Genomic DNA, 226,169 nt, shown 5'->3' with positions numbered 1-226,169 from the left:
AGGCCCAGGTGCTGAACCTCATGCAGGACCTGCAGCAGGAGTTCGGCATCACGTACATGCTCATCAGCCACGACCTGGCGGTGGTCAACCATCTGTGCGATGAAGTCGTGGTGCTGTACCAGGGCCGCATCGTCGAACGCGGCTCGCCGGCTGAACTGTTCCGCAACGCGCAGCACCCCTACACCCAGTCGCTGGTGGGCGCCGTGCCGCAGGTGCAGCCCGGCCGGGCGCGCGCACGCCGCGCCGCGGCGGCCGCTGCCACGGCCACCGCAAAAACCGCATAACCAAATGCGCACGCGATGGTGTAAAAAGCTTTTGTGCTCCCCGGTAACAAATTGAAATGACACCGGGGCTTTCGTCTGGTTTTTTTGTCTGGAGAGTCCGAACATGCTGAACCGCCGTACCGTCCTAGCCACTGGCGCCATCGCCGCCGTGCCCCTGTCCACCTCGCTCGGCGCCCTGGCGCAGGGCCGCAAAGACGCCGTGGTGCTGGCCATGACGCTCGAACCCCCGGGCCTGGACCCCACGGCCGGCGCCGCATCGGCCATCGCCGAGATCGTGCAGTACAACATCTTCGAGACGCTCACCAAGATCAACGCCGACGGCAGCGTGTCGCCGCTGCTGGCCGAGAGCTGGGAGGTCTCACCCGACCTCAAGACCTACACCTTCAAGTTGCGCCGGGGCGTGAAGTTCCAGAATGGTGAGCCCTTCAATGCCGCCGCCGTGAAGTTCTCCTACGACCGCGCTGGCGGCGAAAAGAGCACCAACAAAGACAAGCGCACCTTTGCGGGCCTGACCACCCAGGTGGTGGACGACTACACCGTCGTGCTGCTCAACAAGGACATCGACCCCGACCTGCTGTTCATCCTGGGCCAGGCCACGTCGATCATTGTCGAGCCCAAGAGCGCCGACACCAACGCCAACAAGCCCGTGGGCACCGGCCCCTACCAGCTCCAGGCCTGGAACAAGGGCTCCTCGGTGGTGCTGACGGCGTGGGACGGTTTCCGCGATGCCAAGGCGCTCAAGATCAAGCGCGCCACGTTCCGCTTCATCTCCGACCCCGCCGCCCAGGTGGCCGCCCTGCTGGCTGGCGACGTGGATGCGTTCCCCCGCGTCACGCCCCGCAGCGTGCCGCAGTTCAAGGGCAACCCCAAGTTCCAGGTGGTGGTCAGCGGCTCGCGCGCCAAGACCATCCTGGCGATCAACAACGGCAAGAAGCCGCTGGACGACGTGCGCGTGCGCCGCGCCATCGCCGCCGCCGTGGACCGCAAGGCCGTGATCGAAGGCGCGGGCGATGGCTACGGCGCGCCCATCGGCAGCCACTACGTGCCCGGCGCATTCGGCTATGTGGACACCACGGGCGTGAACCCCTACGACCCCGAGAAAGCCAAGAAGCTGCTGGCCGAAGCTGGTGTCAAGACACCGCTGGAACTGACCCTGACGTTGCCGCCCACTCCCTACGCCCGCCAGGGCGGCGAGGTGGTCGCAGCGCAACTGGCCAAGGTCGGCATCATCGCCAAGATCCAGAACGTGGAATGGGCGCAGTGGCTCAGCGGCACCTATGGCAGCAAGAACTACGACCTGACCATCATCAGCCACGTGGAGCCGTTCGATCTGGGCAACTTCGCCAAGCCCGACTACTACTGGGCCTACAACTCGCCCAAGTTCAACGAGCTGTTCAACCAGATCAAGAACGCTGCCCGCCCCGCCGACCGTGCCCGCCTGCTGGGTGACGCACAACGCCTGCTGGCCAACGATGCAGTGCACGCGTTCCTGTACTCCAACCAGTGGATCACGGTGGCCAACAAGAACCTCAAGGGCCTGTGGAAAGACATGCCCGTGTTCGTGAACGACATCTCATCGCTGTCCTGGTCCTGAGATGGGACACCCCCCTGAGGCCCTGCGGGCCTTCCCCCCGCTCTCACATCGCTGCGCGATGTGGGCAGGGGGACGCAGCCCTCGCTGCGGGGCGGCCCTTGCTCGGCTGCCCGCGCTTGGGCCGCGCCAGTTTCAGGGGCTGCGGGTAGCGCGCGGCGCCATGGATCACTAAAACCTGCGGGAGCAGATTGCTCCTAAAACAATAGCTTTTAGCGCTTTACCAATAGGCGGTAGCAGCCTTTTTTACTTGTAAAACTCCCGACATGACTGCCTTGCACGACCTGCCCGCCCACGACCTCCTGGTCGCCTACCGCCAGCGCACGCTGTCGCCCGTCGAGGTCACGCAGGCCGTGCTGGCCCACATCGAGCGCTGGGAACCACACATCCGCGCCACCTACCTGCTGCGTCCCGAAGCAGCCCTGGCGCAAGCCCGTGCGTCCGAAGCGCGCTGGCTGCGGGGCGAGCCCATGGGCGCGCTGGACGGCGTGCCCAGCACCATCAAGGAAAACATCGCCACGCAAGGCGACCCGACACCTCTGGGCACTGCAGCCGTGGAGCTGGTGCCTGCCGCTGCCGATGCGCCGCCCGCCGCCCGCATGCGCGAGGCCGGTGCCGTCATCGTGGCCAAGACCACCATGCCCGACTACGGCATGTTGTCCTCGGGCCTGTCCACCTTCCACCCGCTCTCGCGCAACCCGTGGGACACCCGCAAAGGCCCCGGCGGCTCCAGCGCCGGTGGTGGCGCCGCCGCTGCCGCAGGCTACGGCCCGCTGCACATCGGCACCGACATCGGCGGCTCGCTGCGCCTGCCCGCCAGCTGGTGCGGCATCTTCAGCCTGAAACCCAGCCTGGGCCGCATCCCCATCGACCCGCCCTACACCGGCCGTGCCGCCGGCCCCATGACCCGCACGGTGGCCGACGCCGCGCTGATGATGCAGGTACTCAGCCAGCCGGACGCGCGCGACAGCATGAGCCTGCCAGCGCAGGACATCTCCTGGAGCCAGTTCAACAAGGGCGTGGAGCGCCTGCGCGGCCTGCGCATCGGCCTGCTGCTGGACGCGGGCTGCGGCCTGCCGGTGGAACCCGAAGTGAAGGCCGCCGTGGAACGCGCAGCCCGCCTGATGGAGGCCGCTGGCGCCACCATCGTGCCCATGCTGCCCTTCATGACCCAGGCCATGCTCGACGGCATGGACCACTTCTGGCGCATGCGCTCCCACATCGACCTGAAGGCCCTGCCCGCGCAGCAGCGCGACAAGGTGCTGCCCTATATCCGCACCTGGGCCGACAGCGCCGCCAGCATGAGCGGCACCGAGGTCTTCAACGCCAGCCACCAGTTCCACCTCACGCGCGTGAATACGGTCAAGGCCTGCAGCGCGTTCGACTACGTGATCTCGCCCGTGGCGCCGATGGCCGCCTTCCAGGCCGAACTGCCCTCGCCCACCAACGACCCGCTGCGCCCGCTCGAGCACATCGGCTTCACCGTGCCGTTCAACATGTCCGAACAGCCGGCGGCCTCGGTCAACTGCGGCTACACCGCCAGCGGCCTGCCCATCGGCCTGCAGATCGCCGGCGCGCGCTTCGACGACCTGGGCGTGCTGCAGGTGGCCCATGCGTTCGAGCTGATCCGCGAGCCGCAAAAGGCCTGGCCGCTGCCGCCTGCGGCTTAACCCCGAGGGCCCGGCGGGGTGGATGTTGGTAACCTAGGGGTTGGCAACACGCACGCCCCGCGTGCGGCGCCCCCTCCGGGCTGGCCTGCGCCCCGGGCCACCACGACACGCACCACTTCAACGAATCACCGCATGGACATCCTCATCCTGGCGATCCTCATCGCCACCGGCACCTTCATGCTCAACGCCAAGGAGCAGCGCAAGCGCATCGTGCTGCTGGGCAACCATCTGGCCCACTACCAGATCGAAAAGCTGATGGAAGCGCTCACAGACGGCTACCTGCGGGCCCTGGGTGAAAGCACCGACGAGCGCCGCAGCCAGATCTGGAGCCTGCTGAGCACCACCGAACAGCAGCTGAGCGAGCAGTTCAGCCGCTTCGCCGCGGACTTCGCCAAGGTGAGCGACGCCGACGCGCGGGTCAGCCGCCTCGCGATGGCCATCCCCTTCGCCGAGAAGATCCTGCCGGCGTTCACCTTCGACATGCGGCGGGCCCTGGCGATCCATGCACGCGGCATCACCCATGTGGTGCAGAACACCAGCCACCTGTCGCCCAAGGACCGGGCCTACATGATGACGGCGGAGCTGTTCCTGATGCAGCACACCTGCCACTGGTTCTGCAAGTCCAAGACCGTTGCCACGGCCCGCATGCTGGCGCGCCACCAGACGCCGCATGAGCAGCTGGTGGCCTCCGTATCGGCCGAGACACGCAAGGCCTATCTGACGCTGATCAAGGGCGGCTGAGCCCTGCCGCCCAACAATGCCCCCATGCCATCCACCGCCGCGCACGCACTGACCGACAGCCTGGGCAACACCGCCACCCTGCGCGAGCCGGGCAGCGCGGCGGCGTTGAATGACTTCGTGGAAGGCTTCATCGCCTGCGAGGCCCGCGCGGTGAACGTGCTGCAGGCCGCCGGCGACCCCAGCGCCATCGTGCAGGCCTGCTGCGCGGCACTGCACATGTTCGCCGAATCGGCGCAGGCGCCGGGCAACGCACGCCCCTTCATCGACCGGGCGCTCGCCCATGCCCCTGCGGCGAGCGAGCGCGAACAGCGCTTCGTGGCCGCCGTCGCCGCCTGGGTTCACGGCGACCTGCCGCGCGCCATCGCGCTGCACGAGGAGCAGGCCCGCCTGTTCCCGCGCGACCTGGCCTCCCTCAAGCTCGGCCAATACCACTTGTTCAACCGCGGCGACTCCCCCGGCATGCTGCGCCTGGCGCTGCATGCCCTGCCCGCTGCCGCCGACGTGCCCTACCTGCACGGCATGCTGGCCTTTGGCTGGGAGCAGTGCCACCGGCTCACCGAAGCGGAAGCCGCCGCGCGCCATGCGGTGCGCCTGTGCCGCAAGGAACCCTGGGCCCACCATGCCCTCGCACACGTGATGCTGACACAGGGGCGCATCGGCGAAGGCGCGGACTTCATGGCCGGCGTGAGCGACACCTGGACGGGGCTCAACTCCTTCATGGTCACGCACAACTGGTGGCACCAGGCACTCTTCCTGCTAGAGCAGGACCGGCACGCCGAGGTGCTGGCGCTGTACGACAGCCAGGTGTGGGGCGTGGTCAAGGAATACACGCAGGACCAGATCAACGCCGTCTCGCTGCTGGCGCGGCTGGAACTGGCGGGCGTGGATGTGGGCCACCGCTGGGCCGACGTGGCCGGCCACCTGGCACTGCGCCTGTCCGACCATGTACTGCCGTTCCTGGACCTGCAGTATCTCTACGGCCTGGCCCGCGCGGGCCGCACGGAGGCGGCACGCACGCTGCTGCGCAACATCGAGGCCCACGCCGCCACGCGCACCGAGGCACATGAACGCACCGTGTGGAAGCAGGTGTGCGAGCCCGCCGCGCGCGGCCTGCTGGCGCATGCGCAAGGCGACTGGGCCACGGCGGCGGAGCAGCTGGGCCTGGCATTGCCACGGCTGCTGGAGATCGGCGGCAGCCACGCGCAGCGGGATTTGTTCCACCAGATCTGGCTGGATGCGCTGCAGCGCAACGGGCAGTGGGCGGCGGTGCAGAACCTGCTGCAGCCGATGGCCAATGCGCAGCCGGAGTCGGTGCGGCTCGCGCGGCAGGTGGGGGTGGTCAATGGCGCCCTGGGGCTGCTGCTGCCACACCAGGGATAGCGGAGCCCGGCGATAGAAGCAGGCGCGGGCGCGGCCCGCCCTCCCCTGTGCCTGCCGCCAGGCTATCTCACCAGCAGCTTCGTCTGGTCATACACCGGCTGCGCCGGCAGATCCGCCAGGTGCCGCACATCGGCCCAGTCCAGCACCTCCACCACATCGCCATCCACCCGCACGCGGTTCAGGCCGGCGTTGGGGATGTCGCTCTGGCGCGGGCCGTCCAGGCCCGTGCCGCGGGCGGTGCGCCAGATCATGTCGAGCACGCCGCCGTGGGTGACCACCATGACTTTTTTCCCCGTGTGCCGCAGCGCGATGCGGCGCACGGCGTCCATCACGCGGGTGTGGAACTGGCGCGTGGTCTCGCCGCCGGGCATGCCGTAGTCGGCTTCGAAGCGCAGCCACTGGGTCCAGGCATCGGCGTGTTCGATCTTGATGTCGTCCACGCGCTTGCCGTCCACCACGCCGAAGCTCTGCTCGCGCAGGCTGCTGTCGGTGAGGGTGTCGATGCGCAGTTCCGGGAACAGCACCTGCAGGCTGGGCGTGGCGGTCTGCTGCGTGCGGATGAGGTCGCTGCAGACCAGGTGGTCCACCACGATCTGTTCCGCGGCCAGGCGTTCGGCGAGGCGGCGGGCCTGTTCGTGGCCGGTGGCGTTGAGGGGCACATCCACGTGGCCCTGGAAGCGCAGTTCGCGGTTCCAGTCGGTCTCGCCGTGGCGGATCAGAATCAATTCAGTCATGCATGCCATTATCGAATGCATGCACATGATTGCAAGCACTTTTGACTGCTAGCGCTTATGCAACAAGCGCTGATAGCTATGTTTTTTATAACAGCAGCCTGTCCACCACCCACCGTGCGGCACGTCACCGCATGGGCACGATGAGCACTTTGCGGCGCGGCTGGCAGCCAGGGCCTTCGTAGGCGGCGCTGTCGCGCTGCCAGCCATGGCCCGGCGAGGCTTGCGCGCAGACGCGTGCGCCATCCACCATGCTGCGCCAGTAGTACCAGGGCGCGGGGGCGGCCTGTGCGGGCGGCATCAGCAGTGCCAGCAGGGCGAGGGCAAGCAGGGAGCGGGCGACAACCGGCATGGGGGTGGTGAAGATATCAGGCGTGGGTTCCGCCCATGCTACGCACCGTGCGCCGGACCGATGCCCGGAAAAGCGGCAATATCGGCGGCATCGGCGGTCACGATCCAGCCTTCGAGCGGGTCCAGCCCGGGCGGCAGGCCGTAGAGCGCGTCGCCCTCTGCATGGCGCTGCTGGGCCCAGGCGGCCTGCAGCAGGCACAGCACGGCGTCCAGGCTGTCGCCGCTCGCGTCGTCCACCAGCACATCGCGCTGCGCGTGGCTGAGCTTCAGGCGCAGGCCCAGCCGGGTCTGGCCCATCTCCAGCGCATTCACGAGGTCCTTGCGGGCAATGAGCCGGTCGGGCGTGTGCTTGGCGCGGTCGTCGCTCTTGTAGCTGCGCCGCTGCAGCACTTCGCGCGCCAGCAGCCCCGGGTAGGCTTCCAGCGCCACGCGGCGCGGGTCTCCGCCGTGCAGGCCCGGCAGGTGGACACCGGCGTCCAGCAGCAGCGGCAGGCCCGCGTGCAGCATGTAGGCCACGGGCGGGTTCACCCATTTCATCGACGGGCTGGAGCCCGCGGGCCCGTCGGTGGCGCGGTGCGCGAACTTGCCGCCCACGGGGCGTGCGTCGCAGAACGCGGCGAACTGGTCGCGGATCTGCGCGCGGCTGAGGCCGCGGTAGTGCTGCATGCAGGCGCGCCACTGCACCGGCCAGCCCAGCGCCCGCACCAGCTCGCGCGGCAGGCCGAAGGGCAGGTCGAAGCCGCCCACCCAATCGCCCGGCCGGGCGAGCCACTCGCCCAGCGCGGCCAGCGTGTCAAAGCGCTCCAGCGCGGCGAGCTGCACCCGCGCGCCCTGGCGCTGGCCCAGCGCCAGCACGACGGGCTTGCGCCGCGTGGGGCTGCTGGAGAAATCGCAGCCCAGCAGCAGGGGACGGATGGGCTCCGCCATGACGGCCTACCCCAGCGCCAGGGCGGTGACACCCGCGGCAATGCACAGCGCGCCAAAAATGCGCGCCACACGGTCGCCCTCGCCCAGCAGGTGGCCGCCGATGAGCGCCGCGAACAGCATGGACACCTCGCGCGCGGGCGCCACGTGGGACATGGGCGCCTCGCGCATCGCGTACAGCACCAGCACGTAGGCCACGGGGCTCACCGCCGCCACCAGCAGCGCGAAGCGCCACTGCGCCAGCCACAGCGCACGGGCCGTGGGCAGGTCGCGCAGCACCACGGGCGCGAGCAAGCCCACGCGCACGAAGTTGCCCATGTAGTCCACCAGGATGGGGGACATCAGCAGGATCTTGACCGCATAGCCATCCACCACGGTGTAGCTGGCGATGAAGGCGCCCGTGAGCAGGCCGTAGAGCATGCCCTTGTGCACGCGCGCCCGGGCGGCAGGGTCGTGCGCGGCGCGCAGCAGGCCCGGGCCGCCCGCGATCAGGAACACCCCGCCCACCACGCCGGCGATGCCGGCCACGCCCAGCGCCGAGATGCGCTCGCCAAGGACCGTCACCGCCACCAGCGACGACAGCAGCGGCCCGGAACCGCGCGCCAGCGGGTAAACGACGGTGAGATCGGCCTTGCTGTAGCCGCGCAGCAGGATGACGAAGTAGCCCACGTGCAGCAGCCCGCTGGCCGCGACGAAGGCCCACTCCGTGGCCCCCCACAGCGGCACGGCATCGCGCCCCAGGTACCAGCCCAACGGCGCCCAGATGACCATCATGATCACCGAGGTGAAGAACGCGAACCGCGAATCGCCTCCGGCCTTCTTGGCCACGATGTTCCAGCACGCGTGGATGAGGCCGGCGAGGATGATGAGGGCGAAGGCGGTAAGGGTCACGGATGAAAAGAAGAGCGGCCTGAATGCAAAAAGCCGCAAAGCCGGGTGGGCTGCGGCCGAAACAACGAGGCCAGAGCATCAGCGAAAAAAGTGGGGTGACTTGTGTAGCGAGCGGTCTCAGCCTGGGTGGAGGAACGCAGCCGCACCCCCGTGCGGCGAGTACCGCAGGCCCGGGATGTGGCCGCGCAGCAGCAAAACACCCCGCCTTTCAGGCTCTGCCGATGATGGAGGCCGTGGCCATCAGTTCTTCGAGCAGCGCGAACGACACCTTGCCCGACACGGCATAGGGGTCCAGCTCGGGCTTCTCCGAGTACTTGAGCAGGATGGAGTGGTTGATCTTGGACAGGTTCACCTGCCCCATGGTCCAGCCACCGAAGCGGCGTTCGGCGATTTCTTCGTAGTGCAGCAGCTCCACGTTCTTGTGGCGCGGGTCCTTCTGGATGTGGCCGTACAGGTCGCTCACCGCGGAGCGCCCGCCTTCGATGGCCTGAAGGAACACGCCGCCGCCGTAGCACAGCACCCCGGTGATGCCGCAGCCCGGGTTGTGCTGGCGCGACTGCGTCAGGATGGCTTCGATGGCGGCGGGCGAAGTGTCCACCGCGCGGCTGGCATAGAGCAGGCGTACGAGCATGGTCAGTTCCTTCCAGGGATGAGGGACAGAAATTCGCGGCGCAGCGCCGAATCTTTGAGGAACACGCCACGCATCACGGAGTTGATCATCTTGCTGTCCATCTCGCGCACGCCGCGCCAGGACATGCAGAAGTGGCTGGCCTCCATCACGATGGCCAGGCCGTCGGGCTGAGTCTTTTCCATGATGAGGTCGGCCAGCTGCACCACGGCCTCTTCCTGGATCTGCGGGCGGCCCATGACCCAGTCCACCAGGCGCGCGTACTTGGACAGGCCGATCACGTTGGTGTGTTCGTTGGGCATCACGCCGATCCAGATCTTGCCGATCACCGGGCAGAAATGGTGGCTGCAGGCGCTGCGCACGGTGATGGGGCCCACGATCATGAGCTCGTTCAGGTGCTCGGCGTTCGGGAATTCCGTGATGGCCGGCTGCGCCACGTAGCGGCCCTTGAACACCTCGTTGAGGTACATCTTGGCCACGCGGCGCGCGGTGTTGTTGGTGTTGTGGTCGCCTTCGGTGTTGATCACCATGCTGTCGAGCACGCCCTGCATCTTGACCTCGACCTCGTCGAGCAGCTTCTCCAGCTCGCCGGGCTCGATGAACTCGGCGATGTTGTCATTGGCATGAAAACGCTTGCGGGCAGCGGCAAGGCGCTCTCGGATCTTGACGGAGACAGGCGTGCCTTCATCATCCGGCGGGGTGGACGTCATATCGGCGGCGGGTTGGCTGGACATGGCCAGAATCGTAACAGCGATTGACACACCGCAGATTTCAAAGGTTTTTGGCCTCCACCGCTTGATGGCAAAGCGCCAACAGCTATTCTATTCATAGCAATACTTGCCAACGGCGCCGCCCCACGCCAGTGCCACCGTGGAAGCGGCTTTGCCGGGCCGCGGGGTGGCGTCCCCGGGGGGAAAGCGGCGCAGCCGCTCAGGGGGGCTCAATAGCTTTTTCCGGTGATCCACAGCGCCAGCCGCATGAGGCCGAAGGCAATGCGGTCCAGCACGCGCTGGCGCAGCGGGCGGCCCGCGTAGCGCGCCGGGTCCATGCGCCGGCCGGCATGCTGCATCGCATGCACCAGGCGCTGGCGCAGGTCGGTGGCAAAGGCTGCGTCCTCCACCACCACGTTGGCCTCGCGCGCCAGCAGCAGGCTCAAGGGGTCGAGGTTGGACGAGCCCACCGTGGCCCAGGGCCTGTCGCCCATCGCGTCGATCACGGCCACCTTGGCGTGCAGGAAGCTGGGCGCGTATTCGTGGATCTCCACCCCGGCCTCCAGCAGCGCGCCATACACGGGCCGTGCCGCGTGGTACTGCATGAAGTACTCGTAGCGCCCTTGCAGCAGCAGGCGCACCCGCACGCCCCGGCGCGCCGCCATCACCAGCGCGCGGCGCAGCTTGCCGCCGGGCATGAAATAGGCGTTGGCGATGATGACTTCGTGCCGCGCGGCGCCGATGGCGCGGCGGTAGGCCTTTTCGATGCGGCTGCGGTTGCGCACGTTGTCGCGCAGCACCAGCGCGGCGCGCATGGGCGGGCCGGCCTCGGCGGCCTGCAGCGCATGCTTGGCCGCGCTGGCGGCGCGCAAGGCCTGCAGGGCCTCGGGCAGGCGGCGCTGGCGCGCGTCGCGCACCGCCTGCATGCGCCACCACAGCTGGTCCATGGTCTCGCTGGCCGATGCCACCAGGCTGCCCGTGGCCTGCACCGCGAAGTCAAAGCGCGGCGCCTCCAGCGCGCCGTGGTTGGGGTCGTGGAAGTCGTCCAGCACGTTGATGCCGCCGCAAAACAGCATGCAGCCGTCCACCACGCACAGCTTGCGGTGCAGCCGCCGCCACCGGTGTGGCAGCAGCAGGCCCAGGGGGCCGAGCGGCGAATACACGCGGTACTGCACGCCGGCCGCCTGCAGGCGCTGCGCCCAGCCGTGGGGCAAGGCGCCCGTGCCCACGCCATCCACCACCAGCTGCGTGCGCACGCCGCGCTGCGCCGCGCGCATCAGGGCCTCGGCCACGGCGGCGCCCGCGCCGGTGAAGTCGAAGATGTAGGTCTCGAACTGGATGTCCGACAGGGCGGCGTCCATGGCCTGGATCAGCGCGGGAAAAAGCTCCTCGGCCCCTTGCAGCAGGCGCACCTGGTGGTCGTCGGAAAATCCTGCCCCATGGGCCCGCGCGAAAGGCTTTCTTCTCATTTCGGAAGCCCGTCGCCCGGCGGGGGCGTCGCCCCTTCCAGGGAGGAAGGCGCCGCGAACGGCACAACGGGGGTCATAGCCTGAACTCGGCGATCAGCGGGAGGTGGTCGGACATGCGCCACCAGATGCGGCCGCGCGGCACATGCAGCGACAGCGGCGTGAGGCCGCGCACGTACACATGGTCCAGCTGCGCCAGCGGCAGCCGCGCCGGGTAGGTGAAGGTGCGCGGCGCGTCGAACTCGTGCAGCGCAAAGCCGGCCAGCATGCGCTTGACCTGCTGGCCCCAGTCATTGAAATCCCCGGCCACCACGACGGGCGCGCCGGACGGCACCTCGCGCTCGATGAAGCGCTGCAGGCGTTCGATCTGGCGGATGCGGCTGCCGGGAATGAGCCCCAGATGCACCACGATCACGTGGATGCGCCGCCCGTGGGCATCCACCTCGACATGCAAGAGCCCGCGCTGCTCGAAGCGGTGGTCCGAGATGTCTTCGTGCTGGTGCCCGATCACGGGCCAGCGCGACAGCAGGGCGTTGCCATGTTCTCCGTGTTTGGTGGTGGCGTTGGTGCGGTACACGGCCTCGTAGCCCTCGGGCGCGAGGAACTCGGCCTGGGGCAGTTCGGGCCAGCGCTGAAAATAGGTCGCCTCGCGCCGGTGGAGCTTGCGCACCTCCTGCAGGCAGACGATGTCGGCGTCGAGCTGCTCCACCGCCAGGCCCAGGTTGTGGATCTCCAGCCGGCGCGCGGGCCCGATGCCCTGCACGCCCTTGTGAATGTTGTAGGTGGCCACCCGCAGAATATCGTCGTGTTCCATGTCCTGATTGTGTCGCAAGCCGCACTGGCTGCGGGTTTGCCCGACGCTGAAAGCCGCGGCGGCGGCTTACACTTGGTTGCACTCCACTCCCCCGCCGTGGCGGGCCGGCACACACCCTGATGGCTACCGAGAACGACCCATCCGCCGCGCCTGCGGTGCTGGCGCTGATCGTCGACAGCAATGCCACTTCCCGCAGCATCCTCGTGGGCCAGTTGCGCGAGTACGGCGTGACCCGCATCGTGCAGTGCACCCGGGTGCAGGATGCGCGCAGCCGGCTGGAGCACACGGTGTTCGACTACGTACTGTGCGAGCAGTATTTCGGCGAATCGGGCTATTCGGGCCAGACCCTGCTGGACGACCTGCGGCGCGCGCAGCTGTTGCCCTTCTCCACCGTGTTCTTCATGGTCACGTCCGAGGCCTCGTACGCCGCCGTGGCCGAGGCCGCCGAGTCCGCGCTCGACGGCTATCTGCTCAAGCCCTTCACGCCCAGCGCGCTCTTCGAGCGCCTGAGCCTGGCGCGCCTGCGCAAGATCCATCTGCGCCCGATCTTCGACGCCATCGAGGCCGAGGATTTCGAGCGTGCCGCGCAGCTGTGCGTGGAGCGCTTCGAATCGCGCCAGCCCTACTGGCTGTATGCCGCGCGCATCGGCTCCGAACTGCTGCTGCGCCTGTCCCGCCACGACGAGGCCCGCACGCTGTTCGAGGCCGTGATCGCCGCCCGCGCCCTGCCCTGGGCCAAGCTCGGGGTGGCACGCGCGCAGATCGAATCCGGGCAGGCGGCGCGGGCCATCACCACGCTGCAGGAGCTGATCGGCGAGGACGCCTCCTTCGCCGACGCCTACGACGTGCTGGGCCGCGCGCAGGTGGAACTGGGCAACTTCTCGCAGGCCATCGAGACCTACCGCACGGCCAGCGGCCTCACGCCGGATTCGGTGGTGCGGCTGCAGAAGCTGGGGATGATGTCGTACTACATGGGCGACCGCGAAACCGCCACCAAGGTGCTGGCACGGGCGGCCGTGCTGGGCATCGACTCCAAGCTGTTCGACTTCCAGTCGCTGGTGCTGCTCACGTTCTCGTACTTCGCCGACAACGACCGCAAGGGCATCGAGCGCTGCATGGCCGACTTTGGCCGCATCCTGGAGCGGCACGAGTCCAGCGCCCGCATCCGGCGTTTCGCGGCGGTGGCGCGCACGCTGCAGCTCATCCAGCAGCGCCAGTTCTCGCAGGCCGTGGAATCCGTGCGCGGCATGGCCGGCGAGATCACCTCCAGCGGCTTCGACTTCGAGGCCGCGTGCAACCTGGGCAGCCTGCTGGCCGTGCTCGCGGTCACCTCGATCGACCTGTCCGAGGGCGAGGGCTGGGTGCGCGCGCTGGGCATGCGCTACGCCAACACACGGGGCTTGACCGAGCTGCTGGCCAACGCCTGCGGCCTGCACGCACCTTACGGGGAGATGGTGCGCGACTGCCTCGTGCAGATCAACAAGACCGCCGAGGCCGCCATGGCACAAAGCCTGGCCGGCGACCCGGCGGGCGCCGTGAACCACCTGCTGCAGCAGGCCGGGCACACGCTCAACTCCAAGCTGGTGGACATGTCCCAGCAGGTGCTGCTGCGCCACCGCGCGCGCATGGCCTCGCCCGAAACTCTGCAGGACGCCATCGACGCGCTGCGCACGCGTGTGGGCACCGCGCCCACGCGGGCGATCCTGGGGCAGGACAGCGAACGCCGGCCCGGCGGCGTGGTGCTGCGCGTGCGCGGCGGCGGCGATGAGCCCACCCGCATCCCGTCGCCGCCCCAGGACAGCCTGGCCCCCGACCCCGCCGAGCCTCCCGACCCCGCGGCCGCGCTGCGCCTGCGGCCGGTCTGAAAATCCCGGGAACGCCGCTGGACGGGCGCCCCTCTGGTGCCATCGGCGACGCGCCTGGCGCCCTCCAAGCCTCAGGCCTGCCCGGCGAACCGGGGCAACAGCAGGCAGGCTTCGGCGTTCGACGCGGAAAAACAGGCGTCCGCGGCGGCCTGCCAGGGTAGCCACCGGAACGCATCGTGCTCGCGCGGGCTGAGCACGACCGGGGTGCCTGAAGGCACGCGCAGCCCGAACACCCGCTCCCGGTTGCGCACCACGCCGGGCGCGTAGCGGTACAGCCACTGCGGCCAGATGTCGTAGACGTTCTCCAGCGCCCAATCGGTCAGCACGCAGCCGGGCGACCGCGCATCGATGCCGGTTTCCTCCGCCACCTCGCGGCGGGCCGTCTCCTCAAAAGGCTCCTCCAGGCGGTCCTTGCTGCCGGTGACGGACTGCCAGTGCCCCTCGCCGCCCACGCGGCGAATCAGCAGCACCTCCAGCGCCGGGGTGTGGATCACCACCAGCACCGACTCCGGGAGCTTGCAGGGCCGCTGCGCTGCCACCATGGCGCCCTCCTCACCCGCCCCTGGAGCGCGTGGCGGCGGCGGTGGTGGGCACGGGCGGGGGCAATTCCTTGGCCTGCAGCGCACGCACCTGCACCACCAGCTGGTTGTGCGCATCCAGGAACGCCGCGGCGATGACCTTGCCCTCGTTGGTATTGCTCCAGCCCGCCCCCGCCGCGCCACCGAGCTTGCCGAACACGAGCCCGCCCACCCCCAGGTCGGTGGTGCGTGCCGCCCCGGTGGCCGCGGCCACCTGCTCGGTGGTTTCGTTGTCGGACAGCAGCAGGGCCGTCTGCGCCTCCTTGAACTTGACCTGCTCCACCAGACCGGCCAGGCCGGCAATGTCGCGCAGCACCGGAATCATCGCGATCACCCCGGCCAGGCCGCGCCCCGCATCCTGCTCGCTGAAGGTCAGGCTGGGGGTGAGCGTGTACTGCGCCTCATAGCCCTTGCCCTTGGCCACGGTGGAGTTGTTCTTGCGCAGGATGCCGGAGTCCTTCAGGTCCTGCTCCTGGATGGTGCCGCGCAGGCCGGCCGAGCGGTCCACCACCCGAAAGCAGCCGCTTTGCTGCGCCAGCAGCTTGACCAGGGGCACGGGGGATGCCGGCAGGTGGTAGCCCGAACCCACGGTGTAGCCGTTGGGGTTCTCGGCCAGCGCCAGCGTGGCCACGGGTGCTTCGCAGCGGACCAGCTCGCGGGCGGCGTTCTGCGCGCCCTGGGGCCCGGCCGAACCGGTGACCACCGAGCCGCCCTGGCCCAGTTCGGTCTTCTTTTCGCCGCAGCCCGCCAGGGCCAGCAGCAACACCCCTGCCAGCAGGGCCGGGATCGTCATGGAACGCATGGAAGGCTTCCTTTCAACGCTGGGGAACCAGCCAAGAAAAAAGCGGCATGGGGCCGAGGCCCCTGCCGCTTTGTGGTGCGATGCCGCCGGAGTGCATCTGCGAGATCGATCTGGCGGATGCCCCGGATCAGGCCGCCTTGATGGCGTCGGGGTTGCGCAGGCGGATGTGCAGCTCGCGCAGCTGCTTTTCGTCCACCGGCGAAGGCGCCTGCGTCAGCAGGTCCTGCGCACGCTGGGTCTTGGGGAAGGCGATCACGTCGCGGATCGACTCTGCGCCGGTCATCAGCGTGATCAGGCGGTCCAGGCCGAAGGCGAGGCCACCATGCGGAGGCGCGCCGTACTGCAGCGCGTCCAGCAGGTAGCCGAACTTGGCCTGTGCGTCTTCGGGCGTGATCTTGAGGGCATCGAACACCTTCTTTTGCACATCGGCGCGGTGGATACGCACCGAGCCGCCACCCAGCTCCCAGCCGTTGAGCACCATGTCGTAGGCCTTGGCGATGCACTTGCCAGGGTCCGTGTCCATCAGGTCCTCATGGCCATCCTTGGGCGACGTGAAGGGGTGGTGCACGGCGGCCCAGCGGTCGTTCTCTTCGTCATGCTCGAACATCGGAAAGTCCACCACCCACAGCGGTGCCCAACGGCTTTCGAACAGGCCGTTCTTCTTGCCGAAGTCGCTGTGGCCGACCTTCAGGCGCAGTGCGCCGATGGAGTCGTTGACGATCTTTTCCTTGTCGGCACCGAAGAACAGCAGGTCGCCATCCTGGGCGCCGGTGCGCTTCAAGATCTCGGCGATGGCTGCGTCGTGCAGGTTCTTGACGATGGGGGACTGCAGGCCTTCGCGGCCGTTGGCCACCTCGTTGACCTTGATCCAGGCCAGGCCCTTGGCGCCGTAGATCTTCACGAACTCGGTGTAGGCGTCGATCTCGCCGCGCGAGATCTGCGCGCCGCCCGGCACGCGCAGGGCCACCACGCGGCCGCCCTTGGTGGTGGCGGGCGCGGAGAACACCTTGAAGTCCACGTCCTTCATCACTTCGGTCAGCTCGGTGAATTCGAGCTTCACGCGCAGGTCGGGCTTGTCGGAGCCGAAGCGGAAAGCCGCCTCCTGGTAGGTCATGATGGGGAACTCGCCCAGGTCCACGCCCAGCTGGGTCTGGAACACCTCGGCGATCATGCGCTGGAAGATCGCGCGGATCTCTTCCTCGCCCAGGAACGAGGTCTCGCAGTCGATCTGCGTGAACTCGGGCTGGCGGTCGGCGCGCAGGTCTTCGTCGCGGAAGCACTTGGTGATCTGGTAGTAGCGGTCATAGCCGGCCACCATCAGCATCTGCTTGTACAGCTGGGGCGACTGGGGCAGCGCGAAGAACTGGCCATCGTGCACGCGGCTCGGGACCAGGTAATCGCGCGCGCCTTCGGGCGTGCTCTTGCCCAGCATGGGCGTCTCGATGTCGATGAAGCCTTCCTTGTCCAGGAAGTTGCGCACCTGGATGGCCGTCTTGTAGCGCAGCATCATGTTGCGCTGCATGTGCGGGCGGCGCAGGTCCATCACGCGGTGCGTGAGGCGGGTGGTCTCCGACAGGTTCTCGTCGTCCATCTGGAACGGAGGCGTGACCGAGGGGTTGAGCACGTTCAGCTCGTGGCACAGCACTTCGATCTGGCCGCTCTTGAGCTTGTCGTTGGTGGTGCCGTCGGGACGGGGGCGCACCAGCCCCTTGACCTGCACGCAGAACTCGTTGCGCACATCTTCGGCGGTCTTGAACATGTCGGCACGGTCCGGGTCGCACACCACCTGCACGTAGCCTTCGCGGTCGCGCAGGTCGATGAAGATCACGCCGCCATGGTCGCGGCGACGGTTCACCCAGCCCGACAGGGTGACGGTTTGGCCCATCAGGGCTTCGGTCACAAGACCGCAATAGTGGGAACGCATGGCCATGGCAGAAACTTCCGGCGCCCAGGGGGCGCGTTAAGGGGATTACTTACTTGGATGAAACGAGCGTCGGGTCCGCCGGAGCGACCACGCCCATCGAAACAATGTATTTGAGGGCGGCGTCCACGCTCATGTCGAGCTCGACGCAGTCGCTCTTGCGCAGCATCACGAAATACCCGCCCGTGGGGTTGGGCGTGGTGGGCACGTACACGCTCACGAATTCGTCGCGCAGGTAGGCCGCCACCTCGCCGTTGGGCGCCCCGGTGACGAAGGCCACGGTCCAGACACCCTCGCGCGGCCACTGCACCAGCACGGCCTTGCGAAACGCGTTGCCGCTTTCGGAGAACAGCGTGTCCGACACCTGCTTGACGCTGGAGTAGATGGAGCGCACGACCGGGATGCGGTGCACCAGGGCATCGCCCCACTGCACGAGCTTGCGGCCCGCGAAGTTGCTGGCGATGGCGCCCACCACCAGCAGGATGAGCAGCGTGAGGACCACGCCGAAGCCGGGAATGTGGATTCCCAGCAGCTTGTCGGGGTGCCATGCGCCCGGCAGGATCTGCAGGGTCTGGTCGAGCGTGCTCACGATCCAGTTGAGCACCCACGCCGTGATGACCCCTGGCACGATCACCAGAAGGCCGGTCAACAGCCATTTGCGCAAGGCAGCCATGAAGGTACTCAGTTCGACGAAGGGGTTGTGGAGGTTGAACCGCCGCCAGCGCTTGGTGCAGCTGCGCTGGATGCTTCTTTTTTAGGAGCATCTCCGGTGCTGGCGGGAGCGGGCGCGTCGGACTTCGACTCCGGCTTGGCCTCGGTGGCGGTGGCGGGGGCGGAATTCCCGCCGTTGCCGCCGCGGAAATCCGTCACATACCAGCCGGAGCCCTTGAGCTGGAAACCCGCCGCGGTCACCTGCTTGGAAAAGGCCTGCGCGCCGCAGGCGGGGCAGACCGTCAGGGGCGCGTCGGAGATTTTTTGCAGCACATCCTTGGCATGGCCGCAGGAGCCGCATTTGTAGGCGTAGATAGGCATGTCAGAGTGTTGAGGGAAAGTGCAAAACCCTCAATTATAGGCGGCATGCCCCCGGCCACCGTGTCACTCCGTGCCGACGAGCCTGTGGTGCGCCGCATGGCTGTTGCGGATGGCCTGCGGGCCCAGCGAGCCGATCAGCATGCCCGCCAGCGCGGCCAGCAGCCCTGCCAGCTGGGCGGGGAAGACCGCGCCCGCGGGCGTGGCCAGGAACAGCAGCCAGGTCAGCAAGCCCAGCACGATCGCGAAGATGGCGCCCTGCGTCGTGGCGCGCTTCCAGTACAGGCCAAACACCAGGGGCACGAAGGCCCCCACCAGCGGCACCTGATAGGCGCCGGACACCAGCTCATAGATCGACGTGCCCTGCATGTAGATGGCATACGCCAGCACGAGCGCACTGAACACCAGCGTGGTGACGCGCATGGTGCGCAGGTGCTGCCTGTCCGAGCTGTGCGGGCGGAACTGGCGCCAGATGTTCTCGGTGAACGTGACGCTGGGCGCCAGCAGCGTGGCCGACGCGGTGGATTTGAGGGCCGACAGCAGCGCGCCGAAGAACAGCACCTGCATCACGAAGGGCATCTTGGACAGCACCAGCGTGGGCAGCACCTTCTGCGGGTCGTCCTTGAGCAGCTCGGCCGTCTCGGCGGGCATGATGATCAGCGCGCTGGCCACGAGGAACATGGGCACGAAGGCGAACAGGATGTAGCAGATGCCCCCGATCACCGGGCCGCGCGTGGCGGCCTCGATGTTGTTGGCCGACATCACGCGCTGGAACACGTCCTGCTGCGGAATCGAGCCGAACATCATGGTGACGCCCGCCGCGATGAAGAACACCACGTCATGGAACTTGGGCTCGGGCAGGAAGCGAAACAGCTCGCGGCTGGAGGCGAACTCGATGACCTTGCCGGCACCGCCCGCCATGTTGCCCGCGAACACCGCGATCACGGCCAGCCCCACCACCAGGATGATCATCTGGATGAAGTCGGTCACCGCCACCGACCACATGCCGCCAAACAGCGTGTAGGCCAGGATGGAGGCCACGCCGATGGTCATGCCCACGGGGATGCTGATGGCGCCGGCCGACAGCAGGTTGAACACCAGCCCCAGCGCCGTGACCTGGGCAGACACCCAGCCCAGGTAGCTGAGCATGATGATGAGGGAGCAGACGATCTCCACCGTGCGGCCATAGCGCTCGCGGTAGTAGTCGCTGATGGTGAGCAGCGTCATGCGGTAGAGCTTGCCCGCGAAGAACAGGCCCACCAGGATCAGGCAGAAGCCGGCGCCGAAGGGGTCTTCGACCACGTTGCCCAGCCCGCCCTCGATGAATTTGGCCGGGATGCCCAGCACCGTTTCCGAGCCGAACCACGTTGCAAACGTGGTGGTGATGATCATGTACAGCGGCAGATGGCGCCCTGCAATGGCGAAATCCGCGGCATTCTTGACTCGCCGGGCTGCCAGCAGGCCGATGGCGATGGTGATCAACAGATAGACAATGACCAGGGTCAACAGCACGGCATGCTCCTCGATGTCGCGAAGGGGTGGGGAAGGGAAACCTAGAAAATCCGGAAACGCAGAAGCACTTGCAACTGCTGTACCAGCATCAGCGACAGCAGGCCCAGCACGAAGCCCGCGCCCACGTAGATGATGCCCTGCAGCAGGCGGTTGGTGCGCTTTTGCGCGGCCAGCAGTTCCAGCAGCTCGCGCCGATGGTCCTGCGGCTTGTGGCGCAGGTAGTCGTACAGCAGCCGGGGCAGCTCGGGAATCAGCTTGGCGTAGTGCGGCGCCTCGGCGCGCAGCTCGCGCAGCACGCGCTGCGGTCCCATCTGCTCGAGCATCCACTTCTCCAGGAAGGGCTTGGCCGTGCTCCACAGGTCCAGCTCAGGGTCGAGCTCGCGGCCCAGGCCTTCGATGTTGAGCAGTGTCTTTTGCAGGAGCACGAGCTGGGGCTGGATTTCCACATGGAACCGGCGCGAGGTCTGGAAGAGCCGCATCAGCACCATGCCCAGCGAGATTTCCTTGAGCGGCCGGTCGAAGTACGGCTCGCACACCGCGCGGATCGCCGATTCCAGATCGTTGACCCGCGTTTCGGGCGGCACCCAGCCGCTTTCGATGTGCAGTTCGGCCACGCGCTTGTAGTCGCGGCGAAAGAACGCCACGAAGTTCTGCGCGAGGTACTCCTTGTCCGATTCGGTGAGGGTGCCCACGATGCCGAAGTCAAGCGAGATGTAGCGCCCGAAGGTCGCCGGGTCCAGGCTCACCTGGATGTTGCCCGGGTGCATGTCGGCGTGGAAGAAGCCGTCGCGGAACACCTGGGTGAAGAAGATCGTGACGCCGTCGCGCGCCAGCTTGGGGATGTCCACCCCGGCATCACGCAGGCGCTCCGTCTGGCTGATGGGCACGCCGTTCATGCGCTGCATCACCATGACCTCGGGGTGGCAGAAGTCCCAGAACATCTCGGGGATCAGCACCAGGTCCAGCCCCTGCATGTTGCGGCGCAGCTGCGCGGCGTTGGCGGCCTCGCGCACCAGGTCCAGCTCATCGTGCAGGTAGTTGTCGAACTCGGCCACCACCTCGCGGGGCTTCAGGCGCTTGCCGTCCGCCGACAGGTTCTCCACCCAGCCGGCCATCATGCGCATGAGGCCCAGGTCTTTCTCGATCACCGGCAGCATGCCGGGGCGAAGCACCTTGACCGCCACCTCGCGCTCGATGCCGTGGCGGTCGCGCAGCGTGGCGAAGTGCACCTGCGCGATCGAGGCGCTGGCCACCGGCACGCGGTCGAAGGACGTGAAGACCTCATCCACGGGCCTGCGGAACGCCCGCTCGATGGTGGCGATCGCCACCTCGGGATCGAACGGGGGCACGCGGTCCTGCAGCCGGGCGAGCTCGTCGGCCACGTCGGGCGGCAGCAGGTCGCGCCGGGTCGAAAGCACCTGGCCGAACTTGACGAAGATGGGCCCCAGCCGCTCCAGCGCCAAGCGAAGCCGCTGGCCCCGGGGGGCGTCCAGGTTGCGCCCGAACGACAGGATGCGCGACACCGGCCGCAGCCAGGGCTTCTGGAAGCTGTCGAGCACCAGGCCGTCCAGGCCGTACCGGAACCCCACCCAGAGGATGGCGGCGCCCCGCAGGAATTGCTTCATGCGCCGGCCCGGTCGGAGCCGCTGGCCGGCGCTGCCGGCATGGGGGGCACGGGCACGGCCGCAAAGGATGACGGCGCCACGCGCGCGCCCACGAACTGGCGCAGCGCCTGCGCGGCGCGGCGCGCAACCTGCGCCACCGTGTGCGCCGGGGCATCGCCGATCACGCGTGCGAGGTCTTCCTCGACATCCCAGCGTACATGGTCGACCAGCCAGTTGATCTCGGCGGCCAGCTGCACATCGCCTTCGATGCGGATGGAGGGCTTGTCCCCCCGCAGGGCCGACTGGGCGAGCGTGAGCGGCGAGCTCTCGGTCACTTCAAGGCGCAGGTCGGGCGCCGCGGTCTCGGGCGCCAGGTTGAACAGGCCGGCGGGCGTGATGACAAGCGCCATCGAATAGGCGCGCCACTGCACGCGGGCGATGCGCCCCTTCTGGCGCACCAGGCGGTCGGTGGCCTCCTTTTCCTGCATGAGGACATGGTTGAGGAACAGCACCATGCGCTGCTGCATCTCGTGCACCAGCCACTGCGGAGGTTGGGGGCCGGCGGCCACACGCTCGAAGAGGCCGTCCAGAAACGAAAAAGGGGACTGTGGTGTTGCCATAGTCCCCGATTATTCCCTGAACTGGGATAGCCCCAAATGGGGGTATCTCCTTTATTACTGCAGGGCCTGCACCCCTGCCACCAGCCAGCCGCTGCTGCCCGCCTTGGGCTTGGTCATGTTCCAGACCTCGCGGAACGGGCTCGGGCCCGCGGAGGGTTCCTCGCGGATCATGCCGGAGAACTCGACGCTGGCCATGTAGCCGTCGCCCAGGTCCTCGATGCCCAGCAACTGGGCCTCGATCATGACCACGTCCGTGTGGTTGGGCTGCACGCCGCGGTGCGCTTCGCGCTCGGTCAGCTGGGTGCGGATCTCGTCCAGCATGCTGTCCGTCATCATGGAACGCAGCGTGGTGATGTCCGAGCGGTCCCAGGCGGCCTGCAGCGTGACGAAGTTGCGCTTGGCGGCGGACAGGAACCCTTCGGTGTCGAAATCGGCCGGAACGCCCCAGTTCTGCGAGCCCGACAGACCCGAACCGATGACCACACCCGTGCCGGCCCCGCCCTGCGCTGCGCGCGAGGCATCGAACGCCATGCTGCTGCGCTCCCAGGGGCGCGCCGAGGCGTCGTTGCCCACGTTGTTGGGGCTGTACTGCGGAGGCACCTGCGCCGCCGCCGGCGAGGCGGCCCCTGCCCCCTGGAAGGCGAACGGCGCGCCTCCAGCGGCACCACCGCCCTGGCTGGCGCCACTGCGCGCGCGCATCACCATCTTGAAGATGGCGAACGCGGCCAGCGCCAGCAGCGCGATCATCAAAATATTGCCGAACCCTGCGCCCAGGCCCAGCGAACTGGCCAGCCAGGCCAGGCCCAGGCCCGCGGCCAGGCCACCCAGCATCGCGCCCCAGGGCTTCTTCGCAGCCGCGGCGGCAGGTGCCGCGCCCGCCGTGGCCGGCTTGGCGCCTGCCGCATTGGTCGCGTTCTGTGCCGGAGCCCCCGGCGTTGCGGGCGGCGTTGCCGACTCGCGCTGCGTCACATTGCTCGACTGCTTGCCCACCGATTTGCCGCCAGCCAGTCGCCGGGCGTCGGCATCGGCGTGTGCAAACGCCAGCATCGCGACCAACACCACAGACCACAGTTTCATCATGACTTCTCCGTCTCCGTTAATGACCGAGCGAAACGCTCACTCAGCACTTGATTCCAACATGCAGGGCCACGATTCCCCCCGTCATGTTGTGATAGTCCACATGCCCAAAGCCATTTTTCTGCATGAGGCTTTTGAGTTCTTCCTGTCCCGGGTGCATGCGGATGGACTCCGCCAGGTAGCGGTAGCTGGCATCGTCGCCCGCCACCAGCTTGCCCAGCTGGGGCAGCACCTTGAACGAATACCAGTCGTACACTTTTTCCAGCGGCTTGGCCACCTTCGAAAATTCGAGCACCAGCAACTTGCCGCCGGGCTTGAGCACGCGGCACATCTCGGCGATGGCCTGGTCCTTGTGCGTCATGTTGCGCAGGCCGAAGGCCACGCTCACCACGTCGAAATGCGCATCCGGGAACGGCAGCTTTTCGGCATCGCAGACCAGCGTGGGCAGCACCACGCCCGCATCGATGAGACGGTCGCGGCCCACGCGCAGCATGGCTTCATTGATGTCGGTATGCACCACGCGCCCCGTGGCGCCCACCTTCTTCGAAAATGCCAGCGCGAGATCGCCCGTGCCGCCCGCGATGTCCAGCACCTGGCTGCCCTCGCCGAGGTTGGCCACCATCACGGTGTAGGCCTTCCAGGCGCGGTGCAGGCCGGCCGACATGAGGTCGTTCATCACATCGTATTTGGAGGCGACCGAATCGAACACGCCACGCACGCGGCGCGCCTTTTCCTGCTCGTCGACCGACTGAAAACCAAAATGTGTGGTGCTCATAAGAATCATGCTAGGCGCGCAAGCGCCAGAGGTACAGCGACAACCCCGCACTGAAATGGGGCTTGTGTCGCAATTAGGACAACGCCATCAAAGAGAAAACAGCCGCTACCGCTTGTCTATATTGCGCTGGCAGCTCTTCTTTCAATAGCACATTGATCAACAAGGGCTTAGGGGCTGCCCTTCAGTGACCGCCACAGGCATGCCCGCCTGCACCACCCTTGGGCGCCATCGGCGCGTCGCGGTCCACGCCCGCCGCGGCCAGGCGCTCGGTGTACTGCGTCCACAGCGCGTCCTGCTTCTGGCCCAGTTCGTAGAGGTAGTCCCAGGTGAAGATGCCGCTGTCGTGGCCGTCCGAGAACGTGGGCTTGACCGCGTAGTTGCCCACGGGCTCCAGGTTGACCAGCGTGACCTCCCGCTTGCCCGTCTGCAGCACTTCCTGGCCCGGGCCATGACCCTGCACTTCGGCCGACGGTGAATACACCCGCATCAGCTCAAACGGAATGCGGAACGTGGCGTCATCGGAGAACCCCACTTCGAGCACCCGTGATGCTTCGTGCACCGTGATTGCCTGCGGCGTGGGCGCGCCCGCTTTCAAACCTGCCATGGATTCACCTGTGAGAAAACTGTTGTCAGAAAAGGCGGTTGTGATTGTCCCACCCGCCGCAGACCCCACCGCCCAGAGGGCCGGCAGACGCACCGACTCCTGACAGAGCGCCAGTCACGCAGTAGCCAGGGTCGCCAGCTGCTGGCGCAAGGCGCTTTCCAGCGCTGGCAGCAGCGCCTGCACGGCAGCCTCTTGCGCCACAGGGCTGGGCCGCTGCGCAGCCGCCCACACGGGTGAGGGAAAGTGACTGTCCCAGTCAAACCGCGCAATCACATGCCAGTGCAGGTGCGGCACCATGTTGCCCAGCGCCGCGATGTTGACCTTGGTGGGCGACAGGTGCTGGCGCAGGGCCTGCTCCACCACCGTCACGGCCTCCATGCAGTGGGCACGTTCGGCAGCAGCCAGGTCAGAGAACTCGGCCACATGCGCATTCCAGACCACGCGGTAGAAGGCAGGAAACCCCGCCTCCTGCGCACGGATGACACGCAGTCGCTCACCGCGCCAGACCAGTGCGCCACCATCTTCAGCGCACAACGGGCAGGCCGTCACACCAGCACCCGCTCGATGCCGCCGTTGTTGGCGCGCTGCACATAGTCCGGCATCCAGTTCTCGCCCAGGATCTCGCGCGCCATCTCGACCACGATGTAGTCGGCTTCGAGCAGGCCGTTGTTCAGGTCGCCTTCGTAGCGGTTCAGGCCCTGCAGGCAGCTGGGGCAGCTGGTGAGGATCTTCACGTTGTCCTGCGCGCCCACGGCGCCGCTTTCGCGCAGCTGGGCCTCGCCCTTGCGGATCTCCTCTTCCTTGCGGAAACGTACCTGCGTGGAGACGTCGGGCCGGGTCACGCCCAGCGTGCCCGACTCGCCGCAGCAGCGCTCGCTCTTCAAGACCTGCTCGCCCACCAGCGCCTTCACGGTCTTCATCGAGTCCTGCAGCTTCATCGGGTTGTGGCAAGGCTCGTGGTACAGGTAGGCACCCTTGCCCTGCAGCTGGATGCCCTTTTCCAGCAGGTACTCGTGGATGTCGATGATGCGGCTGCCCGGGAAGATCTTGCCGAACTCGTAGCCCTGCAGCTGGTCGTAGCAGGTGCCACAGCTCACCACCACGGTCTTGATGTCGAGGTAGTTGAGCGTGTTGGCCACGCGGTGGAAGAGCACCCGGTTGTCGGTGATCATCTTCTCGGCCTTGTCGAACTGGCCGCTGCCGCGCTGCGGGTAGCCGCAGCACAGGTAGCCCGGCGGCAGCACGGTCTGCACGCCCGCATGCCACAGCATGGCCTGCGTGGCCAGACCCACCTGCGAGAACAAGCGCTCCGACCCGCAGCCGGGGAAGTAGAACACCGCCTCCGTCTCGGCCGTGGTGGCCTGCGGGTCGCGGATGATGGGCACGTAGTCCTTGTCCTCGATGTCGAGCAGCGCGCGCGCCGTCTTCTTGGGCAGGCCGCCGGGCAGCTTCTTGTTGATGAAGTGGATCACCTGCTCCTTGATCGGCGCCGTGCCCACCGTCGCTGGCGGCTTGGCCGTCTGCCTGCGGCCCACCTTGCGCAGCAGGTCCACGGCCAGGCGCTGGGCCTTGAAGCCCACGTCCACCATGGCCGAACGCATGAACTTGATGGTGTCCGGATTCGTGGCGTTGAGCATGGTCATCGCCAGCGCGTTGCCGGGGCGGAAGGTCTTCTTGCCCATCTTGCGCAGCAGGTTGCGCATGTTCATGGTGACATCGCCGAAGTCGATCTTCACCGGGCAGGGGCTCTCGCACTTGTGGCACACCGTGCAGTGGTCCGCCACGTCCTCGAACTCCTGCCAGTGCTTGATGCTCACGCCCCGGCGGGTCTGCTCTTCGTACAAGAACGCCTCGACCAGCAGCGAGGTCGCCAGGATCTTGTTGCGCGGGCTGTACAGCAGGTTGGCGCGTGGCACGTGCGTGCTGCACACGGGTTTGCACTTGCCGCAGCGCAGGCAGTCCTTGACCGAATCGGCGATCGCGCCGATGTCGCTCTGCTGCATGATCAGCGACTCGTGCCCCATGAGGCCGAAGCTGGGCGTGTAGGCATTGGTCAGGTCTGCATGCAAGGCGGCGGGCCTGGAAGCCGGCTTGGAAGCCAGATGGGCCTCCAGCGCTTTCCCATCCAGCGCAGGCAGCTCCTGATTTCGGAGCAATTTTCCTTTGTTGAAGCGCCCTTCGGGGTCCACCCGCTGCTTGTACTGCGCGAACGGCAGCAGCTCGGCGTCGGTCAGGAACTCCAGCTTGGTGATGCCGATGCCGTGCTCACCCGAGATCACGCCGTCCAGGCTGCGCGCCAGCACCATGATGCGCTCGACCGCCTCGTGCGCGGTCTGCAGCATTTCATAGTCGTCGCTGTTGACCGGCAGGTTGGTGTGCACGTTGCCGTCGCCGGCGTGCATGTGCAGCGCCACCCAGACTCGGCCCTTGAGCACGCGCTTGTGGATGGCCGTGGCTTCGTCCAGGATGGGCTGGAACGCCGCGCCCGCGAAGATGCCCGATAGGGGGGCGCGCAGCTGGGTCTTCCAACTCGCGCGCAGGGTGTGGTCCTGCAGCTGCGGGAACAGGGGTTCGACATCCTGCAGCCAGCCGGCCCACAGCGCGCGCACCTCGGCCACCAGCGCCAGGGCTTGCGCCACGCGGTCCTCCAGCAGTTCGGCCGAGGGGATTTCGCTCGCGTCGTCGTGCTTGCCCAGCGGCAGGTTGCCGCGCTCGAAGAACTCGGTGAGCGCGTCGCACAGCTTGATCTTGTTGCGCAGGGACAGCTCGATGTTGATGCGCTCGATGCCGTCGGTGTACTCGGCCATGCGCGGCAGCGGGATCACCACGTCTTCGTTGATCTTGAAGGCGTTGGTGTGGCGGCTGATGGCGGCCGTGCGCTTGCGGTCCAGCCAGAATTTCTTGCGCGCCTCGGGGCTGATGGCGATGAAGCCTTCGCCGCTGCGCGAGTTGGCGATGCGCACGACCTCGCTGGTGATGCGCGCCACGTCGTCGGCGTTGTCGCCCGCGATGTCGCCGAACAGCACCATCTTGGGCAGGCCGCCCCCGTGCTTCTTGCTCTTGGTGGCGTAGCCCACCGCTTTCAGGTACCGGTCGTCCAGGTGCTCCAGGCCGGCCAGCAGCACGCCCGAGCGCTTTTGCTCGGCGAACATGAAGTCCTTGATCTCCACGATGCTGGGCACGGCGTCCTTGGCGTTGCCAAAGAACTCCAGGCACACGGTGCGCGTGTGCTCGGGCATGCGGTGCACCACCCAGCGCGCGCTGGTGATCAGGCCGTCGCAGCCTTCCTTCTGGATGCCGGGCAGGCCCGAGAGGAACTTGTCCGTCACGTCCTTGCCCAGGCCTTCCTTGCGGAAGGTGCGGCCCGGGATGGCCAGGCGCTCGGTGCGCACGGGCGTCTTGCCGTCGGCCTCGAAGTACTGCAGCTCGAAGGTGGCCGTCTCCACGTCATGGATCTTGCCCATGTTGTGGTCCAGGCGGGTCACCTCGAGCCACTGGGCGTCGGGCGTGACCATGCGCCAGCTGGCCAGGTTGTCGAGCGCCGTGCCCCACAGCACGGCCTTCTTGCCGCCCGCGTTCATGGCGATGTTGCCACCGATGCAGCTGGCTTCGGCGCTGGTCGGGTCCACGGCAAACACAAAACCTGCGCGCTCGGCCGCATCGGCCACGCGCTGGGTGACCACGCCGGCCTCGGTCCACACCGTGCCCACTTCGCGGTCCATGCCCGGCAGGCGGCGCATCTCCACCTCGGTCATGGCTTCGAGCTTTTCGGTGTTGATGACCACGCTTTTCCACGTCAGCGGGATGGCGCCGCCGGTGTAGCCGGTGCCGCCTCCGCGGGGAATGATGGTCAGGCCCAGTTCGATGCAGCCCTTGACCAGGCCGGCCATCTCGGTTTCCGTGTCCGGCGTGAGCACCACGAACGGGTATTCGACGCGCCAGTCGGTCGCGTCGGTCACGTGGCTCACGCGCGAGAGGCCGTCGAACTTGATGTTGTCCTTGGCCGTGAGGCGGCCCAGGGTCTTCTGGATCTGGCGGCGCAGCTGCGCGGCCTGCTCGAAGGTGGCGTTGAATTCGGCCACGGCGCGGCGCGCCGCCACCACCAGCTCGCCGACCAGGCGGTCCCGCCCGGCGTCGTCGTCGGGGGTGCGGCGCTTGTCGATCTCGGCCAGGCGGTGCTGCAGGGCATCGACCAGCAGCTTGCGGCGGTTGGGGTTGTCCAGCAGGTCGTCCTGCAGGTAGGGGTTGCGCTGCACCACCCAGATATCGCCCAGCACTTCGTACAGCATGCGGGCGGAGCGCCCGGTGCGGCGCTCCTTGCGCAATTGGTCCAGCACGTCCCAGGAGGCGGACCCCAGCAGGCGGATCACGATCTCCCGGTCGGAGAACGAGGTGTAGTTATAGGGAATCTCGCGCAGACGCACGGGCTCGGCAGCCTGCATCTGCAAGGCAGCCAACGCAATCGGAACATTCATGGGGGTCTACCTGGGGTGGGGGCGTGATTTTATGCCACCGTGCCTTCCCTTGCCGGCGCCCGCCCCGCCCAGGCACCCCCCCCCGTTCAGAACAGCACCCGGCTGCGCAGCGTGCCGCCGACCTTCGCCAGCTTGTCCAGCGCCAGGTCGGACGAGGCCGCGTCGATGTCGATGACCACGTAGCCGATCTTCTCGTTGGTCTGCAGGTACTGGGCCGAGATGTTGATCTGGTTGTCCGAGAAGATGCGGTTGATCTCCGACAGCACGCCCGGCACGTTGCGGTGGATGTGCAGCAGGCGATGCTTGCCAGGGTGCGCGGGCAGCGCGACCTCGGGGAAATTGACCGACGAGGTGCTGGTGCCGTTGTCGCTGTACTTCACGAGCTTTTCCGCCACTTCAAGGCCGATGTTGGCCTGCGCCTCCATGGTGGAGCCGCCGACATGGGGCGTGAGGATCACGTTGTCCAGCCCGCGCAGGGGCGACTGGAACTCGTCCTTGTTGGTGCGCGGCTCCACCGGGAACACATCGATGGCGGCGCCCAGCAGTTTCTTGGCCTTGAGGGCCCCGGCCAGGGCCTCGATATCCACCACCGTGCCGCGCGCGGCGTTGATGAGGATGCCGCCGGGCTTCATGGCGGCGATCTCGGCCGCGCCGATCATTCCCTCGGTGGACGGCAGCTCGGGCACGTGCAGGCTCACGATGTCGCTCTGGCCCAGCAGGTCGTGCAGATGCTGCACCTGGCGCGCGTTGCCCAGGGGCAGCTTGCTCACCACGTCGAAGAAGGCCACCTGCATGCCCATGGCCTCGGCCAGCACCGACAGCTGCGTGCCGATGGAGCCGTAGCCCACGATGCCCAGCGTCTTGCCCCGGATCTCATAGGCGTTGTCGGCCGACTTGAGCCAGCCCCCACGGTGGGCCACCGCGTTTTTCTCCGGAATGCCGCGCAGCAGCAGGATGGCCTCGGCCAGCACCAGCTCGGCCACCGAACGGGTGTTGGAATACGGGGCATTGAAAACGGCAATGCCGCGCTCGCGCGCCGCGTTCAGGTCCACCTGGTTGGTGCCGATGCAAAAACAGCCCACGGCCACCAGCTTGTGCGCCTGCGCAAACACCTCCTCGGTGAGCTGCGTGCGCGAACGGATGCCCACGAAGTGCACGTCGGCAATCTTGCGCTTGAGTTCGTCGTCGGGCAGCGCGCCGGACACCGTCTCGATCTGGGTGTAGCCGGCACCGCGGATCACATCCACCGCGGAAGGGTGGATGCCCTCGAGCAACAGGAATTTGATCTTGTTCTTGTCCAGCGAATTGATGGCCATGGCAATAAGGAAGAAGGAGGAGAGGGGGAAAAGAAACCGGCGCGCGACGACGCGAACGAACCGGCGCGGCAGAGGCCTGCGCGCGACCGACAGCATGGTGCATTGCACAAAACCTTGCAAGCCTCGGCAAATGCGCCACACCTTGTCACAAAAGAGTCACAATCGCTTCCCTCATGGGGACCCCAAGGGGTTTCCCCGGTTGTTGCAAGCGACAGGCTCATGCGACAACGACATATCAATGTCACATCGGCTGCATAGCATCCGGCCCTTGTGCTTTTTGTCATCCTCGGAGGAAATATTCATGCAAACGAAGCATCTGGCGGTCTGCGCTGCCATCGCCATGTCGGCGTGCCTGCCTGCACAAGCCCAGGCTCAGGCGCCGGTCGAGATTCAGTGGTGGCATTCGATGAGCGCAGCGCTCGGCGATTGGGTCAACGACCTGGCAAAACAGTACAACGCGAGCCAGACCAAGTACAAGGTCGTGCCCACCTACAAGGGCACGTATGACGAATCGATGACGGGCGCCATCGCCGCGTTCCGTGCGGGCAATGCACCCCACATCCTCCAGGTGTTCGAAGTAGGCACCGCCACCATGATGGCCAGCAAGGGTGCCATCGTGCCCGCCGCCAAGGTGCTCAACGACGGCGGCTTCAAGTTCGACCCCACCCAGTACGTGTCGGCCGTGGCCGGCTACTACACCGCGCCCAACGGCCAGATGCTGAGCTACCCGCTCAACAGCTCCACCACCATCTTCTATTACAACAAGGACGCCTTCAAGAAGGCGGGCCTGGACCCCAACACCCCGCCCAAGACATGGCCCGAGGTGTTCGCCGCCGCGTCCAAGCTCAAGGCCAGCGGCCACAGCTGCCCGTTCACCACGAGCTGGATCAGCTGGACGCAGCTGGAGAGCTTCTCGCTGTGGCACAACACGCTGTTCGCGTCCAAGAACAACGGCTTTGACGGCAACGACGCCCAGCTGCAGATCAACACGCCGCTGCACGTGCGCCACTTCGAGAACCTGGCCAAGGCCTCCAAGGACGGTAGCTTCGTCTACAAGGGCCGCGGCAATGTGCCGGACGCGTCCTTCCCCTCGGGCGAGTGCGCCATGATCACGGGCTCGTCGGGCCTGTACGCCCGCGTGGCCAAGGAAGCCAAGTTCGCCTATGGCATCTCGGCCCTGCCCTACTACGCCGACGTGAAGGGCGCGCCCCAGAACACCGCCATCGGCGGCGCCAGCCTCTGGGTGATGGCCGGCAAGAAGACCGAAGAGTACAAGGGCGTGGCCGACTTCCTGAACTTCCTGAACGACACCAAGGTGCAGGCGGCCAGCCACCAGCGCACGGGCTACCTGCCCGTGACCACGGCCGCCTACAAGCTCACCGAAGCCTCGGGCTTCTATGAAAAGAACCCCGGCACCGACGTCGCCGTCACGCAGATGATCCGCAAGGCCACCGACAAGTCGCGCGGCATCCGCCTGGGCAACTTCGTGCAGATCCGTTCCATCATCGACGAGGAAACCGAACAGATCTGGTCGGGCAAGAAGACCCCCAAGGAGGCGCTGGACACGGCCGTGACCCGCGGCAACGAACAGCTGGCCCGGTTCGCGCGCGCCAACAAGTAAGTTCTGACGAGCGCCTATGGATGCGACCGGGCCCTTGCGGCCTGGGGACATCGAAAGCCCGCCGCCCCTGTAAACCCCTGCGGTTCACTGGGCGGCGGGTTGTCTTTTTTTGCCGCCGGGCTGCCCCGGGGCAAAAAGCGGCCCCCCCCGGAGGGGCAGCGCCCCTGCGCAACAGTCAGCACGGGGGCATTTTTTGAGAGTCTGGACATGGAAAAACGCGTTCTCTTTCGCTCTGCGTGGCTGCCGTGGGTGCTTCTGGCACCCCAGCTGGCCATCATCAGCGTCTTCTTCTTCTGGCCCGCAGGCCAGGCCCTGGTGCAGTCGTTCCAGATGCAGGATTCCTTCGGCTTCTCGAGGGAATGGGTCGGTTTCGACAACTTCCGGGATCTGTTCCAGGACCCGGGCTATCTGGCGTCGTTCAAGACCACCGCCTTCTTCTCGATCCTGGTGGCGGTCAGCGGCATCAGCCTGTCGCTGATCCTGGCGATCTTCGCCGACCGCATCATCAAGGGCGCGATGGTCTACAAGACCGCGCTGCTGCTGCCCTATGCCGTGGCACCCGCCGTGGCGGGCGTGCTGTGGATGTTCATGTTCTCGCCGTCGCTCGGGGTGGTGGCCTACATGCTGCGCCAGTCGGGCTTCGACTGGAACCACATGCTCAACTCCGACCACGCCATGGCGCTGATCGTGATCGCCGCGGTGTGGAAGCAGATCTCCTACAACTTCCTGTTCTTCCTGGCGGGCCTGCAGTCCATCCCCAAGTCGCTCATCGAAGCCGCAGCCATTGATGGCGCGGGCCCCTGGCGCAGGTTCTGGAGCATCCAGTTTCCGCTGCTCTCGCCCACCACGTTCTTCCTGCTCGTGATCAACGTGGTGTATGCCTTCTTCGACACCTTCGCCATCGTGGACGCCACCACGCAAGGCGGCCCGGGCCGCGATACCGCCATCCTGGTCTACAAGGTGTACCACGATGGGTTCAAGGCCATGGACATGGGCGGATCGGCCGCGCAGTCGGTGGTGCTGATGGTGATCGTGGTGGTGCTCACCGTGATCCAGTTCCGCTACGTCGAGAAGAAAGTGCAGTACTAGATGACTCCCCCCCGAAGCGCCCGTGGCGCCTCCCCCGCGAGGGGGCGCCTCCAGCGGCCCGGCAAAGCCGGTTCCGCGGTGGCACGCGCATTGGCACTCCTTAATTCACGCATGTCTTCTTCATCGCCCCTCTCTCCTGGAGCCCTCGCATGGTAGAGCGCAGTCCTTATCTCACCGCGTTCTCGCACCTCATCATGGTGCTGGGCGTGATCATCGTCGGCTTTCCACTGTACCTGGCCTTCGTGGCCTCGACACACACCGCGCAGGACATCGTGCAGGTGCCCATGCCCATGGTGCCCGGCGGCAACTTCTGGCAGACCTACCACGACGCCCTGTTCGGCGGCGGCACGGGCGCGGGCTCCACCGCGCCGGTGGCGCGCATGATGTGGGTGAGCTTCGTCACCGCCATCGTCATCACGCTGGGCAAGATCGCCATCTCGCTGCTGTCGGCGTTCGCCATCGTGTACTTCCGCTTCCCCTTCAAGGGCATCTGCTTCTGGCTGATCTTCATCACGCTGATGCTGCCGGTGGAAGTGCGCATCGGCCCCACCTACCAGGTGGTGTCGGACCTGGGCATGCTCAACACGTATGCGGGCCTCACGGTGCCGCTGATCGCGTCGGCCACCGCCACGTTCCTGTTCCGGCAGTTCTTCCTCACGGTGCCCGACGAACTGGTGGAAGCCGCCCGCGTGGACGGCGCGGGCCCCATGCGCTTCTTCAAGGACATCCTGGTGCCGCTGTCGCGCACGTCGATCGCCGCGCTGTTCGTGATCCAGTTCATCTACGGCTGGAACCAGTACCTGTGGCCGCTGCTGGTGACCACCTCGGAAGACATGTACCCCGTGGTGATCGGCATCAAGCGCATGCTGGCCGGCGGCGACGCGGGCAACGAATGGAACATCGTGATGGCCACGGCCCTCCTGGCCATGCTGCCTCCGGCCTTCGTGGTGGTGGTCATGCAGCGCTGGTTCGTCAAGGGCCTGGTGGACACCGAGAAATAAGACAAAACCCCTGCCAGCGCTTATCCATTCAGCACTTGTAGCTATCAAATTCATTGCATCATGGCATCCATCTCCCTTCGCAACATCATCAAGCGCTACGGCCATGGCCCCAAGGCCAACCAGGTGATCCACGGCGTGAACGCCGAGGTCCAGGACGGCGAGTTCATCGTCATCGTGGGCCCCTCGGGCTGCGGCAAATCCACCCTGCTGCGCATGGTCGCGGGCCTGGAGGAAATCTCCGGCGGCGAACTGCGCATCGGCGACCGCGTGGTGAACAACCTGGAACCCGCCCAGCGTGACATCGCGATGGTGTTCCAGAACTACGCGCTGTACCCGCACATGACGAACTTCGACAACATGGCCTATGGCCTGAAGATCGCCAAGGTGCCCAAGGAGGAAATCAGGGCGCGCGTGGACAAGGCCGCCAAGATCCTCGAACTGGGCCATCTGCTCGAACGCAAGCCGCGCGAGCTGTCGGGCGGCCAGCGCCAGCGGGTGGCCATGGGCCGTGCCATCGTGCGCCAGCCCCAGGTGTTCCTGTTCGACGAGCCGCTGTCCAACCTGGACGCCAAGCTGCGCGCCCAGACCCGCCTCGAGATCCAGAAGCTGCACCGCGAACTGGGCATCACCAGCCTGTTCGTGACGCATGACCAGGTCGAGGCCATGACGCTGGCGCAGCGCATGATCGTGATGAACGCCGGCAACATGGAGCAGTTCGGCACGCCCGAAGAGGTCTACCACACGCCCGCCACCACCTTCGTGGCCAGCTTCATCGGCTCGCCGCCCATGAACCTGCTCAAGAACGCCCCCAGCGCCGCGCCCGGCACCATCCTGGGCATCCGCCCCGAGCACCTGGACGTGCGCAGCGAAGGTTGGGAAGTCAAGGTCGAGACGGTGGAGCTGCTGGGCGCCGAGCGCCTCATCTACGGCCGCATCCATGGCGAACAGATCATTGTGCGCGTGGAAGAAGGCACCCATGCGCCCGCGCCTGACTCGGTGATCCACGTGGTGCCGCGCCCAGACCGCCTGCATGCGTTCGACGCCACCACCGGAAAAAGAAAGTGACCCACCCCTGAGCGGCTTCGCCGCTTTCCCCTTCTCCCGGCTGCGCCGGAAAGGGGGACGACGCCGTCGCTGCGGGGCGGCCCTTGCTCGGCGTCCGCGCGCGGTGCCGTGCCAGTGGCCACCGCGGCGTGGCACACAAACCACGAGGCAAGATGACCATGTCTACTCCCTGGCCCTACCCCCGCTGGATCGCCCACCGTGGCGCCGGCAAGCTGGCCCCTGAAAACACCCTGGCCGCGTTCCGGTTGGGCGCCCGGCATGGCTACCGCATGTTCGAATGCGACGCCAAGCTGAGTGCCGACGGCGTGCCATTCCTGATGCACGACGCCACGCTGGACCGCACCACCAACGCGGCGCAGGCGCTGGGCACCACCGCCAGCCGCACCGGGGGCGATCACCCCTGGAGCGCATTGGCCCAGCTGGACGCGGGCAGCTGGCATTCGCGCACCCACGCGGGCGAGCCGTTGCCCACCCTGGAGAACACGGCGCGCTATTGCATCGCCAACGGCTTCTTCCTGAACATCGAGATCAAGCCAACGCCCGGGGTCGAGGAAAAAACGGGCCGGGTGGTAGGGGAACATGCGGCGCGTCTGTGGCAGGGCCAGGCCGTGCAGCCCCTGTTCTCATCCTTCCAGCCCGACGCGCTGGCGGGCGCCCGGGCCACGGCCCCCCACATTCCGCGCGCGCTGCTGCTAGACACGTTGCGCGACGGCTGGCTGGACCTGGCCCGCCAGCTAGGCTGCGTGGCCATCGTGTGCAACCACGCACTGTGGGATGCGGCGCTGGTCGCGCAGGTCCACGGCGCGGGCCTGCGTGCGCTGAGCTACACGGTGAACGACGACTGGGCCGCGCAGCGGCTCCTCCACCTGGAAACCGACGGCATCATCACCGACCGCGTGGACTTTTTTTCGCCCGCCACGCCCTAGGGCCTGCCGTCGCCCCAACCCCGCCCCAAGGCCGGCGCCACCGTGGAACCGGCTTTGCCGGGCCACCGGTGGCGTCCCCCTTCCAGGGGGAAGGCGCGCAGCGCCTCAGGGGGTCAGTCCAATTTAGCGCCCGACTTCTTCACCGCGTCGGCCCAGCGCGGCATCTCTGCAGCCAGGAATTTCGCGAAGTCGTCCGACCCCAGGAAGGCTGGGTCCGCCCCCTGGGTCACCATGCGGTTGCGCACCTCGGGCATCTGCAGCACCTGGCCGAAGGCATCGCTGAGCTTGTTGACAACGTCCTTGGGTGTTCCGGCCGGAGCCAGGAAGCCGTAGAAGCCCACCACCTCGAAACCCTTGATGCCGCTCTCGATCACCGTGGGCACGTCAGGCAGCGCGGGGTTGCGCTCCTTGCTGGTCACGGCCAGGGCGCGCACCTTGCCCTGCTTGTGGTAGCTGGCGGCCTGCGGAATGCTTTCGGCCATGAACTGCACCTGGCCGCCCATGAGGTCCGTGAACGCGGGTGCGCTGCCCCGGTAGGGGATGTGCACCATGAACAGGCCGGTGGCCGTCTTGAACATCTCGGGCACCAGGTGGCTGATGCCGCCATTGCCCGCCGAGCCGAAGTTGACCTGGCCCGGCCGCGACTTGGCGTAGGCCATGAACTCCTGCAGGTTCTTGGCGGGCACGCCAGGGTTCACCAAAAGGGCCAGCGGCTGCATGGCGGTGCGCGCGATGGGCACAAAATCCTTGAGCGTGGAATACGGCAGGCGGCTGTAGAGCCCGGGGTTGATCACCATCACGCCCGTGTTGGCCAGCATGATGGTGTGGCCGTCGGGCGGCGCTTTCATCACGTCTTGCGCGCCCACGGTGCCACCCGCACCGGCCTTGTAGTCCACCACCACGGGCTGGCCCAGCACGGCCTGCAGCTTGTCGGTGAGCAAGCGTGCATGCTGGTCCAGCGGACCGCCGGCCGGAAAGCCGATGACGATGCGCACGGGCTTGGAAGGAAAGGCCTGCTGGGCCTGCGCGGCCACCGACAGGGCGAGCCCCGCGGCCAGTACGGGCCAGGAATGCTTGAGCGTCATCGTGTTCTATCTCCAGGTTTTTGTGTTGTTGAGGATCGGGGAGTGTGCACCCGCCCCGCCCGGCGGCGGGTGCGGGGCATGGCACGGCATTGCGCGCGGGTGTGCGGCCGGTCAGGCCTTCCAGCCGCGCACCAGCACCCACTGGCAGGTGGCGCAGGCCACCACCAGCGCGGCATAGGTCAGCATACGGCCGTCGCGCCCCCACACCACCAGTCCGGCGGCCAGGGTTGCCACGCCCACGGTGAAGACGATCGCAAGGCGAAACCCGCCAGACAGCGGCAGGGGTGTTCTGGAGCCGATGAAGCGCCCCGACAAGGCAAGCAGCAGGGCCACGGCCGCGGCGGGTGCCACGAAGTTGAGCAGGTGATTGAAAACGTCCAGAGGACCCATGGAATTGACCCACATCAAGGCTTGAACAGGCAAGGCCGCCTGTTCGGGCCAACAATTTTATAATCGGGAACTATGGCAGTCTGGGCCCTCGGCATCAACCACACCACCGCGCCGCTCGATCTGCGCGGCCGGTTCGCGTTCGCGCTCGACCAGATCGCTCCCACATTGCACGGTTTGCGCCAGTCGCTGGGCACCTCCAGCCGCCACCCCGGGGTGGAAACGGCCATCATCTCCACCTGCAACCGCACCGAAATCTACTGCGCGGGCGAGCAGCCCGCCATGGACCACACGCTGGGCTGGCTGGCCCAGAGCGGCGGCGTGAGCCCCGCGCTGCTGCGCTCGCACTCCTACACGCTCGAGGACAGCCTCGTCGCGCGCCACGCCTTCCGCGTGGCCAGCGGGCTCGACTCGATGGTGCTGGGCGAGGCCCAGATCCTGGGCCAGATGAAGGATGCCGTGCGCGCCGCCGAGACCGCTGGCGCCCTGGGCACCACGCTCAACCAGCTCTTCCAGCGCAGCTTCGCCGTGGCCAAGGAGGTGCGCACCAGCACCGAGATCGGCGCGCACAGCATCAGCATGGCCGCCGCCGCCGTGCGCCTGGCCAGCCAGTTGTTCGAAGACCTCGGCAAGATCCGCGTGCTGTTCGTCGGCGCGGGCGAGATGATCGAGCTGTGCGCCACGCACTTTGCGGCCAAGAACCCCAAGCAGATCGCCATTGCCAACCGCACCCTCGAGCGCGGCGAAAAGCTCGCCACCCGCTTTGGCGGCGAGGTGATGCGCCTGGCCGACCTGCCCGAGCGCCTGCACGAGTTCGACGCCGTCATCAGCTGCACCGCCAGCAGCCTGCCCATCATCGGCCTGGGCGCCGTGGAGCGCGCGCTGAAAAAGCGCCGCCACCGCCCCATCTTCATGGTCGACCTGGCCGTGCCACGCGACATCGAACCCGAGGTCAAGGCCCTGGGCGACGTGTACCTGTACACCGTGGACGACCTGGCCACCGTGGTGCAGACGGCCCAGGCCAACCGCCAGGCCGCCGTGGCGCAGGCCGAGGCCATCATCGACGCGGGCGTGCAGAGCTTCATGCACTGGATGGAGCTGCGCAGCCCGGCCGGCGAGACCGGCGGCGTGGTGCCGCTGATCCAGCAGCTCAACGCCCAGACCGACGAGTGGCGCGCCCTGGAGATCGCGCGCGCCAAGAAGCTGCTGGCCAAGGGCGAGGATGTGGACGCCGTGCTCGAAGCCCTCTCGCGTGGCCTCACACAGAAAATGCTGCACGGCACCCTGGCCGAGCTGCGCGCGGGCGACGCCGAGATGCGCGCCCAGACGGCCCAGACCGTCTCGCGCCTGTTCCTGCGCTCGCAAAGCAAGACCCCCCACAACGGCCTGTAGCGGCGCCCGCCCGCACCCCAGCCCGTTCCGATTTCAAGCCAGATCGGCCCTCAGCGCTTGATACACAAGCGCTAACAGCTACAAAATCCGTAGCAACCCATTTCTCCAGGATTCCATGAAACCCTTTCTCCGAAGCCAGCTGGAGCGCTATGCGCAGCGCCTGGGCGAACTCGACTTCCTGCTCTCGCGCGAGGACATCATGAGCGACATGGCGCAGTACCGCACCATCTCGCGCGAGCATGCCGAGGTCACGCAGGTGGCGGGCCGCTACGCCCGCTACCAGCAGCGCGAGGCCGACCTGGCCGGCGCGCGCGAGATGCTGGCCGACCCCGACATGGCCGAGATGGCGCAGGAAGAAATCACCAGTGCCGAAGCCGAACTGCTGCAGCTGGAAGACGAATTGCAGCGCCTGCTGTTGCCGAAGGACCCCGACGACGCGCGCAATGCGTTCGTCGAAATCCGCGCCGGCACGGGCGGCGACGAATCGGCCCTGTTCGCGGGCGACCTCACGCGCATGTACACCCGCTACGCCGACCGCGTGGGCTGGAAGGTGGAGATCGTGAGCGAGAACGCGGCCGAACTGGGGGGCTACAAGGAAATCGTGCTGCGCATCGAAGGCCAGCCCGGAACGGGCCCCTCCGGTAGCGGTGTCTACGGCACCCTCAAGTTCGAGTCCGGCGGCCACCGCGTGCAGCGCGTGCCCGCCACCGAAACACAGGGCCGCATCCACACCAGCGCCTGCACCGTGGCCGTGATGCCCGAGCCCGACGAGCACGAGGCCATCAAGCTCAACCCGGCCGACCTGCGCATCGACACCTTCCGCGCATCCGGCGCGGGCGGCCAGCACATCAACAAGACCGACTCCGCCGTGCGCGTGGTGCACTTGCCCACCGGCATCGTGGCCGAATGCCAGGACGGCCGCAGCCAGCACGCCAACAAGGCCAAGGCCCTGCAGGTGCTGCAGGCGCGCATTCAAGAAAAAGAACGCAGCGAGCGTGCCGCCAAGGAGGCCGCGCTGCGCAAGGGCCTGATCGGCAGCGGCGACCGCAGCGACCGCATCCGCACCTACAACTTTCCGCAGGGGCGCCTGACGGACCACCGCATCAACCTCACGCTGTACAAGCTGCTGTACGTGATGGAAGGCGACCTGGCCGACGTGCTGCAGGCCCTGGCCCACGCGCGCGAGGCCGAGCAGCTGGAAGAGCTGGAGATGGGCACCACGGGCTGATCTCCATTCCAGGATTTGAACCAAAATGGCCTCTGGCGCTTGATGGACATGCGCCAGTAGCTATCAAAATAGTAGTGAACAACACCTCCCCCACCCTGGCCCAGGCTTTGGCCCAGGCCCGCACCCTGGGCCTGGAACGCATCGATGCGCAACTGCTGCTGCTGCACGCCCTGGCCCGGCCCGACGCCGGCCGCGCCTGGCTGCTGGCGCACGACACGGACGCGCTGGACGAGGCCGTGCACGCCCGGTTCATCGCCCTGTGCCAGCGCCGCGTGGCGGGCGAGCCCGTGGCCTACCTCACCGGCCGCAAGGAGTTCTACGGCCTGCCCCTGGAGGTGGATGCGCGCGTGCTGGACCCGCGCCCCGACACCGAAACGCTGGTGGACTGGGCGCTGGAGGTGATGGCCCCGTTGCCCGCCCCCCGCGTCGTGGACCTGGGCACCGGCAGCGGCGCCATCGCGCTGGCGCTGCAGCACCAGCGCCCCACCGCCCAGGTGCTGGCGGTGGACGCGAGCGCCGATGCGCTGGCCGTGGCGCAGGCCAACGCCCGACGCCTGGACCTGGCCGTGCAGTTCCAGCCAGCGAACTGGCTGGCGGGCGTGCCAGGCCTGTTCGATGCCATCGTCTCCAACCCCCCCTACATCGCCAGCGCCGACCCGCACCTGGCCGCGCTCAGGCACGAGCCCCTGCAGGCATTGGCCAGCGGCGCCGACGGGCTCGACGACATCCGCGCCATCGTGGCCCAGGCCCCCGCGCACCTGCGGCCCGGCGGCTGGCTGCTGCTGGAGCACGGGCACGACCAGGCCCCCGCCGTGTGGGCCCTGCTCGCCGCCACCGGTTTCATCCAGGTGCAAAGCCGCAACGATCTGGCCGGCATCGCGCGCTGCTCGGGCGGACAGTGGCCGACAGTGAAATAATCCCCCCATCGCGGGCCGGTGAGGCTCGCCCGCCTCTTTCAAGGAGTATCCCCATGAGCGACACCCAGCAACGCATCGACGCCCTCGTCAAATCCAGCGACATCCTGCTGTTCATGAAGGGCAGCGCCAGCTTCCCCATGTGCGGCTTCTCGGGCCGTGCCATCCAGATCCTGAAGGCCTGCGGCGTGGACCCCAAAGCCGTGGTCACCGTCAACGTGCTCGAGGACGACGAAATCCGCCAGGGCATCAAGGACTACAGCAACTGGCCCACGATTCCCCAGCTCTACGTGAAGGGCGAGTTCATCGGCGGCTCGGACATCATGATGGAGATGTACGAATCGGGCGAACTCAAGCAGGTGCTGGGCACCGAAGGCTGAGCCCATATCGGTTCGCACCCACACAGCCGCCTGCGGGCGGCTTTTGCTTTCGCTCCAGGGCGATATGGAAATGGGGAAACTACCCCATGGAGGGGCAACCGAGAATGTTTGACTTCATGGTAAAACCGCCGTCTGCTCAGGCTCTCCCCCAAGACACCCATGAATCCCAAAAGCACTTTTGGCAGACGTGTATCGCGCGTTGTCGCGGCCTTTTTTCTTACGGCCCTTCTCGCGGCATGCGGTGGTTCAGACGACCCGAGTCCACCCGTTGCGTCCGAGCCACCGCCCGGCAATCCAGTCCCGACCGACCCGCCAACTGTGCCCTCCGGGCTCGCGAAATATGTGGGCACCTGGGAAGCCTGCTCATCTGCATTCCTCAAAACGACTTACTCCATCACTCTGAACGAGAATGGCAGCTTGGGCCTGGTGGCAAAAGGCACCTATTACACCGGCCCAGGTTGTACGGGGGACGCCAGAGCTGAACTAACACAAACGCCCCGCGTTCTTTCACACGCCGGGCAAACCACGCGTACTGCACGCACGTGGAATTCTGCGCACTATCCTGAAATCAACATCACCGCCGAGTTCGACGATTTTGTTTCTACTGGCACGGTTGGCTGGACACTCGTTGGTCCCGAGGTCCATGAGTTCATCCAGTTTGGCGTCTACTCTTGCTTGCCGGTTCCCATCGGAGGTCGGCAGTGTTACCTGCGCCCAAGCTCCCACATTCAGGAGATCAATGTGGCGATGCACCGGGTTGGCGCAACCATGTATTTCTTCAATCGGCCATCCGAATTGGGCGCCAGCATGTCGGAGGGCATCCCCTTCCAGAAGGTGCAATAGCCAACTGGTTGGGCCCGTAGAGCTTCGAGAGGCTTTGTAACACTTCGAGAGATTCAATGGACTTTCGTCCAATCCATTGAACCCCTATCATCCGGCCGGCACGTTGTGTGCTTGAATGGTTGCGTGACCTCACATCACGAAGGAGCATGCAATGACCAGCCATAGCCTTGTTCCCCAGCCACCCGCCCTGCGCCTGCCGGTGGCCCAGATGCGCAGCGTGTTCCACCCCGGCGATGTCGAGCGCAAGCTCGCACGGCTGCAGGAGTCCGGCAACCAGCGCGAATACGAAACCCTGCGCACCGTGTACGAACGCATGCTGGAGCGTGGCCCGGAGCGCTTTCAGGTCAAGCCCTCGGGCATCCCCGACATGGCCAGCCTGTACGGGCAGTTGCCCAACTTCACCGAGGTGCTGGACGACGTGAAGCGCCACGTGGCATTGGCGCAGGACAGCAGCGACGGCCTGGAGGTCACGCCCATGCTGCTGCTGGGCCCACCCGGCATCGGCAAGACCCACTTCGCGCGCCATCTGGCCGAGTTGCTGGGCACCGGCATGAACCTGCTGCCCATGAGCTCCATGACCGCGGGCTGGCTGCTGTCGGGCTCGTCGGCGCAATGGAAGGGAGCGCGCCCGGGCAAGGTGTTCGAGGCCCTGGTGGAGGGCGAATACGCCAATCCCGTCATCGTCGTCGACGAAATCGACAAGGCCAGCACCGATGCGCAGTACGACCCCATGGGCGCGCTGTACAGCCTGCTGGAGCACGACACGGCGCAGAGCTTCACCGACGAGTTCGCCGAGATCCCCATCGACGCGAGCCAGGTCATCTGGATCACCACGGCCAATGATGAACGGGGCATTCCCGACCCCATCCTCAACCGCATGAATGTGTACCAGGTGCAGCCGCCCAACCAGGAACAGGCCCGCGCCATCGCCCTGAACCTCTACCACGGCATCCGCGCGGGGCACGACTGGGGGCGGCGCCTCGACCCCGACCCCACGCCGGACGTGCTGGACCAGTTGGCCCAGATGCCGCCGCGCGAGATGCGCCGCGCGCTCATGACCGGCTTCGGCAACGCGCGGCTCGCGCAGCGCAGCACCGTGGAGGTGTCGGACCTGCCGCGCGCCGCCAGCGCCAAGGGGCGCATGGGTTTCATGCAGTAGCCAGGGCACGCCGGCTGGAGGCGGCCAAGGCGCCCGCGCGGCGCGGGCCTCCTCCAGCCTCGGCAGCGTGGGCGCGCACTGGGGCGGCAGGCAGGCTGGCCGCTACACTTGTCCAAGGGGCTTGCCCAGCGCCCTGCCCGCCTTCGCCGTAGCCCGTCCCATGACCCTGTCCCAAAGCCTTTTCATCATCGGCCTGCTCATCGCGGCCAGCGCCTTTTTTTCGATGGCCGAGATTTCGCTCGCGGCGGCGCGCCGCCTGCGTTTGCGCCAGATGGCCGATGAGGGGGACGCGCGCGCGGACCGGGTGCTGCGCATGCAGGAGCAGCCCGGCGACTACTTCACGGTGGTGCAGGTGGGCCAGAACGCCGTGGCCATCCTCGGAGGTATCGTGGGCGAGGGAGCGCTGAGCCCCCATTTCAGCGCATTGTTCGGACTGTGGTTTTCGGAGCCGACCGCGCAGACCGCCGGCTTCCTCGCGTCGTTCCTGGTCATCACCTCGCTGTTCATCCTGTTTGCCGACCTGTTTCCCAAGCGCCTGGGCATGGCCGAGCCGGAGCGCCTGGTGGTGCGGCTGGCGCAGCCCATGGCCTGGTGCATGACGCTGCTGCGCCCCGTGGTGTGGTTCTACAGCCGGGGGGCCGATGCGCTGTTCCGGGTGCTGGGCATGTCGTCCCTGCGCGATGACCGCATCACCTCGGACGACATCCTGGCGATGATGGAGGCGGGCGCGCGCGCCGGGGTGCTGGCGGCCCGCGAGCAGCAGGTCATCACCAACGTGTTCGAGCTGGATACGCGCACGGTGTCCAGCGCCATGTCGCCCCGCGACCGGATCGCCTTCTTCCTGCGCGACGAGCCCGACTCCGTCATCCGCCTGCGCATCGCGGCCGAGCCATTTTCGACCTACCCCGTCTGCGAGGGCGATATCGACCACGTGGTGGGTTACGTGGACGCGAAGGATCTCTTCCAGCGCGTGCTGAACAACCAGCCCATCTCGCTGGCGGACGACAGCCTGGTGCGCAAGGTGCTGATCGTGCCCGACCGGCTCACCCTCTCGGAGGTGCTGGAACAGTTCCGCCAGGTGCACGAGGACTTTGCCGTCATCGTCAACGAGTACAGCCTGGTGGTGGGCGTGGTGACCCTGAACGACGTGATGAGCACGGTGATGGGCGACCTGGTGGGCCCGGCGGACGAAGAGCAGATCGTGCGGCGCGACGAGAATTCATGGCTCATCGACGGAGTCACGCCGATCGAAGACGTGCTGCATGCGCTGTCGCTCGACGAATTGCCCCACGCGGAAGAATACGAGACGCTGGCCGGCTTCCTGATGGTGATGCTGCGCCGCGTACCGCGCCGCACGGACAGCCTGAGCTGGGGCGGCTACAAGTTCGAGGTGCTGGACGTGGACAGCTACCGCATCGACCAGGTGATGGTGTCCCGCCTGGGTGCGCCCCAGGCGGAAAGCCCTGCCGCGCCCCCTCCGGCGGACAGCACCGCAGCGCCTGTGAAGTAGGGATGCCTTCGCGGCCATGCCCATCGGGCCCGGTGCGGCACGGCGCCTGCCACAGCGGCCTGCCAAACCATGGGGAAAATCGGGCTCCAACGCCCTCAGCATAAGCGCCAGAAGCTATAAAAATAGGAGCACCCGTATCCGTATCAGTGGCCGCTGCGCGGATTCCACGGTTCCGTCCTCCGGCGCCCGGCTGCGTCGGCACCAAGGCCGGGCGCCGCAGGGGGCCGCTTCAGGCTGCGGGCAGCTGAGGCTTCTCGCCAAACAGCCAGTTGCGCTGGGCGCCAAACACCGCATCCGGGTAGGGCGAGCGCCCACGGCTGCCGTTGTAGCGGCCCAGCGCCATGAACAGGTCGCCCCGTTCCCGGTCGATGTAGTGGCGAAGGATCACGCAGCCAAAGCGCAGATTGGTCTGCAGATGGAACAGCTTGCCCGCATCGCCGTCGCCGATCACGCGCGTCCAGAACGGCATGACCTGCATGTAGCCGCGAGCGCCCACGCTGGAGACGGCAAACTTGCGGAAGGCGCTTTCGACCTGGATCAGCCCCAGGACCAGGGAGACATCGAGCCCGGCGCGCTTGGATTCGTACCAGGCGGTCTGCAGGAAGTCGCGCCGGATCTCCCACTCGGGTTTGCGGCGGCGCAGCCGGTCACTCATGGTGCCCAGCCAGCGCAGGTAGTGGATGCGGGCCTCGGTGGTGAAGAACTCGGGTTCGGGCGGGGCCTGGTTGGCAATGGCCGAGCTCAGCGCCGTGCGCACGGAGTCCATCAGAGGCTCTTCGAGCTGGCCGCCCGCATGCGCCGCTGCAGGGGCCGCCAGCCACGCCGCGGGGGCGGACAGGGCGGCCAGACATGCACGGCGTGACAGGCCGCCGCCCTCGGGCGTCCCCCCTGCCGCCAAAGCCAGCCGCGCCTCGCTCATACCGCCATGCGGCCCTTCACGTGGGCCAGGATGTCTGCCGTGGGCACCTTGGTGGCCGCCGTGTCACGGCGATGCTGGTATTCGACCACGCCCTCCTTGAGGCTCTTGTCGCCGATGGTCACGCGGTGCGGCACGCCGATCAGCTCCCAATCGGCGAACATGGCGCCAGGGCGCTCGCCACGGTCGTCCAGGATCACGTCCACGCCCGCGGCCAGCAGGTCCGCATACAGCGATTCGGCCGTGGCCTTGACGGCCTCGCTGCGGTCCATGCCGACGGGGCACACGACCACGGTGAACGGAGCGATGGCGTCGGGCCAGATGATGCCGCGCTCGTCATGGTTCTGCTCGATGGCGGCGGCGGGCAGGCGCGTGACGCCGATGCCATAGCAGCCCATCTCGAAGAAGGCAGGCTTGCCGTCGTCACCCAGGAAGGTGGCGTTCATGTCCTTGCTGTACTTGGTGCCCAGATAGAACACGTGGCCCACCTCGATGCCGCGTTCGATGGCCAGTTCGCCCTTGCCGTCGGGCGAGCGGTCGCCCGCCACCACGTTGCGCAGGTCGGTCACGGCATCGGGCTCGGGCAGGTCGCGGCCCCAGTTGACGCCGGTGATGTGGAAATCGGGCTCGTTGGCGCCGCAGATCCAGTCGGCCATGACGGCCACCTCGCGGTCCACCACGATCTTGAGGGGCTTCTTCAGGCCGATGGGGCCCAGGTAGCCGGGCTTGCAGCCAAAGTGGTCCTCGATTTCGGAGAGCGTGGCAAAGCGGAAACCCGCCATGCCCGGCACCTTGGCCACCTTGATCTCGTTCATGTCGTGATCGCCGCGCAGCAGCAGCAGCCAGACCTGGGTCTTGACGATCTCGCCCGCCTCATTGGTTTCGTCCGTGGCCAGGACCAGCGACTTCACGGTGGTCGCCAGTGGCACGCCAAGCAGCTCCGCCACGTCGGCGCAGGTGCTCTTGCCCGGCGTGGCCGTCTTGGTCAGCGCCCGCGTGGCAGCGCCGCGTGGACCGGCGGGGGCCAGCGCTTCGGCCTTTTCCATGTTGGCGGCGTAGTCGCTCGCCGGGCAATAGACGATGGCGTCCTCGCCCGTGGCGGCGATCACCTGGAACTCTTCGGAGAGGTCGCCACCGATGGCGCCGCTGTCGGCCGCCACGGCGCGGTAGGTCAGGCCAAAGCGGTCAAAAATGCGGCGGTAGGCCTGCGCCATGACCTGGTAGCTGGCCTTGGCCGCCCCTTGGTCGCGGTCGAAGCTGTAGGCGTCCTTCATGACGAATTCACGCCCGCGCATGAGGCCAAAGCGTGGGCGGCGCTCATCGCGGAACTTGGTCTGGATCTGGTAGAAGTTCTTGGGCAGCTGCTTGTAGCTCTTGAGCTCCTGGCGCGCGATGTCAGTGATCACTTCCTCGCTGGTGGGCTGCACCACGAAATCGCGGCCATGGCGGTCCTGGATGCGCAGCAACTCGGGGCCCATCTTGTCGAAACGGCCCGTTTCCTGCCACAGCTCGGCCGGCTGCACCACGGGCATGGTCAGCTCCACGGCCCCCGCGCGGTTCATCTCCTCGCGCACGATGGCCTCGACCTTGCGGATCACCCGCAGCCCCATGGGCATGTAGTTGTAGATGCCAGCGCCCAGCTTCTTGATCAGCCCCGCCCGCGTCATGAGTTTGTGGCTGACCACTTCGGCATCCGCCGGAGCTTCCTTGAGGGTGGAAATAAAGAATTGGGAGGCTTTCATCGGAATCGATTTCGGGCAGAACGGGGCAGCCCACTTGCTGCACGCTAGGCGCCGTGCATAATGGACATAGTTTAAAAATTTGGGGTTTGATTATGCTTGACCGGGACGGCTTTCGGCCGAACGTCGGCATCATCCTGCTCAACCAGAAAAACCAGGTGTTCTGGGGCAAGCGCATACGCACCCACAGCTGGCAGTTCCCGCAAGGCGGCATTGACCGGGGTGAAACCCCCGAACAGGCCATGTTCCGTGAACTGCATGAAGAAGTGGGATTATTGCCCAACCACGTGCGCGTGGTGGCCCGCACCCGGGACTGGTTGCGCTATGAGGTGCCTGACCGGTACATCCGCCGCGATGCACGCGGACACTACAAAGGCCAGAAACAAATCTGGTATCTGCTTCAACTGGTGGGCCACGACTGGGACCTGAACCTCCGTGCCACCAACCACCCGGAATTCGACGCCTGGCGCTGGAACGACTACTGGGTTCCGCTGGACGTGGTGGTCGAATTCAAGCGCGGCGTCTATGAGATGGCCCTCACGGAACTGGCGCGCTACCTGCCCCGCCACGAGCAGCGCAACCGCTACCTGCGCAGCGGCATGCGCACGCGCGAAGGGGAGCACGCGGGCACGATGTTCCGGACCGGGTCCATGCTGATCAATCCGGGAATGGAGCTCCCTCCGGGCGCCAGCTTCGATCCCGACCCGCAGAACAGTGTGCCGGGGGAGCTGGACGGCCTGCCCACGGTCACCACGCCGCGCTAGCCCTTCAGTGGCCAGCCACCATGAAAAACGCCTGCGCAGAGCAGGCGTTTGACTGGGTGCGAGTGGCCTGGAGCTTGGCCATCAGCTGGTGGCAGCCAGCACCAGATTGTCGCGGTGCACCATCTCCGGCTCCGCAACATACCCCAGCAGCCTTTCGAACTCCGTCGAGGGCTTGCGGCACAGCATCCGCGCCTCGGCCGCCGCATAGTTGGCCAGGCCGCGGGCAATTTCAGCGCCGGAGGCGTCGCGCACGGCAATCACGTCACCACGGGAGAAGTCGCCCTCCACCGCCGTCATCCCAATGGGAAGCAGGCTCTTGCCTTCATCCCGCACCTTGGCGGCCGCCCCGGCGTCCACCACCACCGAACCCCGCAGTTGCAGGTGGTCTGCCATCCACTGCTTGCGGGCCTGCTTCTTCTGCGTCTGGGCCACGAGCAAGGTGCCCAGCGCCTCGCCCCGCACGAGGCGGACCAGTACGTCGGATTCACGCCCCCAGGCAATCACGGTGGACGCCCCCGAGCCGGCAGCCCGTTTGGCCGCCAGGATCTTGGTGATCATGCCGCCCTTGCCGATGCTGGAGCCCGCGCCGCCGGCCATGGCCTCCAGCGCCGGGTCGCCCGCCTTGGCTTCGTGGACGAACTGCGCCGATGCATCACGGCGCGGATCGGCCGTGTACAGCCCCTTCTGGTCGGTCAGGATGATCAGCGCATCGGCCTCCACCAGATTGGCCACCAGGGCACCCAGCGTGTCGTTGTCGCCGAACTTGATCTCGTCGTTCACGACGGTGTCGTTCTCATTGATCACCGGCACCACGCCCAGGCGCAGCAGCGTGAGCAGTGTCGAACGGGCGTTCAGGTAGCGCTCGCGGTCGGCCAGGTCCGCATGGGTGAGCAACACCTGCGCGCTGCCCATGCCCTGCTCGCGCAGCTTGGTTTCGTACATCTGCGCCAGTCCCATCTGTCCGACGGCGGCAGCGGCCTGCAACTCGTGGACTTCGTGCGGCCGCGTGGTCCAGCCCAGGCGCTTCATGCCTTCGGCAATGGCACCGCTGGACACCATCACGACCTCGCGGGGTACGCCGCCGTCGCCACGCACCAGGGCCGCCAGCTGGCGGCTCCATTCACCAATGGCGGTTTCGTCGAGGCCACGCCCCTCATTGGTCACAAGACTGGAGCCCACCTTGACCACGATGCGGCGGGCATCACGCAATACGCTGGAAACCATTTTTTTAGTGTTTTTGGCCACTAGCGCCTGTCCATCAAGCGCCGATAGCTATTAAAAATATAGCACTCAAACCAGAAAGGCTTTGCGGCGGATCAGGCCGGAGCATCTCCGGCAAAGCGGGGATCCACCTCCACCGGCTCGTTCTCCACCCGCTGCTCGGACTGCACGTGGCGGAAGATGGCATGGATCAGCGGCTCGCAGCCTTCGCGCGTGAGGGCAGAAATCTCGAAGACGGGCCCTTTCCACTTGAAGCGCTTGACGAAGTCCTTCACCCGCGTTTCCCGCTCTTCGGTGGGCACCATGTCCAGCTTGTTCAACACCAGCCAGCGCGGCTTGTTGTACAGCTGCTGGTCGTATTTCTTGAGCTCGTTCACGATGGCCTTGGCCTGGGCCACCGGATCCACCGCATCATCGAAGGGCGCCAGATCGACAATGTGCAGCAGCAGGCGGGTGCGCTGCAGGTGGCGCAGGAACTGGTGCCCGAGGCCTGCACCTTCCGAAGCGCCTTCGATCAGCCCGGGAATATCGGCCACCACAAAACTCTGCTCAGGGCCCACGCGCACGACACCCAGGTTGGGGTGCAGCGTGGTGAACGGGTAGTCCGCGATCTTGGGGCGGGCGTTGGACACCGCCGTGATGAAGGTCGATTTGCCCGCATTGGGCATGCCCAGCAGGCCCACGTCGGCCAGCACCTTCAACTCCAGTTTCAGGTTCTTCTTCTCGCCAGGCCAGCCCGGTGTCTTCTGGCGGGGGGCGCGGTTGATGGCGCTCTTGAAGCGCATGTTGCCAAAACCACCATCCCCGCCCTTGGCGATGGTGATGACCTCGCCCGGGTTGAGCAGCTCGTACAGCACTTCGCCTGTTTCAGCGTCGGTGATGATGGTGCCCACGGGCATCTTGAGGGTGATGTCGGTGCCAGCGGCACCGAACATGTCCGATCCCATGCCATGCTCCCCGCGCTTGGCCTCGTGGCGCCGAGAGTAGCGAAAATCCACCAGGGTGTTCAGATTCGGATCCGCCACCGCGAACACATGCCCGCCGCGCCCACCGTCGCCCCCGTTGGGACCGCCGAACTCCTTGTACTTTTCATGCCGGAAAGACACGCAGCCATTGCCACCATCGCCTGCGGCAATGTCAATAAAGGCTTCATCGACGAACTTCATGGGATATCCAGTTTACAAAAGGGCGCGGCACCGACGGCAGGTTACCCGGCAGGTCGGAGCAGCGGAACGCCTCGGAGGCGCTGTCTGCGAATGGCTTGAACGCGCCATCGTACAGACCAAACAACAAAGCCCCGGCAAAGCGGGGCTTCGATGGCTACCGGAGGAATGAACCTCAGGCAGGAGTCACATTGACCGTGGACTTGGACAACGCACCCTTGGTGCCGAACGACACGTGGCCGTCCACCAGGGCGAACAAGGTGTGATCCTTGCCCACGCCGACATTGTTGCCGGGGTGGAAACGCGTGCCGCGTTGGCGCACGATGATCGAACCAGCGCTGATCAGTTCACCACCGAACGCCTTGACACCCAGCATCTTTGGCTTGGAGTCGCGCCCGTTTCGCGTAGAGCCGCCGCCTTTTTTCTGTGCCATGACTAGCTCCTTCGATTAAGCAGCAATCGCACCGATTTGCAGCTCAGTGAACTGCTGGCGATGGCCTTGGCGTTTTTGATAGTGCTTGCGACGGCGCATCTTGAAGATGTGCACCTTGTCGTGCTTGCCGTGGGCCACGACAGTGGCTTTCACGGTTGCGCCGGACACCAGGGGCGTACCGATCTTGAGTTCAGCGCCGTTGCCGACTGCCAAAACCTGATCGATCACAATTTCCTGGCCTACGTCCGCAGCAATCTGTTCTACTTTAATTTTTTCGCCGGAAGCAACGCGATACTGCTTGCCGCCGGTTTTTATGACCGCGTACATGTTGACCTCTTGATATGAGTTCTGCAGACGAATTTCCGCAGAGCCCAAGAGTATAGCGCATCGATCCGAGCAGCGCCAGCCCCCGCATGCCGGCCGAGCGGCGGCCTCGCGCAACGCGCCGGGGCGCCTTCAGGGCTTCCTATAATCCGGTCTCTTTCTGCGACCACCATCTTGACTGACCACACCGCCCCCGCCGCATCGCCCCTCCTGCTCGTTGCACAAGACATGCACGAGGTCGACAAGGTCATCGGTCAGCGCCTGACTTCCAGCGTTCCCCTGGTCGCGCAGATATCCCAATACATCATTGCCGCCGGCGGCAAGCGCCTGCGGCCCGCGCTTTTGCTCATGGTGTGCGGAGCCCTGGACTACCGAGGCGCGCAGCGCCACAGTCTCGCGGCCGTCGTGGAGCTGATCCACACCGCCACCCTGCTGCACGACGATGTCGTGGATGCCTCCACCCTGCGCCGCGGCCGCCCCACCGCCAACGAAACCTTTGGCAACCCTGCCAGCGTGCTCGTCGGCGATTTCCTGCACACCCGCTCCTTCCAGATGATGGTCGAGGCGGGCAGCATGCGCATCATGGAAATACTCTCGGAAGCCACCAATGTGATCGCCGAGGGGGAAGTGCTGCAGCTCATGAACATGCACGATGCATCGCTGGACGAAGCAGGCTACCTGCGTGTCATCCGGTCCAAGACCGCCAAGCTGTTTGAAGCCAGTGCCCGCCTTGGCGCGGTGCTGGCGGGCAGCCCGCCCGATGTCGAAGAGGCCTGCGCAACCTACGGCCAGGCACTGGGAACCGCCTTCCAGATCATTGACGACGTTCTCGACTACGACGGCGACGCAGTGGAAATGGGCAAAAATCTGGGAGACGATCTTCGGGAAGGCAAGTCCACCCTGCCCCTGATCGCCGCCATGGAACGCGGAACGCAGAGCCAGGCGCAGACCGTGCGCCACGCCATTGAACAGGGCTCCACCGACCAATTGGCCGAGATCGTGCAGATTGTCCGCGACACCGGCGCACTGGACATCACCCGGGCGGCGGCCTTCGGCGAGGCCCGCCGCGCCATGGCCGCGGCCGAGCAATTACCCGCCAATGCCTATTCAGCAGGTTTGCTAGAATTGGCCGCGCAATTGCTTGCACGACGCAACTGAGATGCCCCATTGCATCCACTTTCGAGTGCAATCGCACACAACGGGGTGTAGCTTAGCCTGGTAGAGCGCTACGTTCGGGACGTAGAGGCCGGAGGTTCGAATCCTCTCACCCCGACCACAAGACCGCATTTTCAACAAAAGCGCCGGTTCTGTGGTGCTGTTGCCAATATCGACGGCTGTACAGCTTGTGGCTGATCGGTGATGATAGGATGGATTCTTTTCCACACCTAACACATTACCGGTTACATGGCCGCTGTTGATACTGCCCCCAAAGAAGCCTCTGCAGTGGCCCTTCCCGGATTGGGCAGGGCGTTGATGTCCGCCGGCAAGTTGACCCAAAAGTCGGCAGAGGACATTTACAAAAAATCACAAATCAGCCGCACCAGTTTTATTGCGGAATTGACGGGATCTGGTGCCGTGTCGGCTGCCGATTTGGCGCACACCGTTTCAGCCGTGTTTGGTGCGCCCTTGCTGGATCTGGAAGCAATTGATCCGCTTCGACTGCCCAAAGAGCTTCTCGATCCCAAAATATGTCAGGCGTATCGGGTCGTTGTCCTCAGCAAACGCAATAATCGTCTGATCGTCGCGACCGCCGATCCCACTGACCAGGAAGCTGCCGAGAAAATCAAATTCACGACCCAGATGGGGGTGGATTGGATTATCGCTGAATATGACAAGCTCAGCCGACTGGTAGAATCCACCACAAAATCAACCAGTGAGTCGATGGACACCCTGGTGAGCGGTGGAGGCGACTTTGATTTCGACGATGTAGCCGTAGAAGAAGCACCCGACAACAACGACGCCGGTGCCGGCGATGTGGAAGATGCGCCCATCGTCAAGTTCCTGCACAAGATGCTGCTCGACGCATTCAATATGCGGGCCTCGGACCTGCATTTTGAACCCTACGAACACCAGTACCGGGTGAGATTCCGGATCGATGGAGAACTCCGGGAAATCGCGTCCCCGCCCATCGCGATCAAGGACAAGCTCGCATCCCGCATCAAGGTGATCTCCCGCCTGGATATTTCAGAAAAGAGAGTCCCGCAAGACGGACGCATGAAATTGAAAGTGGGCCCGGACAGGGTGATCGACTTCCGTGTGAGCACCCTCCCCACCCTGTTTGGGGAAAAAATCGTTATTCGTATCCTGGACCCGAGCAGCGCCAAGCTTGGGATTGATGCGCTGGGCTACGAACCCCAGGAAAAAGAGCGGCTGCTGGAGGCCATAGGGCGCCCCTATGGAATGATTCTGGTCACGGGCCCGACGGGTTCCGGCAAGACCGTGTCGCTATATACCTGCCTGAACCTGCTAAACAAGCCGGGCGTGAACATTGCCACCGCGGAAGACCCGTCGGAAATCAACCTGCCCGGGGTCAATCAGGTCAACGTCAATGAAAAAGCGGGGTTGACTTTTGCCGTGGCCCTGAAATCCTTTCTGCGGCAGGATCCCGACATCATCATGGTCGGTGAAATTCGCGATCTGGAGACCGCAGATATTTCTATCAAGGCAGCGCAGACGGGTCACCTGGTTTTGTCGACCCTGCACACCAACGATGCCCCCACGACCCTGACCCGGATGCGCAATATGGGGATTGCCCCATTCAATATCGCGTCCAGCGTGATTCTTATTACCGCGCAACGCCTTGCGCGCAGGCTGTGCCCCGTGTGCAAGGTGCCGGCTGATATACCGCACGAATCCCTTCTCGAAGCGGGTTACAAGGATGAGGACATCGACGGAAGCTGGGTGACCTACCGTCCTGTAGGCTGCTCGGCCTGCAACAATGGCTACAAGGGCCGGGTCGGCATATATCAGGTGATGCCAATCTCGGAAGACATCCAGCGCATCATATTGCGAGATGGAAGCGCGCTTGAGATCGCCGAGCAGGCACGAGCGGAAGGTGTTCGCTCACTGCGCGAATCCGGCCTGCACAAAGCAAGATTAGGTTTCACTTCGCTGGAAGAAGTGCTTGCCGTCACCAACGAATAACGAGTTAGAGGGACCAGCATGGCAACTGCTGCATCATCACGGGATATCAAGGAATTTGTTTTCGAATGGGAAGGCAAGGACCGGCACGGGAAAATCGTGCGCGGCGAGGTGCGCGCTTCCGGGGAAAACCAAGTGCAAGCCACCCTGCGCCGCCAGGGTGTTTTCCCGACAAAGATCAAGAAAAGGCGCATGCGGTCGGGCAAGAAGATTAAGCCCAAGGACATTGCTCTGTTCACTCGGCAGCTTGCAACCATGATGAAAGCTGGGGTACCTCTCCTCCAATCATTTGACATTGTGGGGCGAGGCAATACAAATGCAAGCGTTACCAAACTGCTCAATGACATCCGCTCTGACGTGGAAACAGGCACGTCGCTGAATGCTGCATTCCGCAAGCATCCGATGTATTTTGACAGCTTGTATTGCAATTTGGTGGAAGCGGGCGAGGCCGCGGGTATTCTGGAAGCACTGCTTGATCGACTGGCCACCTACATGGAAAAAACGGAGGCCATAAAATCAAAAATCAAATCAGCACTAATGTATCCAATATCAGTTATTATTGTTGCATTCGTTGTTGTTACTGTGATTATGATATTTGTAATTCCTGCATTCAAAGAAGTTTTTACTTCTTTTGGAGCAGATTTGCCTGCACCCACCTTGTTTGTAATGGCAATAAGTGAGATTTTTGTGAAATGGTGGTGGCTTATTTTTGGCGCAATAGGCGGTGGTTTTTTCTTCTTCATGCAAGCATGGAAAAGAAATGAAAAAATGCAGATGCTCATGGATCGAATACTGTTGAAGATTCCAATCTTCGGTGCGCTGGTGGAGAAGTCCTGTGTGGCGCGATGGACCCGAACGCTATCCACCATGTTCGCGGCTGGCGTGCCTCTGGTCGAAGCGCTCGACTCGGTGGGCGGCGCCTCGGGCAATTCCGTATATTCGATGGCCACCGAAAGAATCCAGCAGGAAGTCTCCACCGGCACGAGCCTTACCGCAGCCATGGGCAATGCCAATATTTTCCCGTCCATGGTGCTTCAGATGTGTGCCATTGGCGAGGAATCGGGCTCCATCGACCACATGCTGGGCAAGGCTGCCGATTTTTACGAAGCAGAAGTGGATGAAATGGTGGCAGGCCTGTCGAGCCTCATGGAACCCATCATCATTGTCTTCCTGGGAACGTTGATTGGCGGGATCGTGGTCTCGATGTACCTCCCCATCTTCAAGCTTGGCCAAGTCGTGTGATGGAGATGGAGATTTGGTGGAATGCGAGTTGGGGTGCGGTATTGGGGCTTCTGATCGGCAGTTTTCTCAACGTGGTCATTTACCGGCTGCCCAAGATGATGGAGCGCCGGTGGACTGAAGAGGTGCAGGCGATGCAGGCGCCGGCCGCACAAGCTGATACCAGCCCGGCGCATCCCGAGCCAGAGCGGTTCAATCTCATGGTCCCCCGCTCTCGCTGCCCGTCCTGCGGGCACTTGGTGCAGTGGTACGAGAACATTCCTGTCGTCAGCTATCTCTTTCTGCGGGGCCGCTGCTCGGCCTGCAAGGCGCGGATCTCGCTCCGATATCCTCTGATCGAGATGGCGACCGGTGCCCTGTTCTTCTTTTGCATCCAGCGCTGGGGTGTCACGGCCACGGGGATTGCATGGTGTGGTTTCTCGGCGGCCCTGGTGGCACTGGCATTCATCGACTGGGACACCACCCTCCTGCCCGACGACATCACCCTGCCGCTGCTGTGGGCCGGCCTTTTGTCGTCTGCCCTGCAGTGGATCGCAGTACCGCTGCACGCCTCGGTGTTCGGCGCCGTGGCGGGCTATCTTTCGCTTTGGCTGGTCTACTGGGGGTTCAAGCTCGCCACCGGCAAGGAAGGCATGGGGTATGGGGATTTCAAGCTGTTTGCCGCGCTGGGAGCCTGGTTCGGCTGGCAGGCCCTCGTACCCATCATTCTGATGTCCTCGGTGATCGGCGCCGTCATCGGCATCGCGATGAAAATCTTCAGCAGCCTGCGTGAAGGCGGCTACATCCCCTTCGGCCCCTTTCTTGTGGGGGCGGGATTCACGGCGATGGTGTTCGGGCCCCAAGCCATTCTGGACACGGTGCTGAAACTCCTGGGCCTTTGAACGATGAATCCACGCAAGCATCCCTTGCGTCTGGGCCTGACCGGTGGCATTGGCAGCGGCAAGAGCACGGTGGGCCATGTGCTGGCCTCCCTGGGCGCCAGCCTGATCGACGCGGACCAGATCGCCCGTGAGGTCACAGGCCCGCACGGAGCGGCCATGGAGGCCATCCGCGCGACTTTCGGCAGCGACTTCGTGGATGCCACCGGGGCGCTGGACCGGGGCCGCATGCGTGCACTGGCCTTCAGCCGGCCGGAGGCACGGGCCCAGCTCGAAGGGATCGTGCACCCGCTCGTCACCCTTCACGGCAATTTGAAGGCCGAGCAGGCGGCGCACGAGGGCCATGCGCTGATCGTGTTCGATATTCCGCTGCTGGCGGAATCCGGTCGTTGGGCCCGCAGGCTGGACGCGGTGCTGGTGGTCGATTGCTCTGCTGAAACGCAGATCGAACGCGTCATGCAGCGCAACGGCCTGACACGGGAGGTGGTGCTGGGCATCATTGCGTCGCAAGCCAGCCGCCCGGCCCGGCGGGCCGTCGCAGATGCCGTGATTGCCAACGGCAGGGATTGCACGCTGGAGAACCTGCACGCGCAAACCCGGCAGGCAGCGGCGCTGTTCGGGCTATGATGCGAACGAAACCGTTTGTGCTTTCACTCCATGCCGTGCGCCACCGGCGTCAGAATACCCCCTGAGCCCCCAGGAACCCGCCAGCGTGATCCTTTACGAATATCCCTTTAACGAGCGTCTCAGAACCTATCTGCGGCTTGAGCAGTTGTTTCGCCGGTTGGGGGAATTGATACCCCGCTCCCACGCGCTCGATCATCACTTCGCGCTGGTCACGATCTTCGAGATCATGGACGTCGCAGCGCGGGCCGACCTGAAGTCGGACGTGCTCAAGGACATCGAGAAGCACAAGCACCAGCTCGACAGCTACCGGGGCAACCCCTCGATCTCCGAAGTGGCGCTGGATGCGATCATCGCCCAGCTGGACCGCTGTTTCACCGCGCTCAATACCCAGTCCGGCAAGTCGGGCCACTCGCTCACGGAAAACGACTGGCTGATGAGCATCCGCAGCCGGGTCGGCATTCCAGGGGGTACCTGCGGCTTTGACCTGCCCGCCTACTACGCGTGGCAGCACCATGCGCCCGCCGTGCGGCAGCAGGCGCTCGAGGAATGGGCGTCCACACTGGCCCCCCTCGCTGAATCCATCTACGTGCTGCTCAAGCTGCTGCGCGATTCCGGCGTGCCCCAGAAGGTGGCTGCCGAGCGAGGCCAGTTCCAGCAGAATCTGCCGCAGGGGCGCACATTCCAGTTGCTGCGCCTGCGCATCGATCCTGCCCTGGACCTGATTCCCGAAATCAGCGGCAACCGCCTCATCGTCTCGGTGCGGCTCATGCGGCTGGAGGGCGATGGACGCCTGCACGCCTGCAGCGAGGACGCTGCGTTTGAACTGACCCTGTGCGCCTGAGGCTCGGCGCTGGGTCGTGATTTGAGGACGACGACGAGACATGGCCGCTCCCGCCCCCCGCCCCGATGCGGCAACCGCCGCCCGCACCGTGACCTGCCCCACCTGCGGTGGAGACAGCGTCTACAGCCCTGCCAATGCCTACCGCCCGTTCTGCAGCGAGCGCTGCAAGCAGGTCGACCTCGGTGCCTGGGCAAGCGAGGATTTCCGGATGCCCGCAGAGGCCCCGCCCACCGATGCGCAGTACGGCGATCCACGCCTGCAACACTGACCCCGGCTGGCAGGCCAGCCGCATCTTCAGGGAAATCGCCGCCCAGCGCCCGATCTGCATGCGCAAATAGCTATTAATTCAATAGCAGTCTACGGAGGTGGCGGCGAAAACTCCACGCCCCGCTCCTGCGCAAGCCACTGCAGAACCGGGTAGGCACCTGGCAAGACAGGCGATACCGTCAGCGGAATCTGCTGCCATTGCATGGCCTGCCCTTCACGCATCTCGAACTGTCCCGACCACTCCCACACCTTGCACCAGTGCAGGCGCACCAGGGCATGCGGGTAGTCGTGCTCCGTGACTTTCCATACGCTGGCCGCCCCAATGGTCACGCCCAGCTCCTCGATCAATTCGCGGCGCAGTGCCTGCTCCACGGTTTCGCCCGCCTCCAGCTTGCCGCCCGGAAACTCCCAGTACCCGGCATAGGGCTTGCCCGGCGGGCGGGTGGACAACAGCATGGCGCCATCGGCGCGCAGCAGGATGCCCACCGCGACCTCCGTGTGCTTTCGGCTGGCTTGCGGGGCGGGAGCCAGGGGCGTGGTTGCGGAATCAACCACTGTGCCGTCCCGCATAGTCGCGCGCGAACTGGTAGGCCACGCGGCCGCTGCGCGAGCCGCGCTCCAGCGCCCAGACGAGTGCCTCGGGCCGCGCGGCCGTGATCGCGGCCCCGGACACCCCCAGGGAGGACAGCCATTGGGCCACGATGGTCAGGTACTCCTCCTGGCTGAAGGGGTAGAAGCTCACCCACAGGCCGAACCGCTCCGACAGCGAAATCTTCTCTTCCACCACTTCGCCGGGGTGCACTTCGCCATCCTCGGTGTGGGTGTAGGTGAGGTTTTCCGCCATGTACTCAGGCAGCAGGTGGCGCCGGTTGCTCGTCGCGTAGATCAGCACATTCGGCGTGGCCGCCGCCACCGAACCGTCGAGGATCGACTTCAGGGCCTTGTAGCCCGGCTCGCCCTCCTCAAAGCTCAGGTCGTCGCAGAACACGACGAATTTCTCTGGCCGGTCGGACACCACGTCCACGATGTCGGGCAGGTCGACAAGGTCGGCCTTGTCCACTTCGATCAGGCGCAGGCCCCGCCCCGCATAGGCATTGAGGCAGGCCTTGATGAGCGAGGACTTGCCGGTGCCGCGGGCGCCGGTCAGCAGCACGTTGTTGGCGGGCTTGCCCTGCACGAACTGCTCCGTGTTGCGCGCGATCCTCTCCTTCTGCCCGTCGATTTCCTTGAGGTCCGACAGCTGCATGCCGGCAACATGGCGCACGGGTTCCAGGGTGCCGTGGCCACTGCTGCGCTTGCGGTAGCGCCAGGCAATCGAGCCCGACCAGTCGGGCGCGCCCAGCGGCTGGGGCAGCACGGATTCAATGCGGGCGATCAGTTGCTCGGCCCGCTCGATCAGGTGTTCAAATTTTTCGTTCATTTTCGCCTGCAGCGCCTGTGGATAAAGCGCTAGCAGCTATCAAGTCAGGAGTTAATCACGAACGGTAGTCCGCATTGATGGTCACGTATTCGTGGCTGAAATCACAGGTCCACACCGTGTCGGACACGCTGCCCCGGCCCAGCAGGACACGCACGGTGATCTCGCTTTGCTTCATCACGCGCTGCCCATCCTCCTCGCGGTAGGCCGGATTGCGGCCGCCCTTGACCGCCACATGCACATCGTCCAGGTACAGGTCGATGCCGGTCTGGTCCAGATCATCGATGCCGGCATACCCCACGGCCGCGAGGATACGGCCCAGGTTCGGGTCGCTGGCATAGAACGCTGTCTTGACCAGGGGCGAATGGGCGATGGCGTACGCCACCTTGCGGCATTCGTCACCCGTCTTGCCACCTTCCACCCGGACGGTGATGAACTTGGTGGCTCCCTCGCCGTCGCGCACGATGGCCTGGGCGAGCTTTTGCGACACCGCCAGCATCGCTGCCTTCAGGGCCTGGCCCTCGGCGCTGGCCAGGGAAGCGATGGGCGCATGCGCGGCCTTGTTGGTGGCCACCACCACGAACGAGTCGTTGGTCGATGTGTCGCCGTCGATCGTGACCCGGTTGAAAGAGCCATCGGCCAGTTCGCGGGCCAGCTGCTGCATCACGGCCGGGGCCACACAGGCGTCCGTGGCCATGAAGCCGAGCATGGTGGCCATATTGGGCCGGATCATGCCGGCGCCCTTGCTGATGCCGGTGATGGACACCGTGGCGCCGCCAATCTGCACCTGCGCGGAGAACGCCTTGGGCAGCGTGTCGGTGGTCATGATGCCTTCCGCCGCACGGGCCCAATGGCCGGGCTGCGCGTCGGCAATCGCGGCGGGCAGGCCGGCCTCGATGCGGTCGCTGGGCAGGGGTTCCATGATCACGCCGGTGGAGAACGGCAGGATCTGCTCGGGCGCCACGCCGAGCTGGCGCGCGAGCGCGCCGCAGGTGGCCCGCGCACGCGCCAGGCCATCGGCCCCCGTGCCCGCATTGGCATTGCCGGTGTTGACCACCATCGCACGGATCGCCTGGCCGGCGGCAAGGTGGTCGCGGCTGATCTGCACCGGTGCGGCGCAAAAACGGTTCTGCGTGAACACGCCCGCCACGCTGGCGCCCTCGTCCAGCAGGAACACGGTGAGGTCCTTGCGATGGGCCTTGCGAACACCGGCTTCGGCAACACCAATGCGGACGCCGGCGATCGGGTGCAGATCGGCGGCCACGGGGGCGACAAGATTGACAGGCATGGGAGACAGGGCCTTTCTGATAAAAACTGCGGCCGATTATCCGGAAAACCGTGGCCTGCCAATGAAAACACGGGCCGAAGCCCGTGTCATGTAAATCCACAGGCGTGGTTTCAACGCCTGCACGCGGGGGCGGTGCCCCGGGGCCTCAGGCCAGCTTGCCGTGGCACTGCTTGTACTTCTTGCCGCTGCCACAAGGGCAGGGGTCGTTGCGGCCCACGCGCATGCCTTCGGGCAGGTTCAGGCCGTCGCCGGGCTGCGCGCCCGCGGTGGTCTCCACCTCCCCCGTTTCGGTGGGGGCGGTATAGGTCACGTTGGCAATGCTCTCGCCGCGGCTTTCCATGTCCTGCGCAGCCTGGTCGAGCTGGGCCTGCGACTGCACCTGCACGGTCATGAGGATCTTGGTGACCTCGTTCTTGACCTGGTCAATCAGCTGGCGGAACAACTCGAACGCCTCCCGCTTGTACTCCTGCTTGGGCTGCTTTTGCGCGTACCCGCGCAGGTGGATGCCCTGGCGCAGGTAGTCCAGCGCGCTCAGATGGTCGCGCCAGTTGGAGTCAAAGCTCTGCAGCAGCACCATGCGCTCGAACTGGGTGAAGTTCTCGCGCCCGACCTGTTCCACCTTGCCGTCAAAGGAGGCATGGGCGGCCGCCAGAACCTTGTCCAGGATCTCGTCGTCGGTGATGGCGCTGGCACCCTGCACCTGCTGCTGCAGGGCAATGGACACCTGCCATTCGTCCACCAGCGCCTTCTCCAGCGCCGCGAGGTCCCATTGTTCTTCCACCGACTCGGCCGGCACGTACTGGCGCACCAAGTCGGTCATGCAGTCTTCGCGCATCGCGGCGATCACGTCCGACAGGTCGGATGCGTCCAGGATGTCATTGCGCTGCTGGTAGATCACCTTGCGCTGGTCATTGGCCACGTCGTCGTATTCCAGCAATTGCTTGCGGATGTCGAAGTTGCGGGCCTCGACCTTGCGCTGGGCCGATTCGATGCTGCGCGTCACGATGCCGGCCTCGATGGCCTCGCCATCGGGCATCTTCAGGCGGTCCATGATCGCCTTGACGCGGTCGCCCGCGAAGATGCGCATCAGCGAATCGTCCAAGCTCAGGTAAAAGCGCGAGGAACCGGGGTCGCCCTGGCGGCCCGAGCGGCCACGCAGCTGGTTGTCGATACGGCGTGATTCGTGGCGCTCGGTGGCGATGATGCGCAGGCCGCCCAGTGCCTTGACCTTCTCGTGGTCGATCTTCCACTGCTCGCGCAAGGCGCTGACCTTGGCGGCGCGGTCGGCTTCGGACAGGCTTTCATCGGCTTCGATGGCCGCCACGTCCTTTTCGATGTTGCCGCCCAGCACGATGTCGGTACCACGGCCCGCCATGTTGGTGGCGATGGTGATCATGCCCTCGCGGCCGGCCTGGGCCACGATGTCCGCCTCTCGGGCGTGCTGCTTGGCGTTGAGCACCTGGTGCGGCAGGCCTTCCTTGTTCAGGAGCTGGTCGATGATCTCGGAGTTCTCGATCGACGTGGTGCCCACCAGCACCGGCTGGCCGCGCTCATGGCATTCGCGGATGTCCTTGATGGCCGCTTCGTACTTCTCGCGCGTGGTCTTGTACACGCGGTCGAGCTGGTCGTCCCGGCGGCTCGGGCGGTTCGGAGGGATCACGGTCGTTTCCAGGCCGTAGATCTCCTGGAACTCGTAGGCCTCGGTGTCGGCCGTGCCGGTCATGCCCGCGAGCTTGTTGTACAGGCGGAAGTAGTTCTGGAACGTGATGGAGGCCAGCGTCTGGTTCTCGGCCTGGATGTTCACGCCTTCCTTGGCCTCGACGGCCTGGTGCAGGCCTTCGCTCCAGCGGCGGCCCGACATCAGGCGGCCGGTGAACTCATCCACGATCACGATCTCGCCGTTCTGCACCACGTAGTGCTGGTCGCGGTGGTACAGGTGGTTGGCCCGGAGCGCCGCATACAGGTGGTGCATCAGCGTGATGTTGGCCGGGTCGTACACCGAGGCGCCCTCGGCGATCAGGCCGTGGCTGGCCAGGATGCGCTCGGCGCTCTCGTGACCCTGCTCGGTCAGGAACACCTGGTGGGTCTTTTCGTCCAGCGTGAAGTCGCCCGGCTTGGTCACGCCCTCGCCCGTGCGCGGATCGGCTTCGCCTTCCTGGCGCACCAGCAGCGGCACCACCTTGTTCATGGCGATATACATGGCCGTGTGGTCTTCGGCCTGGCCACTGATGATCAGGGGCGTGCGCGCCTCGTCGATCAGGATCGAGTCCACCTCGTCGACGATGGCGAAGTTCAGGCCCTGCTGCACGCGGTCCTGTGCTTCATAGACCATGTTGTCGCGCAGGTAGTCAAAGCCGTATTCGTTGTTCGTGCCGTAGGTGATGTCGGCGCGGTAGGCTTCCTGCTTTTGCTCGCGCGGCATGTTGGGCAGGTTGATGCCCACCGTGAGGCCCAGGAAGTTGTACAGCCGGCCCATCCATTGCGCGTCGCGGTTGGCCAGGTAGTCGTTCACGGTCACCACATGCACGCCCTTGCCCGACAAGGCATTGAGGTACACCGGCAAGGTCGCGGTGAGGGTCTTGCCCTCACCCGTGCGCATTTCGGAAATCTTGCCAAAGTGCAGCGCCATGCCGCCCAGCAATTGCACATCGAAGTGGCGCATCTTCATGATGCGCTTGGAGCCCTCGCGGACCACCGCGAAAGCCTCCGGGAGGATATCGTCCAGCGACTCGCCCTTGGCTACACGGTCCTTGAACTCCTGCGTCTTGGCGCGAAGCTGCTCGTCCGACAGCTTTTCGTAGTCGGGCTCCATCGCATTGATGCGGATCACCGTCTTGCGGTACTGCTTGAGGAGCCGGTCATTGCGGCTGCCGAATAGTTTGGTGAGGAAGTTGGTGGCCATGCGAACAGGACCGCTTGCCCGCTGCAATCAGCGCGCCAAGCGACCGAAATCCCTAAGATGAATTGAGTTCAGGTGGGTCCATCGCCATGGATTGCAAGCTCCTTGCAATCCCGGGCCTGAACACCGGACCCGCGATTTTACCTGCCCGCTGCGGGCACGGCCGGCTGGCCGGGCGATGCGCGGGGCTGGACCGCCGCAACCTGCGCCGCGGGGCCCGCGCCGCCCGCGCTCAGAAACTTCTGCGGGTCCTGGAAAACACCCTGCACCAGCACCTCGAAATGCAGATGGGGGCCCGTGGAACGCCCCGTGGTCCCCACCTCCGCGATCTTCTGGCCACGGCGCACGATGTCCCCCTGCTTGACCAGGGTGCGCGATGCGTGGGCGTAGCGCGTGACCAGCTGGTTGCCGTGGTCCACCTCGATCATGTTGCCGTAGGCGGGGTGGTATTCCTGCGTCACCACCACGCCACCGGCAGCGGCCAGGATGGGCGTACCCGTATCGGCCTGGAAGTCGAGCCCCGTGTGCAGCGCCGACTGGCCCGTGATCGGGTCCACCCGCCAGCCAAAGGACGAGCCGGGCACGCGGCCGGTCACCGGCGCATGGGTGGGAATCATCTTCTTTCGGATGTGCTGGTCGAATAGGCGCGATTCGAGCACCGTCATCAGGTCCACCCGCTGGTTGGTCAGGCGCTCCAGCTCATCGAGCGTGGACTGCAGCTCCTCCATCGACAGATTGCGCGCGCTCACGAGCACGCCCCCCCGGGCATCCGATTTCTGGATATCGGAGGGCGCCATGCCCGCCAGGCCTAGCACGCGGTCGCCCAGCGATTCCAGCTGCACCATGCGGGCCTGCATCTCGCCGACACGGCGGGCCATCGCATCCAGGTTGGCGCGCATGAACCGGTCCCGCTCGGCAAACTCGTCCTTCACGACCAGCCGGACCAGCGAGCCCACGATCGGCCAGCCTTCGCGCGCGCCCTTGAGGAAAACCCAGTGGTAGAGCGTCGCAGCCACCAGCATGAGGCACAGCGACAGCGCCAGCCCGGCCAGCAGCAGGCGTGTGCCCGACAGGTGAATGGCCCGGCTGCGCGCCAGCCTGGCGTCCGTGATAATCAGATGCACTACGAATTCTCCACGCCCGAAGACGCACACCATGAACCGCCGCCACTACGCCGTCAGCCTGCAGCAGGCCAGCGAGGACTCTCCCACGCTGGCCAAGCTCACAGCGCTGACACGCGATTCCAGTGATCGGCTCAAGGCCATTGAAATGCTGATTCCTGCGGCGCTGCGTCCCACGGTCCAGGCGGGGCCCATCGATGGGGACTCCTGGTGCCTGCTCGTCAAGAGCAATGCCGCAGCGGCAAAAATACGCCAGCTGCTGCCTGCTCTGCAGGCGCATTTGCGCAGCCGGGGGTGGGAGGTTAACGCGATTCGCCTGAAAGTTCAAACCTGACGGCCTGCGCCAGGGTCGGGGTCGGGGAATGCGTGGGAGACACCAGGGACATGGTGCCGGTTGTCGGAATCGAACTGACGACCTACCGCTTACAAGGCGGGTGCTCTACCAACTGAGCTAAACCGGCGAAGGCTGCATTTTATAGTGGAAAAAGCAGCCTCAAAAAAATGCTGGGGCCGTTATTTGACCCGCTTGAGAGAAGGCCGGGCACCACCCGCTGCCGGGGGAGGCCGCGGCGCGTCGCCGCCGTCGCCGTCCTTCTTGCCATCGTCGGAGGGCACCAGTTGGACCACGCGGTCCTCGGGAGCGGGCACCGCGCCGGCCGCCACCACATCCTGCGCCGATGGCAATGCCTGCGGCAGCGCTGGAGCCTCCGGGCCCGCACCGCTGCTGCCAGCGAGCACATCCACCGGGGGAGGAAACGCCATGCCCTGGCCGTTTTCACGGGCATAGATGGCGATGACCCGGCCCACGGGCACCAGGATCTCGCGCGGCTTGCCGCCGAAGCGGGCCTTGAACTCGATGAAATCGTTGCCCAGCTGCAAGGCGCTCGTCGCGTCAAAGCTGATGTTCAGGACGATCTCGCCATCCTTCACGTACTCGCGCGGCACTTGCACGGAATCGTCCACGCGCACGGCCACATAGGGCGTGAGCCCGTTGTCGGTGCACCACTCGTACAGGGCACGAATGAGGTACGGGCGCGTGGAGGTGGATTCCTGTGCGGTCATGAAGATGGGTGGCTGCTGCGGTAGATGAAGAGAAATTGGGCAGGCCGCAGATTACTTGCGCATGACCTTTTCGGACGGCGTCAGCGCTTCGATGTAGGCAGGGCGCGAGAAGATGCGCTCGGCGTACTTGAGCAGCGGCGCCGCGTTCTTGGACAGGTCGATGCCGTAGTAGTCCAGGCGCCACAGCAACGGGGCAATCGCCACGTCCAGCATGGAGAAGTTGTCGCCCAGCATGTACTTGTTCTTGAGGAACACGGGGGCCAGCTGCGTGAGACGGTCGCGGATGTGGGCGCGCGCCTTTTCCAGCGCCTTTTCGTTGCCCTTGGTGGCGCGCGACTCCAGGATGTTCACGTGCACGAACAGTTCCTTCTCGAAGTTGAGCAGGAACAGGCGCACGCGGGCGCGGTCAACCGGGTCGCCGGGCATCAGCTGGGGGTGCGGGAAGCGCTCGTCGATGTACTCATTGATGATGTTCGACTCGTACAGGATCAGGTCGCGCTCGACCAGGATGGGCACCTGGCCGTACGGGTTCATCACGCTGATGTCTTCGGGCTTGTTGTACAGGTCCACATCGCGGATTTCAAAGTCCATGCCTTTTTCGAACAGGACGAAGCGGCAGCGGTGGGAGAAGGGACAGGTCGTACCCGAATAAAGCACCATCATGGTGGGAGGCTCCTAAAAATCAAAAGAGTGGGACGCCAAAAGCGCCCACTCTGCAAACAATCCGGCGGCACCCCGAAGGGCGCCTTCTCATGGGTCTACGGCTCGTGCTGCTTACTTCACATCCTTCCAGAAGGCTGCGTTCAGCCTCCAGGCGATGATGGTGAAGAAGCCGAGGAAGATCAGCACCCACACCCCCACGCGCACGCGGGTGTTCTGGGCGGGCTCACCCATCCACTGCAGGTAGTTCACGAGGTCGCCCACGGTCTGGTCGAACTGCAGCGGGGTCATCGTGCCTGGCTTGACCTGCTCCCAGCCCTTGAACACCTGGGTCTTGTGGCCATGGCTCTCGTGCTCTTCGAACACGGGGCGGCGGTCGCCCTGCATTTCCCACAGCACATGGGGCATGCCCACGCTCGGGAAAGCCAGGTTGTTCCAGCCGGTGGCCTTGGTGTCGTCGCGGTAGAACGTGCGCAGGAAGGTGTAGAGGTAGTCGGCACCCGTGCCGCCGTGGCCGGCGCGCGAACGCGCGATCACGGTCAGGTCCGGCGGGTTGGCGCCGAACCATTCCTTGGCCTGCTTGGGATCGATGGACGCCTTCATGGTCTCGCCGACCTTGTCGGTCGTGAACAGCAGGTTGTCCTTGATCTGCTGCTCGGTCAGGCCGATGTCGCGCAGGCGGTTGAAGCGCATGAAGGCAGCCGAATGGCAGCTCAGGCAGTAGTTGACGAATACCTTGGCGCCGTTTTGCAGGGAGGCCAGGTCGTTGGTCTTGTTGGGCGCCTTGTCCCAGGCGATGGTGTCACCACCCGAGGCGTGGGCGGCACCGGCCGCCAGGCCCACCGCGGCGATCAGCGTGAGGATGAGTTTCTTCATTGTTGTTGTCTCCAGGCTCAGTGCGCCACAAAGGTCACGCGGTCGGGCACTGCCTTGGCCTCGCCAATGCGGCTCCACCAGGGCATCAGCAGGAAGAAGCCGAAGTAGAACAGCGTGCCCACTTGCGATACGCGTTCGCCGATGGGAGACGGGGGCTGCACGCCCAGGTAGCCCAGGATCAGGAAGATGATCACGAAGACGCCATACAGGTACTTGTGCCAGTCCGGACGGTAGCGGATCGACTTGACCGGGCTGTGGTCCAGCCAGGGCAGGAAGAACAGGATGACCACGGCACCGCCCATCACCACCACGCCCCAGAACTTGGCGTCGATGGACAGCATCATCGCGATCACGACCACAGCCGCACCCGCGATGCCCACCTTGATGAAGCTGGGCAGCTTCGCCTTGAGCACGCCAAAGCCCGCACCGGCCACCACGCACAGGACCAGCACGTACATCATTTCGGTGGTGATGGCACGCAGCATCGAATAGAACGGCGTGAAGTACCAGACCGGCGCGATGTGCGCGGGCGTCTTGAGCGGATCCGCGGGGATGAAGTTGTTGTACTCGAGGAAGTAGCCGCCGAACTCGGGCGCGAAGAACACCACCGCCGTGAAGGCCATCAGGAACATGGACAAGGCAAAGATGTCATGCACCGTGTAGTAGGGATGGAAAGGCACGCCGTCGAGCGGCTTGCCATTGGCATCCTTGGGCGCCTTGGGGCCCTTGATTTCCACGCCGTCGGGATTGTTGGAACCCACATCGTGCAGCGCCAGCAAGTGCGCCACCACCAGGCCGAGCAGCACCAGCGGCACGGCGATGACGTGGAAGCTGAAGAAGCGGTTCAGCGTGGCGTCGCCCACCACGTAGTCGCCACGGATCAGCAGCGCGAGGTCAGGACCGATGAAAGGGATGGCCGCGAACAGGTTCACGATCACCTGGGCGCCCCAGTACGACATCTGGCCCCAGGGCAGCAGGTAGCCCATGAAGGCTTCCGCCATCAGGCACAGGAAGATGGCGCAGCCGAAGATCCAGACCAGCTCGCGCGGCTTGCGGTAGCTGCCGTAGATGAGGCCACGGAACATGTGCAGGTACACCACCACGAAGAACGCCGACGCGCCCGTGGAGTGCATGTAGCGGATCAGCCAGCCCCAGGGCACATCGCGCATGATGTACTCGACCGACGCGAACGCCAGGCTGGCATCGGGCTTGTAGTGCATGACCAGGAAGATGCCGGTCACGATCTGGATCACCAGCACGACCAGCGCCAGCGAGCCGAAGATGTACCAGAAGTTGAAGTTCTTCGGAGCGTAGTACTCCGACATGTGCACCTTGTAGGCGTCGAAAGCGGTCGGGAAGCGGTTCTCGAACCAGTTCGTGACCTTGGCGCCCGCCGAGGCGTTGGGAGAGATTTCCTTGAATTCAGCCATGTCGTCGTGCTCCTTCAAGCCTTCTTGTCTTCACCGATCAGCAGGCGCGTCTCGGTAAGGTACATGTGGGGGGGCACTTCGAGGTTGTCGGGTGCGGGCTTGTTCTTGAAGACGCGGCCGGCCATGTCGAACGTGGAGCCGTGGCAGGGGCACAGGAAACCGCCCTTCCAGTCGTCGGGCAGCGACGGCTGGGCGCCGGGCTGGAACTTGTCGGAGGGCGAGCAGCCCAGGTGCGAGCAGATGCCCACGCCCACGAAGATTTCCGGCTTGATGGAGCGGGCTTCGTTGCGCGCGTACTCGGGCGTGAGTTCGGAAGGCTTGCGTTCAGACTTGGGATCCGCGAGCTGGCCATCGAGCTTGGGCAGCTCGGCGAGCTGCTCGGGCGTACGCTTGATGATCCAGACGGGCTTGCCGCGCCACTCCACAGTGACTTTTTCTCCGGGCTTGAGGGCGGAAATATCCACCTCGACGGCAGCACCGGCGGCTTTGGCGCGCTCGGAGGGCTGAAAAGTACTCACGAAAGGTACGGCGGTTGCCACGCCGCCCACCGCACCAGCACAGCCGGACGCGATCAGCCACGTCCGTTTGCTGGAGTCGATTGGAGTGTCACTCATGGGGATCCTCGATGAACATCGCTAGATTGGGGTCAACCGCGAATTGTAGCGGAGTGAAAATGGTTATTTCAAAGTGAGGGACTGTCTTGACAGGCCACCGCTCCGGGCAATACTCCGGGATCACCATTCACACAAGGAGCACAACATGGGGATGATGCAGGAGTTCAGGGAGTTCGCGGTCAAGGGCAATGTGATTGACCTCGCCGTGGGCGTCATCATTGGGGGGGCCTTCGGCAAGATCGTGGACTCGGTCGTGTCGGACCTGATCATGCCGGTGGTCGGGCTGGTGTTCGGCAAGCTCGATTTTTCCAACCTGTTCGTGGTGCTGGGCACAGTGCCGCCGGGCACCGCCATGACGCTGGACGCCCTCAAGAAGGCAGGCGTGCCGGTGTTTGCCTACGGCAACTTCCTGACCGTGGCCGTCAATTTCATCATTCTGGCGTTCATCATCTTCATGATGATCAAGCAGATCAACCGCCTCAAGCGCGAAGCCCCCGCTGCCCCCGAAGCCCCGGCCGCGCCACCGGAAGACATCGTGCTGCTGCGCGAGATCCGGGACAGCCTGAAGAGATAGCCCCCTGAGGCGCTGCGCGCCTCCCCACGGGGGACGCGCCCGGTGGCCTGGCAAAGCCGGCTCCACGGGTGCGCTGGCGTGAGGTGCACCGGTTTCGCGGGTGGCGCTGGTTTGGTGCCACTCTCTCGATTGCTATATAAACAGTAGCATTCAGCGCTTTACCATCAAGCGCCAGCGTGCAATTCACTCACACAGCGCCCGCGCCATGCGCACCGCCTCGATGAGGCTCGCGGCGTCGGCCACGCCCTGCCCCGCGATGTCGAACGCCGTGCCATGGTCGGGGCTGGTACGCACCAGCGGCAGGCCCAGGGTCACGTTCACGCCCTTGTCCACGCCCAGGTACTTCACCGGGATGAGGCCCTGGTCGTGGTACATCGCGACAACCACGTCGAACTCGCCAGCGCGTGCGGGTGTGCTGCGCGCACGCATGAACACCGTGTCCGGCGCGAACGGGCCGTGCACGTCCAGGCCCTGCGCCCGCGCCGCGGCAATGGCCGGTGCAATCACCTCCACTTCCTCGCGCCCGAACAGCCCGCCCTCGCCCGCGTGAGGATTGAGCCCCGCCACCGCCATGCGCGGCGCGCGGCCCAGGCTGCGCGCCAATGCGGCGTGCGTGATCTGCAGGGTCTGCAGCACATTGCCTGGCGTGACCGCGTCGATGGCGTCGCGCAGCGACACGTGGATGCTGACCAGCACCGTGCGCAGCTCGTCGCTGGCGAGCATCATGCGCACGGGCATCTGCGCCAGTGCCACGCCCTGGTGCGCAGCGGCCTCGGCCTGCAGCAGCTCGGTATGGCCCGGGAAAGCGACGCCGGCGGCCGACAGCGCCTCCTTGTGCAGCGGCGCCGTCACCAGGCCCGCCACCTCGCCCCGGAGCGCTGCCCGCGCGGCCCAGACCACGCTGTCGGCCGCCGCCCGCCCCGCCTCGGCGCTGATCCGCCCCCAGGGCTGCGGCCCCGGGATGCCGGGCAGGGCCAGCACCGGAATGCAGCGGGGAGGCATCGCCAGGGCCTGCGCCGCCGCCGCGATCTGCGCCACCGGCACGGCCGGAACGCCGGGGCGCACGATGGCCTGCGCCGCACGGCGCAGCGTGGCGACGTCGCCCACCACGAAACAGCCCTGCAGGTCCTGGGGCGCATCGCGGAAGGCCTTGGCGACGATCTCGGGGCCGATGCCTGCGGGATCGCCTTGGGTGATGGCCAGTGGTGTCATGGGGATGGAATGGAAATGGAATCAGCGTCCAGCGCCGGAGGGAAAAGCGCCAAATGCTATTGATTAAATAGCAATATCACCAAAAGGCTTCGCGGCCCTCAGGCCGGGTTGGGGATTTCGATGAACACATGCTCCAGGCCCAGCTGCCCGGACACGTGCGCGGCGACGGCCGGCGCTCCGTAGCGCTCGGTGGCGTGGTGCCCCGCCGCGATGAAACACACGCCCATCTCGCGTGCCAGATGGGCCTGGGGCTCCGAAATCTCCCCGGTGATGAAGGCATCCGCCCCCGCGGCAATCGCTGATTCGAAGTAGCCCTGGGCGCCGCCCGTGCACCAGGCCACGCGGCCCAGAGGCTGCTGCCGCTGCGCGCCCGCCGCCTCGGGCTGCACGAGGGTCACGGCCCGTCCCAGTGCCCGGGCCACGTGGTCGGCCAGCGCCTGGCCGTCGGCGAAGGCCGCCGGCGCGGAGAATCCCAGGTCCTGCTCCCCGAACCGCGCATCGGCGGCAAGGCCCAGCACGCGCCCCAGCTGGGCGTTGTTGCCCAGTTCGGCGTGCGCATCCAGCGGCAGGTGGTACGCGAACAGGTTGATGTCGTGCGCCAGCAGCAGCTGCAGCCGCTGCTTCATCCAGCCCGTCACCCGGCCGTCCTGGCCACGCCAGAACAGGCCATGGTGCACGAAGATGGCATCGGCCCGCTCGCGGATGGCCGCCTCGATCAGGGCGCGGCTGGCCGTCACGCCACTCACGATGCGGCGGACTTCGGCCTTGCCCTCGACCTGCAGGCCGTTGGGACCGTAGTCCTTGAAACGCTCGGGCTGCAGCAGGCTGTCGAAGGCCTGCAGAAGGTGGGTGCGTGAAATGCTCATGCGGCTATTGTCGCGCGCGCCGGCGGTCCCAGTTGGGGGACAATGTGCCCGCAGAGGCGGCCAGGGCCTGCCGTGCAGGCCGAAAGCCCCAGCCCCACACCCCCTTCCGCCCCATCCTCATCGGTACAGAAGAATTTCATGAAGCGCATCTGGTTGCTGTTTTCCCAGGCCGTGACGGTGTTCGTTGCCGCCTATTTCGTCGTCGCCACGCTGCAGCCGAGCTGGCTGGGCCGGGGCGCCACCACGCGCTCGGGCGCGGGCATCGCGCTGCTGGAGGCTCCCGCGACCACCGCCAGCCCGCAGCCAGCGGCGGGAAGCTTCAGCGCTGCCGCGCGCCAGGCCGCGCCCGCGGTGGTCAGCATCAATACCAGCAAGGCCGTGCGCCATCCGCGCAGCAACGACCCCTGGTTCCAGTTCTTCTTTGGCGACCAGGGCGCGCAGGCGCAGGCCGGGCTGGGCAGCGGCGTGATCGTGAGCCCCGACGGCTACATCCTCACCAACAACCACGTGGTGGAGGGCGCCGACGAGATCGAGGTGACGCTGACCGACAGCCGCCGCGCCCGCGCCCGCGTGATCGGCACCGACCCCGACACCGACCTGGCCATCCTCAAGATCGAACTCGACAAGCTGCCCGTCATCGTGCTGGGCAACTCGGACGTGCTCGCCGTGGGCGACCAGGTGCTGGCCATCGGCAACCCGTTCGGCGTGGGCCAGACGGTGACCAGCGGCATCGTGAGCGCGCTGGGCCGCACGCAGCTGGGCATCAACACCTTCGAGAACTTCATCCAGACCGACGCGGCCATCAACCCCGGCAACTCGGGCGGCGCGCTGGTGGACGTGAACGGCAACCTCATGGGCATCAACACCGCGATCTACTCGCGCTCGGGCGGCAGCATGGGCATCGGCTTTGCGATCCCCGTGTCCACCGCGCGGCTGGTGCTGGACGGCATCGTGAAGGACGGCCAGGTCACGCGCGGCTGGATCGGCGTGGAGCCCAACGAGCTCTCCCCCGAGCTGGCCGAGACCTTCGGCGTGAAGGCCACCGAGGGCGTGATCATCACCGGCGTGCTGCAGGACGGCCCTGCGGCCCAGGCCGGCATGCGGCCCGGCGACGTGATCGTGCGCGTGGATGGAAAAAACGTGGGCAATGTGTCCGAACTGCTGACCGCCGTGGCGGGGCTCAAGCCTGGAACCGTGGCCCCGTTCAACGTGCAGCGCGGCGACAAGCTGGTGGAGCTGAGCATCAACCCTGGCGTGCGCCCAAAGCCGAGAAAGAGGTAACAAGCCCCGCGCCGCCGCGCGGCGCCCTCAACAGGGGCGCCGCGGACGGCCCGGCGAAACCCGCGTTCCATGGCCCCTGGCTGGCTGCGCGCCAGTTCCCACCGATGGCCACGCAGCTGCGGCCGCACTGCGGCGCACTATCAAAAAAATAGCTGCCAACGCTTGACGGACAAGCGCTGGCAGCTATTTTTATCTGGATATTCCTTGCGGAGCAGGAGGCCCGGGGCTCCCAGTGCAACCCCGCCTTCCAGCGCGCCACGGCGGCGCGCCGATCGATCAGGACGACGCGGAGGCGGATTCCTCGGTGTCCTCAGGCGCCTTGGTGTGCTTGATGAAGATCTGCGCGGCCCAGATGCCCACTTCGTACAGCAGGCACATGGGCACGGCCAGCGACAGCTGCGAGACCACGTCCGGCGGCGTGACGACGGCGGCGATCACGAACGCCAGCACGATGAAGTAGCCGCGGAACTCGCGCAGCTTCTGCACGCTCACGATGCCCATGCGGGCCAGCACCACCACGGCGATGGGCACCTCGAACGCCAGGCCGAACGCGAGGAACATCGACAGCACGAAGCTCAGGTAGGCCTCGATGTCTGGCGCGGCCGTGATGCTCTTGGGCGCGAAGCTCTGGATGAACGCAAACACCTGCCCGAACACGAGGTAGTAGCAGAACGCCACCCCGATGAAGAACAGCAGCGTGCTGGAGACCACCAGCGGCAGCACCAGCTTCTTCTCGTGCGAGTACAGGCCCGGCGCCACGAAGGCCCACACCTGCCACAGCACGAAGGGCAATGCCAGCAGGAAGGCCGACATCAGCAAAATCTTGAGCGGCACCATGAACGGCGAGATCACCGAGGTGGCGATCAGCGTGGCGCCCTTGGGCAGGTGGGCCACCAGCGGCGCCGCCAGGAAGTCGTACAGCGCGCCAGGGCCGGGAAAGAAGAACAGGATCGCCGCCGCGATGGCGATGGCAATGAGCGCCTTGACCAGCCGGTCGCGCAGCTCCATCAGGTGCTGCACGAAGGGCTGCTCGGTACCGGCCAGCTCGTCTTCTTTGGAGGGGGTTTCGGACATATTGGGTTTTCAGGGGCGTGGAGGCCGCCCATGCAGCGCGCACGGCACGCCGCGCCGCATCGTCGTCATCAATGGAATTTCTGGGGGCGGTAGCGCGCGACGCGCGCCGCGCCGGACTGCGCCTTCGTGCGCACGCCACTGCGGGACTTGTACCACTGGGGCACCGCGCCCCGCTTGAGGCGCCAGTTCTTGCCAGGGTGCTTGTAGGCCGGCACCACGGGCGCCTGCGGCTCGTGCAGGTCGGCGTTGCTGGTCTCCGTGGCCGAGGCCCAGTCCTTCTCGAACTCGCTGGCGCTGGTCTGGATGGAGTTGTGCACGTCGCGTGCGGCGGTCTCCACCGTGTCCTTCATTTTCTTGAGCTCATCGAGCTCCATGGACCGGTTCACCTCGGCCTTCACGTCGGACACGTAGCGCTGGGCCTTGCCCAGCAGCGTACCCACTGTGCGGGCCACGCGCGGGAGCTTCTCCGGCCCGATGACGATGAGTGCCACCGCGCCGATCAGCGCCATCTTGGACAGGCCAATATCAATCATGGGTCAGGCGAAAAGGCATGCGGGGGCCGGTGCGGACGGCGCGCTCAGCTCTTTTGCTTGGCTTCGACATCGATGGTGGTCTTGTCGGCCGCCGGGTTGTTGGCAACCTGGCCTGCGGGAGGGGTGGCGGGGGCATCGGCCGAACCGTCCTTCATGCCGTCCTTGAAGCCCTTGACGGCGCCCCCGAGGTCGGAGCCCATGTTCTTGAGCTTCTTGGTGCCGAACACCATGACGACGATCAGCAGCACGATCAGCCAGTGCCAGATGGAAAAAGAGCCCATGGAATATCTCCTAACGAATTGCAGTCATTTTAGACGGGGGCCGCGACCGAAGTCCGACGCCCTTGCCCGCCAGCGGGAAACTATCGGCACGCGCCGTCAGCCTGGTTCAGCCTTTGAGCCACGGGCGGGGGCCGCCCATCACGTGAACATGCAGGTGGTGGATTTCCTGCCCGCCTTCAAGCCCCGTGTTTACCACGACGCGAAAGCCACCCTCGGGGTACGGGTTGCAGCCCTGCTCCAGGGCCAGCCGGGGCGCCAGCGCCATCATGCGCCCCAGAACTCCCGCATCGTCTGCGGTGACCTGCGCCATCGAAGGGACATGCCGCTTGGGCACCATCAGAAAGTGCACCGGCGCCCAGGGGTGGATGTCGTGGAAGGCGAAGATCTCCTCGTCCTCATAGACCTTCTTCGAAGGAATCTGGCCCGCGATGATCTTGCAGAAAAGGCAGTTCGGATCGTGCATGAGAAAAATGTCGGTACGAAGTTAACAGTTCACCGGGCGCTGCTCAACCCCAAGCCATTGCCACCGGGGCGCCCCAGGCCGGCGCCACCGTGGAACTGGCTCCGCCAGGCCACGGGTGGCGTCCCCCCGAGGTGGAAGGCGCCGCAGGCGACACAGGGGGCTTCAAGCATTGTCAGCGATCTTGATGGTCGGGCGCACGCCCACATCCTTGCGGTGCGCATGCAGCCATTCCTGTCCGGCCGTGCGGCCCAGGGCGAACAGCTTGCGCACGAAGGCCAGGTCCGCGCGCATCTTGCTGTCGGCGCCGAACGGGGCGAGCACCGAGCCGCCGTCGATGCGGTGCATGCGCACGCTCTTGTAGCGGCGCGGGTCGAGCTTGCCCTCGGCGAGCAGGCGGCGCACGAACTCGATGGCGCGCATCTCGGCCAGCAGGCTGGCGTTGAAGGTGACCTCGTTCATGCGTTCCATGATCTCGGCGCCGGAATGCGGCAGCTCCAGGTGCTCGATGGGGTTGATCTGCACGAGCAGGATGTCCGAGGCCTCGGTCTGGTAGATCAGCGGGTGCAGCGCGGGGTTGCCCGAGTAGCCGCCGTCCCAGTAGTGCTGGCCGTCGATCTCCACGGCCTTGAACATCAGCGGCAGGCAGGCTGAGGCCATCACGGCATCGGCGCTGAGCCTGGGGCCCGAGAAGATCTCGCCCCGCCCCGTGCGCACGTTGGTGGCGCAGACGAACACCTTGGGCCCGCCCGCCGCGCTGCTGGCGCGCCGCGCGGTGCACAGCAGGTCGAAATCCACCTCGCGCTCCAGCAGGCGGCGCAGCGGGTTGATGTCCAGCGGGTTGGTCTGGTAGGGCGACAGCCACTGCCGCATCAGCCCCATCATGGGGTTGGCGGCCGACAGCGGCGAACCCCACATCAGGCTGCCCAGCGTGCCCACGCCTTCCCACAGGCGGGTGAGCGTCTCGCGCGCCTGCTGGCAGCCCGCCAGGTGGGCTTCGTGCGGGTCCTTGTGTTCGTGTGCGGCCTTGGCAAAGCCGTGTGCCAGGGCCACGGCGTTCATGGCTCCGGCGCTGGTGCCACTCACGCCCTCGAAGTGCCACTGCCCGTCCTCGAGCAGCGCATCCAGCACGCCCCAGGTCAGCGCGCCGTGCGAGCCGCCGCCCTGCAGGGCCAGGTTCAGGCGGGGGAGCGGCGCGCCAGGCTCAGGCATCCACGGCCTGGTTCTTGCTCATGGCCAGCATGCCGCGCACGATGCGGTACAGGAACCACAGCGAAATGACGCCCCAGGCGATCCAGCCCGGCGCGATCAGCAGCAGCCACAGCGGCGACGTGACCGCGTACAGCACGCCGGCCCACAGCACGGACCGGATGCGCCAGGAAAAATGGTTGGCCTGCCAGGTGCCTTCGGCATCTCCGCGCTTGACCAGATCCAGCACCAGCGCAATCAAGAGCAGCACCAGGCTGCCCTGCGCCCCCGGAAGGACGGCGCCCACCGCCACGATCAGGTGCAGCACATAGCTGACCCAGCCGATGTTCTTGAGGCCCTGCGCCTTCTGGCTGGTGGTCTGCACGTCGACGATATCGTTCATGGGGAACCCTCCTGGGTGGCGCGCGCAACGGCCTTGCGCAAGGCTTTTTCCTCGATGCCGCTGGTGCCCTCGCGGCGCTCCAGCTCGGCCAGCACGTCGGCGGGCGTGAGGCCATAGTGGGCCAGCGCCACCAGGGAGTGGAACCACAGGTCCGCCACCTCGTAGACGAGCTTGGACTTGTCGGCGCCGTGGTCCACGTCCTTGGCGGCCATGACGACCTCGGTGGCTTCCTCGCCGATCTTCTTCAGGAACGCGTCCGGCCCCTTGTGCAGCAGGCGCGAGACGTAGCTCTTCTCGGGATCGCCGCCGTTGGCCGGCTTGCGGCTTTCAATCACATCGGCCAGGCGTGCGAGGGAATCGTTGGAACTCATGGCTCTTACTTGTAGATGGATTCAGGGTCTTTCAAGACCGGATCGACCGCCTGCCAGGCGCCATCCTTGAGCACGCTGAAAAAGCAGCTGTGGCGGCCCGTGTGGCAGGCGATGCCGGGCTCGTGGCCCAGCTGGGTCACCTTGAGCAGCACCACGTCGTTGTCGCAGTCCAGGCGGATTTCATGCACCGTCTGCACGTGGCCGGACTCCTCGCCCTTGAACCACAGCTTGCCGCGCGAGCGGCTGAAATACACGGCGCGGCCGAGCTCCGCGGTTTTCTCCAGCGCCTCGCGGTTCATCCACGCAAACATCAGCACGTCGCCCGTGCCCTGCTCCTGCGCGATCACGGGCACCAGGCCCTGCGCATCCCATTTCACTTCGTTGAGCCAGTTCATGGGCGGGATTGTCGGCGATTTGGATCGCCGGGAACGTGCGTGCCCCCGGATTTACTCAGTCTTTTGGGCATCTGGCGCTTTTCCATCAAGCGCCGACAGCTATTCTTTTAATAGCAATTGCTTCACAGCCGCACGGGAATGCCGCGTTCGGCCATGCGCGCCTTGGCCTGGCCCACGGTGTATTCGCCGTAATGGAAGATGCTGGCCGCCAGCACCGCGTCGGCTCCACCGGTCTGGATGCCGTCGGCCAGGTGGTCGAGGTTGCCCACGCCGCCCGAGGCGATCACGGGCACGCTCACGGCGTCACTGACGGCGCGGGTCAGCTCCAGGTCAAAACCTGCCTTGGTGCCGTCGCGGTCCATGCTGGTCAGCAGGATTTCGCCCGCGCCGCGCTGCGCCATCTCGGTGGCCCAGGCAATGGCATCCAGGCCCGTGTTCTTGCGCCCGCCGTGGCTGTAGACATCCCAGCCCGCGCCCACGGGCTGGCCGTGGGCGCCGATGCGCTGGGCATCCTCGGCCGAGCGGCGTTTGGCGTCGATGGCCACCACGATGCACTGCGCGCCATACTTGGCCGACACGGCGTTGATCACCTCGGGGTTGGCGATGGCGGCCGAGTTGAAGCTGGTCTTGTCCGCACCCGCATTGAGCAGCCTGCGCACGTCTTCCACGGTGCGCACGCCGCCGCCCACGGTGAGGGGAATGAACACCTGGCTGGCCACCGCCTCGATGATGTGCAGGATCAGGTCGCGGCCATCGCTGGTGGCGGTGATGTCCAGAAATGTGAGTTCGTCGGCGCCCTGGGCGTTGTAGCGCGCAGCGATCTCGACGGGGTCGCCCGCGTCGCGCAGTTCGACAAAATTGACGCCCTTGACCACGCGGCCTCCGGTGACGTCGAGGCAGGGGATGATGCGTTTGGCGAGCATGTCGGTCAGTCAGTCAGCGATTCGTTGATGGGGCGCTGCCGAGGCCAGCAGACGCCGTGGAACTGGCTCCGCCAGGCCACTGGCGTCGTCCCCCTGGGGGGAAGCGGCACAGCCGCTCAAGGGGTCACCCGTTCAGTTCGTCAGCCCGCGCTTGCGCAGCTGCAAAGTCCAGGTCGCCACTGTAGATGGCGCGGCCGCAGATCACACCTTCAACGCCCTCGCCTTCCACCGCGCACAGCTGCTCGATGTCGGCCATGTTGGACAGACCGCCCGAGGCGATGACGGGGATGCTCAGCGCCTGCGCCAGCTTCACCGTGGCATCGATGTTGATGCCCGAAAGCATGCCGTCGCGGCCGATGTCGGTGTAGATGATGGATTCGACGCCCCAGTCCTCGAACTTCTTGGCGAGGTCCACCACTTCGTGGCCGGTGAGCTTGCTCCAGCCGTCGGTGGCGACCTTGCCGTCCTTGGCATCCAGGCCCACGATGATGTGGCCGCCAAAGGCACTGCACGCGTCCTTCAGGAAGCCGGGGTTCTTGACCGCCGCCGTGCCGATGATCACGTAGCGCAGGCCGCCGTCGATGTATTTCTCGATGGTGTCCAGGTCACGGATGCCGCCGCCGAGCTGCACCGGGATGTCGTCGCCCACCTCCTGGAGGATGGACTTGATGGCGGTGTAGTTCTTGGGCACGCCCGCGAAGGCGCCGTTCAGGTCCACCAGGTGCAGGCGGCGCGCACCGGCATCCACCCACTTGCGCGCCATGGCGGCAGGGTCTTCTCCGAAGGTGGTGGATTGGTCCATATCGCCTTGCTTGAGGCGTACGCAGTGGCCGTCCTTGAGGTCGATGGCGGGGATGAGCAGCATGGTGGTGAAGTTCGGGAGGAAAAGGGCGAGGCAGGGCTCGGCCCGAACGGGTTGGATTAGGGATTCCAGTGCAGAAAATTGCGGTACAGGGCCAGGCCGTGCTCCGCGCTCTTTTCAGGGTGAAATTGCGTGGCGAAAATATTATCGCGCGCAACGGCGGCGGCGAACACACCGCCGTAGTCCGCCAGCCCCGCGCAGTGGGCCGCGTCTCGCGGCACCGCATAGAAACTGTGCACGAAGTAGAAGTAGCTGTGGTCGGGCACGCCGGCCCACACCGGGTGCACCTTGCCCCCGTGCGGCACCTGGCGCACCTGGTTCCAGCCCATCTGGGGCACCTTGTAGCGGCTGCCGTCGGGCTGGGTGCGGCCCGCCAGGTCGAACTTGCGCACATCGCCGTGGATCAGCGACAGGCCGGGCGTTCCTCCATGGGGGCCCTCGGCACTGTGGTCCAGCAGCATCTGCATGCCCACGCACACGCCGAACATCGGCTTGGCGGCGGCCGCTTCGAGCACGGATTCCTGCAGGCCGGATTCGCGCAGCTCGCGCATGCAGTCGGGCATGGCGCCCTGCCCCGGCAGCACGATGCGCTGCGCCGCGCGCACGTCCTCGGGACGCTGCGTGACGACCACGGTCCAGCCGGTGCCCTCTGCGGCGGCCTGCACGGCCTGCGACACCGAGCGCAGGTTGCCCATGCCGTAGTCCACGACCGCAACGGTTTTTGCTTCCATATTCATAGCTATTGGCGCTTATTCATCAAGCGTTAGCGCTTGATCTGGCTCAAAAATTTCACAAGGAGCCCTTGGTGGACGGAATGACGCCCACCGAGCGCGGATCGCGCTCCAGCGCCGCGCGCAGCGTGCGCCCGAAGGCCTTGAAGATGGTCTCGCACTGGTGGTGGGCGTTGATGCCCTTGAGGTTGTCGATGTGCAGCGTGACGCCCGCGTGGTTCACGAAGCCCTGGAAGAACTCGTACACCAGCTGCGTATCGAGCTGGCCGATGCTGCCGGCCGTGAACTTCACGTCGATGTGCAGCCCCGGGCGGCCCGAAAAATCGACCACCACGCGCGACAGCGCTTCGTCGAGCGGCACGTAGGCGTGGCCGTAGCGGCGGATGCCCTTCTTGTCGCCCACGGCGCGCGCAAAGGCCTGGCCCAGCGTGATGCCCACATCTTCGACCGTGTGGTGGCCGTCGATGTGCAGGTCGCCTTCGCAGTCGATGTCGAGGTCGATCAACCCGTGGCGGGCGATCTGGTCGAGCATGTGGTCGAAGAAGCCGATGCCGGTGGAAAGCTTGGCCTGGCCCGTGCCGTCGAGGTTGATGCGCACGCGGATGCGCGTCTCGGCGGTGTTGCGGCTGACCTCGGCGATGCGGTCGGCCAGGGGATCGGGCGTTGCGGAAGTGACGAGTGCGGAGGAAGTCATAGGGAGGCTTGCAGGGCGGCGAGCATCTGCGCGTTGTCGGAGGCGGCGCCCACCGTGAGGCGCAGGCAGTTGGCCAGCAATGGGTGCATTGTAGAAACGTTCTTGACCAGGACCTTGCGGTTTTTCATGCCCTCGTACGCCCGGGCGGAATCCGCCACACGGACGAGGATCATGTTGGCCTCGCTGTCCCAGCATTTTTCGATGCCGGGGATCTGCCGCAGGGCCGCCAGGAGCTTCGTGCGCTCGGCGCGGATCTCGGCGGCCTGCCCGGCGAACACGTCGGCGTGCTCCAGCGCGAACAGCGCGGCCTCGCAGTTGAGCACGCTCACGTTGTAGGGCGGGCGCACCTTGTCGATCTCGCTCACGAACGCGGCGGGGCCGATGAGGTAGCCCAGTCGCACGCCCGCCAGGCCGAACTTGCTGAGCGTGCGCATGAGCAGCACGTGGGCGTTGCGGGCTGGCTCGGCCCGCATGCGGTCGATGAAGGTGCGGCTGGCAAAGGGCTGGTAGGCCTCGTCCATGACCACGATGCCGCCCTGCGCGCCCGCGGCGTCGACGATGCGCTGCACCGCGCCCTCGTCCCACAGCGTGGCCGTGGGGTTGTTCGGGTAGGCGATGTAGGTGATGGCGGGGTTGTGCTGCGCGATGGCGGCCAGCATGGCGGGCTCATCCAGCTCGAAATCGGGCGTGAGCGGCACACCCACAAAATCCAGGCCCTGCAGTTGCGCGGACAGCGGGTACATCACGAAGCCCGGCATGGGCGCCAGCATGGTGGCGCGCTGGCCCGTGCCGGGTTGCGCGCAGGCCAGGGCCAGCAGGGTGATGAGTTCGTCCGAGCCGTTGCCCAGCACGATGCCGTAGCCCTCGGGCAGGCCGGCGTATTGGGCCAGCGCGGCCTTCAGGTCCAGCAGGCGGTCGCCTGGGTAGCGGTTGAGCGCGACCGCGCCCAGGCGCTGGCCCAGCGCGGCCTGCAGGTGCGCGGGCAGGCGGAACGGGTTCTCCATCGCGTCCATCTTGAGCATGCCGGCGGAAGGCTGCACGCCGTAGGCGTGCATGGCGCGCACGTCGGGGCGGATGCGGGCCAGGGCCTGGAGGGGAGACGACGCGGGAGTAGTCATTCGGTGGTGTCCAGTTCGTTGGGGGTGATGAGAAACGGGTTGATGGGGCGCACGGCGTCCAGGGGCTCGCCGTGCGGCAGGGCTTCGGTCAACAGGTAGCGGCAGCCCTGCTGGTGGGCGGACGAGAGGATGAGCGCATCCCAGTAGCCCAGGCGGTAGCGGTCCTGCAGGTCCCAGGCGCCGTCCACGGTGTAGGAGTCCAGGTGCGGCGGCAGCCACACGCGCAGGCGGCGCACCTGGGCGCGCACCTGCTGCAGCACCTGCGGGCCGTCAAAGCGCTGGATCGCCTGGTTGTACAGCTCGTTGAGCACCTGCGAGCTGATGCGGCCGCTGCGCGTCTGCCAGCAAAAGCTGATCCATTCGCGGGCCCGCGCCTGGCGCTCGGCGTCGCGGTCGTCCACGCTGGCCAGCAGGATTTCGGTATCGACAAAGATGGGGACGGTGCTCATGGGTATTGCACCGCTCAGCGCAGAAACAGGGTCTCGCGGGGCACGTACGGTCCGCTGGACGCGCCCCAGGATTCGAACCCCAGCGCCTCGCGCATGGCCTGGGCGTAAGCGTCTTCCTGGCGCATCTTTTCGCCCAGCCATTCCCCCAGCAGGCGCGAGACGCTGCTGCCGCGCCTGGCGGCTTCCACGCGCACCCATTCGGCGACGGTGTCGTCCATGGTCACGGTGATGTTTTTCATGGCTGAAATATTACACGAACTTCGTGCATCACGAACTTCGTGTTGTTTTCTGGGCGGTTACGCGGCCTTGAGCTGTGTCCCTGCCCGCAGCATCTGGCACGCCATGTCGCCCACGGTGCGCAGGGCCGCCAGATGGGCAGGCGACCAGTCACCGCCCACGCCAATGCGCAGGCAGTTGCGAAACCGCCCGCTGGCGCTGAACACCGTGCCGGGCGCGATCAGGATCTGCTGCGCCAGGCAGGCCTCGTGCAGCTGCACCGAATCGAGCGCGCGCGGCAGCTCCAGCCACAGCAGCAGCCCGCCGGGCGGGTCGCTCACCCGGGTGCCCTGCGGAAAGTGCGCGGCGATGATGCGGCGCACCTCGTCCATGCGCGCGGCCACGGCCGCGCGCAGCTGGCGCATCGCGGCGGCATGGCCGGCCTGGGTGATGAGGTCGGCCAGCGCCAGCTCCAGCACGGCCGACTGCCCGCCCGCCTGCAGGTCCTTGATGGCGCGCAGCTTGTCGGCCCAGCGCCCGGCTTCCAGCCAGCCCAGGCGCAGGCCCGGCGCCAGCGTCTTGGAAAACGAATCGCACAGCATCACGTGGCCCGTGGTGTCGTACGACTTGACGGTGCGGCGCATCTCGTCCACCTCCACGAGGTCGTTGTAGATCGCGTCCTCGATCACCGCCATGCCATGGCGCGCCGCCATCTGCGCCAGGCGCTTGCGCTCGGCCTGCGGCATGCAGCTGCCCAGCGGGTTGCTGAGCGTGGGGACGATCATCACGGCCTTGACCGGCTGGGTTTCCAGCGCCAGCTGCAGCGCATCCAGCGACAGGCCGTTGCGCGGGTGGGTGGGAATCTCCAGCGCCTTGAGGTGCAGGCCCTGCAGCACCTCCAGAAAGGAGAAATGCGTGGGCGACTCCAGCGCCACCACGTCGCCCGGCTGGGTGACGGCGCGCAGGCACAGCGCAATGGAGTCCATGCAGCCGCCGGTGACCACGATGTTCTCGGGGTCGAGGCTGCAGCCCAGGCCCACGGCGTAGCGCGCGATGGCGCGGCGGGCGTCTTCGTGGCCCGAGGAGCTGGGGTAGGTGCACAGCAGGTTGCGGTGGCGCTGCGCGGCGCGCACGACGGCGCGGCGCACGCGGTCGGGGTTGAACAGCTCGGGGCCGGGCGTGCCGCTGCTGTACGAGATCATGTCCACCGGCTGGTTGCGGCCCAGGATGCGCTGGCCCAGCCAGTCCACAGACACCTCGCGCGGGCGGCGCAGGGGGCGCGGCGTGCTGGGCTCGGGCAGGCTCACCGGTCGCGCCGCGACGAAGAAGCCCGAGCGCGGGCGCGCGGTGATCAGGCGCGCATCCTCGAGCCAGTGGTAGGCCTGCACCACCGTGGTCTGCGCCACGGCATGCTGGCGCGCCAGCTCGCGCACCGACGGCAGCTTTTCGCCGCGCGCCAGGGTGCCATTGCGGATCAGCTGCGCGAGCTGCTCGGCGATCTGCAGGTACAGCGGGGGTGCGTCATCGGTGGCCATGCTGCATTCTGTACTGGCACCCTGGCCGGAAGACAGTACAGAGGCGGGCCAGTACAACCAGTACAGATGGGCTGGTACATGGTTCTGTACTGGCCCAGATGGTCCATGCCTGTGGCTGGCGGCGCACGGCGGGTGGCCGCACAGTGAAGGCATGAACTCGCTGCACACCCCCACCCTCCCGTCGCCCGCTCTGCCGACCCAGCCAGCGGTCCCGCTCACCCTGCAATGGAAGCGCCAGCCGCTGCCGCCGCTGCAGGCCGTCCAGGTGCTGGACTTCCGTGCGGGCGACATGGCCCTGCTCGAAGTGGAACAAGGCCGCGTGTGGGTGACCTGCGACGGCCTGCTGGAAGACTATTTCCTGGAGGCCGGCCAGCGCCTGTCGTTCACCGGGCCCGTGCGGCTGCGCGTGAGCGCCGAAGGCCACCGGCCCGCCCGCCTGAACTGGGCGAAGCACCGGTCCGTGGCAGGGGCCGCCTGCCCGCCCGCCCCCGCTGCAGCCTCTCAGCCCAAGGCGACGGCACCCGCGCCAGGCACCCTGCCACGGGGTGCGATCAGCGCGGCTTGAGGGGCGTCGTCAGCCGCATCTCTGCCGCCTGCGCGTGGGCCTGCAGGCCCTCGCCGTAGGCCAGCTCGGCCGCGATGGTGCCCAGCACCTGGGCACCGGCCTCGCTCACCTCGATGAGGCTGCTGCGCTTCTGGAAGTCGTACACGCCCAGTGGGGACGAGAAGCGTGCGGTGCCGCTGGTGGGCAGCACGTGGTTGGGGCCCGCGCAGTAGTCGCCCAGGCTCTCGGAGGTATAGGCCCCCAGGAAGATCGCGCCGGCGTGGCGCAGCAGCGGCTCCCAGCGGTGCGGGTCGGTGCTACTCACTTCCAGGTGTTCCGGTGCGATGCGGTTGCTGATGGCGCAGGCTTCTTCCATGTCCTTGGTGAGGATCAGCGCGCCCCGGCCGGTGAGGCTCTTAGCGATGATCTCGGCGCGCGGCATGGTGGGCAGCAGGCGGTCGATCTCGCGCTGCACGGCGTCGAGGTAGGCGGCGTCGGGGCACAGCAGGATGCTCTGGGCCAGCTCGTCGTGTTCGGCCTGTGAAAACAGGTCCATCGCCACCCAGTCGGGCGGCGTGCTGCCGTCGGCCAGCACCAGGATTTCGCTGGGGCCCGCGATCATGTCGATGCCCACCGTGCCGAACACGCGCTTCTTGGCGCTGGCCACGTAGGCGTTGCCGGGGCCGGTGATCTTGTCCACCTTGGGCACGGTTTCGGTGCCGTACGCCAGCGCGGCCACGGCCTGCGCGCCGCCGATGGTGAAGGCGCGCGTGACGCCCGCCACGTAGGCAGCCGCCAGCACCAGGTCGTTGCGCTCGCCCTTGTCGGATGCAAGCTGCGCGCCCGAGCCACCCGTGGCCACGCTGCCGCGCACGGGCGTGGGCACGACCATGATGATTTCCTGCACGCCGGCCACGTGGGCCGGGATGGCGTTCATCAGCAGGCTGGACGGGTACGCGGCCTTGCCACCGGGCACGTAGATGCCCACGCGGTCCAGCGGCGTGACCTTCTGGCCCAGCAGCGTGCCGTCCTCGTCGCGGTAGCTCCAGCTCTCGCCCGAGGCTTTTTTCTGCGCCTCGTGGTAGCTGCGCACGCGTTTGGCGGCAGCCTGCAGCGCGTCGCGCTGGGCCTCTGGAATGGCGTCGAACGCGGCCTTGAAGTCGGCCTGGGTCAGCTCCAGCGCCGCCATATCGGGGGCCGAGAGGCCATCGAAACGGGCGGTGTACTCCAGCACCGCGGCGTCACCGCGCTTTTGCACGTCGGCGAGGATGTCGGCCACGCGCTGCTCGATGGCCGCGTCGGTGTCGGCCGACCAGTGCAGGCGGGCTGCGAAATCAGCCTCGAAAGTGGCCGCAGCGGTGGACAGACGGGCGGGAGCAGCTACCAGAGTCATAGTGTCAGTCAGTGGGTGGGGGTCAATTCTTTTCCGCAGGAATGGCCGAGGCGAACGCATCGATGATGCGGCGCAGCGGCGCCTGCTTGAGCTTGAGCGCGGCCTGGTTGACCACGAGGTGCGAGCTGATGTCCATGATGCGCTCGACCTCCACCAGGTGGTTGGCCTTGAGCGTGTTGCCGGTGGAGACCAGGTCCACGATGGCATCGGCCAGCCCGGTGAGCGGTGCGAGTTCCATGCTGCCGTAGAGCTTGATCATGTCCACGTGCACGCCCTTGGTCGCGAAGAAGTCGCGCGCGATGCTGGTGTACTTGGTGGCGACCTTCAGGCGCGAACCCTGCTTGACGGCACGGGCGTAGTCGAAATCGTTGCGCACGGCCACGCTCACGCGGCACTTGGCGATCTGCAGGTCCAGCGGCTGGTACAGGCCCTGGCCGCCGTGTTCGATGAGCGTGTCCTTGCCGGTCACGCCGATGTCGGCGCCGCCGTACTGCACGTAAGTGGGCACATCGGTCGCGCGCACCAGCACCACGCGCACGTTGGGCTGGTTGGTGGGCAGGATCAGCTTGCGCGACTTTTCGGGGTCTTCCAGCACCTCGATGCCGGCGGCGGCGAGCAAAGGCAGGGTTTCGTCGAAGATGCGGCCTTTGGAAAGCGCCAGGGTAATCATGCTGCTGCTCATGCTGTGATCCGTTCAATGTCCGCGCCGATGCCGCGCAATTTCGCTTCCATGCAGTCGTAGCCGCGGTCCAGATGGTAGATGCGGTCCACCATGGTTTCGCCGTCGGCCACCAGGCCCGCGATGACCAGGCTGGCCGAGGCGCGCAGGTCGGTGGCCATCACGGTGGCGCCCGACAGGCGGGGCACGCCCTCGATGATGGCGACCTTGCCGTCGGTCTGGATCTTGGCACCCAGGCGCACCAGCTCGTCGACGTGCATGAAGCGGTTTTCAAAAATCGTCTCGGTCACCGTGGCCGTGCCCTGCGCGATGCAGTCGAGCGCCATGAACTGCGCCTGCATGTCGGTGGGAAAGCCGGGGTACTCGGTGGTGCGAAAGCCCTGCGCCTTGAGCGTGGCGCCGCCCGCGCTCTGCACGCGGATGCCGCCGTCGACGGCCTGCACCTGCACACCGGCCTCGCGCAGCTTCTCGATCACGGCGTCCAGGTGGTCGGCGCGGCCATGGCGCAGCACCACGTCGCCGCCCGTGGCGGCCACGGCGCACAGGAAGGTGCCGGCCTCGATGCGGTCGGCCACCACGCGGTGGGTGCAGCCGTGCAGCTTCTCGACGCCCTGGATGCGGATGCGGCTGGTGCCGTGGCCTTCGATCTTCGCGCCCATGGCGATCAGCATCTCGGCCAGGTCGGAGATCTCGGGCTCCTGCGCGGCGTTCTCCAGCACGGTCTCGCCCTCGGCCAGCGCGGCGGCCATGAGGAAGTTCTCGGTGCCCGTCACCGTGACCATGTCGGTGGTGATGCGCGCGCCCTTCAGTCGCGTCCAGCCTGCGGGCAGCTTGGCGATCATGTAGCCGTGCTCGACCACGATGTCGGCGCCCATGGCGGCCAGGCCCTTGATGTGCTGGTCCACCGGGCGCGAGCCGATGGCGCAGCCGCCGGGCAGCGACACCGTGGCCTCGCCGAAGCGCGCCAGCAGCGGGCCCAGCGCGAGCACCGAGGCGCGCATGGTCTTGACCAGCTCGTACGGCGCCTCGGGCGTGTTCAGGCCGCTGGCATCGATGCGCACCGTGCCATCGTCGGCACGCGCGGCCGCCACGCCCATGTTGCGGATCAGTGTGAGCATGGTGCTCACGTCCTGCAGCTGCGGCACGTTCAGCAGCGTGACTGGCTCGGCCGTGAGCAGCGCGGCGCACAACTCCGGCAGGGCGGCGTTCTTGGCGCCGGATACCAGCACCTCGCCATGCAGGCGGCGGCCGCCGCGGATCAGGAGTTTGTCCATCTCGAAACCAGAAATATGAATAAAAAGTGCCGCCAGCGCTTTTCCATCAAGCGCAGGCAGCTATTAAAAGAGGAGCATTCCAGCAATCACCGGGGCTGCGCGGCCCATTCAGCGGGCGTGAAGGTCTTCATCGACAGCGCATGCACCTCGTCGGTGTGCATTTTGGCGCCCAGCGTGGCGTACACGCGCTGGTGCCGCTGGATGGCGCGCCGGCCCTCGAATTCGGCCGAGACGATGGTGGCGTACCAGTGGCGGCCGTCACCCTCGAGCGCGATGTGCTCGCAGGCCAGGCCAGCGGCGATGATGTCTTTGAGTTGGTCTGCGGTCATGTCAATTCCGAATTTTGTAGCCGGTGCGCAGCAGGTGGACCGCCAGGGCACTCACGGCCAGCCAGGCCACGCCCACGATGGAGAGACTGAGCCACGGCGAGGTATCGCTCTGGCCAAAGAAGCCGTAGCGGAAACCGTCGATCATGTAGAAGAACGGGTTGAGGTGGCTCACGGTCTGCCAGAAGGGCGGCAGCGACTGGATGGAATAGAACACGCCCGAGAGGAACGTCATCGGCACCACCACGAAGTTCTGGAACGCCGCGAGCTGGTCGAACTTGTCGGCCCACAGCCCGGCAATCAGCCCCAGCGTGGCCAGCAAGGCCGCCCCCAGGAAGGCGAACGCAAGAATCCACAGCGGCGCGGCGAACTCGGGCCGGGCGAACGCCAGCGTGACGATGAACACCCCCAGCCCCACCACCAGCCCGCGCACGATGGACGAGCCCACATAGGCCAGGAACCAGGCCCAGTGCGACAGCGGCGTGAGCAGCACGAACACCAGGCTGCCCATGATCTTGCTCTGGATCAGGCTCGACGAGCTGTTGGCGAAGGCGTTCTGCAGCACGCTCATCATCACGAGGCCCGGCACCAGGAAGGCGGTGTAGCTGATGCGGTCGTAGACCTTCACATGGTCTTCGAGCACGTGGCCGAAGATCAGCAGGTACAGCACGGCCGTGAGCACGGGCGCGGCCACGGTCTGGAAGCTCACCTTCCAGAAGCGCAGCACCTCCTTGTAGAACAGGGTCTGCCAGCCGGTCATCGTTGTGCTCCCACGCTCGGCACTGCGGTCTCCGCGCCGCCCCCCAAGGGGACTGCGCCCTGCCTGGGGCGGCCCGGCGCTGCGGCAGCCTCCACCCCCGCCAGAGGAATATTGGATGCCGAGGTGCCCGACATCACCTGCAGGAAAACGTCTTCCAGGTCGGGCCGGCGGATCTCCATGTCATGCACGTCCACGCCCGCCACCCGCAGCGCGGCCAGATGGCTTTCGATCTCGGCCGCGTCGTGCGCGGGCAACTGCACGATGCGGCCCGTGACGCGGGCGAGCGCGTTGAGCGAAGGCGGCAGGACCGCATCGGTCTTGAACTGCAGGATGCTGCCGGAGGCCGCCTGCAGCAGCTCGCTCGTGCGGTTCAGGGCCACGATGCGGCCCGACTTGAGCATGGCGATGCGGCCACACAGGGCCTCGGCTTCTTCCAGATAGTGCGTGGTCAGCAGCACGGTGTGGCCTTCCTTGTTCAGGCGCGCCACGAAATGCCAGAGCGTCTGGCGCAACTCCACGTCCACGCCCGCAGTGGGCTCGTCGAGCACGATGATGGGTGGCTTGTGCACCAGCGCCTGCGCCACGAGCACGCGGCGCTTCATGCCGCCCGACAGCTGGCGCATGTTGGCCGTGGCCTTGTCGGCCAGGCCCAGGTTTTCCAGCAGTTCGTCGATCCAGGCTTCGTTGTTCTTCACGCCGAAGTAGCCAGACTGGATGCGCAGCGACTCGCGCACGTTGAAGAAAGGGTCGAACACCAGCTCCTGCGGCACCACGCCCAGCTTGCGGCGCGCCTGGGCAAAGTCGGCCTGCACGTCGCTGCCCTGCACCAGCACACGGCCGCTGCTGGCACGGGCCAGGCCCGCGAGAATGCTGATGAGGGTGGTCTTGCCGGCACCGTTGGGGCCCAGGAGCCCGAAGAACTCGCCCTCCTCGATGTCCAGGCTGACCTGGTTCAGTGCCTGGAAAGGGCCTTTGGGCGTGGCAAAGGTCTTGGAGATGGCTTGGAATGAGACTGCGGGCATGAAGCCCCTGATTTTACGGCCTTGCACCAAAGAGCGCCGACCGGGGTCTGGCACGGCCCCTGGGCCGTCGCCGGCCCGGCCTGCCGCCGCTGTCAGGACGCTGGCGCGAGCAGCGTGCCCACGCCATACAGCCCCGCCAGGCTGCGCAGGGCGGCGGGCAGGCCTTGGACGGCAAAGGTCTTGCCATCGTCGATCGCTTCGCGCCGGCATTCGAGCAGCACCGCCAGCGCCGACGTGTCAAACACCGCCAGCGCATGGGCATCCACCATGACGCAGGGCTCGCGGTGCGCCTTCAGGCCCTGCAGCAGCATGTGCAGGCACACCGTGGCCTGGCGGTGGGTCAGTTCGGCGGGCAATACCAGCATGTCAGTGCCCCATGGTGCCGCGCGCCGGCCGCGGCGCATGAAACCGGTGTGCCATTTCAGCCCTTGGCGCCGGCATTGCTCTTGTTGCGGGCCACCAGGGTCTCGATCAGGCCGTCGATGCCCTTGGCGTTGATCTCCTGCGCGAACTGGCCGCGGTAGGTTTCCACCAGCCACACGCCCAGCACGTTCAGGTTGTAGATTTTCCAGCCCGCACCGTCGCCGGGGGTTTTTTCCAGCCGGTAGTCCAGCTGGATCGGATCGCCACGGCCGACGATTTCGGTGCGCACCAGCACGTCCTTGTCCTCCGGGGCGGCCCGCAGGGGCTTGACCTGGATGGTCTGGTCGTTCACCTGCGCCAGCGCCCCCGCGTAGGTGCGCACCAGCAGGACCTTGAACTCGTCCTGCAGGCGTTTTTGCTGCTCGGGGGTGGCCTGGCGCCAGCCGGGGCCCACCGCCGCGGCGGTCATGCGGCGGAAGTTCACGTTGGGCATCACGGTCTTGTCCACCAGCGCGATGATCTTTGCCAAGTCGCCGCTCTGGATGGCCTTGTCCGCCTTCACGGTGCTGAGCACATCGGCCGACAGGCGCTTGATCAGCGCATCGGGAGCTTCATCCGCGGCCAGGGCGGCCAGGGGCGCGGCGCCCAGCGCGGCCACGGCCGTCAGGCACAGGGCCATGTGGCCCAGGGTACGTCGGTTCATCGTCATGATGTCTTCTACTTTCTCGGGAGCTGCGGGCGCCGGTGGCACCCGGCGTTCATTCATTGTGGGCGGCCAGCGCAGGCCCCGTGCGTCGCGCGGGTTGCGGATTGCAAGCAAGTGCAACACGCCTGCCCCGGGCATGGCCCGCCACGGATTGCGCCACCGCCTCAGCGCGGAGGCTCTTCGGGCAACACGCCATCATTGGCGTTGCGCTCGTCCTTGTCGTCGCCATTTTGCGCCGTGCCCGCCTGCTGCTGGCTGCGCACCTGCAGGAACACGTCGCGGGTGAAGCTGTACTTGTCCAGGGCGGCGCTGTCGAGCACGGACCCCGCGCGCAGCAGGTTGGCGCGCACATCCACGGCACGCAGTGCATACAGCGCATTGCGGGCCGATACCGGGTCCACATAGCTCACCGCGTTGCCCTTCCAGTCGACGGGCAGGGCCAGCGTGTCGCGCACGGTGGAGGGGCCCAGGATCGGCAGCACCAGGTATGGGCCCGTGCCCATGCCCCAGTACCCCAGCGTGAGGCCGAAATCCTGCTTGTAGCGGTCGATGCCCAGTTCGCTGGCGATATCGAGCACGCCGCCCAGGCCCATGAAGGTGTTCACGTTGACGCGCATGAAGGTGGACGCGGCGGCTTCCGCCCGCAATTGCAGCACGTTGTTCACGAACGACCACACATCTCCCACGTTGGCGAAGAAGTTGCTGACGCCCGTGCGCACCGGTGCGGGCGTGGCTTCCTTGTAGGCAATCGCCACCGGCTTGAGCACCATCGCATCGACCTGCTCGTTGAAGTTGGTCATGCTGCGGTTGTAGGACTCCAGCGGGTCGCGCGGGTCCGGGTTGGCCACCGTGGCGCAGCCCGTGAGCAGTGCCGCTCCCAGCAGAAAGGCCAGCCACGCGGCGGCGCGGGCGGCGGGTTGGGAAAGCTTGGTCATCGTCGTCATTTCTTGTCACCTGCCCCTGCGGGCTTGCTGTTGCTGCCGTCTTCGGCCTTGTTGTAGAGGAATTGTCCGATCAGGTTCTCGAGGACCACGGCCGACTGCGTGGCGGTGACCATGTCGCCCGCCACCAGGTTCTTCTCGTCGGCACCGGCCTCGATGCCGATGTACTGTTCACCCAGCAGGCCGCTGGTGAGGATCTTGAGGGAGCTGTCCTTGGGGAAAGCGTAGCGGTTTTCCATCGCCAGCGTCACCCGCGCCTGGTAAGTCTTGTCGTCGAACGTGATGGACTCCACACGGCCCACCACCACGCCGGCACCGCGCACCGCGGCCTGGGGCTTGAGGCCGCCAATGTTGTCAAAGCGCGCGGTGATGCGGTAGCCGGGCTGGAAGTTCAGGCTCAGCAGGTTGGCCGACTGCAGCGCCAGGAAGACCAGCGCCACCGTGCCGAGCATGACGAACAGCCCTACCCAGAGATCGTTTTTGGATGGTTGCATTGTTTGATTTCTCCACTCCGGCGGCTTTTCGGGCCCGCCTCAGATACTGAACATCAGGGCCGTGAGCACGAAGTCCAGCGCCAGCACGGCCAGGGACGCCATGACCACCGTGCGGGTAGTGGCGCGCGCCACGCCTTCGGGCGTGGGCTTGGCGGCATACCCCTGCAGCAGCGCCACGAACGTGACGGTGAAGCCGAAGACCACGCTCTTGATCACGCCGTTGCCCAGATCGCGCCAGACGTCCACGCCGCCCTGCATCTGGCTCCAGAACGCCCCGTGGTCGACGCCGATCATGAGCACGCCCACGATCCACCCGCCGGCCACCCCCACGGCGCTGAACACCGCCGCCAGCAGGGGCATGGTGATCACACCGGCCCAGAACCGCGGCGCGAGGATGCGGCGCACCGGGTCCACGGCCATCATCTCCATGGCGGAAAGCTGCTCGCCCGCGCGCATGAGGCCGATCTCGGCCGTGAGCGAGGTGCCCGCGCGGCCGGCGAACAGCAGGGCCGTCACCACGGGCCCGAGCTCACGCACCAGCGACAGCGCCACCAGCATCCCCAGGGCTTCGGAAGCCCCGTACCGCTGCAGCGTGTAGTAGCCCTGCAGGCCCAGGACAAAACCCACGAACAGGCCCGACACCGCGATGATGGCCAGCGAGTAGTTGCCCAGAAAATGGATCTGGTCGCGCACCAGCGACGGCCGTATGAAGGCCGCGCCCGCCAGCTGCAGCAGCCGCGCGAACAGACGGGCGGCCATGCCGATATCGGACAGTTTCTGGCGCACGGCGAAGCCCACGTCGGACGGCTTGTACCAGCTCATAGCACCCGCCCCCCGAACGGACCGAAGTCCTGCTCCACGGTCGGGCCCGCGTAGTGAAACGGCACGGGCCCGGTCGGCAGCGCGTTCACGAACTGGTGGACCAGCGGGTCGGCGCTCGCCCGCACCTCGTCGGGCGTGCCCTGCGCGGCCACCACGCCCGCGCCCAGAATGATCACATGGTCCGCAAGCCGGAAGGTCTCTTCCAGGTCGTGCGAGACCACGATGCTCGTGAGGCCCAGGGCATCGTTGAGCTGACGGATCAGCTGCGCCGCCGTCCCCAGGGAAATGGGGTCCAGCCCCGCAAACGGCTCGTCATACATCACCAGTTCGGGGTCCAGCGCAATGGCACGCGCCAGCGCCACGCGCCGCGCCATGCCCCCGGAAATCTGGCTGGGCATCAGGTCGCGCGCGCCGCGCAGGCCCACGGCATGGAGCTTCATCAGCACCACGTCCCGGATCAGCGCCTCGGACAGGTCGGTGTGCTCGCGCAGCGGGAACGCCACGTTCTCAAACACGCTCAGATCCGTGAACAGCGCCCCGAACTGGAACAGCATGCCCATGCGGCGGCGCGCTGCATAGAGCTGGCGGGTGTCCATGCGCCCCACGTCGTCGCCATTCAGGAGCACCTGGCCAGCCTGCGCGCGCTGCTGGCCGCCGATCAGGCGCAGCACCGTGGTCTTGCCCCCTCCGGAGGCACCCATCAGCGCCGTCACCTTGCCCCTGGGCACCGCCAATGTCACGTCGCGCAGGATGACGCGGTCACCGTAGGAGAACGTGACATTGCGCAATTCGGCAAGACAGGAAGACTCAGGCATGCAATGGAAGGGGTTCGGAAATCCGGAGAACGGGCGGCCGCGACGCATGGGAACATGCTGCGCTCACACAGCGGCGATGGTAGCTGAAGAAACATACATTCATGTATGTTTGCGTTTCAACACCGCCGCCGGCGGGGCCACGGGAGCTATCCCGCGTGCGGCAACCCCGGATTGACAGGCACCGATTGTGCCAATAAAGGCCGCCATCCGCTGCGCTCTGCTCCAAGGCCCTGACCGACGGGCGTCCTGGCCGCGCCGGTGGCGCTGCCGCTCCCTCGGGCGAAAAAAAACGGCGCCCCAGGGCGCCGTTGTTGCAGTGCGACACTGCCTCAGCGCGGCAGGTCGGAATATCCCATCAGGAACTCATCCACGGCACGGGCGGCCTGGCGGCCTTCACGAATGGCCCACACCACCAGCGACTGGCCCCGGCGGATGTCGCCGGCGGCAAACACCTTGGGCGCGTTGGTCGCGTAGCCGCCATCGAAGTCCGTGGTGGCGCGGGCGTTGCCGCGGGCATCCTTGTCCACGCCAAACGCCTCCAGCACGGCAGCCACGGGGCTCACGAAGCCCATGGCCAGCAGCACGAGGTCCGCCTTGAGGATCTGCTCGGAGCCGGCCACCTCAACCATCTTGCCGTCCTTCCACTCGACGCGCACGGTCTTGAGGCCGGTGACTTTGCCGGACTTTCCGTCTTTCCCGTCGCCGATGAACTCCTTGGTGGAGATCGCGAACTCGCGCTCGCAGCCCTCTTCATGGCTGGAGCTGGTGCGCAGCTTGATCGGCCAGTAGGGCCAGGTCATGGGGCGGTTTTCTTCTTCGGGGGGCTGGGGCATCAGCTCGAACTGCGTGACGCTCGCCGCACCGTGGCGGTTGCTCGTGCCCACGCAGTCGCTGCCGGTGTCGCCGCCACCGATCACGATGACGTGCTTGCCGTCGGCGCGCAGCTGTCCCTTGAGCTTGTCGCCCGCGTTGACCTTGTTCTGCTGGGGCAGGAATTCCATGGCGAAGTGGATGCCGTCCAGATCACGGCCGGGCACGGGCAGGTCGCGCGACTGCTCGGCGCCGCCGGTCAGCAGCACGGCGTCGAACTCCTTGTGGAGCTGCTCGGGCGTGACGGTTTCCTTGGCCCAGTTGGTGACCTTGGAGCCCTTGCCCAGGCCGTCCTTGGGCGCGCCCACGAACACGCTGGTGCGAATGACCACGCCTTCGGCTTCGAGCTGCTTGACGCGGCGGTCGATGTGCGACTTCTCCATCTTGAAGTCCGGGATGCCGTAGCGCAGCAGGCCGCCCACGCGGTCATTCTTCTCGAACAGCGTGACGCTGTGTCCGGCGCGCGCCAGTTGCTGCGCGGCCGCCATGCCGGCTGGGCCCGAGCCCACCACGGCCACTTTCTTGCCGGTCTGGTGCTTGGCAGGACGCGCCTGCACCCAGCCTTCGTCCCAGGCCCGGTCGATGATGGCGTGCTCGATGGACTTGATGCCCACGGCGTCGTCGTTCACGTTGAGCACGCAGGCCGCCTCGCAAGGCGCCGGGCAGATGCGACCGGTGAACTCGGGGAAATTGTTGGTGCTGTGCAGCACCTCGATCGCGCTCTTCCAGTCCTGGTGGTACACCAGGTCGTTGAAGTCCGGAATGATGTTGTTGACCGGACAGCCGTTGTTGCAGAACGGCGTGCCGCAGTCCATGCAGCGCGCGCCCTGCACCTTAGCCTGGCTCTCGTCGAGGCCGATGACGAATTCCTTGTAGTGCTTCAAGCGCTCGGGCACGGGCTTGTAGCCCTCTTCGATGCGCTCGTATTCCATGAAGCCGGTAGTTTTTCCCATGACGATGTCCTTGTCTATGAATGCTGTGCTGGTCTCTGCGGCATCGCCTTACTTGGCGGAGACCGCTTCTTTTTTGGTAGCAGCTACCGCTGGCGTAGCGGACTCCTCCAGCACTTTTCGTTCATAAATTTCAGCCAACGCACGCTTGTACTCGGTCGGGAAGACCTTGACGAACTTGCTGCGCGATGCCGCCCAGTTGTCCAGGAGCTCGCGCGCACGCTTGCTGCCCGTCCAGCGGTTGTGGTCCTCCAGCAGCTTCTTGAGCTGTGCCTCGTCGGTCTGGCCGTTGTGCCAGATGGCGCGGGGCACGCTGGCCTTCTGCTCTTCAGCCGGAAGGATGCGCTCCAGGCTGACCATGGCCATGTTGCAGCGCGTGTCGAACTGGCCGTCCTCGTCATAGACATAGGCCACACCGCCGCTCATGCCCGCGGCGAAGTTGCGGCCCGTCTTGCCCAGCACCACCACCGTGCCGCCGGTCATGTACTCGCAACCGTGGTCGCCCGTGCCTTCGACCACCGCCGTGGCACCCGACAGGCGCACCGCGAAGCGCTCGCCCGCCACGCCGCTGAAGAAGGCTTCACCCGTGGTGGCACCGTACATCACGGTGTTCCCCACGATGGTGTTGCGCACCGCGTCGCCGCGGAAGTCGATGCTGGGGCGCACGATCACGCGGCCGCCCGACAGGCCCTTGCCCGTGTAGTCGTTGGCGTCGCCGATCAGGTACAGCGTGATGCCGCGCGTGAGGAACGCGCCGAACGACTGCCCGCCCGTGCCTTCGAGCTGGATGCGGATGGTGTCGTCCGGCAGGCCCTCGGGGTGCACGCGCGTCACGGCACCAGAGAGCATGGCGCCCACGGAGCGGTTCACGTTGCGCGCCACCTCGATGAACTGCACGCGCTCGCCCTTTTCAATGGCGGGCTTGCTGCGCTCGATGAGCTTGCGGTCCAGCGTGTGCTCGATGTTGTGGTCCTGCACATCCACGTGGAAGCGCGGCACATCGGCGGGCACGTTGGGCTGGGCGAACAGGCGGCCGAAGTCCAGGCCACGTGCCTTCCAGTGTTCCAGTCCCTGGCGCATGTCGAGCAGATCGGTGCGGCCGATCAGGTCGTCGAACTTGCGGATGCCCAGCTGGGCCATGATCTGGCGCACTTCCTCGGCGATGAAGAAGAAGTAGTTGACCACGTGCTCGGGCTTGCCCGAGAACTTGGCGCGCAGCGCGGGGTCCTGCGTGGCCACACCCACCGGGCAGGTGTTCAGGTGGCACTTGCGCATCATGATGCAGCCCTCGACCACCAGGGGTGCCGTGGCGAAACCGAACTCGTCGGCACCGAGCAACGCGCCGATGGCGACGTCGCGGCCAGTCTTCATCTGGCCGTCGGCCTGCACGCGCACGCGGCCGCGCAGGCGGTTGAGCACCAGGGTCTGCTGGGTTTCGGCCAGGCCGATCTCCCAGGGGCCGCCCGCATGCTTGATGGACGACCAGGGCGATGCGCCCGTGCCGCCGTCATGGCCGGCGATCACGAGGTGGTCGCTCTTGCACTTGGTCACACCCGCGGCGATGGTGCCCACGCCGACTTCGGACACCAGCTTGGTGCTGATGCTGGCGTGCGGCGCCACGTTCTTCAGGTCGTGGATAAGCTGGGCCAGATCTTCGATGGAGTAGATGTCATGGTGCGGCGGGGGCGAGATCAGGCCCACGCCGGGCACGCTGTGGCGCAGCTTGCCGATGTAGTTGGAGACCTTGCCGCCCGGCAGCTGGCCGCCTTCGCCGGGCTTGGCGCCCTGAGCCATCTTGATCTGGATCTGGTCGGCCGACGACAGGTATTCGGCCGTGACCCCGAAGCGGCCCGAAGCCACCTGCTTGATGCGGCTGCGCAGGGAGTCGCCATCCTGCAGGGGCAGGTCGACTTCGACGTTCTCGGCGCCGATCACGCTCTTGAGCGTATCGCCCTGCTTGATCGGGATGCCCTTGAGTTCGTTGCGGTAGCGCGCGGCGTCCTCGCCGCCCTCGCCGGTGTTGCTCTTGCCGCCGATGCGGTTCATGGCCACGGCCAGCGTGGCATGCGCCTCGGTGGAGATGGAGCCCAGGGACATGGCGCCCGTGGCGAAGCGCTTGACGATCTCCTTGGCGGGCTCGACCTCGTCCACGGGGATGGCCTTGGCAGGGTCGATCTTGAACTCGAACAGGCCGCGCAGCGTCATGTGGCGCTTGCTCTGGTCGTTGATGATCTGTGCGTATTCCTTGTACGTGTTCCAGTTGTTGGCGCGCGTGCTGTGCTGCAGCTTGGCGATCGCATCGGGGCTCCACATGTGCTCTTCGCCACGGGCGCGCCAGGCATATTCGCCACCGGCGTCCAGCATGGTCTCGAGCACCGGGTCGTCACCGAAGGCGGCCTTGTGCATGCGGATGGCTTCCTCGGCGATCTCGAAGACGCCGATGCCTTCCACGCGGCTGGCGGTGCCGGTGAAGTACTTGCCCACGGTTTCCGTATTCAGGCCGATGGCCTCGAACAGCTGGGCACCGCAGTAGCTCATGTACGTGCTCACGCCCATCTTGGACATGATCTTGGACAGGCCCTTGCCGATGGCCTTGACGTAGTTGTAGATGGCCTTGTCGGCCGACAGGTCGCCCGCGAGGTCCTTGTGCATGTCGGCCAGGGTTTCCATGGCCAGATAGGGGTGCACGGCCTCGGCGCCGTAGCCGCCCAGCACGGCGAAGTGGTGCACTTCGCGCGCGGTGCCGGTCTCGACCACCAGGCCGGCCGTGGTGCGCAGGCCTGCGCCCACCAGGTGCTGGTGGATGGCCGACAGGGCCAGCAGCGCGGGGATGGCCACCTGGGTGGCGCTCACGGCACGGTCGCTGACGATCAGGATGTTGGCGCCGCCCTTGATGGCGTCCACGGCCTGCGCGCACAGCGAGGCGAGCTTGGCTTCCACGCCCTCACGGCCCCAGTCCAGCGGGTAGGTGATGTCGATGGTGGCGCTCTTGAACTTGCCCTGCGTGTACTTCTCGATGTTGCGCAGCTTGGCCATGTCGGCGAAGTCCAGCACGGGCTGGCTCACTTCGAGCCGCATCGGTGGGTTGACCTGGTTGATGTCCAGCAGGTTCGGCTTGGGGCCGATGAAGCTGTTGAGCGACATCACGATGGCCTCGCGGATCGGGTCGATCGGCGGGTTCGTCACCTGCGCGAACAGCTGCTTGAAGTAGTTGTACAGCGGCTTGTTCTTGCCCGAGAGCACGGCCAGCGGGCTGTCGTTGCCCATGGAGCCGATGCCTTCTTCGCCGTTCCTGGCCATGGGGGCCATCAGGAACTTGATGTCTTCCTGCGTGTAGCCGAAGGCCTGCTGGCGGTCGAGCAGCGGCAAGGGTGCGGCCTCAGGGGTGGACGCGGTGTCGGTGCCCACGCTGTCGAGCTTGATGCGCAGGTTCTCGATCCACTGCTTGTAGGGCTTGGTGTTGACGATGTTGGCTTTCAGTTCGTCGTCGTCGATCATGCGGCCCTGTTCCAGGTCGATCAGGAACATCTTGCCGGGCTGAAGGCGCCACTTGCGCACGATCTTGTTCTCGGGGATGGGCAGCACGCCGGATTCCGAGCCCATGATGACCAGGTCGTCATCGGTGATGCAGTAGCGCGAGGGGCGCAGGCCGTTGCGGTCCAGCGTGGCGCCGATCTGGCGGCCGTCGGTGAACACGATGGACGCCGGGCCGTCCCAGGGCTCGAGCATGGCGGCGTGGTATTCATAGAAGGCGCGGCGGCGCTCGTCCATGGTGGTGTGCTGCTCCCAGGGCTCTGGGATCATCATCATCACGGCCTGGCTGATGGGATAGCCGGCCATGGTCAGCAGCTCCAGGCAGTTGTCGAACGTGGCGGTGTCGGACTGGTCAGCGAAGCTGATGGGATAGAGCTTTTGCAGGTCGGCCGCGAGCACGGGCGAGGCCATCACGCCTTCGCGCGCCTTCATCCAGTTGTAGTTGCCCTTGACGGTGTTGATTTCACCGTTGTGCGCCACGTAGCGGTACGGGTGGGCCAGGGGCCACTCGGGGAATGTGTTGGTGGAAAAACGCTGGTGCACCAGGCCCACGGCCGAGATGCAGCGCTCGTCCTGCAGGTCCAGGTAGTAGGTGCCCACCTGGTCGGCCAGCAGCAGGCCCTTGTAGACCACGGTGCGGCTGGACATGCTCGGCACGTAGTACTCTTTGCTGTGCTTGAGCTTCAGCGCCTGGATGTTGGCGCTGGCGGTCTTGCGGATCACGTACAGCTTGCGCTCCAGCGCGTCCTGCACGATCACATCGTTGCCACGGCCGATGAACACCTGGCGCAGGATGGGCTCCTTCTTGCGCACGGTGGGCGACATGGGCATGTCGCGGTTCACCGGCACATCGCGCCAGCCGAGCAGCACCTGGCCTTCGGCCCTGATGGCACGCTCCATCTCCTGCTCGCAAGCCAGGCGCGAGGCATGCTCCTTGGGCAGGAAGATCATGCCCACGCCGTATTCACCGGCGGCGGGCAGCGTGACGCCCAGCTTCGCCATTTCCTCGCGGTACAGCGCGTCGGGAATCTGGATCAGGATGCCGGCACCGTCACCCATGAGCTTGTCGGCACCCACCGCCCCGCGGTGGTCGATGTTCTCCAGGATCTTCAGGGCCTGCGTCACGATGTCGTGGCGCTTTTCACCCTTGATGTGGGCCACGAAGCCGAGCCCGCAGGCGTCGTGTTCGTTACCCGATGAATACAAACCGTGTTGTTGCAGATGCTGGATCTCGGCAGCCGTGGTCATGGCGCACTCCTCATATTTTTCGCAGGGAGTGGAAGATTAGTGCATTGCAACATCTTTTGGCAAGCACATTAATTAGGGTCAGATTCTTAATCAATAGCTACAGATCAGCTCATCATTTTTATTGGGGACACATCATTTTTGGTAGCCATAGACCCGATGCGGCCTTATGCATGGCCACGAATCATTCAGATTTTTTGTGAAGCGCCGGCCGTCCCGCCTGTCCCCGGGTCACCCGACGCGGAGTGTGTTTTTGCAACTCTTGCACAAAGCCGGGGTCGCCCAGCGCCCAGCCGCTGAGCACGGATGACGTCAGCGCGGCCTGCTCTTGCGATCCGATGCCCGCCTGAACCAGTGCGGCGTACGCCGCCTCGCGCGCAAACGGCGTGTTGCCCAGCGCCCAGTACAGGGCATGGGGCGTGAGCAGGCGGTCGTGGCGCAGGCCCAGCCAATGGGCGTGGCTGGACCACACGTAGTCGCAGGCCTGCACCACCTGCCCCGTGCGCACGGGGTTCAGATCGAGGTAGACCATGCACGGAAGCAGGTACCGCTCAGGCTGCAGCACCGTGGAGCGGTAGCGCCCCTCCCACAATGTACCGGTGCGGGCATGGCGACGGTTGAAATACTGCACATAGCACCGCCCCACCGCCTGCATCATCTGCGGCAAGCCATCGACGGTGGTGGGAGTTGCCAGCAGATGGAAGTGGTTGTCCATCAGCACATAGGCATGCACAGCCACCCCGTATTTCTGAGCGTTGTCCGCCAGCAGCAATAGCATGCTCTCGAAGTCTTCGTGGTCGATGAAGATGCTTTGGCGGTTGTTTCCACGCTGGATGACGTGGTGCAGATGACCGGGCAAGGTCAGGCGTGGCAGGCGGGCCATGGATGTCGACGGGAGCAAGGATGGGGGGCGATCATAAATCCGTCCCCGATTATCCCGTCCAGGCGGAGCCCTGCCTGCGGTGCGAGGCTAGTGTGGCACTGCGTCCGCAGCCACTAGCGTATCGCCAGCCTGCGGCTTCAATCCAAAACGCGCCCCCAGCGCCCTGTCGAGCCCGAACTCTTCCAGAATGGCGCGCAGCCGATCCGAGGCGCTGCGCTTTTTCTGGCCTGTGTACCGGGCAATGATGAGCTCGTTCTTCATGCTGTGCTCCCAGCCCACCAACTCCGTCACCGTGACCTGGTAGCCACTGGCCTCCAGGTACAGGCAGCGCAGCACATTGGTGACCTGGCTTCCCAGCTCGCGGGTGTGCAGCGGATGGCGCCAGAGCTCGGCCAGTGGCGTGCGCGCCAGCTGCAGGGCCTTGCCCTGGCGCAGGCAGGCGGCCATTTCGGCCTGGCAGCAAGGCACCAGCACCATGGCCCGGGCGTTTTTCTGCAGGCCGAAGGCGATGGCATCGTCGGTGGCCGTGTCACAGGCATGCAGGGCGGTGACCACGTCGATGTGGGCTGGCAATTCATCTGCGCCAGTGGATTCCGCCACGGACACATTCAGGAACGACATGCGCTGAAAGCCCAGCTTGTGCGCCAGCACACGCGACTTTTCCACGAGCTCGGCGCGCGTCTCCACGCCGTAGATATGGCCACGCCCGAGCGCCTTGAAATACAGGTCATACAGGATGAAGCCCAGGTACGACTTGCCCGCGCCATGGTCTGCGAGCGTGGGCCCCTGGCTGGTGGTGGACAGCTCTGCGAGCAGTGGTTCGATGAAGTTGAACAGGTGGTACACCTGCTTGAGCTTGCGCCGCGAGTCCTGATTGAGGCGCCCATCGCGCGTGAGGATGTGCAGCTCCTTGAGCAATTCCACAGATTGCCCGGGCCGCAGCTCGGACAGTTCCCCGGTCGGGGCAGCCTTGGCCTTAGCGCCAGCACCACTACCCGAGGAGCCCGGCGCCTGGGAATGGGTGCGGGCAGCTTTCTCTTTCGCGGCTTTCGTCATTGCCATGGTCATCGCTCCGTATCTTTTACCGCTGGCGGTGCCGGCAGGGAGACCCCTGGCCCTACGCTCAGGGCGGCCCACCCCGACATGCCTAGTTCTTGCAAAACCTCGATGTTCCGCTCGAAGATCGTTTCCGCCTCGGGGAACACCTCGACAGCGCGGTCGATGCTCTCTTCGCGCAGCAGGTGCAACGTGGGATAGGATGAGCGGTTGGTGCAGTTGGTCACATCGTCCTCCCGCGTACCCGCAAACTGGAACTGCGGGTGAAAGCTGGCGATCTGCAGCGTGCCTTCCATGCCCATTTCTTCCAGCACGGCCTCCGCCTCTTCCAGGAAGTCGTTGAAATCCAGGAAATCATGGAGGCAATGGGGAAGGATCAGCAGCGTGGTGTCTCGCACCTCGGAAGGAGTAGCCGCCAGGGCGGCAAGTTCACTGCGCAGTACCTCCAGAATCGTCGCCAAATCCTCGGTCAGCGCTACCGCGTAGTGAATCTGCCCCTTCACGTGAACGCCCTTTGCAAAGGGGCACAGGTTGAGGCCGATCACCGCCCGCTCGAGCCACTGGACCGTGTCGCGAATGAACAATGCGGCAGGCTCCTCGGAGCCCACCGTAGCCGTGGAAGGGAATGAAGTCATGGGGAGGCGCGCGGAGCGCAATGAAGTGCCTGCGGATTTTACCGGGCGCCATTGCCTCCGGCGACAGCCTCCGCCTGCAACGACACGCCCCACATGCGCACAGCCGCGCGCAGCCCTCAGTCGAGAAGTCGCCGCCCAGTAAGGCGCTCATGTTCGCGCGCCGCAAATCGGTCGGTCATGCCCGCAATGAAATCCGCCACCGCCCGTGCTCTCAACGGGCCCTGGTCTGCCGAGGCCTGCTCCGCGAAAGCTGCCTTCATCTCTTGCGGCGACGCCGTGTAAGCCGCGAACAGGTCGCGAACCACTTCCTGCGCGCGGCCCGTGGTCTCCATCACACGCGGATGGCGGTACAGATTCTTGAAAAGAAACCGCTTGAGAACCTGGGAGCGCTCCCGCATGCCATCACTGAACATCACCAGCGCGGGGGCTTGGCGAACTCCATCGACGCTGGCCGGGCCATGCCGTGCGAGCGCCGTCCTAGTGGTGTCGATCACGTCATAGACCTGCGCGCTGAGCATGCGCCGTATGGCCTCGTACAGCAGGCGCCGCTGGCGTGGCAGCTGGGCGAGGTCCGGATGCTCCGACTCGGCAGCAGCCCGGTACTCGTCGAACAATGGCACATCCTGCAACTGGTCCAGCGTGATCAGCCCCGAGCGCACACCGTCGTCGATATCGTGCGCGTTGTAGGCGATCTCGTCTGCCAGATTGCACAACTGTGCCTCCAGGCTCGGCTGTTCGTGGCGCAAGAACCTCGCACCGACGCCATCGGGCTCTTCGTCTTCCAGCTGCCGGGCGTGCTGCCGGGAACAATGCTTGAGAATCCCTTCCCGCGTTTCGAACGTGAGATTCAGCCCGTCATACTGTGGATAGCGCTCCTCCAGCTTGTCCACCACGCGCAAGCTCTGCAGGTTGTGCTCGAAGCCCCCGTGCTCGGCCATGCAGCCATGCAGTGCGTCCTGGCCGGCATGCCCGAAGGGCGTGTGGCCCAGGTCATGGGCCAACGAGATGGCCTCTACCAAATCCTCATTGATGCGCAGTGAACGTGCTATGGAACGCCCGAGTTGGGCTACTTCCAGCGAGTGGGTCAGGCGAGTACGGAACAGGTCGCCTTCGTGGTTAAGAAAAACCTGCGTCTTATAGACCAGCCGCCGAAACGCTGTGGAGTGAACAATTCGATCCCGATCCCTCTGGTACTCCGTCCGCGTAGGCGCAGCTGCCTCAGGATAGCGCCGCCCACGGCTCACTGCGGGGTCGCAGGCATAGGGGCGGAGATCCGAGTTGCGCCCCCAATTGGGGGCCAGCGCTCCGTCTTTATCGAGCATTTCTAGCTACAAAAAAATAGCAGCAATCGGCATTGCAATTGCATCGCGTTTGTATCACTTGCAGCAGGCATCGATCACGTCACGCACCAGACGGTCGGGCGCGGAACGCAGGGCAGCTCGGCCGGGACCATCGATGACGACAAAACGAATTTCGCCTGCTTCCGATTTCTTGTCCACGCGCATCAGCTCCAGGTAGCGTCCCGCGTTGTCGTTTGAATCAAGCACTGGTCCTTGGGTGGGCAGCCCAGCGCGGGCGATCAGCACCGTGAGTCGCTGCACAAAGGCCGCATCCACAAGACCCAGGCGATGCGACAGCTCAGCTGCCATCACCATACCGGCTCCCACACCTTCACCATGCAACCAAGCGCCATATCCCATTCCGGCTTCGATCGCATGTCCAAAGGTGTGGCCAAAATTCAGAATGGCACGCAAGCCCGATTCACGTTCGTCCTGCCCCACCACCCATGCCTTTATCTCACAACTGCGACGCACGGCGTGGACCAGCGCAGCGCGGTCGCGCGCCAGCAGGGCATCGATATGGGCTTCAAGCCATTCCATGAAAGCCATGTCCGCGATCGGTCCATACTTGATTACTTCCGCCAGACCCGCGCTGAGTTCGCGCGGAGGCAGCGTGTCGAGCACATCCAGATCGCACACCACCAGCTGAGGCTGATAAAACGCGCCGATCATGTTCTTGCCCTGCGGATGGTTGATCGCCGTTTTGCCCCCCACGGATGAATCCACCTGCGCCAGTAACGTGGTCGGCACCTGCACGAATGGCACACCACGCATGTAGCTCGCAGCGGCGAAGCCGGTCATATCACCCACTACACCACCACCGAGCGCAAACAGGACCGTCTTGCGGTCGCAGCCGCGCTCCAGCAGCACATCAAAAATCTTCTGCAGGGTCTGCCAGTCCTTGTGTGCTTCGCCATCCGGCAACCGTACCTCATGAACCTGCGGGTAGCGCTCCGACAGCGCGGCCCTCAGTGCCGCCATGTAGAGCGGGGCGACCGTTGTATTGCTCACAATCAATGCGGCACCGGCGCGCGGCAGGCCATCATAAGTGGTGGCACTACTCAATAGGCCACCGCCAATCGCAATGCGATAGCTGCGGTCACCTAAGTCAATAGCGACTTCTTGGGCAGTAAGGGACATAAAAAAAGGTATTTTTACGACGACGCGATGCTTCGTCGCCAAAGCTATTGTGCATGCTGGAGATGCCGGGGACAAATCAATCCCGGCAAGAGCGTCCACATACGCCCTGTGGCGAGAAAGATTCGCCCCGACGGGTGTGTGTGCGTGCACCAACCATGCTAAGCAAGACCTCCACCTCGCCTGACAAAAACCAATCTGGAGAAGATGCTAGTCAGGAGCCAGAATCACCCGGTCGCTCAAACTCGAGACGAAAAAATCCCCGGACATGCCGGGGATAAAGTCATAGAAATTCTGATTAATTACCTGCCACCCTCCATCTCTCTCAGGGGTGGCGAGCTAGCTACTCAGGGGCACGTGTAATCTTCCGGCACACCACCAGGAGGTATTGGTCCGGTCACAACGTCAATATTGAACGTGCGAGTCACCGACGTCGCCCCCTTCGTCGCCGTGACCAAGAATCGTTGGCTACCGCAATTAGTCACCTTCGGTACGCCATTCAAAACGCCAGCCGTAGGCGATGTTCCTGCAGTCAACCACGCTGGCAAACCGCCAAAGGACCACGTCACACCCGTTGTCGACGAGACGAACGAATAAGTGAAGTTTTTCCCGACAGGCGCAGATCCCAGCGAGCAAACTGCCGTAGAGTTGCAATCGCCGATGGCAAAATCTTCTGGCAGGCCGCCGACCACCTTGAATGTAATCGTGGCAGTTGCAGATATCTTGTTCTTATCAGTGGCAGTGACCGTAACACGGTACTCACGCTCTGCCGCATCCTGGCTTACCGTACCGCTCAGAATACCCGTACTCGCATCCACGGTGAGCCCTGTAGGCAGGCCAGTAGCCGCCCAGGTGAAGGGTGGCAAACCGTTCTTCGCCTCCAAGTATGCCGTGAATGGGATACCCTTAGTAATGGTTCCTAGATCCTTATTATCGATCGTAGGCGCAACTGTACGTGCCGCCATCACTTGAATCGGGAGAATGCCAACCATCGGATCCGAGATGCCGTTGCTTACATTGTTGTCAGCACGATCAGCAGTCATTTCCAGGAAGATCGTGCCGGTTTCCGTACCGCTCAGCAGCGAAAAGAGTGCAACCCCGCCAATCGAAGGCAACTGAAGCACACTGCCACTCTGGCTCCCCGCAACCAAACGGGCGCCTACGGCTGCGTCGGTTCCCGAGAGAATACGAACCTGTACATTCGAACCCGACGTGCTGCCAGTTGGCTGATTCGCATCATCCATGACAAACGCCTGAATGGCCATTTGATTCAGAATACCGTTCGCATTGAACTTGGTTCCCAGAATATCATTGACTTGGGCTGCCAGACGGACGCTGGCAGGCTTGCCCGTTGCACCTCCAACGGAAATCTCCACGCTGGCTGATCTTTGTTGCTTATCAAGAGGGTCTTGAACCGTACACGTAATGCGGGCATTTCCCGCCTGGTCCCCTGCATGGAAATGAAAAGAATTGCCACCAGCGTTTGAGCCTAGCGTAATATTTCGATATGCGCTAGGAACTTTAACCGTCCCACCATTGCCATCATCAACTTCTGTTTCGTGCTCCGATTTACCATCCAGATAATACAGCGCACCGGAATCCAAACCTCCCGCGACATTACATGCAAAAATATCCTCGCCACCAGGTATTGGTAAATTTCCTTTTCGGGCTTCAACGTAAAGAGTTGTTGTGTAGGGTCGGTAAGCACCAAGACCGGGCAGCGCGTCGGCGATATTGATCGGCAACTGTGCCTTGTCCGCACGTAAAGTAATGGTGTAGTGCTCCTGGGTTTCACCCGGGCTTCCACCACCTCCACCACACGCCGACAGCGCAATGGTTGTTGCGATCATGAGAGTTTTGAATCTTTTCTGCATTTTCTTTCCCTATAAATTTGCATCAACGAACCGCAGTACGTTCAGTAATTACCTTGGGCGTAATAAATATGAGCATTTCCTGCTTATTTGCCTGCTTGGTTTTTGTTTTAAATAAATTTCCGACACCTGGGATGTCTCCCAAAAACGGAACTTTGGCCTCTGCATCATCTTCAAAAAGTTCAAAAATCCCGCCAATCACAACCGTTCCGCCATTTTCAACCAATACCTGGGTTTTAATATGTTTGGTATTAATTGCCCGTACATTCTGAAGAATTTCCCCCGGACTGTCTTTGTTAACATCCAGATCAAGAATGATATTTCCTTCAGGGGTTATCTGAGGCAGGACCTCCAACTTCAACACAGCCTTTTTAAAGGCTATGACGGTTCCGCCATTAGGAGCAGTCACTGGATAAGGAAATTCCGTACCCTGCTCTATCGATGCCTTGGTCTGATCTGCAGTCACAACCCGGGGACTGGAGACAATCTTGCCTTTCCCATCAGCTTCCATCGCCGATATTTCAAGGTTCAAGAATCGATTGGCCGCGGAATTGAAAATAGATATTGCAAAACTAGCTGGATCGAATCCACCTTGCGCCTGTGCAGGTAGATTAACAAAGTTACCCAAGGTATTTGCAGTCCCGCCCGCACCAGAGGATGCGACAGCGTTGCTGTAGCTAGTGCCGAAAGCAACACTATTACCACCGCCAAGGTTGTACCCGCCTGTCCCGCCACGATTAGCGCGCAGATCTGTCCCACCCAAGCGAACACCCAGCGAACGCCCAAAAGTATCGGAAGCCTCGACAATTCTTGCCTCAATCATCACTTGCCGAACAGCGACATCCAGAGTCAACAGCAACTGGCGAACTTCCTCTAACTTGCTCGCAGTATCAGTCACAAACAGTTGATTGGTTCTGGGTTCGGCAATTGCACTCCCTCTCTCAGAAAGGAATCTATTTGATGTCCCTCCGGATCCCCCACCGCTACTTGACGCAGTCAATTGGGTGACCATGTCCACCGCCTTGGCATAGTTCATTTGAAATGCCTGAGTCCTTAGCGGTTCCAGCTTTTGAATCGCCAGCGCGGATTCATAGTCCTTTTTTGTCCGATCATCAATTTCATCTTTGGGGGCAATCCACAAAACCGTTCCTGATTTACGCATGCCAAGGCCCTTGGCATCCATGATGATTTGGAGTGCTTGATCCCAGGGCACATCTTTGAGGCGGAGAGTTAGTGAGCCCGAGACGGTGTCCGAGGTAACAATATTGAAATTTGTAAAATCAGCTATCACTTGCAAAAGTGAGCGAACTTCAATGTTCTGGAAGTTAAGCGACAACTTCTCTCCATTGAACCCAGGACCTTGAGTAAGCTTGTTCAGATCCACTTTCTTTTGGCGAATCTCAATTACAAACTGGCTATCACTTTGATATGCACTGTGCTCCCAATCGCCAACGGGATCGATCGTCATCCGCACTCTTTCACCTTGCTGCATGGTCGTAATGGCTTGCACAGGCGTACCAAAATCACCTACATCCAAGCGACGGCGCAGACCTTCCGGCAAAGAAGACTTCAGAAAATCGACGACCAAGCCCTTGCCCTGTTGGCGTATGTCAACCCCAACCTGACTGGATGGAAGCGTCACGATGACCCGTCCGGAGCCATCGCTTCCCCGCCTGAAATCCACGTCTTTTAATGTTTGAATATCATTATTTGCAGGATCCGAAAACGTTAGCGCCTGAGCAGGCTGGGATGCGGAATACGCTGAAGGAGCTGTTGCCAAAGAAATCAACAACGAGTTTCCTTGGATTTCAGCTTGATAGGATGTCGATTGCTTCAAATTAAGAACAACCCGAGACCGATCGCCAGCTTGAACCACATTGACAGATTTTACATTCCCCTGACCGACTTCGATATTGTTTTTTCCGATTGCATTCGATGCACCAGGAAAATCCAAGGCAATGCGCGGAGGCGTTTGAATCGCAAAGCCTGTTGGAATTTCCTTAAGAGGTTCCGCAAAATCAATACGTATGACGTCCACACCGTTTTGCACGCTCCCCGTCACAGAACGGATAACAGTATCTGCAAGAACCTCAAGAGGAGCCAGAATTGCGATTGAGAACCCAATCGCAATTCGGCAGATTTTTACTATGTAAGCTTTCGAGTATTTCATTTTTTGCCCTCTTGCAGATCCAGCGAAACTGCGCGCTCGACCCAGTCACCTGTAGCGTCCTGCACGATCTCTCGCAGTTGAATTGAATTTTCGGTTATTTTTGTTATTTTCCCGTAATTTTGCCCGATATAATTTCCAACTCGTACCTGATAAAGTAATTTGTCAACCTTTAAAAGTGCGGTGGGCATTCCTTTTTTATCCAGGCTACCGACCATGGCCATGACATCCAACGGATAAGCCTCGAGCGGCTCTTTTCGTCTAGCCATCTCTGGCGCGATGAGAGCGGCGTTTGAAGTAGATTGCGTAGACTCCCGGCGTAGCGCCTGCGTCAATTTCACCGCGTTAAAAGGCTCCACGCCCGAATCCATCGAATAGGCCTGAGGAATGAATTGCTTCGGTTCGGTCAACGGAGTAATGCGAGGCTTGGTTGTCGCGCGCAATTCAGACATCCATTGGCGCAACTCTTCGTCGCCCGATGATCCACAGCCGCTCAATAATAAAGAGACGAAAACCAACCCAGTCAGTTTATAAGACGTCATTTTTTATTAGCCTTTATCGCCTGCTTCTGAGCCTGAATTTCTTCGGGATCAAGATACCTGAAAGTACGCGCCGTCGCTTCCATTGTCAGGACTCCGTTTGCATCCTTTGCAACGGGATTTATTGATATATTATTAAGAGTGACAATTCGAGAAAGATGAGCGATATCTGATGCGAACGCCCCCATATCATGGTACTTCCCCGTGACACGCACCTGGATTGGTAACTCGGCATAATACTCCCTTGCGACCACTTGCCCCGGTCGAAACAGGTCGAACTGCAAGCTCCGACCGAGCCCCGCCTGATTGATATCGGACAAGAGCGCCGCCATCTCAGCCTTGCTAGGCAGCTGTTTTTCAAGCTGAATCACGTATTGCTGTACCTGCTCTCTCTGTCGCTTCAACGCCTCCAAGCTCACCGCCTTAATCAATTTAGATTGATAGTCCTGACGAAGAGCTTGCTCCTTCGCCACTTCAGCAGTGAGCTCCACCTCATACTCATTGATTTTTACGAACCATAAGATAGTTGCTACAGCAGCTGCAATAAAGAAGCAAAGCAATACCTTAGGGACTACCGGCCACAACGAAGGATCTTTAGGGTCCAGGTTTCGAAATTGCCTAGAAAGACCGTCCTGCAAAGCAACGAAATCAATATTTGCCTTTGATTTTTTTGCCATATTTATTTCCCAATCGCGGCGCTGGCAGCGTCTTTTGCTTTTTGTGCTTCCCCGGTGCGCATCAGCCGGAAGCGCAGATTGAAGGATGAGACCCGACGCTGATCCTTGGAGGAAAGCGCAACGTTACTTGCCACAATCTCCACCAATTCCGGCTTCGATAACCACGGGGTGTTATCCGTGAGATTGCGGAGCATCTCAGAAACACGTTCATTGGATTGAGCGACGCCTTGCATGGCAATGACCTGCTCAGTTTGCTTGATGCTGGTCACGTACGCACCCTCCGGTATCTGGCGCACAAGCTCATTGAGCAAATGAACGGGCAGATTGCGGTCAGATTGAAGATCTTCCACAGCTTTTTGTCTTGCCCGCAGAGCAGCAATCTCATCTTCAATCGTCGCGATTTCCTTGATCTGCCCTTCAAGAATTTTAATTTCGCTCTGCAAGAATGTATTTCGCTCCTGCTGAGCTGTGATCATCATCTGAAACCACCAGTAAATCGCACCCGCAATAGCCAGACCAATAAGGAATGATGCAAACATCGTGGCCTGAAAGGCCTCTTTTCGACGTTTGCGCGCAGCTTCCCGGTGAGGAAGTAAGTTGATCAATATCACTGCAGAAACCTCCGCATGGCCAGACCGCATGAGGTCAGATACGACGGTGCTTCACGCACCATTTTTTTCAAACGAACGGAACTTCCAATTTCCATGCCGTCAAATGGATTGACGGCGCTGCACGCGAATCCGGTCTGCTGGGTCACTGCTTCTGTCAGGCCTGGCAATGGAGCAGATCCTCCGGCCAACATGATGTGATCAACGCGGTTGTGGGGTGTACTCGTGAAGAAGAACTGTAATGCCCGGCCAATTTCTTGCGCCATGCTGTCTACAAAAGGCCGAAGGACGGCAGATTGATAATCTTCAGGAAGGTCACCATTTCGCTTCTTGCTTTCGGCCTCTTCGACGGAGAACCCGTACTGGCGAACAATCAGTTGGGTAAGCTGCGCGCCACCAAATGCTTGGTCGCGGTCGTAAAGAACTTCCTCGTTGCGAATGACCTGCATGCTCGTGGTCAGGGCTCCCACTTCAAAAAGTGCGACCATGGCATCCACCCCCTTCTTCGGCAACGCCTCAATCAGGCGGCCAGCAGCCAGACGGGACGCATGGGATTCAATGTCCACCACTACTGGCTTGAGCCCGGCTGCCTCCGCCAAACCTTGCCGGTCCTGTACCTTCTCGCGGCGCGACGCGGCAATGAGGACGTCCACATCGCCAGGAGCGTTCTTGCTGGGCCCGATGACGCAGAAGTCCAGACTCACTTCGTCGAGTGAGAAGGGAATGTACTGATTGGCCTCGGACTCGACCTGAACTTCGAGTTCCTGTTCTGTCATCCCGCCTGGCAGCGTGATCTTCTTGGTGATGACAGCCGACGGCGGCAGCGCCAAGGCGACGTTCTTCGTGCGCGTGCCGCTTTTCTTGACCAGTCGGCGCAGGGCATCAGCGACCTCATCGAACTTCTCGATGTTGCCATCGGTGATCCACCCGCGCTCCAGCGGCTCGATCGCACAGCGCTCCAGCACCAGACTGCCCGCCTTATCACGCCCCAGCTCGACCAGTTTGACGCTGGAAGAACTGATGTCGATTCCCAGCAGCGGCGCAGACTGGCGACTGAACAAAGACCCCATTGAGCTCAAGATTGGTCCCCTGTAACTTGCCAAAATGAGGCAACAAAACTTAACACTTCACATGAATGCTATCAGTAAGATAGTTCTCCAGCAAAGATTTTTCCCCGCGTAACACTTGCTGAGCGTTGCCAAAAGCAGACGAATTTTTCGCGCTTTGCAAGACCGTTTGGGGAGGGTGGCGCGCCTTTTGGCGACCTGCTCATCGCACGGCGCTGCGATTTTCCGTGTTCAGGAGCAGACATTTTTATAATGGGGGGCCCTACCCCTCCGGAGCGATATGCCGTCCTCTCCATCGAAGTCCACCGACAAGCCGGACTCCTCCCCCGCTCCCCACCGTCCCACCTGGCTTCGTTGGTTCCTGCGTGCAATCCTCTGGATCGCAGGCTTGGCAACTGCAGCCGCTTTCGGGCTGGCGCTGACCATCGCCGTGGCCCTGGCCGTCGCCTACCCGAACCTGCCGGACATTTCCGACCTCGCCGACTACCGGCCCAAGCTGCCCCTGCGCGTCTATTCAGCGGAAGGTGCTTTGCTCGGCGAATTTGGGGAAGAGCGCCGCAATCTCACCCCCATTGGAGAAATCCCCAAGGTCATGAAGGACGCAGTATTGGCCATTGAGGATGCCCGCTTCTTTCAACACGGCGGCGTTGATTACAAGGGCGTGGTTCGCGCTGGTCTCGCCAATCTGGGCCGCGTGAAAAGCCAGGGGGCATCCACTATCACGATGCAGGTTGCACGCAATGTTTACCTCTCTTCAGAGAAAACATTTACACGCAAAATTTACGAAATCTTACTGACATTCAAGCTTGAGCATTTACTGAGCAAGGATCAGATTCTTGAAATTTACATGAATCAGATTTATCTCGGCAATCGCGCTTATGGATTTGCGGCGGCCTCGGAGGCGTATTTTGGCAAGCCATTGAAAGCCGTGTCGGTGGCAGAGGCGGCCATGCTGGCCGGCCTGCCCAAGGCGCCCTCCGCGTACAACCCGATCAGCAATCCGAAACGGGCGCGCTCCAGGCAGCTGTACATCATCGAGCGCATGGAGGAGAACGGATTCATCACAGCCCAGCAGGCCACGGACGCCAAGAAGGAAGAACTCAAAATCCGGTCAGGACCGGACAACACCCGGATCCATGCGGAGTACGTCGCCGAGATGGCGCGCCAGCTGATCTTCACTCAGTATGGCAACGAGGCCTACACACGGGGATTGAATGTCTACACGACCCTCAACGCGGCAGAGCAGGAAGCTGCCTATGGGTCGCTGCGCCGGGGCATCATGGACTACGAGCGGCGACAGCAGTACCGGGGGCCGGAGAAGTTCGTGGCCTTGCCCACTGCAGCCCAGGAGGTCGAGGATGCCATTGACGACGCATTGGCCAATCACCCGGACAACGGGGATGTCCTCTCCGCCGTCGTTCTGGAAGCCTCTCCCCGCAAGATCATTGCGGCCCGGGCCAACGGCGACAACCTCGAGATCACCGGCGACGGCCTGAAGCCCGCGCAGTCGGGCCTCAGCGACAAGGCACCGCCGAACATCAAGATTCGCCGAGGTGCGGTGATCCGGGTCGTGAAGACCCCAAAGAACGCCTGGGAGATCACACAACTGCCTGAAGTCGAGGGCGCGTTCGTGGCCCTGGACCCGCGCAGCGGGGCCATCCGGGCCCTGGTGGGTGGGTTTGACTTTGACAAGAACAAGTTCAATCACGCGGCCCAGGCGTGGCGCCAGCCGGGGTCTAGCTTCAAGCCCTTCATTTATTCCGCGGCGCTGGAAAAGGGGTTCACGCCCGCTACGGTCATCAATGACGCCCCGCTGTTCTTTGACGCCGGCGTCACGGGCGGCCAGCCGTGGGAGCCCAAGAACTACGACGGAAAGTACGACGGGCCCATGAGCATGCGCACCGGCCTGGCCAAGTCCAAGAACATGATCTCGATCCGGATCCTGCAGGCCGTGGGCCCCAAGACGGCCCAGGAATGGGTGTCGCGTTTTGGCTTCGATGCGGAAAAGCACCCGGCCTACCTCACGATGGCCCTGGGCGCGGGTTCGGTCACGCCGCTGCAGATGGCGACCGCCTATTCCGTGTTCGCCAATGGCGGATACCGTGTGAATCCCTGGCTGATCGCCAAGGTCACGGACCACAAGGGCCGCGTGATCTCGGAAACAACGCCACCGGTGACCAGCGAGCAGCCCCGCGCGATCGACGCCCGCAACGCCTTCATCATGAACAGCCTCCTTCAGGAGGTGACACGGTCCGGCACCGCCGCGCGCGCGCAATCCACGCTCAAACGCCCGGACCTTTACGGAAAGACCGGCACCACCAATGATTCGGTCGACGCATGGTTCGCCGGCTACCAGCCCACCATCGCCGCCGTGACCTGGATTGGTTACGACACGCCCCGCAACCTCGGAAGCCGCGAAACCGGGGGCGGGCTCAGCCTGCCGGTATGGATCAATTTCATGGAACGCGCGCTCAAGGGTGTGCCTGTCATGGAACCCACGGTGCCGGCTGGCGTCGTCAACGTCGGCGGGGAGTGGTTCTACGAGGAGTACGCCCGCCACAGCGGCATCTCCAGTGTGGGCATTGATGACCGCTCTGCGTCACCGGCGGTGGCCCCGCACGCACCGCCCCCGGCGGAGGAGCGAAACCGCATCCTGGACCTGTTCCGCAACTGACACGGCCGGGACTATCAGAGGCCCAGCCTGGGGGGCAGCAAGCTTGAGCCAGGCTGAGGCGGTTTCCCTAGGCCGAGAACTGCAGCGGCAGGCCCGCTTGCCGGGCTGCGTCCCGGCTCAGGCAGTCAAAGAACTCTCCCGCGCCCTTGGTGTCTTGCCATGCCTGGCCATCGAAACGGTAGTGGTAGCCACCGGAGCGGGCCGCCATCCAGACCTCGTGGAGCGGCTTTTGGAGATTGATCACGATCTGGCTGCGGTTGGGGAAGGTCAGCGTCACCATGCCCCCCGAGCGCTGGGCGTCCACATCGGCCTCGGTCGCGTCGTTGATACGATCACAACTGCGCTCGACGGCCAGAAGCAGTTTTTCGGCGTGGTCCAGGAATTCAAGGTCGGTCATTACAATTTGCGCATGTTGATAGCTTCCCAAATTCTAGTCAGGACGCTTGTCCTTGCCGCCAGTACGGCGGCCCTCGCCGGCTGCGGCCAGCGAGGCCCCCTGTATCTTCCCAGCAGCCCCGCGGCTGCACAGCGCGCAACCCTTCCGCAGACCCTGACACCCAGCGTCGGCACGACCACGCCCGCCCAGGCACCGGCGGCTGCCGCGTCGCAGCCGCGTTAAGCTGCGGCGAATCGCCGGCAGGGGCCTGCGGCCCACCTGGCTGCCACTACCAATGCCGAGGTGCTTGATTTCCATCAAGGACACCTCGAAGGGTCAATCGTACAGTCCGTGCTTTATCGCACTGCAGGATGGCCATGGCCCTGGAACTCTACCGCGACAAGAATCACGCTTGTCTGATGTTCACCGACCTCATCGAGGAAGACGGCCAGGCCGTGCAGGCCAACCAGTTCCTGATCGTGGACGACGACACGGGCGCCATCATCGATCCCGGCGGCAACCTCGCTTTCAACGAGCTGTTCATGGGAATGACCAAGCATTTCCCGCCACACAAGCTGTCGTACCTGATCGCCTCGCACGCGGACCCGGACATCATTGCCTCGCTGGACCGGTGGATGACCAGCACCAAGGCAGACCTGGTGATCTCGCGGGTGTGGGAGCGTTTCGCCCCGCACTTCACCAAGGTCGGCAAGACGGAGAACCGGGTCATCGGGGTGCCCGACAGCGGCGGCCACCTGCCGCTGGGCCGCCATGAACTGGTGCTGCTGCCTGCGCATTTCATGCATTCCGAAGGCAATTTCCATTTCTACGACCCGGTCAGCCGCATCCTGTTCACGGGCGATCTGGGGGTGTCCATGATGTCCGGTGCCGAGGCACGCGTGCCGGTGACCGACCTCAAGGCGCACATCCCGCGCATGGAGGGGTTTCACCGCCGCTACATGGTCTCCAACAAGATCCTGCGGCTGTGGGTGCGCATGGCGCGGCAGCTCGATATTTCCATGCTCGTTCCGCAGCACGGCGCGCCGATCATCGGCAAGCAGGCCATCAGCGACTTCATGGACTGGATCGAGAACCTGATGTGCGGCATCGACCTGTTCGACGACCGGGCCTACCAATTGCCCACCAGCTACATCGATCCGGTGACCCGGCAGCTGCGGCCCGGGCTGGGGCGGTAGCACGGGCCGTTTGCTCGATCTTCAATAAAAACAGGGCCTGGCGCTTTACTGGCAAGCGCAGGTAGCTATATATTTTATAGCAATCGATCTAGCATCCATCCGCATTGCGTTACCGGGCCCCAGCGGCCGTCCGGCGGGGAGCCGCCGCCCCCTGCGCCGCCTGCCGCTTGCGCAGCCGGTGCCACAGCCGCCAGCCGAGCAGGGCCGCGAGCACCACCGCGTAGACCGCCACCTCGCCAAAATCGTTCTTGCCCGCGCGCATCCAGAAAAAATGCAGGATGGCCAGCCCCGCCACCGCGTACACGCTGCGGTGCAGGGCCTGCCAGCGCCTTGCACCCAGCGCCTTGATGGCGCGGTTGAACGACGTGGCGGCGAGCAGCGTGAGCACCAGCAGCGCCAGGGACCCCACCAGGATGAAGGGCCGCTTGACGATGTCGCGCACGATGTCGGCCACATCAAAGCCCATGTCGAACCAGGCGTAGCTCAGCAGGTGCAGCAACCCATAGAAGAACACGAACAGCCCCAGCATGCGCCGAAAGCGCGCGAGCTGGGGCGTGGAGGCGAGCACGCGCAGCGGTGTCACCGCCAGCACCAGGCACAACGCGCGCAGCGTCCAGTCGCCCGTGGCGCGGATCAGGGCTTCGGCAGGGTTGGCCCCCAGTTCGTTGGCGGCCGCGGCATACACCAGCCAGGCCAGCGGAAGCAGGCACAGCACGAACACCACGGGCTTGGCGGCAGGATGGAGCAGCAGTTTTCGCATGGGGGCAAGGGCCGGGCCGGGCTTTCGCCACCGGACGTGACGGCGAAGCCGGGCGGACGCGGCGGTCAGTAGAACTTCTTGAGGTCCATGCCCGCGTACAGCTGCCCCACCTGGGCTTCGTAGCCGTTGAACATCAGCGTCTTGCGCTTCTTGGCAAAGAGGCCGTCTTCGCCAATGCGCCGTTCGGTGGCCTGGCTCCATCGGGGGTGGTCCACCTCGGGGTTCACGTTGGAGTAGAAGCCGTACTCCTGCTTGGCCGCCTTGTTCCACGCCGTGCCTGGCTCCTTCTCGACAAAACGGATCTTGACGATGCTCTTGGCACTCTTGAATCCATATTTCCAGGGCACCACCAGGCGCACCGGCGCGCCATTCTGGTTGGGCAGCACTTCGCCGTACATGCCGAACGCCAGCAGCGTCAGCGGGTGCATGGCCTCGTCCAGGCGCAAGCCCTCCACATAGGGCCAGTCAAGCACGCGCGAGCCGACAAACGGCATGGTGGCCTTGTCGGCCAGCGTCACGAACTCCACATACTTGGCGCTGCCTTGCGGTTCCACCCGCTTGATCAGTTCGGACAGCGAATAGCCCACCCATGGAATCACCATCGACCAGCCCTCCACGCAGCGCAGCCGGTAGATGCGCTCTTCCTGAGCACTGAGCTTGAGCAGGTCTTCAATGCCGTACTTGCCAGGCTTCTTCACCAGCCCTTCGACTTCCACGGTCCATGGCGTGGTCTTCAGGGTGTGAGCGTTGCGGGCGGGGTCGGCCTTGTCGGTGCCGAACTCATAGAAGTTGTTGTAGGTGCTCGCGTCCTTGTAGTCGGTGAGCTTTTCCATCGAGATGGCGCCCGGTACGGTGGACTTCGCACTGGCCAGCGCCACCAGCTTGCCAGGACGCGCGACAGCTCCCTGCTGTGCCAGCGCCTCGCGCCCGGCCCAGGCGGCCAGTGCCGCGCCCGCCGCCCCGCCGGCCATCAGCCGGAGCATCCTGCGCCGCCCCTCGTACACCGAGCGGGGCGTGATCTCGGAGGAATGCGGGTGGTTGAAACCCGGTTCGCGGGATGGAATCAGCATGGGTGTCTCCGGTGGTTCTCGGTTGAAACGGACTCTGCGATAGAGCGGAACAACTGCTAGTTCGTTCCCTGGGCCGTTCAGGTTACACCGAAGACACAATAGTTGCAGGCGCCGCCTGCCTGCCGGGCAGAGGCGTGCGGGCAGCCGCGGGCCTACAGCGTGCCGTAGCTGTGCAGCCCGCTCAGGAACATGTTCACGCCCAGGAACGCGAACGTGGTCACCGCCAGGCCGACCAGCGCCCACCAGGCCGAGACGGTACCCCGCAGGCCCTTCATGAGGCGCATGTGCAGCCAGGCCGCGTAATTGAGCCAGACGATCAGCGCCCAGGTCTCTTTCGGGTCCCAGCTCCAGTAGCCGCCCCAGGCCTCGGCCGCCCACAGCGCCCCCAGCACGGTGGCGATGGTGAAGAACGCAAAGCCCACGGCGATGGACTTGTACATCACGTCGTCCAGAATCTCGAACGACGGCAGGCGCGCCGCGATGCGCTTGCGGCCAAAGAGGATGCCCGCCACGATGAATGCCGAGATGCCGAAGTACACCATCCAGTAGCTGCCGCCGTTCTCGGTGGCGCCCTGGCGGAACACGATGGGCTCGAAGCACAGGACCACGCCCAGCAGCCACAGGGGGGCCAGCTTGTACCAGCGGGTTTCGGTGGCCTGCTGCTTGATGAGGTAGGCGAACGCCACCATGGCAGCCAGCGCAAACGTGCCGTATCCGATGAAGTTGGCGGGCACGTGCAGCTTCATCCACCAGCTCTTGAGCGCGGGCACCAGGGGCTGGATCTCATGCGCCTCGCGCACCACGGTGTACCAGAGCAGAAAGCCGACCGCCGCGCTCACCACCAGCATCACGAAGCCGCCCAGCGCGCGGGTGTCGTACTGCTGCTCGTAGTACAGGTAGAACGCCGCCGTCATCCAGCAGAACAGCACGAACACTTCATACAGGTTGCTCACCGGGATGTGGCCGATGTCCGGGCCGATGAGGTAGCTCTCGTACCAGCGCACCAGCGTGCCGATGAGCGCCATGGCCACGGCCACCCAGGCGATGCGCGAGCCGAGCATGCCCATGGTCCTGCCCTCGCCGCGCGAGAACATGCCGATCCAGTAGAACGCGGTGCTGATGAAGAACAGCATGCTCATCCAGAGGATGGCGGACTGGCTCGACAGGAAGTACTTGAGGCCGAACACCGTGTCCGCGCGCGCCAGGCTGCCCGCGCCGTCCTGCTGGTACAGGCCGATGGCAAAAAGCGCCACCGCCGTCACCACCAGCATCAGCACGCGCAGGGGCCGCCAGAACCAGCCCAGCCAGATGGTGCAGGGAATGGCACCCAGCAGGATGCCTTTTTCGTACACATCCATGTAGCTGCCGTAGCGCTGCAGCGCATAGAGGCCGCCCACCGCCACGATGGCCGCGAACAGCCAGTCGAACCAGTTGCGGCGGGCGAAGAACCCCTCATTCAGGGTGATCGCGGTATTCGTGTTGCCGGTGGCGGTGTTCATGCGGTGCCTTCCGGGGCCTTGCCGGCCCCGATCAGTTTCTGTGCGAGCTGTACAAACTCCTGGTCCCCGTCCATGGTCTTGCGGTTCGTGGACAGCGCCATGGTGGCGTGGCTGCCGCCGCCCTGCGGCGCCACCCAGACCCAGACACGGCGCTCGCGCACGTACAGCATGGCAAAAACACCGAGGATCAGCAAGGCGCAACCCAGATAGACAATGTTCTTGCCAGGGGCTCGGGCCACCTGGAACACGCTGGCCTGCACCTGGGTGAAGTCCTTGAGCTCGAACGCCAGTGGCGCGGGGTATATCTGCGCGTCGCTGAGCGACAGCACGGCCTGGGTCATGAAGCCCCGTGTCTGTTCATCCTGCGGCAGGCGCGGCAGGCCCGCGTTCTGGCGCGACAGCTGGGCCACCTCAAACAGCGTGCCATTGAGAATGCGCACCAGCACTTCACCGGCGCGCGCGCGCTCGGCCTCCGGCACATTCGCCTCCATGAAGTCCGAGACCGCCTGCAGGCCACCGGTGGGCTTGCCGTCCACCATGCCGCGTCCGGCGAACAACGCCAGCGCCCGCGATGCGGACTGCTGCAGCTGCTCGGCCAGATCCGTGCGCGAGGCATCGATGGCCTGCGCCACATAGCGGCGCACCGCCTGTTCGCGCGCCACCGGGTCGGCCAGCGTGGCCTTCAGGCGCATGAAGCCGTCCATGCCACCCTTGTCATCGGCCGGCACGCGAAGGTATCGGAACGGTTCCGCCGGGCTCTCGCGCACCCCCAGCAGGAACACCGGCACGCCGTCCCCCGTGTCCACGGGCAGCATGTAGTTGTGGAACTCGCGGGCCTGGCCCGCCGCGTCCCGCAGCTTGTAGCTCACGCTGGGGCCCACGTTGCGCAGCTCCTTCTTGGTCACGGTCTTGTTGGCCGCGCCCAAGCGGGACTCCACCGACTCGCGCAGGTCCACCTTGCGCACATCGACACCGGTGCCGCCCGGGCCTGCTCCGCCGAAGTTCTCGACATTGATGGTGCGCAGCGCCGTGAATTCCAGCGTCAGCGTCTCGCTGCCAGTGCCGCCGCCGTTGTTGGTCAGCTGGGTGGAATTGCCCACCACGCCCTCGACATCAAAGGCCTTGGCGCCTGCCACCATGGGTACGGCCCGCAGCTTCAGGTGCGAACCACCGTCGTCGAAGCTCGACTGGTAGATCTCGATGCCGCGGTAGCTGGCCGGGTGGTTCACCTCCACGCGCGCCGGGGTCTTCTCGCCCGTGGCCTTGTCATGGATGACGATCTCGCTGGCAAACAGCTTGGGCATGCCGGTGGAGTAGTGCTCGACGATGAATTTCTTGAGCTCGATGGCGAACGGCAGGTCCTGCAGCAGCACGCCGTCGGACTGGTTCAGGATCGCCGTGCTCGACTGCGTGCCCTCCGCCACGAGCAGGTTGCCGCGGAAGGTCGGGTTGCGCTCCGACAGGCGGTGCTCGGGCTTCACATCGGCGATCAGCCCGCCGCCCTGGTACGGGGTCTTGCCGCCCAGCAGCATCTGGGCGCGCACGATGAGGTCACCGTCCAGCAGGCCACCCACGCACACCAGCACGATGGCGCTGTGCGCCGCGATGTAGCCCAGCTTGTTGGCAGCCCCCGCCTTGGCGGCCACCATCCAGCCGGTACCGGGGCCGGCGGCCGTGTCGCGCTGCTGCAGGCGCACTTTCCAGCCGCCGCCCGCCAGCATGGTGCCGATGCGGCGCGCCTCGGCCTCGGCGGACCCGCTCAGCCCTGCCTCGGCCTTGTGGTGGAAGGCCTTGAGGCTTTGCTCCCGGATGTTTTCCTTGTAGACCTTCAGGTCGATGAGGATCTTGGGCGTGTTGCGGGCAATGCACAGCGAGGTGCTGACCACCAGGAAGCCCAGGATGAGGAGGAACCACCAGGCGCTGTAGACCGCGTTGAGCTGGATGGCGCCGAACAGCTCGGCCCAGAACGGCCCGAACTGGTTGACATAGTTGACCGCCGGCTCATGCTGCTTGAGCACCGTGCCGATCACGGAGGCGATGCAGATCACCGTCAGCAGCGAGATGGCGAACCGCATCGAGGACAGCAGTTCGATCCCTGCGCGCAAGGCCTGGGAACCAGACTGGATGCGAAGGCCTTGGGTGTTGTCGGACATGGATGGAAACGTGGGCTTCGGGGCGCGAAAGAAAGAAAAAGGGCGGGACCATCTGTGCGATGGGCCCGCCCGTTTTGGGATTGTTATTGGCGGTAGGTTCCGTGCGGCCCGGTCTTTCGGGCCACAAGATTGACGAAAATCAAATCGCTCAGCGCAGGCCGGCGATGTAGTCGGCCACGGCCTTGATTTCCTTGTCGTTGAGCTTGGCCGCCACTTGCGTCATCTGGATGCTGTTGGCGCGCGAGCCGTCGCGGAAGGTGTTGAGCTGTGCCACGGTGTAGTCTGCGTGCTGGCCCGACAGGCGGGGGTACTGCGCGGGGATGCCGGCACCGTTGGGGCTGTGGCAGCCCGCGCAGGCAGCGATCTGGCGGTCGGCGATGCCGCCACGGTAGATGCGCTCGCCCAGGGCGACGAGGTCCTTGTCCTTCGCGAAGCCGACCTTCGCGGGCTTGGCGGTCACCCAGTACGCGATGTTCCGCATGTCGTCATCCGACAGGGCACTGGCGAAACCCTTCATGACGGCGTTGTTGCGCTTGCCGGACTTGAATTCCTGCAGCTGCTTGACCAGGTATTCGGGGTGCTGCTGCGACAGCTTGGGGTTGGCCGCGATGGCCGAGTTGCCATCGGCGCCGTGGCAGGCGGCGCACACCGCGGTGTAGCTGGCCTCGCCCTTGACGAGATCCGGCTTGGCCGCTTTGGGGGCATCGCCCGCCGCAAAGGCCGAAATAACAGGTGCTGCCAGTGCGGCAGCCGTCAGCAAGGAGGCGAGCAACTTCATATCGAGGGTCTGTGTTTATGTGCGCAAAACCTCGCGATTCTACAATGAGGCTCCCTCGCATCCCAATTCCCCATGACGACATCTCCTACCGCGCCAGTTGCTGGCTCCCTTCCGCCCGCACCTGACGCCAAGACCGCCATGGGCTGGATGCACACGGCCAAGTTCCTGACCACGGCCGCGCAGCTACACCACCTGCCGCCCATCGACGTGCCCGAAATCGCCTTCGTGGGCCGCTCCAATGCGGGCAAATCCACCTGCATCAACACGCTCACCCAGCAAAAGCAGCTCGCGTTCGCGTCCAAGAAACCCGGGCGCACCCAGCACATCAACCTGTTTTCCCTGGGCAAGCAGGGCGTGATGGATGCGGTGCTGGCCGACCTGCCCGGTTACGGCTACGCTGCCGTGTCGCGCTCGGACAAGGTGCGCTGGCAGCAGGTGATGGTGAACTACCTGGTCAGCCGCCCCGGGCTCACGGGCATCGTGCTGCTGTGCGACCCGCGCCTGGGCCTGACCGAGCTGGACGAGGCCCTGCTCGAAGTGGTGCGTCCGCGCGTCGAAGAGGGTCTCAAGTTCCTCATCGTGCTGACCAAGGCCGACAAGCTCACCCGCGCCGAGCAGGCCAAGGTGCTGTCGATTACGCGACTGAACGCGGGCGGTGGAGAGGTGAAGATGTTCTCGGCCCTCAAGAAACAAGGCGTGGACGAGGTGGCGCAGCTGCTGTGGCAATGGGCACACCCGGTACAGCCGGCCGCCCCCGCAGCAGCGCCCGACGGCACCGCCGCACCGGAAGCCCCTGAGGATTCTCAGCAAAATTAGGCACGGCGCTTGTCTGTCATGCGCTGCTAGCTATTCAATTCATAGCATCATGATCCAGACCCGCTCCGTCACCCTGCCCCACGGCATCACCCTGCACTGCCGCGTGACCGGCGTGGCCGGCCGCCCGGTGCTGCTGCTGCTGCACGGTTTCCCGGAAGGCGCCTTCATCTGGGACGAACTGCTGCTGCACTTCGCTCGGCCTGAGAACGGCGGCTACCGCTGCATCGCACCCTACCTGCGCGGCTTCGGGCCCTCCAGCAGCCCGGCCGAGGCCGAGGCCTACCGCGCCAAACACCTGGTGCAGGACCTCGCGGCCCTGATCGCGGCCGAGTCCCTGGGCGGCCCGCTCGAATGCCTGGTGGCGCACGACTGGGGCGGGGCCGTGGCCTGGAACCTGGCCAACCAGCAGCCGGGGCTGATGAAGCGCCTGGCCATCATCAATTCGCCCCACCCGGGCACGTTCCTGCGCGAGCTGCAGCACAGCCCCGCGCAGCAGGCCGCCAGCCAGTACATGCACTTTCTCTGCCGCCCGGACGCCGAGGCGCTGCTGGCCGAGAACGACTTTCGCCGCCTGTTCGGCTTTTTCGACGCACCGGACGGCCGCGTCCCCGCCTGGCTCACCGAGAGCGTGCGCGCCCAGTACCGCGCCCTGTGGCAGCAGGGCCTGACCGGGGCCTGCAACTACTACCGCGCCAGCCCCCTGCGCCCACCCCGCGAGGGCGACGACAGCGTGCAGGCGATCACCCTGCCGGACAGCATGCTCACCGTGGCCGTGCCGACCCTGGTGCTCTGGGCGATGGACGACCCGGCCCTGCTGCCCGGGCTGCTCGACGGCCTGCCGGGCTGGATTCCCCAACTGCAGCTGCACCGCGTGGAGCAGGCCTCGCACTGGGTCGTGCACGAACACCCCGAGCGCGTGGCGATGGAGCTGCGGCACTTTTTGCAGCAAAAATGATAGCTGTCAGCGCTTGAAGCGTAAGCACTGCAGCCTGTTTTCACCCAGTGACAACGGGTTCCCCGTCTGTCCGCGCCCGCGAGCGGCCAGCCAGCAAGAGCCGGCTGCGCCTGGCTTCATTCAGTACACCGAGCCTTCGCCCTCGGGCCGCGTCTTGAAGCGCTTGTGCACCCAGTAGTACTGGCCGGGCGACACATCGATGTAGCGCTGCAGATTGGCGTTCATGAGGGCGGTGTCCGCCTGCACGTCGTCGGTGGGGTAGCCGGGCCAGGCAGGCGAGATCTCGGCCACATAGCCCGTGGGCGTGAGGCGCGTGACCATCGCGATCACCTTGGCCCGCCCCAGCCGCGCAAAGCGCGACAGCGACGGCACGGTGGCGGCCTGCATGCCGTAGAACGGCACGAACAGCGAGTCGTTGCGGCCGAAGTCCATGTCGGGCAACAGGTACAGCAGGCCACCCTTGCGCAGATTGGCGATGATGGGCTTGACCCCGTCGTTGCGGTTGAGCATGCGCACGTCGCCAAAGCGCTGGCGCCCCTCGCGGAACCAGGCATCCACGGCCGGGTCCGGGTGGGTGGAGAAGATCGACGTGAACGCGCGCGACGTGTGCAGCGTGAGCGCCGAGCCGCCCGCATCCATGCCGTAGAAATGCGGCGCGAAAATGATGGTGGGCGTGTCGCCCTCCAGCTCGTTGAGCGCTCCCCGCAGCTTCACGCGCTCGAGCACCACATCCCGGGGCGCGAACCACAGCCAGCTGCGGTCCAGCCACGACTGGCAGAACACCACGAAAGTTTCCTGCGCCCAGGCACGGCGCTGCTGCTCGCTGGCATCGGGATAACACAGCGCCAGATTGCGCAGCGCCACACGCCGGCGCGGCCCGGCCAGCACGAACAGGATGCGGCCGATCAGCCAGCCCATGCCGCGCAGCACCGGCAGCGGCAGGCGCGCCAGCACGCGCATGAACCAGACCCCCAGGCGGCCCGTCATGCGGCCACCTCGGGCGCCGCGGCGGACTCAGCGCGCGGCTGCTTGTAGCGGGCGTAGCCCCACAGGTACTGTTCGGGGCATTGGCGGATGAGGTGTTCCATGGCCTGGTTGATCTGCAGGACGGCGACGTCGATCTGGTCGGACAGCGGCTGTGCCAGCGGCTCGAAGTGGGTGACGAAACCCCGGCCCCAGGGCAGGCGCTCGCAGCGCGCCAGCACCACGGCCGCGCCCGTCTGCTGGGCCAGGCGCACGGCCAGGGTCATGGTGTAGGCGTCCCGGCCAAAGAAAGGCGACCAGTGGCCCTGCCCTTCGGGCGGCACCTGGTCGGGCAGCAGGCCCACGGCCTCGCCCCGGCGCAGGGCCTTGATCATCTGGCGCACCCCCGCGAGCGTGGTGGGCACGGCGAGCATGCCGGGCCGGTTGCGCGCGGTTTCCATCACCTTGGCCAGCCAGGCCTGGCGCGCGGGGCGGTACAGCACGGTGATGGGCCCGCGCTCGGCGCTCCAGCGCCGGGCCGCGGCCTGCGCCGACAGCTCGAAGCACCCCTGGTGGGGCGTGAGGTACACGATGCCGCGCCCGGCCGCGTAGGCCGCCTCGACGCAGGCCTCTCCCTCCAGCCGGCAGGGCATGGGCGCGCCCAGCCACAGGCGGGGCAGCTCGGTCACCATCCGCCCCGCATGGGCCACGGCCGCGCGCACGGTCCCGAACGGATAACCCGCCAGCGCCACATTGGCCAGGAAGCGGCGCCGGTAGGTGGGCGAGGCGGCGAACGCCACCCAGCCCATGGCCGCGCCCATGATGTGCAGCAACCACAGCGGAAATACGGAAAAGAATCGGAAGACGACTGGCATTAAAATGGATGGGTCGCTGAGTTAAATGAGCAACTTGCAGGGCGACGTTAAATAAATCTGCTAAAGCGTTCGCCAAAGCTCCTTCGGGGTGAGGGCAACGCCCCAAATGCCGGAACACAGGAGTTTATTCAAATGGCGAACGACTTTCTCTTTACCTCGGAATCCGTCTCCGAAGGCCACCCCGACAAGGTGGCCGACCAGATCTCGGACGCGATTCTCGATGCGATCTTCAAGCAGGACCCCCGCTCGCGTGTCGCCGCCGAAACGCTGACCAACACCGGCCTCGTGGTGCTGGCCGGCGAGATCACCACCAACGCCCACGTGGACTACATCCAGGTGGCGCGCGACACCATCAGGCGCATCGGCTACGACAACACCGACTACGGCATCGACTACAAGGGCTGCGCCGTGCTCGTGGCCTATGACAAGCAGTCCAACGACATCGCCCAGGGCGTGGACCATGCGTCCGACGACCACCTGAACACCGGCGCCGGCGACCAGGGCCTGATGTTCGGCTACGCCTGCGACGAGACGCCCGAGCTGATGCCCGCGCCCATCTACTACGCCCACCGCCTGGTGGAGCGCCAGGCCCAGCTGCGCAAGGACGGCCGCCTGCCCTTCCTGCGCCCCGACGCCAAGTCGCAAGTAACGATGCGCTACGTGGACGGCAAGCCCCACAGCATCGACACCGTGGTGCTCTCTACCCAGCACCACCCCGACCAGAGCGAAACGCAAACCAAGATGAAGGCCTCGTTCACCGAAGCCATCATCGAAGAGATCATCAAGCCCGTGCTGCCCAAGGAATGGCTGCAGGACACCCGCTACCTGATCAACCCCACGGGCCGCTTCGTCATCGGCGGCCCGCAGGGCGACTGCGGCCTCACAGGCCGCAAGATCATCGTGGACACCTACGGCGGCGCCTGCCCCCATGGCGGCGGCGCCTTCAGCGGCAAGGACCCCACGAAGGTGGACCGCTCGGCCGCCTACGCCGCCCGCTACGTGGCCAAGAACATCGTGGCCGCCGGCCTGGCGCGCCAGTGCCAGATCCAGGTGGCCTACGCCATCGGCGTGGCCGAGCCGATGAACATCACGGTCTACACCGAAGGCACGGGCGTGATCTCCGACGAGCGCATTGCCGCGCTGGTGAAGGAGCAGTTCGACCTGCGACCCAAGGGCATCATCCAGATGCTGGACCTGCTGCGCCCGATCTACGAAAAGACGGCGGCCTACGGCCACTTCGGCCGCGAAGAGCCCGAATTCAGCTGGGAAAAGACGGACAAGGCGGCGGCACTGCGCGCAGCAGCAGGGCTGTAAAACCCGCCGCGCGAATCACGCCCCGTAAGCCCTCCCCGGCCCCAAGCCGCAACGCCCAGGCGTTGCGGCTTTTTTTCGCGCTGCGTCTGGCAGCCGCGCCCAGGGGCCCTCTCCTACAGCGGCAACCCGCCCGGGCTGACGGCCGCGCCCCCGCCCCACCGGTATCGTTCCTGCACACCCTCACGCAGCCCCGGGCTGCTCTTCAACCCCCGCAAGGAGCGACCATCATGCTGAAGTACGCCATCATTTTTGCCCTGATTTCCCTGGTTGCAGGTGCGCTGGGCTTCACCGGTGTGGCTGCCGGCACCGCTGGCATTGCCAAAGTGCTGTTCGTGATCTTCCTGATCATCGCCGTGGTGTTCGTGGTCCTCGCCGCCGTGGGCGTGGGCGCCGCGCGCAAGGCGCTGAAGTAGCCGCCACGGCTTGGTTGCACCCCCACGATCCACGCACAAGAAAAGAAATCAGGAATCCCATGGCCCTCAACATCTTTGAAGCGCTGCGCGAAAGCCACGAACGGCAGCGCGCGCTGTGCAAGCAGCTGGTCGATACCAGCGGCGACACGCCCGAGCGGCACGACCTGTTCGAGCAGCTCAAGACAGAACTGCTGGCGCACGAGCTGGCCGAAGAGCGGCATTTCTACATTCCGCTGATGGCGCACGATGCGGGCGTTGATCTATCCCGCCACGCGATCTCCGAACACCACCAGCTCGATGAACTGGTGGAATCGCTGGAGGATGCCGACCCCGCAACGCCCGCCTGGCTGCCGCTGGCCAAAAAACTGGCCGAGAAGGTCGAGCACCACCTGGAAGAAGAGGAACACAAATTCTTCCAGATGGCCGGCAAGCTGCTGACCGAAAAGCAGAAGATGCAGCTGGCCAAGGAATACCTGGCGACCTACGAAGAAGCAAAGACGACGACTGCCTGAGCGGCGACGGCACCCTTCTCACCCCATGCGAAGACAGTGCGTGAATTGCGCGTCGCGCCCCCGCGGGGGAACGTGATCAGCGCCTCAGGCCACCGCTTCCTCGGCCTGCACCACGCAGTTGCGGCCCCGGGACTTGGCCACATACAGGGCGGTGTCCGCGCGCTTGATGAGGGCATGGGCGTCTTCGTGGTGGTCCCAGGTCGCCACGCCAAAACTCGCGCTCACATGGCCCACCGAATCGAAGGGCGCGCCGGCGATGCGGGCACGCACGGCCTCGGCCATGGCCATGGCGGCATCCACCGGGGTTTCCTTGAGCAGGATGATGAACTCCTCCCCGCCGAAACGCGCCGCGCAGTCGGACGAGCGCAGCAGTTCGCGCACGCGCAGTGCCGTGCTCTTGAGCACCACGTCGCCCGAATCGTGCCCGAAGGTGTCGTTGATGCGCTTGAAGAAGTCGATGTCGAACATCACCACCGACAGGTGGCTCTTCTTGATGCGGGTGTCGGCCATCTCGGTCTCCAGCCGTTCGAAGAAGCGGCGGCGGTTGACCAGGTCGGTCAGGAAGTCCTTGGTGGCCAGGTCCTCGAGCTTGCGGTTCAGGCGCGCCATGGGCTCGATCACCAGCGAGGACAGCGACAGGTTCAGCACCACGAACAGCAGCACGAAGCTGCCCAGCAGCGCGCCCATCACGGTATAGAAGGTCTGGCGCGCCTTCTCCAGCGGGAAGTACATCGGCACCTTCACCACCTGGATGCCCACCGTTTCGTTCATGCCCCAGCCAAAGCCGTTCTTGTCGCCATACACCTTGAGCATGGTGGGCGGCGCCACCGCGGGCGTGCTATGGCAGGCCATGCACTGGGCCTGCTTGATAGTGATGGGACGCGCCACATACATCGCGCGGTGCATGCCCTCGCCCACCTCGCCCGTGACCTCTTTCTTGAGGTCGGCCCGGCCTTCGCGGAAGTCGCCAATGATGCGCTCCTCCCACTCGTTGGCGCGGTCGCGCAGGTTGGTCGGGTTGAGCACCGCCTCCTTGTATTCGTAACCCGGAAACCGGCTTTGCAGGCGGCGCAGGGTTTCGGTGGCGGCAAAGGCGGGCACGGTCTGGGGCAAGAACTTCTCGGCCAGCGTCACATCCAGGTGCGGCTTGACCAGCTCGGTGGTGTAGTCGCGGATGGCCATGGCCGCGTTCATCATCATCTGCGAGTTGTGCTGCACTTCCTCGATGGCCAACTGCTGCAGGAAGCGGTGCACGTACGCCCCCGCACCGGCTGCCGCCACAAGCAGGACCACTGCCAGCACCAGGTTGAATTTGAGCCGCAAAGACATGGAAATCCCTCAGGTGCCGGCGCTCTGGGCCAGCTTGTTATTGGAAAGAACGGGCGCCCGGTGGGCCCCGCCCTGCCGCCCTGGCTGCAAGGATGCACCGGGCGATCATGGGAGGCAAAGTTTGCGTTTGTGCCAGATTTTGCGCAACAGGTCCAACACTATTGCGCCAACGCCTGCCGGCAGCTACAGCCCACGCTCGCTCAGCGACAGCTTGCGGCGGTAGGCGGGGCGCAGGCGGTACAGCTGGGCGGGGCGGTGGGCGGCGCCCATTTGCAGCGCGCCCGGGATCGGCTCCAGCATCGCCAGCTCCTCCACCTTGCGCCGAAAGCTCACCTTGTTGATCGCCTCGCCCAACACCACTTCATATACGGCCTGCAACTGGGGCAACGTGAACGGCTCTGCGCACAGGTGCACCGGCAGCGACGAATACTGGCTCTTGCTGCGCACCCGCGCCACGGCCACCTCCACGATCTGGCGGTGGTCGAACGGCAGCGGCGGCAGGGCATCGACGGGCGCCAATTCAATGCGCCCCTCGGCCGGGGCCAGCAACTCCGGCGGCACCAGTGCGCAGTACGCCACCGCCACCGACCAGCCCCGCGGGTCCCGCACCGCCCCCGAGAACGTGGCCAGCTGTTCCAGGTACGGGCTTGCCAGCCCCGCCTTGTCGCGCAGCACACGCGCCGCGCTGGCCTGTGCGTCGGCATCTTCCTGGGCATGCACATAACCGCCGGGCAGCGCCAGGGCACCCGCAAACGGCGCCCGATCCCGCCGCACCAGCGCCACCTGCAGCGCGTCGCCACGCAGCGTCAGCAACACCACGTCGACGGTGCAGATCACGGCGGGGGCGGGTGTGTCTTTCATGGGCGGTGGGGAGTTCATTGCAACTTGAGACAAACAAGGCTACCACTGCCGAAGCGGAAGGTGAAGATCATTCCAGCTAATCGCAGTACCAGAGACAACGCTACATAGAGTTTCAAGCGAGTTAGTTGCAGTTTTGAATTAACACTATTAGACTGGCATCACCACTGAGGAGAAGACCATGGCCCGCAATATCCAGCTGCTGGTGATCGACCCGCAAAATGACTTTTGTGACCTGCCCGGCGACTGGCACCCCCACCAGCCGGACGGCACCCGCACAGCGCCCAGCCTGCCCGTGGCCGGCGCCCACGCCGACATGCAGCGGGTGGCGGCGTTCATCCGCGCACACGCCGGCCAGCTCGATGCGATCACCGTCACGCTCGACTCGCACCAGCGTTTTGACATCGCCCACCCCGGCTTCTGGCAGCAAGGCAGTGGCCAGGCAGTTGCCGCGTTCACGCCCATCACCGCTGCGCAAGTGCGCGCCGGCGCCTTCGCCCCGCGCAATGCCGAAGCGCTGCCGCGCACCCTGGCGTACCTCGATGCGCTCGAAGCCCAGGGCCGCTACACGCTCATGGTCTGGCCCGTGCACTGCGAGATCGGCAGCTGGGGCCACGGTGTGCATGCTGATGTGCTGTCTGCCTGTGGCGAGTGGCAACTCCAGCGCCAGCGCGCAGTGCACAACGTGTTCAAGGGCACCAACCCGTGGACCGAGCACTACAGCGCCATTGAGGCCGAGGTGGTGGACCCTGCCGACCCGGATACTGCGCTCAACGCCCGGTTGCTCGCAGCGCTCGACACCGCCGATGTGCTCTACATCGCGGGCGAGGCCAGCAGCCACTGCGTGCGCGCCACCACCGAACACATCGTGCAGCACCTGCCTCGCCTGCAGGCCGCCAGCGCGCGGCCCGCCCACATCGTGCTGTTGACCGATTGCATGAGCCCGGTGCCTGGCTTCGAGGCACAGCAGACCGCGTTCCTTGAGGCGATGCGTGCGCAGGGCATGCAGCTTGCAAATAGCAGTGAAATCAGCCTCTAGCGCTTGTTGGATAAGCACTTCTAGCTATTAATTTTGACAAAACCTGCGCGCCCACCGGCTGAGGCACCGCGCAGGCTCCATCCACCCGCTCCACCAGTCTTGCGGCCCCAGCCTCACGAAGGACCACCATGAACCAAGTCATCACCAGCCTGCTCGACACCGACCTATACAAGTTCACCATGTGGCAGGCGCTGCTGCACCGCCACCCCCAGACGCAGAGCGAGTACCGCTTTGTGTGCCGCAACCAGCCGCTGTACCCGCTGGCCGAGCTGCTGCCCGAGGTGAATGCTGCGCTTGACCACCTGTGTTCGCTGCGCTTCACGAAGGGCGAGCTCGACTACCTGGGCGGCCTGCGCTTCATCAAGAGCGACTTTGTCGACTTCCTGCGCCTCTTCCAGTTTCAGCGCAACTTCATCGAGGCGCGGGCCGAGGGTGACACCCTCACCATCGTGGCGCGCGGGCCGCAGGTGCATGTGATGGGCTTCGAGATCTTCGTGCTGGCCATCGTCAACGAGCTGTATTTCCGCCGCTTCGATGCCGCAGCAGCCCTTGCCAGCGGCCGCGAGCGGCTGGCCACCAAGGTGGGCCAGCTGCAGGATCTGGCCCAGCAGGCCACGCTGCGCCACCCGTTCGAGATTTTCGACTTTGGCCTGCGCCGGCGCTACAGCGGCGCGTGGCAGCGCGAGGTCGTGCAGACATGTGCCGAGCAGACGCCGCAGTGGTTCAAGGGCACCAGCAACGTGCTGCTGGCGCGCGACTTGAACCTGGTGCCCATCGGCACCATGGCGCACGAGTATCTGCAGACCTTTCAGGCGCTGGGCGTGCGCCTGCGCGATTTTCAAAAGGCCGCGCTGGAAGACTGGGTGCAGGAGTACCGCGGCGACCTCGGGATCGCGCTCACCGACACCGTGGGCATGGACGCGTTCCTGGCCGACTTCGATCTGTACTTTGCCAAGCTGTTCGACGGTCTGCGCCACGATTCGGGCGACCCGGTGGCCTGGGGCGAGAAGGCCCTGGCGCACTATGCGAAGCTGCGCATCGATGCGCACACCAAGCGCCTCGTGTTCTCTGACGGCCTCACGCTCAACCGCGCGCTCGAGCTGTATCGCCACTTTGGCGACCGCACGCAGCTGGGTTTTGGCATTGGCACCAGCCTCACCAACGACATGGGCGATGCGCGGGAGATGAAGCCGCTCAACATCGTGATGAAGCTCACCCGCGCCAACGGGCAGCCTGTGGCCAAGCTGTCGGACACGCCGGGCAAGACGCTGTGCGACGATGAAACGTACTTAGCCTACCTCCGCCAAGTCTTCAACGTCGCATAAGAAGCCCCCCTGAGTCGCTTCGCGCCTTCCCCCCAGGGGGACGACGCCCTCACTGCGGGGCGGCCCTTGCTCGGCGTCCCTGGCATGGGCAGCGCCAGTGTCGCGGCCACCGATGAACTCGAACCTTAGGATGAATGACACCATGCTCCGCATCACGATCGCTCAATTGAATTTCACCGTTGGCGACATCGAAGGCAACGTCGACCGCATGGTGGCCGCCGCGCGGCAGGCTGCGGCCGAGCAGTCCGATATCGTCGTCTTCAGCGAACTGTCGCTGTGCGGCTATTACCCCGGCGACATGCTGGACGAGCCGGAATTTATCCAGCGGGTGGAGGCCGGCATCGCCGCGCTGCAAGCAGCGTCCACCGAGACGCCATACCTGCACTGGGTGGTGGGCACGCCCACCCGCGCCAGCGGGCCCGGCAAGCGCCTGCACAACAGCCTGGTGGTGGTGCAAAACGGCGCCGTGCGCCTGCAATATGCCAAGCAGCTGCTGCCCACCTACAACATCTTTGACGAGCGCCGCCACTTCGAGCCCGGGCCGGACGTGGCCAAGGTGCTGCGCGTGGGCAGTTTTCAGGTGGGCCTGCTGGTGTGCGAGGACGGCTGGAACGACCACGGCGGCGACTACGTGGTCAACCCGTTCGAGCGCATGCGCGATGCGTCACCGGATCTGGTGATCAGCATCAATGCCAGCCCGAGCCACGTGGGCAAACGCGAACAGCGCCACGCCATGTTTGGCGGCTCGTCCAAGCGGCACGGGCTGCCCATTCTGTATGTGAACCAGATCGGCGGCCACGACCAGCTGGTGTATGACGGCGGGTCGTTCGCGGCCGAGCCCGATTCCGGCGTCGTGTTCGAAGCGCCCCGTTTTGTCGAAGACGTGCGCACCCTGCTGTTCGACAGCGGGCGCTTTTTTACCGGCGGGCCCGGCCAGGCTGACAGTACCGCGCCGGCGGCAGCGAAGGGCCCCGACCAGCGCGATGCCGCCAAGCCGGGATCGGCGTTGGCGGCGCAACTGAAGCGGCCCGACCCGGTGCCGGTGCAGGGCATCCCCACCCCGGATTTCTACCGCCAGCAGATCGTGCTGGGCCTGCGGGACTACGCGCGCCGCTGCGGCTTCAAGCAGGTGGTGGTGGGCAGCTCGGGCGGCATCGACAGCGCTCTCACGCTGGCCTTGGCTGCAGAGGCGCTGGGGCCCGAGAACGTGGTGGGCATCACCATGCCGTCACGCTACTCCAGCAGCGGCTCGGTGGACGATTCGGTGGCGCTGTGCCGCAACCTGGGCATAAAGCTCCACACGCACCCCATTGCCGACCTGGTGGCGGGCTATGCGCGGCAATACGAAGAAAGCTTCGGCCAGCCGCTGGCGGGCCTGCCGCTCGAAAACCTGCAGGCGCGCATCCGCGGCACCGTGCTGATGGAGTACTCCAACGCCTTCGGGCACCTGCTACTCACCACCGGCAACAAGTCCGAGATCTCGGTGGGCTACTGCACGCTGTACGGCGACACCAACGGCGGCCTGGGCCTGCTGGGCGACTTGTACAAGACGGAGGTGTTTGCGCTTTCGCGCCACGTCAACGAACACGCGGGGCGCGAGCTGATTCCGCAGGCCATCATCGACAAGGAACCGTCTGCCGAACTGGCCCCCGGCCAGCGCGACGTGGACAGCCTGCCGCCCTACCCGGTGCTGGACGAAGTGCTCAAGCTGCTGATAGAAGGCGACCGCCTCTCCACGGCCGAACTCACGGCCGCGCAGGCTTTTGTGTCTAACCTCCAGCAGGACGAGGCGGGCCGCGCCCTGGTGCAGCGCGTGCGCCGCATGGTGGCGCGCAACGAATACAAGCGCCGCCAAGCCCCGCCCATCCTGCGCGTGCGGCCCCGGGCGTTTGGCAGCGGGCGGCAGATGCCGATTGCGGCACGGTATGCATGAACCATCGATCAGATAAAATCACTACAAAAAAGATAGCTGCTGGCGCTTGATGGACAAGCGCCAGCGGCCAAAAAACCTCAAAAATACAACCCAGCAATGGAGACACATGCTCGATACCGCCATCTACATCGGGCGTTTTGAACCCGTGCACAACGGCCACATCGCGCTGCTGCGGCGCGCGCTCGACAGCGCGCAGCAGGTCATCGTGGTGGTGGGCTCGGCCTGGCAGGCGCGCTCGCCCAAGAACCCCTTCACCTGGCAGGAGCGCGAAGCCATGCTGCTGATGGCGCTGCCCGAGGCCGACCGCAGCCGCGTGCAGGTGCTGCCCATGCGCGACTACTACAACGAGGCCGTGTGGGTGCAGGCCGTGCGCCAGGGTGTGGCGCGTTTGACCGCACCGAATGCGCGCACCGGGCTGGTGGGCCACTTCAAGGACGCCACCAGCGGCTACCTGAGCGCGTTCCCCGGCTGGGAGCTCATCCATGTGGAGCGCCAGGGCCCCATCGACGCCACGGCCATCCGCGACGCCTGGTTTGGTGCGAGCCCCGACACCGTTCCCTCCGCCCTCGCCCCCCTGGCCAACCAGATGCCCCCCAGCACCCTGGCCACGCTGGTCCAGTTCGCGCAGACCCCGCACTACCTGGCGCTGCAGCAGGAGTGGCGGATGCTGCGCGGCTACCGCCAGGCCTGGGCGGCCGCGCCCTATCCGCCCGTGTTCGTGACGGTGGACGCCGTGCTGCGCTGCCGCGACCATGTGCTGCTGATACGCCGCGCCCACGCCCCCGGCAAGGGCCAGCTGGCGGTGCCCGGCGGTTTCATCGAACAGCGCGAGACCGTGTGGCAGTCGTGCCTGCGCGAACTGGTGGAAGAAACCCACTGCCACCTGCCCGAGGCCACCATGCGCGCCGCCCTGCAGTCGGTGGCCGTGTTCGACCACCCCGACCGCAGCCAGCGCGGGCGCACGCTCACGCACGCGCACTACTTCGATCTGGGGGACGCGCCCTTTCCCGTGGTGCAGGCCGATGACGATGCGATGCTGGTGCAGTGGACGCCCATCGGCCAGCTGGCGGGCCTGGAAGAGGAGTTCTTTGAAGACCACTTCCACATGCTGGACCACTTCCTGGGGCTGACGGAACTGCACTGACGGCGCACGGCCGCATTTCGGGCAAGAACTGCTGCCAGCGCTTGTCCATCAAGCGCTGGCAGCTATCATTCAGATAGCATCAAGTCCCCGCCCGCTCGAGCATGGCATGCAGCAGCACGTTGCACCCCGCCGTGATGTGCTCGGGCTTGGCATCCTCGATCTCGTTGTGGCTGATCCCGTCCTTGCACGGGATGAAGATCATGCCGCTGGGCGCCAGCTTGGCCATGTACACGGCATCGTGCCCCGCGCCCGAGACAGCGGGCATGTGGCTGTAACCGAGCTTGGCGGCCGCGCGGCCCACGGCCTCCACGCAGTTCTCGTGGAAGGCCTGGGCCGGGTAGCTGGACACCATCTCGATGTGCACCTGCACGCCGTGTTCCTGGGCCACCTGCCCGGCCAGGGTCTTCACCTCGGCGGCCATCTGGTCCACGAGTTCGTCGGTGCTGTTGCGCAGGTCGATGCTGAACTTGACCCGCCCGGGGATCACGTTGCGGCTGTTCGGGAACACCTGCACCATGCCCACGGTGCCGCGTCCGTGCGGCGGGTGGCGGTGGGCTGCCGCCACCACGTCCTGCATGATGCGCGTGGCGGCCAGCATCGCATCCTTGCGCAGCGCCATGGGCGTGGGGCCGGCGTGGGCTTCCATGCCGGTCACGGTGCAGTCGAACCAGCGGATGCCCAGCACGCCGCTGACCACGCCGATGGTCTTGTCGTTGTCTTCCAGCACCGGGCCTTGCTCGATGTGGGTTTCGAAATACGCGCCGATGGGGTGGTCGCCGGGTTCCTGGTCGCCCACGTAGCCGATGCGTTCCAGCTCGCCCTTCACGGTCTTGCCCTCGGTGTCGGTGGCGGCGTAGGCGTGTTCCAGCGTGAAGGCCTTGGCGAACACGCCCGAGCCCATCATCACGGGCACGAAGCGGCTGCCCTCCTCGTTGGTCCAGAACGCGACTTCGATGGGCGCCTCGGTCTCGATGCCGTGGTCGTTGAGCGTGCGCACCACCTCGATGCCCGCCAGCACGCCGTAGTTGCCGTCGAACTTGCCGCCCGTGGGCTGGGTGTCGATGTGGCTGCCGGTCATGATGGGCGGCAGGCTGTTGTTGCGCCCGGGGCGGCGCATGAAGCCGTTGCCGATCTTGTCGATGGTCACCGTCATGCCCGCCTCGCGCGCCCAGCGGGTGACGAGATCGCGGCCCTGCTTGTCCAGGTCGGTGAGGGTCAGGCGGCACACGCCGCCCTTGGGGGTGGCGCCGATCTGCGCCAGCTCCATGAGCGAATCCCACAGGCGCTGGCCGTTGATGCGCAGGTTCTCGATATCGGGTTTGACTTTGGTGTCCATGGTGTTCTCCAGAGGCATTGAATCGGTCAGCGAGTCCATCAACGTGCGACAGCGGTAGGCGCCAGGTCCTGCGCACGCTTTTGCACGGCCTGGAAGTTGGCGCCGAACGCGGGGCGCTTGATGTAGCGGCCCTTGCCCTGTTCGGCCCGCAGGTCGCCGTTGGCGAACACCACGCGGCCCTGGCTGATGGTGTGGCTCGGGATGCCACGCACGGTGCGGCCCTCGAAGATGTTGAAGTCGCCCTTGCTGAACTGCGTCTTGGCCGAGAAGGTCTTGGTGCCTTCAGGGTCCCACAGCACCAGGTCGGCGTCGGCACCCTCGCCGATGAAGCCCTTGCGCGGGTAGATGTTGAACAGCTTGGCGCAGTTGGCCGAGGTGATGGCCACGAACTCGGAGGGCGTGAGGCGCCCGGTGTTCACGCCCGCATCCCAGATGGCGGCCATGCGCTCTTCCACCCCGCCCGTGCCGTTGGGGATCTTGGCGAAGTTGTCCTTGCCTGCCGCCTTCTGCGCGGCGCAGAAGGTGCAGTGGTCCGTGGCGGTGGTGTGCAGCTGGCCCGACTGCAGGCCGCGCCACAGCGCCTCCTGGTGGACGTTGGGGCGAAAGGGCGGGCTCATCACATAGGCGGCGGCCTTGGCGAAGTCCGGGTCGCGGTACACGCTGTCGTCCACCAGCAGGTGCCCCGCCAGCACCTCGCCGTACACACGCTGGCCGCGCGCGCGGGCGCGGGCGATGGCGTCGGCCGACTCCATGCAGCTCACATGCACCACGTAGATGGGCACGCCCAGCACGTCGGCAATGGCGATGGCGCGGTTGGCGGCCTCGGCCTCGACCATGGGCGGGCGCGAGAGCGGGTGACCCTCGGGGCCGGTGATGCCCATCTTGGCGACCTCCTGCTGCAGCAGGTACACCAGCTCGCCGTTTTCGGCATGCACCGTGGGCATGGCGCCCAGCTCCAGCGCGCGCTTGAAGCTGTTCACCAGGGTTTCGTCGTCGCACATGATGGCGTTCTTGTAGGCCATGAAGTGCTTGAAGCTGTTCACGCCTTCCTGCTGCACCAGGGTGCCCATGTCGGCGCGCACCTGCTCGCTCCACCAGGTGATGGCGACATGGAAGGAATAGTCGGCAGCCGACTTCTCGGCCCAGCCGCGCCACTTGCGGTAGGCGTCGAGGATGGGCTCCTGCGGGTCGGGAATCACGAAGTCGATGATGCTCGTGGTGCCCCCGGCCAGGCCCGCGGCCGTGCCGGTGAAGAAGTCGTCCATGGTGACGGTGCCCATGAACGGCAATTGCATGTGCGTGTGCGGATCGATCCCGCCAGGCAGCACGTACTGGCCGCTGGCGTCCAGGGTCTGTGCGCCCGCGGGGGCCTGCGCCGCCACGCTCTCGCCCACGGCCACGATGCGGCCGTCCACGCACAGCACATCGGCCGGCTGCTCGCGGTCGGCATTGACCACGGTTCCACCGCGGATCACAAGGGCTTGGGTCATGGGGATCTCCTTCAGGGATGCAGATCAAAAAGAGGCCCTGCGCTGGCACCAGGCCCAGGCAGGGCCGGAGGTCATTGCTTTTTCTTCGCGGTCAGGTAGTAGTAGGTGCCGGCCACGGCCAGGCTGAAGAACCAGCCCGAATCGAACAGGGTGAGCCAGATGGCGGGCATGCTGGCCTTGTCCACCACGCCCGACACCGCCAGATAGCCCGGCAGGCACGGCAGCACGCCCAGGAAGAAGGCCATGAGCGCATGCAGGTTCCAGCCGTTGCTGTATTCGTACTCGCCGCCGCGGCGGTACAGGTCATCCACCTTCAGCTCGCTCTTGCGCACCAGGTAGTAGTCCACCAGCAGGATGCCCGCGATCGCGCCCAGCAGCGTGCCGTAGCCGCCCAGCCAGGTGAAGAGGTAGCCGCCTGATGTGGCCAGGATCTTCCAGGGCATGAACACGAGCCCGATCAGCGCGGCGATGATGCCGCCCATGCGAAAGCTGATCCTGGTAGGCGCGCACTGGCTGAAATCATAGGAAGGCGACACCAGGTTGGCGGCCACGTTGGTGGTCAGGTTGGCCAGCAGGATCACCAGCAGGCCCAGGCCGGCCGCCACGCTGCCCATCTGGGTCAACAGGCCGTCGGGGAACAGCTGGGCCTTGCCGTACAGGATGGCCGACGCGGAAAAGCCGATGACGCCCACCATCGAGAACAGCGCCATGGGAATCGGCAGGCCGATGGCCTGGCCCAGGACCTGGTCCTTCTGCGATCTGGCGAAACGCGTGAAGTCCGGAATGTTGAGCGCCAGCGTGGCCCAGAAGCCCACCAGCCCGGTGAGCGCGGCCCAGGTCTTGGGCCCGCCTTCCACCACCTTGGCGGGCAGGTTGAAGAGCTGGCCCGAGGGCACCCGCACCATGAGCACCACCACCAGCAGGATGGAGGCGGCGATCATCAGCGGCGCGGCGATGACCTCCAGCTTGCGGATGGATTCCGGCCCTCGCCAGATGAACCAGATGTGCACCGCCCAGAAGGCGAGGAAACACATGAACTGCGAGGTGCTGATGGTCTGGCCATCGGCCGGCCCCGCGAGGTTCATGCCCACGATGTTCAGGAAGCCATGCAGCGCCAGCGCACCAAAGTAGCAGTTGATGGAGAACCAGCCGCAGGCCACCAGGCCGCGCAGCACGGCGGGCAGGTTGGCGCCCTTCACGCCGAACGATGCGCGGGCGAGCACCGGAAACGGCACGCCGTACTTGGGGCCCACGCGCCCGATGAGCACCATGGGCACCAGCACAATGCAGTTGGCCAGGAACACCAGCCACACGGCCATTTGCCAGGAGAAGCCCTGGTCCAGCATGGAGCTGGCCATGGTGTAGGTGGGCACGCAGACCACCATGCCCACCCAGAGCGCGGCAAAGTCCTTCCAGGTCCAGTGCCGCTGCGCGGCGGTGGTGGGGAGCAAATCTTCGTTGGCGAGCGTGTTGGATGCTGCGCCGGGCATCAGCCCCGCCACATGGGCAGCGCCACCGGTACTGTTCGTCATGCCTGTACTCCTGTCAAAGACCTCATTGGGGTTGCACACAACCCGCTGTCTGGTCCGGCGCCCCGGTGCATTCAGATGCGGGCCAAAGGAAGCGAGCGATGCTATAGATCACGCAAGGACCGCACCAGATGCAGCGCAGCACGCGTTGCGAACGCGCACCACATCGGGCGCCTCCAGCGTCATGCCGCCGCCGGCACGCGCTGCGGGTTGTTGGGGTGCGTCGTCCAGTTGCCGTATTCACCGGTGACCGTCTTGCCCGTGCGCACATCCACCTCGCCGGGCTCCAGCGCGCGCATGGTGATGCACTCAGGCACGGGGCAGATCGACACGCACAGGTTGCAGCCCACGCATTCGGCCTCGTTGATCTCGAACTTGCGCACGCCACCGTCCTTGGTGAAGGTGATGGCCTGGTGCGAGGTGTCTTCGCACACCACATGGCAGCGGCCGCACTGGATGCAGGCATCCTGGTTGATGACGGCTTTCTCGATGTGGTTGAGGTTGAGGTTCTTCCAGTCCTTGACGGTGGGCACGGCCTGGCCCTTGAAGTCGTCGAGCGTGGCGTAGCCGTGCTCATCCATGAAGTTCGACAGCCCGTCGCACATGTCCTGCACGATCTTGAAACCGTAGACCATGGCAGCCGTGCACACCTGCACCGTGCCGCAGCCCAGGGCGATGTATTCGGCCGCGTCGCGCCAGGTGGTGATGCCGCCGATGCCGCTGATGGGCAGGCCGGCGGTCTGCGCGTCACGCGCGATCTCTGCCACCATGTTCAGCGCGATGGGCTTGACGGCCGGGCCGCAATAGCCCCCGTGCGAGCCCCAGCCGTCGGTGCTGGGGCTCATCACCATGCGGTCCAGGTCCACGCCCATCACGGAGTTGATGGTGTTGATGAGCGACACCGCGTCCGCCCCGCCCGCCTTGGCCGCGCGCGCCGGGTGCCGCACGTCGGTGATGTTGGGGGTGAGCTTCACGATGACGGGCAGGCGGCTGTAGTGCTTGCACCAGGCCGTGACCATCTGGATGTACTCGGGCACCTGGCCCACGGCGGCGCCCATGCCGCGCTCGCTCATGCCGTGCGGGCAGCCGAAGTTGAGCTCGATGCCGTCGGCGCCGGTGTCCTCGACGAGCGGCAAAATGCTCTTCCAGCTCTGCTCCTCGCAAGGCACCATGAGCGAGACGATCATGGCGCGGTCGGGCCAGTTGCGTTTGACGCGCTTGATCTCTTCCAGGTTGGTGTGCAGCGGCCGGTCGGTGATGAGCTCGATGTTGTTCAGGCCGATCACGCGGCGGTCTTGCGACATCAGCGTGGAGTAGCGCGGGCCGTTGACGTTGACCACGGCCGGGTCTTCGCCCAGCGTCTTCCAGACCACGCCGCCCCAGCCCGCCTCGAAGGCGCGGGTGACGTTGATCTCCTTGTCGGTGGGCGGCGCCGAGGCGAGCCAGAAGGGATTGGGGCTCTGGATGCCCAGGAAATTGCTGCGGATGTCTGCCATGGGGTGCTCCCGTGAAATGCAGTGAGTTGCGGTGAACGCGTCAGGCCACGAGCGCCACGGGCACGCCCAGCGCTTCATGGATGGACAGGGCCGCCACCTTGCCGTGCTCCACGGCCTCGACGGTCAGGTCGCGCCCGCCCACGCGGCAATCGCCCCCGGCCCAGACACGCGCCAGGCTGGTGCGGCCCGCACTGTCGGTGGCGATGCGGCCGCCTTCCAGCGCAATCGCCTTGCCAGCGGGCTCGGACACATAGGTCTGGCCAATGGCCTTGAGCACCATGTCGGCGTCGAGCGTGAAGGTCTCGCCGGTGTTCACCAGCTTGCCGGCGGCATCGAGCGCCGTCGCCGCAAAGCGCACGCCCTTCACCGCGCCCCCTTCGCACAGCACCTCCTGGGGCGCGGCCCAGTGGCGGATCTTCACGCCGTGGGTCTGTGCCCATTCCTGCTCCACAGGCGATGCCGACATCGCGTCGGCGCCCCGGCGGTAGACGATGGTCACGTCCTCGGCGCCCAGCTTGCGCGACTGCACGGCGGCGTCCACCGCCGTCATGCCGCCGCCGATCACCACCACGCGGCGGCCCACGGGCAGGGTGGACAGGTCGCCGCTCTGGCGCAGCTCGGCAATGAAGTCCACCGCATTGCGCAGGCCTGTCGCCGCAGGCTCGGCAATGCCCAGGGCATTCACGCCCTGCAGGCCCAGGCCCAGGAACACGGCGTCATGGCTGGCCAGCAGGCCATCGAGCGTGATGTCGCGCCCCAGTTGCTGGCCGGTGCGCACTTCGATGCCGCCCACCGACAGCAGCCACTGCACCTCCTTCTGCGCGAAGTTGTCGGTGGTCTTGTAGCTGGCCAGGCCATATTCGTTGAGCCCTCCCAGCTTGGGGCGCGACTCGAACAGCACCACGTCATGTCCGCGCAGCGCCAGCCCGTGGGCACAGGCCAGGCCCGCAGGCCCCGCCCCCACCACGGCCACGCGCCGGCCCGTGGGCGCGGCGCGCTGGAACATGGGCGCGCCCGGGTTGGCGAAGAAGGCATCGGTCGCGTAGCGCTGCAGCGAACCGATCTCCACCGGCTTGTCCTCGTTGGTGTTGCGCACGCAGGCCTGCTCGCACAGCACCTCGGTGGGGCACACGCGGGCGCACATGCCGCCCAGGGGGTTGGCCTGCAGGATGGCGCGGGCCGCGCCCCGGTTGTTGTCCTGCGCGATGCGATGGATGAAGGACGGGATGTCGATGCCCGTGGGGCATGCCGTGGCGCACGGAGCGTCGTGGCAGTAGTAGCAGCGTTCGGCTTCGATCAGCGCCTGCGGGCGGGTGAGCGGCGGGTGCGCGTCGCTGAAGTTGCGGGCGTAGTCGGCCAGGTTCAGGCGCGCGGCATGTATGCCGCAGGCACGGCTTGCGGGTGTGTCCATCAGTCTTCCTCCGGAAGGTTCGGGGTGGAGATCCAGGCATGCGCGGCACGGGCCGCCCCGCGCCCTGGGGCTTTGTGGCACCTGTGGCGGGCATGCCGCGTGCCAGCCAACGCAGCGCAAGCCAGAGTGCTTGCGCCCGCGAACTTCGGAGGTTTCATCGTGGTCCTCGCTGTGGGGTGCAGGTGCCCGCCGCTTTATTTGCCGCGGTGCCCTGCGATGTGGGTCAATTTACCAACCCGTAAAAATTTACCAATTGGTAAAATCCCTAGAGCAAGCGCCATGCCAGCCAATTGCCAGTCTTCGAGGCCTCGCTTGTTCCACAATGGTGCGATGACAGACGCCCGCCAGCCCCCTCCAGATCCCGCCGCGCCCCCGCGGGCCAAGGCACCGAGATCCCCCGCCCCCGACGACACGGCCGCCACCCGCGCGCCCACGGCATCCCGCCTGCTCAAGGAGCAGGGCATCCTGGCGGAGGCCGAGAACCACTTCGCGCAATTCGGCTTCGAAGGCGCCTCGCTGGAGAACATAGCGGCCGCCATCGGCATCAGCCGCCACAACCTGCTGTACTACTTTCCGAGCAAGGAAGCGCTGTACCAGCGTGTGCTGGACGACGTGCTCACCCAGTGGCTGGCCGGCATGGAGGACCTTTCGCACAGCGAAGATCCCCAGCAGGCCCTGCGCCGCTACATCCGCGCCAAGCTTCAATACTCGCGCGTGCACCCCCAGGGAGCCAAGGTATTCACCAAAGAGGTGATTGCCGGTGCACCACGCTATGGCAAGGCCATCCGCGAGCGCGTCGGCCCGCTGCTCAAGACCGAGGTGCGCACTTTCGAGCGCTGGGCGCGCGAAGGCCGCATCGCCAAGGTGAACTTCACCCATCTGATGTTCATCATCTGGTCCGTGACGCAGGCCTATGCGGAACAGGAAGCGCAATTCGCCTTGTTGCTGGGCAAGCCGTCACTGACCGAACGCGACTATGAAAACGCCGAAGCGTTGATCGTGCGCATGGTGCTGAGCGCGCTTGCGCCGGATGCCGTGGCCTGACGCGCCGCCAGGGCCCCGAAGGCGTGCAGCGTGAAGACCGCCCCCGTGGCCCCTAAACCGCTACTCAATCCGCAGCACGAGGCCATGCAGAGGCGGGCGCCACCGGCAGATCTTCTCGGCAGGGGTTCTTGCCGGCGCGCCGCGACGCCAATGCTCCCCAGGCCGCCCACACGCCTTCGTTGCGCCTTCACGCCTGCCGCTGCTGCCACAGCACGTCCAGCACATGCTGGGTCGCCCGCTCCACCGCCCCCGCCCGGTGCGCGATGCCCAGTGGCCGCCACAGTGCGGGGCGCAGCGCCAGCATGCGGATGCGCGGGTCCAGTGGCACGGCCGCGGACGCCTCGTGCGGTAACAGGGTGGCCCCATAACCCGCCGCCACCAGGCTCTTGATGGCATCGTTGTAGTTGAGCTGGATGCGCGCCTTGGGATGCCTGCCCGCCAGGGCGAGCCACTCGCTGGCCAGGCGCGACAGGCTGGTACCCACGTCGTTGAGGATCAGCGGCTGGCTCGCCAGCCACTGCGGCGTCGCACGCCGGGGTGCGGGCCATGCGGCGGGAACAAACGCCATCACCGGGTCACGCCGCCACGGCAGCACCTTGACACCTTGCACGGCGCCCTGCGGGAGCGCGACAAGGCCCACATCCAGCGAGCCGTTGGCCAGGCGCGCCATGGTCTCCTGCGACGTGAGCACCGCCACCTGCACGTCAATGCCGGGGTGATGCTGCCCGACCACCTCCAGCGCCCGGGGCAGCAGGTGCGCAATGACACCGGTGGAGGCACCCAGCCGCACGCGGCCCGACAGGCCCTGGACCTGCCGCTGCACGACGTCCAGCGCCTCCTCGGCATCCGCCAGCAGGCGGCGCGCCCTCTCGACCAGGGATTCGCCCACGCCGGAGGGTTTCACTTCGCCACGCTTGCGCACGAGCAGGGGCGCGCCTATCTGCGCCTCCAGGTCGGCGACATGCAGGCTGACCGTGGGCGCGGCAAGGTGCAACACGCGGGCGGCCTCGGCGAACGAGCCGAGGTCGGCGATGGTGACCAGTGTGCGCAGGCGGTCCAGATTGAGTTCGCGCATGACGTTCAGTAAAACTGATGCTGATGTTTGTGAAATTCAACTTTTCAAATTCTATGCCTCCGTTGAAGATTCCCTACCCACATTCACACACCAGGAACACCCCATGAGCGCTCCCCTTGTTTTCATCGATGGCGACCAGGGCACCACCGGGCTGCAGATCCACGACCGTCTGCGCCATCGCACAGACCTGCGCCTGCTGACGCTGCCCGAGGGCGAGCGCAAGGACGCGGCCCGGCGGACCGAGGCCATCAATAGCTGCGACGTCGCGATCCTCTGCCTGCCGGATGCCCCGGCGCGGGAAGCGGCCGCCGCCGTCGTCAATCCCTCGGTCCGCGTGATCGATGCGAGTTCCGCGCACCGCACCGCCCCCGGCTGGGTCTACGGATTTCCCGAAATGGACAAAGAGCAGGCCGCGCGAATCGCCCGCGCCCGGCGCGTGAGCAATCCCGGCTGCTATCCCACCGGTGCCGTCGCCCTGCTGCGGCCTCTGGTACAGGCGGGCCTGCTGCCTGCGGACCACCCCATCACCATCCACGCAGTCTCTGGCTATTCAGGTGGCGGCCGGGCGCGCGTGGAGGAGCATGAAGGCGCCCACACCGCCAACGCGCCGGCCTTCCAGATCTACGGCCTGCAGCTGGAACACAAGCACACGCCCGAGATCGCCCTGCATGCAGGCCTGTCTGAGCGCCCGTTCTTCCTGCCCGCCTATGGCTCTTTTCGCCAGGGCATTGCGCTCACCATTCCCCTCTTGCTGCGGCAGCTGCCTGCGGGCACGACGGGCAGGCACTTGCACGCCTGCCTCGCGCGCCACTTCGCTGGCGCGGCGCATGTCGACGTCATGGACCTTGCCCAGGCCGAGGCGGCCGAGCATCTGGACCCGCAGGCCCTCAACGACACCAACCAGCTGCAGTTGGGGGTCTTCGCCAACGACCGCCATGGACAGGTGCTTCTGACCGCGGTGTTCGACAACCTGGGCAAAGGGGCTTCAGGGGCCGCGGTTCAGAACCTGGAATTGATGCTGGCCCACAGTGCCCGGGAATGACGGGTGCCGTGGTCCGCGGGCGAGGTGCGCATGTAACAAATCAACACCACAGAAAGCGAATGTATGTGCGGCATATGCAACGCCGCAGGCAGTTGTTTTGTGGGCTTTTTCACGGTTCGCCGCGTATTTTTGGTCTGCTACACTGCCTTCGCTGTACCGTTTTCTTGCAGGCGCGCAGCCCACATCCCCCACTCGCCCTCATGGCTGCACACGGCAAAGCACCCTATCTTTACGCTCTGATTTTGTTGTTGGCCGTGCTGGGCGTCTACGTGCCTGGACTCCACAACGAATTGCTGTTTGATGACATGCGGCTCACGGATGGTTCCATCTTCGGCAGGTACGGCAACCTGCTGGAGATCAAGCAGCGCATGGTGTCGTATGGCAGTTTCGTCTGGGTCGACCAGCTCGTGGGCAGCGGCTGGTGGAAGCAGCGGCTGGTCAATATGGCGTTGCACCTGGGTGTGGTGGCTGCGATGTACGCGCTCTTCAAGTCGCTGATGGCCCATACCCGCTTCCCGCAGGACATCGAGGAACAGGCTCACTTCGCATCATCCCAAGACGCCGCATTGCGCGTGGGCATCGCTTTGTTTGCGCTCAATCCGGTAGCCGTCTACGCGGTGGGCTACCTGGTACAGCGATCAATCCTCATGGCAACGCTGTTCTCGGTGCTCGCGTGCTGGGCGTTTGTGCGCGCTTTGGAAACACAGCGAGTGGTCTGGTATGTGGGCGCATTGGCCAGCTACTTGCTGGCCTTGCTGTCCAAAGAGCATGCGGTCATGACCGTCGCCGTGGGCATGGCACTGTATGTCCATGTTCGCCGCCCCAGCCTCAGAAACATCGCCATGGCGATGGGGGCCACGCTCTTGCTGCTGGCCTTGGCTACTGCCGCGCTCCTGCGCTTTCGCGGCGAGCTGATAGGCCAGCTCTTTGATGCGCAGTCCGTGGCCTTCGCCCAGCAGCTTGAGACGCTGCGGCCTGGAATTTCGCAGCAGATGTTCCCCTTGAGCATCCTCAACCAGGCTGCACTTTTCTTTGCCTACGGCCTGCTGTGGGTGGTGCCTTATGTTGGATGGATGTCCATCGATTTGCGCCCGGCATTTCCGTTGGGCTTCGCCTCATCCTGGCATATTGTGGGAGCCTTGGGCTATGTGGCACTGCTCTGCGGCTCCGCCTGGTTGCTGCTGCGGCGCACGGGCGCACTGAGCCTTGCGGCGCTGCTCCTCCTTTTTCCACTGTTGTGGTTTGCCACGGAGTTCGCCACCGTCTGGGTACAGGATCCACTTGTGCTGTATCGCAGCTATCTTTGGGGTGTGGCGCTTGCTGGATTGCTGGCGATAGCACTCACGGGCTTCAGGCCCCGTACCATCTATGCACTCGGCGCCGTACTCGGTTTGTTGTTTGCTGCACTGGCGCTGGAGCGCAATCTGTCGTTGCGTGACGAGGTGACTGCCTGGACGGATGCCGCGGAGAAAATCAACCTCAAGGCGCCCCCCAGCGCAGTGGGCCGCAGCCGCCCCTTTCTGAATCTGGGAGCGTATTACCTTGGCAAAAAGATGGTCGATCCAGCGGAAAGAAATCTGTCTGTTGCAAAAGCCCTTGGCGACCAGGGAGAGCTGGGGAATAGCACGCTGTTCAATACGGGCGTGATCCTCCAACTCAAGAAGAACCATACAGAAGCGCTCCGTGCTTTCGCCACCGCCGAAGCCCAGGGGTATGCAGAAGTATCCCTGTACTACCATCGTGGCGAATCCCAAGCGGCGCTTGGACAGCTGGCGCCTGCATTTGAGAGCTTCAGTACGGCGCTGGACATGGCAGAGAAGGACCCTGAACAGGCAAGCATCCTGCCCACGGTGCGCGTGCGCCAGATCGAGACCGCCATGGCAGCGGAGCTTTATGATGAAGCTATCAAAGGCTTCCATGTTCTACTTCAAACCGCGCCCAATGACCCTCGACTTCTGCTTGGATTGGGAATGGCGCAGGTAGGAAAAGGCGAAACCGGAGCCGCTATTGAAGTGTTCAATCAACTCATTGCAAGCAACCCCAGCGCGGCCGCATACTACGGACGTGCCGTAGCACACCACCGTGCGGGTCATCAAAAGGAAAGCTTGGACGACTTGGACCAAGCCATCAAATTGGACCCGAAGCATCCGCAATATCCTCAGATGCGGGAAGTATTCGCGACCCCCAAGAAAAAATAGGGCGTGACACGTTGTGGCTCTGCGTGTCCTGCACATCGGCAAGTTTTATCCACCCCATCGGGGGGGCATGGAAGTTTTCCTGGCCGACCTCATCAAGGCACAGCGCGCCGCAGGAATTGATGCAGCCGCGCTGGTGCACGGAACTCCCGAGCCAAACGATCCGCCGTGGATTACACGGGTACCTGTGCAGTTACAACTTGTCTATGCGCCGATAGCAATCGGGTTTCGTTCGGCCTTGGCAAGGTCCATTGCCAAGCACAAGCCCGATGTCCTGCATTTACACATGCCAAACAATTCGGCACTTTGGGTTCTCACTTTGGGGACGGCGCGAGGAATACCGTGGGTCGTGCACTGGCATTCAGACGTGGTGGCCTCGCGCATGCAGAGCGCGATAGGACTTGCCTACCGGCTATATCGCCCATTCGAGCAGGCTGTGCTGGACCACGCCAAGCGCGTCATCGCTACTTCGCAACCTTATCTCGAATCGAGCGAACCTCTGCAATCTTGGCGCCACAAATGCTCCGTCATTCCCCTGGGCCTGGATACCGAGAATTTGACGTTCGAGGTGCCCACGCCCTCCCAATGGAAGGCCAATAGGCTTCGTTTGCTGTCCATTGGAAGGCTCACGTACTACAAAGGCTTTAAAACGCTGATCAAAGCGGCAGCCCGCATGGAGAACGTGGAGTTGCTGATCGTTGGGGACGGAGAACTTCGCAGCGAGCTACAGGCGCTGATTGGCGCGCTTGCGCCCACTGACAAGCCAGCGAATGTGCGCTTGTTGGGCAATGTGTGCGACGAAGAGAAGAATGCTCTCCTGCAGGACTGCGATGTGTTTTGCCTGGCCTCGCATGAACGTACCGAAGCCTTTGGCATGGTGTTGCTTGAGGCGATGCACTATGCACGACCGTGTATCGTGTCGGCGCTGCCAGGCTCCGGAATGCCATGGGTGGTAGCCACCGCCGGCGCCGGACTCCAGGCGCGTCCTGAAGATGTAGCCGACTGGGAGGCCACCATTCGGCAGATGCAGAACGATCCCGCACTTCGCGCCCTGAAAGGTGAAACAGGGAAAGCTGCCTTGCAAACATACTTTTCGATTGATGCTTGCGCGCAGGCTGTTGCCGATCAGTACGTACTGGCGGCGCCGGAAGCCGATCATTTCCGCCGTCCCCCCAAAGACATTCTTATCGTCATTCCTGCTCGGAACGAGGCGGCAACAATAGGTGCATTGCTATTGCGTCTGAAGGCAGAGGGTTGGCACAACATCGTTGTCATCAATGATCAAAGTACCGACGATACAGGCGCCATTGCATCCGCCGCAGGTGCACATGTGTTGAACCCAGCCCTGCCCATGGGGGCGTGGGGCGGCATGCAAGCCGGCATCTGCTATGCCCTGCAGCAAGGCTATCGGGGCGTCATCACCATGGACGCGGACGGACAGCACGAGGTGGATGAACTCCCCGTGCTGCTTCAGGCAAGAAACCAGTCAGACTTGGTCGTTGGCGCCTTTCCAGAACGGGCCAGCCGCTTGCGCCATCTTGCATGGCAATGGTTTCGCCAACTGGCAGGTTTTGATTTGCGGGACTTGACTTCCGGTTTCAGACTGTACAACCATCATGCGATGAGGGTTCTCGCATCCCGCGAAGCCACGTTGCTGGACTACCAAGACCTCGGGGCCCTGCTATTGGTACGCAGGGCCGGTCTTACGATCTCGGAAGTTCCCGTGTCCATGAATTTGCGTGCAGTGGGGACATCACGCATATTCAACTCGTGGATCAGCGTGGCCAAATACATGGTTGCAACAACATTGCTTTGCTTGGCTCGATGGGACATTGGCCAGCGGAAGGCGCCCTAGATCATCCAAAGTTGTGCGTTTCTCCCGGCGATCAACCCGAAGACCACCCATATTCAATGCCAATTTGTATTTTCCCAGCGATGCAGTACAAATGAAATGACAAATATAAAAAAACCAAGCGAATTAATATGGAAATCGATAATTATTCTATCGATTTTTACGGCCATCGCTTTTCCGGGAACGGTCCGCGCACAAAAAGTATTGCAACTCGTCCCCGGGCAGCCGCCCCTTGCCGGCACGACAACTGCGGCACTCAACACAAAACCTGGTGAGGCATTGCGCATCGAAAATCTGATAGTTGATGACAAGCATCCTTCAGTAGTTCATCTTGAGCTTCACCGCTCCGAGGTGGTTGGCAGCGATACCCAGTATGTGGTGGTAGATGGAAAAGGGGCCCGCGCATTTCCATTTGCCGGTAACGCCCATTTCATTGGCGGCCTAGAGGGAAAGCCCGAAAGTTATGCTTTCGCAACAATAACCCCAGATGGCGAAATCCGAGCCATCATTCACCGAGATAATGAGGTCATAGTGAATGAACTACTCCCCGCGCACGGCAGTAGCGGAGGGAAAGTCGCGTCGCGGCTGGTTGATCATCACAAGGATTTTGTCAATCGAGAATTTTCTTGTGGTGTAACACCCACTTTTCTTCAAAGTGAGCCGATTCAACGCAATATTCGCTTAGATGAGATTTTAAAAACGAGCAAGGCAAACTCTTCTCAAATTCTTGCAGAAAAAGCGGATAGCCCGCGCCGCGCCGACATCATCATTGACAGCGACTACGAGCTCTATCAAAAGCTTGGATCTGAAGCCGCAACCTTCACGTACATCACAAACCTTCTCACCTACATTAGCAGCAGGTACCAAACGGAAGTTGCCACGCGCTTCAACCTCAAACAGATACTCATCCGTACAACCTCAGCAGACCCGTGGAGCAAAACGACAACAGGTGAGATGCTCGATGAACTTCAAGCTTTTTGGAACTCGGGCGCAAACGCATCGGTTTCCAGACACCATGTGCACCTCATGAGCGGCAAAAACATAGGCGGTGGCATAGCCTATGTGGGCAGTTTGGCCAGTCCAACTATTGCCTATGGGGTTAGCGCAGGACTTTCGGGCAATTTCACTCCCTCAAACCCCCAAGTCATCTGGGATTCTGTAGTGGTTGCCCACGAAATTGGGCACGCCTTTGGAAGCTCACACACGCATGACTATGACAATCCATTCATTGCGCCATCACCAAACAACGGGGGCGCCATTGACTGCTGCTTCTCGGGGGACACCACCGGGCAATGTGGTATCTCACTCGGAGGGGCTGGACGCCTTGGGTATCTGCCAGGTATCTCATCAATTTCAGGGGGAGGGGCTGGCCAACGCAACGGCACCATCATGAGCTATTGCCATCTTTTGAATGGCTCGATGGGCAATATCGCCTGGACATTTGGAACCAGTCATCCATACGGTGTGAATCCAGATCGCGTGCCTGCCGTCATGTCAAGCCAAGCCCAATCAAAGCTACCGCTTGATACATCTGGCACTTTTCCCTTGGCGGTGGGCATTTCCGGCACCGGCACCGTAACCAGTTCTCCCGCGGGCATTAACTGCGGAATTGACTGCAATGAAAGTTACGCGGCAGGGACTACTGTCATGCTGTCAGCTACAGCGGGAACGGGCTACACCTTCTCGGGATGGAGCGGTGACTGCACGGGGAACGGGCCATGCTCCATGACGATGAATGTGGCAAAGAACGTCATGGCCAGTTTTGTACCCACACCACAAGGGGTTCTCTCCATTGCCAAGGTAGGAACCGGCAGCGGCACTGTGGTGAGATCCGGAGGCGCCCTCAATTGCGGCAACACATGCACTGAATCGCTGCCCCCTGGCTCGATCGTCACCCTCACAGCCACGCCCGCCAACGGCAGCACGTTCACGGGATGGAGTGGGGATACTTGCACCGGCACGGGTTCGTGCTCATTCACGGTCAACGCAAACACGACCGTCAATGCCCAGTTCAATCTGAGTTCCGGTGGCAGCACATCGACACCTCTGCTACAAAGCAATTTATCTGGCAGTGCTGGCTCTACGCAGTACTTTTCCGTGGCGGTTCCTGCCGGAGCCATCAATCTCGTGATTCAGATCAGCGGCGGCACGGGAGATTCAGATCTCTACGTCAAACTGGGCCAAGTGCCAACCCTGTCGTCTTACGATTGCAGGCCATATCTCATTGGTAATATTGAGACTTGTACACTCCCCACACCGGCAGCAGGCACTTACCACATTATGCTCACTGGCTATGAGCCTTTTTCCGGATTAACGTTGGCCGCCAGCTATCAAATGCAAGCCCCCCCAGACATCGGCACAATTATAAATCTCCTGCTTTTGAATTAAGACGAGCCAAGAGGATATATGAAACTCCAAAAATACTTCTGCATTCTTGCAACAACCATTGGTGCACTTTGGGTCCACGCCGCGCAGGCTCAGACTTTCTACATCGAGGAAGATCCAGTTTACCTTCGATTTGAACAATATACCGGAATCAATGGAAATCTCTCTTTTTGGCGCTTACCGACCCCGGGGGTTTCGACGTTCCCCGGGGGAAGCTGTACCAACTTGCGAATCCCCCCTGATCGCCCAGAGCAGGCTTCAAGATTCATGGCGCTATATCTCTTCTCAAAGACCAACAACAAGAAAATTTTCTACCTATACAATACAACTTCCTGCGTCATGGTCAGCTTCGGCACGAATGGCTGATGAAATTTATTTACGAAGGATTTTGGCAGCCTAGGAAGAGGCGCTGATTCAGCGCATATATTCGTTGCGTTGGCGATTTGCAGACGCGAAAAGAATACTATGCACGACATCGCTTTAGTTGTTGCCGAGACTACTTGGCTACGCCACTTCAAGCATCCAGCGCAACGTCTCCTCCAACGGCGGGACTTCCCAATCACCAATCAGACCAAGCAGTTTGTCCGCACTCCCTCTTAGCGAGCGAACCTCGTTACCGCGGACAAATGCTGGATTGACCTGAACATCCAGGCTGTGGCTGGAAATGCGCCCCATCATGTGCAGGATTTCTCGCAGCGAATGCATGCGACCAGAGCACACATTGACTGTGGCCCCAGCAGGGCATATCTGCAACAACCGGCGATAGGCCTGTGCAACAGCGCGCACATCTGAAAAGTCTCGCCAAACATCCAGATTTCCCAATTGAATGGTATCCGCGCGCCTGCGGAAATGCGCCGCCATTTTAGGCAGCAGAAAGTCCTCAGACTGCCCCACACCGGTGTAATTGAAGGGCCTGGCAATCACAATGGGCAACTGGTCCATCCACAGCCGCGCCATGAATTCCATGGCAAGTTTGCTCACTGCATAGTCGTTTGCCGGATTGAGGGGCGCGGCCTCAGTCAACACACCTTCTATAGAGTTGCCATACACATTGGCGCTGCTGGCTAACAGCACACACTGTGGCTTGCGCCGAGCGTCTGCAAGCACCGCCAGCAAGTTGCGCGTGCCTAACAGATTCACACGATAAAACGCATCTGCATCTCCATGGCCCACAAACGCTATCGCCGCCAAATGAACCACCACATCGGGCTGCACGTCTTCCACCACCAGCTGCAATGCAGATGCGTCCAGTAAATTTGCACAACGATAGCGAGGGTCGGCCGCATCGGGTTGCGTTCCGACACCCCAGACGTCCCATCCATGCGCCTGCAACTCTGCAGCCACATAGCGGCCAGTAAATCCCTTCATGCCGGTGATCAGCGCTCTCGGTTGGGTCATGGCATCCAAGCCCTTGCCTTCAGAACGAGAAACCAGCCTGATTACGCCTCAAGTCAGCCTCTACCATCATCTGGCACAACTGCTCCAGCGTTGTCTGCGGCTCCCACCCCAGTTTGGCTCTCGCCTTGGCAGGATCGCCGATGAGCAACTCCACCTCTGCCGGACGATAGAACTTTGGATTTACGCGCATGACCGTTCTGCCTGTCCCAGCATCGACAGCCATTTCGTGATCAGCCGAGCCGATGAAGTCCACTTCAATACCGGCCCCCTTGAATGCCATGCGCACGAAATCACGCACAGTTTCCGTGCGGTTGGTAGCCAATACGAATGTATCGGGTTCATTCGCCTGCAGCATGCGCCACATACCCTCTACATACTCTTTGGCAAAACCCCAATCCCGCTTGGCGTCCAGATTGCCCAACTCCAGAACATCGAGTTTCCCTAGCTTGATTCTGGCCACGCCGTCGGTAATCTTTCGAGTTACAAACTCACGACCGCGCAATGGGCTCTCATGATTAAACAAGATACCGCTACTGCCAAATATGCTATAGCTCTCCCTGTAATTTACAGTCATCCAATGCGCATAAAGCTTTGCAACACCATATGGACTGCGCGGATAAAAGGGTGTGCTTTCCACTTGAGGCACGGCCTGGACTTTACCAAACATTTCAGACGTACTTGCTTGGTAAAAGCGTATATCCGGATTAACCAAACGAATAGCTTCCAATAAATTGAGAGCACCGAGGCCGGTAATTTGAGCCGTGGCAGTTGGCTGTTCAAACGACACCCCCACAAAACTCTGAGCAGCCAGATTGTAAATTTCGTCGGGCTGAACCTTTTGCAGCAATGAAATACTCGAACCCAAATCTGTAAGATCGTATTCAAGCAAGTGAAGATGAGGGTTACTTTCAATCCCCAATTCTTCGATTCGCCAAAAATTGACCGAGCTCGTGCGTCGATAAGTACCATAAACGGCATATCCTTTTAGCAACAAAAGCTCCGCCAGATATGCACCATCCTGCCCCGTAATCCCAGTAACAATTGCTTTTTTCATGATCGAAATTAATTAATCATTCCAATATAAATGAATAAAATCCTTTTGGACTGGCCTCCGACAGGAATTCAAACATGTCACGCCCAGAATAGAGCTCTTTTCCATTCAAATCGGCGGCTTGGAGCCGGTTTACCCACACATCAGTCCCAATGCCATGCCCCTGGAGATGCCCAAGATGGAGCTCCAAATGCGAATACCGAGCATGCTTCAAAATTCTGGCATAACAGGGGCATGCCAGTAGGTCGAGCTCATATCCCTCTATATCCGTCTTAATGAAGTCAAATTTCAAATCATCCATTCGATCAATACGATAGCCGCGCAAAGGCATATTCATAAAATCCACTAGCATCTTGGAATTTTCATCCCCTTCTGATGCGTTGGAGGCCAGAACCGCAAACGGAATAATATCAACCTTACCGATGACGCCATTTATGAAGCAATTAAATGTCCCAATAGCGACATTTAGAATGGATGGCTCATAAGAAATGACCTCAGTCGTATCAGATTGCAGCGCATAGTAGCATGCCCATATCATCTGATGTCCGCCCAGGTCCAAATAGCGCTTGGAGTTTGCAAATAGCCCACGTTTTGACTCCAAAAGGAAATCAAAAGCATGCTCTGCGCCATCCCTCCCATACCACTCCAAAGACTGCTCATTAATTATCGCAACAGATAGCCCGTCACCCCCATCAAACCTGAAGTCCCTTACATACGGTTTCTTCAAAAACCGGTGACTGGAGTTCAAATTTTTCCCAAGCACACGCTCTAGACTATTTTTCAAATCGCCAACCGCGCCCAACCAGTTGCCATTTCTTGCAGCAAGCAGGGCAGAATCAGAAAATTTGAAACACCCATCCTCTACATATATGTCGTGAGCACGAAATGCCGCGTTCATTTTTTTGACATAGATCTCATAATCACCATCAAAAGACATCTCAACTCCTTCGAATTATATTAATCAGCGCGCTACTTTTTCCACAAAACCGACAACAAGATCAGAGAAATACCTGCCCAACTGCTCAAAATCATTACACAGCCTCCACCGCTGAGACTGTTCCCTTATTTTGGCTATTTCCTCTACATCTTGCCCGACGGCATGGATGATTTTACCGATGCCCAGCGCCAAATCCTCTGAATTTGTTCCTGGCAATTCATACACAAAATTACGAACATCTTCAAAAATACTTAAAGGAGTAACCGCCACCAAAACTCCAGAGGCCAACCCCATTCTTACGGCAGCACTTGACGATTCAGAAGTATTTTGATAAGGAAAGACGACGAGATCAGCTGAGGACAAAAGACTTAAAGAATCCTCATTCTCCAAGTAATCAGTAATCATTCGAATTCTTGAAGACAGACCTCGGTCGCTGATAATTTTTTTGCACCGATTAATCAGCGCTTCCGACGCTGAATCGGAATATATGGCATTGACCATATCCAGCCTTATTTCAACACCCTGCCGGGACAACATGTCCACCGCAATAATAAGTTGCTCCAAGCCTTTGTGAGGCAACGCGAAACCATAAGAAGCGACTTTAAATATACCTCCCTCGGTTTTTCTCTCAGATGCTGATGCCTTAATCACGCCCTGTGGGAAAAATACCAAGTTTTTATGAATGCCCAATCGATTGAGATTCACCACATCATTAAGAGAATGTATCAAGACAGCATCACACACACCAAGAGCTGGGGCAAGTTCAGAGAGCCGACGATTGATCACTTCAGGCGGAGGATCCACTGTGGAATGGAGCGTCACTGTCACCACCCGGCCTTTGGTTTTTTGGCGAACTATAAAATCCGAAAGAACAGAAAAATCGTGAAAACCAAAGTTCAATTGTATGGATAATACGTCAACATCAGCACGGTCTACGGAGGCGTTGAGCATCGAGAGATTGCCGCCGCCATTTCTCCAACAGCGAATGATATTTTCCCCATCATTATCTATCAGGGCTTGTTCGAACGGAGCAAAAATGACAGATGGTTGATTGATAGCACCTACCAAGTTCTTAGAATACGACGCTATTCCACACTTCGTATTCCAAGTAGTAACCCATCCGATTTTCACCTCCCGTTTTAGCTTACCCAAAGCAAGAAGTGCGGAGATTTCATTATCCGCTACAGCCGAAGAGGACCTGAGCAAAAAATTATCGGGAACGTTCTTGATATCAGGGCATTCCGCCACTCTAGAAAGAAATTTTCGATAAATAATGCCGCCGCCCAGAGCAGACTCTTTGTCATCAATAAGACGCTCAGTGGTCTCCATGAATTCTATTGCTCTTTTTGCAGACATCTCCCAGGAAAAATTTTTCGAGTGCGCGAGAGAATGCTTTTTCAAAGACTCATAAAAAGACTGATCAAGCAATGCTTTCTCCAACTTAGCCGAAATCGCACTCGTGTCTTGTGGATCAAACATCGCATCGGATCGACCCAAAACCTCAGGAATACTTGTCGTGTTAGAGCCGATCGCGGGCACGCCACAAGACATCGCCTCTAGAACAGGCAATCCAAAGCCTTCCCTGAAAGATGGAAAAACAAATAAGGAAGAAAGATTATATAAATCAATCAAATCCTCATCAGCAATATGGCCCAAAAAAAGAACGGCATCATCCCTTAGACCCGAATCCTTGCCGATTTTTTTAAGGCGACGATAAATCTCATCCCAGCCTTTTCCGACAATAACCAGCTGATAGTTGTTCACAATATCAGGCGATGTCAGTGCAAAAGCTCTTATTAATCCCTCCTGATTTTTACGAGAATCAAAGCTCGCAACATAAATGAGAAATTTTTGCCGGATACTAAATCTATCTCGCAGATCCTGCTCTCGCTCTATCGATATTAGGCGTGGCTTGAATTTTGAGTCTACGGCAGACGAGATATTTACAATGCGGTCTGATGCGAATTCACCGACATCATGCCCCTCGATTTTTGAATAGTTAGAAATAGCCAGAAGAATTCCGGCATTGCGCATGTGATCGATTTTTTTGAAAAAATGCTTTTCGAGCACATGATTTGTAAGGTACTTCTCCCGCTCCACCAACGGAATCAAGTCATATAGTGTCACCGCAGTCCTGGATGCGGGAAAAAGCAGGCCAACCGAAGTAACGACATCATCGCCCAAACCTTCTATCAAACTGGTCACATGCACGATGTCAGGAGAAAGGTCTGCGATAAATTTTTCTCGAATAAGCTCCGCCATCCTTGTCAAACCAATTTGACCAGTTGCAGCGGTCTTATTTTCTGCAACATCTGAAGGAATATCGATCGCTAATATTTTATGCTGAGGAATCAAGTCAATGAATTCAGCCCGCACCTCATTCTCTGAGGGCAATGATTTATTCAGAAGGACATAAAAATCGTGGCAATGGCCTACTCGCATCATTGCTTTCGCCAAAGCCATGGAATAGCGGCCGATTCCACCAAATCTGCTACCAGACTGGCAGCTCTGAAGATCAATCAGAATTTTCATTAATAAATGTAAATGCTAGGAAATAAGCAGCTCTAAGCAAATCAGGACAATGCCTATTGTCAATTGAAATATTACTCAGTGACTACTCTTGCAGGCGCCTCGAAGATCTGTGTATATCTTATGACCTCTGGGCGTAAGATCTTCTCTGCTCAGCTCTTTTGATTGGCTAAATCCAGCCATCATAAAACTATGGATTCTTCCCGGCCGGGAGTGAATGTCCAGCAATTGCGCGTGCAATGCCGGATATTTTTGCAAAAGCCATTGATTTATTCTGGCACTGGCTTTTGGCTTTTGCAAAACGAAGGAGATCAAATACGATAATGGCCGCCGACACGCATTGATTGCACCATGTATTGCCCGATTGAGACCATGACGGATCAGAGGGAAGAAATGAAGTGCCAGATCTGCAAGGAGACGCAATGGCAAAGTAATGCGCCATGACATGCTCTGACGCAATCTCGAGATCTCATGCTCTGCATTCACCGCCCTGCGTTCCAGAGCCACCAGCCTCGCTTCCATTTTTTCAACATTTTTGGCAAACGCCCGGTCTGCCTCGCTGGCCTCGCTTTTCAATATTGATGCCTTCGCCTTCAAAGCTTCAACCATTCCCTCAGACTGCAAGAGTTTTTGCTCGATTTCAAATTGAGCACGCAATTTAAAGCCATCGAATATATTGGGTGGAAATTTAAATGCCGGAATTAAATAGGCGTGCTCTTTCGCAACGTAGAATCTATTCAATCCATCCGTGTACACAAAAAAATACTCCGAGGTCAGCAGCAGTTTTTCCCAACCCTCATATACCTCAATTTGAGAGTTTGGAATGGTGGCTTCGACAAGAACAATCCAGGGGCGATTCTTGGTCCAATCATTCCCCTCCAGCACCGCTTGCTCAAAACCCTCTACATCAATTTTCAAAAAATGAACTTCCTCTCCCCGTGGAAAATAACTATTCCAAATTGCATTAAGGGTCGTTACAGAAACCTGCTGACGAATATAAGGCCGCCCCGCAACCACCCCCTCCTCAGCAATTGAATCCACAAGAGTGGAGAGCCCGGAGCCTTCGAAAATAGTAATTGGAAGCGTCCCCGGTGCACGACCAAGCGCCATTCCGACATTATTATCGCGAGGACGCTTATTTTGTAGAAGCTTTAGAAAATCCGGGTTTGGCTCAATATTAATGCCATGCCAGCCCTTTTCATAGAATGCTCTGGTGACTGAATCCTGATCAGGCCAAGCCGCACCAACGTCGATATAGCGCCCCCGCTCTATGTTTGCGAGTGCGCGCATCAACATCACATCTTCAAAGTTCTGGGCATAAGAAATCATTGTATTTTCAGCTACCACTGGTAGGTGCCGTTTTTATCCAGATAGCGATTCAAATTGGACCTGATAAAACTTATCTGATCCTGGCTAAGCAACTCAGATGCATCTTTGGATTTCAACGATGAAACATGGCGTCGGTGATAAAAGTTGACTTTATTATAAAAACTAAAACCTATATCGACACTATCGCCCACATTCATATTACTAGTTTTTTTAAATACCGCCTTCTTTTTATTGTTCAGCCAGATTTTTTGAATCTCAAATGCACCCCATTTCCCGAAAAGGTATTTGCTGATTTTCCTTATCACAAGCCAAGGATATCGATCAATATCCTCATATTTTATGTTCAACATATTTTTGTGCATTTTTTGGTGCCACGAAAGCCACTGCTCATAAGTAGCAACGGACTCTGCTAGGGAAAAACCAAAAACATTCATCCATGACGCAATAGCGTCTTCTGGTTTGCGCACAGTGCAAACACATGGAACACCTCTTTTATTTAGAAGTGCATTTATCAGCTCATCAGGCGAATGGCTTTTGACGATTGCATTGATTGGCCCGTCAGATTCAGAAAGAACGTCGTTTATCGAGTTTGAAGAGGATGTAGAAACACCGCCTCTTGCATCAAGAAGCTCTCGGACAACGTTGTAGGAAAATGTCGACCCACTTCTCTGCATCCCCGCCACGATGACTATCACTTTTTTTCCACCTCAACATTGCCAAATAGGTTCGCAAAGCCATAAGAGCTATAAGCGTGTGCACTTATTACACGGAATATCAAAACGTCGACTCTGCGATGCAACATCTCTTCCTTGTCGCGCCCTTCTCTCGTCACTCCCACATTAAGGTAATAAGTCCCAGGAACCAAATTTCCTTGTAGCCCGAACCGAATCCGAGCAGATTCAGCAGATTGGAAAGATCTTTTCGGATTTCCAATATTGGCATTTGCGTTGGTAGCATAAACGCATACTCCATCCACAGACTTCACCATCATTCCGAAATTCACGCGATCAGCCGGCTCTTTAAAATCAACCTCATAACTAACAAATATGGGATGTCCTTCAGGAATAATATTCGTTACAGCCCCATCGCTATCTGAAATATTAACATTGACTATTTCTGCCCCCCTGCTTCCGTATTGAACCTCGACACTGCTAGAGGCCAAGGATGAGTCATACAGCGGGACTATCTCTTTTTTTTGCTCTCTCGTATCTTTTGCAGCCCCAAAAAGCAATCGCTCATATGCATCGCAAACGGTTCTAGCTTTTCCAATTTCAGATATTATTCCGTTATTAACAAGAATAGCCCGATCACATATTTTTTTTACCGTCTCTGTATCATGGCTAACAAAAAGCAGGGTAGTCCCCGCCTCCTTATACTCCTCGATGCGTCTAAAACACTTTCTTTGAAAAGCAGCGTCCCCGACCGAAAGGGCCTCATCGACAATCAGTATGTCCGGCCGAGTTGCGGTAGAAACTGCGAAAGCCAGCCTGACCTGCATTCCACTTGAATACGTCCTCAGAGGCTGATCAATATAATCACCAATATCAGCGAATGCCTCTATTTTCGGCATCAAGGCATGGATTTCATCAACGCTATACCCCAGCAACTGCCCGGTCATATACGCATTTTGACGCCCCGTGAAATCAGCGTGAAATCCCATCCCTAATTCAAGCAAGGCGGCTACTCTCCCTTTGACATGAACGCCGCCAGTAGTCGGCTGTGTAGTTCCCGTAATTATTTTCAGCAAGGTGCTCTTACCTGCACCATTGACCCCCACAATTCCCACTGCCTCCCCTGGCTCAATAGTGAAATTGATGTCTCGCAGCACCCATGTTTTTTTATGTTGATCGCGACCAGTTATCCATTCAAGCATCCTCGCCCATTTATTGGGGTAGCGTTTATATGCCTTACTAACATTCGAAACAACAATAGTTCCCATCAGAGTTCGTCCACCAGTTCACCGACGCGCGACAAAAAGAACCAAGCGCCCAAAATCAAAAAGAACATCGTCAGAAAAACGAGCGGAGCCAAGCTAGCAAAATCTGGAACACGCTGATTCAAAAATAGAGTCTGATAGGCCACCATCAAAGGCTGCATCGGGTTGTACTGCAGCACCGCCCGCGCAGCGGCTGGCAAGGAGTCGAATACATACACAATAGGCGTGAGCCAGAACCAGAACTGCACCACGATGCCCGTGAGCTGACCCACGTCTCTGAAGAACACATTGAGCGTGCCCAAAAATATGCCCAGTCCCAGGGTAAAGAGCACCTGCAAGGCCAATAACGGCACCATCGCCCACAAGGCCCAGCCCGGCCAGTGGCCAATCAGTGCCAGAAAGGCGAGATACAGCCCAAACACAATGCCAAAGTTGACCAGCGCAGACACCGCCACAATGGCCGGAAGGCAAATGCGTGGAAAGCTGGATTTTTTGATCAGGTTTCCGTGCTCCAGGAATACGCCATTCAGTCGTCCGAGCATTTCTGCAAACAGGCTCCAGGTAAGGACCCCGGCGCACAGATAGATGCTGAATGCAAACGGTGTTTGCTCATGGCCTGCAAGACCAGGTCGCATGAGCTGACCGAACACGACGGTATAAATGACGATCATGGTCAGCGGGTTGGCAACTGACCAGAATGCGCCGAGCAAGGATTCGCGGTACTTGCCGTGGAACTCGCGCATGACGCTGCTCCACACGAAGCCACGGTAGCCCCACAGGGCTTTCAGCATGGGTAGGCCGGGCATAGCAAGGTCAACCTTCTTTGGCACTGCTGCCTTGCGGTGCCGGCACCGCCCGGCCGTAAGTGTCCTCAAACCGCACTATGTCGTCCTCATCCAGGTAGCTGCCAGATTGCACTTCAATGATTTCAAGAGGCACTTTGCCAGGGTTTGTCAACCGGTGCACATGCCCCAGGGGGATGAAGGTGGACTCGTTTTCGCCCAGCAAAAAAACCTTGTCCCCGTTGGTGACCTGGGCGGTGCCCTTGACCACGATCCAATGTTCGGCGCGGTGATGATGCATCTGCAGGCTCAATTGGGCACCGGGTTTGACCACTATGCGTTTGACCTGAAAGCGTTCGCCGCCATCGATGCTGTCGTACCAGCCCCAGGGCCGGTGAACTTTGCGGTGGGTTGAAGCCAGGCTGCGCTTTTGGGCTTTGAGTTCAGCCACGATTTTTTTAACGTCTTGCGTACGGCTTTTTTCCACCACTAATATGGCGTCAGGAGTTTCCACCACCACCACGTTGTCCATCCCCACGGTGGCTACCAAGCAAGACTCGGAAAACAATAGGCTATTGCGAGTGTCGATGGCCAGCGTCTGGCCGGCATGCGCATTGCCGTCAGCGTCATGTGGCAAAACATCCCAGAGAGCGTCCCATGCCCCCAGATCAGACCATCCCGCATCCAGTGGTACCACGCGGGCGGCTATGCCCAGCGCATCGTTGCCGGGCAGGTGCTCCATCACGGCATAGTCGATGGAATTTGACGGACAAGCAGCAAAAGCTTCGTTGTCTGGGCGTACGAAGTCCATGTCGCGGACACTTCTTTCGATGGAAGCTTGGCAAGCCTGGAGCATTTGAGGCTGCAGGACTTCCATGGCGCGCAACCATTGGTCGGCGCGCACCATGAACAAACCGCTATTCCATAGATAGCTACCGCTGGCAACATAGTCCTGCGCCAGGGCCAAGTCGGGTTTTTCAGCAAAGCTCTGAATGGCAAATGCGTTACCGCCTTCGATGGCCTCACCTTTTTGTATGTAGCCATACCCGGTTTCTGGACGGCTGGCCACGATGCCAAAAGTCACCATGTCACCCCTCTGGGCGAGCTGCCAAGCGATTTCAACGGCTTGGTGGAGCCGCGCTACGTCGGACATGACATGGTCCGCGGGCATGGCCAGCAAGATGGCATGCGGATCTGCCACCAAGGCCGCAAGAGTCAATGCGGGTGCGGTGTTGCGGCCTACGGGTTCCAGCACCAGAGTGGCATCGTCGAAGCCAGCTTCCTGCAGTTGCTGCGCCGCCAGGAACCGATGCTCGCTATTGCACACCACTATGGGCGCAGCCCTGGGGATGTGGGGCACTACACCGTCCAGGCGCCTGGCCGTGTCTTGCAGCATGGAAATTCCGTTTCCCCGAACGGAGAGAAATTGCTTGGGATAGGTTTCGCGCGACAGCGGCCACAGACGGGTGCCTGAGCCGCCACACAAGATGACTGGCAGCAGTGGATGGATCATGGATGGGGGATATCAGACGAAGAGGCCTTGTCGCGTGAGCGGCGTATTTCGGCCTCCAGAATAGCCAGCCGTTGATTGAGACGGCGCATATCGCGTTCGATACGGGTGTTGACCATATCAACATGCAAGGCCTTCAACAGAAGAACAATGCAAACAAAAAGTAACAATAGCGCCGGGGGGTAGCTGATGCGGAGAAGCAGTGCCAAGCCGTCGATCAAGCCGGGCCACATCCCCAAAAGTGCTGCGGCGCCGGCCACGACCACCCAGAAAAGGCCATGCATGAGGTACAGATGATCGCGGCGAACCAGATAGAGGATCAGCGCAGCTAAGCCTATTCCCATCAATGCCGTAGTTGCTTGCAAGGATGCCATCAGGTGGTCTCCCCCTCTTAAGTTAATTAGGTTAGGAGCATCCCGTTGCGGGGGTCAAAACAGCCACAGTAGCTGTCGGGCGACCACATCGCAGGCTTCAGGCGCCCAGAAGATCAAACAAATGCACAGGGCCTTGCTTATGCGGGGCATTGTAGGTGCGGAACGCCATCGCGCCTTCGTCTCGAGCGTTACGTAAATCATTGATTTGTTTGAGCCCTTGGCAGCACACGACAGAAAGGTTTAGATACCTGTGCCACTCTGGATTGGTCCGCGAGGATTCCATGCCACTGGACTTTAGATTGTGTCCGGTTCCCTTCTGGTTTCCCGTAGACAATGTTTGGTTCGGGTTCAATCGCATTCGCTTGTTTCGCCTCCCAGACTGCCATCGCCCCATGTTGCGAGAGGACCAATTGAATCCCCTTTGTGCCTGGGCCATATTTGTACAGAGAAATTTCAGTCTACGAGGTGCCAGGGCGTTGCCCATGGCTGGAACGATCAACATCTAGGTTGCAGCGATCCCGACACAGGCGCAGCCCTGGGAAATATCGGCCAAGGCAGTTCAGTTCAGCGTTCGAGTTGAGCAGAGGTGTAGACATCGCCACATCGGACGATCTGTGTCCTATAGTAGATGACCGTCCCGAACCGATCGCCGTTTCAAGCAGCGCAGCTCTTGTACCAAGCGAAGAGCCCATCGCGCTCGGGGTAAAGCTCAGTTTGTCGGACCTCAAATACCTTTGCGCCAGCACGGTGCGCAGGCTCCAACGATCTCTCGATCATCGACGTGCTGACGCCACACGCATGGTTCTATGCGAGATTCGGCACCCAGCTTTGCCGCGTCCAGTAACTGACAGACTGACTGCATGGGGTAGAGGCGATGCTGAGCGTTGAGGTGAGCGGACGCTACGGACGGTCCGATTGAATGCCCATGTCATCCCTCAGTGCGGATATGTAGTAAGCGCCATCACAGCGAGGGCCAACATGAAGCGCCCAGGTTTTAGTAGGAGGCCATTCCTCGCGACAGGGCGCGTGGCGGCTCCCGGGCTCTCAAGGCGCCTTTGCTGAAAGGTCACAACGACCTCTCACCTTCTGCCGCTTAAGCTTGTTCGAGAAGCGCGCGCGGAACGGCGCGGGGAACGGCGCGTGCCCACGGACGGTCCAGCGTAACTCCAGGCGCATCCTCCAGTTGGAAGGTGCTCACGGCTTCGGTGAGTTGCTGGGCCTGCAGCTCCAGGCTCTTGGCGGCGGCGGCGCTTTGCTCCACCAGAGCCGCGTTCTGCTGCGTGGCGTGGTCCATCTGGTTGACGGCCTGGCCGATCTGGGAAATGCCCGTGCTCTGCTCGGAGCTGGCGGAGCTGATCTCGCCCACGATGTCCGTCACCCGCTTGATCGCGCCCACAACCTCGACCATGGTCTGCCCGGCTTGATCCACCAGGCCCGTGCCCACGGACACCTTCTCCACGCTTTCGTTGATCAGCGCCTTGATCTCCTTGGCGGCGCTGGCGCTGCGCTGCGCGAGATTGCGCACCTCGGTGGCCACCACAGCAAAGCCTCGGCCCTGCTCGCCGGCGCGGGCTGCCTCTACCGCGGCGTTCAGCGCCAGGATATTGGTCTGGAAGGCAATGCCATCGATCACACCGATGATGTCCGAGATCTTGCGCGAGCTGTCGTTGATGTCCCGCATCGTGGTGACGACCTTGGAGACCACCTCGCCGCCCCGTGTGGCCACGGCGGATGCGCTGATGGCCAGCTGATCGGCCATCTTGGCGTTCTCGGCGTTGTTGCGGATCGTGGAGGTGAACTCTTCCATGGTGGCGGCGGTCTGCTGCAAAGCGCTGGCCTGCTCTTCGGTGCGCTGGCTCAGGTCTGCGTTGCCCATGGCGATCTCGCTCGTGCCGGTGGAGATGGAGTCGGTGGCGCCCCGTACCTTGCTCACGATGCTGGCCAGGTTCTGCTGCATGGCACTCAGCGATGCCAGCACGCTGCCGCCGGGGGCTGCGCTCGCCCCCGCAATGCTGGACAGGTTGCCGCCCGCCACCTTGCTGGCGGCACTGCTCAGTGCATCGGGCTCGGCACCCAGGGCCCTCAGCACTCCGCGGGTGATGGCCACCCCGCATGCCACCGCCATCACGGTGGCCAGCAATGCCAGGCCGATCAAGAGCCGGCGCTGGAATTCGAAATCGGCCTCGGAGGAATCCACCAGCTGTTTGGAGCGCTCATCGGTTGTCTTTTGGTACTCGTCGGTCTTGGCAATCAGGGCGGCGAGAAGCGGCCGGCACTCGTCATTGATTTTCGCAATGGCTTCGTCCTTTTTGTCGGCCATCGCCAAATCGACGATGGACAGGGCCACCGGCCCATATGACTGCTCGATCTTTGCGAGTTCGGCCACCAGCGTCCTGACGTTGGCTGGAATGCCTGGGCCTTCTACCGCCTGTTTGAGCAGGGCCAGGCGTTTTTGGACGTCTTCGTGGGCTTTGACGACAGCCGCCTTTTCCGCGTCGCGTTCTGCAGGCTTGGTCGCCAGCACCATGTTCCGAGCGGCCACGGCGCGCGCGTCGACGGCGCTCCGTATTCCTTGGGCCACATGTGCCCGTGCGTCGATACCGGTCACGAAGTCATGAAATTGCGTCTTGGCGCTGCTCATGTCCTTGATGGCGAACGCGGACAGGACCACGATAAGCACCACCATCAAGCCAAACGACAGTGCCAACCTCGCCCGCATCGTCATGTTCTGAAAACCCATCGCAGTCCCCCAATGTTCATCTGCGTTATGGTCAGTAGATTTGTAATATTTTGTCAATAGACAACAGCTATTGTGATGAGGGATATGGATTCAGTGTTCATTGCTGCGCTGCCACGTGATCCATGTGCGGAGAAATAGATCACACCGGGGACACGGCATTCCCCCCGGGGATCACCGCTTCGGCCCGCCCCACCGCTCGCAAGGGCTTGATCGTTCTTGGCACCACCAACATCATTCCATCGACTGTTCGGTAGCTGCAAGGCCTGGCCTCACCGCTGCAGACCAGGCCGTTGCTCAGACCCCTTTCAGGCCTCTTCGCGCAGCGACGCCCTGAGGATCTTTCCCACCGGCGACTTGGGCAATTGCTCGCGGAAAACGATCTGGCGTGGCACCTTGTAGGCCGTGAGCTGGGTGCGGCAGTGGCGCTCCACGTCCTCGGGCGTGAGCGCCGGGTTGCGCGCGACCACGAAGGCGCGCACGGCCTCGCCGGTGCCGGCATCCGGCACACCGATGACGGCGGCCTCGGCGATGTCGGAGTGGGCCGCGAGCACGTCTTCCACCTCGTTCGGGTAGACGTTGAAGCCGGACACCAGAATCATGTCCTTCTTGCGGTCGACGATGCGGATGAAACCGCCCTCCTCCAGCTGCGCAATGTCGCCCGTGTGCAGCCAGCCGTTCCGGATCGCGCTGGCACTATCTTCCTGCGCATGCAGGTAGCCGGCCACCACCTGCGGGCCCTGCACCAGCAACTCGCCGCGCTCGCCCTGAGGCAGATCGCGCCCCTGGTCATCGACGATGCGCACCCGGCAGCCCGGCATGGGCACGCCCACGGTGCCCAGGCGCGGCGTAGCCGAGGGCGGGTTGCACGAGACGATGCACGATGTCTCGGTCATGCCGTAGCCCTCCAGGATGGGGCAGACCACCGCCTGCCAGGCCTGCGCGGTCGACGTGCGCAGGGCCGTGCCACCCGAGAAGGCGTAGCGCAGCTTCGGTGGCCTGGCCTGGAACCAGGGCTCGGCCAGCAGGCCGGCGAACAGCGTGTCCACGCCGGCAGTCCACTGCACGTCGAACTGCTCGAAGGTCTTTTGCAGGTTGGACATGGGGCGCGGGTTGGGCACCAGCACGTTGCGTGCACCGACCTCGAAGAACACCAGGAAGTTCACCATGAAGGCGAACACGTGGTACATGGGCAGCACGGTGAGCATCGTCTCGCCCTGCTTCGGCCCGTCGTAGGCGTCGAGAAAATCGCGCGTGATGCGCAAGGTGGCCAGGATGTTGCTGTGCGTGATCACTGCGCCCTTGCTGCGCCCGGTGGTGCCGCCCGTGTACTGGTACACCGCCACGGGGTGGCTGCGGTGTTCGACGGGCTCCAGCGCCTGCCCGCGCACCAGCGCGTCGGCCATGCGCGGCAGCGGCGCCGCGGTGGAGTCCGCAGGACCGGCCATCTTGGCGCGGATGGCCGATGCCACAGGTTCCTCAAAGAAGTCCCACAGGCTGGCCGTGAGCACGGGCAGGCCCAGGCCCTCGGCCACAGGCTGTGCCACCGGCAGGAACAGGTCGCACACCAGCAGCAGCTTCGCACCGCTGTCTTCGAGCTGCAGGCGCAGCTCGCGCCCGGTGTACAGCGGGTTCACGTTGGTCACGATGAGCCCGGCCTTCCAGGCGCCGAACACCGCAATCGGGTAGTGCAGGCAGTTGGGCATCTGCAGCGCAAGCACCCCGCCCGTCTGCAGCCCCTGCTCGCGCACCAGCCAGGCGGCAAACGCGTCCGACAGCGCATCGATCTCCTTGAAGCTGCGCACCACGTTGGCGCCCGTGGGCAGCACGAAGGTGAAGGCGGGCTGGTCCCCATGGTCGGTGGCGGCCTGCGTGGCCAGGTGCGCGGCGTTGGCGGGCAGTGCCGCCAGGTCGAGCCGGTAGTTGCGCAGGGCCTCGGGGTAGGACCCTTCCCAGGGCGAGGACGCTGGCGGTGCGGCGGTGGCGGTCATGGGCTTGTCTCCTGTCTCTTCTTTTTATGAACGCATCAGGCCTTGGCTTTGAACGCTGGGAGCTTGTCACCCAGCCGCGCGCCCATTTCGGCACCCAACGCCTGCAGGCCGCTCAGGGGGCGCACCATGACTTCGAACTCAGTGATCTGCCCCTCTTCATTGAAGCGCACCAGATCGATGCCCTTGAGCTGCTTGTCGCCCACGCGCGCGCTGAACTCCAGCACGATGTTCAGGCCGTCGTCGGTGGCCAGCTGGCGGTGGTAGGTGAAGTCCTCGAACACCTGGATCACGGTGGACAGGGCCAGCATCAGCGCCGGGGCCGAGGTGTAGGCCGTGTTCGCCATGGGCGAGCGGAACACCGCGTCGGGGTGCACGATGCTCAGCAGGTTCGACAGGTCGCGGCTGGCCACCATGTGGTGCCAGGTGTCGAGCGAGCGGGCGACGGCGGGGTGGATGTTCTTCGGGGCTTCGGTCATGGATGTCTCCTGGGGTGAGGTTGTTGGATCAGATGGCGGCGGCAAGCGTCGTGCCCTGCAGGATGGCGCGCTTGGCGTCGAGCTCGGCGGCCACATCGGCACCGCCGATGAGGTGCGCGCTCTGGCCCGCGGCCAGCAGCACGTCGTACAGTTCGCGCAGCGGCTCCTGGCCGGCGCAGACGACGATGTGGTCGACATCGAGCACGCGCGGCTGGCCGTCGATGGTGATGTGGAGACCGGCGTCGTCCACGCGCTCGTAGGCCACGCCCGAGCTCATGCCCACATTGCGCGCCTTGAGCGAAGTGCGGTGGATCCAGCCCGTGGTCTTGCCCAGCTGGTCGCCCACCTTGCTGGCCTTGCGCTGCAGCAGGTGCACCTGGCGCGCGGGCGCCTCCACCTGGGCGGCGCGCAGGCCGCCGGCCTGGGCATAGGCGGTGTCGATGCCCCATTCGTCATTGAACTTGGCGGGCGCCAGGGCCCCGCTCTCGCCTTCGTGCGTGAGGTACTCGCCCACGTCGAAGCCGATGCCGCCCGCGCCGATCACCGCCACGCGCTGGCCCACGGGCTGCTTGTCGCGCAACACGTCCAGGTAGCTCAGCACCTTGGGGTGGGTGATGCCGTCGATGTCGGGCGTGCGCGGCCGGATGCCCGTGGCCACCACCACCTCGTCATAGCCCTGGCCCGCCAGTTCCTGCGCGGCCACGCGGGTGGAAAGGCGCACCTCCACGCCATGCAGCTCCAGCTGGCGGCGGTAGTAGCGCAGGGTCTCGTAGAACTCCTCCTTGCCCGGCACCTGCTTGGCGATGTTGAGCTGGCCGCCGATCTCGCTGCCCGCATCGAACAGAACCACCGCATGGCCCCGCTGCGCGGCCGTGACGGCAAAGCTCAGGCCGGCAGGGCCGGCGCCGACCACAGCGATGCGCTTCTTGGCGGCGGTGGGCGCGATAACCAGTTCCGTCTCGTGGCAGGCGCGCGGGTTCACCAGGCAGCTCGTGATCTTGCCGCCGAAGGTGTTGTCCAGGCAGGCCTGGTTGCAGGCGATGCAGGTGTTGATCTCGTCGGCCCGGCCCTGGCGTGCCTTGCGCACGAAGTCGGCATCGGCCAGCAACGGCCGCGCCATCGAGACCATGTCGGCGCAGCCCTCGGCCAGCAGGCGCTCGGCCACCTCGGGCGTGTTGATGCGGTTGGAGGTGATGAGCGGTATGCCCACCTGCCCCATCACCTGCTTCGTCACCCAGGCATAGGCCGCGCGCGGCACCTTGGTGGCGATGGTGGGGATGCGCGCCTCGTGCCAGCCGATGCCGGTGTTGAGAATGGTGGCGCCCGCCGCCTCGATGGCCTGGGCGAGCTGTATCACCTCGGCCAGCGTGGAGCCCCCCTCCACCAGGTCGAGCATGGACAGGCGGTAGATGATGATGAAATTCGGCCCCACCCGCTCGCGCGTGCGCCGCACGATCTCCACCGGAAAGCGCATGCGATTGGCATAGCTGCCGCCCCATTCGTCATCGCGGTGGTTGCTGCGCGCTGCGATGAACTCGTTGATCAGGTAGCCCTCGGAGCCCATGACCTCCACCCCGTCGTAGCCCGCGTGCTGGGCCAGCGCGGCGCAGCGCGCGAAGTCTTCGATGGTCTGCTCCACCTCTTCCGCCGTGAGCGCGTGCGGCACGTGGGGGTTGATGGGTGCGCGCAGCGCGCTCGGGGCCACCAGGTCGCGGTGGTAGGCATAGCGGCCGAAGTGCAGGATCTGCATGGCGATCTTGCCGCCCTCGGCGTGCACGGCCTGCGTCACCTTGCGGTGCTGCCCGGCCTCGTGTTCGTTGACCAGCATGGCCCCGCCCTGCATGGGCCGGCCGCGCTCATTGGGCGCAATGCCGCCGGTCACGATGAGCCCCACCTCGCCACGCGCCCGCTCGGCATAGAAGGCCGCCATGCGCTCGAAGCCGTTGGCCACCTCCTCCAGCCCCACGTGCATGGAGCCCATGAGCACGCGGTTCCTGAGCGTGGTGAAGCCCAGGTCCAGCGGGGCATGCAGGTGGGGATAGGGACTGCCGCTACCAGCAGCCTGTGGAGCCGGGGCAGGTTTCGGGACGGCGTTCATCGGGGGTCTCCTTGTTTATGCAACCAGTTGCATAAATATAGCCAGCATCACGCATTTATGCAACTGGTTGCGTAAACAATGGAGAGCAGTCCCGATTCAGGCAAGATGGCGAACTACGCAGCTTTCTCCGGCGCCCTCTTCCGATGTCCCTGCCCCACGCCCTTCTCACCGCCCTGGTCGAGCACCCCTGCTCGGGCTCGGAACTCGCCGAGCGCTTCGACAAGTCCATCGGCTACTTCTGGCACGCCACGCACCAGCAGATCTACCGCGAGCTGGCGCGGCTCGAAGAAGCACTGTGGATCGAGGCCCTGCCGGCCGAGACGGGCCGCGGCCGCAAGCGCCAGTTCCGCCTGCTGCCCGCGGGCCGCAAGGAACTGCGCCGCTGGATCGCCGAGCAACAGGACCCCACGCCCCTGCGCGACGAACTCATGGTGCGCCTGCGCGCCGAGGCCGCCGTCGGCCCCACCGGTCTGGAAAAGGAAATCGCCCGCCTGCAGGCCATGCACGAGGACAAGCTGGCCGTCTACCAGCGCATCGAACAGCGCGACTTCATGGGCAAGGAAGCGAGCCGAGAGCGCCGCCTGCAGCACCTGGTGCTCAAGGCCGGCATCCTGCAGGAAGAGCTGTCGCTGGCGATCGCGAGAGAGGCGCTGGAGATACTCGGCACACCGCGCCCGCCTCCGACGCCCTCTGCCCGGTGACCACATGTCACTCGCAGCGCCATGACCAGCCTCCGGCGTACCCCAGTGCCAGCGCCAGCTAGTCACACCAAGCAGCACCACGCCATCGGAGCATTCAAGATGCCGAGTCCTCATGTCTCCGCCCAAAACCTATTTCAGCGCGCAGTGGACGGCCTACATGATCTTCATGGCGCTGGCGGGGAGGGATCGGCACCATGGAAGGCCCCATTCTCGGCGCGCTGCTTTCCTTGCGGTAGAGACGACGTGGGGCGGACAGGGCGTGCTGTATCTCATCGGCCCTGGTGCCATTGCCATGCTGTTCGCGCTGTTTTTGCCCAGGGGCGCTTGAGGGGCAGTGCAGCAGCGCTGGAACGTGCGACCGCTGTCCGCGGGCTATCGGATGCGTACGCGCGCCACACATGTTCCAGAAAGAGAGGAGCAATATTCAAAATCAATAGCAAACAACGCTTATGGGACAAGCGGTAGATGCCATTTTCAATCGAAAAATTCGATGGTACGCGGGTCTTTGCACCCGTCGAAATACTTTTGCAGCATGGCGTGAAACACGCTGCCCGGCGCAGAAACTTCGCCAAACAGCGTCATGCTGGAGCGCAGCTTGAGATCGTCCGGCGTGCCAAACACATCCAGCGCCGAGCACGTCCCCAGGCCCAGCAGGATCTGGCAGCACTCGCGCAGCCGGCCGGCAAGCACTGGATGCGCCAGGTAGGCCTGCGCCTCGGCCAGCGACTGGATGGCATAGCGCTGGGCCACGTCGCTATGCCCCAGTCCCTTGATCTGCGGGAACACAAACCACATCCAGTGCGTGCGCTTCTTGCCCGCCCGCAGTTCGGCGATCACGCGGGGCCAGACGGGATCCTGGGCTTGCAGGAAACGGTCGAGGACAGGGGGAAGGGGCATGTTCGGGTAGTGGATGCTGGGCTGGCTGAAGTGAATGGTGACCATGAATTCACCGGAAGACAACAGTTGAATGGTGACGGAAAGGCAGGGCTGGCTGCAGGTGATGTGCCCGAAACACCTGGATCAGATCACCATGCCAGAATGACCCGATGAGCACATCGACATCCTCCTCCTTTCTGTCTAGCGCAGACGGCATCCCGGTCATCACCTACACCTGGGCCGAGACCCCCGGCAAACCCGTGGGCGCCGTGCAGATATCTCACGGACTAGCCGAGCACGGCGAGCGCTACGACCGCTTTGCGAAGGCCTTGAACGCTGCCGGCTTCATCGTCCATGCCGTGGATCATCGCGGGCACGGGCGCACCGCTGGTGGCAGGTTGGGGGACTTTGGCGCCGCAGGTTTCAGCGGGCTCATTGCCGATGTGGCCCAGTACGGCGCACTGCTGCGCACGCAGCACGCCGGCCTGCCGCTGTTTCTGTTTGGGCATTCGATGGGTTCGTTTGCGGCGCAGGCGGCGATCCTGGATCACGCATCGACCTGGTCAGGTGTGTTGCTCTCAGGTTCAACCGCGCTGGATGCGCTCGCCGCAGCGATGGCCAATGCTCCCGCAGACGCGCCTGCCGGATTGGAGGCATTCAACGCAGGTTTTGAGCACCGTACGGGATACGAATGGCTTTCGCGGGACGGTGCGGAGGTCGATGCCTATGTAGCGGATCCGTGGTGTGGATGGGATGTGCCGGACGATGTGATCCCGTCGCTGTTCGCTCCGGCTTCCCGGCTGGCGGATCCAGCGCTGCTAGCAGGTATCCGCAGTGACCTGTCAATCTTCATTGCCTCTGGCGACGCAGATCCGCTCGCGGGGGGCGGTGCGCTGATTCAGCTGCTGGGTCAGCGCTACCGCGATGCAGGCATCACCGACGTGACAGTCAAGCTGTACACGGCTGCCCGCCACGAAATCCTCAATGAGACGAATCGTGATGAGGTGACTGCCGACATCGTGGCCTGGCTGCGTGCCCATGTGGGGTAGCCTGATGCGGTGTCGCCGCATTGCACGACTGGAGGCCTGACCTCGGAGGGCCTCGAGCCTGAGTCCTGCTATTTGAACGACCGATACTCCACATTCATGGACTGAACCAGTTCGGCGGCAGTCGGCAGGGACGTCACACCCGACACCGAATGCCCCGCACTCCACAGATCCGACCACCGTTGGATGACGGGTCCTTCAGATCCGCCTCCGAATTTCTTGCGGGCCTCCTGCACGGATACCGTCTCGTCCAGCCCATCGGGGTCGAGTCCGACACGAACGATGGACGGTTTCAAGAAGTTCGCGGGCAACCCCGTAAAGGCACGCGTCGCAAGCACATCGTCCATGGAGCTTTCCAGAAGCATCTGCTTGTAGTCTCCCCCAGCCAGGCTTTCCTTGGTGGCGATGAATCGCGTTCCCACGCACCCCAGGTCGCAACCCAGGACCGTCGCTGCGCGCAACGCCACACCGTCGGACAGGCCACCTGACAGCACGATGGGGCCATCGAACAGCTGGCGCACGGCGCGCACGAAAGCGAACGGGTTGGCCCAGCCGGTGTGCCCGCCCGCGCCGGACGAGAGCAGCACCAAGCCATCGACGCCCGCCTCCAGAGCACGCTCTGCATGGTGCAGCGAGGCCACATCGGCAAACACGAGGCAGCCGCCGTCGTGCAAGATGGGAATCACCGACGCGGGCGACCCGACGCTGGTGATCACCAGCTCTGCGCCGTGGCGCACGATCAAGTCCGCTTCGGCCTTGAGGCGTGCGGGGTCGCGGCGCATGATGAGATTGGGGCAATAGGGCGCCCGGCTGGGCTGTTCTTCGGCCTCGCGCTGAAGCCGCTGAAGCCAGGTCTCGAACTCGTCCAGAGACGTGCAGTTGGCCGTGGGAAATGCGCCGATGACGCCAGCGGCGCAGGCAGCCGAGACCAGTTCGATTCCCGAGACACGCAGCATGGGGGCCGCAATGACGGGCACCACCAGCCGCTCCATGAAAGGCAGTCGGTTCATTCTTGCTCCATTGAATCCAGTGAATGCACTGTGCGCAGGGCCGTGATGGCCTGCACCGCTTCGTCCACCAGGCCGTTCACGATGGCCTGCAGCGGCTCGATACGCTTGGCGAATGCGATGGCTGGCCCCAGGGAGGCCATGCCATGACGCCAGTCGCCCTCGGCGTAGCAGCGGTCGCGCGCGACCGTTCCGCTGATGAGGTCGCCGAACGCGGCGTGTTCGGTGGCGCCTGCCCGTTCGATGGCCTGAACCTGGCGCGCAGTGTCGTTGAGCAGCACGCGCCAGGTGGTGCCCAGCGATTGCAGCAGCCGCACCGTGGAGTGCTCGTCGCAGGTCAGCAGATGCTCTTTGTAGCGAGGGTGCGCCTGGATTTCCTCGCACACCAGGAAGCGGCTGCCGACGAGTACGCCGTCAAGCCCCTGGGCCAGCACCGCAGCCAATTGCCTGCCGCGGCCGATGCCGCCGCCCAGCACCACCGGCACGCTGAACTGGCCGTATGCCAGCGCCCCCATGAGCATCGTGGGCAGCTCATTCATGCCCGGGTGCCCGCCTTCCTCCATGCCGACCAGGGCAATGGCATCGGCGCCAGCGCGCTCCGCCGAAAGAGCGTGGCGGATGTTCGAGGCTTTGTGAACGACGATGGCATCTGCCTTGTGAAGAGCGGTGATGAGGTCCGCCGGTGCATGTCCGGCTGTCTCGAAGATCCTCACGCCGTGCGTCAGGGCTGCATCCATCCAGCGCGGAATCATGGTGTTGGCTTCGGGCCGGTGCGAGAGCGTGAGGTTGACGCCAAACCGTTTGCCATGGGTCAGTTCCGAGCACAGCGCAAGGGCTTCGCGGAAATCCGCTTCGCTGGCGTACGACCGGGGCGTGATGAAGCCCATGCAGCCCGCATTCACCAGCGCGGCAACGTACCGTGCGTCGGACAGCCACATGAGGCCGCCGCCCAGGATGGGGTGGTCGATCCCCAGCAGCCGGGTGATCCGCGTGTGCAAGACGCTGCCCATGGCCTACCAGCCTGAACTGCCGAGCTGCGGTGCGCCTGCAAGGTCCGCACCGCCCATTCCCTCGAGTGGAACGGGGAACCTGACCAAGGGCAAGTCTTCGCCGGGAGCGAATTTGCCGCGTGAGGCAAAGTGCGGCTGGGCGGCCAACTCTGCGGGCGGCACCACTGGCGCGGCGGGCACATCGTGCCGGCACAGCAGTTCAAAGGCCTCGTGCGAATCCAGGTGCTGCATGGCCTGCTCGATGCGCAGGTTGATCGCATCCGCCACAGATTTTCTCGCCTTGTGGGTGGCGTACTTCGCGCCGTCGAAGGGAGCCAGGTCCAGCACCGCACACAGGCGCTTCCAGAAATGATCCTCCAGCGCAGCAATCGACACGTAGCGGCCATCCTTGCACCGGAAGGCGCCGTAAGCCGCCTTCACCAGCGTTGCCTCGCGCTGCGCTTGCAGCGTGCCTGCGCCTGCGGAGCGGTAGGCGCCCAGCCGCGGGTTCATCCAGTGCAAGGCGCAATCGGCCAGCGCCACGTCCAGATGCTGCCCCCGGCCGGTGGCCTGGCGCTGAAACAGCGCGGCGAGTGTGGCGGACAGCGCGTACATGGTTCCGCACAGATCGGCCACGGGCAGGCCGAAGCTCTGCGCGGGTGCGCCGTCCGGCGTACCCGAGACGGCCAGCACCCCCGCGGCAGCCAGGTAGTTGATGTCATGCCCCGGCAGGTCGGCCCAGGGACCGGTCTGGCCGTAGCCGCTGAGAGACACATAGATGAGTTGCGGATGCGCCTGGCAGAGCGAAGCGGCATCCAAGCCCAGGCGCGCCATCACGCCAGGGCGGTAGGACTCGACCACGACATCGGCCGACGCGATCAGCTCGCGGACCTTGTCGCGCTGGACTTCGTCCTTGAGGTCCACCAACAGGCTCTGCTTGCCCCGGTTCACGGCCTCGAAAGCGCCCTGGCCCAGGTGACGGGCGTTGTCGCCATGCGGCGGGCGCTCGATCTTGATGATGCGTGCGCCCATCTCCGCCAAGTTCTGCGTCAGAAACGGCCCCGGCAGCAGCTCGCTGAAATCCACCACCGTGATGCCCTGCAACGGCGGCCGGGCGGCGGTGGCCGTCATGCGGACGCTCCTTCGGCGGTTCTTTCGATGATCACGGCGTCCAGCGGCAAAACGCCTTCTCCGCGGGCGCCAATCCACACCGGGTTGAGGTCCATTTCCTCGATGCGGCCAGCGTTGTGCATCACGAAGTCCGAGATGCGCAGCAGCAGCGTCTGCAGCGCCTCCAGGTCCGCCGCTGGGCGGCCGCGCGCACCTTCCAGCAGGGGAAAGCACCGCATCTCACGCACCATCGCCGCGGCCTCGCTGGCGCTGAGCGGCAACATGCGGCGTGTCACATCGCGCAGGATCTCCACGTAAATGCCCCCCAGGCCGAAGGTCATCACGTGGCCGAACACCGGGTCGCGCGTAACGCCGACCATCAGCTCCAGCCCGCCGCGGGGCGCCATCTTCTCGATCAGCAGGCCGTCGATGTGCGCGTCGGGCCGGTGGTGCTTCGCGGCGTCCATGATGTCCGCCCAGGCCTGGCGCAGTTCGTCGGCATTTTGCAGCCCCACCTTGACGCCGCCGATGTCCGACTTGTGGACGATCTGCTCGCTGGCGATCTTGGCCACGACGGGGTAGCCCATGGCGTTGGCGGTCACCAACGCTTCTTCCATGGTGGACGCGAGCATGTTGGGCAGCAGGCCGATCCCCGCAGCCTGCAGCTGGCCTTTGGCCTGCGCTTCAGACAGGCTGAGGGTGGCGGCGGCTGGCGGCAGAACGACCACAGGCTGCATGGGCGGCTGGGTGCCACGCGAGCGCTTCCAGCGGCCATATTCAACCCAGCGCTGAATGGCCTTGATGGCTTTGCCCACCGAACGCGGCGGGGCGAAACCGCCTTCGACCAGCATGCGATACCCCTCCCCCATGCGGTCACTCATCCAGATGGGAATGATGGGTGTTGCGCAGCCTTTCTGCGCCGCGATGATGGTGCGCGCCAGCTGGATCGTGGTGTCGCCATAGTCCAGTGCAATCGGAACGATCACGCAACCGAGGTTCGGGTCCACGGCCACCGCGCTCAGCGATTTTTCGATCAGCGCAGCATCGCTCAGCACGGCGGCGGTGGTGTCCACCGGGTTGTCCAGCGCCGCGAAGTCGGGCAGCAGCGAGGCCAGCACCTCCCGCGTGTGCGGGGTGAACTGAGCGAGGGTCAGGCCTGCGGTGCCCACAGCATCCGCCGTCAACGCCGCCGTCCCGCCCGAAGAGGTGTAGATGGCCACCCCTTCGCTTGGGGGCGGCTCCGCGCGTGCGAACAGCCAGGCTGCATCGACAAGCTCGTCGATGTCATCGACCTCGATCACACCGCACTGTCTGAACACCGCGCTGTTCACCTCGGCCGACCCCGTGAGGGACGCTGTGTGCGATTGCGCCGCCTTTTGCCCGTACTCAGACTTGCCGACCTTGAGCGCAATGACTGGCTTGCCATTGGCGGCTGCGCGGTTCACGGCAGCCACGAACTTCGCGCCATCCTTGATGCCTTCCAGCAGGGTCACGATCACCTTGATGTCGGGTGCATCGGCCATGTAATGGATGAAGTCGGCCACCTGCAAGTCCACCTCGTTGCCGGTGGAGGCCCACAGGCCAATGCCAATGCCGCGGTCCATGGCCTGCATCACGTTGCGCCCCAGGCCGCCACCTTGCGTGGCCAGGCCAATGGGACCCTTGACGAGGTCGTGCGGGAAGGATGGCGAGAAAGTCAGTCCCAGGCGGTGGTTGACGTTGGTGAGGCCCGGGCAGTTCGGCCCGTACAGGCGCATGCCGCCCGCGTCGGCGATTTCCTTGAGGCGCACCTGAGCGCGTTCGCCTTCTTCGCCTGCCTCGCCAAAGCCCGATGTCAACACGATGGCAAAAAGGACGCCCCGGTTGGCACATTCCTCCGCCACGGCCAGCACGCCGGATGCGGGCACCACGATCACAGCAACGTCGGGCGCGGCTGGCAGTGACGCAACGCTGGGCCAGCAACGGTGCCCGCGGATCTCCGCCTTGGTCGGGTTGACGAGGTAGATGTCTCCGTCGAACTCGGAATGGTCCAGCAGATTGGTCAGCGTGCGCTCGCCGATGCTTTGCGGGCGGTCCGAGGCGCCCACGAGGGCAATCGAGCGGGGGCGGATCAGTCGTGAAAGGTCTGTCAATCTTGTCTCCTGGTCGTTATTGGGGTGGCGTGGAGGCTCAGGCAATCGCCGAGATGCCCAGGATTTCCCGACCTGCGATCAAGGTCTGCACTTCGGTGGTGCCTTCGGGAATCGTTCCGCCGCGCGTGTCGCGAAAGATGCGCTCAATGGGGTAGTCGGTGGCGTAACCCAGCCCGCCATGCACTTGCAGTGCCATGCTGGCCACTTCATGCGCAGCCTCGGTGGCGTAGAGCTTGGCAATGGAGCAGGCGGTGCGCGCATCGGCATTGGCATCCAGCGCGGCAGCGGCACGCAGGCTCAGTGCGCGTGCGGCTTCCACCCGGATCGTCATGTCCACGATGAGCTTTTGCACCAGCTGGAAGCTGCCGATGGGCTTGCCGAACTGTGTACGGGTGCGGGCATAGTCGATCGAGAGGTCGAGGGCCGCTTGCGCGGCGCCGACCGCACCCATGGCAATGTTGACACGGGCGCCGTCCAGGCCGATGAGCATCTTCTTGAGCGCCTTGCCTTCCTCGCCCAGCAGGTTCTCGCGGGGCACCTTGACATTGTCGAATGCCAGCTCCGCCGTGCCGGTGCTGCGCAGCACCATCGTGTCGACGTTGCGCACTTCATACGGAGACACCTCGCGCTCCACAAGGAAGGTGGAGAGCTGCCCCTGGCAGTCGGGGCTGAACGTACGCGCGACCACGATGCCGAAGTCGCCAAATGCCCCGTTCGTGATCCACAGTTTTCGGCCGTTGAGGACGTAGTGGTCCCCCTGCAGGTCTGCACGGGTCTGGACCTGGGCGATGTTGGAGCCCGTGCCTGGCTCGCTGATGGCGTTGAACACGCGGCGGTCAGATGCCAGCAAAGGCTTCAGGAAGCGTTCGCGCTGCTCCTCGTTCGCCTCTGCGGCCAGCTTGTTGATGGCCGCATTGGTGATGTTCACCATCGTGCGCAACGACAGCCACGTGTAGCCCGCCTCTTCCATGAGCATCGCCCAGGTCATCTGGTCCATGTCCATGCCGCCCAGGGCCTCGGGCAGCCTGCCGCCGATGTATCCGAACTGCGACAGCTCCTTGAGAAGCTCGAAGGGAAAGGTCTTGTCCCTGTCGTGCTGGGCGACGCGGGGAGCGACTTCGCTTTTCATGAAGCGGCGCACGCTGTCGCGCAGCATTTCTTGTTCGGAATTCATCGTTGCATACATGGCTAGGTCTCCTGGGTTGAATGCATGGATCCGCCGCTAGGCGGCGGTGGTGTCTTTGGCGCCCGCGCCGCGCCGGCCGGATGCCGTGGCGCGCAGCGTGGGAGCCGCGTTCTGGGGGTGGAACACAAGTGCCTGCACCTCTTGCAAGGCTTGCAGGCAGGCGTCCTTGGTACGGCGAAGGCGTTCGGTGGGGCCGGCGATCGACAGCGCGAGGGGTTCATCGCCCAGGTAGCCAGCGACGGCGATGGCGGCCAGGCCGTCGAAGCCTTCGTTTTCCACCCAGATCCAGCCTTGCTGGCGTGCTTGTTCGATCTGTGCCTCCAGTGCTGCGAGGTCCGTGATGGACCCGGGGGCGATCTGCTTGAGCGGCTTGAGCCGCAGCTGGCGTGCGGCTTCTTCGGGTGTACCCAGCGACAGCGCCGCCTTGCCCAGCGCGGACACGTGCAACGCAATCTTGTTGCCCACGTTTTCCACATAGCGCAGCGGATGAGTTCCCTCGGCAAACGCCAGTACCTTGACCACGCCCGCCTCCACGCGGCCGCACATCCCTGTCTCTCCCGTCTTGTCACGCAGCAACTCGCACGCCTCGGACGCCACGGCGTAGAGCGAATCACCCGCAGCGATGCCTTTGGCAATCGTGAGCAGACGGGCCGTTGGATAGAAGCGTCGGGTTCGCGCCGTCCGCATCAGGTAGCCCAACTCATGCAGCGTGTGCAGCAGATCGGAGCAGCTGCTCTCGGGAAGGTCCATCAGGCGCGCAAGGTCTGAATTGGAGAGTTCGCGGCGCTCCCGGGCAAAGACCTCCAGCAGGGCCATGGTGCGAGAAGCGGCGGGGACAATGGTTGGCATAAGTTCTCCGGTATTTCGTAGATGTCAACGAATCATAACTTTGAGGTGAGCGCGATTGCAGCAGGCCATTCCTTATGAGATTCAAATTTTCTTTTGAATGCAGCTCACAAGATTTCTTGCATTTCTACGAAATATTGAAGTATTCTACGACCAGCCGCAATGAAGTGGCAACAAAAATGGAGACAAGCATGCGTAGAACCTTCCGAGAACTGATTGTTTTTGTCATTGCCTCGTTGGCCTTTGGCGTCCTGCATGCAGCAGGAGATACGTGGCCGAGCAAGCCCATCACCTTCGTGGTGCCGTTCCCACCCGGGGGCATCACGGACAACACGTCGCGGCTTTTGGCCAAGCTGCTCAGCGCACAGCTGGGACAGTCGGTGGTGGTGGACAACCGTCCCGGTGCCGGTGGCTCCATCGGTGTGGAGTCGGCTTCGCGCCAGCCGCCAGACGGCTACACCATCATTTACGGCACGCAGGGAACGCATGGCGCCAATCTGGCGCTGTACAAGAACGTGCGCTACGACCCCGTGACGGACTTCGTGCCCGTGCATGCCATGTCGGAAACGCCGCTCATGCTGGTGATCAACCCCTCACGCCCGTTCAAGACGGTGCCCGAGCTGATTGCCTATGCCAAGGCCAATCCCGGCAAGCTCAACTACGGCTCCGCCGGTCCAGGCACGGGCACCCACCTGACGGCCGAGTTGTTCCAGACCGCCGCGGGCATCAAGATGACCCATGTGCCATACCGCGGCAGCGCGCCGGCACTGAGCGACCTGATGGCCGGGAGCATCGACCTGATGTTCGACTACCCGGCGGTGGTGTTGCCCCAGGTGCAGGCGAACAAGCTCAAGGCGCTGGCGGTCACCTCCAAAAAGCGTTTGTCCAGCTCCCCCGACGTGCCCACCGTGGGCGAGCTGGGCGTTCCCGAAGCGGAATCCACGGCCTGGGGCGCGGTGTTCGTTCCGACCAAGACGCCGCCGGACATCGTGAAGCGCCTGGGCGACGAGATCGCCAAGGCCATCGTTCACCCCGAAATGCTGCAAGCCACCGAGAAATTCGGCAGTGTCCCGCTCGCCGGCCTGCGCGACGCCAAGCTGGGTGCCTTCGTGAAATCGGAGATGACCCGGTGGCGTGCGGTTGTTCAGCAGTCGGGCGCCAAGCTCGATTGACGGGGTCGCGGGCACTACATGCCCGCCCCCCCACCTTTCCCTTTCACCCCCTTCTTTCTATGACCGATTCAAAGACCTCCTTGAAGCCGTTGCAGCCGACTCTGTATGAGCTGGCTGATGACGGCCACTCGCTCAACTTCTTCTTTGCGCAGTGCGGCGCCTGCGGTGGGATGAGTTTTCCTGCCAACGCACCGGGATGCATGCACTGCGGAGACCCGCTGAGCGGAGCGCAACGCGTCACGCGCCCGGGGGGCGGAGAGTTGCTGGAGTTCGTGACCCTGCACGTGCCGCTGTTGCCTGGCATGGCGGCGCCCAGCATTGCTGGAGACATCCGCATCGCGCCCGGCATCGTCGAAGAAGGTGTGATGGCCGTTGGGGACGAGACGGCGCTGAAGCACGGCATGGCGGTTCGTGCCGTTGCCGAGGTGAAGCGGGAAGAAGGTGTTTACGCCTGCCGCTTTGTGCCCGCGAATGAAGGAGCCGTGCAGTGAGCAATACCAATCAATCCACTTCAGGCAACTGGCTGGATGCCCATGGCGGTGTGTTCATCGCCGGTGTCGGTCTGCACCCCTATCAGTTCCCCACCGAGACACCTTACACCGAGCTGGGCCTCAGGGCTGTGCGTGCCGCACTCGAGGACTCGGGTGTTTCCTGGGCCCGTGTGCAGAGTGCCTACGTGGGCACAACCTCGATTGGCATGGCCGCCGGCCGCGTGATGCTGCGCCACCTGGGATCCACGGGTCTGGCGGTGACGCAGGTGGAAAACGCGTCGGCCTCTGGATCGTTCGCTTTCCGGCAGGCATGCATGGAAGTGGCTAGCGGCATGAGCGATGTGGTGCTGGCGGTGGGCGTGGACAAGCACGGTGACGGGCGCCGCGCTGCCAACAAGGACGGACTGGAAAGGCTCAGCGAGACCGCCACCATTCCGGCGGTGAAGTTCGCGATGATGGCGCGCACCTACCTGCGCGAGCGCGGCGCCTCCGTGGAGGAGATGGCCGGCGTGGCGGTGAAGAACCACGGCAACGCAGCGCGCAATCCGTTTGCTCAGTTTCGCAAGCCCCGGACGCTGGAGCAGGTGCTCGCATCGCCGCGCGTGGTGGGCGACCTCACGGTGCAGCAATGCTGTCCACGCGGCGAAGGGGCCGCGGCGGTGATGCTGGTTTCTGGCAACGCCATCCGAAAGCTGGGACTGGATGCGCGGCGCTGCGTGCGCGTGAAGGCTTCCGTGGCAGGCAGCGAGCGCCCCGAGGTGCAGTACGGCGACAGCGCCGTGGAGCTGGTCCGCACCAGCGCGGAGGCTGCTTTTGAACAAGCGGGCATTGCGCCCAAGGAGCTCGATCTTCTGGAGCTGCACGACGCCTTCTCCGTGGAAGAGCTGTTGTACAGCGAAGCCATCGGTGTGTGCGAGCCAGGCGAGGGCGCCCGCTATCTGGCGCGTGGCGCTTCGCAGATTGGTGGCCGCTGCGCCATCAACGCATCGGGCGGCTTGATCGGCATGGGCCACCCACTCGGGCCCACGGGCATCGGCCAGTTGGCAGAAATCACGCGCCAGCTGCGGGGCGAGGCGGAGGGTCGCCAGCACCCCAACGCGCGCTGGGGCATGGCCCACATGATCGGGCTCGGCTCGGTCTCCGTCGCCCACGTGCTGTCGGCATCGGCCTGACGGCGCCGCACACTTCTTTGTGGAAAGCAATCCAATGACTACCCCTGACATCCAGGACCTGGGCACATTGCTCTATGAGGTGCGCGACCGCGTGGCCGTGATCACCCTCAACCGGCCCGACCGCATGAACACGCTGGGCAGCACGATGAAGCCCGACCTCGCCCGCGCCTTCTTCGAACTGGCCCGCAACGACGACCAAGTGCGCGCGGTTCTGATCACCGGCAGCGGCGACAAGGCGTTCTGCGCGGGCGCCGACATCAAGGAGCGCGCCACCGATGTGGTGCGCGGCACGGAATACTTCGTGCGCCAGAAGGCGACCCACGAACTGTTTCGCAACATCGAAGAGTTCGAGAAGCCCGTCATCGCTGCCATCAACGGCGTGGCCCTGGGCGGCGGGCTGGAGATTGCGCTGTGCTGTGACCTGCGCATCGCGGCCTCCCACGCGCGCTTCGGCTTGCCAGAAATCAAGCTGGGAGTCATCCCGGCGGCCGGTGGCACGCAGCGGCTGCCACGGCTGGTGGGTGAAGCCCGGGCCAAGGAACTGATCCTGACGGCCGACCTGGTGGATGCAGAGACGGCGCTGCGCTACGGCCTGGTCAGCCGTGTGGTGCCGCAGGCCGAGCTGATGACGGCTGCGCTGGAACTGACCCAGCGCATAGCGCAACACCCCCCGCTGGCAGTCCGTTTCGCCAAGCGCGCCATCAACCGCGGCATGCAGACCGACCTGGACTCGGGCCTGGAGTACGAACGCTACGCGGCCGCAATGATCGTGGACAGCGAAGACCGCATCGAGGGCATGCGCGCCTTCGTCGAGAAACGCGAACCCCAATTCAAAGGACGCTAGTGCAATACCGCACTGGTGACTTCATTCAGACAACACGCACGAAAGGAATCCCATGGAACTCGGATTGAACGGACAGGTCGCTCTCGTCACTGGCGGCGGACAAGGCGTGGGCAGGCAAATTTGCATCGAACTCGCAGCCGAAGGGGCGCGCGTGGTGGTGAACGACCTTTTTGCCGAGCGTGCCCAAGCGGTGGTTGATGAAATCAACGCCGCTGGCGGAAAGGCCTATGCAGCGCCTGCGGACATCACCCAACTGGAGGAGGTCGATGCCATGGTGGCAGGTGCTGCCCAGCACTTCGGCGCGCCCATCACCGTGCTGGTGAACAACGCGGGGATCATTCCCGAGCGCCGCGAGAAAGGTGGCCGCACACCCGCCTTCGTGGATACACCCGTGGTGGACTGGGCCAAGATCGTGAACCTCAACGTCTACGGCACCATGCACTGCTGCCGCGCCGTGCTGCCCGGCATGGTCGGGCGCAAGACGGGCCGCATCATCAACATCATCTCGGAAGCAGGCCGCATCGGCGAGGCCAACATGGCCGTTTACTCGGGCGCCAAGGCGGCGATTGCCGGGTTCGCCAAGGCCCTCGCGAGGGAGCACGGCCGCCACGCCGTCACGGTCAACTCGGTGGCCCTTGGCGCCGTGTCCCACGAGGGGATCAAGGACGGCCCGCTGAACATCCACGCCACGGTGGAAAACAACGAGCTGCTGGGCAAGATGCTCAATGCATACCCCATCTCCAAGGGCGTGGGGCGCCTCTCCCGCCCAACGGATGTGTCCGGCATCGTCGCGTTCCTGGCGTCAGACCGCGCGCTGTTCATCACGGGGCAGACCATCGGTGCATCCGGCGGGTTCGCGATGGTTTGAAGCAGGGCGAAACGAGAGGTGCTGCATTCACACGCGGCACTGCCGAACACACAACAAGGAGACAAGACCATGATGAACCGCCGCCACTTCTCGGCATCCATGGGTGCTTTGGCACTCTCGCCCTCGGCATTTGCACAGAACGCTTACCCGCAGCGCCCCATCACACTGGTCGTGCCCTTCTCCGCGGGAAGCGTGGTCGATGTCCAGGCCCGTTTGATCGCACGGGCGCTGAGCGACAACCTGGGCCAGCCCATGGTCATCGACAACCGGGTCGGTGTGAGCGGGTCCCTCGGCGCCGAATTCGTGGCCCGTGCGGCGCCCGACGGGTACACCCTCCTGATCGGAACGCAGGGCACGCAGGGCACCAACACCGCCCTCTTCAAGAACATCCGCTACGACCCGGTCAAGGACTTCGTGGCCATCCACGGTCTGACGGGGAACGCCAACGTTCTGGTATCCCATCCAAGCCTGAAGTTCAGCACCATGGCCGATGTGATCGCGTTCGGCAAGCAGAAACCAGGAAAACTCAACTTTGGGTCTGGTGGCAACGGTACGTCAGCGCACCTTTGCCTGGAACTATTGCAAACCCAGACCGGCGCGCGCTTCAACCATATCCCCTACAAGTCGAGCACGGCGGCCATGGTCGATCTGATCGCCGGCAACCTCGATGTGATGTTCGACTACGTGCAGACCTCCCGCGCGCAGATCCGGGACGGGAAAATTGCCGCGCTGGCCGTCACCAGCACCAGCCGCCTGGCCGTGCTCGCCAATGTGCCCACCATGGCCGAGGCCGGAATCCCCAGCGTGGTGGCCATGAACTGGGGCGGTGTCTTTGCACCAGCCAACACGCCTGCGCCCATCGTCAAGCGCTTGTCCGATGCGGTGGGCCAGGCACTGCACTCGCCCGAGGTCACAGCGTCGCTGGACGCGGTTTCGAGCGTCAAGATGGGCATGCCGCACGAGCAGTTTGCCCCCTTCGTGGCCGCCGAGGCCGCCAAGTGGGGCGAGGTGATCCGCAAGTCCGGAGCGAGTCTCTGATGCCGACGCCCCAGGTAGCCTTTGTCACCGGCGCGGGCAGCGGTATCGAACGCGCGCTCGCGCTGGCCTGTGCCCGCGAAGGCATGGCGGTGGTGCAGGCGCCGCCTGCCTGGCGCAGTGTTGCGACGTGTCCGAGGCCACGGACGTGGAGCGGCTGGCCGAGGCCAGCTGGAACCGGTGGGGCGGTGTGGACTGGCTTTTCAACAACGCCGGCGTGGCGGTGCTCGGGACAGCCTGGAATGCCAGGGACGACGACTGGCGGTGCGTGCTGGCATGGCCGCTTCTGCCATCAGTGCCGAGGATGTAGCGCGCGCCGCGGTCGAGGCGATTCATGCGCGCCGCTTCTACGTCATTCCCCATGCCCACACGGGTGCGTCCGTGAGGGACCGCAGCCAAAAGATCATGGGCGATTTCCACCACATTCACCAGGAGAGTCTTCAGTGACCGCAGTCCACCCACCAGCCGACCTTTCAGCCTCGCAGGACCTTGTCCGAGCGCTCACGGAACGCGTTGAACGCATGGAGAGCATTGAAGCCATCCGCGCGCTGCGCGCCCGATACCACGAAATGGTGAATGAGGATGCGGGGAACCGCCTCTACGAATTGTTTGCCCCCGATGCCTACGTCGCCTACGGCGGGCGTCCTGAGGTGCAGGGCCGGGACAACATCCGTGCGTTCTTCGCTGCGTTTCCGGTCCAATCGGCCCGGCAGTTCATCCATAGCCATGTCGTGCAGGTGCAGGGCGACCGGGGCACGGGGTCCAGCTACCTGGACGGTCGACCCGTGCGGGACGGCAAGAGCTACTACGTGGTGGGCCGCTTTGACGACGAGTACATCCATCTGGATGGGCAGTGGTTCTTTCAACGCGTCACCTTGAGCGTGCACTACATGATCGAGGCTACCGAGCGCTGGGACCACCTCATTCCCCTGCAGGTGGAGCGTTGATGCACAGCAGAGCCGCCATGGCCTTGTTGCCTTCCTTGTTCGATCTGACCGGCCAACGTGCGCTAGTGACCGGTGCCGCCAGTGGCCTCGGGCTGGCCATTGCAGAAGCCCTGCTGGACGCGGGCGCGGAAGTCGTGCTGTCCGACAGCGACGCCCAGGCATTGGACGCCGAGGTGCACCGCCTGCGCAAGACGCACGCGAAGGTGCAGCAGCGGGTGATCGACGTGAGCGATGGCGCCGATGTGGACCGCAACATCGACGCGATGGCGGCAGAGGGGCCCATCGATTGCGTGTTCGCCAACGCGGGCATGAGCGCCGGGCGCGGATTCCTGGTGGAGCCTGGGCGCCTGGAGAACGTGGACCCGGCTTCTTGGGAGCGGGTGCTCCAAGTGAACCTGAGCGGCGTGCTGGCCACGCTGCGCGCGGCCACCCGCCACATGAAGCCCCGGGGCCAGGGGCGAATCATCGTGACCTCGTCCATCGCGGGGCTGCGGGCGGAGGCGCACTCCGGATATGCCTACGTGGCCTCCAAGGCTGCGGTGAACAACATCGTGCGCCAGGCGGCCATCGAGCTTGCGCCCTTCAACATCCTGGTGAACGCCATCGCCCCCGGCCCATTTGCCACCGGCATCAACGGAGGACGCCTGCGCCTGCCGGAAAGCGCCGAACGCATGCGCACCTACATCCCGCTTGGCCGTATCGCCCAGCCGCGCGAGATCCAGGGGCTCGCGTTGCTGCTGGCGTCACCCGCCTCGAGCTACATGACCGGTGCCATCATCCCTATCGACGGCGGCGCCAGCGCGCGCTAGCGCGGCATCATCATTTCAACCACCGACGACAGGAAGGCACACCATGATCATCGTTACCGGCCATGTGATCGCACGCAAGGACACGGAGGACACCGTTGAGCGGCTGGCCCTGGAGCATGTCCTGCGCTCCCGGATGGAGGCGGGATGCGTGTCCCACGAGGTGAGCCGCGACGCGCAGCAGCCGCTGCGCTTTGTGTTCATTGAGCGCTGGAGCGACCTGGCCGCGTTGCAGGCCCATTTCCGAGTAGAAGCCTCGCGCGATTTCGCACACTCGATGGCAAGCTTGTGTGAGGAGGCTCCGCAGATTGATGTATACGAAGCGGAAGTGATTTCCATACGCTGACGGCGTTGGTCCAAGACCAGGCAATCCAGCAAGCGGAGCAAGGTATTTGGATCAAATTTTCCGAGACGCGTTTGAGGCCCCGCGACGATTCAACACAGCCCACGGCGTTGTGGTCAGTACCTATTCGAGAAGTTCGCGCTGATGCGCTGGCGCAGGTACTCCGCGCCCGTGATGGGCGGGTACTTCTTCGCCGGGCCTTCAATGAGTGCGTCCTCATTGGCTTGGCAGAAGAAAGCCAGGCTGTAGCGCGCGCCCTGGTACTCGTGCGGCAGAGGGTTGCGCACCCGGTGGAAGTTGCTGGGCAGTTGGTCGTCGCTCCAGCGCGTGAGCATGTCGCCGATATTGCAGGTGATCACGCCCTCGGCTGGCTCCACGCTGGTCCACTGGCGGCCCTCGGCCTCCTTGCCGGGCAGCACCTGCAGGCCGCCCTGGCCGGGGCGCTGGAACAGCAGGGTGAGGCAGTCAAAATCGGTGTGGGCGCCGGCGCGCCACAGGCCCAGTTCGTCCTTGAGCGCCGGATCCACCGCAAAGTAGTGCAGCATGCGCAGCGTGCTCTGGTAGGTGGGCAGGTCGGGGTCGTGGGCGCGGGTGAAGAAGTCCGCATCAAAGCCCAGCTTGTAGGCAAAGCACGAGAGCAGGCGCATGCCCACTTCCCAGCACTGGCGCTCGAATGCCAGCGTGGCGGCCTGGAAGCCAGGCAGTTCGGCCTCGGTGGGCCAGAGGCCCGCCATGCGTGGGCGCGTGACCTGGTAGGACTCCTTCTGGTCCGGCGTACGCGTGGAGGGGCGGATCTGCGCCTTGTGCTCCCAGCCGGCATTGCGTGCCAGGGGCCACTGGGCCTTGGTGGCCTGGGGCTGGTCGAAGAAGGCTTCGGCGCGCGCGAAGGCGGCGCGGATGTCCTCGACGGGGATGCCGTGGTTCGTTACCTGGAAGAAGCCGATGTCGACCGACGCGCTCCACAGCTGCTCGGCGATTTCCTCTTTGCGGTTGTCGAAGTCGGAGATGTCGATGCAGCGCACTTCGCGCGTGGAGGTCTCGCCGTCCATCGCGCCGCCCATGCACGATTCTTTTTCGAGCTCGCCCAGCACGTCGGGGGCGACGATCGGTTCGTAGACGGGGGATGTAGTTGGGTTTGCGGCAGTGCTGTGCATGGCGTGATTTCCTCGTTGAGTCGTCAATGGCAACAAGGCACACGGCAGGCCGCAGCAAGGAGTGAAGTTGCGGCACGGCGCCATGTGGCTCTTGAAGGGGACAATGGCAACGGCCCGCAGGCTGCGCGGGCCTTCAACAGGCACCACGCACCGCACGCAAGCCGCCACCGGCTTCAAGAGCAATGACCCGCCAGCCGGTCCACGCAATGCGGATGGGCTGGACTGAACGCTTCTACTCTTACCCCGGATGCTAGCAAACGGCAGGCCAGCAATGCCGTCGCGCACTCCATAGGAAAGCCGCACCGCGCCATGCGGCCCAAGGCCCGGACACTCACCAAACCCGGGCAGCGGCGCACCAAGCCTGCGCACCGCAAATGCGTGCCCAGCGCTTGCCAGCTCCAGCGCACAGGGGGCCCCGCAGCGGCTTGCGCCAAGGCAAGATCTGGGCAAAACGTGCCTGGCGCTCAGCACGGCGCAGCGCTTTCGCGACACCGGGCACGCTTTCTGCATCAGCTCCTGCCGAGTAGAAGCGTTCAGCGCTGCCATCCCTTGCGGGTGGTAGCGCCCGGAAATTGCTCAGTTCGACCCGGTACCGCGGCGGCACACGCCTGTGGGTACAGGGCATTCCACCGAACCTGGGCCACCACCATGTTGATGCAACGCCGCCGCTTTCTCTTGACCACCCTCGCCCCTTCCATCGCCGCCACGCTGGGTGCCCCTGCCGTGGTGCATGCGCAGGGCGCATCACTCACCCCGCTCAAGTTCACGCTGGACTTTCGGGTGACGAGCCAGACCTCGCCCTTCTTCCTGGCGCAGGCCAAGGGCTACTTCAAGGACGAGGGCCTGGACGTGACCATCGACGTGGGCGCAGGCTCCGTGGCATCGATCACACGCGTGGCCAGCGGTGCCTACGACATCGGCCTGGGCGACATCAGTTCGCTGGCCGAGTTCCACGCGCAGAACGCCGACACGCCGGTGCAGGCCATCTACCAGTACTACAACCGCGCGCCCTTCGTCATCATCGGCCGCAAGGACCGCGGCATCACCACCGATTTCCAGTCGCTCAAGGGCAAGAAGGTGGCGGCGGCCGCCGTGGAAGCCACGCGCCGCAGCTGGCCCATGGTGGCCCGCGCACTCAAGACCAAGCCCGAGCTGTTCGACTGGGTGACCACCGACTTCAGCGCGCGCGACAACGTGGTGGTGCGCGGCGATGTGGATGCGGCCACCTATTTCCACGACTCGGCCGTGTCGCTGTTCGCGCGCGTGCCGGCCAAGGAACTGTCGGTGCTCGAATACAACAAGGCGGGCCTGAACCTGTATGGCAATGCCGTGCTGGCCGGGAAGCTTCTGCAGGAGAAGCCCGAGGTGGCCAAGGCATTCCTGCGCGCGAGCAACCGCGCCCTGCGCGAGACGCTGGCCAATCCCGAGGCCACGTTTGCCGCCATCAAGGCGCGCGAGGCCATTCTGAACATGGACGTGGAGCGCGAGCGCTGGGCCATCACGCGCCAATACCTGCAGACGGCCGAATCGCAGGCCGTGGGCCTGGGCGGCGTGCAGGGCGCCATACTGGCGCACCAGATCGAGGAGGTGGCGGCCGTGTTCAACCTGGCGCGCAAGCCCGCGCCCGAGCGCGTGTTCAACCCGGCCTTTTTGCCGGCCCTGGCCGACCGCAAGGTGGTGGCATGAACGGCAGCGCAGCACCCGCCGCACTGCTGCCGCAGGAGGCCACCATCGACGAGCGCGACGGCAGGTACCTGCGCCAGGCCATCGTCCTGGCCGACAAGGCCCGTGCACGCGGCAACCGGCCCTTTGGCGCGGTGGCGATCAGCGCCGATGGCAGGCTGCTGGCCGAGGCCTACTGCAATACCACTGAGACCGGCGACTGCACCGGCCACGCCGAGACCAATGCCGTGCGCCAGCTCAGCCCGCGCGTGGGCCGCGATGCACTGGCACAGGCCACCCTGTACTCATCGGCAGAGCCCTGCGTGATGTGCGCGGGCGCCATCTTCTGGTCGGGCATCGGCCGCGTGGTGTTCGGCATCGACGCGGTGCGGCTGCGCGGGTTCCGCGGCGAACGCGCCGAGCAGCGCGATGCCGAACTGTCGTGCCGCGACGTGTTCGCCGCATCGCCGCACGCCATCGAATGCATCGGGCCGGCCCTCATCGCGGAAGCGAGTGCCTCGCACGTGGGCTTCTGGAAGCTCTGAGCAACCAGCGACAATCGCCCACCATGCCGCCCAAAGCCCCGCTCATGACCGAACCCGAAGCCGATGGCAGCAGCAATGTCTCCGGCGCACTGCTCAGCCGCTCCAAGCAGGGGCGCGAGCGCATCCTGGGTGCGATCCGCGAGGCGGCGATTGCCGAGTTCAGCCGCCATGGCTTCAAGGGCGCGTCCACCAAGGCCATCGCCGAGCGTGCGGGGCTGACCAAGCCGCAGCTGCACTACTACATCGCCAGCAAGGAAGAGCTGTACGAGGAGCTGCTGTACTCGGTGCTCAACGGCTGGTCGGGCGCCTTCCAGTTCGACAGCCAGAGCGACGACCCCAAGAAGGTGCTGAGCACCTACGTGCGCAAGAAGCTCGACTACGCGCTCGACAACCCGGGCCTGTCACGCATCTTCACCACCGAGGTGCTGGGCGGCGGGCGCAACCTGGGCCGGTACTGGCCCGTGGCCGTGAAGTCCACACAGCAGAAGGTGGACCTGATCGACCGCTGGATCGCCGAGGGCCGCATGCGCCCGCTGGACGCGCGCCTGCTGCTGATGCAGATCTGGGGCATGACGCAGCACTACGCCGACTACGGCGTGCAGGTGCACATCATGCTGGGCCTGGCGCCCGAAGAGACCATCGACCGCGAACCCATCGTGCGCGAGCTCACCAATTTCGTGCTGCTGGGCTGCGGCCTGGCACCCGATTTCGCACCAGAGTGAACAGGCCTGCACGCTTGCGGGCGTAGCAGCAGCGCCCACACAGCGCTTTGACCCAGGGCAAGGCAGGCAACGGCCCGAAAGCCCTGCTGGCACAGCATTTGCAATAGTTTGACCAATCGATCAAATCAAGTGGTCAAACATGCAAACCCCAGCCACGGCAGCGCCGCTGCCCGCCACGGAACCGGCTTCTTTTGAACTGGTGCTTGCGCGCAGCCAGATGCGGCTGCCCGTGGAGCCTGGCGAAAGCATGGCCGATGTGCTGCAACTCGCCGGCATCGCCATCGACACGCTGTGCGAACAGGGTGTGTGCGGCACCTGCGCCACGCGCTGGCTCGACGGCTCGCCCGACCACCGCGACAGCTGCCTGAGCCCTGAAGAGCAGGCCACCCATGTGGCCGTGTGCTGCGCGCGCAGCCACGGGCCCACGCTCACGCTCGACCTTTGAAAAAGGAGCCCCCGCCATGCGCATCCTCGTGATCTATTGCCACCCGGTGGAGACCAGCTACAACGCGGCTCTGCACGACGAGGTGGTGCGCAACCTGCGTGCGGCCGGCCACGCGGTGGACGACTGCGACCTGTATGCCGAGGACTTCAACCCCGTGCTCAGCCGCGAGGAGCGCCTGGGCTACCACGAGGTGCCGAGCAACCGCCTGCCGGTGCAGGGCTATGTGGACCGGCTGCTGTGGGCCGAGGCGGTGGTGTTCTGCTTTCCCACCTGGTGCTTCGGCATGCCGGCCATGCTCAAGGGCTTTTTCGACCGGGTGCTGATGCCCGGCGTGGCCTTCGACATCAGCGACCCGCACCACGTCAAGCCCTCGCTCACGCACATCCAGCGCATCTCGGCCGTGGTGACCTATGGCCGCCCGCGCTGGACGGCACTGCTCATGGGCGACCCGCCGCGCAAGTCCGTCACGCGCTACATGCGCCTGCTCACGGGCGGCAAGGCGCGGGTGGACTACCACGCCTACTACCACATGAACGTGGCCACGCCGCCGCGGCTCGAGGCCTTCAAGGCCCGCGTGGGCCAGGCCATGGCGCGCTTTGCCTAAGGGGATTTTTTCCATGCACGCATCCAACGCCCCCGATTACCTGCTGCGCGCGCGGCTGCCGCGCTGGCTGCTGCCGCGCCAGTGGCCCACGCAGGGCAGCCAGCCCGCGCTGGCCGATGTGCACCTGGTGCAGGGCCGCGTCGAGTCCATCGCGCCGCACCACCCTGCCCAGCCCCCGGCCACGGGCGCCACCTGGGACCTGGCCGGCGCGCTGGCGCTGCCCGGCCTGGTGGATGCGCACACCCATCTGGACAAGGCCTTCACCCTGCCGCGCATGGGCACGGTGAAGCCCGGCCTGCTGGGCGCCATCGAGGCCATGATGGTGGACCGCCAGGGCTGGACCGAGGCCGACATCCGCGCCCGTGCCAGCCGCGCCCTGCAATGGGCGTACGAGGCCGGCACCGTGCACCTGCGCACCCACTGCGATTGGTGGGAGCCCGATGCACAACCGCTCGCCTGGAACGTGCTGCGCAGCCTGGCGCGCGAATGGGCGGGCCGCCTGCTGCTGGAGCGCGTGGCCCTGGTCCCCCTGCACCTGTATACCGAACGTGCCACCGCCATGCGGCTGGCCGCCACCGTGGCCGACAGCGGCCCGGGCGCGCTGCTGGGGGGCTTCGTGCATTCCACCAACTGGGACCCACAGGCCCTGCGCCACCTGTTCGAGGCCGCGCAGCACCACGGCCTGAACGTGGACCTGCATGTAGACGAGGAACTGCACCCCGGCGCCCAGGGCCTGGCCACCACGGCCGCGCTGCTGCAGGAGCTGCGCTTTGAGGGCCACGTGGTCTGCGGCCACACCTGCGCGCTGGCCGCACAGGACGAGGCCACCGCCCTGGCAACGCTCGACGCCGTGGCGCGCTGCCCCATCACCCTGGTCACCCTGCCCATCACCAACCTGCTGCTGCAGGACGCCACCACGGGCCGCACACCGCGCCAGCGGGGCATCACCCTCGTCAAGGAGGCGCGTGCGCGCGGCATCCCGGTGCTGGTGGCCAGCGACAACATCCAGGACCCGTTCTGCCCCGTGGGCAGCCTGGACCCGCTGGAGGCACTGGCCACCGGCGTGCTGGCGGCGCAGCTTGACGCGCCGTTCGACCGCTGGTCCGAGGCTCTGTGCCGCAGCGACTGGCTGCGCCGCGGGCCCGATGCCCTTCCCTTGCAGCCCGGCATGCCGGCCGACCTGATCGTCTTTCAGCAGGCCGATGGCTGGGGCTTTCCGTCGCGCACGCAGCAGCGCGTGGTGCTGCGCCAGGGCCGTGTCACCAGCGGCCATGCCAGCGCGGCGTGGCATGTGGCCAACGCCACCCCAGCCCCCTCCCCCATTCCTGTACGGAGCCTTGCATGACGACCGCTTCCAACACCCCCTCGGGCATCGCCCAGCCCCTGGCCCGCTATGCCGCCTGGCGCCGCGCGGGCGACCTGGTGTTCCTGTCCGGAATCATCGCCGTGGACCCCGCCGCCAGCCGCATCGTGCGCGGCTATGCCGACATCCCCGACGAGGCGGCCACGCTCATCGGCCGCACGGGCGAGTTCAGCAGCGATATCAAGGAGGGGCCCATCCTGGCGCAGAGCTGGTATGTGCTCGACCGCATCCGCCAGACCATCGAGGCCGCGGGCGGCCAGATGTCCGACGTGTTCAAGCTGGTGCAGTACTTCAAGCACCTGGACCACTTTCCCCAGTACAGCCGCGTGCGCAAGCTGTTCTTCCCGGGCGAGCCGCCGGCCTCCACCGTGGTGGAGGTCACCGGCATGCTGCCCACGGCCGACATCCTGATCGAGGTCGAGGCCACGGCCTATCTGCCCCAGCGCTGACCCCATTCCTCCGCACTCATTCACGAAAGACCCCCCCATGCTGCACGGCTACACCCCGCCCCACCGCTACCTGCCCTACCTGAGCTGGACCGAGATCGCCGACCTGCCGGACAAGGAGAACACCGTCATCGTGCTGCCCACGGGCGCCACCGAGCAGCACGGCCCGCACCTGCCCTGCGCGGTGGACACGGTGATCAGCGCGGGCGTGGTGGGCCATGCCATGGCTCGCCTGCCGGCCGAGGTGCCGGCTTTTGCCATGGCGCCCATCACCTACGGCAAGTCGGAGGAGCACCTGCACTTTCCGGGCACCGTCACGCTCAGCGGAGAGACGCTGCTGGCCACCATGAATGAGGTGGGCGAGTCGGTCTACCGCGCGGGCTTTCGCAAGCTGCTGTTCGTCAACGGCCACGGCGGCCAGCCCCAGGTGATGGAGATGTGCGCACGCGAGCTGCGCCTGCGCCATGGCGACTTCATCGTGGTGCCCAGCTTCACCTGGCGTGTGCCGCATGTGGCGGGCAAGTACCTGTCGGAGCAGGAAAAGAAGCTGGCCATGCACGCCGGCCATGCCGAGACGGCGCTGATGCTGGCCCTGGCGCCCGACACCGTGCACATGGAGCGCGCGGTGGTGAACTACCCGCCCGTGTTCGACTCGCCCCTGCTCTCGCCCGACGGCCGCCCCGCCTGCGCCTGGAGCGCGCGCGACTTCGGGCCCAGCGGCATCATCGGCGACCCGCTGCCCGCCACGGCCGAGCAGGGCCACGCCATCCTCGACTCGCTGGCCGTGAGCTGGGCCGCCGCCATCACCGAGCTGCACCAGCTGCGCTGGGCCGCCCGCCCCGAACCCACCTGGGGCCGCGCCAACCACACCGGCCATGTGGAGCACTCCACCGCCCTGGCTTGAAACCTGCGAACGCAGCCGCATTCCTCCCCCGTTTTCGTCCCTGTTCCCCTCCACCACCTACCGGAGCACTGCCATGATGAAGAAGACCGCCTCCCGCCTTTCCAAACTTGGTGCAGCCGCGCTGCTCGCTGTGGGTGCCGCCGGCACCCTGCAGGCCCACGCGCAGGAAAAGTTCACCTACATGACCAACTGGTACGCGCAGGCCGAGCACGGCGGCTTCTACCAGGCGGTGGCCACGGGCCTGTACAAGAAGTACGGGCTGGACGTGACCATCAAGATGGGGGGCCCGCAGGTCAACATCGTGCAGATGATGGCGGCCGGCCAGGCCGAGTGCGTGATGGGATCGAGCGACCTGCAGATGATCCAGATGCGCGAGGGCGGTGTGCCCGTGACCACGGTGGCGGCGGTGTTTCAGAAAGACCCGCAGGTGCTCATCGCGCACGACGACGTGAAGAAGTTCGAGGACCTCAAGGGCAAGACCATCCTCATCGCCTCGTCGGCCCAGCGCGGCTACTGGCCCTGGCTGAAGGCCAAGTACGGCTTCAGCGATGCGCAGACACGGCCCTACACCTTCAACATCCAGCCCTTCGTGGCCGACAAGAACACCGCCCAGCAGGGCTACCTGACGTCCGAGCCCTTCGCCATCGCCAAGGCCGGTGTGAAGGCCAACACCCTGATGTTCAGCGACCAGGGCTACCCCGCCTATGCCACCACGGTGAGCTGCATGGACAAGACCGTCAAGGAGCGCGGCACCGCCGTCGCCTCCTTCGTGAAAGCCACCATGGAAGGCTGGAAGAGCTACCTGGCCGACCCGGCCCCGGCCAATGCCCTGATCAAAAAGGACAACCCCAACATGACCGACGAACAGCTGGCCTACAGCGTGGCCAAGCTCAAGGAGATGGGCATGGTGACGGGCGGCGACGCAGCCACCATGGGCATCGGCGTGATGACCGATGCGCGCGCCAAGGCGAGCTACGACTTCCTGGTGGAGGCCAAGCTGATCGATCCGGCCAAGGTGAAGCTGGCCGATACCTACACGACCTCCTTCACCAAAGACCTGAAGGTCATGCCCTGACCCTCGGATCGCCATTACTGCCCTGAAACAGCGCCCCGCTGCTTACGGCGGGGCGCATCCATCGAAAGGCGCGCACCATGACCCCCACCGCCCCCGCTGATTCCCCCACCCTGGCGCCCGCGCCGCGCAGCACCCCTGCCGTGCAGGTGCTGTCGGCCGAGAAGACCTACCCCAACGGCACGCAGGCCCTGCTGCCGGTGGACCTGACCATCGAAGAGGGCGAGTTCGTCACCCTGCTCGGCCCCTCGGGCTGCGGCAAGAGCACCTTGCTGAAGATGGTGGCCGGCCTGCTGGAGCCCACCGATGGCCGGCTGCAGCTGTGGCACAAGCCCGTGGCCCAGCTGGAGGAAAGCGGCAAGAAGATGGCCTTTGTCTTCCAGTCGCCCACGCTCATGCCCTGGGCCAGCGTGCAGACCAATGTACGCCTGCCGCTGGACCTGGCCGGCGTGCCGCGCCAGGAGGCCGATGCCCGCGTGGCCGAGGCGCTGGCCCTGGTGGGCCTGTCGAAGTTTGCCAACGCGCTGCCGCGGGCGCTTTCGGGCGGCATGCAGATGCGCGTCTCCATCGCGCGCGGTCTGGTAACCCAGCCCGACCTGCTGCTGATGGACGAGCCCTTCGGCGCGCTCGACGAGATCACGCGCCACAAGCTCGACGCCGACCTCTTGGACCTGTGGCGCAAGAAAAAACTCACCGTGATCTTCGTGACGCACTCGATCCACGAGGCGGTGTTCCTGTCGAGCCGCGTGGTGATGATGGCCGCGCGCCCCGGCCGCGTGGTGGAGGAGTTCCGCATCGACGCGCCCTACCCCCGAACGGCGGACTTCATGGTCTCGCCCGAATTCAGCCGCTATGCCAAGCAGCTGCAGGACAGCCTGCTGCGCGCCAGCGCAGACACCGAGGAGACCGCAGCATGAGCACCCCTTACCCTACTGCACCTGCAGCGCCCGCACCGGCAGAGCGCAGCGCGCAACCCGCCCGAGCCAAGGCGCCCAAGCCCGTCGCAGCGCGCGTTCCCCTCATGGCCCAACCGCGCGTGCAGCGCGTGGTCTACCCGCTGCTCGTGGGTCTGGTGCTCATCGCGCTGTGGCAGGGTCTGGTCACGGCCATGGAACTGCCGCCCTACCTGGTGCCCTCGCCCCTGCTCATGCTCAAGACGCTGTTCACCGACTGGGCGGCCCTGGGTGGCTCGCTCTGGGTCACCGTCAAGATCACCGTGCTGGCCTTTGCCGTGGCCACGGTGGCCGGGGTGCTGATCTCGTTCTTGTTCGTGCAGAGCAAGCGCATCGAGACGGCGCTGTTCCCGTACGCCGTACTGCTGCAGGTCACGCCCATCGTGGCGGTGGCGCCGCTGATCATCATCTGGGTGAAGGATCCGACGGCGTCGATGGTGATCTGCGCCGCGCTGGTGGCGCTGTTCCCCATCATCAGCAACACCACGCTGGGCCTGCGCAGCGTGGAGCCGGACCTGCAAAGCTACTTCCAGCTCAACCGCGCCACGCGCATGCAGACCCTGCTGCGCCTGCGCATACCGAGCGCGCTGCCCTACTTCTTCGGCGGGCTGCGCATCTCCAGTGGGCTGGCGCTGATCGGCGCCGTGGTGGCCGAGTTCGTGGCGGGCACGGGCGGCCAGGGCGCGGGCCTGGCCTACCAGATCCTGCAGGCGGGCTTTCAGCTCAACATACCGCGCATGTTCGCCGCGCTGCTGCTGATATCGCTGACCGGCGTGGCGCTGTTCGCGCTGATGGCCTGGGGCACCCGCTTGGCCCTGGGCAGCTGGCACGCCAGCGAAAACTCGCACGACTGACCCTACCCCCCAACCGAACCGCATCCACTTTTTGACACCGCGCACGCGTGGTGGGGGCCGCGCATTGCCCGCCACCACCCGCCGCACAGACAGGCGAGACACATATGACCACCATAACCGCCCCCCAACTGCCCGAACAACTGCCCGGCCTGGACTGGATTGCCGACCCGCTGCGCGTGGGCCGCCTGTCGCAGGACTTCGCCTGGTTCAGCCCCGTGCTCAAGCGCGACCTGGCCGGCAAGCGCGGCGACGTGGCCGTGCGCCCGCGCACCGAGGATGAGATCCGCCAGGTGGTGGCGGCCTGTGCGCGCGCGCAGATCCCCCTCACCGTGCGCGGCAGCGGCACCGGCAACTACGGACAAAGCACCCCGCTGCATGGCGGGGTGATCCTGGACCTGTCGGGCTACAACGGCTTTGGCTGGGTGCGCGGCGCCGTGGGCCGGGCGCAGGCGGGCATCCGCCTGTCGGACTTCGACGCGCAGGCCAAGCCCCTGGGGCAGGAGCTGCGCTGGCTGCCCTCCACCTACCGCAGCGCCACGCTGGGCGGGCTGTTCGGCGGCGGCTTTGGCGGCGCTGGCTCCATCAACCACGGGCCGCTGGCCGCGCCGGGCAACGTGCTGGCCGTGCGCGCCATGACGGTGGAGCCCGAGCCCCAGGTCATCGAGCTGCGCGGCCCCGAAGCCATGCTGCTGCACCACACCTACGGCACCAACGGCATCGTGCTGGAGCTGGAGGTGGCGCTGACCCCCGCCGTGGCGTGGACGGAGTGCATCGTCACCTTCACCGACTTCGAGGCCGCGCTGGAATTCGCCGACCGCTTTGGCGCCGCACCGGGGCTGGAGAAAAAGGAGGTGTGCTTTCTGGCCGCGCCCATCCCGGCCTACTTCACCAGCCTGGCCGAGCACCTGCCCACAGGCTGCCACGCGGTGATGCTGCTGGTGGCCCCGCATTCCGAAGACGGCATGCGCGACATGGCCACCCGGTCCGGCGGCACCGTCAGCTACCGCAAGACCGCCGACGAAGTGGAAAAGAGCCACAAGACCCTGCTCGAATACACCTGGAACCACACCACCCTGCATGCGCTGAAGGTGGACAAGACGCTCACCTACATCCAGAGCGGCTTCAACCCCGCCACCCGGCTGGAGCAGGTGAAGGCGCTGGAAAAGGCCCTCGGCGGCGAGGTGATGATGCACCTGGAGTTCCTGCGCACCAAGGAAGGCGCCTTCAACTGCAGCGGGCTGCAGCTCATCCGCTACAGCACCGAAGAGCGCCTGAACCAGATCATGCAGATCTACCGCGACCACGGCGTGCAGATCAACAACCCGCATGTGTACATCGTGGAGGACGGCAAGCAGAACAACCTGGATCCTGCCGTGGTGGGCACGAAGCGCCGCTTCGATCCGCAGGGCTTGCTCAACCCCGGCAAGCTGCGCAGTTGGACCTCCCTGTAGTGACGGGGGTTTTCTGCCATCGCCAATCCATCTGGTGGCGCCTTCCGATGGCCAGGGCGAAGCAAACGTAGGAACCGGCGCATGGGCGTGATGCCGGCCCCCGTGTCGGTGGGCGCGCACCTGCAAAAGACCCATGGACTGGTGCAGGTGGGCACCAGCCCCGACGCGCAGGAGCAGTTCCACCTGATCTACGGCGCGCGCAAGGTGATGCACCCGCTGCTCACGCGCCTGCTGGAGGCCGAAAAAAGCGGAATGCTATTGAATCAATAGCTGTTTGCGCTTATTGGAAAAGCGCTGGAGGCCAGTTTCATTCAAACCCCCAGGCGCCGCCGCCCACGCCAGCCCAGGGCGCCCAGCAGCGCCGACAGCAGCAGCACGCCCCACTCCGACAGCGTGGGGATGGCCTGCGCACCCACTACGGGTGGCGCGGCAAACAGCAGCATCGCGTGCGGGTCGGTGATCGCGCCCGGCGTGGTGGTGTCGCCGTCGCCCACGCCGTTGTCCGTCACGGTGAAGGTCAGCCGGTTACCCGCCACGCTACCGTGAGGGAACCACGTGGACGCCGGGGCGCCCACGCTGGCGGGGCCGAACTTGTGGGGCTGCAGGCCCGCCAGGCTGCCTGCGGGGTAGTCCATCTGCACCGTCAGCGTGGCGCCCGCGCAGCCCGTGGCGGCAAAGCGCAGCACGCCCAGCGGGGCCGTGGCGTTGGCGGGCAGGTTGTCGCCTGCGGTGGCAGCGCTCAACGCGAGGCTGCCCACCACGCAGCCCGCCGGGCCGCCGCTGATGCCCACCACCACCTGCTGCCCCATGCCGCCGCCGGGCAGCGGCAGGCTGACCGGGCTCACGGTGTGCGTGATGCCCGCCAGGGCGCCCGTGTTGTTGGCGTCGCCGCCGTAGCTGGCGGTGATGGCCTGCGTGCCCATGGGCAGGGTGTTCACGGCGCAGACGGCCGCGCCGCCGACGAGGGGCGCGGCCGCGCACAGCGGCACGCCGCCTGCGCTGAACGCCACCGTGCCCGTGGGGCTGTCCGCCCCGGACAGCGTGGCGGTGAAGGTGACGCTGGCACCTCCGGGGCTGGGGTTGGCGCTGGCGGCCAGGGCCAGCGCGGGCGTGGCATGGGTGCTTGTCGGCAGCGCATCGGACACCATGCCGTTGACGAACACGCGCAGCGCGTAGCGGCCACGCGGCAACACGCCCGGCGCGGCCACGTCCACCGTGGTGGCCGACGATGCCGTGGGCGTGAGCCAGCGCGTGGCGCCGTTGTCCAGCCGCCGCAGCTGCACCAGCGGCAGCGGCGTGGGCGATGCGCCCGTGCCACCGCCGCTGGCCTCGCTGTCGCCGTGCAGACGCAAGCCGCCCAGGGTGAAGGCGGTACCGTCCACCAAGCGGGCCGGGCCGCTGGCAAGCTGGGGCACGCGGGCCGCTGGCACGGTGCCTCCAGCGGGGTCATAGCGTTCGGCACTGGCCAAATTGCCACCGGAACCAATGCCGCCCGCGGCCAGCACGTGGCCCGAAGGCAGCAGCACGCTGGCGTGCTGCGCACGGCCCGTGATCAGCGGTGGCGTGCTGGCCCAGGTGTTGGCAGCGGGGTCGTACAGCTGGCTGCCGCTCCGTGCCCCGCTGAGGTAGCCCCCAACCAACAGCACCTGGCCGCCGGGCAGCAGCATGGCCGTTGGATCGCTGCCGCCGGTACCTGAGGCCAGCGTACCCGCGGGCGACCAGGTGCCGGTCGCCGGGTCGTACAGCTCGGCGGTCAGCTCGGCGGTGGGGCTGTTGAAGGGGCCGGTGGCGCCGCCCGCCACCAGCACCTTGCCCGAGGGCAGCAGGGTCGCGGTGTGGTCGCTGCGCGGGATGGCCAGCGCGCCCGTGGCGGTCCAGGTGTCTGATTGGGGGTCGTAGATCTCCGCGAGGGCGGTGCGGCCACCGTTGGTGAACCCGCCCGCCACCAGCACGCGCCCATCGGGCAGCATCACGCTGCTGCCAAAGTAGTGCCGGACCGAGAGCATCGGCGCGCGCAATGCCCAGGTGTCGGTCGCGGGGTCGTAGAGCTCCACGGTGTTGCTGGATGGGCCTGTCCCGTTGGCCCCGCCGACCACCAGCACCTTGCCCGACGCCAGCAGCGCGGCGCCCCCGCCTCTGTGTGCGGCGTTCATGGGGCCGGTGGCCGTCCAGGTGTTGGTGTTCTCGTCGTAGCGCTCGGCGCTGGCACCTGTGCCGCTGGCCACCAGCAACTGGCCGGACGCCAGCAAGGTCAGGGTGGGCATTTCGCGGCTGGTGAGGTGGTTGGCGGCAGGGCTCCAGCTGTTGCCCACGGGGTCATACAGCCGTGCGGAGGTCGACAAACTGGTAATCGCCAACACCTTGCCTGACGGCAGCAGCGAGGCCCGCGTGACGCTGCCCCCCATGCCCATGCTGCCCGCCGCGCTCCACGCGCCGCTGGCGGGGGTGTAGACCTCCGTGCTGGCCAGAAGCGGGCCGGCGCCGGCGCCAGCCACGGCGAGCACCGTGCCATCGGGCAGCACCGTGGCCGTGTGGTAGAGGCGCGGGCTGGCCAGCGCGGGGGCCGCAGTCCAGCTGTTGGTGCCGGGGTTGAACAACTCGGCGCTGCCGAGCAGCCCATGGATCAAGTTGGAGCCTGCCGCGACCAGCACCGTGCCGTCGGGCAGCAGGCTGGCCGTGTGGCTGAAGCGCCCCGTGGTCAGCGGGCTGACGGCGGTCCAGGTGCCGGCACCGGGGTCGTACAGCTCGGCCTGGGCCAGGGCCAGGGCCAGGCTGTCGGCTCCGCCCACCACAAGGACCTGGCCGCTAGGCAGCAAGGTGGCTGTGTGGTCATAGCGCGCGGTGGCCAGCGTATTGCCGACGGTGGTCCAGGTGCCCAGGGCGGGGTCGTAGAGTTCGGCGCTATTCAAAGCGGCGCTGCCATTGGCCGTGCCCCCTGCGACGAGCACCTTGCCATCGGGCAGCAAGGTGGCCGTATGTTCAAAACGCGGCTGGGCCAGGGCGCCGGTGTCGGACCAGGCGCCCAAGCCGCCGTTCGCGGCGGGGTCGAAGAGCTCCGCCGGGCTGGTGGCTGGGCCGGGGGGCCATCCCCCCGCCACGAGTACCTTGCCATTGGCCAACAGCGTGGCGGTGGCTTCGCGGCGGGCATGGCCCAGGGCGCCAGCGGCGGCCCAGGTGCCAGTGGCGGGGTCATACAGCTCGGCACTGGCCAGGACAGCGCCATCCATGCCTCCCGCCACCAGCACCTTGCCGCTGGGCAGCAACGTGGCGGTGTGGCCTTGGCGCGCCGCAGCCATGGCGCCCGTGGCCGCCCAGGCGCCGGTGGCAGGGTCGTACAGTTCGGCGCTGGCGGTGCGCGCGTTGCCTGCCACTTGCCCACCGGCCACCAGCACCTTGCCATTGGGCAGCACGGTGGTGCTGTGGTCGCTGCGCGCGGCAGCCAGGCTGGCACCGCTGGCCCAGCCCACAGCCTGCGCCTGCGCGGCGCCCGCCTGGAGCAGCAGCCAGCCCCCCAGCAGCCAGGCCAGACACAAGGCGGCACGGTGGCGCGCGGACAGCAGGTTTCTTGGCATGTTTTGACCTCCGGCGCTTATCCATTCAGCGCAAGCAGCTATTGTTTTGATAGTTCTTCAGCCATGCGCCTGCGCACAGGCGAGTGGTGCGCGCGATGCTGCCATCGCGCCGGGCCGTTGTCTGTCCTCAGAACTGATGACATCACACAGCTCACCATAATATGGGCGCGGCGCCCCGTCATGTGCACGATCGCAGTCGTCACGAACCCGGGGGGGCAGTCAACGAGGTGGAAGCCACGGGAAGGCAACCAAGGAAAAGACAGAGGACAACCTTCGGTTCACGACGGCGCATGGTTGCTCTGGGTCGACACGCGCCGGTGCTCACACACCAAACCGGTCACTCGCACCGGTATCCCCGTCGGCAACGATCGAACGCCCGGTCTCGGCGGAGCAGTGGCCGTCGGTGCGGCTGCCCGTCGATTGACCGCTCAATACCGAAGCCGTCGCTCAGGTTGTCGACGCGAATGACTTGGTACAGCCTGCAGCTGACCTTGAAATACGACCGCAGTGGTCAATGGCAAAGTGTGTTATTGCTCACTTCCAGTTCAAGCCTCTGTGACTGGTGCTCAGCTAGATGGCGCTCATGCGAGGTGCTCCTCAGGTTCACGGTCGCGGGTGCCGAAATCTAAAGTTGAATGGCGGAACAACGAAAGTAGAGTGGCGTTCCGCACCGGTCTTCGTTGACAGCCGAAATGTGCGCGGCGTCTTGAAACCGCCACAAATGCCCGTATCATTAGCACTCACCACAGACGAGTGCTAACACCGCACCGCCTGCCGGAAATTTCGCAGCGCCTGGTCCCCCGGGTGCTGGTAAGTCAGCTTTTTTTCACTGAAAACAGGAGCAATGCAATGAACCTTCGCCCTCTGCACGATCGCGTGATCGTCAAGCGTATCGAAAGCGAAACCACGACCGCCTCCGGCATCGTGATCCCTGACAACGCCGCTGAAAAGCCCGATCAAGGTGAAGTGCTGGCCGTTGGCCCCGGCAAGAAGAACGACAAGGGCGAACTGATCGCCCTGAACGTGAAGGTCGGCGACCGCGTTCTGTTCGGCAAGTACTCGGGCCAGACCGTCAAGGTCAAGGGCGACGAACTGCTGGTCATGAAGGAAGACGACCTGTTCGCAGTCGTCGAGAAGTAATCCTTTCTCCTTCGGTTTACTCACTTTTTCATAGCTGCCAGCGCTTTACCAATAAGCGCTAGAAGCATTTTTGATTCAAATCTTGTAGGAGCCAAACATGGCAGCAAAAGACGTAGTTTTCGGCGGCGAAGCCCGCGCACGCATGGTTGAAGGCGTGAACATCCTGGCCAACGCGGTCAAGGTGACCCTGGGCCCCAAGGGCCGCAATGTGGTGCTGGAGCGCTCGTTCGGCGCCCCCACCGTGACCAAGGACGGTGTGTCCGTGGCCAAGGAAATCGAACTCAAGGACAAGCTGCAGAACATGGGCGCCCAGCTCGTGAAGGAAGTGGCCTCCAAGACCAGCGACAACGCTGGTGACGGCACCACCACCGCCACCGTGCTGGCACAAGCCATCGTGCGCGAAGGCTTCAAATACGTGGCCGCCGGCATCAACCCGATGGACCTCAAGCGCGGTATCGACAAGGCCGTGACGGCCCTGGTCGCCGAGCTGAAGAAGGCTTCCAAGCCCACGACCACCTCCAAGGAAATCGCCCAGGTGGGCTCGATCTCCGCCAACTCCGACGAAACCATCGGCAAGCTGATCGCTGACGCCATGGACAAGGTCGGCAAGGAAGGCGTGATCACCGTGGAAGACGGCAAGTCCCTCGACTCCGAACTGGACGTCGTGGAAGGCATGCAATTCGACCGCGGCTACCTGTCGCCCTACTTCATCAACAACCCAGAAAAGCAATCCGCGATTCTGGACAATCCCTTCGTGCTGCTGTTCGACAAGAAGATCAGCAACATCCGCGACCTGCTGCCCACGCTGGAGCAAGTGGCCAAGGCCGGCCGTCCGCTGCTGATCATTGCCGAAGAAGTCGAAGGCGAAGCCCTGGCTACCTTGGTCGTGAACACGATCCGCGGCATCCTGAAGGTCGTGGCCGTCAAGGCTCCAGGCTTTGGCGACCGCCGCAAGGCCATGCTGGAAGACATCGCCATCCTGACGGGCGGCAAGGTCATCGCTGAAGAAGTGGGCCTGACCCTCGAGAAGGTGACCCTGGCCGACCTGGGCCAGGCCAAGCGCATCGAAGTGGGCAAGGAAAACACCATCATCATCGACGGCGCCGGTGCTGCGGGTGACATCGAAGCCCGCGTCAAGCAAGTGCGCGTGCAGATCGAGGAAGCCACGTCCGACTACGACCGCGAAAAGCTGCAAGAGCGTGTGGCCAAGCTGGCCGGCGGTGTGGCCGTGATCAAGGTCGGCGCTGCCACCGAAGTCGAAATGAAGGAAAAGAAGGCCCGCGTGGAAGACGCACTGCACGCAACGCGCGCAGCTGTGGAAGAAGGCGTTGTGGCCGGTGGTGGCGTGGCCCTGCTGCGTGCCAAGCAAGCTGTCGGTGACTCGATCAAGGGTGACAACGCTGACCAGGAAGCCGGTATCAAGCTGGTGCTCAAGGCCATCGAAGCGCCCCTGCGCGAAATCGTGAACAACGCCGGCGGCGAAGCCTCGGTGGTGGTGAACGCTGTGTTGGCCGGCAAGGGCAACTACGGCTTCAACGCATCGAACGACACGTACGGCGACATGCTCGAACTGGGCATCCTGGACCCCACGAAGGTCACCCGCACGGCCCTGCAGAACGCTGCCTCCGTGGCATCGCTGCTGCTGACGACCGAAGCCATGGTTGCAGAAGCACCCAAGGACGAGGCTGGTGCTGGCGGCGGCATGCCCGACATGGGCGGCATGGGTGGCATGGGCGGCATGGGCATGTAATGGCCGGCCGCTCCGGGTGGAACCCAGGTTCTGCCCGGTAGCCCACAAAAAACCCCGCAGGTCGCAAGACCCGCGGGGTTTTTTACTTGGAACACGTGAAGCACGTCGTGGCGCGGGCCGCTCTTTCGACATTTGTATCGCGATTCACTGCACCGCGCCAACCCAGAGCAAAGGGCCCGGCCTTCGCATGGGCACTGTCCCGTGCCAGTGCCGCCGTGCAAGGGCCGCCCCGCTGCATGGGCGGCGTCCCCCTCGGGGAAGACGCGAAGCGGCTCAGGGGGTTAAAACCTATACGTCGCGCTCAGCACCACGTTGCGGCGCGTGGCCCACCAGCAGTCACCGCGCGACAGGCAGGTGCTCATGTACTTCTTGTCGGCGAGGTTGCTGATGTTGAGGGCATAGCGCCAGTCCTGGGTGTCGTAGGCCAGCAGCGCATCGACCACCCCGGCGGACGGAACCTCGGGGCCGGTGCCGTCGCGGAACGACGACAGCCAGCGGTAGCCCGCGCCCGCCGAGAAGCCGCGCACACCGCCGATGGAAAAGCGGTACACGCCCCACACGGCGGCCTGGTGGCGGGGAAGCCCTTCCAGCAGGGGATCGACGTCCGTGTAGTTGTAATGGGCCGTCAGGTCGAAGGCCGTGGCCACGCGGGCCTTGTACTCCAGCTCCAGGCCCTTGTTGCGGGTCTGGCCCACCTGCAGCGAGTTGTCGGGGTTGGTCGGGTCGGCCACCTTCTGGTTCTTTTCCTTGAGGTCGTACACCGCCGCCGTGAATTGCGTGGAGCTGCCCGCGGGCGCGTACTTCACCCCCACCTCGATCTGCTCGCCCTGCAGCGGCTTGAAGCGCTGGCCATAGGCGTTGGTGCCGCTCACGGGGCTGAAGGACTCTGCGTAGCTGATGTAGGGCGTCCAGCCCCCGGCCAGCTGGTACATCACGCCCAGGCGCTTGGTGGTGTCGCTCGTGCGGTCATCCGGCTGGCCCGCCAGGCCGTTCACGGCGCGGTCGTGGCGCAGGCCGGCGATGAAGATCCACGGGCCCCACTTCATCTGGTCCTGCACATACAGGCCGCTTTGGCGCTGCACGTTCTCGGGCCTGGCGATGAGCGTGGGGTTCAGGCGGTGGCCGTACACCGGCGCATAGGCGTCGATGGGCGTGTTGTAGGCATCGTCCGCCTCGTTCTTGTTCTCGGTCTGCCGGTTCCAGTCCACGCCCAGCAACAGCTGGTGGCTCAGCGCGCCGGTGGTGAGGTTGCCCTGCAGGTGGGTGTCGACCGCGGCCATGCGCGTGCGCGTGATGTTCTTGCCGTAGATGCGGCCCGTCAGGCGCTGGTTCACGGGGTCCCAGCCGAACCCGCCGGGGACCGTGAAGAAATCGGCGTAGTGGTAACCACCGCGGTTCTCGTTGCGCGCCAGGCGCAGGTTCTGGCGCACCGTCCAGGCATCGTTGAAACGGTGCTCGAACAGGTAGCCGATGGATTCGCGGTCGCTGTCGTAGTAGTCGCCGGGCTCGCCGATGAAGCGGTTGATGGGCAGCATGCCATTGGGGTTGGGCAGCAGCGTGCCCGACCAGGGCAGGAACTGCGCCGTGCTGCCCGTGCGGTCCTGCTGCCAATGGGCCTGCAGGGTGAGCGACGTGGCGGCATTGGGCCGCCAGGCGAGCGAGGGCGCGATCAGGCGCCGGTCGTTCTGCACGTAATCGGTCTGCGTGTCCGCATCGCGCGCCACGGCCACCAGGCGGTACGACCATTCGCCGTCCTGGGTGAGCGGGCCGGTCAGGTCGGCCTGCAGCTGCTTGCGGTTCCAGCTGCCGATCTGCACGCCCACCTCGCGCTGCGCCTCTTGCAGGGGGCGCTTGCTCACCATGTTGACCACGCCGGCCACCGTGCCTGCGCCGAACAGCATGCCCGAAGGGCCGCGCAGCACCTCGAGGCGCTCCAGCGCGTAGGGCTCGGCGGGGGTGCTGCTGGTGTACCAGTTGTAGTTCTGGCGCAGCCCGTCGAGGTAGGTGTCTGGCGAGCTGCCGCGCACGCGCACGCTGTCGGAACGGCTGTCAAGGCCGTAGGCGTCGCTGCGCACGCCCGCCGCGTACAGCAGCGCCTCCTGGAACGTGGTGGCCCCCTGGTCCACCAGCTGGTCGCGGGTGACCACGGTGACGGACTGCGGGGTTTCCGACAGCGGCGTGTCGGTCTTGGTGGCGGTGGCTGCATTGCGCGCGCGGTACCCCACCACCGGGCCGGTGGCCGTCTCCTTCTCCGCGCTGGCGTCTACGCGCACCTCGGACAGCGTGGCCGCCGCGCCCTGTGCCGCCGCCCAGGTGGGGGCCAAACCGAAGGCCAGCGCGATGCCCATGCAGACCGCCGTCTGCCGATGTTGGATTGCCATGATTTTTCAGAATGGAAGCAAGAATGATTACCATTTTAAAAATCAAAGCAGCCTCCTGGACGGATCCGGCGCGGGATGTCGTACAACGACAACATCCCTGGTCCCCGATTTTTTCCCGAATTCATCAAATTTAATAGCAGCTCGCGCTTGTATATCAAGCGCCAGGGCCACTTTTTATTAACTATCCGGTCGGCGGCCTTCCTCCAGAAAAACCAGGGCGATGCCCATGTGCCCAAAAGTGCGGCCCCAACAAAAAAGCCCGCCGGCCGTAAGGCAAGCGGGCTTCGCGGGTTGCAGGCCAGGCGGGCCTGCCTGGGGCGGGATCAGCCCTCGCTGGGCTGCACCCACCAGTAGATCAGCACCAGCACACCGATGCCGGTCAGGGTCAGCAACTGCCACCAGCCCGAGCGGCCGATGTCATGCAGGCGGCGCGCGCCCACGGCCAGCCCGGGCAGCACCAGCGCGAGGGAGACGATGCCGGAGATCACGTCGCCCAGGAAGCTGGCGACCACCATCACCGCGACCTGGAACAGAAAGAACCACCAGAACTCGGAGCGCACGGCGCGACCCGAGAAACCCGCGTACTGCGTCAGGCAGCTTTTGACAGCCGAAACAAAATCCATACAGAACTCCCTCTCTTTGAAACGTGAAGCCGTTGTGGCAGGGCCAAGCCCCGCGCCATGATAGGGGCGCACAGGGCATCCAGTCCACACATCCCACCACCCCATCGGCGGCCCCACGCCCGGCAGCCGGGCCACAGGGCAAATTTTGCTTCTTTTTTTATAGCTTGCAGCGCTTGCCGGATAAGCGCTGACGGCCTATTTGAGCATGAATCCTGGTGCTCACGCGGCCTTGCGCAACGCATGCGTGTCGCGCGCCAGCTGCGTGATGCGCGCCCAGTCGCCCGCACGCACGGCGTCGGCGGGCGTCAGCCACGAGCCGCCCACGCAGCGGACGTTGGGCAGCGCCAGGTAGTTGGACGCGGTGGCCTGGGTGATGCCCCCCGTGGGGCAGAAGCTCACCTGGCCGAACGGGCTGGCCCAGGACTTGAGCAGCGGGATGCCGCCCGCGGCCTCCGCCGGGAACAGCTTGAGGAACGAAAACCCGTCCGCCAAGGCCGCCATGATCTCGCTGGACGTGGCCACGCCCGGCAGCAGTGGCAGGTTGAGCCCCTTGCAGGCGCTGCCCACCTCGGACGTGTAGCCAGGGCTCACGGCAAAACGCGCCCCGGCCTCGCTGGCGCGCCGCGCATCGTCGGCGTTGAGCACCGTGCCCACGCCCACCACCGCTTCGGGCAACTGGCGCGCGATGGCGGCGATGGCGGGCAGGCCGGCGGCGGTGCGCAGCGTCACCTCCAGCACCTTCACGCCACCAGCCAGCAAGGCCTCGGCCAGGGGCAGCGCGTCTTCCACGCGGTCGATCACGATGACGGGAATGACCGGGCCATGGCTGGCGATGTCGAGAGGATTCATGGGTTTGTGCTCCTTGGTGTGTTCGGTGTCGGATGCCGCAAGCGGCCTACAAAACTAGCGCGGCGCGATGCCAGTGCACCCGTGGAACGGGCTTTGCCAGGCCACCGGGTGCGTCCCCCTCCCGCGCAGGGAGGGAGGAGGAAGCCGCGCAGCGACTCAGGGGGTGCATCCTGCTACAGCCATGTGCAGGCGCCTTGTTCCGCACCGCCCGCGTGGCGGCGGAAGTTGGTGAAGAGTTCGCGGCCGAAGCCGGTGGCGGGGGGCGCGGTGTAGGGCGCCAGGGGGCGGGCGGCCCAGGTGGCCTCATCGACCAGCACATCCAGCGTGCCGGCCACGGCATCCACCCGCACGATGTCGCCGTCCAGCACCTTGGCCAGCGGGCCGCCGGCCAGCGCCTCGGGCGTGACGTGGATGGCGGCGGGCACCTTGCCCGACGCGCCGCTCATGCGGCCGTCCGTCACCAGCGCCACCTTGAAGCCCTGGTTCTGCAGCACCGCCAGCGGCGGGGTGAGCTTGTGCAGCTCGGGCATGCCGTTGGCCTGCGGGCCCTGAAAGCGCACCACGGCCACCATGTCCTGCTGCACCTCGCCCGCGCTGAACGCGGCCAGCAAGGCCTCCTGCGAATCGAACACGCGCGCGGGCGCCTCGATGACGTGGCGGTCTTCGGGCACGGCCGAGACCTTGATCACCGCGCGGCCCAGGCGCCCCTGCAGCAGGCGCAGGCCGCCCGTGGGGGAAAACGGATGGGACACCGGGCGCAGCACGGTCTCGTCGCCCGACACCGCCGGTGCGCCCTGCCCGCCCGCGGCGATGCCGCCCGCGTTCACACTGCCCACGCCCGGGTGCATGAAGCCCCCTTGCAGCAGTTCGCGCAGGATCCACGCGGGCCCGCCCGCGGCCTGGAACTGGTTCACGTCGGCATCGCCATTGGGGTACACGCGGGCCAGCAGCGGCACGGCGGACGACAGCTCGTCAAAGTCCGACCAGTCGATCAGGATGCCCGCGCTGCGCGCAATGGCCACCCAGTGGATCAGGTGGTTGGTGGAGCCCCCCGTGGCCAGCAAGGCCGCCATGGCATTGACGATGCAGCGCTCGTCCACCATCCGCCCGATGGGCGTGAAGCGCTGGCCGCGCTTGCCGATGTCGAGCACGGTGCGCACGGCCTGGCGCGTGAAGGCTTCGCGCTCCTCGGTGCCGGGCGGTGCAAAGGCCGCGCCGGGCACGTGCAGGCCCATGGCCTCGAGCAGCATCTGGTTGCTGTTGGCCGTGCCGTAGAAAGTGCAGGTGCCAGGGCTGTGGTACGCGGCGGACTCGGCCTTGAGCAGTTCGTCGCGCCCCACCAGCCCTTGCGCGTACTGCTCGCGCACCTTGGACTTGTCCTTGTTCGACAGCCCCGTGCCCATGGGGCCCGCGGGCACGAACACGCAGGGCAGATGCCCGTAGTGCAGCGCGCCGATGAGCAAGCCGGGCACGATCTTGTCGCACACGCCCAGCAGCAGCACGCCGTCGAACACATCGTGGGACAGCGCTACCGCAGTGGCCATGGCAATGGCGTCCCGGGAGAACAGGGACAACTCCATGCCGGGCGTGCCCTGCGTCACGCCATCGCACATGGCGGGCACTCCGCCCGCCACCTGCGCGGTGGCGCCGTGGCGCGCGGCCTCGTCACGCAGGATGGCGGGGTAACTCTGGTACGGCTGGTGGGCCGACAGCATGTCGTTGTAGGCCGTGACGACGCCGATGTTGGGCGCCTTCTCCACGGTGACCTTGAATTTTTCGGCGCCGGGCAGGGCCGCGTAGGCATGGGCCAGGTTGGCGCAGCCCATGCGGTCTTGCGCGGGCTTGCGGGCGATCATGGCCTCGACGCCGGCCAGATAGGCGGCGCGGGTGTCCTTGCTGCGCTCGATGATGCGGGCCGTCACGCGCGCTACGACTGAATGCATGGGATGCTCCATCGGTGGGTTGGGCCTGGGCACCTGTTCCGGGGCAGGCCACTGTTTGAGGCCCTAGAATGTAACTCGATAACCATCCCATTTCAACCCATGACCTTGCAGTGCCTGCCCCTTGCACCCTCCGAACTGGGCGAATCGCCGTTCTGGCACCCCGAGGAAAAATGCCTCTATTGGTGTGACATACAGGGACTGGCGGTGCACGCCTGGACCCCGGGGGACGGCCGCCACCGGCAATGGAAGACCCCCAGCGAACCCGGCTGCTGCGCGCCCGCCGCCGACAAAAAAATAGTAATCGGGTTACGGGACGGCTTTTACCTGCTGGACACCACCACCGGCGCGTTCACCCTGCTGGCCCTGCTGCCCCCCGACCGACACGACACCCGCGTGCTGCGCCTGAACGATGGTCGCTGCGATGCGGCGGGCCGGTTCTGGGCGGGGTCGGTCATCAGCCCGCGCACGGCCCCCGACGCCGCGCTCTGGCGCCTGGAGGTGGCCGAGGGTGGTTACCGCGTGCACTACATGGCGGGCGACAACTTCACCGCCAACGGCCTCGCGTTCAGCCCCGACAACCGGTATCTGTACTGGTCCAACACCCCGGAGCACCGCATCGACCGGTTTGACTTCGATGTGGCGACGGGCGCCATCGCCAACCGACAGCCCTGGGTGCAGTTCGGCCGCAAGGTGGAAGGCCAGCCCTACGGCGGCCGGCCGGATGGCGCGGCGGTGGATGTGGAGGGCAACTACTGGGTGGCGATGTACGAGGGGGCGTGTGTGCTGCAGCTGTCTCCAGCGGGGCAAGTGCTGCAGCGCATTGAAGTGCCAGTGCAGTGCCCGACCATGGTGTGTTTTGGAGGGGCGGATTTGCGGACGCTGTACATCACGTCGGCGCGGGCGGGAAGGCCGGTGGAGGAACAGGAGGCGGCGATTCCTGCGGGGTCGCTCTTGAGCGTACGGGTCACGGTAACCGGTCTTCCGGTGAACCGCTTCAAGGCCTGAACCGGGCAGGCAAAGGCGCGCGGGGCGGGGCCTCGCGGCACATTGCCCATTCAAAGTTGAGCGCAGTAGACGTCGCGGCGGCTGAACTTACCGGGTGAGCACCGGGCGGGGGCCAGCGCGACTTTTCAACCCTTGCTCCCAGTCCGTCCGCCGCGTCCGCATCAGGATCAGCACACCCAGAACCGTTCCAATGGGGAATGCAAAAAGCAGCAGGATTCCGAGAGTTCGCGATAAATTCCGACCCCACAAATGGCCGGAGCGGACACCACGCAATGCGGCGCAATGAAGCACGAAAGGCGTGCCGAAGATGCCCGCAAGAATCAACACACCGCTTCCACTCGCGTTGTCACCGGCCAAGTAAATGACGCAAAGCAGCGCCGCGCCGATGCCGTAGAAGATTGACAGCCCGAAGTGGATTCGGGCGAGCGACCTGTTCATGAACTGCTCCTTTTGGCGGGATCGTTCCTGTGCACCATACCCGCCCCGCCATGCATGCGCCGCCGCAGCCGCGTGCGGTGCCAGCCGAGGCGACGAAGCCCACCCACGGCTCAATCACCCGTTTTCATCGCCCCCAGCACGTCATAACACGCCCCCATGTTGTGATAGTCCACCTTCCCCGCGTTGCTCTTCTCGCGCGTGTGGTTGCGGTTGGCACCGTCGAGGACGCGAAACCACGCGCCGTGGTCGTGGTCCACGAAGTGCTCCCAGCAATACGCCCAGATTCGGTCGTACCAGTCCCAATAGCGCTCGTCGCCCGTGCGCACAGCCAGCACCGCCGCAGCCGCCATGCTCTCGGCCTGCACCCAGTGGTATTTGCCGTCGTCGCAGATGCTGCCGTCGGGCGCCATGCCGTAGACGATGCCGCCGTGCACGGCATCCCAGCCCTTCTCCAGCGCTGTGTCGAAGAGGAAGCGCGCGCAGGGCAGATGCCAGTCCGCCGGCGCCAGGGCGTCCAGTTGCAGCAGCAGCTTGGCCCATTCGGTCTGGTGGCCGATCTGGTAGCCCCAGGGGCGGAAGATGTTGCTGCGGTCGTGGCGGTTGTAGTCCCAGTCCACCGACCAGTCGGCGTGGTAGTGCTCCCACACCCAGCCCTCGGCAGCAGGGGCCGAGGTGCGGTCCGACAACGCGGCCTGGCGCTGGCAGATGCCCTGCGCGAGCTGTTCGGCGCGCTGGATATAGCGCTGCTCGCCGGTGGCGCGAAAAGCCGAGATCATGGCCTCACAGGCGTGCATGTTGGCGTTCTGGCCCCGGTAGTCCGCCAGCACCCAGTCGGGCGACGCCTCATCGGCGTACAAGCCCTGCGCGGGCTGCCAGAAGTGCTGCCCGGCGGTGTCGAAGGCCTCGGCCAGCCAGCCGCGTGCCTCGGGCACTCCGGCCTCCAATGCCCGTGCATAGGCCAGCATCACGAACGCCATGCCGTAGCAATGCCGCGTGCCATCCAGCACCGTGGCACGGCCGCCCTGCCAGTCGATGAGCCAGGCGTAGCCGCCGGTGGCGGGGTCGAGGAACGCAGTGCGCAGAAACTGCAGCGCGTGCACCATGCCGCTCTGATAGCGCGCCTCGCCCGTGGTGCGGTAGAGCATGGCATGGGTGACCACAAAACGCGTGGCGCTGACCAGGTGGCGGGTGCGCGTGTCGTACACCGTGCCGTCGTCCAGGAAGAAGTGGTACATGCCGCCGCTCGCGTCGGTGGCCACGGGCTCGTAGAACGCCATGGTCTGGCGGATGTGCGCGCGCAGGAAGTCGGCGGACCGGAAATCCGGCCGGGGTGCGGTCATGGTGTCTCCTCGAAAAATCGCCAGTGCCCGTGGTCGCGCCGCCGCAGGACGGCCGCCACCGGTCTTTGTCAAATGCCGGCGCGCAGCTGGGCGAGCAACCCGGCGGTGGAGCCGTCGAGCCCTGCGGCATCGCCGCTGGCCAGGCGCGCCTCGATGTCCTTGGCCAGCACCTTGCCCAGTTCCACGCCCCACTGGTCGAAGCTGTTGATGCCCCACAGGCTGCCGCTCACGAACACGCGGTGTTCCTGCAGCGCGATCAGCGCGCCCAGCGACGCGGGGGTGAGCGCATCCAGCAGCAGGAAGGTGCTGGGCCGGTTGCCCGGGAAGTGGCGGTGGCCGTCCTCCCCGTCCTTGCCCACCATCAGCGCCTGGGCCTGCGCCAGGGCGTTGGCCAGCAGCTTGTCGTGGTGGCCTTCCAGGGGATGGGTGGGCTGGCGCACGGCGATGAGCTCCAGCGGCAGCACGTCGGTGCCCTGGTGCAGCATCTGGAAGAACGCGTGCTGGCCGTTGGTGCCCGGCTCGCCCCACAGCACGGGCGACGTGGCATAGGGCAGCGGCTGGCCGTCCAGCCCCACGCGCTTGCCGTTGCTTTCCATCTCGAGCTGCTGCAGATAGGCCGGCAGGCGGCGCAATGCCGCGTGGTAGGGCGCGATACAGCGGCTGGTGAAGCCATGGAAGTTGCGGTACCAGATGTCCAGCAGGCCCAGACGCACCGGCAGGTTCTGCGCCAGGGGCGCCGTGCGAAAGTGCTCGTCCATGGCGTGCGCTCCGGCGAGCAGATCGCGGAAGCCTGCCGAGCCAATCGCGATCGCGATGGGCAGGCCAATGGCCGACCACAGCGAATAGCGCCCGCCCACCCAGTCCCAGAAACCGAAGGTGGTGGTGATGCCCAGCGCCTTCGCGGCATCGACATTGGTGGTGAGCGCCGCAAAGTGGCGCCCCACATCCTGACCACCTTGCGCCGCAAACCAGGCCAGCGCCGAGCGCGCGTTGGTCATGGTTTCTGCGGTGGTGAAGGTCTTGGAGGCGATGAGGAACAGCGTGTTCTCGGCCTTGAGCGACTGCATCACCGTGTGCAGTTCGTGGCCGTCCACGTTGGAGACAAAGTGCAGCCGCTTGCCCCGCGAGCGGAACTGCTCCAGCGCCAGCACGGCCATGTGCGGGCCCAGGTCCGAACCGCCGATGCCGATGTTCACCACGTCGGTGACGGCGCCATCCGCACGCACCGTGTCGGCATAGGCCAGCATGGCATCCAGCGTGGTGTGCACCTGGGCCAGCTTCTGCGCGATGTCCGGCCCGTCGCCGGGCAGCGCCAGGCCCCGGGGCCGGCGCAGCAGCGTGTGCAGCACGGCGCGCCCTTCGGTGCTGTTGATGGGCTGGCCACCGAACATGGCGTCGCGGTGCTGTTCCAGGCCACAGGCACGGGCCATGTCCAGCAGCAGCGTCTCGGTGGCGGCGTCCCACAGGTTCTTGGAAAGATCCGCAAACACCTCGGGCGCGTGCTGGCTGAAGTGCCCAAACCGCTGCGCATCGCTGGCAAAGGCCTCCCGCAGGTCCAGACGGCTGCCATCTGCGGTGAACGCGGCCTGCAACTGAGGCCACTCTAGGGTTTGGTCGCAACGGAGGGAGGGCATGGTGGATTCAGGATATCGGGGAGGTGAAAACCGGCGAGATAGTAACTTGATTACACAATTTTTCTGATACTTTTCTGCACACGAACTGTCAAAAAACGTTTACAGCCTCTACAGCTACACAACCCAATGTAACGAGATTACAATTTCCAGCCTCAGACGCACAACAACACCCTGATATGGAGACCCCATGAGTTTTGACCTTGTCCTGTTCGGTGGAACAGGTGATCTGGCGTGGCGCAAACTCATGCCGGCGTTGTTCCAGGCGTTCCGGCACGGAACGCTGCCCGAGGGAGGCCGCATCATTGCGGTGGCGCGCGACGAGCTGAGCCATGAACAATACCGCAGCCTGATCCAGTCGCGCTTTGACAGCGTGGATCTGGCCAAGCGCCCCACCCCGGACGAGTTCGAACGCTTCGGCGCCCTGCTGCACTACCTGCGCATGGACCTGTCGCAAACGCAGGACTACGCGCGCCTGGCCACCTTGCTGCACGAGCGCGCCGCCGACACCGTGGTGATGTACGTGGCCACCGCGCCCAGCCTTTTCACCAACGTGTGCGAACAGATCGCCGCCGTGGGCCTGAACGGCCCCGCCACCCGCGTGGTGCTGGAAAAGCCCCTGGGCCACGACCTCAAATCCAACCAGGCCATCAACGACACGCTGCGCCGCGTGCTCAAGGAAGAGCAGGTCTTTCGCATCGACCACTACCTGGGCAAGCCCGCGGTGCAGAACCTGTTTGCGATGCGCTTTGGCAACGCGCTGTTCGAGCCACTGTGGCGGCGCGAGAACATCGCCAACATCCAGATCACCATCGCCGAGGAGCTGGGCGTGGAAACGCGCGGCGCCTTCTACGACCAGACCGGCGCGCTGCGCGACATGGTGCAGAACCACGCGCTGCAGCTGCTGTGCGCCATCGGCATGGAGCCGCCCATCAACTCCAGCGCCAATGCGATCCGCGACGAGAAGCTCAAGGTGCTGCAGTCGCTCAAGCCCTGGAGCATGGAGACCATTGGCCAGCACGTGATCCGCGGCCAGTACGCCGCGGGCAAGACCCACGGGCACAACGTGCCGGGCTACCTGCAGGAAAAAGGCGTGGCCAGCGACAGCACCACCGAGACCTTCGTGGCGCTGCGCACCGAGATCAGCAACTGGCGCTGGGCCGGCGTGCCGTTCTACATCCGCACCGGCAAGCGCCTGGCGGGGCGCGACGCGCACATCGTCGTCAACTTCCGCCCCGTGCCGCACCCCATCTTCAAGATGCCCTCGGGCGCGGTGAACCGGCTGGTGATCAACCTGCAGCCCAGGGACGGACTGGAGCTGCACCTGCTGGCCCAGGGCGCGGCCCAGCACCAGACCGAACCCGCGCTGTCGCAGGTGGCGCTGAACCTGGACTTCGACCAGCGCTTCGGCACCGAGCGCGTGGGCGCGTACGAGCGCCTGCTGCTGGACGTGATCGCCGGGCGGCTGAACCTGTTCGTGCGCAGCGACGAACAGGAGGAAGCCTGGCGCTGGGTGGAGCCCATCCTGCAGCACTGGAAGAACGACCCCGCGGGCCCGCGGCCGTACGCACCGGGCAGCTGGGGCCCGAGCGCCGCCAGCGCCATGATCGCGCGCGACGGGCATTGCTGGAGCGAAGAGATGTGATGCCATGGAAAAGAAAGGCCCTGCGGGGCCTTTCTTGCTCCCGGCCCCGGCGGTCTAGCGCCTGACGGGCCCCGGCCCCACCAGCTCGATCGGCAGACCGTCCGGATCGGCGAAGAAAGTAAACGACGCGCCCGTGAACGGATCGATGCGCACCGGCTCTGCCGCCACGCCATGCGCGGCCAACGCCGCCAGGCTGGCGTCCATATCCGCCACGCGCAAGGCCAGGTGGCGCAGGCCGCAGGCCTCGGGATACGACGGGCGGGCCGGCGGGTTCGGAAAGGAAAACAGCTCCACCTGCGAACCATCGGGCAATTGCAGGTCCAGCTTGTACGACTCGCGCTCGGCACGGAACACCTCGTTCACCACCAGCAGGCCCAGCACCTCGGTGTAGAAGCGGCGCGAGCGTGCGTAGTCGCTGGCGATGATGGCCACATGGTGCACACCGCTGACCTGCAAGGCGGGGCCGCTCATCCTCCGGAGCCCGCGATGTCCAGCGCGCGCGACGCGCCGTGCAGCGCGGGCGTGGCGCTCGGATCGATGACCCAGCAGGGTATCGACGCGAGGTACGGCTGAAACCGCCCCTTGGCCTCGAACCGCGCGCGGAAGGAGGATTTGTCGAACCACGCGCCCAGGCGCGGCACCATGCCCCCGCCGATGAAGACGCCCCCGCGTGCCCCCAGGGTGAGTGCCAGGTTGCCCGCCACGCTGCCCAGAAAGCCGCAGAAAAGATCCAGCGCCTCCAGCGCCAGCGCGTCGTGGGACTGCAGGGCCAGCTCGGTCACCTGGGAGGCCGAGCTGACCTCCTTGCCACCCCGCTGCGCGAGGCGGCGCAGCGCGTGGTACAGGTCCACCAGCCCCGCACCACACACAGCGCGCTCGGCCGACACATGGCCGTAGCGCTCCTGCAGGATGGCCAGCACATCGAATTCGCGCTGCGTCTGCGCCGCCAGCGACACATGCCCGCCCTCCCCCGACAAGGGCACGCCGTTGCTGGAGCCGGGCGGGAACACCAGCCCCGACACGCCCAGGCCCGTGCCCGGGCCCAGCAGCGCTATCGCGGCGCCCGGCACCGCCTCGCCGCCGCCCACGGGGCGCAGCAGGTCGGGCGTGAGCAGGGGCAGCGCCAGTGCCAGTGCGGTGAAGTCGTTGATGACCACCAGCCGCTCGAAACCAAACGCCTCGCGCACCGCACGCTGCGAAAAGCTCCAGCTGTGGTTGGTCATGCGGATCGCGTCGCCCGTGACGGGGTTGGCGATGCCGAACGCCGCCTCGCGCGGCGCGGGCACGCCCACTTCCTTCAGGTAGGCCGCCAGCGCGGCATCCACGGTGGGGAACTGCGCGCAGGGCAGCACCCGCGTGTCGTTCAAGGGACCGCCCGGCTCGTTCTGCCAGGCCAGCCGGATGTTGGTGCCGCCGATGTCGGCGAGAAGGCGCTGAGGGTGCATAGGAAAAAGATGGAGACCAAAGGTCACACGCCCCCGCTGCCCTGCGGCAGACGGCGGCCCGTGGATCATGAATGCTATTATTTATATAGCTATTCGCGCTTTATGGACAAGCGCTGGAGCCTCTTTTTACCTGAATTACCTCTTCAGGCAAAGACCAAAGCCCCTTCTTGCGGTGACCCAGCGGCGGGAGGCTCGTCCTTCTCAGCCCGTCAATCGCTCTTCGGACTTCGCATCGAACCAGTGGGCGTTGGCCGGTGCCACCGTCAGGCCCACCTGGTCGCCCGGCTGCACGCGGGTTTGTGCGTCGGTGCGCAGCGTGACGCTGCCTGCGGCGGTGTCCACCATCACATAGGTGTCGGGGCCCGTGGGCTCCACCACGCTCACCTGCCCGCGCCAGGGCGCACCGTCCTGCAGCTGCAGGTGCTCGGGGCGCACGCCCAGCAGCATCTCCGCGGCGCCCGCGGGCGGTGCCAGGTCCAGCGCAGCGCCCACGATGCCAAACTGCCCGCCGGCCTGCACGCCACCGCGCAGCAGGTTCATGGTGGGCGAGCCGATGAAGGTCGCCACGTAGGTGTTGGCCGGGCGGTTGTAGATCTCGTCGGGGGTGCCCAGCTGCTGCACGACGCCGCCCTTCATCACCGCGATGCGCGAGCCCAGGGTCATGGCCTCGACCTGGTCGTGCGTCACGTACACGCTGGTGATGCCACTGGCCTGGTGCAGGCGCTTGATCTCGGCGCGCATCTCCACGCGCAGCTTGGCGTCCAGATTGGACAGCGGTTCGTCGAACAAAAAGAGCTGCGGCTGGCGCGCCAGCGCCCGGCCCATGGCCACGCGCTGGCGCTGGCCGCCCGAGAGCTGGCTGGGCCGGCGGTCCAGCAGGTGGCTGATCTGCAGCATGGCCGCCACTTCGTCGATGCGCTTTTGCCGCTCGGGCCTGGGCATCTTGCGCATCTCCAGCGCAAAGCCGATGTTGTCGGCCACGGAGAGCGTGGGGTACAGCGCGTAGCTCTGGAACACCATGGCGATGTCCCGGTCGCGCGGGGGCATGCCCACCACGTTCTTGCCGGCGATGCGGATCTCGCCCTCGGTGGGCTCGTCCAGGCCCGCAATGATGTTCAGCAGCGTGGACTTTCCGCAGCCCGAGGGGCCGACCAGGATGAGGAACTCGCCTGGCGCGACGTGGATGTCCACCTTGCGCAGCACCTCCACGCTCTTGTCGCCCTTGCCAAAACGCTTGTTGATGCCTGCGATGTCGAGTGATGACGCCATGATCTCTACTTACCTTCTTAACCTTTGACGGCGCCGGCAGTGAGCCCGCGCACAAAAAACTTACCGGCCAGCACATAGATCACCATCGTGGGCAGGCCCGCGATGATCGCGGCCGCCATGTCCACGTTGTAGGCCTTCACGCTGGAGCTGGTGTTGGCCAGGTTGTTCAGGCCCACGGTCACCGGCTTGGAGTCGGTGCCCGAGAACACCACGCCGAACAGAAAGTCATTCCAGATGTTGGTGAACTGCCAGATCAGCGTGACCATGATGATGGGCGTGGACAGCGGCAGCACGATGCGCCAGAAGATCTGGAAGAAGCTCGCGCCGTCCATGCGCGCGGCGTTCACCAGCTCTTTCGGAATGGCCGCGTAGTAGTTGCGAAAGAACAGCGTGGTGCCCGCCAGGCCCGCCAGGCAGTGCACCATCACCAGGCCGGTGATGGAGCTCGACAGCCCCAACCAGCCGAGCACCTGGCTCATCGGCAGCAGCACCACCTGGAAGGGCATGAACACGCCGAACAGCAGCATGCCGAACAGCGCATCGCTGCCCCGGAACTTCCACAGGCTGAGCACGTAGCCGTTGAGCGCGCCCCACACGGTGGAGATCAGCACCGCCGGCACGGCCATGGCCACCGAGTTCAGGAAGAACGGGCGCAGGCCGTTGCAGTCCACGCCGGTGCAGGCGCTGGACCACGCGGTGCCCCAGGCCGACCAGTTCAGCGCGGCGGGCAAGGCCAGCAGCGACGTGCTGCGGATCTCCTCGGCGTCCTTGAAAGACGTGACCAGCATCGCGTACAGCGGCAGCAGGAAAAAGGCGGTGGCCAGGGCCAGCACCGCGTAGACCAGCAGGCGGCCCACGGAAGGAAATACAGAAGGCTTAGCGGTCATGGGGCTTGGTCCGCAGTTCGCTGTAGAGATAAGGAATGACCAGCGCCGCCACGGTGGCCAGCATCATGGTCGCGCTGGCCGCGCCCAGACCGATCTGGCCGCGCGAGAACGACATGGTGTACATGAACGTTGCGGGCACGTCGGTGGCAAAGCCGGGGCCACCGGCCGTGAGTGCCATCACCAGGTCGAAGCTCTTGATCGCCAGGTGCGACAGCACCATGAGCGTGGAGAAGAACACCGGCCGCAGCGCGGGCAGCACGATGCGCCAGTAGATGCGCGGCAGCGATGCGCCATCGACCTGCGCGGCCTTGATGATGCTGTCGTCGATGCCGCGCAGGCCCGCGAGGAACAGCGCCATCGCAAAGCCCGCGCTCTGCCAGATGCCGGCGATCACCACGCAGTAGATGGCCATCTCGGTATCGACAAGCCAGCCGAATTCAAAGTGAGGAAAGCCCCAGTCGCGCACCATTTTTTCGATGCCCAGGCCCGGGTTCAGCAGCCATTTCCAGGCCGTGCCCGTGACCACGAAGGACAGCGCCATCGGGTACAGGTAGATCGTGCGCAGCGCGCCCTCGGCGCGGATTTTCTGGTCCAGCAGCACGGCCAGCACCACGCCGATGGCCAGGGACCCGCCCACGTAGCCCACGCCGAAGATGCCCAGGTTCTTCAAGGCCACCCACCAGCGGTCCATCTCCCACAGGCGCTCGTACTGCGCCAGGCCCGCCCACTCGTAGTTGGGCAGCATGCGCGAAACGGT

At 64.5% G+C, this 226,169-nt stretch carries 211 protein-coding genes, 2 tRNA genes and 1 pseudogene (2 of these 214 cut by a window edge); 79 read left to right on the top strand and 135 right to left on the bottom strand.

Annotated elements, in window-relative coordinates:
• The 5 genes from KW843_RS02590 to KW843_RS02570 all read left to right on the top strand — a co-directional run.
• Positions 1–284: the final stretch of an ATP-binding cassette domain-containing protein gene (locus KW843_RS02590; RefSeq protein WP_218293520.1), read on the top strand. The gene continues 592 nt to the left of window position 1, outside the view; 284 of the gene's 876 nt are visible here — the last part of the coding sequence; its start codon lies beyond the left edge, outside the window; its stop codon occupies positions 282–284.
• A 103-nt stretch (positions 285–387) separates the two neighbouring features.
• Positions 388–1,878: an ABC transporter substrate-binding protein gene (locus KW843_RS02585; protein ID WP_218293519.1), complete on the top strand. Its 1,491-nt coding sequence runs from the start codon at positions 388–390 to the stop codon at positions 1,876–1,878.
• A 263-nt stretch (positions 1,879–2,141) separates the two neighbouring features.
• Positions 2,142–3,545: an amidase gene (locus KW843_RS02580; RefSeq protein WP_218293518.1), complete on the top strand. Its 1,404-nt coding sequence runs from the start codon at positions 2,142–2,144 to the stop codon at positions 3,543–3,545.
• A 132-nt stretch (positions 3,546–3,677) separates the two neighbouring features.
• Positions 3,678–4,286 carry a hypothetical protein gene (locus KW843_RS02575; protein ID WP_218293517.1) on the top strand — a complete coding sequence of 203 codons (609 nt, stop codon included), beginning with the start codon at positions 3,678–3,680 and terminating at the stop codon, positions 4,284–4,286.
• Between the two features lie 24 nt (positions 4,287–4,310).
• A complete protein-coding gene (locus KW843_RS02570) occupies positions 4,311–5,666 on the top strand; it encodes a tetratricopeptide repeat protein (protein ID WP_218293516.1) in 1,356 nt (451 codons plus the stop codon).
• A gap of 62 nt (positions 5,667–5,728) precedes the next feature.
• Here KW843_RS02570 and KW843_RS02565 read toward each other — a convergent pair whose 3' ends face one another.
• From KW843_RS02565 to KW843_RS02530, 8 genes are all read right to left on the bottom strand, one after another.
• Positions 5,729–6,400 (bottom strand): histidine phosphatase family protein, encoded by a 672-nt coding sequence (locus tag KW843_RS02565; RefSeq protein ID WP_218293515.1) that lies wholly within the window; start codon positions 6,398–6,400, stop codon positions 5,729–5,731.
• Positions 6,401–6,524: 124 nt separating this feature from the next.
• Positions 6,525–6,749, bottom strand: coding sequence for a hypothetical protein (locus tag KW843_RS02560; protein WP_218293514.1), 225 nt, complete (start codon positions 6,747–6,749; stop codon positions 6,525–6,527).
• Between the two features lie 38 nt (positions 6,750–6,787).
• Positions 6,788–7,675 (bottom strand): DUF429 domain-containing protein, encoded by an 888-nt coding sequence (locus KW843_RS02555; protein ID WP_218293513.1) that lies wholly within the window; start codon positions 7,673–7,675, stop codon positions 6,788–6,790.
• Between the two features lie 6 nt (positions 7,676–7,681).
• Positions 7,682–8,563 carry a DMT family transporter gene (locus KW843_RS02550; protein WP_218293512.1) on the bottom strand — a complete coding sequence of 294 codons (882 nt, stop codon included), beginning with the start codon at positions 8,561–8,563 and terminating at the stop codon, positions 7,682–7,684.
• 208 nt (positions 8,564–8,771) lie between these two features.
• Complete coding sequence (locus KW843_RS02545) at positions 8,772–9,194, bottom strand: BLUF domain-containing protein (protein WP_010461918.1); 423 nt, start codon at positions 9,192–9,194, stop codon at positions 8,772–8,774.
• A gap of 2 nt (positions 9,195–9,196) precedes the next feature.
• Positions 9,197–9,925: a GTP cyclohydrolase I gene (folE, locus tag KW843_RS02540; RefSeq protein WP_218293511.1), complete on the bottom strand. Its 729-nt coding sequence runs from the start codon at positions 9,923–9,925 to the stop codon at positions 9,197–9,199.
• Between the two features lie 206 nt (positions 9,926–10,131).
• On the bottom strand, positions 10,132–11,370 hold the full coding sequence (clsB, locus tag KW843_RS02535; protein ID WP_218293510.1) for a cardiolipin synthase ClsB: 1,239 nt from the start codon (positions 11,368–11,370) through the stop codon (positions 10,132–10,134).
• A gap of 73 nt (positions 11,371–11,443) precedes the next feature.
• Positions 11,444–12,181 (bottom strand): endonuclease/exonuclease/phosphatase family protein, encoded by a 738-nt coding sequence (locus KW843_RS02530; protein WP_218293509.1) that lies wholly within the window; start codon positions 12,179–12,181, stop codon positions 11,444–11,446.
• A gap of 119 nt (positions 12,182–12,300) precedes the next feature.
• Here KW843_RS02530 and KW843_RS02525 point away from each other — a divergent pair, with 119 nt between their 5' ends.
• Positions 12,301–14,046 (top strand): tetratricopeptide repeat protein, encoded by a 1,746-nt coding sequence (locus tag KW843_RS02525; RefSeq protein ID WP_218293508.1) that lies wholly within the window; start codon positions 12,301–12,303, stop codon positions 14,044–14,046.
• Positions 14,047–14,117: 71 nt separating this feature from the next.
• Here KW843_RS02525 and nudB read toward each other — a convergent pair whose 3' ends face one another.
• From nudB to serA, 14 genes are all read right to left on the bottom strand, one after another.
• A complete protein-coding gene (nudB, locus tag KW843_RS02520) occupies positions 14,118–14,588 on the bottom strand; it encodes a dihydroneopterin triphosphate diphosphatase (RefSeq protein WP_218293507.1) in 471 nt (156 codons plus the stop codon).
• A 10-nt stretch (positions 14,589–14,598) separates the two neighbouring features.
• On the bottom strand, positions 14,599–15,417 hold the full coding sequence (locus KW843_RS02515; RefSeq protein WP_370627873.1) for a CsgG/HfaB family protein: 819 nt from the start codon (positions 15,415–15,417) through the stop codon (positions 14,599–14,601).
• 136 nt (positions 15,418–15,553) lie between these two features.
• Complete coding sequence (gene aspS / locus KW843_RS02510; protein ID WP_218293505.1) at positions 15,554–17,356, bottom strand: aspartate--tRNA ligase; 1,803 nt, start codon at positions 17,354–17,356, stop codon at positions 15,554–15,556.
• Between the two features lie 43 nt (positions 17,357–17,399).
• On the bottom strand, positions 17,400–18,020 hold the full coding sequence (locus KW843_RS02505; protein ID WP_218293504.1) for a DUF502 domain-containing protein: 621 nt from the start codon (positions 18,018–18,020) through the stop codon (positions 17,400–17,402).
• 8 nt (positions 18,021–18,028) lie between these two features.
• Positions 18,029–18,379: an FmdB family zinc ribbon protein gene (locus tag KW843_RS02500; protein WP_218293503.1), complete on the bottom strand. Its 351-nt coding sequence runs from the start codon at positions 18,377–18,379 to the stop codon at positions 18,029–18,031.
• A 63-nt stretch (positions 18,380–18,442) separates the two neighbouring features.
• A complete protein-coding gene (locus KW843_RS02495) occupies positions 18,443–19,888 on the bottom strand; it encodes a sodium:solute symporter family protein (RefSeq protein ID WP_218293502.1) in 1,446 nt (481 codons plus the stop codon).
• A 41-nt stretch (positions 19,889–19,929) separates the two neighbouring features.
• A complete protein-coding gene (ubiB, locus tag KW843_RS02490) occupies positions 19,930–21,513 on the bottom strand; it encodes a ubiquinone biosynthesis regulatory protein kinase UbiB (protein ID WP_218293501.1) in 1,584 nt (527 codons plus the stop codon).
• On the bottom strand, positions 21,510–22,112 hold the full coding sequence (locus KW843_RS02485) for a hypothetical protein (RefSeq protein ID WP_218293500.1): 603 nt from the start codon (positions 22,110–22,112) through the stop codon (positions 21,510–21,512). Before KW843_RS02485 ends, ubiB begins: the two co-directional genes overlap by 4 nt.
• Positions 22,113–22,166: 54 nt before the next feature.
• Positions 22,167–23,192: a Tim44 domain-containing protein gene (locus KW843_RS02480; protein WP_218293499.1), complete on the bottom strand. Its 1,026-nt coding sequence runs from the start codon at positions 23,190–23,192 to the stop codon at positions 22,167–22,169.
• A 40-nt stretch (positions 23,193–23,232) separates the two neighbouring features.
• Complete coding sequence (ubiE, locus tag KW843_RS02475) at positions 23,233–23,964, bottom strand: bifunctional demethylmenaquinone methyltransferase/2-methoxy-6-polyprenyl-1,4-benzoquinol methylase UbiE (protein ID WP_218293498.1); 732 nt, start codon at positions 23,962–23,964, stop codon at positions 23,233–23,235.
• A 181-nt stretch (positions 23,965–24,145) separates the two neighbouring features.
• Positions 24,146–24,568 (bottom strand): gamma-butyrobetaine hydroxylase-like domain-containing protein, encoded by a 423-nt coding sequence (locus KW843_RS02470; RefSeq protein WP_218293497.1) that lies wholly within the window; start codon positions 24,566–24,568, stop codon positions 24,146–24,148.
• 114 nt (positions 24,569–24,682) lie between these two features.
• A complete protein-coding gene (locus KW843_RS02465; RefSeq protein WP_218293496.1) occupies positions 24,683–25,117 on the bottom strand; it encodes an HIT family protein in 435 nt (144 codons plus the stop codon).
• Positions 25,114–29,043 carry an FAD/FMN-binding oxidoreductase gene (locus tag KW843_RS02460; protein WP_218293495.1) on the bottom strand — a complete coding sequence of 1,310 codons (3,930 nt, stop codon included), beginning with the start codon at positions 29,041–29,043 and terminating at the stop codon, positions 25,114–25,116. The genes KW843_RS02465 and KW843_RS02460 overlap by 4 nt, the downstream gene beginning before the upstream one ends.
• Positions 29,044–29,129: 86 nt before the next feature.
• Positions 29,130–30,359 (bottom strand): phosphoglycerate dehydrogenase, encoded by a 1,230-nt coding sequence (gene serA / locus KW843_RS02455; protein ID WP_218293494.1) that lies wholly within the window; start codon positions 30,357–30,359, stop codon positions 29,130–29,132.
• A gap of 301 nt (positions 30,360–30,660) precedes the next feature.
• Between serA and ugpB the strand changes: the two genes are divergently transcribed.
• The 5 genes from ugpB to ugpQ all read left to right on the top strand — a co-directional run bounded on the left by ugpB (position 30,661) and on the right by ugpQ (position 36,061).
• Positions 30,661–31,980 carry a sn-glycerol-3-phosphate ABC transporter substrate-binding protein UgpB gene (gene ugpB / locus KW843_RS02450; RefSeq protein ID WP_218293493.1) on the top strand — a complete coding sequence of 440 codons (1,320 nt, stop codon included), beginning with the start codon at positions 30,661–30,663 and terminating at the stop codon, positions 31,978–31,980.
• 207 nt (positions 31,981–32,187) lie between these two features.
• The gene (gene ugpA, locus KW843_RS02445; protein WP_218293492.1) at positions 32,188–33,069 is read left to right on the top strand and encodes a sn-glycerol-3-phosphate ABC transporter permease UgpA; all 882 of its coding nucleotides are present in this window, start codon (positions 32,188–32,190) and stop codon (positions 33,067–33,069) included.
• A 149-nt stretch (positions 33,070–33,218) separates the two neighbouring features.
• The gene (ugpE, locus tag KW843_RS02440) at positions 33,219–34,070 is read left to right on the top strand and encodes a sn-glycerol-3-phosphate ABC transporter permease UgpE (RefSeq protein WP_218293491.1); all 852 of its coding nucleotides are present in this window, start codon (positions 33,219–33,221) and stop codon (positions 34,068–34,070) included.
• 60 nt (positions 34,071–34,130) lie between these two features.
• On the top strand, positions 34,131–35,135 hold the full coding sequence (ugpC, locus tag KW843_RS02435) for a sn-glycerol-3-phosphate ABC transporter ATP-binding protein UgpC (RefSeq protein WP_218293490.1): 1,005 nt from the start codon (positions 34,131–34,133) through the stop codon (positions 35,133–35,135).
• A 152-nt stretch (positions 35,136–35,287) separates the two neighbouring features.
• A complete protein-coding gene (ugpQ, locus tag KW843_RS02430) occupies positions 35,288–36,061 on the top strand; it encodes a glycerophosphodiester phosphodiesterase (protein ID WP_218293489.1) in 774 nt (257 codons plus the stop codon).
• Between the two features lie 113 nt (positions 36,062–36,174).
• Here the strand turns inward: ugpQ and KW843_RS02425 are convergent, their stop codons facing one another.
• Positions 36,175–37,146, bottom strand: a complete 972-nt coding sequence (locus KW843_RS02425) for a tripartite tricarboxylate transporter substrate binding protein (RefSeq protein ID WP_218293488.1) — start codon at positions 37,144–37,146, stop codon at positions 36,175–36,177.
• 111 nt (positions 37,147–37,257) lie between these two features.
• Positions 37,258–37,536: a hypothetical protein gene (locus tag KW843_RS02420; protein ID WP_218293487.1), complete on the bottom strand. Its 279-nt coding sequence runs from the start codon at positions 37,534–37,536 to the stop codon at positions 37,258–37,260.
• A gap of 72 nt (positions 37,537–37,608) precedes the next feature.
• On the opposite strand from KW843_RS02420, the gene hemA reads away from it, so the two are divergent.
• From hemA to KW843_RS02385, 7 genes are all read left to right on the top strand, one after another.
• Positions 37,609–38,925, top strand: a complete 1,317-nt coding sequence (gene hemA / locus KW843_RS02415) for a glutamyl-tRNA reductase (protein WP_218293486.1) — start codon at positions 37,609–37,611, stop codon at positions 38,923–38,925.
• 115 nt (positions 38,926–39,040) lie between these two features.
• Complete coding sequence (gene prfA, locus KW843_RS02410) at positions 39,041–40,153, top strand: peptide chain release factor 1 (protein ID WP_218293485.1); 1,113 nt, start codon at positions 39,041–39,043, stop codon at positions 40,151–40,153.
• 74 nt (positions 40,154–40,227) lie between these two features.
• Positions 40,228–41,070 (top strand): peptide chain release factor N(5)-glutamine methyltransferase, encoded by an 843-nt coding sequence (gene prmC, locus KW843_RS02405; protein WP_218293484.1) that lies wholly within the window; start codon positions 40,228–40,230, stop codon positions 41,068–41,070.
• 53 nt (positions 41,071–41,123) lie between these two features.
• On the top strand, positions 41,124–41,447 hold the full coding sequence (gene grxD / locus KW843_RS02400) for a Grx4 family monothiol glutaredoxin (RefSeq protein ID WP_218293483.1): 324 nt from the start codon (positions 41,124–41,126) through the stop codon (positions 41,445–41,447).
• Positions 41,448–41,606: 159 nt separating this feature from the next.
• On the top strand, positions 41,607–42,290 hold the full coding sequence (locus tag KW843_RS02395) for a hypothetical protein (protein ID WP_218293482.1): 684 nt from the start codon (positions 41,607–41,609) through the stop codon (positions 42,288–42,290).
• Between the two features lie 151 nt (positions 42,291–42,441).
• Positions 42,442–43,449: an AAA family ATPase gene (locus tag KW843_RS02390; RefSeq protein WP_218293481.1), complete on the top strand. Its 1,008-nt coding sequence runs from the start codon at positions 42,442–42,444 to the stop codon at positions 43,447–43,449.
• 160 nt (positions 43,450–43,609) lie between these two features.
• Positions 43,610–44,959 carry a hemolysin family protein gene (locus tag KW843_RS02385; RefSeq protein WP_218293480.1) on the top strand — a complete coding sequence of 450 codons (1,350 nt, stop codon included), beginning with the start codon at positions 43,610–43,612 and terminating at the stop codon, positions 44,957–44,959.
• A 229-nt stretch (positions 44,960–45,188) separates the two neighbouring features.
• Here KW843_RS02385 and KW843_RS02380 read toward each other — a convergent pair whose 3' ends face one another.
• Both KW843_RS02380 and KW843_RS02375 read right to left on the bottom strand, forming a co-directional pair.
• A complete protein-coding gene (locus KW843_RS02380) occupies positions 45,189–45,878 on the bottom strand; it encodes a lytic transglycosylase domain-containing protein (RefSeq protein WP_218293479.1) in 690 nt (229 codons plus the stop codon).
• Positions 45,875–47,617: a proline--tRNA ligase gene (locus KW843_RS02375; RefSeq protein ID WP_218293478.1), complete on the bottom strand. Its 1,743-nt coding sequence runs from the start codon at positions 47,615–47,617 to the stop codon at positions 45,875–45,877. Before KW843_RS02375 ends, KW843_RS02380 begins: the two co-directional genes overlap by 4 nt.
• A 92-nt stretch (positions 47,618–47,709) precedes the next feature.
• Here KW843_RS02375 and KW843_RS02370 point away from each other — a divergent pair, with 92 nt between their 5' ends.
• Positions 47,710–48,378 carry an RNA pyrophosphohydrolase gene (locus KW843_RS02370; RefSeq protein WP_218293477.1) on the top strand — a complete coding sequence of 223 codons (669 nt, stop codon included), beginning with the start codon at positions 47,710–47,712 and terminating at the stop codon, positions 48,376–48,378.
• An 81-nt stretch (positions 48,379–48,459) separates the two neighbouring features.
• Here the strand turns inward: KW843_RS02370 and proB are convergent, their stop codons facing one another.
• From proB to rplU, 4 genes are all read right to left on the bottom strand, one after another.
• Positions 48,460–49,602 (bottom strand): glutamate 5-kinase, encoded by a 1,143-nt coding sequence (proB, locus tag KW843_RS02365; RefSeq protein WP_218293476.1) that lies wholly within the window; start codon positions 49,600–49,602, stop codon positions 48,460–48,462.
• Positions 49,603–49,694: 92 nt separating this feature from the next.
• A complete protein-coding gene (cgtA, locus tag KW843_RS02360; RefSeq protein ID WP_218293475.1) occupies positions 49,695–50,765 on the bottom strand; it encodes an Obg family GTPase CgtA in 1,071 nt (356 codons plus the stop codon).
• 172 nt (positions 50,766–50,937) lie between these two features.
• Entirely contained in the window at positions 50,938–51,195 is a 258-nt protein-coding gene (gene rpmA / locus KW843_RS02355; protein ID WP_008905145.1) for a 50S ribosomal protein L27, read from the bottom strand.
• A gap of 15 nt (positions 51,196–51,210) precedes the next feature.
• The gene (gene rplU / locus KW843_RS02350) at positions 51,211–51,522 is read right to left on the bottom strand and encodes a 50S ribosomal protein L21 (protein ID WP_010462012.1); all 312 of its coding nucleotides are present in this window, start codon (positions 51,520–51,522) and stop codon (positions 51,211–51,213) included.
• Positions 51,523–51,747: 225 nt separating this feature from the next.
• Here rplU and KW843_RS02345 point away from each other — a divergent pair, with 225 nt between their 5' ends.
• The 8 genes from KW843_RS02345 (at position 51,748) to KW843_RS02310 (ending at position 58,513) form a co-directional block, all read left to right on the top strand.
• Entirely contained in the window at positions 51,748–52,677 is a 930-nt protein-coding gene (locus tag KW843_RS02345) for a polyprenyl synthetase family protein (RefSeq protein ID WP_218294407.1), read from the top strand.
• A gap of 41 nt (positions 52,678–52,718) precedes the next feature.
• A tRNA-Pro gene (locus tag KW843_RS02340) sits at positions 52,719–52,795 on the top strand.
• A 128-nt stretch (positions 52,796–52,923) separates the two neighbouring features.
• A complete protein-coding gene (gene pilB / locus KW843_RS02335; protein WP_218293474.1) occupies positions 52,924–54,663 on the top strand; it encodes a type IV-A pilus assembly ATPase PilB in 1,740 nt (579 codons plus the stop codon).
• A gap of 18 nt (positions 54,664–54,681) precedes the next feature.
• Positions 54,682–55,902 (top strand): type II secretion system F family protein, encoded by a 1,221-nt coding sequence (locus KW843_RS02330; RefSeq protein ID WP_218293473.1) that lies wholly within the window; start codon positions 54,682–54,684, stop codon positions 55,900–55,902.
• Positions 55,902–56,780, top strand: a complete 879-nt coding sequence (locus KW843_RS02325) for an A24 family peptidase (protein WP_218293472.1) — start codon at positions 55,902–55,904, stop codon at positions 56,778–56,780. Before KW843_RS02330 ends, KW843_RS02325 begins: the two co-directional genes overlap by 1 nt.
• Before the next feature lie 3 nt (positions 56,781–56,783).
• Positions 56,784–57,404, top strand: a complete 621-nt coding sequence (gene coaE / locus KW843_RS02320; RefSeq protein WP_218293471.1) for a dephospho-CoA kinase — start codon at positions 56,784–56,786, stop codon at positions 57,402–57,404.
• An 85-nt stretch (positions 57,405–57,489) separates the two neighbouring features.
• Positions 57,490–58,245: a cell division protein ZapD gene (zapD, locus tag KW843_RS02315; protein ID WP_218293470.1), complete on the top strand. Its 756-nt coding sequence runs from the start codon at positions 57,490–57,492 to the stop codon at positions 58,243–58,245.
• 40 nt (positions 58,246–58,285) lie between these two features.
• Positions 58,286–58,513: a DNA gyrase inhibitor YacG gene (locus KW843_RS02310; RefSeq protein WP_218293469.1), complete on the top strand. Its 228-nt coding sequence runs from the start codon at positions 58,286–58,288 to the stop codon at positions 58,511–58,513.
• 89 nt (positions 58,514–58,602) lie between these two features.
• Here KW843_RS02310 and KW843_RS02305 read toward each other — a convergent pair whose 3' ends face one another.
• The 5 genes from KW843_RS02305 to KW843_RS02285 form a co-directional block, all read right to left on the bottom strand.
• Positions 58,603–59,082 carry an NUDIX domain-containing protein gene (locus KW843_RS02305; RefSeq protein WP_255594495.1) on the bottom strand — a complete coding sequence of 160 codons (480 nt, stop codon included), beginning with the start codon at positions 59,080–59,082 and terminating at the stop codon, positions 58,603–58,605.
• Positions 59,060–59,932 (bottom strand): ATP-binding protein, encoded by an 873-nt coding sequence (locus KW843_RS02300; protein ID WP_218293468.1) that lies wholly within the window; start codon positions 59,930–59,932, stop codon positions 59,060–59,062. The genes KW843_RS02305 and KW843_RS02300 overlap by 23 nt, the downstream gene beginning before the upstream one ends.
• Before the next feature lie 55 nt (positions 59,933–59,987).
• Positions 59,988–61,217: a bifunctional glutamate N-acetyltransferase/amino-acid acetyltransferase ArgJ gene (gene argJ, locus KW843_RS02295; protein WP_218293467.1), complete on the bottom strand. Its 1,230-nt coding sequence runs from the start codon at positions 61,215–61,217 to the stop codon at positions 59,988–59,990.
• Between the two features lie 145 nt (positions 61,218–61,362).
• Positions 61,363–64,119 (bottom strand): preprotein translocase subunit SecA, encoded by a 2,757-nt coding sequence (secA, locus tag KW843_RS02290; RefSeq protein ID WP_218293466.1) that lies wholly within the window; start codon positions 64,117–64,119, stop codon positions 61,363–61,365.
• A gap of 137 nt (positions 64,120–64,256) precedes the next feature.
• The gene (locus KW843_RS02285) at positions 64,257–65,240 is read right to left on the bottom strand and encodes a M23 family metallopeptidase (protein ID WP_369641658.1); all 984 of its coding nucleotides are present in this window, start codon (positions 65,238–65,240) and stop codon (positions 64,257–64,259) included.
• 31 nt (positions 65,241–65,271) lie between these two features.
• Between KW843_RS02285 and KW843_RS02280 the strand changes: the two genes are divergently transcribed.
• Positions 65,272–65,571: a hypothetical protein gene (locus KW843_RS02280; protein WP_218293464.1), complete on the top strand. Its 300-nt coding sequence runs from the start codon at positions 65,272–65,274 to the stop codon at positions 65,569–65,571.
• Between the two features lie 51 nt (positions 65,572–65,622).
• Here the strand turns inward: KW843_RS02280 and KW843_RS02275 are convergent.
• The 6 genes from KW843_RS02275 to petA form a co-directional block, all read right to left on the bottom strand.
• Positions 65,623–65,698, bottom strand: a tRNA-Thr gene (locus KW843_RS02275).
• Between the two features lie 52 nt (positions 65,699–65,750).
• Positions 65,751–66,299: a ClpXP protease specificity-enhancing factor gene (locus tag KW843_RS02270; RefSeq protein ID WP_218293463.1), complete on the bottom strand. Its 549-nt coding sequence runs from the start codon at positions 66,297–66,299 to the stop codon at positions 65,751–65,753.
• 51 nt (positions 66,300–66,350) lie between these two features.
• Complete coding sequence (locus KW843_RS02265; RefSeq protein WP_007854512.1) at positions 66,351–66,962, bottom strand: glutathione S-transferase N-terminal domain-containing protein; 612 nt, start codon at positions 66,960–66,962, stop codon at positions 66,351–66,353.
• A gap of 111 nt (positions 66,963–67,073) precedes the next feature.
• Positions 67,074–67,835, bottom strand: coding sequence for a cytochrome c1 (locus KW843_RS02260; protein ID WP_218293462.1), 762 nt, complete (start codon positions 67,833–67,835; stop codon positions 67,074–67,076).
• A gap of 17 nt (positions 67,836–67,852) precedes the next feature.
• Positions 67,853–69,265, bottom strand: a complete 1,413-nt coding sequence (locus KW843_RS02255) for a cytochrome bc complex cytochrome b subunit (RefSeq protein WP_218293461.1) — start codon at positions 69,263–69,265, stop codon at positions 67,853–67,855.
• Between the two features lie 14 nt (positions 69,266–69,279).
• Positions 69,280–69,879: a ubiquinol-cytochrome c reductase iron-sulfur subunit gene (gene petA / locus KW843_RS02250; protein ID WP_218293460.1), complete on the bottom strand. Its 600-nt coding sequence runs from the start codon at positions 69,877–69,879 to the stop codon at positions 69,280–69,282.
• Positions 69,880–70,024: 145 nt separating this feature from the next.
• On the opposite strand from petA, the gene mscL reads away from it, so the two are divergent.
• Positions 70,025–70,453 (top strand): large conductance mechanosensitive channel protein MscL, encoded by a 429-nt coding sequence (mscL, locus tag KW843_RS02245; RefSeq protein ID WP_218293459.1) that lies wholly within the window; start codon positions 70,025–70,027, stop codon positions 70,451–70,453.
• 183 nt (positions 70,454–70,636) lie between these two features.
• Here mscL and pdxA read toward each other — a convergent pair whose 3' ends face one another.
• Positions 70,637–71,665, bottom strand: a complete 1,029-nt coding sequence (gene pdxA, locus KW843_RS02240; protein WP_218293458.1) for a 4-hydroxythreonine-4-phosphate dehydrogenase PdxA — start codon at positions 71,663–71,665, stop codon at positions 70,637–70,639.
• 98 nt (positions 71,666–71,763) lie between these two features.
• Positions 71,764–72,531, bottom strand: coding sequence for a Nif3-like dinuclear metal center hexameric protein (locus KW843_RS02235; protein ID WP_218293457.1), 768 nt, complete (start codon positions 72,529–72,531; stop codon positions 71,764–71,766).
• A 138-nt stretch (positions 72,532–72,669) separates the two neighbouring features.
• Between KW843_RS02235 and KW843_RS02230 the strand changes: the two genes are divergently transcribed.
• Positions 72,670–73,812 carry a S1C family serine protease gene (locus tag KW843_RS02230; protein ID WP_218293456.1) on the top strand — a complete coding sequence of 381 codons (1,143 nt, stop codon included), beginning with the start codon at positions 72,670–72,672 and terminating at the stop codon, positions 73,810–73,812.
• Positions 73,813–74,088: 276 nt separating this feature from the next.
• Here KW843_RS02230 and tatC read toward each other — a convergent pair whose 3' ends face one another.
• The 16 genes from tatC to KW843_RS02150 form a co-directional block, all read right to left on the bottom strand.
• Positions 74,089–74,886: a twin-arginine translocase subunit TatC gene (tatC, locus tag KW843_RS02225; protein WP_218293455.1), complete on the bottom strand. Its 798-nt coding sequence runs from the start codon at positions 74,884–74,886 to the stop codon at positions 74,089–74,091.
• Positions 74,887–74,954: 68 nt separating this feature from the next.
• Positions 74,955–75,419, bottom strand: coding sequence for a Sec-independent protein translocase protein TatB (gene tatB, locus KW843_RS02220; protein ID WP_218293454.1), 465 nt, complete (start codon positions 75,417–75,419; stop codon positions 74,955–74,957).
• A 44-nt stretch (positions 75,420–75,463) separates the two neighbouring features.
• A complete protein-coding gene (tatA, locus tag KW843_RS02215; RefSeq protein WP_218293453.1) occupies positions 75,464–75,700 on the bottom strand; it encodes a Sec-independent protein translocase subunit TatA in 237 nt (78 codons plus the stop codon).
• A gap of 106 nt (positions 75,701–75,806) precedes the next feature.
• Positions 75,807–76,163, bottom strand: coding sequence for a histidine triad nucleotide-binding protein (locus KW843_RS02210; RefSeq protein ID WP_218293452.1), 357 nt, complete (start codon positions 76,161–76,163; stop codon positions 75,807–75,809).
• 162 nt (positions 76,164–76,325) lie between these two features.
• Complete coding sequence (locus tag KW843_RS02205) at positions 76,326–77,372, bottom strand: patatin-like phospholipase family protein (RefSeq protein WP_218293451.1); 1,047 nt, start codon at positions 77,370–77,372, stop codon at positions 76,326–76,328.
• Positions 77,365–77,751, bottom strand: a complete 387-nt coding sequence (locus KW843_RS02200; protein ID WP_218293450.1) for a hypothetical protein — start codon at positions 77,749–77,751, stop codon at positions 77,365–77,367. Before KW843_RS02200 ends, KW843_RS02205 begins: the two co-directional genes overlap by 8 nt.
• On the bottom strand, positions 77,748–78,122 hold the full coding sequence (locus tag KW843_RS02195) for a phosphoribosyl-ATP diphosphatase (RefSeq protein WP_218293449.1): 375 nt from the start codon (positions 78,120–78,122) through the stop codon (positions 77,748–77,750). The genes KW843_RS02200 and KW843_RS02195 overlap by 4 nt, the downstream gene beginning before the upstream one ends.
• Before the next feature lie 5 nt (positions 78,123–78,127).
• Positions 78,128–78,526, bottom strand: coding sequence for a phosphoribosyl-AMP cyclohydrolase (hisI, locus tag KW843_RS02190; RefSeq protein ID WP_218294405.1), 399 nt, complete (start codon positions 78,524–78,526; stop codon positions 78,128–78,130).
• Between the two features lie 113 nt (positions 78,527–78,639).
• Positions 78,640–79,440, bottom strand: a complete 801-nt coding sequence (gene hisF / locus KW843_RS02185; protein WP_057228899.1) for an imidazole glycerol phosphate synthase subunit HisF — start codon at positions 79,438–79,440, stop codon at positions 78,640–78,642.
• 124 nt (positions 79,441–79,564) lie between these two features.
• Positions 79,565–80,305, bottom strand: a complete 741-nt coding sequence (hisA, locus tag KW843_RS02180; RefSeq protein WP_218293448.1) for a 1-(5-phosphoribosyl)-5-[(5-phosphoribosylamino)methylideneamino]imidazole-4-carboxamide isomerase — start codon at positions 80,303–80,305, stop codon at positions 79,565–79,567.
• A 56-nt stretch (positions 80,306–80,361) separates the two neighbouring features.
• On the bottom strand, positions 80,362–81,039 hold the full coding sequence (gene hisH / locus KW843_RS02175) for an imidazole glycerol phosphate synthase subunit HisH (protein WP_218293447.1): 678 nt from the start codon (positions 81,037–81,039) through the stop codon (positions 80,362–80,364).
• Between the two features lie 52 nt (positions 81,040–81,091).
• Positions 81,092–81,727 (bottom strand): imidazoleglycerol-phosphate dehydratase HisB, encoded by a 636-nt coding sequence (gene hisB, locus KW843_RS02170; RefSeq protein WP_218293446.1) that lies wholly within the window; start codon positions 81,725–81,727, stop codon positions 81,092–81,094.
• Complete coding sequence (locus KW843_RS02165; RefSeq protein ID WP_218293445.1) at positions 81,724–82,845, bottom strand: histidinol-phosphate transaminase; 1,122 nt, start codon at positions 82,843–82,845, stop codon at positions 81,724–81,726. Before KW843_RS02165 ends, hisB begins: the two co-directional genes overlap by 4 nt.
• On the bottom strand, positions 82,842–83,294 hold the full coding sequence (locus tag KW843_RS02160; RefSeq protein ID WP_218293444.1) for a PIN domain-containing protein: 453 nt from the start codon (positions 83,292–83,294) through the stop codon (positions 82,842–82,844). The genes KW843_RS02165 and KW843_RS02160 overlap by 4 nt, the downstream gene beginning before the upstream one ends.
• A 14-nt stretch (positions 83,295–83,308) precedes the next feature.
• Entirely contained in the window at positions 83,309–83,533 is a 225-nt protein-coding gene (locus tag KW843_RS02155) for a CopG family transcriptional regulator (RefSeq protein ID WP_218293443.1), read from the bottom strand.
• Between the two features lie 57 nt (positions 83,534–83,590).
• Positions 83,591–85,045 carry a PLP-dependent aminotransferase family protein gene (locus KW843_RS02150; RefSeq protein WP_218293442.1) on the bottom strand — a complete coding sequence of 485 codons (1,455 nt, stop codon included), beginning with the start codon at positions 85,043–85,045 and terminating at the stop codon, positions 83,591–83,593.
• A gap of 151 nt (positions 85,046–85,196) precedes the next feature.
• Here KW843_RS02150 and KW843_RS02145 point away from each other — a divergent pair, with 151 nt between their 5' ends.
• Positions 85,197–85,610, top strand: coding sequence for a DUF2917 domain-containing protein (locus KW843_RS02145; protein WP_218293441.1), 414 nt, complete (start codon positions 85,197–85,199; stop codon positions 85,608–85,610).
• Here the strand turns inward: KW843_RS02145 and hisD are convergent.
• The 25 genes from hisD to KW843_RS02020 all read right to left on the bottom strand — a co-directional run bounded on the left by hisD (position 85,597) and on the right by KW843_RS02020 (position 113,775).
• A complete protein-coding gene (hisD, locus tag KW843_RS02140) occupies positions 85,597–86,982 on the bottom strand; it encodes a histidinol dehydrogenase (protein WP_218293440.1) in 1,386 nt (461 codons plus the stop codon). The genes KW843_RS02145 and hisD overlap by 14 nt on opposite strands.
• 22 nt (positions 86,983–87,004) lie before the next feature.
• Positions 87,005–87,664, bottom strand: coding sequence for an ATP phosphoribosyltransferase (gene hisG, locus KW843_RS02135; protein WP_370627805.1), 660 nt, complete (start codon positions 87,662–87,664; stop codon positions 87,005–87,007).
• Entirely contained in the window at positions 87,661–88,935 is a 1,275-nt protein-coding gene (gene murA / locus KW843_RS02130; protein WP_218293439.1) for a UDP-N-acetylglucosamine 1-carboxyvinyltransferase, read from the bottom strand. The genes hisG and murA overlap by 4 nt, the downstream gene beginning before the upstream one ends.
• Before the next feature lie 86 nt (positions 88,936–89,021).
• On the bottom strand, positions 89,022–89,264 hold the full coding sequence (locus tag KW843_RS02125) for a BolA family protein (RefSeq protein ID WP_218293438.1): 243 nt from the start codon (positions 89,262–89,264) through the stop codon (positions 89,022–89,024).
• 1 nt (position 89,265) lies between these two features.
• Positions 89,266–90,021, bottom strand: coding sequence for an ABC transporter permease (locus KW843_RS02120; RefSeq protein WP_218293437.1), 756 nt, complete (start codon positions 90,019–90,021; stop codon positions 89,266–89,268).
• Positions 90,018–91,043, bottom strand: a complete 1,026-nt coding sequence (locus tag KW843_RS02115) for an ABC transporter ATP-binding protein (RefSeq protein ID WP_218293436.1) — start codon at positions 91,041–91,043, stop codon at positions 90,018–90,020. The genes KW843_RS02120 and KW843_RS02115 overlap by 4 nt, the downstream gene beginning before the upstream one ends.
• Positions 91,044–91,135: 92 nt before the next feature.
• Positions 91,136–91,408, bottom strand: a complete 273-nt coding sequence (locus KW843_RS02110) for a lipid asymmetry maintenance protein MlaB (protein ID WP_218293435.1) — start codon at positions 91,406–91,408, stop codon at positions 91,136–91,138.
• Between the two features lie 56 nt (positions 91,409–91,464).
• Positions 91,465–92,115: a phospholipid-binding protein MlaC gene (locus tag KW843_RS02105; RefSeq protein ID WP_218293434.1), complete on the bottom strand. Its 651-nt coding sequence runs from the start codon at positions 92,113–92,115 to the stop codon at positions 91,465–91,467.
• A 161-nt stretch (positions 92,116–92,276) separates the two neighbouring features.
• A complete protein-coding gene (locus tag KW843_RS02100; protein WP_370627806.1) occupies positions 92,277–93,047 on the bottom strand; it encodes a VacJ family lipoprotein in 771 nt (256 codons plus the stop codon).
• Positions 93,048–93,052: 5 nt separating this feature from the next.
• Positions 93,053–93,547, bottom strand: a complete 495-nt coding sequence (mlaD, locus tag KW843_RS02095; RefSeq protein WP_218293432.1) for an outer membrane lipid asymmetry maintenance protein MlaD — start codon at positions 93,545–93,547, stop codon at positions 93,053–93,055.
• A 39-nt stretch (positions 93,548–93,586) separates the two neighbouring features.
• Positions 93,587–94,369, bottom strand: coding sequence for a lipid asymmetry maintenance ABC transporter permease subunit MlaE (gene mlaE, locus KW843_RS02090; protein ID WP_218293431.1), 783 nt, complete (start codon positions 94,367–94,369; stop codon positions 93,587–93,589).
• Positions 94,366–95,184, bottom strand: a complete 819-nt coding sequence (locus KW843_RS02085; protein ID WP_218293430.1) for an ABC transporter ATP-binding protein — start codon at positions 95,182–95,184, stop codon at positions 94,366–94,368. Before KW843_RS02085 ends, mlaE begins: the two co-directional genes overlap by 4 nt.
• A gap of 329 nt (positions 95,185–95,513) precedes the next feature.
• Positions 95,514–97,007 (bottom strand): glutamate synthase subunit beta, encoded by a 1,494-nt coding sequence (locus tag KW843_RS02080; RefSeq protein WP_218293429.1) that lies wholly within the window; start codon positions 97,005–97,007, stop codon positions 95,514–95,516.
• A gap of 48 nt (positions 97,008–97,055) precedes the next feature.
• A complete protein-coding gene (locus KW843_RS02075) occupies positions 97,056–101,786 on the bottom strand; it encodes a glutamate synthase-related protein (protein WP_218293428.1) in 4,731 nt (1,576 codons plus the stop codon).
• A 181-nt stretch (positions 101,787–101,967) separates the two neighbouring features.
• A complete protein-coding gene (locus KW843_RS02070) occupies positions 101,968–102,666 on the bottom strand; it encodes a transposase (protein ID WP_218293427.1) in 699 nt (232 codons plus the stop codon).
• 87 nt (positions 102,667–102,753) lie between these two features.
• Positions 102,754–103,722 (bottom strand): SAM-dependent methyltransferase, encoded by a 969-nt coding sequence (locus KW843_RS02065; protein WP_218294403.1) that lies wholly within the window; start codon positions 103,720–103,722, stop codon positions 102,754–102,756.
• 8 nt (positions 103,723–103,730) lie between these two features.
• On the bottom strand, positions 103,731–104,357 hold the full coding sequence (locus KW843_RS02060) for a DUF1415 domain-containing protein (protein ID WP_218293426.1): 627 nt from the start codon (positions 104,355–104,357) through the stop codon (positions 103,731–103,733).
• A gap of 116 nt (positions 104,358–104,473) precedes the next feature.
• Complete coding sequence (locus KW843_RS02055) at positions 104,474–105,679, bottom strand: deoxyguanosinetriphosphate triphosphohydrolase (protein ID WP_218293425.1); 1,206 nt, start codon at positions 105,677–105,679, stop codon at positions 104,474–104,476.
• Positions 105,680–105,733: 54 nt separating this feature from the next.
• A complete protein-coding gene (aroB, locus tag KW843_RS02050) occupies positions 105,734–106,837 on the bottom strand; it encodes a 3-dehydroquinate synthase (RefSeq protein WP_218293424.1) in 1,104 nt (367 codons plus the stop codon).
• A gap of 344 nt (positions 106,838–107,181) precedes the next feature.
• Positions 107,182–108,708 carry a putative Ig domain-containing protein gene (locus KW843_RS02045; protein WP_218293423.1) on the bottom strand — a complete coding sequence of 509 codons (1,527 nt, stop codon included), beginning with the start codon at positions 108,706–108,708 and terminating at the stop codon, positions 107,182–107,184.
• 22 nt (positions 108,709–108,730) lie between these two features.
• Entirely contained in the window at positions 108,731–110,875 is a 2,145-nt protein-coding gene (pilQ, locus tag KW843_RS02040; RefSeq protein WP_218293422.1) for a type IV pilus secretin family protein, read from the bottom strand.
• Entirely contained in the window at positions 110,872–111,414 is a 543-nt protein-coding gene (locus KW843_RS02035; RefSeq protein WP_218293421.1) for a pilus assembly protein PilP, read from the bottom strand. Before KW843_RS02035 ends, pilQ begins: the two co-directional genes overlap by 4 nt.
• Complete coding sequence (locus KW843_RS02030) at positions 111,411–112,088, bottom strand: type 4a pilus biogenesis protein PilO (protein ID WP_218293420.1); 678 nt, start codon at positions 112,086–112,088, stop codon at positions 111,411–111,413. Before KW843_RS02030 ends, KW843_RS02035 begins: the two co-directional genes overlap by 4 nt.
• 2 nt (positions 112,089–112,090) lie before the next feature.
• Positions 112,091–112,699, bottom strand: a complete 609-nt coding sequence (locus tag KW843_RS02025; RefSeq protein WP_218293419.1) for a PilN domain-containing protein — start codon at positions 112,697–112,699, stop codon at positions 112,091–112,093.
• The gene (locus tag KW843_RS02020) at positions 112,696–113,775 is read right to left on the bottom strand and encodes a pilus assembly protein PilM (RefSeq protein WP_218293418.1); all 1,080 of its coding nucleotides are present in this window, start codon (positions 113,773–113,775) and stop codon (positions 112,696–112,698) included. The genes KW843_RS02025 and KW843_RS02020 overlap by 4 nt, the downstream gene beginning before the upstream one ends.
• Before the next feature lie 268 nt (positions 113,776–114,043).
• Here KW843_RS02020 and KW843_RS02015 point away from each other — a divergent pair, with 268 nt between their 5' ends.
• Positions 114,044–116,437 carry a penicillin-binding protein 1A gene (locus tag KW843_RS02015; RefSeq protein WP_218293417.1) on the top strand — a complete coding sequence of 798 codons (2,394 nt, stop codon included), beginning with the start codon at positions 114,044–114,046 and terminating at the stop codon, positions 116,435–116,437.
• A 67-nt stretch (positions 116,438–116,504) separates the two neighbouring features.
• Here KW843_RS02015 and cyaY read toward each other — a convergent pair whose 3' ends face one another.
• The gene (gene cyaY, locus KW843_RS02010; RefSeq protein WP_218293416.1) at positions 116,505–116,834 is read right to left on the bottom strand and encodes an iron donor protein CyaY; all 330 of its coding nucleotides are present in this window, start codon (positions 116,832–116,834) and stop codon (positions 116,505–116,507) included.
• A 12-nt stretch (positions 116,835–116,846) separates the two neighbouring features.
• Here cyaY and KW843_RS02005 point away from each other — a divergent pair, with 12 nt between their 5' ends.
• Both KW843_RS02005 and KW843_RS02000 read left to right on the top strand, forming a co-directional pair.
• A complete protein-coding gene (locus KW843_RS02005) occupies positions 116,847–117,056 on the top strand; it encodes a lipoprotein (RefSeq protein ID WP_218293415.1) in 210 nt (69 codons plus the stop codon).
• Between the two features lie 134 nt (positions 117,057–117,190).
• Positions 117,191–118,009, top strand: a complete 819-nt coding sequence (locus tag KW843_RS02000; RefSeq protein ID WP_218293414.1) for an MBL fold metallo-hydrolase — start codon at positions 117,191–117,193, stop codon at positions 118,007–118,009.
• Positions 118,010–118,118: 109 nt separating this feature from the next.
• Here KW843_RS02000 and KW843_RS01995 read toward each other — a convergent pair whose 3' ends face one another.
• From KW843_RS01995 to KW843_RS01975, 5 genes are all read right to left on the bottom strand, one after another.
• Complete coding sequence (locus KW843_RS01995; protein WP_218293413.1) at positions 118,119–118,769, bottom strand: sulfite oxidase heme-binding subunit YedZ; 651 nt, start codon at positions 118,767–118,769, stop codon at positions 118,119–118,121.
• Between the two features lie 65 nt (positions 118,770–118,834).
• Positions 118,835–119,839 carry a protein-methionine-sulfoxide reductase catalytic subunit MsrP gene (gene msrP, locus KW843_RS01990; RefSeq protein ID WP_218293412.1) on the bottom strand — a complete coding sequence of 335 codons (1,005 nt, stop codon included), beginning with the start codon at positions 119,837–119,839 and terminating at the stop codon, positions 118,835–118,837.
• A gap of 152 nt (positions 119,840–119,991) precedes the next feature.
• Positions 119,992–121,338: a c-type cytochrome biogenesis protein CcsB gene (gene ccsB / locus KW843_RS01985; RefSeq protein ID WP_218293411.1), complete on the bottom strand. Its 1,347-nt coding sequence runs from the start codon at positions 121,336–121,338 to the stop codon at positions 119,992–119,994.
• Positions 121,335–123,491 carry a cytochrome c biogenesis protein ResB gene (locus KW843_RS01980; protein ID WP_218293410.1) on the bottom strand — a complete coding sequence of 719 codons (2,157 nt, stop codon included), beginning with the start codon at positions 123,489–123,491 and terminating at the stop codon, positions 121,335–121,337. The genes ccsB and KW843_RS01980 overlap by 4 nt, the downstream gene beginning before the upstream one ends.
• 148 nt (positions 123,492–123,639) lie before the next feature.
• The gene (locus KW843_RS01975) at positions 123,640–124,269 is read right to left on the bottom strand and encodes a cytochrome c (protein ID WP_218293409.1); all 630 of its coding nucleotides are present in this window, start codon (positions 124,267–124,269) and stop codon (positions 123,640–123,642) included.
• 72 nt (positions 124,270–124,341) lie between these two features.
• Here KW843_RS01975 and yihA point away from each other — a divergent pair, with 72 nt between their 5' ends.
• Together yihA and KW843_RS01965 are read left to right on the top strand one after the other, a co-directional pair.
• Entirely contained in the window at positions 124,342–125,085 is a 744-nt protein-coding gene (gene yihA, locus KW843_RS01970) for a ribosome biogenesis GTP-binding protein YihA/YsxC (RefSeq protein ID WP_218293408.1), read from the top strand.
• Positions 125,086–125,134: 49 nt separating this feature from the next.
• On the top strand, positions 125,135–126,040 hold the full coding sequence (locus KW843_RS01965) for an alpha/beta fold hydrolase (protein WP_218293407.1): 906 nt from the start codon (positions 125,135–125,137) through the stop codon (positions 126,038–126,040).
• A 120-nt stretch (positions 126,041–126,160) separates the two neighbouring features.
• Here KW843_RS01965 and KW843_RS01960 read toward each other — a convergent pair whose 3' ends face one another.
• Entirely contained in the window at positions 126,161–127,027 is an 867-nt protein-coding gene (locus KW843_RS01960) for a lysophospholipid acyltransferase family protein (protein WP_218293406.1), read from the bottom strand.
• Positions 127,024–127,878: a lysophospholipid acyltransferase family protein gene (locus tag KW843_RS01955; RefSeq protein ID WP_218293405.1), complete on the bottom strand. Its 855-nt coding sequence runs from the start codon at positions 127,876–127,878 to the stop codon at positions 127,024–127,026. The genes KW843_RS01960 and KW843_RS01955 overlap by 4 nt, the downstream gene beginning before the upstream one ends.
• A gap of 132 nt (positions 127,879–128,010) precedes the next feature.
• Between KW843_RS01955 and metK the strand changes: the two genes are divergently transcribed.
• The 3 genes from metK to KW843_RS01940 all read left to right on the top strand — a co-directional run bounded on the left by metK (position 128,011) and on the right by KW843_RS01940 (position 130,117).
• On the top strand, positions 128,011–129,192 hold the full coding sequence (metK, locus tag KW843_RS01950) for a methionine adenosyltransferase (RefSeq protein ID WP_218293404.1): 1,182 nt from the start codon (positions 128,011–128,013) through the stop codon (positions 129,190–129,192).
• 227 nt (positions 129,193–129,419) lie between these two features.
• Entirely contained in the window at positions 129,420–129,605 is a 186-nt protein-coding gene (locus tag KW843_RS01945; protein WP_218293403.1) for a DUF1328 domain-containing protein, read from the top strand.
• 59 nt (positions 129,606–129,664) lie between these two features.
• Positions 129,665–130,117, top strand: coding sequence for a hemerythrin domain-containing protein (locus KW843_RS01940; RefSeq protein WP_218293402.1), 453 nt, complete (start codon positions 129,665–129,667; stop codon positions 130,115–130,117).
• Between the two features lie 84 nt (positions 130,118–130,201).
• Here KW843_RS01940 and KW843_RS01935 read toward each other — a convergent pair whose 3' ends face one another.
• Positions 130,202–131,446 (bottom strand): diguanylate cyclase, encoded by a 1,245-nt coding sequence (locus tag KW843_RS01935; RefSeq protein ID WP_218293401.1) that lies wholly within the window; start codon positions 131,444–131,446, stop codon positions 130,202–130,204.
• 183 nt (positions 131,447–131,629) lie between these two features.
• Complete coding sequence (locus tag KW843_RS01930) at positions 131,630–132,307, bottom strand: NUDIX domain-containing protein (RefSeq protein ID WP_218293400.1); 678 nt, start codon at positions 132,305–132,307, stop codon at positions 131,630–131,632.
• A 178-nt stretch (positions 132,308–132,485) separates the two neighbouring features.
• Between KW843_RS01930 and KW843_RS01925 the strand changes: the two genes are divergently transcribed.
• From KW843_RS01925 to KW843_RS01910, 4 genes are all read left to right on the top strand, one after another.
• Positions 132,486–133,343 carry a cysteine hydrolase gene (locus tag KW843_RS01925; RefSeq protein ID WP_218293399.1) on the top strand — a complete coding sequence of 286 codons (858 nt, stop codon included), beginning with the start codon at positions 132,486–132,488 and terminating at the stop codon, positions 133,341–133,343.
• Between the two features lie 128 nt (positions 133,344–133,471).
• Complete coding sequence (gene pncB, locus KW843_RS01920) at positions 133,472–134,668, top strand: nicotinate phosphoribosyltransferase (RefSeq protein WP_218293398.1); 1,197 nt, start codon at positions 133,472–133,474, stop codon at positions 134,666–134,668.
• Positions 134,669–134,810: 142 nt separating this feature from the next.
• Positions 134,811–136,601: an NAD+ synthase gene (locus KW843_RS01915; protein ID WP_218293397.1), complete on the top strand. Its 1,791-nt coding sequence runs from the start codon at positions 134,811–134,813 to the stop codon at positions 136,599–136,601.
• 106 nt (positions 136,602–136,707) lie between these two features.
• Positions 136,708–137,745 (top strand): bifunctional nicotinamide-nucleotide adenylyltransferase/Nudix hydroxylase, encoded by a 1,038-nt coding sequence (locus KW843_RS01910; RefSeq protein ID WP_218293396.1) that lies wholly within the window; start codon positions 136,708–136,710, stop codon positions 137,743–137,745.
• A 79-nt stretch (positions 137,746–137,824) separates the two neighbouring features.
• Here KW843_RS01910 and KW843_RS01905 read toward each other — a convergent pair whose 3' ends face one another.
• The 5 genes from KW843_RS01905 to KW843_RS01885 all read right to left on the bottom strand — a co-directional run bounded on the left by KW843_RS01905 (position 137,825) and on the right by KW843_RS01885 (position 145,007).
• On the bottom strand, positions 137,825–139,081 hold the full coding sequence (locus KW843_RS01905) for a Zn-dependent hydrolase (RefSeq protein ID WP_218293395.1): 1,257 nt from the start codon (positions 139,079–139,081) through the stop codon (positions 137,825–137,827).
• A gap of 38 nt (positions 139,082–139,119) precedes the next feature.
• Complete coding sequence (hydA, locus tag KW843_RS01900; protein ID WP_218293394.1) at positions 139,120–140,571, bottom strand: dihydropyrimidinase; 1,452 nt, start codon at positions 140,569–140,571, stop codon at positions 139,120–139,122.
• 71 nt (positions 140,572–140,642) lie between these two features.
• Positions 140,643–142,103: an NCS1 family nucleobase:cation symporter-1 gene (locus KW843_RS01895; protein ID WP_218293393.1), complete on the bottom strand. Its 1,461-nt coding sequence runs from the start codon at positions 142,101–142,103 to the stop codon at positions 140,643–140,645.
• Between the two features lie 179 nt (positions 142,104–142,282).
• Entirely contained in the window at positions 142,283–143,596 is a 1,314-nt protein-coding gene (preA, locus tag KW843_RS01890) for an NAD-dependent dihydropyrimidine dehydrogenase subunit PreA (protein WP_218293392.1), read from the bottom strand.
• Between the two features lie 40 nt (positions 143,597–143,636).
• Entirely contained in the window at positions 143,637–145,007 is a 1,371-nt protein-coding gene (locus tag KW843_RS01885) for an NAD(P)-dependent oxidoreductase (protein ID WP_218293391.1), read from the bottom strand.
• A gap of 330 nt (positions 145,008–145,337) precedes the next feature.
• On the opposite strand from KW843_RS01885, the gene KW843_RS01880 reads away from it, so the two are divergent.
• Positions 145,338–146,051, top strand: a complete 714-nt coding sequence (locus KW843_RS01880; protein WP_218293390.1) for a TetR family transcriptional regulator C-terminal domain-containing protein — start codon at positions 145,338–145,340, stop codon at positions 146,049–146,051.
• Between the two features lie 187 nt (positions 146,052–146,238).
• Here the strand turns inward: KW843_RS01880 and KW843_RS01875 are convergent, their stop codons facing one another.
• Positions 146,239–147,126, bottom strand: coding sequence for a LysR family transcriptional regulator (locus KW843_RS01875; protein ID WP_218293389.1), 888 nt, complete (start codon positions 147,124–147,126; stop codon positions 146,239–146,241).
• Positions 147,127–147,229: 103 nt separating this feature from the next.
• Here KW843_RS01875 and argC point away from each other — a divergent pair, with 103 nt between their 5' ends.
• The 5 genes from argC to KW843_RS01850 all read left to right on the top strand — a co-directional run bounded on the left by argC (position 147,230) and on the right by KW843_RS01850 (position 154,966).
• On the top strand, positions 147,230–148,168 hold the full coding sequence (gene argC, locus KW843_RS01870) for an N-acetyl-gamma-glutamyl-phosphate reductase (RefSeq protein WP_218294402.1): 939 nt from the start codon (positions 147,230–147,232) through the stop codon (positions 148,166–148,168).
• A gap of 200 nt (positions 148,169–148,368) precedes the next feature.
• On the top strand, positions 148,369–150,366 hold the full coding sequence (locus tag KW843_RS01865; RefSeq protein WP_218293388.1) for a tetratricopeptide repeat protein: 1,998 nt from the start codon (positions 148,369–148,371) through the stop codon (positions 150,364–150,366).
• A gap of 67 nt (positions 150,367–150,433) precedes the next feature.
• The gene (locus KW843_RS01860) at positions 150,434–152,218 is read left to right on the top strand and encodes a glycosyltransferase (RefSeq protein WP_218293387.1); all 1,785 of its coding nucleotides are present in this window, start codon (positions 150,434–150,436) and stop codon (positions 152,216–152,218) included.
• Positions 152,219–152,314: 96 nt separating this feature from the next.
• The gene (locus KW843_RS01855) at positions 152,315–154,603 is read left to right on the top strand and encodes a M12 family metallo-peptidase (RefSeq protein WP_218293386.1); all 2,289 of its coding nucleotides are present in this window, start codon (positions 152,315–152,317) and stop codon (positions 154,601–154,603) included.
• A gap of 18 nt (positions 154,604–154,621) precedes the next feature.
• A complete protein-coding gene (locus KW843_RS01850; protein WP_218293385.1) occupies positions 154,622–154,966 on the top strand; it encodes a hypothetical protein in 345 nt (114 codons plus the stop codon).
• A 138-nt stretch (positions 154,967–155,104) separates the two neighbouring features.
• Here KW843_RS01850 and KW843_RS01845 read toward each other — a convergent pair whose 3' ends face one another.
• From KW843_RS01845 to KW843_RS01780, 14 genes are all read right to left on the bottom strand, one after another.
• The gene (locus KW843_RS01845) at positions 155,105–155,998 is read right to left on the bottom strand and encodes an NAD-dependent epimerase/dehydratase family protein (RefSeq protein WP_218294401.1); all 894 of its coding nucleotides are present in this window, start codon (positions 155,996–155,998) and stop codon (positions 155,105–155,107) included.
• A 19-nt stretch (positions 155,999–156,017) separates the two neighbouring features.
• Positions 156,018–157,052 (bottom strand): GDP-mannose 4,6-dehydratase, encoded by a 1,035-nt coding sequence (gene gmd / locus KW843_RS01840; RefSeq protein ID WP_218293384.1) that lies wholly within the window; start codon positions 157,050–157,052, stop codon positions 156,018–156,020.
• Between the two features lie 16 nt (positions 157,053–157,068).
• Positions 157,069–157,986, bottom strand: a complete 918-nt coding sequence (locus tag KW843_RS01835; protein WP_218293383.1) for an FkbM family methyltransferase — start codon at positions 157,984–157,986, stop codon at positions 157,069–157,071.
• 24 nt (positions 157,987–158,010) lie between these two features.
• A complete protein-coding gene (locus KW843_RS01830) occupies positions 158,011–160,518 on the bottom strand; it encodes a glycosyltransferase (RefSeq protein ID WP_218293382.1) in 2,508 nt (835 codons plus the stop codon).
• A 75-nt stretch (positions 160,519–160,593) separates the two neighbouring features.
• Complete coding sequence (locus KW843_RS01825; protein ID WP_218293381.1) at positions 160,594–161,844, bottom strand: FkbM family methyltransferase; 1,251 nt, start codon at positions 161,842–161,844, stop codon at positions 160,594–160,596.
• A gap of 11 nt (positions 161,845–161,855) precedes the next feature.
• The gene (locus KW843_RS01820) at positions 161,856–162,539 is read right to left on the bottom strand and encodes a sulfotransferase domain-containing protein (protein ID WP_218293380.1); all 684 of its coding nucleotides are present in this window, start codon (positions 162,537–162,539) and stop codon (positions 161,856–161,858) included.
• Positions 162,536–163,783, bottom strand: coding sequence for an ABC transporter ATP-binding protein (locus tag KW843_RS26895; RefSeq protein ID WP_218293379.1), 1,248 nt, complete (start codon positions 163,781–163,783; stop codon positions 162,536–162,538). Before KW843_RS26895 ends, KW843_RS01820 begins: the two co-directional genes overlap by 4 nt.
• Complete coding sequence (locus KW843_RS01810) at positions 163,783–164,571, bottom strand: ABC transporter permease (protein WP_218293378.1); 789 nt, start codon at positions 164,569–164,571, stop codon at positions 163,783–163,785. Before KW843_RS01810 ends, KW843_RS26895 begins: the two co-directional genes overlap by 1 nt.
• 22 nt (positions 164,572–164,593) lie before the next feature.
• On the bottom strand, positions 164,594–166,075 hold the full coding sequence (locus KW843_RS01805) for a mannose-1-phosphate guanylyltransferase/mannose-6-phosphate isomerase (protein ID WP_218293377.1): 1,482 nt from the start codon (positions 166,073–166,075) through the stop codon (positions 164,594–164,596).
• Positions 166,072–166,446 carry a DUF2304 domain-containing protein gene (locus KW843_RS01800; RefSeq protein WP_218293376.1) on the bottom strand — a complete coding sequence of 125 codons (375 nt, stop codon included), beginning with the start codon at positions 166,444–166,446 and terminating at the stop codon, positions 166,072–166,074. Before KW843_RS01800 ends, KW843_RS01805 begins: the two co-directional genes overlap by 4 nt.
• A gap of 1,093 nt (positions 166,447–167,539) precedes the next feature.
• Positions 167,540–169,186, bottom strand: coding sequence for a methyl-accepting chemotaxis protein (locus KW843_RS26890; protein WP_304505110.1), 1,647 nt, complete (start codon positions 169,184–169,186; stop codon positions 167,540–167,542).
• Between the two features lie 305 nt (positions 169,187–169,491).
• Positions 169,492–171,174, bottom strand: coding sequence for an AMP-binding protein (locus KW843_RS01790; RefSeq protein ID WP_218293375.1), 1,683 nt, complete (start codon positions 171,172–171,174; stop codon positions 169,492–169,494).
• A gap of 35 nt (positions 171,175–171,209) precedes the next feature.
• The gene (locus KW843_RS01785; protein ID WP_218293374.1) at positions 171,210–171,650 is read right to left on the bottom strand and encodes a nuclear transport factor 2 family protein; all 441 of its coding nucleotides are present in this window, start codon (positions 171,648–171,650) and stop codon (positions 171,210–171,212) included.
• 28 nt (positions 171,651–171,678) lie between these two features.
• Entirely contained in the window at positions 171,679–173,748 is a 2,070-nt protein-coding gene (locus KW843_RS01780) for an NADPH-dependent 2,4-dienoyl-CoA reductase (RefSeq protein WP_218293373.1), read from the bottom strand.
• Between the two features lie 143 nt (positions 173,749–173,891).
• On the opposite strand from KW843_RS01780, the gene KW843_RS01775 reads away from it, so the two are divergent.
• On the top strand, positions 173,892–174,449 hold the full coding sequence (locus KW843_RS01775; protein ID WP_218293372.1) for a PadR family transcriptional regulator: 558 nt from the start codon (positions 173,892–173,894) through the stop codon (positions 174,447–174,449).
• Between the two features lie 474 nt (positions 174,450–174,923).
• Here the strand turns inward: KW843_RS01775 and KW843_RS01770 are convergent, their stop codons facing one another.
• Positions 174,924–175,346 (bottom strand): DUF1810 domain-containing protein, encoded by a 423-nt coding sequence (locus KW843_RS01770; protein WP_218294399.1) that lies wholly within the window; start codon positions 175,344–175,346, stop codon positions 174,924–174,926.
• Positions 175,347–175,495: 149 nt separating this feature from the next.
• On the opposite strand from KW843_RS01770, the gene KW843_RS01765 reads away from it, so the two are divergent.
• A complete protein-coding gene (locus KW843_RS01765; RefSeq protein ID WP_218293371.1) occupies positions 175,496–176,374 on the top strand; it encodes an alpha/beta fold hydrolase in 879 nt (292 codons plus the stop codon).
• 68 nt (positions 176,375–176,442) lie between these two features.
• On the opposite strand, the gene KW843_RS01760 is transcribed toward KW843_RS01765, so the two are convergent.
• Genes KW843_RS01760 through KW843_RS01735 form a run of 6 tightly spaced genes read right to left on the bottom strand, consistent with a single transcriptional unit; the run spans position 176,443 to position 183,644 of the window.
• The gene (locus tag KW843_RS01760) at positions 176,443–177,381 is read right to left on the bottom strand and encodes a nitronate monooxygenase family protein (protein ID WP_218293370.1); all 939 of its coding nucleotides are present in this window, start codon (positions 177,379–177,381) and stop codon (positions 176,443–176,445) included.
• On the bottom strand, positions 177,378–178,388 hold the full coding sequence (locus KW843_RS01755) for a nitronate monooxygenase family protein (RefSeq protein ID WP_218293369.1): 1,011 nt from the start codon (positions 178,386–178,388) through the stop codon (positions 177,378–177,380). The genes KW843_RS01760 and KW843_RS01755 overlap by 4 nt, the downstream gene beginning before the upstream one ends.
• Positions 178,389–178,391: 3 nt before the next feature.
• Positions 178,392–179,498, bottom strand: a complete 1,107-nt coding sequence (locus KW843_RS01750; RefSeq protein WP_218293368.1) for a CaiB/BaiF CoA-transferase family protein — start codon at positions 179,496–179,498, stop codon at positions 178,392–178,394.
• Entirely contained in the window at positions 179,495–181,609 is a 2,115-nt protein-coding gene (locus tag KW843_RS01745; RefSeq protein WP_218293367.1) for an acetate--CoA ligase family protein, read from the bottom strand. Before KW843_RS01745 ends, KW843_RS01750 begins: the two co-directional genes overlap by 4 nt.
• Before the next feature lie 37 nt (positions 181,610–181,646).
• Entirely contained in the window at positions 181,647–182,795 is a 1,149-nt protein-coding gene (locus KW843_RS01740) for an acyl-CoA dehydrogenase family protein (RefSeq protein ID WP_255591221.1), read from the bottom strand.
• A gap of 36 nt (positions 182,796–182,831) precedes the next feature.
• On the bottom strand, positions 182,832–183,644 hold the full coding sequence (locus KW843_RS01735; RefSeq protein WP_218293366.1) for an IclR family transcriptional regulator: 813 nt from the start codon (positions 183,642–183,644) through the stop codon (positions 182,832–182,834).
• A 188-nt stretch (positions 183,645–183,832) separates the two neighbouring features.
• Here KW843_RS01735 and KW843_RS01730 point away from each other — a divergent pair, with 188 nt between their 5' ends.
• The 11 genes from KW843_RS01730 to KW843_RS01685 all read left to right on the top strand — a co-directional run bounded on the left by KW843_RS01730 (position 183,833) and on the right by KW843_RS01685 (position 191,322).
• A complete protein-coding gene (locus KW843_RS01730; protein ID WP_218293365.1) occupies positions 183,833–184,813 on the top strand; it encodes a tripartite tricarboxylate transporter substrate binding protein in 981 nt (326 codons plus the stop codon).
• 59 nt (positions 184,814–184,872) lie between these two features.
• A complete protein-coding gene (locus KW843_RS01725) occupies positions 184,873–185,304 on the top strand; it encodes a hypothetical protein (protein WP_255591222.1) in 432 nt (143 codons plus the stop codon).
• Entirely contained in the window at positions 185,301–186,476 is a 1,176-nt protein-coding gene (locus KW843_RS01720) for a thiolase family protein (RefSeq protein ID WP_218293364.1), read from the top strand. The genes KW843_RS01725 and KW843_RS01720 overlap by 4 nt, the downstream gene beginning before the upstream one ends.
• Positions 186,477–186,510: 34 nt before the next feature.
• Positions 186,511–187,320 (top strand): enoyl-CoA hydratase/isomerase family protein, encoded by an 810-nt coding sequence (locus tag KW843_RS01715; RefSeq protein ID WP_218293363.1) that lies wholly within the window; start codon positions 186,511–186,513, stop codon positions 187,318–187,320.
• 52 nt (positions 187,321–187,372) lie between these two features.
• Positions 187,373–188,188 (top strand): SDR family NAD(P)-dependent oxidoreductase, encoded by an 816-nt coding sequence (locus KW843_RS01710; protein ID WP_218293362.1) that lies wholly within the window; start codon positions 187,373–187,375, stop codon positions 188,186–188,188.
• Positions 188,189–188,257: 69 nt separating this feature from the next.
• On the top strand, positions 188,258–189,226 hold the full coding sequence (locus KW843_RS01705) for a tripartite tricarboxylate transporter substrate binding protein (RefSeq protein WP_218293361.1): 969 nt from the start codon (positions 188,258–188,260) through the stop codon (positions 189,224–189,226).
• Between the two features lie 127 nt (positions 189,227–189,353).
• Positions 189,354–189,533 carry a hypothetical protein gene (locus KW843_RS26680; protein ID WP_370628423.1) on the top strand — a complete coding sequence of 60 codons (180 nt, stop codon included), beginning with the start codon at positions 189,354–189,356 and terminating at the stop codon, positions 189,531–189,533.
• Positions 189,500–189,670: a hypothetical protein gene (locus tag KW843_RS26675; protein WP_255591320.1), complete on the top strand. Its 171-nt coding sequence runs from the start codon at positions 189,500–189,502 to the stop codon at positions 189,668–189,670. Before KW843_RS26680 ends, KW843_RS26675 begins: the two co-directional genes overlap by 34 nt.
• The gene (locus KW843_RS01695; protein WP_370628422.1) at positions 189,667–190,170 is read left to right on the top strand and encodes a nuclear transport factor 2 family protein; all 504 of its coding nucleotides are present in this window, start codon (positions 189,667–189,669) and stop codon (positions 190,168–190,170) included. Before KW843_RS26675 ends, KW843_RS01695 begins: the two co-directional genes overlap by 4 nt.
• Before the next feature lie 17 nt (positions 190,171–190,187).
• Positions 190,188–190,979 carry an SDR family NAD(P)-dependent oxidoreductase gene (locus tag KW843_RS01690; RefSeq protein ID WP_255594493.1) on the top strand — a complete coding sequence of 264 codons (792 nt, stop codon included), beginning with the start codon at positions 190,188–190,190 and terminating at the stop codon, positions 190,977–190,979.
• A 43-nt stretch (positions 190,980–191,022) separates the two neighbouring features.
• Positions 191,023–191,322, top strand: coding sequence for a putative quinol monooxygenase (locus tag KW843_RS01685; protein WP_218293359.1), 300 nt, complete (start codon positions 191,023–191,025; stop codon positions 191,320–191,322).
• A gap of 113 nt (positions 191,323–191,435) precedes the next feature.
• On the opposite strand, the gene KW843_RS01680 is transcribed toward KW843_RS01685, so the two are convergent.
• Positions 191,436–192,380, bottom strand: a complete 945-nt coding sequence (locus KW843_RS01680) for an isopenicillin N synthase family oxygenase (RefSeq protein WP_255594599.1) — start codon at positions 192,378–192,380, stop codon at positions 191,436–191,438.
• Positions 192,381–193,127: 747 nt separating this feature from the next.
• Here KW843_RS01680 and KW843_RS01675 point away from each other — a divergent pair.
• The 13 genes and pseudogenes from KW843_RS01675 to KW843_RS01615 all read left to right on the top strand — a co-directional run.
• Positions 193,128–194,159, top strand: coding sequence for an ABC transporter substrate-binding protein (locus KW843_RS01675; RefSeq protein ID WP_218294394.1), 1,032 nt, complete (start codon positions 193,128–193,130; stop codon positions 194,157–194,159).
• On the top strand, positions 194,156–194,680 hold the full coding sequence (locus KW843_RS01670) for a nucleoside deaminase (protein WP_218293358.1): 525 nt from the start codon (positions 194,156–194,158) through the stop codon (positions 194,678–194,680). Before KW843_RS01675 ends, KW843_RS01670 begins: the two co-directional genes overlap by 4 nt.
• Positions 194,681–194,724: 44 nt before the next feature.
• The gene (locus KW843_RS01665) at positions 194,725–195,402 is read left to right on the top strand and encodes a TetR family transcriptional regulator C-terminal domain-containing protein (protein WP_057229621.1); all 678 of its coding nucleotides are present in this window, start codon (positions 194,725–194,727) and stop codon (positions 195,400–195,402) included.
• A gap of 139 nt (positions 195,403–195,541) precedes the next feature.
• Complete coding sequence (locus KW843_RS01660; RefSeq protein ID WP_218293357.1) at positions 195,542–195,847, top strand: 2Fe-2S iron-sulfur cluster binding domain-containing protein; 306 nt, start codon at positions 195,542–195,544, stop codon at positions 195,845–195,847.
• A gap of 16 nt (positions 195,848–195,863) precedes the next feature.
• Positions 195,864–196,451, top strand: coding sequence for an NAD(P)H-dependent oxidoreductase (locus KW843_RS01655; RefSeq protein WP_218293356.1), 588 nt, complete (start codon positions 195,864–195,866; stop codon positions 196,449–196,451).
• Between the two features lie 13 nt (positions 196,452–196,464).
• Complete coding sequence (locus KW843_RS01650; protein ID WP_218293355.1) at positions 196,465–197,796, top strand: amidohydrolase family protein; 1,332 nt, start codon at positions 196,465–196,467, stop codon at positions 197,794–197,796.
• The gene (locus tag KW843_RS01645) at positions 197,793–198,263 is read left to right on the top strand and encodes a RidA family protein (RefSeq protein ID WP_218293354.1); all 471 of its coding nucleotides are present in this window, start codon (positions 197,793–197,795) and stop codon (positions 198,261–198,263) included. Before KW843_RS01650 ends, KW843_RS01645 begins: the two co-directional genes overlap by 4 nt.
• Before the next feature lie 37 nt (positions 198,264–198,300).
• Complete coding sequence (locus KW843_RS01640) at positions 198,301–199,164, top strand: creatininase family protein (RefSeq protein WP_218293353.1); 864 nt, start codon at positions 198,301–198,303, stop codon at positions 199,162–199,164.
• Between the two features lie 76 nt (positions 199,165–199,240).
• Positions 199,241–200,239, top strand: a complete 999-nt coding sequence (locus KW843_RS01635) for an ABC transporter substrate-binding protein (protein ID WP_218294393.1) — start codon at positions 199,241–199,243, stop codon at positions 200,237–200,239.
• A 77-nt stretch (positions 200,240–200,316) separates the two neighbouring features.
• A complete protein-coding gene (locus tag KW843_RS01630; protein WP_218293352.1) occupies positions 200,317–201,153 on the top strand; it encodes an ABC transporter ATP-binding protein in 837 nt (278 codons plus the stop codon).
• Positions 201,150–202,043: an ABC transporter permease gene (locus tag KW843_RS01625; protein ID WP_218293351.1), complete on the top strand. Its 894-nt coding sequence runs from the start codon at positions 201,150–201,152 to the stop codon at positions 202,041–202,043. Before KW843_RS01630 ends, KW843_RS01625 begins: the two co-directional genes overlap by 4 nt.
• A gap of 104 nt (positions 202,044–202,147) precedes the next feature.
• On the top strand, positions 202,148–203,494 hold the full coding sequence (locus KW843_RS01620) for an FAD-binding oxidoreductase (RefSeq protein ID WP_218293350.1): 1,347 nt from the start codon (positions 202,148–202,150) through the stop codon (positions 203,492–203,494).
• A gap of 81 nt (positions 203,495–203,575) precedes the next feature.
• Positions 203,576–203,764: pseudogene (locus KW843_RS01615) on the top strand (LysR family transcriptional regulator); the annotation flags it as partial.
• A 41-nt stretch (positions 203,765–203,805) separates the two neighbouring features.
• Here KW843_RS01615 and KW843_RS01610 read toward each other — a convergent pair.
• A complete protein-coding gene (locus KW843_RS01610) occupies positions 203,806–207,066 on the bottom strand; it encodes an IPTL-CTERM sorting domain-containing protein (protein WP_218293349.1) in 3,261 nt (1,086 codons plus the stop codon).
• 849 nt (positions 207,067–207,915) lie between these two features.
• Between KW843_RS01610 and KW843_RS01605 the strand changes: the two genes are divergently transcribed.
• Both KW843_RS01605 and groL read left to right on the top strand, forming a co-directional pair.
• Entirely contained in the window at positions 207,916–208,206 is a 291-nt protein-coding gene (locus KW843_RS01605; RefSeq protein ID WP_005799501.1) for a co-chaperone GroES, read from the top strand.
• 97 nt (positions 208,207–208,303) lie between these two features.
• On the top strand, positions 208,304–209,956 hold the full coding sequence (groL, locus tag KW843_RS01600) for a chaperonin GroEL (protein ID WP_010462232.1): 1,653 nt from the start codon (positions 208,304–208,306) through the stop codon (positions 209,954–209,956).
• A gap of 281 nt (positions 209,957–210,237) precedes the next feature.
• On the opposite strand, the gene KW843_RS01595 is transcribed toward groL, so the two are convergent.
• From KW843_RS01595 to edd, 4 genes are all read right to left on the bottom strand, one after another.
• Positions 210,238–212,337 (bottom strand): TonB-dependent siderophore receptor, encoded by a 2,100-nt coding sequence (locus tag KW843_RS01595; RefSeq protein WP_255594489.1) that lies wholly within the window; start codon positions 212,335–212,337, stop codon positions 210,238–210,240.
• A gap of 323 nt (positions 212,338–212,660) precedes the next feature.
• Positions 212,661–212,960, bottom strand: a complete 300-nt coding sequence (locus tag KW843_RS01590) for a DUF805 domain-containing protein (protein ID WP_218293348.1) — start codon at positions 212,958–212,960, stop codon at positions 212,661–212,663.
• Positions 212,961–213,179: 219 nt separating this feature from the next.
• The gene (gene eda / locus KW843_RS01585) at positions 213,180–213,809 is read right to left on the bottom strand and encodes a bifunctional 4-hydroxy-2-oxoglutarate aldolase/2-dehydro-3-deoxy-phosphogluconate aldolase (protein WP_218293347.1); all 630 of its coding nucleotides are present in this window, start codon (positions 213,807–213,809) and stop codon (positions 213,180–213,182) included.
• Between the two features lie 173 nt (positions 213,810–213,982).
• A complete protein-coding gene (edd, locus tag KW843_RS01580; protein WP_218293346.1) occupies positions 213,983–215,752 on the bottom strand; it encodes a phosphogluconate dehydratase in 1,770 nt (589 codons plus the stop codon).
• Positions 215,753–215,851: 99 nt separating this feature from the next.
• On the opposite strand from edd, the gene KW843_RS01575 reads away from it, so the two are divergent.
• Positions 215,852–216,757, top strand: a complete 906-nt coding sequence (locus KW843_RS01575) for an SMP-30/gluconolactonase/LRE family protein (protein ID WP_218293345.1) — start codon at positions 215,852–215,854, stop codon at positions 216,755–216,757.
• An 87-nt stretch (positions 216,758–216,844) separates the two neighbouring features.
• Here KW843_RS01575 and KW843_RS01570 read toward each other — a convergent pair whose 3' ends face one another.
• The 3 genes from KW843_RS01570 to pgi form a co-directional block, all read right to left on the bottom strand.
• On the bottom strand, positions 216,845–217,195 hold the full coding sequence (locus tag KW843_RS01570; RefSeq protein ID WP_218293344.1) for a hypothetical protein: 351 nt from the start codon (positions 217,193–217,195) through the stop codon (positions 216,845–216,847).
• Between the two features lie 110 nt (positions 217,196–217,305).
• The gene (locus tag KW843_RS01565; RefSeq protein WP_218293343.1) at positions 217,306–218,535 is read right to left on the bottom strand and encodes an AGE family epimerase/isomerase; all 1,230 of its coding nucleotides are present in this window, start codon (positions 218,533–218,535) and stop codon (positions 217,306–217,308) included.
• A gap of 68 nt (positions 218,536–218,603) precedes the next feature.
• Positions 218,604–220,169, bottom strand: coding sequence for a glucose-6-phosphate isomerase (pgi, locus tag KW843_RS01560; RefSeq protein ID WP_218293342.1), 1,566 nt, complete (start codon positions 220,167–220,169; stop codon positions 218,604–218,606).
• Between the two features lie 187 nt (positions 220,170–220,356).
• Between pgi and zwf the strand changes: the two genes are divergently transcribed.
• Positions 220,357–221,811: a glucose-6-phosphate dehydrogenase gene (gene zwf, locus KW843_RS01555; protein WP_218293341.1), complete on the top strand. Its 1,455-nt coding sequence runs from the start codon at positions 220,357–220,359 to the stop codon at positions 221,809–221,811.
• A gap of 54 nt (positions 221,812–221,865) precedes the next feature.
• Here the strand turns inward: zwf and KW843_RS01550 are convergent, their stop codons facing one another.
• From KW843_RS01550 to KW843_RS01530, 5 genes are all read right to left on the bottom strand, one after another.
• Complete coding sequence (locus KW843_RS01550; protein WP_218293340.1) at positions 221,866–222,282, bottom strand: VOC family protein; 417 nt, start codon at positions 222,280–222,282, stop codon at positions 221,866–221,868.
• Positions 222,279–223,256 (bottom strand): glucokinase, encoded by a 978-nt coding sequence (glk, locus tag KW843_RS01545; protein WP_218293339.1) that lies wholly within the window; start codon positions 223,254–223,256, stop codon positions 222,279–222,281. The genes KW843_RS01550 and glk overlap by 4 nt, the downstream gene beginning before the upstream one ends.
• 201 nt (positions 223,257–223,457) lie before the next feature.
• The gene (locus tag KW843_RS01540; RefSeq protein ID WP_218293338.1) at positions 223,458–224,525 is read right to left on the bottom strand and encodes an ABC transporter ATP-binding protein; all 1,068 of its coding nucleotides are present in this window, start codon (positions 224,523–224,525) and stop codon (positions 223,458–223,460) included.
• 17 nt (positions 224,526–224,542) lie between these two features.
• Positions 224,543–225,412: a carbohydrate ABC transporter permease gene (locus tag KW843_RS01535; RefSeq protein ID WP_218293337.1), complete on the bottom strand. Its 870-nt coding sequence runs from the start codon at positions 225,410–225,412 to the stop codon at positions 224,543–224,545.
• Positions 225,402–226,169, bottom strand: the 3' portion of a protein-coding gene (locus KW843_RS01530; protein WP_218293336.1) for a carbohydrate ABC transporter permease. Its footprint extends 114 nt past the window's final position; only the last 768 of its 882 coding nucleotides appear in the window; its start codon lies off the right edge, out of view; it ends in the stop codon at positions 225,402–225,404. Before KW843_RS01530 ends, KW843_RS01535 begins: the two co-directional genes overlap by 11 nt.

This window comes from Acidovorax sp. sif1233 (assembly GCF_019218755.1).
In the GTDB taxonomy this organism is placed as follows: domain Bacteria; phylum Pseudomonadota; class Gammaproteobacteria; order Burkholderiales; family Burkholderiaceae_C; genus Acidovorax.
This window is presented reverse-complemented; position numbering and strand designations above follow the sequence as displayed.

Excerpts from the sequence above, each read along its gene's own strand:
- KW843_RS02585 (WP_218293519.1), top strand. The coding sequence starts at position 388 with ATGCTGAACCGCCGTACCGTCCTAGCCACTGGCGCCATCGCCGCCGTG.
- KW843_RS02580 (WP_218293518.1), top strand. The coding sequence starts at position 2,142 with ATGACTGCCTTGCACGACCTGCCCGCCCACGACCTCCTGGTCGCCTAC.
- KW843_RS02575 (WP_218293517.1), top strand. The coding sequence starts at position 3,678 with ATGGACATCCTCATCCTGGCGATCCTCATCGCCACCGGCACCTTCATG.
- KW843_RS02570 (WP_218293516.1), top strand. The coding sequence starts at position 4,311 with ATGCCATCCACCGCCGCGCACGCACTGACCGACAGCCTGGGCAACACC.
- KW843_RS02565 (WP_218293515.1), bottom strand. The coding sequence starts at position 6,400 with ATGACTGAATTGATTCTGATCCGCCACGGCGAGACCGACTGGAACCGC.
- KW843_RS02560 (WP_218293514.1), bottom strand. The coding sequence starts at position 6,749 with ATGCCGGTTGTCGCCCGCTCCCTGCTTGCCCTCGCCCTGCTGGCACTG.
- KW843_RS02555 (WP_218293513.1), bottom strand. The coding sequence starts at position 7,675 with ATGGCGGAGCCCATCCGTCCCCTGCTGCTGGGCTGCGATTTCTCCAGC.
- KW843_RS02545 (WP_010461918.1), bottom strand. The coding sequence starts at position 9,194 with ATGCTCGTACGCCTGCTCTATGCCAGCCGCGCGGTGGACACTTCGCCC.
- folE (WP_218293511.1), bottom strand. The coding sequence starts at position 9,925 with ATGTCCAGCCAACCCGCCGCCGATATGACGTCCACCCCGCCGGATGAT.
- clsB (WP_218293510.1), bottom strand. The coding sequence starts at position 11,370 with ATGAGAAGAAAGCCTTTCGCGCGGGCCCATGGGGCAGGATTTTCCGAC.
- KW843_RS02530 (WP_218293509.1), bottom strand. The coding sequence starts at position 12,181 with ATGGAACACGACGATATTCTGCGGGTGGCCACCTACAACATTCACAAG.
- KW843_RS02525 (WP_218293508.1), top strand. The coding sequence starts at position 12,301 with ATGGCTACCGAGAACGACCCATCCGCCGCGCCTGCGGTGCTGGCGCTG.
- nudB (WP_218293507.1), bottom strand. The coding sequence starts at position 14,588 with ATGGTGGCAGCGCAGCGGCCCTGCAAGCTCCCGGAGTCGGTGCTGGTG.
- KW843_RS02515 (WP_370627873.1), bottom strand. The coding sequence starts at position 15,417 with ATGACGATCCCGGCCCTGCTGGCAGGGGTGTTGCTGCTGGCCCTGGCG.
- aspS (WP_218293505.1), bottom strand. The coding sequence starts at position 17,356 with ATGGCCATGCGTTCCCACTATTGCGGTCTTGTGACCGAAGCCCTGATG.
- KW843_RS02505 (WP_218293504.1), bottom strand. The coding sequence starts at position 18,020 with ATGGCTGCCTTGCGCAAATGGCTGTTGACCGGCCTTCTGGTGATCGTG.
- KW843_RS02500 (WP_218293503.1), bottom strand. The coding sequence starts at position 18,379 with ATGCCTATCTACGCCTACAAATGCGGCTCCTGCGGCCATGCCAAGGAT.
- ubiB (WP_218293501.1), bottom strand. The coding sequence starts at position 21,513 with ATGAAGCAATTCCTGCGGGGCGCCGCCATCCTCTGGGTGGGGTTCCGG.
- KW843_RS02485 (WP_218293500.1), bottom strand. The coding sequence starts at position 22,112 with ATGGCAACACCACAGTCCCCTTTTTCGTTTCTGGACGGCCTCTTCGAG.
- KW843_RS02480 (WP_218293499.1), bottom strand. The coding sequence starts at position 23,192 with ATGATGAAACTGTGGTCTGTGGTGTTGGTCGCGATGCTGGCGTTTGCA.
- ubiE (WP_218293498.1), bottom strand. The coding sequence starts at position 23,964 with ATGAGCACCACACATTTTGGTTTTCAGTCGGTCGACGAGCAGGAAAAG.
- KW843_RS02470 (WP_218293497.1), bottom strand. The coding sequence starts at position 24,568 with ATGGCAGGTTTGAAAGCGGGCGCGCCCACGCCGCAGGCAATCACGGTG.
- KW843_RS02460 (WP_218293495.1), bottom strand. The coding sequence starts at position 29,043 with ATGAATGTTCCGATTGCGTTGGCTGCCTTGCAGATGCAGGCTGCCGAG.
- serA (WP_218293494.1), bottom strand. The coding sequence starts at position 30,359 with ATGGCCATCAATTCGCTGGACAAGAACAAGATCAAATTCCTGTTGCTC.
- ugpB (WP_218293493.1), top strand. The coding sequence starts at position 30,661 with ATGCAAACGAAGCATCTGGCGGTCTGCGCTGCCATCGCCATGTCGGCG.
- ugpA (WP_218293492.1), top strand. The coding sequence starts at position 32,188 with ATGGAAAAACGCGTTCTCTTTCGCTCTGCGTGGCTGCCGTGGGTGCTT.
- ugpE (WP_218293491.1), top strand. The coding sequence starts at position 33,219 with ATGGTAGAGCGCAGTCCTTATCTCACCGCGTTCTCGCACCTCATCATG.
- ugpC (WP_218293490.1), top strand. The coding sequence starts at position 34,131 with ATGGCATCCATCTCCCTTCGCAACATCATCAAGCGCTACGGCCATGGC.
- ugpQ (WP_218293489.1), top strand. The coding sequence starts at position 35,288 with ATGACCATGTCTACTCCCTGGCCCTACCCCCGCTGGATCGCCCACCGT.
- KW843_RS02425 (WP_218293488.1), bottom strand. The coding sequence starts at position 37,146 with ATGACGCTCAAGCATTCCTGGCCCGTACTGGCCGCGGGGCTCGCCCTG.
- KW843_RS02420 (WP_218293487.1), bottom strand. The coding sequence starts at position 37,536 with ATGGGTCCTCTGGACGTTTTCAATCACCTGCTCAACTTCGTGGCACCC.
- hemA (WP_218293486.1), top strand. The coding sequence starts at position 37,609 with ATGGCAGTCTGGGCCCTCGGCATCAACCACACCACCGCGCCGCTCGAT.
- prfA (WP_218293485.1), top strand. The coding sequence starts at position 39,041 with ATGAAACCCTTTCTCCGAAGCCAGCTGGAGCGCTATGCGCAGCGCCTG.
- grxD (WP_218293483.1), top strand. The coding sequence starts at position 41,124 with ATGAGCGACACCCAGCAACGCATCGACGCCCTCGTCAAATCCAGCGAC.
- KW843_RS02395 (WP_218293482.1), top strand. The coding sequence starts at position 41,607 with ATGAATCCCAAAAGCACTTTTGGCAGACGTGTATCGCGCGTTGTCGCG.
- KW843_RS02390 (WP_218293481.1), top strand. The coding sequence starts at position 42,442 with ATGACCAGCCATAGCCTTGTTCCCCAGCCACCCGCCCTGCGCCTGCCG.
- KW843_RS02385 (WP_218293480.1), top strand. The coding sequence starts at position 43,610 with ATGACCCTGTCCCAAAGCCTTTTCATCATCGGCCTGCTCATCGCGGCC.
- KW843_RS02380 (WP_218293479.1), bottom strand. The coding sequence starts at position 45,878 with ATGAGCGAGGCGCGGCTGGCTTTGGCGGCAGGGGGGACGCCCGAGGGC.
- KW843_RS02375 (WP_218293478.1), bottom strand. The coding sequence starts at position 47,617 with ATGAAAGCCTCCCAATTCTTTATTTCCACCCTCAAGGAAGCTCCGGCG.
- KW843_RS02370 (WP_218293477.1), top strand. The coding sequence starts at position 47,710 with ATGCTTGACCGGGACGGCTTTCGGCCGAACGTCGGCATCATCCTGCTC.
- proB (WP_218293476.1), bottom strand. The coding sequence starts at position 49,602 with ATGGTTTCCAGCGTATTGCGTGATGCCCGCCGCATCGTGGTCAAGGTG.
- cgtA (WP_218293475.1), bottom strand. The coding sequence starts at position 50,765 with ATGAAGTTCGTCGATGAAGCCTTTATTGACATTGCCGCAGGCGATGGT.
- rpmA (WP_008905145.1), bottom strand. The coding sequence starts at position 51,195 with ATGGCACAGAAAAAAGGCGGCGGCTCTACGCGAAACGGGCGCGACTCC.
- rplU (WP_010462012.1), bottom strand. The coding sequence starts at position 51,522 with ATGTACGCGGTCATAAAAACCGGCGGCAAGCAGTATCGCGTTGCTTCC.
- KW843_RS02345 (WP_218294407.1), top strand. The coding sequence starts at position 51,748 with ATGCACGAGGTCGACAAGGTCATCGGTCAGCGCCTGACTTCCAGCGTT.
- pilB (WP_218293474.1), top strand. The coding sequence starts at position 52,924 with ATGGCCGCTGTTGATACTGCCCCCAAAGAAGCCTCTGCAGTGGCCCTT.
- KW843_RS02330 (WP_218293473.1), top strand. The coding sequence starts at position 54,682 with ATGGCAACTGCTGCATCATCACGGGATATCAAGGAATTTGTTTTCGAA.
- KW843_RS02325 (WP_218293472.1), top strand. The coding sequence starts at position 55,902 with ATGGAGATGGAGATTTGGTGGAATGCGAGTTGGGGTGCGGTATTGGGG.
- coaE (WP_218293471.1), top strand. The coding sequence starts at position 56,784 with ATGAATCCACGCAAGCATCCCTTGCGTCTGGGCCTGACCGGTGGCATT.
- KW843_RS02310 (WP_218293469.1), top strand. The coding sequence starts at position 58,286 with ATGGCCGCTCCCGCCCCCCGCCCCGATGCGGCAACCGCCGCCCGCACC.
- KW843_RS02305 (WP_255594495.1), bottom strand. The coding sequence starts at position 59,082 with ATGCGGGACGGCACAGTGGTTGATTCCGCAACCACGCCCCTGGCTCCC.
- KW843_RS02300 (WP_218293468.1), bottom strand. The coding sequence starts at position 59,932 with ATGAACGAAAAATTTGAACACCTGATCGAGCGGGCCGAGCAACTGATC.
- argJ (WP_218293467.1), bottom strand. The coding sequence starts at position 61,217 with ATGCCTGTCAATCTTGTCGCCCCCGTGGCCGCCGATCTGCACCCGATC.
- secA (WP_218293466.1), bottom strand. The coding sequence starts at position 64,119 with ATGGCCACCAACTTCCTCACCAAACTATTCGGCAGCCGCAATGACCGG.
- KW843_RS02280 (WP_218293464.1), top strand. The coding sequence starts at position 65,272 with ATGAACCGCCGCCACTACGCCGTCAGCCTGCAGCAGGCCAGCGAGGAC.
- KW843_RS02270 (WP_218293463.1), bottom strand. The coding sequence starts at position 66,299 with ATGACCGCACAGGAATCCACCTCCACGCGCCCGTACCTCATTCGTGCC.
- KW843_RS02265 (WP_007854512.1), bottom strand. The coding sequence starts at position 66,962 with ATGATGGTGCTTTATTCGGGTACGACCTGTCCCTTCTCCCACCGCTGC.
- KW843_RS02260 (WP_218293462.1), bottom strand. The coding sequence starts at position 67,835 with ATGAAGAAACTCATCCTCACGCTGATCGCCGCGGTGGGCCTGGCGGCC.
- KW843_RS02255 (WP_218293461.1), bottom strand. The coding sequence starts at position 69,265 with ATGGCTGAATTCAAGGAAATCTCTCCCAACGCCTCGGCGGGCGCCAAG.
- petA (WP_218293460.1), bottom strand. The coding sequence starts at position 69,879 with ATGAGTGACACTCCAATCGACTCCAGCAAACGGACGTGGCTGATCGCG.
- mscL (WP_218293459.1), top strand. The coding sequence starts at position 70,025 with ATGGGGATGATGCAGGAGTTCAGGGAGTTCGCGGTCAAGGGCAATGTG.
- pdxA (WP_218293458.1), bottom strand. The coding sequence starts at position 71,665 with ATGACACCACTGGCCATCACCCAAGGCGATCCCGCAGGCATCGGCCCC.
- KW843_RS02235 (WP_218293457.1), bottom strand. The coding sequence starts at position 72,531 with ATGAGCATTTCACGCACCCACCTTCTGCAGGCCTTCGACAGCCTGCTG.
- KW843_RS02230 (WP_218293456.1), top strand. The coding sequence starts at position 72,670 with ATGAAGCGCATCTGGTTGCTGTTTTCCCAGGCCGTGACGGTGTTCGTT.
- tatC (WP_218293455.1), bottom strand. The coding sequence starts at position 74,886 with ATGTCCGAAACCCCCTCCAAAGAAGACGAGCTGGCCGGTACCGAGCAG.
- tatB (WP_218293454.1), bottom strand. The coding sequence starts at position 75,419 with ATGATTGATATTGGCCTGTCCAAGATGGCGCTGATCGGCGCGGTGGCA.
- tatA (WP_218293453.1), bottom strand. The coding sequence starts at position 75,700 with ATGGGCTCTTTTTCCATCTGGCACTGGCTGATCGTGCTGCTGATCGTC.
- KW843_RS02210 (WP_218293452.1), bottom strand. The coding sequence starts at position 76,163 with ATGCACGATCCGAACTGCCTTTTCTGCAAGATCATCGCGGGCCAGATT.
- KW843_RS02205 (WP_218293451.1), bottom strand. The coding sequence starts at position 77,372 with ATGCCTGAGCCTGGCGCGCCGCTCCCCCGCCTGAACCTGGCCCTGCAG.
- KW843_RS02200 (WP_218293450.1), bottom strand. The coding sequence starts at position 77,751 with ATGAACGATATCGTCGACGTGCAGACCACCAGCCAGAAGGCGCAGGGC.
- KW843_RS02195 (WP_218293449.1), bottom strand. The coding sequence starts at position 78,122 with ATGAGTTCCAACGATTCCCTCGCACGCCTGGCCGATGTGATTGAAAGC.
- hisF (WP_057228899.1), bottom strand. The coding sequence starts at position 79,440 with ATGCTCGCCAAACGCATCATCCCCTGCCTCGACGTCACCGGAGGCCGC.
- hisA (WP_218293448.1), bottom strand. The coding sequence starts at position 80,305 with ATGCTGCTCATCCCCGCCATCGACCTCAAGGACGGCCACTGCGTACGC.
- hisH (WP_218293447.1), bottom strand. The coding sequence starts at position 81,039 with ATGAATATGGAAGCAAAAACCGTTGCGGTCGTGGACTACGGCATGGGC.
- hisB (WP_218293446.1), bottom strand. The coding sequence starts at position 81,727 with ATGACTTCCTCCGCACTCGTCACTTCCGCAACGCCCGATCCCCTGGCC.
- KW843_RS02165 (WP_218293445.1), bottom strand. The coding sequence starts at position 82,845 with ATGACTACTCCCGCGTCGTCTCCCCTCCAGGCCCTGGCCCGCATCCGC.
- KW843_RS02160 (WP_218293444.1), bottom strand. The coding sequence starts at position 83,294 with ATGAGCACCGTCCCCATCTTTGTCGATACCGAAATCCTGCTGGCCAGC.
- KW843_RS02155 (WP_218293443.1), bottom strand. The coding sequence starts at position 83,533 with ATGAAAAACATCACCGTGACCATGGACGACACCGTCGCCGAATGGGTG.
- KW843_RS02150 (WP_218293442.1), bottom strand. The coding sequence starts at position 85,045 with ATGGCCACCGATGACGCACCCCCGCTGTACCTGCAGATCGCCGAGCAG.
- KW843_RS02145 (WP_218293441.1), top strand. The coding sequence starts at position 85,197 with ATGAACTCGCTGCACACCCCCACCCTCCCGTCGCCCGCTCTGCCGACC.
- hisD (WP_218293440.1), bottom strand. The coding sequence starts at position 86,982 with ATGACTCTGGTAGCTGCTCCCGCCCGTCTGTCCACCGCTGCGGCCACT.
- hisG (WP_370627805.1), bottom strand. The coding sequence starts at position 87,664 with ATGAGCAGCAGCATGATTACCCTGGCGCTTTCCAAAGGCCGCATCTTC.
- murA (WP_218293439.1), bottom strand. The coding sequence starts at position 88,935 with ATGGACAAACTCCTGATCCGCGGCGGCCGCCGCCTGCATGGCGAGGTG.
- KW843_RS02125 (WP_218293438.1), bottom strand. The coding sequence starts at position 89,264 with ATGACCGCAGACCAACTCAAAGACATCATCGCCGCTGGCCTGGCCTGC.
- KW843_RS02120 (WP_218293437.1), bottom strand. The coding sequence starts at position 90,021 with ATGACCGGCTGGCAGACCCTGTTCTACAAGGAGGTGCTGCGCTTCTGG.
- KW843_RS02115 (WP_218293436.1), bottom strand. The coding sequence starts at position 91,043 with ATGCCCGCAGTCTCATTCCAAGCCATCTCCAAGACCTTTGCCACGCCC.
- KW843_RS02110 (WP_218293435.1), bottom strand. The coding sequence starts at position 91,408 with ATGCTGGTATTGCCCGCCGAACTGACCCACCGCCAGGCCACGGTGTGC.
- KW843_RS02105 (WP_218293434.1), bottom strand. The coding sequence starts at position 92,115 with ATGACGATGAACCGACGTACCCTGGGCCACATGGCCCTGTGCCTGACG.
- KW843_RS02100 (WP_370627806.1), bottom strand. The coding sequence starts at position 93,047 with ATGACCAAGCTTTCCCAACCCGCCGCCCGCGCCGCCGCGTGGCTGGCC.
- mlaD (WP_218293432.1), bottom strand. The coding sequence starts at position 93,547 with ATGCAACCATCCAAAAACGATCTCTGGGTAGGGCTGTTCGTCATGCTC.
- mlaE (WP_218293431.1), bottom strand. The coding sequence starts at position 94,369 with ATGAGCTGGTACAAGCCGTCCGACGTGGGCTTCGCCGTGCGCCAGAAA.
- KW843_RS02085 (WP_218293430.1), bottom strand. The coding sequence starts at position 95,184 with ATGCCTGAGTCTTCCTGTCTTGCCGAATTGCGCAATGTCACGTTCTCC.
- KW843_RS02080 (WP_218293429.1), bottom strand. The coding sequence starts at position 97,007 with ATGGGAAAAACTACCGGCTTCATGGAATACGAGCGCATCGAAGAGGGC.
- KW843_RS02075 (WP_218293428.1), bottom strand. The coding sequence starts at position 101,786 with ATGACCACGGCTGCCGAGATCCAGCATCTGCAACAACACGGTTTGTAT.
- KW843_RS02070 (WP_218293427.1), bottom strand. The coding sequence starts at position 102,666 with ATGGCCCGCCTGCCACGCCTGACCTTGCCCGGTCATCTGCACCACGTC.
- KW843_RS02065 (WP_218294403.1), bottom strand. The coding sequence starts at position 103,722 with ATGACGAAAGCCGCGAAAGAGAAAGCTGCCCGCACCCATTCCCAGGCG.
- KW843_RS02060 (WP_218293426.1), bottom strand. The coding sequence starts at position 104,357 with ATGACTTCATTCCCTTCCACGGCTACGGTGGGCTCCGAGGAGCCTGCC.
- KW843_RS02055 (WP_218293425.1), bottom strand. The coding sequence starts at position 105,679 with ATGCTCGATAAAGACGGAGCGCTGGCCCCCAATTGGGGGCGCAACTCG.
- aroB (WP_218293424.1), bottom strand. The coding sequence starts at position 106,837 with ATGTCCCTTACTGCCCAAGAAGTCGCTATTGACTTAGGTGACCGCAGC.
- KW843_RS02045 (WP_218293423.1), bottom strand. The coding sequence starts at position 108,708 with ATGCAGAAAAGATTCAAAACTCTCATGATCGCAACAACCATTGCGCTG.
- pilQ (WP_218293422.1), bottom strand. The coding sequence starts at position 110,875 with ATGAAATACTCGAAAGCTTACATAGTAAAAATCTGCCGAATTGCGATT.
- KW843_RS02035 (WP_218293421.1), bottom strand. The coding sequence starts at position 111,414 with ATGACGTCTTATAAACTGACTGGGTTGGTTTTCGTCTCTTTATTATTG.
- KW843_RS02030 (WP_218293420.1), bottom strand. The coding sequence starts at position 112,088 with ATGGCAAAAAAATCAAAGGCAAATATTGATTTCGTTGCTTTGCAGGAC.
- KW843_RS02015 (WP_218293417.1), top strand. The coding sequence starts at position 114,044 with ATGCCGTCCTCTCCATCGAAGTCCACCGACAAGCCGGACTCCTCCCCC.
- cyaY (WP_218293416.1), bottom strand. The coding sequence starts at position 116,834 with ATGACCGACCTTGAATTCCTGGACCACGCCGAAAAACTGCTTCTGGCC.
- KW843_RS02005 (WP_218293415.1), top strand. The coding sequence starts at position 116,847 with ATGTTGATAGCTTCCCAAATTCTAGTCAGGACGCTTGTCCTTGCCGCC.
- KW843_RS02000 (WP_218293414.1), top strand. The coding sequence starts at position 117,191 with ATGGCCCTGGAACTCTACCGCGACAAGAATCACGCTTGTCTGATGTTC.
- KW843_RS01995 (WP_218293413.1), bottom strand. The coding sequence starts at position 118,769 with ATGCGAAAACTGCTGCTCCATCCTGCCGCCAAGCCCGTGGTGTTCGTG.
- msrP (WP_218293412.1), bottom strand. The coding sequence starts at position 119,839 with ATGCTGATTCCATCCCGCGAACCGGGTTTCAACCACCCGCATTCCTCC.
- ccsB (WP_218293411.1), bottom strand. The coding sequence starts at position 121,338 with ATGAACACCGCCACCGGCAACACGAATACCGCGATCACCCTGAATGAG.
- KW843_RS01980 (WP_218293410.1), bottom strand. The coding sequence starts at position 123,491 with ATGTCCGACAACACCCAAGGCCTTCGCATCCAGTCTGGTTCCCAGGCC.
- KW843_RS01975 (WP_218293409.1), bottom strand. The coding sequence starts at position 124,269 with ATGAAGTTGCTCGCCTCCTTGCTGACGGCTGCCGCACTGGCAGCACCT.
- yihA (WP_218293408.1), top strand. The coding sequence starts at position 124,342 with ATGACGACATCTCCTACCGCGCCAGTTGCTGGCTCCCTTCCGCCCGCA.
- KW843_RS01965 (WP_218293407.1), top strand. The coding sequence starts at position 125,135 with ATGATCCAGACCCGCTCCGTCACCCTGCCCCACGGCATCACCCTGCAC.
- KW843_RS01960 (WP_218293406.1), bottom strand. The coding sequence starts at position 127,027 with ATGACGGGCCGCCTGGGGGTCTGGTTCATGCGCGTGCTGGCGCGCCTG.
- KW843_RS01955 (WP_218293405.1), bottom strand. The coding sequence starts at position 127,878 with ATGCCAGTCGTCTTCCGATTCTTTTCCGTATTTCCGCTGTGGTTGCTG.
- metK (WP_218293404.1), top strand. The coding sequence starts at position 128,011 with ATGGCGAACGACTTTCTCTTTACCTCGGAATCCGTCTCCGAAGGCCAC.
- KW843_RS01945 (WP_218293403.1), top strand. The coding sequence starts at position 129,420 with ATGCTGAAGTACGCCATCATTTTTGCCCTGATTTCCCTGGTTGCAGGT.
- KW843_RS01940 (WP_218293402.1), top strand. The coding sequence starts at position 129,665 with ATGGCCCTCAACATCTTTGAAGCGCTGCGCGAAAGCCACGAACGGCAG.
- KW843_RS01935 (WP_218293401.1), bottom strand. The coding sequence starts at position 131,446 with ATGTCTTTGCGGCTCAAATTCAACCTGGTGCTGGCAGTGGTCCTGCTT.
- KW843_RS01930 (WP_218293400.1), bottom strand. The coding sequence starts at position 132,307 with ATGAAAGACACACCCGCCCCCGCCGTGATCTGCACCGTCGACGTGGTG.
- KW843_RS01925 (WP_218293399.1), top strand. The coding sequence starts at position 132,486 with ATGGCCCGCAATATCCAGCTGCTGGTGATCGACCCGCAAAATGACTTT.
- pncB (WP_218293398.1), top strand. The coding sequence starts at position 133,472 with ATGAACCAAGTCATCACCAGCCTGCTCGACACCGACCTATACAAGTTC.
- KW843_RS01915 (WP_218293397.1), top strand. The coding sequence starts at position 134,811 with ATGCTCCGCATCACGATCGCTCAATTGAATTTCACCGTTGGCGACATC.
- KW843_RS01910 (WP_218293396.1), top strand. The coding sequence starts at position 136,708 with ATGCTCGATACCGCCATCTACATCGGGCGTTTTGAACCCGTGCACAAC.
- KW843_RS01905 (WP_218293395.1), bottom strand. The coding sequence starts at position 139,081 with ATGGACACCAAAGTCAAACCCGATATCGAGAACCTGCGCATCAACGGC.
- hydA (WP_218293394.1), bottom strand. The coding sequence starts at position 140,571 with ATGACCCAAGCCCTTGTGATCCGCGGTGGAACCGTGGTCAATGCCGAC.
- KW843_RS01895 (WP_218293393.1), bottom strand. The coding sequence starts at position 142,103 with ATGACGAACAGTACCGGTGGCGCTGCCCATGTGGCGGGGCTGATGCCC.
- preA (WP_218293392.1), bottom strand. The coding sequence starts at position 143,596 with ATGGCAGACATCCGCAGCAATTTCCTGGGCATCCAGAGCCCCAATCCC.
- KW843_RS01885 (WP_218293391.1), bottom strand. The coding sequence starts at position 145,007 with ATGGACACACCCGCAAGCCGTGCCTGCGGCATACATGCCGCGCGCCTG.
- KW843_RS01880 (WP_218293390.1), top strand. The coding sequence starts at position 145,338 with ATGACAGACGCCCGCCAGCCCCCTCCAGATCCCGCCGCGCCCCCGCGG.
- KW843_RS01875 (WP_218293389.1), bottom strand. The coding sequence starts at position 147,126 with ATGCGCGAACTCAATCTGGACCGCCTGCGCACACTGGTCACCATCGCC.
- argC (WP_218294402.1), top strand. The coding sequence starts at position 147,230 with ATGAGCGCTCCCCTTGTTTTCATCGATGGCGACCAGGGCACCACCGGG.
- KW843_RS01865 (WP_218293388.1), top strand. The coding sequence starts at position 148,369 with ATGGCTGCACACGGCAAAGCACCCTATCTTTACGCTCTGATTTTGTTG.
- KW843_RS01860 (WP_218293387.1), top strand. The coding sequence starts at position 150,434 with ATGGAAGTTTTCCTGGCCGACCTCATCAAGGCACAGCGCGCCGCAGGA.
- KW843_RS01855 (WP_218293386.1), top strand. The coding sequence starts at position 152,315 with ATGACAAATATAAAAAAACCAAGCGAATTAATATGGAAATCGATAATT.
- KW843_RS01850 (WP_218293385.1), top strand. The coding sequence starts at position 154,622 with ATGAAACTCCAAAAATACTTCTGCATTCTTGCAACAACCATTGGTGCA.
- KW843_RS01845 (WP_218294401.1), bottom strand. The coding sequence starts at position 155,998 with ATGACCCAACCGAGAGCGCTGATCACCGGCATGAAGGGATTTACTGGC.
- gmd (WP_218293384.1), bottom strand. The coding sequence starts at position 157,052 with ATGAAAAAAGCAATTGTTACTGGGATTACGGGGCAGGATGGTGCATAT.
- KW843_RS01835 (WP_218293383.1), bottom strand. The coding sequence starts at position 157,986 with ATGTCTTTTGATGGTGATTATGAGATCTATGTCAAAAAAATGAACGCG.
- KW843_RS01830 (WP_218293382.1), bottom strand. The coding sequence starts at position 160,518 with ATGAAAATTCTGATTGATCTTCAGAGCTGCCAGTCTGGTAGCAGATTT.
- KW843_RS01825 (WP_218293381.1), bottom strand. The coding sequence starts at position 161,844 with ATGATTTCTTATGCCCAGAACTTTGAAGATGTGATGTTGATGCGCGCA.
- KW843_RS26895 (WP_218293379.1), bottom strand. The coding sequence starts at position 163,783 with ATGGGAACTATTGTTGTTTCGAATGTTAGTAAGGCATATAAACGCTAC.
- KW843_RS01810 (WP_218293378.1), bottom strand. The coding sequence starts at position 164,571 with ATGCTGAAAGCCCTGTGGGGCTACCGTGGCTTCGTGTGGAGCAGCGTC.
- KW843_RS01805 (WP_218293377.1), bottom strand. The coding sequence starts at position 166,075 with ATGATCCATCCACTGCTGCCAGTCATCTTGTGTGGCGGCTCAGGCACC.
- KW843_RS01800 (WP_218293376.1), bottom strand. The coding sequence starts at position 166,446 with ATGGCATCCTTGCAAGCAACTACGGCATTGATGGGAATAGGCTTAGCT.
- KW843_RS26890 (WP_304505110.1), bottom strand. The coding sequence starts at position 169,186 with ATGGGTTTTCAGAACATGACGATGCGGGCGAGGTTGGCACTGTCGTTT.
- KW843_RS01790 (WP_218293375.1), bottom strand. The coding sequence starts at position 171,174 with ATGACCGCCACCGCCGCACCGCCAGCGTCCTCGCCCTGGGAAGGGTCC.
- KW843_RS01785 (WP_218293374.1), bottom strand. The coding sequence starts at position 171,650 with ATGACCGAAGCCCCGAAGAACATCCACCCCGCCGTCGCCCGCTCGCTC.
- KW843_RS01780 (WP_218293373.1), bottom strand. The coding sequence starts at position 173,748 with ATGAACGCCGTCCCGAAACCTGCCCCGGCTCCACAGGCTGCTGGTAGC.
- KW843_RS01775 (WP_218293372.1), top strand. The coding sequence starts at position 173,892 with ATGTCCCTGCCCCACGCCCTTCTCACCGCCCTGGTCGAGCACCCCTGC.
- KW843_RS01770 (WP_218294399.1), bottom strand. The coding sequence starts at position 175,346 with ATGCCCCTTCCCCCTGTCCTCGACCGTTTCCTGCAAGCCCAGGATCCC.
- KW843_RS01765 (WP_218293371.1), top strand. The coding sequence starts at position 175,496 with ATGAGCACATCGACATCCTCCTCCTTTCTGTCTAGCGCAGACGGCATC.
- KW843_RS01760 (WP_218293370.1), bottom strand. The coding sequence starts at position 177,381 with ATGAACCGACTGCCTTTCATGGAGCGGCTGGTGGTGCCCGTCATTGCG.
- KW843_RS01755 (WP_218293369.1), bottom strand. The coding sequence starts at position 178,388 with ATGGGCAGCGTCTTGCACACGCGGATCACCCGGCTGCTGGGGATCGAC.
- KW843_RS01750 (WP_218293368.1), bottom strand. The coding sequence starts at position 179,498 with ATGACGGCCACCGCCGCCCGGCCGCCGTTGCAGGGCATCACGGTGGTG.
- KW843_RS01740 (WP_255591221.1), bottom strand. The coding sequence starts at position 182,795 with ATGTATGCAACGATGAATTCCGAACAAGAAATGCTGCGCGACAGCGTG.
- KW843_RS01735 (WP_218293366.1), bottom strand. The coding sequence starts at position 183,644 with ATGCCAACCATTGTCCCCGCCGCTTCTCGCACCATGGCCCTGCTGGAG.
- KW843_RS01730 (WP_218293365.1), top strand. The coding sequence starts at position 183,833 with ATGCGTAGAACCTTCCGAGAACTGATTGTTTTTGTCATTGCCTCGTTG.
- KW843_RS01725 (WP_255591222.1), top strand. The coding sequence starts at position 184,873 with ATGACCGATTCAAAGACCTCCTTGAAGCCGTTGCAGCCGACTCTGTAT.
- KW843_RS01715 (WP_218293363.1), top strand. The coding sequence starts at position 186,511 with ATGACTACCCCTGACATCCAGGACCTGGGCACATTGCTCTATGAGGTG.
- KW843_RS01710 (WP_218293362.1), top strand. The coding sequence starts at position 187,373 with ATGGAACTCGGATTGAACGGACAGGTCGCTCTCGTCACTGGCGGCGGA.
- KW843_RS01705 (WP_218293361.1), top strand. The coding sequence starts at position 188,258 with ATGATGAACCGCCGCCACTTCTCGGCATCCATGGGTGCTTTGGCACTC.
- KW843_RS26675 (WP_255591320.1), top strand. The coding sequence starts at position 189,500 with ATGGCCGCTTCTGCCATCAGTGCCGAGGATGTAGCGCGCGCCGCGGTC.
- KW843_RS01690 (WP_255594493.1), top strand. The coding sequence starts at position 190,188 with ATGGCCTTGTTGCCTTCCTTGTTCGATCTGACCGGCCAACGTGCGCTA.
- KW843_RS01685 (WP_218293359.1), top strand. The coding sequence starts at position 191,023 with ATGATCATCGTTACCGGCCATGTGATCGCACGCAAGGACACGGAGGAC.
- KW843_RS01680 (WP_255594599.1), bottom strand. The coding sequence starts at position 192,380 with ATGGGCGGCGCGATGGACGGCGAGACCTCCACGCGCGAAGTGCGCTGC.
- KW843_RS01675 (WP_218294394.1), top strand. The coding sequence starts at position 193,128 with ATGCAACGCCGCCGCTTTCTCTTGACCACCCTCGCCCCTTCCATCGCC.
- KW843_RS01670 (WP_218293358.1), top strand. The coding sequence starts at position 194,156 with ATGAACGGCAGCGCAGCACCCGCCGCACTGCTGCCGCAGGAGGCCACC.
- KW843_RS01665 (WP_057229621.1), top strand. The coding sequence starts at position 194,725 with ATGACCGAACCCGAAGCCGATGGCAGCAGCAATGTCTCCGGCGCACTG.
- KW843_RS01660 (WP_218293357.1), top strand. The coding sequence starts at position 195,542 with ATGCAAACCCCAGCCACGGCAGCGCCGCTGCCCGCCACGGAACCGGCT.
- KW843_RS01655 (WP_218293356.1), top strand. The coding sequence starts at position 195,864 with ATGCGCATCCTCGTGATCTATTGCCACCCGGTGGAGACCAGCTACAAC.
- KW843_RS01650 (WP_218293355.1), top strand. The coding sequence starts at position 196,465 with ATGCACGCATCCAACGCCCCCGATTACCTGCTGCGCGCGCGGCTGCCG.
- KW843_RS01645 (WP_218293354.1), top strand. The coding sequence starts at position 197,793 with ATGACGACCGCTTCCAACACCCCCTCGGGCATCGCCCAGCCCCTGGCC.
- KW843_RS01640 (WP_218293353.1), top strand. The coding sequence starts at position 198,301 with ATGCTGCACGGCTACACCCCGCCCCACCGCTACCTGCCCTACCTGAGC.
- KW843_RS01635 (WP_218294393.1), top strand. The coding sequence starts at position 199,241 with ATGAAGAAGACCGCCTCCCGCCTTTCCAAACTTGGTGCAGCCGCGCTG.
- KW843_RS01630 (WP_218293352.1), top strand. The coding sequence starts at position 200,317 with ATGACCCCCACCGCCCCCGCTGATTCCCCCACCCTGGCGCCCGCGCCG.
- KW843_RS01625 (WP_218293351.1), top strand. The coding sequence starts at position 201,150 with ATGAGCACCCCTTACCCTACTGCACCTGCAGCGCCCGCACCGGCAGAG.
- KW843_RS01620 (WP_218293350.1), top strand. The coding sequence starts at position 202,148 with ATGACCACCATAACCGCCCCCCAACTGCCCGAACAACTGCCCGGCCTG.
- KW843_RS01610 (WP_218293349.1), bottom strand. The coding sequence starts at position 207,066 with ATGCCAAGAAACCTGCTGTCCGCGCGCCACCGTGCCGCCTTGTGTCTG.
- KW843_RS01605 (WP_005799501.1), top strand. The coding sequence starts at position 207,916 with ATGAACCTTCGCCCTCTGCACGATCGCGTGATCGTCAAGCGTATCGAA.
- groL (WP_010462232.1), top strand. The coding sequence starts at position 208,304 with ATGGCAGCAAAAGACGTAGTTTTCGGCGGCGAAGCCCGCGCACGCATG.
- KW843_RS01595 (WP_255594489.1), bottom strand. The coding sequence starts at position 212,337 with ATGGCAATCCAACATCGGCAGACGGCGGTCTGCATGGGCATCGCGCTG.
- KW843_RS01590 (WP_218293348.1), bottom strand. The coding sequence starts at position 212,960 with ATGGATTTTGTTTCGGCTGTCAAAAGCTGCCTGACGCAGTACGCGGGT.
- eda (WP_218293347.1), bottom strand. The coding sequence starts at position 213,809 with ATGAATCCTCTCGACATCGCCAGCCATGGCCCGGTCATTCCCGTCATC.
- edd (WP_218293346.1), bottom strand. The coding sequence starts at position 215,752 with ATGCATTCAGTCGTAGCGCGCGTGACGGCCCGCATCATCGAGCGCAGC.
- KW843_RS01575 (WP_218293345.1), top strand. The coding sequence starts at position 215,852 with ATGACCTTGCAGTGCCTGCCCCTTGCACCCTCCGAACTGGGCGAATCG.
- KW843_RS01570 (WP_218293344.1), bottom strand. The coding sequence starts at position 217,195 with ATGAACAGGTCGCTCGCCCGAATCCACTTCGGGCTGTCAATCTTCTAC.
- KW843_RS01565 (WP_218293343.1), bottom strand. The coding sequence starts at position 218,535 with ATGACCGCACCCCGGCCGGATTTCCGGTCCGCCGACTTCCTGCGCGCG.
- pgi (WP_218293342.1), bottom strand. The coding sequence starts at position 220,169 with ATGCCCTCCCTCCGTTGCGACCAAACCCTAGAGTGGCCTCAGTTGCAG.
- zwf (WP_218293341.1), top strand. The coding sequence starts at position 220,357 with ATGAGTTTTGACCTTGTCCTGTTCGGTGGAACAGGTGATCTGGCGTGG.
- KW843_RS01550 (WP_218293340.1), bottom strand. The coding sequence starts at position 222,282 with ATGAGCGGCCCCGCCTTGCAGGTCAGCGGTGTGCACCATGTGGCCATC.
- glk (WP_218293339.1), bottom strand. The coding sequence starts at position 223,256 with ATGCACCCTCAGCGCCTTCTCGCCGACATCGGCGGCACCAACATCCGG.
- KW843_RS01540 (WP_218293338.1), bottom strand. The coding sequence starts at position 224,525 with ATGGCGTCATCACTCGACATCGCAGGCATCAACAAGCGTTTTGGCAAG.
- KW843_RS01535 (WP_218293337.1), bottom strand. The coding sequence starts at position 225,412 with ATGACCGCTAAGCCTTCTGTATTTCCTTCCGTGGGCCGCCTGCTGGTC.